Source organism: Papillibacter cinnamivorans DSM 12816 (genome assembly GCF_900176335.1).
Classification (GTDB): Bacteria; Bacillota; Clostridia; order Oscillospirales; family Oscillospiraceae; genus Papillibacter; species Papillibacter cinnamivorans.
This window is the reverse complement of the sequence record NZ_FWXW01000005.1, coordinates 1-230,686: the sequence shown is the minus strand read 5'-3', so window position 1 is coordinate 230,686 and position 230,686 is coordinate 1. Positions and strand designations below refer to the sequence as shown.

The following is a 230,686-nucleotide window of genomic DNA, read 5'->3' as shown; positions in this document are numbered from 1 at the left end:
GCGGATTCGCCCAGGATGGTCATGAGCTCCTTGGCCTCTTTGCCGGTTGCATAGGCCGCGAAAAGCTGGTTCATGGTTCCGGAGTGATCCTCCCGGGTTTTTCCCACACCGATGCCCTTGTCCTTCAGACGGGACAGAGAGGGGAGAACGTCCACGGGGGGAATGATTCCCTTCCGGTAGAGCTCACGGGAGAGGATGATCTGGCCCTCGGTAATGTAGCCCGTAAGGTCCGGAATGGGGTGCGTCTTGTCGTCTTCGGGCATCGTCAGGATGGGGATCATGGTGATGGAGCCTTCAAAGCCCCTGCGGCGGCCGGCCCGCTCATACATGGTGGCAAGGTCGGTGTACAGGTATCCGGGGTAGCCGCGGCGTCCGGGGACCTCTTTACGGGCGGCGGAAACCTCACGCAGGGCCTCTGCGTAGTTGGTGATGTCGGTGATGATGACCAGAACGTGCATGCCCCGGTCGAAAGCCAGGTATTCCGCGGCGGTCAAAGCCATACGCGGGGTGGCGATACGCTCGACGGCGGGGTCGTCGGCCAGGTTGGTAAACAGAACCGTACGGTCGATGGCGCCGGTGCGGCGGAATTCCTGAACGAAGAATTCGGATTCCTCGAAGGTGATGCCCACCGCGGCGAATACCACGGCGAAGTTGCTGTCGGAACCCAGCACTTTCGCCTGACGGGCGATTTGTGCTGCCAGATTTGCGTGGGGAAGGCCCGATCCGGAGAAGATGGGCAGCTTCTGGCCGCGGACCAGGGTGTTCAGGCCGTCGATGGTGGAGATACCCGTCTGAATGAACTCGGAGGGGTAGTCCCGGGCAGCGGGGTTCATGGGAAGGCCGTTGATATCCCGGTGGGCTTCCGCCAGAATCTCGGGGCCGCCGTCGATGGGATGTCCCATTCCGTCGAACACCCGGCCCAGCATGTCGCCGGACACCGCCAGCTCAAGGCTGTGGCCCAGGAAACGGATTTTGCTCTGGGCGAGGTTGATGCCTGCGGAGCTTTCAAAGAGCTGAACCACGGCGTTGTCCCCGTCCACTTCCAGCACCTTGCACCGGCGGACGGAACCGTCCGGCAGCTCGATTTCCGCCAGTTCGTCGTATGTGACGCCGTCGACCTTGCGGACAACCATCAGCGGGCCGGATACTTCGTTTATGGTACGGTATTCCTTGATCATTCTCCACTGCCTCCTTTCACGGCGATCGCTTCGATCTCCGCTTCCATGCTGCGCTCAATTCCGGCATACACCTCGGGATATTCCTCCGGAGGAACGCTCTTGGCGCGGCCGATCTTTTCCCGGCTGGGAATGCTGAACATGGCCTCCAGATCCCCGCCCTTTTCCAAAGCGGCGCGGCAAAGCCTGTCGTATTTGAGAATGAGCGCCAGAAGCTTGAACTGCCTGTCATAGGAGGAGTACCAGTCGATGTCCAGGAAGGCGTTCTGCTGCAGGAAGTCTTCGCGGATCATCTTGGCCGTTTCCAACGTCAGCTGGTCGGCGGCGGAAAGGGAATCCTGGCCCACCAGTTTGACGATTTCCTGGAGCTGAGCTTCCTCCTGCAGGAGGCTCATGGCCTTGGCCCGGTTCTGCATGAACTCACGGCCGATATTCTCGTCAAACCATTCCTTCATGGAGTTGAGATAGAGGGAATAGGAGTTAAGCCAGTTGATGGCGGGGAAGTGGCGCCGGTAAGCCAGCGCGGAGTCGAGGCCCCAGAAAACCTTTACGATGCGCATGGTGCCCTGGGAAACCGGCTCGGAAATATCGCCGCCGGGAGGGGAGACCGCGCCGATGGCGGTGAGGGATCCGGTGCGGCCGTCATCGCTGCCGTTGCAGACAACGCAGCCGGCGCGCTCATAGAACTGCGCAAGGCGGGTGCCGAGGTATGCGGGGTAGCCTTCTTCGCCGGGCATTTCCTCCAGACGTCCGGACATTTCACGCAGGGCTTCGGCCCAGCGGGAAGTGGAGTCTGCGATGACGGCCACGGCGTAACCCATGTCGCGGAAGTACTCGGCGATGGTGATTCCGGTGTAGATGGAAGCCTCACGGGCCGCCACGGGCATGTCGGAGGTGTTGGCGATCAAAACAGTACGCTTTCTGCTGTTTTTGCCCGTGCGCGGGTCCTTTGGTTCGGGGATCTCCATGATGACGTCGGTCCTCTGGTTGGTGCTTTCGCCGCTGTGGGTGTATTTCGGGATTTCCGGGTTTGTGTGTTTGGCGGAGTGATTGTGGCGGTCTGTCTTGCCGGTTCCGGAGGGGTCTGGGATGTTTGCGGTTCCGCCGTTGGCGTTGGGGAAGGTGGTGTCGTTTTTGTGCTGTCTGGTTCAGGACGGCGGGGTCGTTGGGTATTTGTTGTTATCGGGACGGGTGCGGCTGACCGGCGGTTTCTTTTTTATTGTGATAGCTTTGGACTCTTGCTTCTGGGTGGTGCGGGTGGTAATTTGGTGTGTACCGTTACATTCGCCGGGGTTGCTCTCGGATGTGTTGGGTGGCCGGGCCGCGGGCGCCTTGGTTTTGTGCAGGCGAGGGGGGTTTTGCTTCCGGGTCCCGGTGCTGTTTCGGTCTCTGAGGTTGGCGCCTGCCTGCCTTGTGGGCTGTCGGGTGGACTTCTTTTCGCGGTGCGGGGGGGTGTCTTCGGTGCTTTTTGTGTTTGTGGGGCTTGTGTTTGCTCTTGTTTGTTCGGGTGGGTGGTTTGTGCGGTGGTGTATGTTGTTGGTGGTGCTTTGGTCCAGGTGGGTGGTATGGGGTGTGTTTGTTGTGTGGATTGTTTCTTTTGGCGCTTGGCGGGCGTTCTCCTGTTGGGGCTGTATTGATGGTCGGTCTGGGTTTCTCTTCGGTCTTTGGCCGTTCCGGCGGTGCTTGCCGTGGGGGCGATCGTCTGGTCTGTTGGGTTCGGGTTGGCGTTCGTGGCTACCGAGTGGGCGTGCTCCTTTTGCAGTTCTGGCGTTGTTCGTTTGTTTTTTTCGCTTTTTTTGTGGGTGTGTTTTGGATGGTATCGGCTGGTGCGGCCCGTTCCCTTGGGCTCTGCGGGGTCTCCCTGGCGCTCTGCCTGGGTGTTTGCTTGCCGGGGCTGAGTCTTGTCGTGGTGTTTGGCTCGTTCTTTTCGTGTTTGCTCTCTGCGTGGGGTTTTTTGGTCCGCTTTTTTGTTGCGTTTCTGTTGGCGTTCCTGCCTTTTGCGAGGCGGTGCGGTTTGTGCGTGGCGTGCGTCGTGGTCTCGGCCCTTCCGCTGTGTGTTGCGGGCTTTTGATTGCTCGGCCCTGTGTGCGGGTGTCCTAGCTTTGGTGTTTTATACCTGCGTTTCGTGTGCCGTTTGTGGAATGGGGTTGGGCGTTTTGCCTTTATGGTGTTTTGGGATGTTGATTCGCCCTTGGGTGGTTTTGGCGTTTTTGGCGGGAGGATGTTCCCCGATTGGTTGGTTTCTGTTGGTGGCTTTTTTTTCCTTTTTCGGTTCCTCCTTTTGTTTTTTGTTTTGTGGTTTCTGTATCTCTGTGAGGGTTGGTGCCGTCTGTGCCGCTGTTCCGGCAGTGGGCGCGTCTCGCTGGTGTGGGGTGGCGTATTGTTTTTGCAGTGTGCCGCGGGTGGTGTGGGTGGTTGTGATCCTGGAAGTTTTTTTGTGGCCGCTTGGAATGGGGGGCCGGTTTGAACCTTCGCGGCTTTTTTGCCTTTTCTGGGTGGTTTCGGCTTGGCGGTTTTTTGCTGGGTCGATGTTTTTTGGCTTCTGTTGGTTCAGGCCGTTGTTTCCCGTCGGCTCTTGCCGTGTCGGGCCTTTCTTTTGTTCTGCTCTGTCTTGGGTCGGCTCGGTCATCTGGGGATCTTTTTTCGTGGCCAGGTTTTCCTTTGGTTGCTTGCTGGCTGATGGTGTGGCGGACTTCTTGTTGCTGTTCTTGGACTGCCGTCGGGTCTCTTTTGGTTTTTTGGCGGGGATTGTACTGGCCTTCGTTTCCGGGCTCTCGTTTTTTCGGTCTTTTGTGTTTGCCTTGGGCCGTGCCTTTGGTTTTTGTTATTCGTTTTTTGTTTTGTTTGTGTCTACCCTTTTTGGTTTGGTCGCGCTTTTCTGGGGGTCTTTATGGTTCTTTTTTCTTTCTTTTGCGAGGTTTTTTTCTTTTCTGTTTGTGGATGTGGTTGACGGTTGGCTGTGGCGGTTCTCCATGTTCGGCTTTGTGGCGTCCTCGTTCTTCGTTTCTTTTGGTGTGCTTTCCGTTCTTTGTGGTGTGTGCCGTTTTCGTTCCCGGGACCGGGTTGGGGTGGATTTCGATGGGTATTGTGTATCCTTTGTCTTTGCGCTGGTGTATGCTCCTTTTTGTTTCTCCGTGTCGCTGGGGGTTCCATGTGGCTGCGGGGTTCATGGGTGTTTTGGGGAGGGGTGCGGTTGCTTTTGGGCCCCAGCTTTTGGGCGCGCTGTGGTGGCCTGGTTTCTCGCTGGCGTCGTCTTAGCGTCTTTTCGGTTTTGTTGCTTTGCTGATGGCCTTCGCTGTGGGTCTGCCCGGTCTTCCTGTCCGGGTGGTGGTCCGGATTGGTCCGAGGGGTGGTCTTGGGGTCTTTGGCCCGCGGTTGGTTGGCGGCGGTGTGTAGGTTCTTCCCGTGGTGGGTTTTGTCTTCCTGTGCTGCTCGGTGCTGCTCCTTGCGGGCATGGCGGCTGGGGCGGGGGTGTTTTTGGTTCTGAGCGCCTTAGTCGGCTTCTGGTTGGTCGAGAGGTTTGTGCCGGGCTTGGTGGCGTGCCAGGTGGATGCTCTCCTGGTTGGGCGCGATGCTCCGTTTTTTCGATTCTGGGTGTGCTAGGTGTGTTTGCCGTTGTTTTTGCTCTTCGGCGTTTTTCCTGCGGGGGTGCGGGGGGTTTCCGCGTTCCTTTTCTGTAGTGGATTGCCTCCGGTGCGTTCTTTGGGGGGGCTGCGGTCGGGGCTGTGGTCTGCTCTCGTCATGTTCGCGCTGGGGTTCTTGTGTGTTGGGGTTTGTGTTGTTTTCAATACGGTTCGTGCGGTTGTGTTCGTCCTTTCGGTGTTTGTTCCGGTGAAAAGAGGGGGTTTCGTGGTTGCCATCCTGGTTTGGCCGCTGTTGATGGCGGTCGTGTTGGGATGGGGCGGCGTTCCGTCGTTGTGTCTGTGTACCTTTCTGCCTATCTAGTTCGGGTTGGCTGTTGCGCCTCCGGTATGGGGGCTGCAGGCAGGGGATGGCGTCGCATTCCCCCATGGTCGGGATGCTGGTGCCCTTGGGCTGCTGGTCGGGATGCTTTTCTTTCTTCTGTTCTTCGGTTTCGGCATCGCGGCGTTGAGGGATTGCGGTCCTGGTTTCGTGGTTAGCCCTCGGGCTGCGGGTTTTGGGGTCGATGCGATGTGTGGGTGCTGGCTGTTTCTTCTCCTTTCCGGAGGAGAGCCCATGTTTCGTCAGGGCTCCGTTCCGGGTTATTGGCTTGTTTGGGCTGTTCGTATCGGGGATGATCTGCAGTTTCAGGATTTTGGAGTGGTTGTCGGGCTTTTTTGTGTGAACGTCTGCGTTTTTTTTGCCGGGAGTGTTGTCTCCTACGCCGTGCGGGGCGTATTTCGTATCTCTCGTCTTGGCTGCGGCGGTTCCGGCGATTGGGGTGGCTAATTGGTTCATCCTTTTGATTTCTACTTTTCGTCCTTCTTGATATGGACGTCTTTTGTTTTGTTTGCGGTCTGTTGGCTTTTGACTCCTCTGGTTGTATTGTATTTTCTGTGTATCTCCAGTTTTTGCCGCGGGGCTTTGTGGCCCTGAGTTTGGGTGCTGTTGTTGGCCGTGTTGACCGGGTGCTGGACGAGGCCTTTGGGTGTGATGTGTTTGATGGGTCCGGGTAGGGCGTGCTGGCGGTTGCGGACGGTGGGGGTGCGCGCTGTTGCGTGCCTGTGTGCCCTGCGAGGGTTGTAAGCTCGGTTTTTTTCCAGTTCGGCGGTTATGTCATGGAGACTGGCGCTATGTCTGAGGGTGTTGCGGTGTGTTTCTTCGTTGTTTGTGTGGTGGGTCCGGCTGGGTGGGCGTTCTCCCTGGAGTACGACTCCGGGGTGGTGGGGGGTATTGCCTCCTGTGTTGCCGGTGGGGAGGAGCCGCTGGCTGCTCTCCTCGCGGTTAGCGTGCAGTGGGCGTCGGTTGCGGTTGCGGGGTTTTATGTTGCGGCCGCTGGTGGCCTTGATGTGGCTCGGGTGGTTGGTATTGGCGTTCTGGAGATCGCCGGTGGGATTGCTCGGTGGGTTGGTGACTGAGCAGCGGTGCAGCCTATGGATGTGGCAGATCTTCTGGGTTATCAGGGTCACGGGGTCTGCGCAGCGGGATGGGGTTGGAGTCCGGCATATTGGCGTGGTGACGCGTCCGCTCGTGGCAGGTCCTCTCCTTTCTCCGGGCGTTGCTTTCGGCTTTTCTTTTTTCTGGGTTCTGGGCGCCCTGGGGGTTGGCTCGGTTGCGTTGGTGTTTTCTGGGTCTTTCGTGGCGGGGTCACTTGTGAAGGCTGGGATTGTTGGTGGGTTGGGGTTTTTCGGGTTTTCTGCCGGTCGTGTGTACCTTTTTTTAACCCTGTTCGGCGGTGTTGGTGGCGTGGTGTTTTTTTGTTTCGTGTGTGGGGTGTGCTCCGGTTTCTGTTCTTGCCTTTTGTAGTCGGCGGGACCTGGGTTCGGGTTGCTGTCCCGTTTTGGTGGCTGCGGCCCTGTGGGCCATCTGTCTGGTGGCCCGGTCGTGTGGTTTGTGCGGCTGGTTTCTGGTGGGGTTTGTTTGGGGCTTTGCTGAGTTCGCGGGTGGATTCGGTTGTTGGGCGGGTGCTGTGGTTGCGGGCTTTGCGCTCTGGTATCGGGATGCTCTTCCCGGTCGGCGGTAATGGTGGTGGTGTCGGTTTGCCTTGCTTTGATGTTTTCCTTCGGTTTTCCGGTTTGGTTTTTATTTTGCTTTATTGTGGGACCGTCGGTGGTCGATGCTTTTTCTGTAGTGTCGGTGTTGGTTTTGTGGCTGATGGTGAATCTGTCCTGCTGTTCGCGGTCGGCGGTGGCGATTTTGGGGTGTGCTGTGGGGGCCGCGGCTGTGTGGTTTGCTTTGCTGTGTCTGGAGTCGGGTTGCGCCGGGCTTACGGCGAGGTTCAACTGTTCGTTTTGGGTGGATTTCCTGTTTTTCTGGGGATCTATGGATCTGGTGGGCGCGGGGGTCGTTCTGTTTGGCTGCGTCCGGTTCTGGTGCGAGTTGTGCTGCGGGCTGTTCTGTGGGTGCTGGTTGGTTGTCGTGGCTTTTTGCCTTGCGGCGTTGAGCGTGGCGTTGTTGGAGCTCTCCGGTTCCTGCGTTTCTTTGCGGGGGGCCCTGATGCTGGCGTTCACGGCGGGGTGGTTGGCTGGGGTTGTGTTTGCCTTTTGGATGGTTGTGGGCGGGTCTTTCATTTCGGTGGGCGCCGTGGTGTTCGGGTGGCCTAGGGGGGGGCGTTTGGTGTGCGCGCGTTTTGGGTCTGTTTGGGTGGTTTTCACGTGTCGGGGGTTTTGCGGTTGCTGCTGGATTTGGTCGCTGTGGGTTGGCGGGGTTGGCCGCCTGGTGCGGTTTATCTTTGCGTTGGACCTTGGATTTTGGTTCCGGTTTGCGCAATGCGTTCTGTTGGGTGGTCCCGCCTTCCGTTTGGGTGTGTTTTGCGGGTTTTCTGGGGTCGCTTTGTTTCTGGATTTATTTCTTCTGCGGTTGGTTCTGCGTTTTGTTCCGGTTCCGTCTTATCTTGCTTTTCTTTCGGATCTGTCTTGTTTCTTGTGGTTTCTGGCAGTTGGTTCTCGTGGCGTTTTGGGTCTTCGGGTCATTTTTTGGCGGGAGCCTTTGGGTCGGTTTTGTGCTGTTTTTTTTTTTCCTCTTGCTCTTTCTCCTTTTTGGTTGGTTTTCGGGGGGTTGCTTCCCCGCCCTTGTTGGTCCTATTTTATAGGTTGCTGGGCCTTTGTTGCTTGCTTTGGTACTTGCTTTCCCTTTGTCCTCTGTGTTGGTGGGGGGGAGGGGGTTTTTCACAAACCGGACGGATTTGTTGGGATTTCGTGTTGGTTGGCTTCTGTGCTTTTTTACTGGTTAATGGGCTTTGGGTTTCTGGGATGGATGGGGACGTATGGGGGCAGGGCTCGTTCTTGGTGTCTTGCGTCGGACTGTTGCAATTGCCTGGCGGAGTTTCGTTTTTTGTGCGGTTGCATAACATTGGGTTCTTTTTTTGCAGGGTGTGTGCGTGCGGGAGGATGGTTGTTCTGCTGCATGGGTTGGGTTGTGCTTTTCTGTCGGCGGGGGAGGCGGGCGGGGGCGTGCAGGGCGTTTTGGGGGCGGAGGTGGAGGGTTTTTTGGGCCTATTTCGGGCGGGGGGCGGTGTTCGTACCGTGTGTGTTTTTCCTATTCCTCTCCTGCTGGAGCCGCTTCGAGCAGGGGTATGGTTGTCCCGGGGGGGTGGTTGGTGCTCCCCGACTGTTTTTCTTGTTTTATCTGCATTGTGGTTGTGTTTTCGTCTTTGGTGTTCATATACCTCTTGTCTGTGCGGCGACGTCGGTGTGTATGGTGCTTGCGGGTGTTGTAATTGAGGGTGTCGTCGGCTGGACCGTGGTCTGCCGTTACGGGAGGTGGCGGGGGGTACGGGGCTTGCGGTTCGTTCGTTTCGCTTTTGCGGTCGTCTGGGGCTGTTGTGTCGGTGTCATGTCCGGGCTTGGGGATATCGGTTGTGCTGGTTTTCGGCTTTTTGGGAGCTGCCGGGTCTTCTCTTTTTCTGTGGTTTGGGGTTCTTTTTTGCGGCTCTCCGGGAGTTTTTATGCGGTCTTTCCTTTGCGCTTGGTTGTGCGGTTTGAGGCCGGCGTTGGTTGCTTCTTCGTACCCGGGGGTGCCTGGGGCTTTTGTTCGGGCTGTTGTGAGGTCGGCTGTGGGGATGAGGTTGTGTGGGCTTTGGGGGATTCGGGGTGCGTGGTGTTGCCCGGGTTGAGGCCCAGTCTGCCGGGGGGGTGCCGGGGCGTTGGGGCCGGTGGTGTTTATCTGGGCGGAGCGCGGCTGGGGCGGTTTGGTTCGGTAGGAAGGGGTGGCGTTTGTTTGTTTGTTGTCGCGGCTATATGTTTTTGGTCTTTGCGGGTGTCGTTGGGCCGGAGCGGTTTGGCTCGCGGGGTCGTGTGCTGGTACGTCGCTGGGCGGGTTTTCTGTGCGGCTGTTTTTGCGATTGTCCTTGTGGGATCGTGCTGGGTGTGGGGAAACTGTATTCCGGGTGGGCTCGGTTTGGGATGGCGGTGGCTGTGTGCTGCTGGGGTTTTGGCGCGTTCTTGGGGTCTTGTATTGAGTTCTGTTGGGGGAAATGGTCATATATTTGTGCGGGTTTCTCTCCGGTTCTGTTTTTTGATCTAGTTGTCTTGGCATTTTGTTCGGCCGCTTTTTCAACTTGTGCTTCTTCGGTGCCCTTCGCCTGTGAGGGTTGTCGCTTGACGGGTGCATGGTTCCTTTTCATGGTTCTGTGGGGGGGGGTTTCCTGTTCTTCACGGTGACTGTGTATCCGGCGGGGCTCCGGGCGCGTGTGGGCGCGTTTGGAGCTAGTGAAATAGTCGGCTTGTTGTGGGTATATGTGCGTTCGGGACTCTTTGCCTGGCCATTGTGGCGGGGACTGTTTCCGGTGGTTCTCCTTGCTTTGTAGCTTCCCTATCGGCTTGGTGGCTTGTGTGCTTTCTCGCTTATCTCTTTCTTTTTTTGTGCGGTGTTTGCGGGATGCGGCTTTGGCGTTGCCGCGTGTTCGGCGGGGCTCGGCCTTGCCTTCTTGGCGCTGGGCGTGGCGGGGTTTGGTGCTCTTTTTACTCGCTTTTCGGGTCTCGTGGTTTGCGGCGGCTTTGGTGCCTTCTGCTTTGGCCTTGCGTGTTCGGGCGGTTGTTTCTGCTTTGTTCTGTCCGCCGTGCCGGCCGGGGCCGGGTGTGTGGTGCCCGGCTCTTGGCGTTGTTTTGTCTCCGGGGGCTTTGGGGGCTTTTGTCCTGTGGTCGGCTCCCGGGCCGGGTGCGGGGGACTTTGTTGGCTGTTCTTTTTTTTGGTGGGGCGGTGGCGGAGCGGGGTCTCCCTCGGTCGCGCTGTGGGGAGGGCCGGGCTCGGGCTGTCGCCTGGCTGCGCTGTGGTTTTTCGGGGCTTTCGGGTGTCTGCGTCTCGCCTTGTTTGTGCTGCAGACGTTTGTTTTTTAATCGCCGCGTGTTTTCGGGCTTTTTCGGGGGCTGCGGGTGGTGGGGTCGCCGTGGTCATCTGTCAGCGTTGTGTGGATATCTTCTTGTTTTATTCTTTTGGGCCTGTGCTTTTCGTACACCGTGTTGTAGCGGTCGCCGGCTTCCGGTCTATGTTGGCGGCTCTGGGGATTGCCCCGGCTCCGGTGATGCGTTGTGTGGGGTTTGGAGCGGCGGGTGTTGATTTGTGGGTCGCCTTTTCGGTAGAGGTTGCGGTGGTCCAGTTCTTGGCGGGGGGCGTTTCCGTGGTTGTTGTTGCGGTCGCTGTGCCTGTTGTGGGGGGTTGCGGGTGTGTGGGTTTGTCTGCGGTGGTCGGAGTCGTGCGGGACGCTCGTTTGCTGCCCGTCTTTGGGGTTGCTGTAGCGCCGGGGCTGGTTCTGGTTTCGGAGCGGGTTGTGGGTTCGGAGCCGTGTGCTTTTTTGTGGGTCTGACACTTCGTTGGCGGTGTTGTGCGTTCCGTGGTTTTTTTATTTGTCGTGGTGTTTTTTGTTGTGTTCTTGGCTTTTGTGGTTGTGAATTGCACGGTTTTGGGCGTTCTGCTTGGGGTTTGCTGCGTTTTTTTGGGGCGTATCTGGGTTGGGTGCGGGGTCGTTCTGTTCGATTCCGGTCCGGTGCGTGGTCGTGGCGGGTTCGTGGGCCTGGTCCTCGGGGCGGTGGTTGCGGTTTTGAGGCCTGTCTTCCTTGGGGGGCGGGTTTTTGTGCGGGTGCCTGTTGTGGTTGTTTTCGTTTGGGTTTCTTTTGTCCAGTCTCGGTTCTGTGGCGTTGCGTGGTTGCCGGGGCTTGGCGTTCTGTTCGTGGGTTGGGCGGTGGGCGTGGATGTGGTCGTTTGCTTGCTTTTTGTTGGTGTCTTTTTTTGAAAAATCCCCGTGAGAATGTTTGGCGAATGGTGTGCTGTGCTTTCTTCGGTCTGTGCGGGGGGGGATTCGGCTGGGAAGTCCGTTGGTGTGCTAGTTGGGGTTGGCGCTTCCGGTTCGTTTGGTGTCGCACTGGGTGAGATGTTCGTTTGTTGCGGCGGTGAGCCGGATGTCGGCGGGCCTTGCGTGCCTGTCGCCGGTGCGGATGAGGGTTTTTTTCTGCTGGGTGCGGGGCAGTTTGCTCTGGATGGGCGGGGGCATGTTGTGGTTTTTATCGGTGGTGCGCGTGCTCCTGTCGGCGGGTTCGATCTGTGCGGTTTTGGCGGTGTTGATGGCGCGGGTCGTCGGGTTCTTTTCCTGTCCTACCTTCTCGCTTTTGAGCGGCTTGTTGGTAAGGTTGGCGCAGCTGACGTGCGGGTTTGGGTCGGCTGCGCTTGCGGTTTTTTTGTGTTGGTCTGGCTCGTTGAGTTCGTTGCGGGTGGGGGGTTCGTCGGAGATCCGTGTGTTTGAGTGGGTGTTGTTGGTTTTGGAGGTGTTGCGGTTTTTATGGTCCTTTAGGGTGCTTTCCTGGTTGTTGCCGTTGTGGTTGGCGTTGGGTGGCTCCTGCTTTGGCTTGGTGTAGTGCGGGTTGGACATGTTTTGGATGCCGGCTGGGTTGTGTTGGGAAAATGCGTCCGTTTCCAGGATGGTTTTGACCAGATAGGGGCTTTCTTCGTTTTTCTGGTCTTTCGTGCTGTCGGTCTCTTTGTGGTTTTGGTGCCGGTCGGCGGGGGTGCTGACGTCGTGGATGATTTTTGCCGTTTCTGTGTTGTTTGTCGTGCTTTTTGAGGCGGTGTCCTTGGTGCATTTGTTTTTTGTGAGGAAATTCGGGTTTGTCTTTTTGCTTTCGTGTTTGTTGGTCGGCTGCTTTTTTTCGTGTTTGTTGTTTACGTAGATGAGGTTTCTGTGCCGTTCTCCGTCGTTGTTGCTGGTGGGGATTCGGTTGTGTATGGAGTTCATGAATTGGATGGGATCCGTGTTCGTTTGGGTCCAGTCGGCGTTGGGGTTCTTCAGGCTGTTGTTGTTTTATTTATATAGTAGGGTAAGCATTTTGTCGCCGCGCAGGTTTCCCATGTGTCGCGTTTTTGCGGTGTGCATTGGGCGGATCGGGCTGCTCAGGTAGATCCTCTGCTTGTCCAGGGTGGGATGGGCTTCTTCGTCGGGCTTTTGCAGCCTGATGTTTTTTTGGGCGTTGCTTGCGTGTTAGATCTTGTGAAAATCGTTTCTGTTGAGGTCGGTGGGACTTGCCGTCTGCGTATCCTGGTGGTTTGTCCGTTGTGCCCTTGCCTCCTGGGGTTTGGTTATTTTGGAGGCGGGGATGGGCTTTGTGGGAGCGTGCTTGATTGGGTTCTGCCTGGGCTTCATTGGCTTGCTTGAGGGGCTTGGCCGGGTTTTGTGGGTTGTGGTGGCCGTTGAAGCCGTCTGGGTTTCGGTCCGGTGGGTGCTGGGGGTGTTGGTGTGTTCCATGGCTTTCTGGTGTTCCCAGGTGTGCGCTTCTTTCGACTGCTTTTGGTGGTCGTCTGCTGTGCAAAGGTGCGTTTCCTGCGCCGTTTTTGTTCGGGTATGCGTTTGGGCGCGGTTGGGGGTGATTTGGCGGGTTTCCGGGTCGATTTGGGCGGTGGTGTGCGGTGCCTTGGTGCTGGCCAGGTCCTGTTCGGCCATGTTCGCCTCTGTGCTCTTCCGGGGTGTGCTGTGTTGCTATTCCCTTCTTTTCGTGGGTTGCTGCTGTCCCTCTTATGTGCTGCGGCTGGTCGCGCTGTGGTGTTTTTGGGGGCGGGTGGTTTTGTTTTCGGTTTCCGTTTCCTCCTGTAGGGTCTTTGGGTCCTGCTGTTTTGTGTGTTGTCCGGCGGCCGGCTGCTTTTTCGTTTCTTCGGTTTCGTTTTTGTTCGTGGTTGTGGGGCTGGCGAGGGTGGTGGGCGGCGTGTGGTCCGTGGTGGGTGTGGGGAGGGCGATTATGTCCGGGTGCGGCCTGTGTGTTTCTCTCACCTGCGCTCTGCTTTCGCTCGTCGTGGTCGTGGACGGTGGTTTTGCGAGGCTGAACGCCGCGTCCGTCCTCGGTCTGGGCCGCGGTGGGGGCACGTGGTGTGATTTGTTGGGTTTTTTCGTTTTTTCGGAGATGCTTTTGCGCTGTTCGTGCTTGGTTTCGTTTGTCGTCTCGTTTATGGCGTGGCGGGCTTCTTTGTTTTCGGGTCTCCTTTTGTTGGGGGTTTTGCTGAAGTCGTTTATTTTCTGGTGGCCCTGGGCCTTGCGTCTGTTGTTGGGGGTGGCCTTTCCCGGCTGTCGGTAGGTTTTTCCCGTCTTTTTGGCTTCCGGTGTGGTGTTTTTTCGCTTTTTGTGTTGCGTTGGGTTTTCCAGCTCTGCTCCCGGTGTCGTCTGGGTGCCTTTGGTGGGTTCTTTTCTGGTGAGGGATTTTTTGTGCGGCTTCTCGAATGGGTGTTGCTGGCCCGGTTCGCTTTTGAGCAGGTCGTTTTTTTCGGGTTTGCGCTTGGCGGCGTTTGCCTGGCGGCGGCGTGTGCTGTTCTGGCCGTTGTGGATGCGGGCTGGCTTCTTCCGGGTTCTTTTTCTCTGGTGGGTTTCGGATCTGGCGGTGCGGGGGGTGGGTCGTTTTTTTTGGCTGGTTTTTTCTTTGGCGTTTTATTTGGGGCTTTGTGAGTGGGGTGTGTCGGTTGCGTTGGGGGTGTGTTTGTGTCGCCGGATCTTTCCGGTTGGTCTTCCTTCTTGGCCTTTTTGGTTGTTGGTGCGTTTTTTTTGTCCTGTTTCGGCGTGTTTGTCGCCTGCGTCCTTCGGCGTTCGCGTGCTTTCGTTTTCAGGGCGGTATGCTGTCTGTTCAGATCTGATGGTGCTGGAGTTGGTGCTATTTTCGCCTCGTTGGGGTGGGTTGTTGGGGTGTTCGGGGCTGTGGTGTTGGTTTCCTCGTCCTCCGTGGGGGTGTGGGTTTCTGGCTTTTTCACAGTCGGTGCTTTCGGTTCCTGCGCGGTTGTTGCTTTCTCCGTAGCGTTTTCTGTGGTTTCCTTTGTTTGGTTCGGATTTTGGTTTTTCGGCTGCTTGTCTGCGGTGGTGGTGTTTCGCGCGTTTTTGTCTTTCGGGCTGGTGTTCTTGGGTGTGTTTTTTTTCTTTGGTGTGGGGGTCAGCCGTGTTGTGTGCGGGATTGTGGTCTGGGTGATTTTTTTTTGGGAGTTTGCGGTGGGCGTTGTTGCTGTGGTGGTTGGTTGCTCGCTTATTGTGGCGTAGCGGTTCTTCGGCATCGCGTTTTTGCTGTGGGAAAGCTGTTTGGCTTGCTGTGGGTCGACGGGGAGGCCGGCTCCGTTTTGCGCCGCGTTGTGGGTTGGTTCTTTTGCTGTGTTCGTGGTTCTTTCTTGTTCTCGTGGTGCTTTGGCTTTTGGTCTTTGTCGTGTTCCTGTTTAGGTTGTCTGTTGTTTGTGCCGGTGGTTCTCCGGGCTGTTCCGGGTTTGGGGTTTTGGGGGGGGGTGTGCTGTTGGGGCGGGGAGTTGGGGTGTGTCTTCTCGGGTGTGGTGTGCCCCGTCTGGGTTGGCTGGTCGCTGGGGTTCTTTTTGGCGGTCGCGTGTGTGGTCTTCTGGTGGTGTTTGCGCTTGTTTTTGGTGGTTTGGATTTTTGTCTTGTTGTGTTGGGGGTGCTTGTGGGTCGTCTCGCTGTGGGTTTTTTCAGACTGGTGGGGTGTTTTGTTGGGTTGATTGGGGGCTTGTTCCTCTTTCTTTTGTTTGGTGTTCTTTGCGGTCCCCTGTTCTGCTTTCTTGACGGCTCTGTGGCTCTTGGTTTTGGGTCGGTTGGTGGGGGAGGTGATTGTGGTTTGCTGGTGTTTGCCGGTGCCCGTGTTCTTGGCCGGTGCGTTTGGGATTGGGTTGGTTTCCATGTCTCTGGTTCCTTCGGTTTGGGTGCTGCCTTTTTGGGTTTTTGTGATGCTGTCCATGTGTGCGGTGGCCTGTGGTTTTTTGGCTGGGTTTATTTGTGGCTCTCGCTTCGTGATGTTCGCTTTTTTCGTGGTCTTGTTGTCCGTTGCGGTGGATGAGGTCTGTGTGTTTTTGGTGGGGCTGGTTGTTTTGGGCTCGGTGGGGGGGGTGCACGTGCTGGTCCTGGTCTTGGTTCCGGTTGCCGTGTGCGTTCCTTCTCGCATTGGCGGGGCCTTCGTGTCGGTGGGCGGCATGCCGGCCTTTGTGGTGTCGGTTGCGGTTTCGGGCTCGTTTGGGTTGTTGCCGTTGCGGGGCTGGGAGTTTGTTGCTTTGTTTCCGGGCTCCTGCGCTGCGGGGTCTCGGGTTTCGTTTCCTCTGAGCTGCTCCTTGTTCGGGTTTGTGGGCTTGGGGTTTTAGTTGGCGTTGGCGTGTTTTCCGGTGCGCCTGGTGGCTTTCTGCGTTTTTGTTTTGGGTTGGTTTATTTTCTCCTTGGTGAGTGTGGTGTTCCTGTGCTTGGGGTTGGTGGCCTGGGGCGTGGTGTCGGGGCGGTTGATGTTGGTGGAATTGCTGTCTTGCGGCTTGATCTTTGCCTTTTGGGGCGTTTCGTTGGGTCGGTGCTTGTTTGCGGTTTCGTTCGCCGGGTGGGCGCCCGTGGTGTTTTTAAACTCGTCTGTGAGGTATTTGATGACGCAGTCGTCGAAGTCGTCGCCGCCCAGCCGGTTGTTCCCGGCGGTGGCCAGCACCTCGATGACGCCGTCGCCGATTTCCAGGATGGAAACGTCGAACGTTCCGCCGCCCAGGTCGTATACCATGATCTTTTGGTCGTTTTCCTTGTCCAGCCCATAGGCCAGAGCGGCCGCCGTGGGCTCGTTGATGATGCGCTGCACTTCAAGACCGGCGATTTTGCCCGCGTCCTTGGTGGCCTGGCGCTGACTGTCTGTGAAATACGCGGGCACCGTGATGACCGCCTGGGTCACGGGGCTTCCCAGATAGGCCTCCGCGTCCGCCTTCAGCTTCTGAAGGATCATGGCGGAGATTTCCTGAGGAGTATAGCTCTTCCCGTCGATATTGATGCGGCGGTCGGTGCCCATATCCCGCTTGATGGAACTGATGGTGCGGTCCGGATTGGTGATGGCCTGGCGTTTTGCCACCTGGCCCACCATCCGCTCACCGGTTTTGGAGAACGCCACCACGGAAGGAGTTGTCCGGTTGCCTTCCGCGTTGGGGATGACAACAGCCTCGCCGCCTTCCATAACGGCTACGCAGGAATTGGTTGTTCCAAGGTCGATACCTATTACTTTTGACATAATATTTTGTTCCTCCTGTTGAAAAACGTAAGTGTAATATTTTTATAATAATCAGATGTTCTGTAATCTGCTTCGTGATTTGCTGGGTTCGGGTTTAGTTTGCCACCTTCACCATGGCCGTCCGGATCACTTTGTCACCCAGAAGAAACCCCTTCTGGAATACCTCCGCCACGACGCCGTCTCCCAGAGACGGGTCTTCCGTGTGCATCACCGCGTTGTGAAACGCGGGATCAAAGGCGGAGCCCTGCGCCGGGATTTCCCGGACGCCCATTTTTTCAAAGATTTCCGAAAGCTGCGCCATGGTCAGCTCCACGCCCTTCCGGTAGGCCTCGTCTTTCGTGGGCTGGCCGAGAGCCCGCTCCAGGTTGTCGTATACCGGCAGCAGGCGGGAAACCGCGTCCGCCCAGGCGTCCTGATAGGCAGACTCCCGTTCCTTCTGGGAACGTTTGCGGAAATTGTCGTATTCCGCTGCCAACCGGAGATACTGGTCCTTGCTGGCGCCCAGGTCCCGCTCCATCTGTTCGGCGCGCTCCTGGGACTTTAAGAGAACCTGTTTGAGTTCCGCTTCCGCGGAGACGATATCCGCTTCCGCGGGCTTTGTTTCCTGTGCATCCTTCCGGATCGGTTCGCTTGTCTGTTCCAAGTGAGTCTCTTCCTTTTTCTTTTTACTCATTGTTCCCTGGCAACCTCCATCCTATGATGTGCTCTCCGCCGCTTTCGGCAAACGGAGCTTTGCCCCAGGGAGGACGCTCTTCCGGCCGCCTCCCGCCGGCCGAAGACGGCGGGAGGACGGTTCCGGTCAAGAGAAAAATGCGTTATTCTCCCTTGAATACGGGCGGTCGTTTTGCAAAGAAGGCGCTGACGGCCTCCTTGAAGTCGTTTGTCTTGGAGCACTCCTCCATGTACTGGCCCTCTCTGGCGGTGTATTTTTCCTGCTCATCGAAGAAAAATTCGTTGATAATGGCCTTTTGCCTCGCGATGGCCAGTCCGGGCAGGGCTGCCAGGCGGGCGGCAAATTTATATGTGACTTCCTCCAGCTGGCCTTCCTCCGCCAGGCGGTTGGCAAGGCCGATGGCAAGAGCCGTTTTTCCGTCCACGGGCGCGCCGGTCATCATGATCTCCGTAGCCCGGGCAAGACCCACCAGCCGTTCCAGATAATAAAACCCGCCGGTGTCTCCGGGAAGGGCCATGGAGATGAAAGCCATGATGAAGCGGCTCTTCTCGGTGGCGATTCTGAAATCGCATGCCAGGGCGAGACTGCATCCCGCTCCTGCGGCAGCGCCGTTGACCATGGCGATCACCGGCTTGGGGCACTTGCGGATGGCGGCGCTCATCCTGCCGTACTGAGCGACCAGAGGAGCCTCCAGACCCTCGCCCGATTCGGCTTTCCCCTTGAATTCCGCGATGGATCCGCCGGCGGAAAAGTTCTTCCCTGCGCCGGTGATGATGATGACATTGACGGCGGGGTCTTTGCCGCACTGCTCCACGGCCTCCCGCAGGGGATTGACCATGGTGGAGGCGATGGCGTTGCTTTGCTCGGGCAGGTTGATGGTGATGGTGGCAATCTTATCCTTGACGCTCAGGAGGATATCGTTGTTCATTGCAAGCACCCTTTCGTATCATTTATTTGGAACCCGAGGTTCCGCCTTGACCGGGAAGTTCGCCCCCGCCGAAGAGCCGTGAAAGTCCGTCTGCAAAATAGGACAGGCGGGCGGCCACTCTGGCGTAATCCATCCGGGTAGGTCCCACCACGCCGATGAGCCCCTGCATGTTGTCGCCGATATCGTAGCAGGCGACAACGACGCTGGTGTCCTTGAGGGCGTCGGCCAGGTTTTCCGGCCCGATGAGAAACTTCATGGGGGAGCGGTCGTCGGGAGGCGGAATGCGGGCCAGCTCTTTTCCGTCGGAAAGAAAGCTCATGAGCTGCTGTGCCTTTTCAATGTTGCGGTATTCGGGATGTTCCAGCAGATGGGAGGCGCCGGTGGTATACACCTTGTAATGCTCCAGATCCTCCATGACCTCGATGGCAAAGCTCACCACCAGAGAGATAAGCCCCGACAGGGGACCCGCGGCGCTCTCCGCCGTCTGTACCGTATCATAGGAGATTTCAGCGGCGGTGAGGTTTACAAAATGGGTGTTGAGAATCGCGGCGAGACAGTGAAGCTGTTCTTCCTCCAGATTGAGGGGAAGGCGGAAAAGCCGGTTTTTAACCACATTGGTGTCGGTCATGACCACCGCGATGAAAGCGCTCTGCTCCACCAGAAGAAGGTCGAACCGGCGGATTGTGATCCTCGCCTTTCCGGAAGAAAGGGCATACGATGGGTAATTGGTCAGCTGAGCCAAAATCCTTCCGGCTTCGGACAGAACCCGGTCCAGCTCCTGCATCTTCAGATGGAGAGCGGAGTTGATCTTATCCGTTTCCTCCACCGAAAGGCGGTGCCGCTGCATCAGTTCGTTGACGTAAAGGCGGTAGCCCAGGGGGGAAGGGATGCGTCCGGCGGATTTGTGGGGCTGTTCCAGAAACCCCATGCTCTCCAGGTCTGCCATCTCGTTTCGGATGGTGGCGGGAGAAAGGTCCAGGCCGCAATGCTCCGCAATCGACTTGGACCCAACCGGTTCGGCCGTTTGGATATAGTCCTCCACCACGGCTTTCAGGATTCTTTTTTTACGGTCGCTGATGAACATGTCCTCACCCTCGTCGATTTAGCACTCGAAGCAACTGAGTGCTAATGTTAATTTACCACTCCCGCCGACGGTTGTCAAGTGGTTACCATAAATAATATGGAGGAATTGGACGGATCTTCCGCTGTGCACTTTTTCCATGAGGTTTACCGCTCCATACATGATATGCACGGGACTGTACGCCTCCGGAGGAGAATGCCGCGCTTCAGGCAAAGCCTGCGGATATAGGATTCTTTTATTGCGGAAAAATATTAAGACAAAACATGGGCGGCTTCTGAAAGCCGCCCATGTTTTGTCTTTTAGATCATTCTTCAGATAACCGGCAGCGTATTTTTCCCGGTGGGACGGGGGATCAGGCCGGCCTCGGCAAGAATGGGAAGAAGAAGCCGGAACAGGGCGATCAGGATCAGAATTTCCACCGGGAGCATGATGGAATTCTTCACGAGGCTCTTGGCTAAAAAATAATAGTAGCCTTTGTTGTAGAGCATGGCGCTCCAGAGAGAACCCAGCCCGACGTTGATAAAGGCGTTAATCAGGAGCTTTGCCAGAATGATCCGCAGAAGGGTGATCCGCCTGCGGTAAAAAAACAGGGCGAATACGAAGGCGCCCAGCATGGTGCTCAGGGTGTATCCCGGAAAGAAGGCGCCGGTGGGGTGGATGACGAAGCCAATAATGTCGCTTGCAAAGCCGTACAGCAGTGCTATCACCGGCCCGCACACGAGGCTGCAGACGGCGGTGACGATGAAAGTGAAATAGATCCGCAGATTCTCGGCCATGGGGAAGGGGATGAAAAACGAGCTCATCACCACGGACGCCGCCGCCATCAGGGAAGCGAAGATCAGGATGCGCAGGTGCCGGAGCTCGCCCGCGGCGGTCCGCCAGTAGGAAGGGGACAGGGGAGACAGATAGGGTGTTTCGGACATAATAATACCTCCTCTTTCTCGCAACTGCGCGCATAGAGGAGGCCCGCTCCAGTATGCGGCAGCGGGATGCGGCAAACGTACTGCAAGTCTTCCGACTTTTCGTCCGGGGGACAACTCCCCGTTCTCCCGGCACTTGCCGGCCCTTAAAGGCCCGGCGGAAACACACGTTTGCCTACTCTGCCAAATTTTCCGCGGACTGCGTAAGAAACGCTCCGCTCTGCTAACAGTATATCGTCCCCCGGAGAAAATGCAAGAGAAAAATAAACCCGCGGATCGTTTTCCCGAAAATCGGCCTGCGGTTGGGAAAAGCCCTGCCTTCTCAAACGTCGCGCGGACTCGGTTTTTCAGACTAGCCCTACAGACTAAGATATGAAAAGCCTCGATTACAGATAAAAAATCTTCTTAACCGTCGCATAGACTTTGTTTTCGCAGACCCAATGAGCCCCACAGTCTAAAACACGGAACGTTCCGATCGCGGGTTTAACATAGAGTGCTTGCCACCCGGCTGTCAGTGCGCTCGCAACTACCAATAGTCAACTTGTTATTGAGAGCGCCTACAGGAACACCCTCTCCGGAGCTCCAAGAGGCCGGAGCCTCTTGGCATCCTTTTGGTGACTTTTCTTATGCAGGAAAAGTTACCCCCAGCGGGGAGCGCGCCGCTCCCGTCCAAATCTCTCGTAAAAAACATAATTACAGGCAGAATATCAGATTGCCGTTGATCACATCGGCTTACATAATAATTTCACCAGAATCTCAGCCCCGCAAACCCCATAAAGCAAAGGGCCAGCAGCCCGGCCGTGACCAGGGCGATGGGGGCCCCCTCAAAGGACTTCGGATACTCGGCGAATTCCAGACGCCGGCGGATACCGGCAAATAAAATGACTGCAAGGGTGTACCCGAGACCGGAGCAGACCCCGTAAACAACGGAAGCGACAAAACCATAGCCGTTCTGCGTCCCCAGAAGCGCCGTGCCGAGAATGGCGCAGTTGGCGGTAACCAGAGGAAAGCAGATGCCCAGGGACGAGTAGAGCGTGGGAGTATACCTGCGGAAAAACAGCTCCGCAAGGTGCACCATCCCCACGATTACCAGGATATAAGCGACCGTTTCCAGATACTGCAGCTGAAAGGGGGCGAGAAGAAAGAAATTGACCAGGTAAGTCGCCATGGACGAAAGACCCATGACGAAGGTTACGGCGATTCCCATGCCCGCGCCTGTTTTAATGTCGTTGGATGCTTCCAGAAAGGAGCAAACGCCCAGGACTCTCACAAGCACGAGGTTTTCGGCGAGGATGGCGCCGACGGCCAGGGCAAAAAGCTGGAAAAAACTCACGGATGATTCCTCCTTCCCGCGTACTGCGCGGCGGCCATGAGAAAGCCCAGAGTCAGAAAGCCGCCCGCCGGCATGAGCATGATGAGCGCCGGCGGATATCCCCCGCCGAAAAGGGAAACACCCCAGATCGTCCCGTTTCCGAGGATCTCCCGGACGGCCGAGACGGCGCAGAGGATCCCTGTGAAACCCAGTCCCATGAAAAGCCCGTTCAGGACCGAGGCAAGGGGCGGGGTGCCCGAGGCGAAGGCTCCCGCCCGGGCAAAGAGAATACAGTTGACCGCGATCAGGGGCACGTAGATTCCCAGTGAGGCGGAAAGATCGGGGAAATAGGCCCGCATCAGAAGGTCCGCGATGGTGACAAGACCCGCCGTGACGGTAATATGGACGAGAGAGCGGATTTTGTCCGGGACCGGTTTCTGAAGGAGCGATGCCAGCAGGTTGGATAAAACGAGAACCGCCGTAACGGCAATTCCCATGCCCACTGCATTTTTAAGGGATGTGGACACCGCCAGGGCCGGACACAGGCCCAGCAGCTGCATCAGTACGGGATTTTGAGTGATAAGCCCGTTTTTGAGGATCCCCAGTGGTTTCATTTTTCTCCTCCTTTCGCGGATCGGGCAGCTTTATCCCAGAGAAGCCACCGCCGAAAGAGCGGCGTTCACGCCGGCGGCCACCGCCTTGGAGCTAAGTGTGGCGCCTGTGACAGCGTCGATGCGGTTGCCTCCCGCGTTTACCGTTACGGTGCCGGACTTCCCCACAAACCGGGAAAGAAAGTCCTGCTCCGTCACCGCGGAGCCGACGCCGGGAGTTTCGGAATGAGAGACAATGTCGACTCCGGTGACCTTGCCGTCCAGATCCACGCCCACCGTCATGGAAATCTCCCCGCCGAAGCCCTGGGCGGTGACGGCCGCCACATGGCCCAGAAGCTCCGTGCCGGAGTACGCCCCGTACAGAGCCTCGACCTTATTACCGGTATAGGGGACGGGAGTGAAAATATCCGCCGCCGGCAGGACCGCCAGCATGGACCGGTACGCTCTTTCCTCCCGGATCCCCTCGATACGCGCCGCGGTGAAATGATTGACGAGACCCAAGAGTATAACGGTGACGGCAATGATCGCGATAAGGATGAAGACGGGATGCACTGCGGGCTGTTTGTTTAAAGCGGTTGCCGCCGCTTCGCGTTTTCCCCTGAGCCTCATTTGGGAGCACCTGCCTTTTTCCAGCTCCGCCGTTTTGTCCCGAAGCGGCGGGGAAAGGTCCCCCGCTCAATGATCCAGACGGAAGCGTTGGAGATCAGAATGGCGTAGGCGACTCCCTCCGGGTAGGCGCCGAAATAACGGAAGAAAACGGTGAGAGCGCCGCACAGGGCCCCGTAAATCCATTGCCCGGCAGCCGTCACGGGAGAGGTGGCGGGATCGGTGGCCATGAAGATGGCCCCCAGCAGCATGCCTCCTCCCATAAGACTGTACAGCATCCACTCCAGAGGAGAATTTCCCCGGGGAAATAATAGCGTGAGAAGTGCCGCCGTGCCCAGAAAGGCCACAGGAATCCGAAGCGGGATCACCCGGCGGACCACCAGATAGGCTCCCCCCAGCAGGAGGAGCAGGGCGGAGGTTTCCCCCAGAGATCCTCCCCGCTGGCCCATGAGCATCTGATAAAGCTCGACGCCCTTGGGAAGCGTACCGGCGTGGAGGAAGGTCATGGGAGTGGCCCCGGTGACAGCGTCGGCGGAGGCTCCCAAAATGGAAGATCGGGACATGGGGACAGCCCAGGTGGTCATGACGGAGGGCCAGGAGAAAAGAAAGGCCCGGGCGGCCAGAGCCGGGTTTAAGAAGTTTTTGCCCAGTCCGCCGTAGAGCTGTTTGACTACGAGAATGGCAAAAGCGGCTCCCACGGCTGCCACCCAGTAAGGCGCGGTGACGGGAAGGCAGAGGGCCAGCAGGATCCCCGTTACGACGGCGGAAAGGTCCCTCAGCGTTAAGGATTTTTTGAGAAGGCGGCGGTAAAGCCACTCGAAAAAGAGGCAGCACAGAACGGTGAAGACCGTCAGAGTCAGAGATCGCCAGCCGAAATAATAGACCGAAAAGGCCAAGGCGGGGAGCAGCGCGATGATGACGTCCAGCATGACCGAGCGGGTGTCTTCCGGGGCCCGGATATGGGGAGAAGAGAGAAAATTCCTGTCGGGTTCCATAAATTCAGTTCCCCTCCCTGCCGGCCGTAGAGGCCTCCGCCAGCTTCTGTTTTCCCGCCCGGATGGACGGAACCAGGGGCAGCCTGCCGGGACAGATATAGGAGCAGCAGCCGCACTCGATACAGTCGGCGATGTTGAGCTTTTGAAGCTCTGCCAGGTTGTCCTTCTGTTCATACGCATACAGATACAGGGGCGCAAGGTGCATGGGGCAGACCGCGACACACTTGCCGCACCGGATGCACACCGGTTCGGAGGGCATCCGGGCTCTCGGTTCTGTCAGGGCCAGAAGGGCGTTGGTGCCCTTGACGACGGGAACGGAGAGATCGCTCTGGACAAGGCCCATCATGGGGCCGCCCATGAGGACCTTCCCGGGCGTCCCGGCAAATCCGCCCGCCGCCTCCGCCAGGGCGGAAAAGGGTGTTCCCAGGGCCACGTCCAGCACCTTTGGGGTATTCATCCCCGGGCCGGAGACCGTCACGATGCGCCGGATAAGGGGAAATCCCGAAACCACCGCCCGGTAGATGGCCGCGGCGGTGCTTATGTTGAACACCGCGCAGCCCACGCTGGAGGGAGACTGCCCGGGAGGAACCTGTCGGCCCGTAACCGTTTGTACCAGCTGACGTTCTCCGCCCTGGGGATACCGGGTATGCAGCGTGATCACGTCCGCCTCGCTGTGCCGGATGGGAAGCCTGCTCCGGAGAAGCTCGATGGCGTCGTGCTTGTCGGCCCCGATTCCGATGATGACGGAGGGAACGCCGAAAAACTCCCGCAGCAGCCTGGCTCCTCCAAGGACCTCCTCCGGCCGCTCCAGGAGGAGCCGGTGGTCGCTGGTGATATAGGGCTCGCACTCCGCGCCGTTGAGAATCACGGTGTCCGTTTTGCCGAGGCTGGAGGCGAGTTTGAGATGGGTGGGGCGGGCCGATCCCCCCAGCCCCACGATTCCGGCGTTCCGGACGAGCTGCGTAAACTCCGGGGCGGTAAGACGGTCGGGATCGGCGCAGGGGCGGATTTCTCCGGATGGCGTGTCTTTGAAATCGTTGTCGATGATTACGGAGAGGACCTGTGTTCCGTCCGGGTGGAGCCGGGGCTCCACGGCGGCGACGGCACCGGAAACGGGGGAATGGACGTGGGCGGATTCCTCCCCGGACGCCTCCCCGATCCTCTGGCCCAGAAGGACCCGATCCCCCGGCTTTACCAGCGGGGTACAGGCCTGCCCCGTGTGCATGGACATGGGAAGCGTGAGCCGCGCCGGAGCGGGAAGGACCTCGATGGGGCATGTGTCCGTTGCGGTTTTTCTGCCGCCCGGGTGCACGCCGCCGAAAAACGACCGCACGGGACTGAGCATATTCGCGGCCCTCCTTTCTTATCTGCGGCTGCGCCGCAGGGACCGGAAATGCGGTTTCCCATTTCCGAAGCCCGCGGCAAGACACGTAAAGAATACAATATTCGCGGAAAATTGTCCAGATTTGATTAACAGGGAAGAAGAGTATTTCATAATTTCTGTGTCCCGATCGCCATTTCAGTGTTATGTTAACTATTGGGGAACACGGTTTGCCTTTCTAACCTTCTTCGGTGTCGCAGGGAGCTGGTTTTAGCAGATTTCCTGAGCCGCTGGGAGCGGTTTTCGGAAGGCTGGTCGCGGGCTGAAAATAAGAGTTCATGCATTTTGAGTTGTCCGGGCGTTTTATCCCGGCTATGGCAAGGTTCTTCCGGCGGCGCGCCTGCCATGGTACCCTTCTTTGGGAATCCAAGGGGTCGGTGCCTCTTGGCGCCGCTTTTTAGTTCCTTTTTCCCGGCGAGTGGAAAAAGGAATCCCCGCCGGAGGCGCGTAATACCCGTTCTTTTAAAAGCTTTTTAAAAGATTGATTACTATAGGTTTGAACGGGAGGTGCGCGCTCCCCGCTGGGGGAACTTTTGATCCGCCATGTGGTGTTTTATGTATAATTCTTTCTTGACGCTGTTAAGGAACAAAGAAGAAAGGACTGCTTTGTCGATAATGGCGCTTCAGAGGTCGTTTTGGTTCCGGTTCGGGAGCCGGGACGAAAATGAGGAAAGAACTTGTGCGAAACCCTGAAAAATACAGGAAAACCCCTTGGCCATTTTTGTGAAAACGCAGAAATGCCGGAATTTCCGAAATCCTGTTGACAAACAGGGCGGCCGGCGGTATGATATCAGTTAACTATTCCATATGCAAAAGGCTGTGAAGGGAAAAGTACGGTTGCCCGGCAAGCACAGAGAGGGGATGGCGGTGGAAATCCCCGTGAAAGGCAATTCGGAAGGTCCTCCCGGAGCTGCGGAGCTGAAAGCCGGCAAGGCGCATAGGCTCCGCCGGGTTCCCGCCGTTACGGGGGAGCGCCATCATTTTGGTGGCTGCAGAGAGCATGCGGATTTTCCGCATGAAATTAGGTGGTACCGCGGAGTTTGGCTTCGTCCTATGGAGGGACGGGGCCGTTTTTATTTCCCGGTGCGCCGTCGAGAAGCAGGAAAAACGATTAGTATAAAGGAGGCAGCCCGCAATGAAAATGAAAAACGCGCAGGTGGTTATCGAGTGTCTGCTGGAACAGGGCGTGGATACGGTTTTCGGGTATCCCGGAGGAACGATCCTCAATATTTACGACGCCCTGTATCAGTACAGGGACAGGATCAACCACATTCTCACCGCACATGAGCAGGGAGCTTCCCACGCGGCGGACGGCTATGCCCGGGCAACGGGAAAGGTGGGCGTTTGCTTCGCCACTTCCGGTCCCGGCGCCACCAACCTTACCACGGGGATCGCCACCGCCTATATGGACTCCTCCCCCGTGGTCTTTATCACCTGCAACGTGGGAGAATCCCTCATCGGGAAGGACAGTTTCCAGGAGGTGGACATCACCGGCATCACCATGCCCATTACCAAGTCCAACTACCTGGTGAGAAATCCAGGCGAGCTGGCGGATATCATGCGGGAGGCTTTTGCCGTTGCCGCGGCCGGCCGGCCCGGTCCGGTCCTGGTGGATATTCCTAAAAACATCACCACCGTCGAGGTGGACTACACTCCCCTTCCCAAGGCCGAGCATATCAAACACGGCCGGCTCAAGAAGCTCGCCGAGCGCGCCTCTCACAACGTTCATAAAATCGATCCGGACAGCGAGGATGTCAAAAAGCTTCTGGGTATGATCGCCCAGGCGAAAAAACCCATGATCCTGGCCGGCGGCGGCATTATCCGCTCCCAGGCGGAAAAGGAGCTTCTCACCTTTGCCGAAAAGATCGACGCGCCCGTTGCCATGACCCTCATGGGTCTTGGCGCGATTCCCAGCGACCATCCCCTGAGCCTGGGCCTCATCGGCATGCACGGGACCCTGGAAGCAAACCGGGCCAGCACCGCCTGCGATCTTCTCATCGCCCTGGGCACGCGGTTTTCCGACCGGGTGGCGGGCCACACCTCCACCTTCGCGAAAAACGCGAAGATCGTTCAGGTGGACATCGACAGGGCGGAAATCGACAAGAACGTGGTTACCGATTATCACCTCATCGGCGACGCATGCCAGGTGCTTGCGGCCGTCAATGAAAAGCTTCCCCAGTACTCCCACGGGGAATGGCTCACCCAGGTGGAGTCCATGGCGGGAGAACCTATTCCCGGCCGGTCCGACGGGAAGCTGGAGCCCCGGGATATCATGCGTGAGATTCACGACAGGACGAAGGGAGAGGCCATCATCGTCACAGACGTGGGCCAGCACCAGATGTGGGCCGCCCAGTATTACAGCTATAAAAGACCCTGCCAGCTCATTACCAGCGGCGGCTTCGGCACCATGGGCTTCGGCCTGGGCGCCGCCCTGGGAACAAAGCTTGGAAAACCCGACGCCACCGTCGTGCACATCACCGGAGACGGCAGCTTCCGCATGAACGCGGGCGAGCTTGCCACCGAGAGCTTCTACGGCATCCCCGTGATCACCGTCCTCATGAACAACGGAACTTTGGGTATGGTGCGCCAGTGGCAGTCCCTTATGTACGGCAACCGGCATTCCCAGACCACCCTGGACCGGGGCCCGGATTTCGTCAAACTTGCCGGGGCCTATGGGATGGACGCTTACCGTGTCTCAACCGGAAAGGAGTTTGCCGACGCCTTCGACAAGGCGGTCTCCTCCGGGAAATCCTGCCTCATCGAGTGCCGCATCGATATCGACGAGATGGTGCGTCCCATGGTCTCCGCGGGCAGTCCCATCACCGACTTCCTGCTGGAGTAATTTTCGCTGAATAAAAATACAAAAACGGTATCTTTTTATCCGAAAGTATTGTATAGTAAGAGCTGTACCGTTCCGGGAGCCCTGAGGTTTCTCCGGGCCCGGAAGCGGTCGGCCGCAGCCAAATAACAACGAGCCGTATGGCGGCGGAAAGGAAAAACGATGGAACAGCATACATTATCGGTTTTGGTGGAGAACTCCGCCGGCGTTTTGTCCCAGGTGACCCGTCTGTTTTCCCGGAAGGGCTACAATATAGAAAGCCTCGCGGTGGGCGTCACCGACGATCCCCAGGTTTCCCGCATCACCATTATGGTGCGGGGCACGGAGGCGACCATCCGCCAGGTGGCAAATCAGCTCAGCAAGCTTCTGCCGGTTATCTCGGTGCGCAAGCTCGAGCCGGAGAAATCCCTCACCCGGGAGCTGGTGCTCATCAAAGTCCGGGCCGAGGCGAGCCCCGAGCGGGATTCCATTATTCAGATCGCGAACATTTTCAGAGCCAACATCATCGATGTGAGCAAAACCTCTCTGACCATCGAGATCACAGGCGACGAGGACAAGACCCTGGCCCTTTTGAACCTGCTGAGGGAATACGGTATTTTGGAGATGGCCAGAACGGGGATGGTGGCGCTGGAAAGAGGCCAATATACCATCAACGACGACAATAAGGAAAAGGGAGAGTACGACTATGGCAAAAATGTTCTATGAGAAGGACTGCGATCTCAGTTATCTGAGCGGGAAAAAGGTGGCCGTCATCGGCTACGGCAGCCAGGGCCACGCCCACGCGCTGAACCTGAAGGAGAGCGGCGTGGATGTCATTGTGGGCCTGTATATCGGCAGCAAGTCCTGGCCCATCGCCGAGAAAGCCGGCCTTAAAGTCATGACCGCGGCCGACGCCACGAAGGCCGCCGACGTCATCATGATCCTGATTAACGACGAGAAGCAGGCTGCCCTCTACAAAGAGAGCATCGGCCCCAACCTCTCCGCCGGCAAGGCCCTTGCCTTTGCCCACGGCTTCAACATCCACTTCAAGCAGATCATTCCCCCCGCGGATATAGACGTCTTCATGGTCGCCCCCAAGGGACCCGGCCACACCGTCCGCTCCCAGTACCAGGAGGGCAAGGGGGTTCCCGATCTGGTGGCCGTCTATCAGGACGCCACCGGCAACGCCATGAAGATCGCCCTGGCCTATGCCGCCGGTATCGGCGGCGCCCGCGCCGGCATTCTGCAGACCACCTTTCAGGAGGAGACCGAGACCGATCTCTTCGGAGAGCAGGCGGTCCTCTGCGGCGGTGTCACGGCTCTGATGAAGGCCGGCTTCGAGACTCTGGTGGAAGCGGGCTATCAGCCCGAGAGCGCTTACTTTGAGTGCGTCCACGAGATGAAGCTCATTATCGACCTGGTGAACCGGGGCGGCCTGAACTTCATGCGCTACTCCATTTCCGACACCGCCGAGTACGGCGACTACTGCACCGGCCCCAGGATCATCACCGATGAGACCAAGAAGGAAATGAAAAAGGTCCTCACCGAGATCCAGAACGGCACCTTCGCCCGCAACTGGATCCTGGAAAACCAGTGCGGCCGCCCCTTCTTCAACGCCACCAAGAAGAAGGAATCCGAGCAGATGCTGGAAACCGTGGGCAAGGACCTGCGGGAAAAGATGATCTGGAGCGAAGGAAAATAAACCCTGTACTGTATCCTGCCCGGTCTCCGGGCGGGATGAAAGGGGAAGTGCCGGAATCTGCGATTCCGGCATTCTCCATACCCGGGAGAGCGGTTTTGCCTTCGGGGCATCCGCCGGTATCACAAAAAACATCACGGAGGTAATTCCAATGAGAAGTCATCTGGTGACCCAGGGCCCCGAAAGGGCGCCCCACCGTTCTCTGTTCAAGGCCATGGGCTATACCGACGAGGAACTCAGCCGCCCCCTCATCGGCGTTGCCAACTCCTTCAACGAGATCATCCCCGGGCACATCCACCTGCGCACCATCTGCGAGGCGGTCAAGGCCGGCATCCGCATGGCGGGTGGCACTCCCATCGAGTTCGGAGTCATCGGCATCTGCGACGGGATCGCCATGGGACACCAGGGAATGAAGTATTCTCTGGCCTCCCGGGAGCTCATCGCAGACAGCTGCGAGTCCATGGCCATGGCCCACGCCTTCGACGGCATGGTCTTTATCCCCAACTGCGACAAGATCATCCCCGGCATGCTCATGGCGGCGGCGAGGCTGAACATTCCCTCCATCTTCATTTCCGGCGGCCCCATGCTCTCCCGGCGCTTAAACGGCAAGGCCCTGGACTATAACAGCGTCTATGAGGCGGTAGGAAGCCTCAAGGCGGGGAAGATCGGCCCCGAAGCCCTCAAGGAGGTGGAAGACAACGCCTGCCCCGGCTGCGGCTCCTGCTCCGGCATGTTCACCGCCAACTCCATGAACTGCCTCACCGAGGCCATCGGCATGGCCTTGCCCGGAAACGGCACGGTTCCCGCCGTCTACGCCGCCCGCATCCGCCTTGCCAAGGAGGCGGGATACAAGATCGTGGAGCTGATTGAAAAGGATATCAAGCCTTCCGACATCATCACAGAGGCTTCTCTGGCCAACGCCCTGATTGCCGACATGGCCCTGGGCTGCTCCTCCAACTCCGTTCTGCACCTCACCGCCATTGCCAAGGAGCGGGGACTCACCCTCGATCTGAAGGATATCAACCGCCACAGCTCCGTGACCCCCAACCTGTGCCACCTGGCCCCCGCCGGGGAGCATCACGTCCAGGACCTCTACGAGGCCGGCGGGGTGCAGGCGCTCCTCAGCCGCCTTCTGGAAAACGGGCGGATCGACGGCGAGGTCCTCACCGTCACGGGCAGGACCCTGAAGGAAAACCTGAAGGGCGCCATGGTGCTGGACAACGAGGTGATCCGGCCCTTTGACAAGCCCTATTCCGAAACCGGCGGCCTCGCCATCCTCTTCGGCAACCTGGCGCCCGGCGGAGGGGTGGTCAAGCGCTCGGCGGTGGCCCCCGAGATGATGACCCATACAGGTCCCGCCCGGGTCTTTGACAGCGAGGACGAGGCCATCGCCGCCATCTACGGCGGTAAGATCCTCCCCGGCGACGTGGTGGTGATCCGATACGAGGGGCCCCGCGGCGGCCCCGGCATGCGGGAGATGCTCAGCCCCACCTCCGCCATCGCGGGGGCGGGCTTGGACAAGGAGGTCGCCCTCATCACCGACGGGCGCTTTTCCGGCGCCACCCGGGGCGCTTCCATCGGGCATGTTTCCCCCGAGGGAGCCGACGGCGGACCCATCGCCCTCATCCGGGAAGGGGATCAGATCGCCATCGACATCCCCAATTATTCCATCCATCTTCTGGTGGACGATGCCGAGCTGGAGCGCCGCCGCGCCCAGTGGGTCTGCCCCGAGCCCCGGATCAAGACGGGGTACCTGGCGAGGTACGCCAAGCTGGTCACCTCCGCCGACCAGGGCGCTGTGCTGAAATAAGGGCCAAAAGCAAAATCATGCGGGAAAGGCAGCTGCCTTTCCCGCATTTTTATTGTCATACCAGGCTTCAATAAAATGTCGATACAACAAATAAAACAAGACGTATGGCTGTCCCCCCGCCGGAGGCGGGGGGACAGCCATACGTCTTGTTTTATCTAATAGTATCCGCTTGTAGAAAAAGGCGCCCCCGTTTCTCAGTTGCCGGGCAACTCCTGTATATGGTAAAATAACAAAAGTAAGGGAGGAAAGCGGCATGGTATTATATGAAATGAAGGAAAAGGCCAGGGACGATATGGCCAGGGCGAAGCCCCGGCCCATTGGGATGGCGATTATTTATCTCCTGATAATCGGCGCTCTGTCGCTGATGCTCAATTACGTCACGGGGGGCGTTTATCTGTCCGGCCGGCTGGCGGACCCCGGGCTGATCTGGCTTAAACTCATTCTGCAGTTTCTCGCCGGACTGTTTCAGATCGTATTGACGGTGGGTTTTCGTACCTACTGCCTTTCCGGGATTGAAAGAAGACCTTCCTCCTTTTCGGCGCTCTTTGCGGGATTCCGCGATTTCGGAAGGATCCTCCGGCTGTCCATTCTCATGGATTTGTATATCCTTCTCCGGTTCCTGCTTCTCATCGTACCCGGTATCATTGCAATATATCGCTGCCGCATGGCATATTTCCTCATCATCGACAACCCCCATATGACCGCCAAAGAGGCCATCCGCGCCAGCAGTCTGCTGATGAACGGACGCAAATCAGACCTCTTTCTTCTGGATCTGAGCTTTATCGGCTGGGCGTTGCTGGCGGTCCCCCTCAGCTTCGTATTCTGGCGGGTATTTATGCGCACGGGCTTGGACGGGGTCTATGGCACCATGCTCGCCGCCTACTGCTTGGGCCTCTGGCTGGTACCCTACTTCAATTTCACCAACGCGGTTTTTTACCGGAACGCCGTGAAGGAAAACGGAGACCAGGTTCCCGTGAGGAACGGTACACTGCGCTGAGAGGACGGCATATCCTTTCTCAAAGAAGCATCGGGACCGTGTGCACGAAGGCCGGACAGCGTAAAAAGTTGCGAACAATTTACAGGAAAAACACAGAAAAATGGGGATTAATAGGGAATCTTCCGGAATTCTCTGTTGCCAGTACACCGGCGCTGTGATAATATGGAAAAGATAGGGAGGATGGATATATGGGAATGAACCGGATCGAAATGAAATGGCAGGCTAAGGACTGTATGAAGAGGGCGGAGCCGAAGCCCATGCTGATGACGCTGGTTTACAGCCTCATCCCCATAGCGATTTCTTTGGTGGTGAACGCGCTGACAGGGGGGCTTTACTGGGCGGAGGATATCGCGGATCCCGGCCTGAGAGGCCTGGTGACGCTCCTGAATCTGCTGATTGCACTCTTTAACTCCGTGCTCATGGTGGGATTTCTTACCTACTGCCTTGCCGGCATCGAGAGCCGGACCTCCTCCTTCGCGGAGCTGTTCGACGGATTCAACTACGCGGGCAGGATCATCTGGCTGTCCTTTCTGGTGGGACTTTTCACATTCCTTTGGTTTCTGCTCTTCATTATTCCGGGGTTTATTGCGATCTACCGCTACCGGCTTGTGTATTTCCTCATCATCGATAACCCGGATATGACGGCCATGGAGGCCATCCGCACCAGCAAACGGCTCATGGTGGGCCATAAGATTGACCTTTTCGTCCTGGACCTGAGCTTCATCGGATGGATGCTCCTGGGGGTCCTCACTCTGGGCATCCTCTACCTCTGGCTGATCCCCTATGTCAACTTCACTAACGCGATTTTCTACCGCCAGCTTGCGCTGGAAGACAGCGGGCGGCAGGACGCGAGACGTTGACGGGGATAAAAAGCAAGGCAGCAAGGGATGAAGCACGGAAATAATAATCGGACCCGGAGGCGTCAGGTTCTCCGGGCCCGATTTTATTTTAGACTGTTCTTTTACCGCTGCCGGCCGCCCTTGTACACGGGCATGTCGCAGCGGTGGAGGATGCCCCGGGACAGGGCGAAGCAGCCCAGGGCGGCAAGAAGCTCCCAGGCGGAAAGGATTCCGAACCCGACATAGATGCCGGCGTCGCCGAGCATGGATCCCACAACGATTGCGGGGATCAGGCCGGGGAGCATGATGACGATTACCGCAATCAGATAGATGATGATAAGGAGTCCCGCGCTCAGATCTGCCTGGGTCCAGCGAAGAGAAAGATAGTTGATGCCCAATAGCAGGAAGGAGAACAGGGTGAAGAGCGCGATGGAGAGCAAAATGAGCGGGACGGAGGCGCCCAGGATGCCGCCCGCGACGGAGAAGAGCACGGCGCTCTCCACCAGGATTTTCAGTGCCAGCTCCAGATTGCTCCACACGATTTTACGAAAGGAGCTTTCTGGAATCAGGTAGATATAGTGCATATAAAGTTCCTTCAGGCCGCGCCCCGTCCCGATGAAAAAGATCTGCATCCACATCAGGATCTGAAGAAGTATCAGGAGCCCTCCGCCGTCTCCTTCGCCCCGCAGGAACAGGGACATCACGGCGGCGCCCAGTACCGTAAAGACGGAAGGCAGCCCCCACAGACCCAGCCGGTTTGCGCGGAAGGATTCCCGCAGGTGCTTATAGAAAATAGCGCTTGCTCCCGCCCCTCCGATGCCGGTTTTGGAAACATGGATCTTCCGTTTGGAGGAGGCTTCCGGGTTCAGCTGCCCTTCGGAGGCGGAGCGTTTTTTCTCAAAGGCGGTTTCCGTGGCCACCAGAACGTCCTCGTAATAATCGGGGTTGCTCAGGGCGATATACAGCATGATCAGGGCTGCGGCAAGAATAATGAGCCCGAAAAACAAAAGCCCCCTGCCCGTGTTGCCGATAATGAGAGAAACGATCCCTTCCGATGCCCAGCCCGCCACAGGAGCCCACGTGGAAACGGGTGAGCGCAGCACGGCTTCCAGCGCCGGGAGAAGGGACCGGACTGCCGCAAAGGTAACTCCGGTGTAGGCGATCACCGGAAGAAAAGCGGCGACGGCGATCAGCTTCACCGCGTTTTTCCGTTTCGGCCGCCCGTTGGTGAGAACGTAGATCAGAAGCGACAGGACCTGCATCAGGCTGAAGGCAAGGAAAAAACCCAGCAGCAGAAGAAGCACCCCGCCGTATCCCACGCCGAAGCCGTTGCTGAGGGAATTGCTTTGAAACAGGATAAAAAAGCCCGCCCAGAACGCCATTTTCGCCATGCGGACAATTCCGTACAGCAGGATCAGCCGGGGATTGACAGGAGAAACAAACAGAAGATTGACGTCGCTCATGTCGAATATCGCGTCGCCGCTGGAAAGACCCTTCTGTACGGCAATGATGACGAGAAACAGGGCCATGAGAAAGGCGATCCCCTTGAGCCAGATAATGTTGTGAATTTCCGCGCTCTGGCGCGTATACAGGGAAAGGATAAAGAATCCCACCACCATGGCGATGACGAAAAGCCACAAAATCAGCTTCGCCGGTTTGCGCAGAAGCTCCAGGAAACTGTTTTTCAGACTTCTGGATACCAGAAAAACGAGGCTATTCATGGGGATATTCCTCCGGAGCGTGTCCCTCGGTGATGTCGAAGTAGACGTCCTCCAGGCTCTGGCCCTCATGGAGTTCCTCCCGGCGGCAGACCCGTACGATTTTGCCCTTCATCATAATGTAGGTCACATCCCAGTTGTCTTCCATGCTCTCAATGATATGGGTGCTCACCAGCAGGGCGCAGCCCTCCTCCCGAAGTTTCGACATGAGAATTTTCAGCTCCCGGATCCCGTGGGGGTCGAGGCCCACGAGGGGTTCGTCGAAGACGACGGCCCGGGGACAGGGAAGAAGGGCGCAGCAAACGCTGACCTTCTGCTGCATTCCTTTGGACAGCTCCTTGCCCAGCTTCGTCTTTTTATCGTCCAGCTCGAACCGGCGCAGCAGATCCTCCGCCCGGTCCTCCCAGGCCTCCAGCCGGTACGCCCTGGCGATGAACTCCAGGTGCTCGTACACCGTCAGCATAGGATACAGAACGGGAAATTCCGGGATATACCCCAGCAGCCGCTTGGCCTCGGTAGAATGATTCTCGTATCCTCCGATGGTGATGGAGCCCTCGAAACGCAAAAGGCCGCAGACGGACTTGATGAGGGTGGACTTGCCCGCGCCGTTGGGACCCAGCAGAACAGCAAGCTCTCCGCCGCCCACGGCGAGGCTTAAGTTGTCGTTGGCGGTCAGCTTGCCGTATTTTTTCGTCATGTTCCGAACGTCAATCATATAAGTCTCCCTGATAAAAATTCTGTGATGCACTGGATAAAAAGAAATAAATAGCCAAAAATCAGTATATCACACCATCTGAAAAAACAAAAGGACTTAAGTCCGAGGCAGGAGCTTAGGTCCTTTTTCGTTTAATTGCATCGGCAGTGAAATAGCGGCAGCCGCCGTTCAGACTCCTTCCGGGCGGTGCACATACCAGCGGGAGGCGACATCCGTCTGCCGGAAGCCCAGGGAAAGATAGAGATGATACGCCGCCGTATTGCGGGAGGAAACCCGAAGAAAAGCTAAAAAATGCCCTCTTTGCCGGAGATGCTCCAGGCCGTAAAGCACGATATCACGGCCCAGCCCCCTGCCTCGGAACCGCTCCGAAACCGCCACGGAGGCGAGCTCAGGAACCAGATCCTGATAAGAGAGCTCCAGAAGGCCCGCGGTTGCGCCCCGGAAGGTAAAGAGGATGCCCTCGAATACCCGGTTTTCCAGCATACGGCGGATATCCTCCTCCCCATAGGTGGCGGAGTTGGGAACGCTGAAAAAACATTCGTTATACATGGTAAGAAAGACCGGGGCGTTTTCCCGCGTCAGGGGCTCCGCCCGGAACCCCGGGTCCGGGGATTCAAATCCCTCCGCCGTGGTCCCCCGTTCCAGACAGTCCACGGTGCCGTCAAACCGGAAAAGATATTCCCCCGCGAAAAAAGACTCCTCCGAAAGAACCAAAGAAGGGTCGGTGACGGAGCAGAAAACCTGCTTCGCGCCCAGGCGCAGAAGATCCCCTGTGAGCTCCCGGAGAAGAGAGGGAAGAACATCTGCCCGGCAGCGGCGCACCAGAATATAGGCCTTTCCTTTAAAGGGAATTTCCTTTCGTATCACAAAGTAATGGAGTGCTTCTTCCCGCACCTCGGTGACATCTTCCAAGTCGATCACCTCGAAATTAGGATTTCTGCCATACTATGCAGGCTGAAAAGCGGCGCTCACCGGGCGCCGCCCTCCCACAAAACCGGTTTTCCCGGCAAGCGCAGAGGCCGGGCGCGCCCGGCCTCAGATAGACTGAAAGTGGGGATGGGCTGTTCTGATTATGCTTCATCTCCGTCCGTAAACCACCGGATGAGCCTCCCTGCGATGCTCACCGTCCCGGGGACGGTGGGAAGCTCGTCGGCACGGAACCAGCCCGCGTCGTCCAACTCCGTCCCGTCGGCTTTCAGCTCTCCGCCGTCGTATTCGGCGGTGAGGCCGATCATCAGCGAATCCGGGAAGGGCCAGGGCTGGCTGCCGAAGTACCGGATATTCCGGATCCGGATACCCGCCTCCTCCATGATTTCCCGTTTTGCGCACTCCTCGATGGACTCGCCCGGTTCCACGAATCCCGCCAGCACGCTGTACATCCTGCCGGCGAACCGCCTGTTGTGGGCAAGGAGAATCCGGTCTTCCTTCACGATGGCCATGATGACGGCGGGGGAAATTTTCGGATAGGCGGAATTCCCGCAGACGGGGCATTTTTTGGCAAGTTCGGTGCCGCTGGGAAGTGTCGGGCTGCCGCAGACGCCGCAGTAGCGGTTCTGGCGGAGCCAGTTGGCCAGATGCAGGGCCCTGGCGGCGACGAGGCCCAGGCTTTCGTCCAGGACGGAAAGCAGGTTACGAAGGTTTTCGAAAGCCATTCCCCGGGGAATGGGGAGCGACTCGTCGTAGTAGGTGCACCCGCAGCCCACCCCGTCGACGGTCCCCAGATAGACCGTGTTTTCAAAACCCGCGGGATTGCTGCCGAAGTCCTCCATGCCGGGAAAAACGGCGGCGCCCTCTCCGGTTTTAACGAGAATGCTGCTGGAATTTACCGCAAAGACGATGCCGCAGCCGGCGCAGCTTCCCCCGAAATTCGGCTGGGCGGTGAACCTGTCGTACATGCTTTTATATTCCGTCATAGTATAGAATCCTCCCAAAACTGAATAAACAAATTCAGTATATACCCGTTTCAGCTGCAGTTCAACCGGAACCGCGCCGCCGGACAGGTACGCAAAAAAGGCGGCGCGCACACCGCCCGGATCCGGCGGTTTAGTCCGGGGTTTCCTCCAGCTCCCGCAAAATCTCCTCCAGGCTCCTGAGGTTTCCTTTCCCGAGCGTGGCGTAATATTGAGTGTGCAGCCACGCGGCGCGAAGCGCTCTGCGGAAGTACTCCTCCCCGTAATCGGCCCGGATGCTGCCCAGCAGGAACCGGTTTGTGTCGTTGTTGAAGGCCCTTTTGTATACCGTTGCGTTCATCATGGATTCTTTTCCGCCGTATGTGTAACCGCAGCCAGGATTTTCGGCTTATTCGCCTTCCGCGATAAGAATCCTGCTGTCCACGGTGTTTTCCCTGAGAGCCTTGATGCTCCGGTATTCCTCAGAGGCAAAGCACTGATCCAGCGCCTCCCGGCTGTCGAAGCGGACGATGATGAGCCGGTTGGGCCTCCAGGATTCGGTGAGGCAGTCGAGTTTTTCCGTCCGGACCAGATATTTGCCCCCGTGCTTTTCCACAATGGGCCGGACCATACGGATATATTCGTCGTAGGGCGCCCGGTTTTCCGGATTGTCGATGTAGATGGTGACCATAAAATAGCAGCCCATGATTTCGCATCCTTTCCGTTTGCGTGAAGTCTTAAAAGCAAAGGTTTTCGGAGAACCAAACGTTCCATTTCGGATCACAGCTTCAGCAGCAGGAGGTGCTCGGCCCGGCAGCTCCCATCCCGGAGGAGAAAGGAACGCTCCCGGGTCCCGTAGATGATAAATCCGTGCTTTTGATACAGGGCGACGGCGCGCTCGTTGTCCGAGACCACTTCCAGCTCCAGCTGCCCGTATCCCGCGGCCTTTGCAGCCTCGATGACCGCTTCCAGAACGGAAGAACCCACGCCCAGGCCCCAATAGGCTTTCTTCACCGAAATGCCGAATACCGCCCTGTGCCGGTATTTTTCATTGGGGGAAACGGGGTTAAAGCCCGCGGCGGCGGCAACCCGGCCGTCTATCAGGGCAGTGATCAGCAAAGATCGGGGGTCGGCCAGCAGCCCGGACAGATACCGCTTCTCCTCGTCGGGCGTAATCCGGATCTCGTCTTCGTACCGGGCCATGAAATCCGTCTCGCCCGACGTCTGCCGGAGATGGACGATCATTTCCTCCGCGTCCTCTTCCGCGGGGCTTTTCAGAAGGCAGGGCCGCCCGTCCTTCAGTTTGACCGTTCGGTTTTCCAGTCTCATGGCTTTCGCTCCCTCATTCTTCCTCCGGGAATACCCGGCCGGGTTTGCCCTGCCCAGAATCTCCAAAATGGCGGTGGTTTCGGCATCGTTATAATCCAGCACGAACTGCCGGGAGAACGCCGGGCCAGGCCACGCTTGGAGTAAATCTATTCCTTAATTGGAATTATAGCATTTTTTTATTTGTGTGTGGAGATAAAGAATACCCGACAATCCTACGTACCAGAGGTCCGGCAATAAACAGCTGCCAGCAGAGTGCCATAGGGAAATTGATGGCCACAGTCTGCACCCATATTGCGGCTGCTTGCGGATCCAAGCCTCCTTTGAAGGCAATTGTTGCAACAAGGCTCATTATAGGGCACATGATGCACACTGTCATGATTTGAATTGCAAGGATTACTGCTATGGGCCTGTCCTTTGAGGGATCTATTAAGCCGAAGGCCAGCCTTCTTGCCAAAGGCCCTCCTATGAAGGTTTCCAATCCCATAACTACCGCCATTAGAATCAGCACTTCTCCCATAGGAAGCAGAAAAAGAGCGTTTGTCAGACCCCGATGAAGGATAGCGCTGTTGTAAACCTCCATTCCGTAGACCATGACAAACGACATCAAAACAGAAAATAGAATTTTTTGAGCTTTTGTTTTTGGCATACCGATTTCTCCTTTTTATTTATGATATCTGCGCATATAAAAAACGCGTAAATCCATCCATCTGGATTTACGCGTGAAGCAACACGATTTATTAAAGTATACTATATTTTATTTTATTTATCAAGAAGTTACGGCGGCTTGTCGATATTTTCTCCGGTCGGATCAGAGTTTCTTCCGAGAATAAGATGCATCCTCCGCCAGCCGGTGCAGGCGTTCTCCTGTAAGCCGGTACACCGTCCAGTCCGAGAGGGGTTCCGCCCCGGCGGACAGATAAAACTCGATGCTGGGCCGGTTCCAGTCCAAACAGGCCCATTCCATGCGCCCGCAGCCCCGCTCCGCGGCGATCCGGGCCAACTGCGCGAAAAGCGCCTTCCCGTACCCCCGCCCCCGATATTCGGGATACACGAACAGGTCCTCTATATAAAGACCCGAGCGCCCCAGGAAGGTGGAAAAGTTATAAAAAAACAGCGCGTAGCCGATATCTTTGCCGCCGGCCGAGAGAAAGAGCACCTCCGCACCTTTCTTTTCGAAAACCCACTCCCGGAGAATTTCCTCCGTGGCTGTCACCTGGTCCGAAAGATGCTCGTATTCCGCCAGCGCCCGGACAAAATCCAGGATTTCGGCGGCATCGTCTTTCGTTGCGAACCGGAATTTGACATCGTTTCTCATTTATTCTCCCCGCAGCTCCTACAGAATGAAACCATGATAGCATGGTTTCATTCCGAAGTCCAGCCCAATTTGCCGGAAATGCTTGCGGCATCGGCATTTCCACCGATGGGACTTCCATCGGTTCTTTCCCGGTCTAATGATTTTTCGCGGGGACGCGGTGATACAAATCCTCCATATGCGCTTCGATCTCATGGAGTTTATCGGCGTATTCCCGCAGCTCGGCCGTGGCCGTGTCGGGCTCCTCCGGCTGCGTTTTATATCGGATCTGATGCTCCATGCCCGCCCAGGTGTCCATGGTGAGCGTTCGCAGCTGGATCTCCACGGGATAATAGTCGGTGCCGAAATTGTGAATGGGTACCACCGCGATCATGTGATAACTGCGGTATCCGTTTGGTTTTGGATTTTGTATATAGTCGGTTTCCCGGGGAAAGGCCAGATCCTTCATGCCGCGCAGAGCGTGCACCACGGTATAGACGTCGCCGGGGTAGTAGCAGATGATCCGGATGCCGGCGATATCCGTCAGATAATTTTTGGCGTTTTCCAGGCTGGGTTCGTATCCTTTCCGTTCCAGCTTGCCGCAGATGCTCTCCATGGTTTTCACCCGCGTCTGGATATAATGAATGGGATTATGGGAGAATTCCGTATCGAAGTTCCGTTTCAGCACGTCCATCCTCAGGCTGATTTCCCGGATGCCCGCCTGATACGGCTGGATAAAGCGGTCGTAATCCTGCAGCGTCGCGATCATGGCATCTGCTTCGGCGTGTGGTGTCATTCCTGCCTCCCGTTTGCAAGCGTTTTGAATACCTATATGGTACCACAGGGAGGTGTCAGTATATTTAGAAATTGAAAACACTCTGGAAATAATCTGTGAATTTTAAGCTCTGTAGGTATCGACGAGGTTTCGACCGTTACTCTCGGAATCGGCATTTGATTGAGGCAAGTCCGCGTGCTCTACAATCCCCAGCAGACCACTCCGCCGGCAGAATATTTTCCGCCGAAAAGGCGGGGTACCCCGAAGCCCGCGTAGACAGCGCTGTTTCGGATGACCAGATCCGACCCATAGGAAGCTCTGGCGGCGGCTGACTCCCATACCCGGATGCCGTCCCCGAGCCGAAGAGCGTAGATCCTGCCGCTGTAATCGGCCATGAAAAACAAATCGTTGGTGACCGCGCCCGTAGTCATGCAGTTGGTTCCCGGCTCGATCCGGTTCCAGAGAACGGTCCCGGTTTCGGCGTCCAGGCAGTTTACCGAGATGGAATCTGCGGGGGTTTCGTTTTTGCTCCAGACGTAGATGCGTCCGTCCAGGAAAGTGATGTTGGAACGGATCCCGTCGTCCGGTGTGGAGTGGATATGACAGTATGCCGCCCAGACCTGGATGCCGGATAGGCTGTCCAGGGCGTACACCGTCCCGTTTTTATTGCCTGCGCCCACTGCATACCCGGAAGCTGCCGCGGAGCAAGGGAAGGGAATTGGGGTACATCCGAAATCAAAGTCGGGTCCGTCTCTTTTCAGGGGCATCCAGGCGTCCTGCGCCTGCGCCTGAAAGCTCCAGCGAAGCCTGCCGTCCCCGCTTCCGACGCAGATAACGGAATCGGAAGCTTTGGATACAGGCCTGCCATAGCTGTTCCCGGTAGCGAAGTGCAAAGCGCCCGTAAGGGTGTCGGCGGAGAACCCGCCCCACACCCCGGCGCCCTTGGCGGCGGGATCGTCTCCGGGAATAAGCTCAGTTACTTTTTTATGCCATATCAACTTACCGGAGTATTTATGAAAACAGAACACCTCGCCAACGCATTGAGGAGTAAAGGAACGAAACCGCAGCCGATAGGCAACGCTTGCGATCTCATCCACCGAACAAAGCCCCACATAGAGCAGATCGCCGACACAGAGGGGAACGGCGAGGCTGCCGGTATAAGTCTCATCTCCCAGTGGCCGCTCCCAGAATATGGTGCCGTTCTCTGCGTAGACGGCGTAGAGCTTCCCGGGCGAGCCGTTTGTCAGAGCACCGCCCTCCTTGCCGCCCACGCTGGCTAAGTACCAGACGCCGCCGTTCAGGCAGCCGGTTCCGGCAAACCCGTTCCACAAGTAAGGGAGAGGTTCGGAGAGAAACCGGTTTACCAGAGGGAGCGACCGGAAAACGGGATTGCCCCGGGGAGGCCGGTATAGCTGCTTTTCGTAAATCAGCTTGCCGTCGGAGGCATCCAGACAATAAATAAACCCCTGCCAGTCGCTGAGATAGACCCGATTTCGATCTAACAGCGGGCGCGCCGTTACGTAGCTGTGTGTGCGAAACTCCCAGAGCCGGCGAAGTTTCCCCGCGTTTGCGCTTGCGATTTCGGAGTGAAATACGGCCATAGTAATCCTCCCCGTTCTTAGTATCCTTAAACGGTATCCCCATCGCTTCTGTTTTCTTACTATGCGGCGAAGTCCGGGAATATTTCTTCTTGCAGAGCGGAGAAGCGTTCCCCGAAGGATCGTTATGATCCGCATATAAAAAACGCCGCCCAATGGCGGCGTTTTGACGGATATAAGCGCGAAGACTGAATTACCATCAGCTGCTTATTTTATAGAAATACTGCCGGGCCCGATGCGGTTTTACCGCATCGGGCCCCTTTGCGGGGGGGTACAGACATGGGGCCTATCACGTATGGCGCCTGAAATGAATACTATGAATCAGCCCCCCGCGAGGAGGTCTTATGAAAAATGATAGAGGTGAAAAAGAATGCCTTATGAAAGTGTGGGAGTCTCTCTCGCCGACGCGCTGAGAGGCCTGCTGAATCAAAGAGTCAGAATCTTTGCCAACGGGTCCGTGGAAACGGTCATGCTCATCAGCGCGGATCAGAACTTCGTTCGGGCAATCAACATTCTGGGAGAAAACACCGGTTCGCTCAAGTTCTACAACATCCTGAACATCGACTATGTCGAGGTCCTATAGGCGAAAGCTGCCTATAAATGTGCCGGTTCGGCCGGCGCATTACATAGGCCGTTATCAGCTTGACGGCCGGAGAAAAGGGCCGGACGGCAAAAAATCGGACCTGCTGTCCCGGTTTGCGGAAGCGAGGATCAGATCCTATGAATTCACAAGCGGATCACCGCCCGGCGGCACTTTTATACGTTCCGGCTCCGGTGTCGTCTTTCTTTCACTGAAAACTGCCGCTGTGTACGGACAGGCGCGATTTACCCCGGCAGGCGGTAAAGGTATCGGCTGCCGCTTTAGTATAACTTCTCCGCCGTTTCCGGCGCGCCCGGGCCTTGATAACGCTCTGTTCATGAAACCGTTAGTCTTGTGCGTCGTCGCCGTCGTCCATCTCCGTGACTTTTGTCTCCGGCATTTGCCAGGGCCTGTACAGCTCCCCGGAGCCGCGGTATCCCGCGCACATTCCGATGATAAACGCGGATAGATACGCAAACGCTGTTTTTTTCACCCGGAGGGAAACCGTCCGCAGGATCCTGCCGGAGCCTGTTGCCCCTTCGGCCTGCAGGCGGAGAAAAAACAGGATGCTGAGGGAATATACGGCGGAAAAGAGGGAAATGAAAATCGCAAGCGCTTCCGGCTGAAAGGGGAACCAGCCGAAGAAAATCCCCAGAGCGGCGATGAGCGCCTCGGAGAAAATGGCGGCCAGCAGAAAGCGCAGCAGAAACGGCAGGGAAGGGATCACGCGCCCGGTGAGAAACAGCACCTGGATTCCCGTGAGTAAAACCGACAGCGCCAGGACTTCGAAAAGCGTCCGAAGAGACGGAAGACCCCGCAGGGAACCGGTAAAAGCCGCCAGATCAAAGAGGTTCACGCACAGGGTGACGGCGGCGGCAAAAAGCAGGAACTTGATTGCCGCGTGGGGGAAAAACCGCAGATGGATTGTCCTGTTTGTCAGCATTGGATCATCTCCCGGCATGTAATACAGACAATTTGTTCCATATTGGGCAACAAATTGACTTCCGCGCCGTAATGCGGTATGGTAAATTTTAGCCGCATATAAAATTTATGAGTAACACAGAGGTACCGCATATGGACGAGAAGGGAAGACCCCTGGGTATCGCTTACCTTTATGCGATGATAACCGCTGCATTTTCGATAGCGTCATGTCTTATGATATTCTTTTATTCCGCAGTTGATAAATATGCTGTAAAGGCGTTCTTGCTGCAGTTTTGCACCTTTGCGGCCATCTGGTTTATCGTATATGTGCGAAATAGAAAGCAGAACCAGCGCTTCCGCACCATATTTCAAGACTCCACCGTCAGAAAGGCGGCGGGCGCATTAATCATAATCACCGGCCTGACAGGCCTGTCTGTTTACTTACCTCAAATTATATATGCTTTTTCTTCGCTGGTAAACAGAAACTCGGATCTAAGCACCGTTCCTACGATTGTTACCGTTATTCTTATCCTGTTCCAGATCGCTGTGGGACTATTTTTATTGCGGTGCAAAGGAAGTGCATGTGGACAATACAATGCCGGAACCGTTTTAGGCATTGCTCTTTTTTATACAGTGCTTACCGCTGCTTATTCTTTGCTGACTAAATTGGCGCAAATCATTTTTTTGCGCAATTCATATAATCAGTATTTCTTTTGGTGGATTGGGTGCATTGCGGCTATCATACTTGTTCTGTACGCACTTAACAAAAAGCGGCACCAGGGCCTTTCTTCTGTTATTCATGACGATACGGCCAGAAAATCAGCAGGGATTCTGATGATTATCAACGGTATTGTTGATATATCGGTCCTTGTAAATTCCGTTGTCAATATAATATGGCTGCTGAACAGCAATATTACCAGCACGGTGTACGCAGTTTCAAGCATCACTCTGGATATGATAAAATTTATCATACTCGCATGCCAAATCGGCTTGGGGGCATACTTACTGAAATCCAAAAGGAAAGCCGATGAACATAACGGAGTACGGTAGCCGGCACTCCCAATAAAAAGGTTCGGAAAGATCTGCATTTTCAAACCTCGTTTAAGATCATCCGATTACTTTACCTGACTTTACGGCAGCCTTGCGTCAAATGAGATTAAAAACACTGTAACCTCATGGTTACAGTGTTTTTAATTGATAAAACGATCTCTCGGAGGCTTTGTGAAAGCCTGGCGCTGTTTTGACATAGGAAAATATCGTCATGTAAAGCTGATGTTTTTGCAGCGCCAGGCTTGTTAAAGGGCGGCGTCAGGCGAAGCCTGACGGGAAAACTGCGCTGTTTTCACTTTTAAGTAAATGAGAACGGAGCTGATAACATCCGCGCAGAAAAAGAAGTGCAGAATGCTGTGAACCACGGCTGCTTTCCTGGTGATGATTCCCTCGCGCCTTGCCCGGCGGATCCCGGCCAGGCCGTACATGGAAGTTGTGAGCAGCATCATGTAGTCGTAGATCAGGAATACGGCCCAAAACGCAAGGGCGAAAGGACCGGCCGCTCCGACAAGAATGCTCAACAGAAAGACTCCTATGTAGATCGGAACGAACAGAAGTTTTATGAGCATGTTCCAAAACAGCAATACCGAGGAGCGTTCCCCGCGTCGCGCCCGGAGAAAAGCGTAAATCGAATTCGGAATGTAGACAAATACGAACAGACCGCAGTAGATATAAAACAGAACTCCGGTGGCGTCGCCGGTGAGGCCGATGGTAAAGGTGACGATCAATACGGTAATGGCATGCAGATATTGCAGGATAAGCAGCGCGATAAGCGGGACAGGAATTCTATGAGGTCTTGTCATATAAACCCTCCGTTGCAGCTGTATTTACCAGGGCGTACAGAGATACCCCTTGTCCGGATATCATCCGCAAGCGTCGCAAGTATAATAGAATTTCGGATTTTTATTGTCGTGTTCGGGCCTATCCGGCCTGATATGGAGTCGAATATTTTTGGCCGGCGTATGAAATAACATTTCACGTGGTCTGTATGTAGCTGTGACGAATCTGCAAAGACGAGGATCTTCTATTCGCTTAGATTTAGTACAGATTCCTTTTGTATTCCGGCATTTCCGAAACCATAAGTTATTAAAACAAAATTATCTTCCCAGTCAATTGTATAATCGCCGGCGGAAAAAGGCCGGTATCCATCGTCTGTTGTAATATCGGAATCCAGCTTTTCCAATAAATATGGTTTAATCTCAACATAGCAGTTGCTCCATCCGCCCAAAAGCCAGGAGCATTCTTCAATGATCAAAGTAGTTCGTTTATCGGGAGAAACAAAAGAAAAGTATTCTCTGTCGGGAGGCCAGAAAGCATTGGAGACGGAAATGGACAGTAACAATGCGGATATGCAGAGAACGGAAATCAAAACTCTTGCTTTTTTGTTATGAAATATAAAAAATAAGATCACGCCGATCGCACCGACAATTATCGTGTTGAAGACGCCATGTTCATCGTAATAAACCATTCTGTTCAGGAACAGGTATTTGCCGTTGCTCTTAAGAATGCAAACAAGTACTTTCCATCCCATTGATAAAAGCAGAACAAGAATTACAGATATTAAAATTAGTGGTCTTTGTCCGTGCAAGATCAAACAGGTTTTTTTGAGATCTTTCAAATAGGATGCCCCCATATTCAACACATGGACTTAACCTGCTTATACAAGCATGATAACATATATTTGGAGTTAAATCCATATTTAACCACGGCGATATAAATCAAAAGGCCCGGCGCTGTATAGCGCCGGGCCTTTGTAAGCTGAAATGTTAAAACTATCTCCTGGAGGTTTCATGCCATCTTGGAATTGCTTCGGTACATATCAAAAGCATCTAAAAGCGTTAAATATCTTTTACCTTGCATTGAATATCGTCTATTATCTTAAACAATGAGCAAAGACTTTTATACCGTGTTGCGACAGATTTGCGACAAGATTTGACTACATATCATTATCGCTATGCCAACAAAACCCTTCCAACATCTGCAACCGCATCAACAATAATATCTGCTCCCGCATTTTCAAGTTCGAGTCTATTTCCGTATCCGAATAAAACGCCAATTGAAGATATGCCTATCTTTTTCGCACCCCAAATATCATGCGCTCTATCGCCAATCATGATTGCTTTTGTTACATCTATAATGTTGCATCTTTCAAGGGCATACTTAATTACCTCATCCTTATTTACTCTTGTCCCATCGAGATGACTGCCTGCTATGAAAGCGAAATATTTTGCAAGATCAAAATGTTTTAATATTTGTTTTGCAAATACTTCTGGTTTTGATGTTGCTACAATCATTGTTTTGCCATTGTCTTTCAACTCTTTCAGCAAATCATCAACTCCGGCATATACTGAGTTCTCAAATAGGCCCTTATCTTTATAATATTCTCGATAGTATTCTACAGCCATTTTTGCTTTCTCTTTTGAAAACCCGTAATACTTTTCAAAAGAGTCCCTCAACGGTGGCCCGATAAATTTATACAGCTCGCTTCTATCATTAACCTCGATATTATATTTTTTGAGTGCATATATAACAGAGTTTGTTATGCCTATGCCGGGATCTGTCAATGTACCGTCAAGGTCAAACAGTACGTAATCATAGCTCATAAACATTTCTCCGTGCTTCACTTCAACAGTTCATAATAAGAATATCATATAAAAATTACCTAGTCCACTTAATAAGCAAAACATGTCCATCACTATACCAAACAAGACCCGACGCCGATATACAGCGTCGAGCCTTGTTTGTATGATTGAATATTGTTTGATATCGTCCGATATCGTTGAATATTGTACAGACTATCTCTTGGAGAACTGGGGAGCGCGCCTCGCGGCTTTGAGGCCGTATTTCTTGCGCTCTTTCATTCTCGGGTCGCGGGTGAGGAACCCGGCCTTCTTAAGGATAGGTTTGTATTCCTCGCTGACCTGGAGGAGAGCTCTGGCGATGCCGTGCCGCAGGGCGCCGGCCTGACCGGTGACGCCGCCGCCCAGGACGGTGGCTTCGATGTCCACGCGGCCCAAAGTGCCGGTGGCTGCCAGGGGCTGCCGGGTGATGAGCTTCAGGGTCTCAAGCCCAAAATACTCGTCGATGTCCCGGCCGTTGATGGTGATGGAACCCGTGCCGCCCTGGAAAAGATGCACCCGGGCCACGGAGGATTTTCTTCTTCCTGTGCCGTACAGATACGGCTTCTTGCTTTTATACATTCCCGGTTACCTCCCCGCTGTTTCCGCTGCCCACGGTTCGGGCTTCTGCGCGGCGTGCTCGTGTTCGCTTCCCTTGAAAATCTTAAGGCGGACGAGAGACGCCTTGGTTACCGTGTTCCTGGGAAGCATTCCCCGGACGGCAAGGTGCATGGCAAGCTCGGGCTTGGTCTCCATGAGAAGGCGGTACTTGACTTCCTTCAGGTGTCCCGCGTAGCCGGAATGGGTGCGGTACATCTTCTGTTCCAGCTTTTTGCCGGTGAGGACCGCTTTTTCCGCATTGATAATGACGACGTAGTCGCCGCAGTCGGAGTGAGGTGTGAATTCGGGCTTGTGCTTGCCCCGAAGGATCGTCGCAGCGGTGGTCGCGGTCTTGCCCAGGGGCTTTCCCGCCGCGTCCAGGACATACCATTTGCGCACGGTATTGCCCTTGTTTGCCATAAATGTCGTGGACATTCTGAAACCTCCAATGTGTCCTTTTCAGATCAATAAAATAAAATGGTTCTTTACAGAACGGCGGGTGCCGGGATACAATGGCTCTGCCGAAACCGCGGCTGCAGTTTAACTGCGGGAACCTGTCCGGATTCGGCCACCGACATACTATAACACAGAACAAAAATGCTGTCAACAGAAAAAGAGAGAAATTAAATTTACATCCCGGGAAACTCCGGTTTTCTCTGTTTATCTCTCGGATACTCCCTGTTGTTGCATATGGAATTCAATTTTTCGCGTTTGCCTTGTAAAGGAGGACTTGACGTGCAGTATCTCATGGGGCTGGTGCGCCGCTGTATCGAAGACTATGATATGATCTCCCCGGGAGACCGAATCGCCGTGGGCCTTTCCGGGGGAAAGGACTCCATATCCCTTCTGTGCGCCCTGACGGGTCTTCGCAAATACTATCCGGTCCCCTATGAGCTGGAGGCGATTACCCTGGACATGGGAGTGCCGGGTATGGACTTTTCCGGCGTCCGGGAGCTTTGCTCCCGACTTGAGGTGCCGTACACCCTGATACCCACCCGGATGTATCAGGTCATATTCGAGGAGCGGAAGGAGACCAATCCCTGTTCCCTCTGCGCCAAAATGCGCCGGGGGGCTTTGAATACGGCCGCTCTGGCCAGAGGCTGCAAAAAGGTCGCCCTGGCCCACAACCACAACGACGCCGTGGAGACCTTCCTTCTGTCGCTCCTTTTCGAAGGGCGGATCTCCTGTTTTCAGCCCGTGACATATTTGGACCGCACCGGCGTCACCCAGATCCGGCCCATGCTCTACGCGGGGGAGGGGACCGCCCTCTCCCTTACACGGCGCTATGGCCTCCCCGTGGTGCACAATGCCTGCCCGGCAAACGGGGACACCAAGCGCCAGGAAGTGAAGGAGCTCACCGCCCGGCTGGAAAAAGAATATCCCGGCCTCAAGGAAAAAATCTTCCGGGCCATGCAGCGCCTCCCTCTGGATCATTGGGAACCTAAAGAATCCCGCCGCCGTCCCCTTCCGGAAGAGCCGGAAGGAAGGAGGCGGGGAGACTTTTTCCGGTTTCAGGACGGACGCAGCTGATTGCGCCAGAAGGGTTCTCGGACGCTGGTGAAAGCGCGCTCCGCGGCTCCGGGCGAGCCCAGCGAAAGCCGGAATAATTTGTTTGGAATGGAGATATATGATATAATATACCCAAATCACCCAGGAAGAACAAAATACGGTGAGGAGGTATCTTATGGTCATCGATTGTCATTATCACTATTATCCGGACGAGTTTGATTTGATGAGAAAACGGGCGGAAATGAAACGGGAGGGCATCGATAAAATCGCCCTGATGGGACAGATCAATCCGTTCTTCTCGGCGGAACTGGGGGAAGAGGTCCTGGCCCAGCTCCAGGCGGCGCTGGGTCATAAGGAATACGAGCCCATGCTCAAGGGGGTGATCGCCGATTTTACCGAAAAGGGAATCCGCATGGGAGGCGTGGAATATCCGATTTTCTTCGAACCTGACAACGAGGGAGTGTTCGCCGCCTGTGACAAAGCCCCCGATCTGCTCTATGGCTGGGTTCTGGTCTGCCCGAAAGGAAAGATAAATCCGGTGGAAGAGCTGAAACGGTGGGAAAAGCACCCCGCTTTTATCGGAGTCAAAGCCCATCCCTTCTACCATCATTACGCCGTGGAGGCGCTGGAGCCGGTGGCCCGGCGGCTGCAAGAGCTGAAAAAGCCCATGATCCTCCATCTGGCATACGATCAGTTTGAAAACATCCGGAAAATAGCCCTGGCTCATCCCGATATGCCGGTGATTTTGGCCCACGCCGCCTTCCCGGATTTCTTCAACTGCTGGGAGAGTCTTGCCAAGGTCCCCAATATGTACGTCGACCTGTCCTCCGACGCCTATCTGGGAGAGGCGATGACCGTCAGCGTAGTGAAAGCCCTGGGCCCCGACAAATGCATGTTCGGTACCGACGGACCTTTCGGAATCCATCGCCCCGACGGCACCTTCGACATCGGCTTCATCAAACGCCGCCTGGAGCGCCTGTTTCCCGACAAAGAGGTGCAGCAAAAGCTCCTGGGCGGGACCTTCGCCCGGCTCATCGGAGTAAAGGCTTAGTTTTTATACATAGATCTCATGGAAAGCGCCGCGGCGGGATTGTCCCGCCGCGGCGCTGATGATATCTGCCGGAATCTCAGGCTCTATGACTTAGCGCAGGACAATTCAAAGCCAAAAGGACGGCGCGTTCATCGCGCCATCCTTTAAAGGCGGACGGAGCCCGCCTGGTTTTCCTAATTGGCCAGATTGGATTTATGTAAGCAGAATCCACCGCACCAGCAGCAGCAGCGCGAAGCCAGGGAGCCCCAGCACCCCGATCACCACGGCGTTGAACAGGTTGACCCCCAGGGCGATACCGGTGAAGGGCGCGGCAAGATTCAGAAGGATAAGGCCCGCAAAACCCAGGATGGTGTTCAATATGATCTTGGCCGCGATCCGAAGCGGCGTCCGGAAGAGGCGGACCACCCCGACGACCGCCAGCACGACAAAGAGAAACAGCAGCGCTTTCTGAAGGATCTCCATTTTCACGAAACCTCGCTTTGGGGCTCCGGCCCCGCCGGAGCCCGGTTGATATGACGGGGTGGTAAGGCGGCGGCCTCAGGTTTCTAATCTTCTTCCCGGGGCCGGCCCCAGCTTCCCAGAAGCTCCGGGGCGGCGCCGCCGCACTCCTTGATCCGGCGCAGGAGATAGGCGTACCGGGCCTGCAGGGAATTGATCTCGTAGACGCACGCTTCGATGAGCTCCGGGTCCTTTGCGGTGTTGAATTCCAGGTAAGCCTGGCGGATGAGCCTCTGAGTGTCCTTCAGCGACAGGAGCAGCTCCCGGCGCTCCGTCTCTTCTTCCGTTTCCTGGCGTTTCCGAAAAGGAAAGACCTTGGCTGTATCCGACATGGGCGATTCCCCCTCTGTTCATGTATATCAAAATTTTGGACAAATATTCCAGAGCTTATTCATTTCCGGAGCAAAAACCTCCCGTAGCCTCCTGCGGATTTCTAAAAATAAGAGGCGTCCCCAGGTGCCGACGGCACGCAGGGACGCCTCTAAAGTCGCTTGTTCTGCTGCGTTACTTCACTTGGATTTCCACGGGCGTTTCCAGATGGACCGTCCGCGAGAAGCACGGCGAGAGGAAGACGGTATCGTAAGGGTAGTCTTTCAGCGCAAACCGGACCAGAAATCCGCCCGGCGCTTCCACATGCCTTTCGGTCGCCTCGTCATAGTAGCCGCCGGTCTCCGTCGACCAGCTGTCGTATTCGTATTTGCTGCCCGCCTCGTCGTAATACGTGGTTCCGAACAGCTGGTACGAAGCGTTTTCCGTGCGCTCGACGCCGGCGAACATCAGCTGCCAGCCGTCGCCGCCGCGCACGGCCTGTATCAGCTCCACGCCCTCGGGCAGCGTCTCGGCCGTCCCGCCGGCCAGATCGATCTTTACGCGCTCCATGTCTTTGTCCAGCCAGACAGCGTCCGTGATATACAGCGTCAGATGCCGGCTGCCTGAGAAAAAAGAGCTTTCCAGGCGGTGGGACGCCATGAAAGGGGAATCGACGGAACCCGTGGCGGTAATCCCGTTGGTGATGGCCTCGAATTTCTCGCCCTTTTCGTTTTCCAGGTAAAACGTGAGGGATTGAAGCCATGCCGTATTGTCCTTGCTGTCGGCGAGATTCAGGCGGATATGGGTGGGATAGATTTCGACGGTGGTCGCCGTGAGCTGCTGCCCGTTCAGCTCGAAGATCTGATTCAGGGTTATGACCTCGCCCTTCCCCGTGTAAGTCGGGTCGAAGGTAAGGGGGAAGGCAAAGGTGGAGATCGGTTCGGGTTCTGCGTATGCTTCCGTATTGCCGGGATCATCCGGTACGGGGACGGCGGTAACATCGCTTCCGTTATCGTGCACCCTGCAGGTAAGCAGCAGGCTGCCCGGCATATCTCCGTCGGTAAAATCCACTGTGATGCGGCGAAGATCGCCGTTTTCGCTGCCGAAGCTGCCGCTTATGATACTGTAGCCTTCCATGGGCGTGCCGTCGGGACTTTCGATGTCGGGGGCTGCGTCCATATGGGAGTAAATCTGAGACTGGAGGGAATAGAAGATGTTCAGCTGCTTTTGATCGACGATCACGTACTCGACCCGCATGGTGATGCCGTTTTCACTCTGCTCGAACCCCATGGGCTGCACGTACTCGTTTTCCACAGCCGCTTTGAGGGAGGGCGAAAACGCCACGGCGGCGGCGAGCTCGCGCAGCAGGGGGATCTGACCGCAGGCCATCGCGAAGGTCGTGGATACGTTTACGATCGTTATAAACGCAATGAGAAAGGCCGCGATGCTGCTTACGGGTATCGTAAAAAAACGGCGTATCCGATTGGTTCTTTTTACCCTTGCCTTTGCCCGCGTGATGGTGTGCTCAAGGGCGGGCGGAGCGGTATCAAGCTCTTTGAGAAGGTTCCAATATTCCTCTTTTCTGTTCACAGGCTATTCCTCCTCCGAAAGTTCCAGTTTCAGCAGGCGGAGCGCGCGCCGCTGCCTGGTGGCTGCCGTTCCCTGCGGTATTTCAAGGCACTGCGCCGTTTCGGCGAGGGTGCAGCCTGAAAAATACCGGAGGATGACGACCTCCTTCAGCTCCTGCGGCAGACTAAGAATCGCCGTTTTCAGCGGCAGAGCGTCAAACGCTTCCGCCGGCGTTTCGGCAAGCGCTTCCAGGGGCTGTTCCCGTTTCCTGTGCCGCAGCTCTTTTTTGCATTCGTTGATCAAAATCCGCGTCATCCACGTTTCGAAATACTCCGGCCGGTGCAGCTGCTTCAAAGCACGCAGTCCCCGGAAGACGGTTTCGTCCACAGCCTCCAGAGCCAGGCTTTCACTGCCCAGATATAAGACTGCCGTGCGGTAAAGACGAGTTTTCAGACCTTCCGTACGAGCGGTAAACTCGTTTATATCCATTCGCGCCGCTCCTTCCCGGTTTGAACCTGCAGGTTCATCTATTAGATTCCCCGGCGGGACTTTTTGATTTGCTTTATAAAAAATAATTATACAGTATCACCGAAAAATGAGGTATCTTATTTTGGCCGGCCTTCCGTTTAGATTCCGGCATGGCTGTGATAAACCGCTTCTTTCCGCGAAAGTCAGAAATTTCAAAGCATACCCGCCGAAAAGCCGAACATACTATGCTCGGACACAAAAAAAGGTCGAAACGGCCGGCCCCCCGAGAACTTTCAGGAGGTTGGCGCGGACCGGCTGGATCACGATTTTCTTTGTCGGAAGACGGAGAGAAGGATGGTCGTGTGTTCGATGTAATCCGTTCTCAAAGTGATTTGAAAAGGCGGATTCGATAAAAAAGGATCGCGGGAGTGTGTGGAGAAACCGGAATAGCGCGATATGCAGGCCCTTGCGGGTATGTCCTTCGGTTGGAGGATGACTGCGGCGCTCTCGGTATGGATTCCATCCTCCCGCGATTTCTTTTTGTCCGGAGCCCGGGAGCTTCGGTCCGGCCGGCATCACCCGAATCGGTCCTCTCCACCTTGACAGGAGAGAGGAAAATTGTGTATGATAAATACATACGGTGGCCGTAAAAGGCCTGGTGCACAATATTTAGATCAAATGGAAGCAAAAGCGGCTCGGAATCCGGCGGAATAGGAAGATGCCGGCCGTTTTATCGGATATACGCAGGAAATGCGCCCCCGGGAGAGGACAGGCCCGCGGGATGGGAAGGATGAAGATAGGCCGTATGAAAAAAGCCGGAAAAAGTTACGGAAACGAGAGCATCTCCTCTCTGAAGGGAGCCGACCGGGTGCGCAAACGCCCCGGGGTGATCTTCGGCTCCGATGGGTTGGAGGGCTGCGAGCACGCGGTCTTTGAGATCGTGTCCAACTCCATCGACGAGGCTCGGGAGGGGTACGGCAGCGTCATCAACGTCACCAGGTATTCGGACGGCTCCTTCGAGGTGGAGGATTTCGGCCGTGGCTGCCCGGTGGATTACAATCCCGCGGAGGAGAGGTACAACTGGGAGCTGGTTTTCTGCGAGCTATACGCCGGCGGAAAATACGACAATGAGGCGGGGGAGAGCTACGAATACTCTCTGGGCCTCAACGGCCTGGGTTCCTGCGCCACCCAGTATGCCTCGGAGTACATGGACGTAACCGTCTGGCGGGACGGATTCCAGTACAGGCTGCACTTTGAAAAGGGAGAAAACGTGGGAGGGCTTCAGAAGGAGCCCACAACCAGGAAGAAGACCGGCTCCCTCATCCGCTGGAAGCCGGACCGGGAGGTATTCACCGATATAGACGTGCCCCCGGAGTATTTTACGGATATGCTCCGCCGCCAGGCGGTGGTGAACGCCGGGGTGAGCTTCGTCTTCCGCAGCCAGGTGAATGGGAAGTTCGAGACCACGGAATTTAGATATGAAAACGGCATCGTGGATTACGTGAAGGAGCTGGCGGGGGAGACCGCGTTCACTCAGCCCTATTTCTGCCAGACCGAGCGCCGGGGCCGGGACCGGGAGGACAAGCCCGAATACAAGGTGAAGCTCTCGGCGGCCTTCTGCTTTTCCAATTCCATAAACTGCATCGAGTATTATCACAACTCCTCTTGGCTGGAGCACGGGGGAGCCCCGGAAAAAGCCGCCAGGAGCGGCTTTGTTTCCGCGGTGGACGCCCTTCTGCGCCAGGGCGGAAAATATCAGAAAAACGAGAGCAAAATCACCTTCGGCGACATTCAGGACTGCCTTATTCTGATCACCAACTGTTTTTCCACCCAGACCTCCTATGAAAATCAGACCAAGAAGGCCATCACGAACAAGTTCATTCAGGAGGCCATGACGGATTTTTTCCGCTCCCAGTTGGAGGTCTATTTCATAGAGAACCCCGCCGAGGCGGACAAGGTGGCCGAACAGGTGCTCATCAACAAAAGAAGCCGCGAAACGGCGGAGAAGGCCCGGCTGAATGTCAAGAAGAAGCTCTCCGGGGGCCTGGACATTGCCAACCGGGTGGAAAAATTCGTGGACTGCCGCACCCGGGACGTAAACCGCCGGGAGCTCTACGTGGTGGAGGGAGATTCCGCCCTGGGGGCCTGCAAATTAAGCCGGGACGCGGAATTTCAGGGCATCATGCCCGTCCGTGGCAAAATCCTCAACTGCCTGAAGGCCGACTATGGCAAGATCTTCAAAAGCGAGATCATCACCGACCTCATCAAGGTCCTGGGCTGCGGCGTGGAGGTCCCGGGGAAGCACGGGAAGGAGCTTTCCTCCTTCGATTTGGGGAGCTTGCGCTGGAACAAGATCATCATCTGCACCGACGCCGACGTGGACGGCTTCCAGATCCGCACCCTGATTCTCACCATGCTGTTCCGTCTGGCCCCGGCTCTCATCCGGGAGGGGTACGTATACATCGCCGAGTCGCCCCTCTTTGAGATAACGGCGAAGGACAGGACCTATTTTGCCTACACCGACCGGGAGAAGACGGATATTCTCCAGAAGCTGGGGAACGCGAAGTACACCGTCTCCCGTTCCAAGGGGCTGGGGGAAAATGAGCCGGAAATGATGTGGATGACCACCATGAATCCCGAAAGCCGCAGGCTCATCAAGGTGATGCCCGCCGGGACGGAGGCAACCGCCCGGTATTTCGACCTTCTTTTGGGGGACAATCTCGCGGGGCGCAAGGAGCATATCGCCGAAAACGGCTATAAATACCTGGAGCTGGCGGACATCTCCTGATGTACTCAGATTCAATTTGCGAGGATGGATGATATGGCGAAAAAGAAAAGCGATTCCCGGGCGGAGCCGAAGCGCTCCATGCCCGGCGTGGAAGGGCTTTCCGCCCGGGTGATGGAACAGCCCATCACCGAGACTCTGGAAGTCAATTACATGCCCTACGCCATGAGCGTCATCGTTTCCCGGGCCATCCCCGAGATTGACGGGCTCAAGCCCTCCCATCGGAAGCTCCTGTACACCATGTACAAGATGAACCTTCTGGGGGGAAACCGCACAAAATCGGCAAACGTGGTGGGCCAGACCATGAAATTAAACCCCCACGGGGACGCCGCCATCTATGAGACTATGGTACGCCTGTCCCGCGGATATGGGGCTCTGCTTCATCCCCTGGTGGATTCCAAGGGCAACTTCGGCAAGGTCTATTCCCGGGACATGGCCTATGCCGCTTCCCGGTACACCGAGGTCCGGCTGGACTCCATCTGCGGGGAATTTTTCCGCGATATCGACAAGGATACCGTGGACTTTGCCGACAACTACGACAACTCCATGAAGGAGCCGACCCTTCTGCCCACCGCTTTTCCCAATGTTCTGGTGAGCGCCAACCAGGGGATTGCCGTGGGCATGGCCAGCTCCATGTGCGGCTTCAGCCTGGGGGAGGTCTGCCAAACCGAGATCGAGTACCTCAGAAATCCGGAACACGATCTGTTCGCCACCCTCAAAGCGCCGGATTTTCCTACGGGCGGGGAGCTTTTATACGATCACGCAGCCCTGGCGGAGCTGTACCGCACCGGCCGGGGCTCCATCCGCCTCCGTTCCCGCTGGCGGTACCTGAAGACGGAAAATATGATCGAGATCTACGAGATTCCCTATTCCACCACGGTGGAGGCCGTGATGGACAAGGTCGCCGAGCTCATTAAACAGGGAAAGATCCGGGAGATCGCGGATATGCGGGATGAGACCGATTTAAGCGGGCTCAAGCTCACCGTCGACTTGAAGCGCGGAACCGACCCGGAAAAGCTCATGCAGAAGCTGATGCAGAAGACCCCCCTTATGGACAACGTCTCCTGCAATTTCAACATTCTCATCGCCGGGACGCCCCGGGTCATGGGAGTGAAGGAAATTCTCGAGGAATGGACCGCCTGGAGGATTGATTGTGTCCGCAGAAGAGTATACTATGAACTGGGAAAGAAGAAGGAAAAACTCCATCTGTTAAAGGGCCTGAAAAAGATCCTCCTGGACATCGACAGGGCGATCCAGATCATCCGCCAGACCGAGGAAGAGGCCGAGGTGGTGCCGAACCTGATGATCGGCTTCGGTATCGACGAGGTCCAGGCGGAGTATGTGGCCGAGATCAAACTGCGCAATATCAACCGGGAGTACATCCTCAAACGGGTGGAGGAGACCGCCGCCCTGGAGGGCGAAATCGCCGAGCTGGAGGATATCCTTGAAAAACCCCAGCGGGTGAAAAAGATCATTGTGGACGAGCTCCAGAACGTAATGAAAAAATACGCCGTACCCCGCAGAACGGAGATCGTATACGATCACGAGCCCGCGGCGGCCGCGGAGGAGGAGACGCCCGACTATCCCGTTCACCTTTTCCTGTCCCGGGAAGGGTACTTCAAAAAAATCACCCCCCTGTCCCTCCGGATGAGCGGGGAACAGAAATACAAGCAGGACGACGGCCCCCGCCTCTCCTACGAGTGCACCAACCGGGAGGAGATCCTGGTCTTCACCGACCGGCAGCAGGTTTACAAGGCGCGGCTGAACGAGTTTGAAGATTCCAAGGCCTCCGTTTTGGGAGATTACCTGCCCTCCAAGCTGGGAATGGACGAGGGGGAGAGCGTGGCCTTCCTCTGCCCGTCCGGGGACTATTCGGGAAGCCTTCTTTTCTTCTTCAAAAACGGGAAGGCGGCAAGGATCGCCCTTGCGGAATACAGGACCGTCTCCAACCGCCGAAGGCTCACCGGGGCCTATTCCGACAAGAGCCCCTTGGTATGCATTCTGAAGCTTGCGGAGGACACGGAGCTGGCGGTGTATTCCACCGAACCGAGAGCTCTCATTTTCAGCACCGCCGCCCTGGCTCCCAAGACCACCCGTACCACCCTGGGGGTGGGCGTTATGACCCTGAAACCCAAGTATTCGCTGGACAAGGTGCTTCCGGCGGAGTCTTCCGGTATCGTGAACATTGCCCGCTACCGGGTCCGCAGCCTTCCCGCCGCGGGCGCTCTGCTGAAGGAGCAGGACAGCGGGGACAAACAGTTGGATCTCTTTGAATGAGTCCGGCGGTCCTTTGCGCCGCCGGTATAGATGATGGGAGCCCGGGTTTTCCGGAGCGCCCGGCGGAGGAAGGAACCGAGGGATACGTCATGAAACGCCTCAATAACCCGCGAAAACTGGCGGTAACGGCGGTTTGGCTCATTGCCGCGTCGGCGCTCTACGCCGTGGCCTTCGACTGGTTTTTTGTGCCCAACGGCATCGCCTATGGCGGCGTGACCGGTATTTCCATGATTGTCAACGCTCTGCTGGGTGTTCCGCCCGTGGGCGTATTAATCATTATTCTCAATATCCCCCTGTTTATCGTGAGCTGGCGAATCATCGGCGGAAGGTTTCTCATAAGCTCTCTGTTCACCATGGCCCTCAGCTCCGTCCTCATTGACCTCATCGCTTCCGCATATACCTTCCAGCCCATGGAACCGCTTCTTGCGTCCATATACGGCGGCGTTTTTCTGGGCCTGTCTTTGGGAGTAATCTTTGCAAACGGGGCAACCACCGGAGGCAGCGACATCGTCGCCCGGCTGCTGCGGCTGAAATTTGCCTATCTTCCCATGGGGCGGCTGATGCTTATCCTGGACATCGTGGTCATTACGGCGGCTGCCCTGGTCTTTCAGAAGGTGAACAGCGCCCTTTACGGAATCATCGCCCTGTACATCAGCTCCATGGTGCTGGACACGGTGCTCTACGGCATGGACTACGCCAAGGTGGCCTATATCATCAGCGATAAGTCCGAGGCGCTCTCCGCCGCAATCCGGGATGACCTGGACCGGGGGGCCACGATTCTCTACGGCAAGGGAACCTATACCGGCGCCAGCAAAAATGTGATTCTCTGCGCCTTCAAGCGCAGACAGATCGTGGACCTGAAAAATCTCATCAAATCCATCGACCCGGACGCCTTCATGATCGTGTGCGAGGCCCACGAGGTGCTCGGCTCGGGGTTCGGCAGTTATGACAAGATGTAGCGTGCGGCTTGACACCGCCCGCGCGGGGAAAGGAGTAAAACATGGATCTGGAAAAATTACAGAAGAACCTGACGAAAAACGGATTCTCCTATCGGGAATTCAGCAGTGCGGCGGAGGCTATGGATTATCTGGACAAGGCCATAGACGGGACCGACGTGGGCATCGGCGGCTCCGTCACCATCCGGGACATGGGCCTTTACGACAGGCTGGTGACCCACAACAAGGTGTATTGGCACTGGAAACAGCCCAATTTTGCAGTTCCTCCCGAGGCGCAGGTTTCGGAGGTCTTTCTCACCTCGGCCAACGCCATAGCCGAGACCGGGGAGATCGTGAACATCGACGGGGCGGGCAACCGGATTGCCTCCATGCTCTATGGACATAAGCGGATTTTCTTCATCGTGGGGATGAATAAGATCACCCCGGATTACGACAGCGCCGTCTGGCGGGCAAAAAACGTTGCCGCTCCTCTCAACGCCCGGCGGCTGAATACGGGAACGCCCTGCACCGTCAAGGCAGACAAATGCTACGACTGCCAGAGCTCCGGCAGGATCTGCAACGGGATGTCGGTTTTATGGAAGAGGATGAGCAAAACCCAGCTTATGGAGGTCGTGCTTATCCGGGAAAACCTGGGCTTCTGATTCCGAAAGGGACTCACAGTTTTCCAAAAATAAGGTACATACGAAACGGCGCGGAGGGCGGGCGCTTTCCGCGGGAAAGGGGGAAACAGGTGAAAAAGCGGGTCTTTTGCCTGGTTTTGCTCCTTGCCGTTCCCCTTTCCGGATGCTCGCTGCTGGACCGGAACACCTTGTCCGTGGAGCCTCATGCCGAGCAGTATGTGGAGGAGTCCTCCGTTCTCCGGGCCGGCAATTATCAGGAGCTGGTCAACGCCATATTATATCTGGTTTCGGAGGCCTCCGAAGAGGGGAAGATCCGGCTGTACGACTACCAGGGGGATGTGGACGCGGATGTTGCGGCCGCCTGCCTGGAGGTCACCCGGGACGATCCCCTGGGGGCCTATGCCGTGGATTATATGACCAGCGAGTATGACCGGATCATGTCCTATTACGAGGTCTCCGTGAAAATCAGCTACCGGCGGGACGCCCAGCAGATCCGCGCGGTAAAGAATGCCACGGGCAGCAGCGCCATCCGGGAGGAGATCCAGACTGTCCTTCTTAAATTCGGCCCTGAGCTGGCCCTGCGCATTACCTATTTTACCGAGGACGAGTCTTACATTCAGGCCCTGGTGAAAAGCGCGTATTACGATTCCCCCCAGGCGGCCTTCGGCATGCCGGAAGTCACCGTGAGTCTGTATCCCGACAGCGGAACCCAGCGGGTGGTGGAGATCCGGCTGACCTATCCCCTGGATGCGGACGTGCTGGAAAAGATGAAGGAACAGACAGCGGCGGAGGCCTGGGAAATGGTATCGCGGCTTTCCCCCATGACGGATGAGAAGAAGGTCGGCGACCTCTATGACATCCTGATTGCCGCGACGGAATACGATACCGGGACGGAAAAGGCTTCCGCCCAGCCCGGTTTCGTCAAGAACAACGCCTATAACGCTTACGGCGCACTGGTGGAGGGGAAGGCCCTTTCCGAGGGTTATGCCCTGGCTTTCCGGCTTTTGTGCTCCGCCGCGGGGATCGATTGTCAGGTGGTGCAGGGGACGGTCAAGGGAGCAGAGCACTTCTGGAACATCGTGGAGCTGGACGGGCGGTATTATCATGTGGACACAGCCATGGGGGACCTGCAGGGGAGCGAATGGTTCCTGATGCGGTCCGACGATGAGATGGAAAACAGCTACAAGTGGGACAGGGAGCAGTACCCCGCCTGCGTATCCTCTCCGGTGGAATAAACAGAATAAGCAGAGGTGTCCGGCTCCTTCAGGGACCGGACGCCTTGCTATTTCAGGGAAAATTAAAGAAGAGAGTAGACAGGATTCGGGATGTATGATATTATAATTGTACAATACATCTAAAAATATCCACAAAATACATAAATAATTGGTGAAAATGTAATAATCAGCCGAATTTTGGTATTGTCCACAAAACCGGGAAAATAACCCAATGGGATTACATACGAATAGGCAAACCTGCCGAAAGGCAGGGACGCAAAGCTTAGGAGTCTGATTCATACTGCGGTCAATCCGCAGGTGAAAGACAGTCCGGCCGCATGAAAGCGTGAGCATTCTCTCACGATTTTATGCGGTTTTTTGTTTCAAAAAGGATAAGAAATTGGAAACCAAGGACATTGGACGTTATCATTAGGAGGGGAGACATATGAAAAAGAAACTGAAATCGTATCTGGCGCTGCTCCTGACGGCACTTATGCTGTCCGCGTATCTGGGAGGGGTGGCCACCGCAGTAGTTGCTCCGTATACTTCCGCAGGCACCGGTGTCGGCGATCCTTCAACAGGAACGCATTCTTTGGAATTTGCGAATATCGTATTATTCAAGCAGGCGACGAGAGCTTTCGTTTGGGTGTCCGGCGCGATTACGGACTCGGACGCAACCATAAAAGCAAGGATCCGCGCGTCCGACGACAGCGTTAAAAACTATCTTGATGGTGAGATATTCATTATCAGAGCGGACTCATTCAGCGGTGCAACGTATATGCCGGGCGATTCCCAGTACGAGTTTACGGTGACGATCAACCAGACGCCCACGACGGAATTTCCAAAAGGCAGCTATACGATCGGCGGTAAAGACGTGAGTCATGTCGGGCTGTATATGCCGATGGTACCCACAGGTTCACTGACGGTGACCAAAACGGTGAACGCCAGCGAGGGGACGACGGTTCCCGCCGGCGGCTATCGGATCACGGTGACCTTCACCGGGACCGTCACGGGCATTACCAACGACCAAAGCTTTTCTGAAACGAGCCCCGGCTCCGGTGTATATGAATTTTACCTGGCCGGCGGCACGTCGGTGAAATTCTCCAGCATTCCGCTGGGTACCATGTATACGGTGGACGAATCGGTGACAGGCACCGGCTGGAGCAAGGTGAGCATTGCTGACAACAGCACCGTCAATGCGGGAACCGTCACGGCGCTGAACCTGAGTCCGACGGTGACGGTGACCAACGCTTATACGGTGGTTCCGCCCCCCACCCCCGGTACGCTGACGGTGACGAAAACGGTGAACGCCAGCGAGGGGACAACGGTTCCCGCCGGCGGCTATCAGATCACGGTGACCTTCCCCGGGACTGTCACGGGCATTACCAACGATAAGGGCTTTACCGAAACAACCACCGGCTCGGGCGTATATGAGTTCTATCTGGCGGGCGGCGCATCGGTGATCTTCTCCAATATCCCGCAGGGTACCGCATACAAAGTGGAGGAGTCCGTAACAGACGCCGGCTGGAGCATGACGGGTATTTCAAGCAACAGCAGCGGCAGCATAACGGCAGAGAACCTGAACCCGGTGGTGACGATAACCAACTTATACGATCCGCAGCAGCCGTCCAAAGGTACGCTGACGGTGACCAAGGCGGTGAACACAAGCGAAACGACGGTTCCCGCCGGCGGTTATCTGATCACGGTGACCTTCCCCGAAACGGTGGAGGGCATCACCAACAATAAGGGCCTGACCGTTAAAACCGTCGATTCTGTGGCCATGCCGGGCGTATATGAATTTTATCTGGCGAAGGATGAGTCGGTGACCTTCTCCAACATCCCGCAGGGCACCACATATACGGTAGAGGAATCCGTGACGGGCACCGGATGGAGTAAGGTCAGCATCATTGACAACAGTACTTCGCACACGGGAAGCATCGCGGCGGACAACCTGAATCCGACGGTGACGGTGACGAACGCCTATACGGTGGTTCCGCCTCCTCCTGTCTATGGATTGACGGTAAACAAGGTGGTAAACACCAATGCGGCAACGGTTCCCGCCGGCGGCTATCTGATCAAGGTGACCTTCACAGGAACGGGCCTGAAGGATATTACCAATGACAAGAGCTTTACCGAAACCGCAGAGGGATCTGGCGTATATGAATTCTACCTGGCGGGCGGCGCGTCCGTGATCTTCTCCAATATCCCGGCGGACACTGCATATGTGGTTTCGGAATCCGTGACGGGCGCAGGGTGGGGCACACCCGCTTTTTCCAGCAACTATCAGGGAGCGGTGACAGCAATCACGCAGCACCCCGTTGTTGTGGTGACCAATACCTATACGGTAATCCCGCCCACCCCCGGCACGCTGACCGTCAGCAAGACGGTGGCGGGGACCACGTCCCTGTGGAACGGCAGCCCGTTCGTGTTCAGAGTGACCTTTGATAAGGGCATGAATACGGACTACTCCTACGAATCCAACTCCAATGTCCTGAATCTCGGATATACCGACGACGCGGACGAATCGGGAGTGACCTTCACCTTTAGCCTGAGCAACGGTGAATGGATCGAGTTTTACAATATCCAGGCCGGCACCGCTTATACCGTGACGGAGACCAACGCTCAGGGAGCCGCCGGCACCTCCACCAGCGGCGATCCCACGTCCGGAACCTTCACGGCACTGCAGGGCGACGGCATCTACTACGTGGCGGACAAAACGGTTGCCTTTACCAACACCTATACGTCGAACCCGCCGCCTCCTCCCGGATATTATGATCTGACGGTTGCCAAGGCAATCGAAGGAACGGGTGCTTCTACGGCGGATACCTTCTCCTTCAGCGTAACCCTTGCCAATTACTACGGCGTGTCCTATGCCGTGAACGAGGGTACGCCGGTCGCCGTGACCTCCGGGACGACTTCCCTTACGCTGAGAGGCGGCGACGCGGTGGTCTTCCAGAACATTCTGGAAGGAACGGGCTTCTCCGCAACGGAGACGGATTCCAAGGATTATACCCTCAGCATTGCGGCGAGCGCGGGCGTGACTGTCGCGGGAGCGAACGCTTCGGGCTATATGAACGGAGACAAAGAGGTGACCTTCACCAACACGAAGGAGATTACGACACCGCCGCCCTCTTCTCCGCCTCCCGCTCCGTCTCCCAGCACCGGAGTCCTGGGCGCAACGGACGATAAAAGCGGCGTCGCCGGCGATACGGATACTCTGCCGAAGACCGACGGGATTTCCACAGCTTCAGCCCTGGCGATTCTCGGCATGATGATGACCGGAACCGGCGCCGTCCTGGGCTTCAAAAAGAAAAAGGAAAACGACGAATAACTGAAAACCGGATAAACTGTAAACTGCCCCTCCGAGTCTCCCGGAGGGGCAGTTTTATTATATGTATTCTCCATGATATCGAAACGGCAGAAATCCAGAATGGATACCGCGATTATAAAAGGCTTGCGAGATAAGCGAAGAGAGGTACCGTGATCACTGAAAACAGCGTGCTCACCGCGATGATCCCGGCGCTGCGGCCGCTGTTGAGCCGGAGCCGGGAGACCAGCAGGATGGTGAAGGCCGCCGAGGGGCAGGCCGCCGGCACGATGTGTGCGAAAATCACGTCCCCGGCGGCGGGGAAGAGGCCGGAAGCCCGCGTGAGAAACAGGATCAGCAGCATGGCGCCCGGTGCGATGAGAAGCCGCACCGCGGCGGCAAGAAGAACCGCAAAATCGGTAAACAGACTCTTCAGATCCACCTCTGCCAGAAAGATTCCGGTGATGATCATAGCCAGGGGCGTGTTGACATCGCCCATCATGGAAATCGTTTCGGTGACGACGCCCGGCAGGGGAATCTGGAGAAAGTAAATGGGAAGGCCGATGAGGACGGCCAGCATGCCCGGATTGAGGAAGACCTTCCGCACGTTCAGTTTTTCCCCCGTGAGATTGTGCCAGCCGTGGGTCCAGGAAAAGATGCCGGAAACGGCCACATAGGCAATGCCGTAAAAAACGCCGATGTCCCCCAAAGTGGCCTGGAGGATGGGGAAGGTCATGAAGCCGCAGTTGGAGTATATCGCTCCCATCCGCTCCACCCGGTAGTCCGGATCCTCCCGCTTTCGGATCAGCACCGTCGCCAGAATAATATTGAGAATGTGAAACACCAGGGCCAGCAGAAAGGCAAAGCCCAGGGCCTGAAGGTCCTCCCGGCGGAAGGGACGGATACAGGCGTCAATGAGCATGGCCGGCATGATGACGGTGATCAGCAGGTTGCTGAAGATCCGGGAGGCCTCCGCGGTGACGAGGTTCGTCTTCCGCACCGTGATGCCCACCCCGATGAGAAGAAAGATGATCAGCACCTGCTGGGCGACGGTAAGGATGGTTTGCATGGTATCAGTCCTTTGCAGTTTGTGCCGGAAGGCTCCTCCCCGATTTCCGCCAATGGCGAAACCGGCCGGACGGACCCGGCCGGTTGAATTTCAGTCGGTGATGGTCCCCAAATGATCAGTTAAATGCCCCGGAAGCCGGATCGAAGAGCCGTGCAATCTTCTCCCGGAGCGGCAGGTGCACCGGAAGAGACAAATCGGCGTCCTCCCGCAGGAGTGCCCCGGCCTCCCGCTGGGCTTCCCGGAGGGTTTCCATGTCGGTGGCGAAGTCCGCGATTTTCATCTCCGGCAGACCGTGCTGCCGGGAACCGAAAAAGTCTCCGGGTCCCCGCAGACGCAGGTCCTCCTCCGCGATGACAAAACCGTCCGAGGTCTTCTGCATGACGTTCAGCCGTTCCCGGGTCTCCGCGCTTTTGGAGGAGGAAAAGAGAATGCAGTAGGATTTGTGCTCGCCCCGGCCCACGCGGCCCCGCAGCTGATGCAGCTGGGACAGGCCGAAGCGCTCCGCGTTTTCCACGATCATCAGGGCCGCGTTGGGAACGTCCACTCCCACCTCGATCACCGTGGTGGATACAAGAATGTCGCTCTCTCCCGCGGCGAAGGCAGCCATGATCCTGTCTTTTTCTTTGTCCTTCATCCGCCCGTGGATATACGAGACCCGTAGCTCCGGGAAAATCTCCCGCTGGAGCCCTTCGGCGTATTCCGTCACCGCCCGGCGGTCGTCCGGCGGCGCGTCACCCTCCTCCACCAGGGGACAGACGATAAAGACCTGCCGGCCTTCGGAAACCAGGCGGCGGATGAATTTGTGGATCCTTGGACGCATCTCCTCGCCCACCGCGAAGGTGTCCACCCGCTGCCGTCCGGGAGGCAGCTCGTCGATCACAGACACGTCCAGCTCTCCGTACAGGATGAGGGCAAGGGTCCGGGGGATGGGAGTGGCGGACATGACCAGGACGTGAGGCCGGTTCCCCTTGGCGGCGATGGCCGCCCGCTGGGTTACGCCGAACCGGTGCTGCTCGTCGGTGATGACAAGCCCCAGCTTTGCATATTCCACCCCCTCGGAGATGAGGGCGTGAGTGCCCACGATGAGATCCGTTTCGCCGGAGGCCAGCTTATAGAGAACCTCCCGCCGCTCTTTGGCGGTGAGGGCGCCCGTGAGAAGCCCGGTGCGCAGCCCGCACTGCGCCATCAGAGGCGTGAGCGTCCTGCAGTGCTGCTCCGCCAGGATCTCCGTGGGCACCATAAGGGCGGACTGATAGCCGCTCTGAGCGGCAAACCAGGCGCAGGCCGCGGCGCACACGGTCTTTCCGGAGCCCACGTCCCCCTGAATCAGCCGGTTCATGGGAACCCCCGAGAGCATGTCCGAAACCGCGTCGTCCACCGCCCGCTTTTGGGCCCCGGTGGGGGAAAAGGGCAGCCGGCGGAAAAAATCCCCCGGGTCCGCGGGGTGAAGCCGGAGCCCGTCCTCCCTGCCCCGGCGCCCCCGCAGGAGTCCCAGGCCCAGGGAGAGAATAAAGAATTCCTCAAAGATGAGGCGGTGCCGGGCCGTTTTCAGAGCCTCGAAGGAGGGAGGGAAGTGGATGGTCTCATAGGCAAAGCGCGCGTGGGCGAGGCCGTGACGTTCCCGCAGAGCGTCGGGCAGGGGATCGGGCAGGATATCCCCGCAGGCTTCCAGCCCCCGGTCCACCGCCCGTGCGATGATGAGCGAGGAAAGCCCCGCCGTAAGCCGGTAAACCGGGACGATCCGCCCGGTGGAAAACCGGGGAGCTCCCTCCCGCTCGAAGACGGGATTCGCCATGCTCCGGTGGGAATTGCGGACCTCCGCCCGGCCGAAAAAGTAATAAGTTTCCCCCGGAAGGAGGGAATCCTTCACATAGTTCTGATTGAAGAAAGTGAGGTCCATGGCCCCCGAGGCGTCCGCGACGCGGGTCTTGGTAAGGTCCAGTCCCTTCCGGATCCGAGCTCTGCGAACGGGGGAGACGACCGTTGCCAAAACGCAGGCGGCTTCCCCGTCCGCAAGCTCCGCGACGGGGCGCACCGCAGTGCGGTCCTCGTAGTCCCGGGGAAAATAGGAGATGAGATCTTCCAGGGTGGAAACTCCGAGCTTTCCTAAAAGCTTGGCCCTGGCCTCGCCGATCCCCTTGATATAGCGGATGTCCTGCGTGAGCGGCGTCATGGGGCACCTCCCTGGCGAAAGGGTTTTAATACTGTAACAGGCCCTGGAAAAATCAGAGATTCGGGTTTACATACGTAATATACCGGTAGAAAAGCCCTCCGGATTCCATAAGGGGGGACTCCTCCTCCCGCCGCCAGCCCATTTGGTCCAGATCGGGAAAAAAGCGGTCCGCCGTTTCACCGGTCTCCGTCCGGGTGACGTAGATCCGGCGGCAGAAGGGGAGAAACTCCCGGTAGACCGACTCTCCGCCGATGACGAAGACCTCGTCCGGGTTTAGGCCGGAGACCGCCTTCAGGACCTCGTCCTTGTTCCGGCAGACGACAGCGTCCCCGGCGCGAAAGTCCGGGTCCCGGGATAAAACGATGTTCCGGCGGCCGGGAAGGGGCGCGCCGCCGGGAAAACCCGCCAAAGTGGCCCTGCCCAGGATCACCGTTTTGCCCAGGGTTATATGCCGGAAATGCTTTAAATCCTCCGGGATCCGCACCAGAAGGTCGTTTCCCCGGCCGATGCCCCAGGAGCAGCTGACGTTGACAATGGCGTTCATAGCCTTCCTCCTATATGGCGACCGGCACCTTTTCCTTCAGCGGGTGCCACCGATAATCATGGAGCGTGAAGCTCTCGGGGGTAAACGCATAGAAATCCGTGACGGCGGGGTCGATTTCCAGAACCGGCGCCGGTAGGGGCTCCCGGGTAATGAGCTCCTCCACGATGGGAACGTGCCGGTCGTAGATGTGAGCGTCTGCGATCACGTGGACCAGCTCTCCGGCCTCGAGGCCGCTCACCTGCGCCATCATGTGCATAAGTACGGAGTACTGGCATACGTTCCAGTTGTTGGCCGTGAGCATATCCTGGGACCGCTGGTTCAATATCGCGTTGAGGGTACCGCCGCTGACGTTGAAGGTCATGCTGTAGGCGCAGGGGTACAGGTGCATGTCCATAAGATCGTGGTGGTTGTACAGGTTGGTCATGATGCGGCGGCTGGCGGGGTTGTTCTTCAGATCATAGAGTACCCGGTCCACCTGGTCGAACAGGCCCTCCGCATACCGGTGCTCGACCCCCAGCTGATATCCGTAAGCCTTGCCGATGGAGCCTTCCCCGTCCGCCCAGGCATCCCAGATGTGGCTTTTCAGGTCTTTCACGTTATTGGATTTCTTCTGCCAGATCCACAGAAGCTCGTCCACCGCGTTGACAAACTGGGTCTTCCGCAGGGTGAGGATGGGAAATTCCTCCCGCAGATCATACCGGTTGATGATGCCGAAACGCTTCGCCGTGTGGGCGGGGGTTCCGTCCTCCCATCGGGGACGCACCGGCAGATCGGTATCCCAGACGCCTTTCGTCAGAATCTCCCTGCAGTTGTCGATAAAGATCCGGTCCGCCTTGCTCATGAGGTTCCCTCCGTCTGCTTCGTTTGGATTATCGTAACATAAAGCGGAAGGGGATACAAGAAAAAACCGGTAAAGCACATCCCGCAGTTGGAGCATCTTCTGATACCTTAAACTACCGTCTATTATAACGTCGAGCAGAGCGGGTTTTTAAAGACTCATTACGACCCGCAACCCAGGATACGGAGAGCCTCGATCGCGGGCTGAAAAAGAGGCCTCTTGCCACAGAGCTGTCCGTGCGTTCGAAACTGCCAATGGTCAATCTGCCATTAAGAGCGCCCACAGGAGTATCCCCTGATGGAGTTCCAAGAGGCCGGAGCCTTTTGGTCTGTTTTTGGTAACTTTTTGCAGAAACAAAAAGTTACCCCCAGCGGAGCGCGCAGCTCCCGTCCAAACCTCGTAAAACAATTCCGGAATAAACGTCACCTTCGGCGGGGAGCGCGCTTCTTTCGTCAAAAACCAAGTAAAAAAAAGAGAAGCGGCTGTATGGCCGCTTCTCTCTTTCGTTGTTGCCGGGATTCAGACCTAAAAAGTCCGTTTACGCTCCGTATGTGACATAGCCCAGGGGATTGACGGCGGTGCTTTCGGAATTGGAGATGCAGTCGCCGCTGGAAGCGCGGATGCGCACCTCAAAGTGAAGATGCACTCCGGAAGAGGTTCCCGTGCTGCCCATGGCACCGATGTACTGCGAGGTGGCCACCGTATCTCCGTAAGAAAGGCTGGACGCACTCTTCAGATGGGCGTACCGGGTCTGGATATACTTCCCGTTGCAGTAGGAATTGACGTATACCACATAGCCGTATCCGTTTAGGTATCCGGAATAAACCACCGTGCCGCTGTAAGCGGCGATTACGCTGTCGCCGGCCATACCCTGGGATGCGGGGGCGATGTCGATGCCCAGATGGCTTCCGCTTACAAAGCTCTGGTTAATGCTTCCGCTCACCGGAACCGGCCAGGTCATCAGTGTCTTGAGATACGTGGAGCTGACATAGCCCACCTGGCTTCCGTTGTAGAGAATCTTGCTCCAGTTTCCGGATGCGGACAAAACGAGAACGGTTTTCCCGTAGGAAAGGGTTCCCTTTACGGAATAACTTGTCCCCGCGCCTGTGCGCACGTTGAGGGAGCCGGCCGTAACGGCTGAAGCGGAGCTTTCGGTGACTGTGATGTAACCCGCGGACACATATCCGTAGGAACCGGACGCGTATTCGACTTTCCACCAGCTGCCGCTCTTGGAGATCAGAGTCACATATGTACCCTTGGAAAGGGATGTGAGCCGGGTTCCGCTGGAACTGGCCGATGCTCTGACGTTCAAAGAGCCGCTGCTGACGGTCACGATTCCCGCCGCCGAAGTGGAGTAGGCCGCCTGGGCCTCGGGCAGAACGCCCGGAAAGAGGAGAATGAAAGCTGCGGCGAGAATGGTGCCCGACAGAATTTTGATCATCCGTCTCATATCGAGACACCTCCTATATCCTGTAATTAAAGCCTCACATTAACAGCTGAGACTGATTACAGGGTAACAAGCGCGGCGAGGGAAAGTCAAATGCAAGTTCTTCCATAGGAGACTAAAATGGCGTATAATGTGCGCGGTATATGGAATTGAGAAAGCGCCGGCTCCGCATTTTGCGGAACCGGCACTTTAAAAATAACGCTTCAGTTTTGTGATTGCCGGCGAAAGTATGGTATCAATCCCGCATTGCCCTGACGGCTTCGAACTCTTCCTCGATTTCCCGGGAGGGCTTTTCGGTAAGCAGGGAGACGACGACGATCATGATGCAGGAGAAAATGAAGGCGGGAAGAAGTTCGTAGATGCCGAAGACGCCGCCCATGGGCCGAATGACGAGCTTCCACAAAAATACCATGCCGCCGCCGCCCAGCATCCCGGCGATGGCGCCCGCGCGGTTTGTGCGCTTCCAGAACAGGGAGAAGAGCATAATGGGCCCGAAGGTGGCGCCGAAACCGGCCCAGGCAAAGCTCACGACCTTGAAGATGATGCTGTTTTCATCCAGCGCAATGACGATTCCGATAACGGCCACGAGTAGAAGAGTGATCCGGCTGACCGTCATGATCTCTTTGTCGCCTGCGTTCTTTTTGATAACGCCCTGATAGATGTTCCGGGCGAAAGCAGAAGCGGCGATGAGAAGGTACGAGTCGGAGGAGCTCATGGTGGCGGCCAGGATCCCCGCCATCATGACGCCCGCCACCAGGGGATGCATGAGGGAGGAGGAGATGACGATAAAGATGTCCTCCGAAGCCGCGGAGGTAAGAAGTGCCGACGGGAACAGGGCGCGCCCCACAATCCCGATGCACACGGCGGCGGCCAGGGAGATGAGGACCCAGATCATGGCGATCCGGCGGGACTTGGTAAGCTCTCTGGTGGAGCGTATGCCCATAAAGCGGAGCAGAACCTGGGGCATGCCGAAATAACCCAGACCCCACGCCATGGTGGATACGATGGTAAGCGGACCGTAGGCCCCGGCGGCGCCGAACAGCGGCGCACCGGAGGCGGACAGCTGCTGAACCCCGGAAGCGTCCACGGAAGGACTCGCGATCCCGAAGAATTCAAGAAAACCCGGCATGCTCCTGGCGTTTTCCACCACCGCTCCGAGCCCTCCGGCCGCCGCGGTGCCGGATGCCAGCACGGCGATCAGGGCGAAGATCATGACGATGCCCTGTACAAAATCCGTTGTGCTTTCGGCCAGAAACCCGCCCAGGAAGGTGTAGGTCAGAACGAACGCGGCGCCGATGAGCATCATCATCTGATAGTTGAGACCGAAGAGCTGATTGAAGAGCTTTCCGCAGGTGACAAAGCAGCTTCCGGTATAGACGGCGAAGAAGATAAGGATGAAGAGGGCGGCGATGGTCATGATGACCTTACGGTTTTCCTTGAACCGGTTGCTGAAAAACTCCGGAATGGTGATGGCGTTGCCCGCCGCGATGGAGTATCTGCGAAGCCGCTTGGAGACCAGGAGCCAATTGAGGTATGTACCGATGGCAAGCCCGATTGCCGTCCAAGCGGCGTCCGCCAGGCCGCACCAGTAGGCCACCCCGGGAAGACCCATCAGCAGCCATCCGCTCATGTCCGACGCTTCGGCGCTCATGGCGGCGACCCAAGGGCCCAGCCTTCTCCCGCCGATAAAGAAATGCTCGGAATCTTCGTTGGCAAATTTCGCGAAAAACACTCCGATCACGATCATCACGATCATGTAGAGCACCATGGACAGGAGTGTCAGCATTGAATTGCCCATCACAAACTCCCTCTCAAATTTTTTCGATATCCGGCGAACGGAAAAGACATAAAAAATGGAAGAACACACGGGAATTCTTACGGTATGAATGGAAGATCCGATCTGTCAGACATCGCTTACAGTACAATAAAATATCACAAGGCATAAGCCATTGCAATGATGGGATGAGAAAAACGCATTAAAAAGATGACGAAATTGCATATGGAGAAGAATCCTCCTCATATGGAAAACGGACGGGAATTTGACGAATCCGAGTTGCCTTTGGAAAAACGATGTGGTATGATTCAGTATCGGTGATTTATCTCATTGGATTGGAAGCAGAACGGTATGAAAAGGATTGTCCGGATTTTCGCATGCGCCGCGGCTTTTCTTCTTCTGGCCGGCTGCGCTTCGGGGGAGAAGAAAAAGGCCGAGGCGGAGCTGTATGCCATGGATACCGTCATGGATCTGACCATTTACGCAACGAACGCGGAGGAGGCGCTTTCCGCCGCGCAGGAGGAGATCTACCGCCTGGATGGACTGCTATCCTATACCCGCAGCGACAGCCAGGTATCGGCGATCAACCGCGGCGCGGGCGGCGCGGTGGAGGTTCCCGTGGAAGTAATGGACCTTGTGTCCACCGCTGTGGCCATTTCCCAGCGGACGGACGGGGCTTTCGACATCACCGTGGCGCCCCTGGTGCAGGCCTGGGGTTTTTATACGGGGGAATATACCGTCCCCGACAAAGAGGCCCTGGACGAGATTCTTCCCCTGGTGGGCAGCGGCCTGATACGGCTGGATCCGGGCGCAAAGACGGTGGAGCTTGAAAAAACCGGAATGTCCATCGACCTGGGGGGAATCGCAAAGGGATACGCCTCCGATGTGCTGGTGGAAATGATGAAGGACAGAGGTGTTTCCTCCGCACTGCTCGCCCTGGCCGGAAATATCTCCGCCGTGGGAACCAAACCGGGGGGCGACCCCTGGCGCGTGGCGGTGAGGGATCCCCGGGACGGTTCCGCTTACGTCGGCATCCTGTCGGTCTCCGATCTCACCGTGGCCACCTCCGGCGGCTATGAGCGCTATTTTGAGTCCGGCGGCAAGCGGTATCACCATATCATTGATCCAAAAACCGGCGTTCCTGCGGACAGCGATCTGACGTCGGTCACCGTGATATCCCAAAGCGGAACCACTGCGGACGCCCTTTCCACCGGGCTTTTTGTAATGGGGATGGATAAGGCTCTCGCCCTGTGGCGGGCATCGAAGGATTTTGAGGCTGTTTTTGTCACACAGGACGACAGGGTGGTTGTGACGGAAGGAATTGCGGACCGGTTCGAATTTACCGGGCAGTCCGGCGGATACGCTTATGAAATCGCCAGCCGGTAGCGCGCTCCGGCCCACCCGGTGGGATGTGGTCCTGGCGGCAGCGATCCTATTGGCGGCTGCCGTGACGGGATATCTTCTCTACGGAAACACCGGAAAATCCGAGAGCCTTACCGCGGTGGTGACCCGGAACGGGGAGGAGATTGCCCGGATCCCTCTGGACGAGCTGGAGGAACCCATGGAGCTTTCCGTGGAAGGGGAGTACACCAATATCATTCGGGCCGAGCGCGGCCGTGTCTGTATCATAGACAGTACCTGCCCGGGGCGGGACTGCGTGCATCAGGGCTGGATTTCGCGGCCCGGACAGCATTTGATCTGCCTGCCGAACCATGTGACGGTCACCATCGAGGGAAGTTCTTCTTCCGGAGTGGATGCTGTCTCGGGCTGACGCCTTGCGGGGGCTGCCGGCCCCGGCTCGGGGCGGCCCGTCACCGTGAGGAGGAGGACAGTGCCCATGTCCGGCGTGACAAGAAAAATTGCCCTTGGCGCCTGTCTCACCGCTCTGGCTCTGGCTCTTTCCTGGGCGGAGAGCCTGATTCCCCTGACTCTTTTTATCCCGATCCCCGGGTTCCGGCTGGGGCTTGCCAATATCGTAACCCTTTTTGCTCTGTATTTTCTGGGCAGGCGCTCCGCCTGGTCCGTTCTGACGGCACGGTGCCTGCTGGGTGCGCTTCTCGCCGGGAATCTGACGGCCCTGATTTTTTCTTTTTCGGGGGGAGCGGTCGCCATGGCCGTTATGACGCTTCTGTACCGGAACCGGAGGCTCTCCGTATACGGCGTGAGCATCGCCGGAGCGGCAGGGCACAATGTGGGGCAGATTGCCGCCGCCCTCCTGGTGCTGGGCGGATGGGCGCCCCTCGCGTACCTCCCCCCGCTCCTGGCCCTTTCGGTCCTGACCGGTGCGCTTACAGGGTCGGTTTCCGCCGCGCTGTTTCGTTTTGCCCCCGCCGAGCGCCTGTTTTCTCCCGTTTGACACAACGGGCCATTCATTGCGCCGGGTAGACTTTGCTGATAAAGGATGTGTCTGTATGCCGAAAGGCATCGTATGGATGATTGTGGCTGCCGCCTTGGTGGCCGCGGCTCTCTGGTACCGCTATATCATCAATCGGTATAACGAGTATTTCGGTTCCCGCTTTGAAACGGACGAGGATTACTATCTCTATTTAAGCGGCCTGAGGCCGGGCTGGAAGCGGGAGCCCATCTCCTTTCCCTCCGACAAGGCTCAGATCCTCAGGGGATTTCTTTTCTCCTACGAGCTTCCCGCGTACCGGGGGCTTCTGGTCGTGGTCCACGGAATGGATACCAGTATGGATCATTACATGCCGGAAATCGAGTATTTCTGCCGCCGGGGTTTTCTGGTCATGAGCTATGACAGCACGGGCACCGGGCGCAGCGACGGCAAGGATCTCGTGGGGCTGCCCCAGTCTCCCATCGACCTGAAGTATGCCCTTCTCTACAAGGAAAGCCGCCCGGACTTAAACCAGTATCCGCTGTTTCTCTACGGCCATTCCTGGGGCGGATTTGCCGTCAACGCCGTTTCCAATTACGGCAGCTTTCCCATCCGCGGCATCGTTTCCGTTTCCGGGTTCAACAGCCCCCTGGACGTGACCCGGGAGCGGGCGCAGCGCGTTGTGGGAAATCTGGCGAATATCACGATGCCGGTGGTGGAAATCCATCTCTTCCTCAGCTTCGGGGTCAAGATGTTCAACACCGGCTGCCGCGGCCTCGCCCGCACCCGGGCGAAGATGCTCATGCTTCACAGCAAGGACGACAATGCCGTGAAATACTACCATTTCGAGAAATACATGCAGAGGTTCGGCCATGATCCGCGGTTCACCTTCATTCCCATGGATGGCCGGGGCCACAATCTGGTGACGCCCCCGGAAGTGAACGCCCGCCTGAAAGCGCTTTACAAACAGAAAAAGGCTCTGGAGGAGCAGTACGCCCCGGCACCGGTGCCGGAAGAGCTGCTGAAGCCGATAACGGATGAAAACCGCGTCCTCCGCGCCGCCGTAGACGAGACCCTTATGGAGCGGTTCGTTGCCTTCTACGAAGATATCCTTGGAAACCTTCCCGCCTGAAACTGATTCAGGACTCTGAAAAAGGGCCGGACAGTATGTCCGACCCTTGAGTTGTATAGATTTATACTCAGTTCCTCTTTTTGGCTGGTTCGTGCGGTTCCTTTCGGTCGTGGTATGAAAAGATTGGTTGCGAAAAATTTGGACAGGAGCTGCGCGCTCCCCGCTGGGGGTGACTTTTCCCGCATAGGAAAAGTCACCAAAAGGATGCCAAGAGGCTCCGGCCTCTTGGATCTCCATGGGGGGTGCTCCTTTGAGCGCTCTTAATGGGCGATTGACTATCGGTAGTTTCGAACGCACGGACAGCTCTGCGGCAAGGGACTGCTTTTCAGCCCGCAATCGGGGCTTTCCGGGTTTTGGATTGTGGGGCTCAATGGGTCTGCAAAAACATTCCTTGTGCGGCGTTTTAGAGGATTAGCTTTTTTCCGGCTTTTCCGGTTCAGGGACATTTCGGGATTCCATTGCCCTTAGATACTTCTCAAAGCATTATGTTAACTATTCTGCAACAGAGTTTGATTTGCAGTTCTTCTCCAACGTCGCAGGAAGCTGGTTTTAGCAGACTTCCTGAGCCGCTAAGACCGGTTTTTAGAGGGCCGGTCGCGGGCTGAAAAGTGGAGTTCCTGTTTTTTGAGCTGTCTGTGCGGTTCTTCCTGTTAATGGCCGGGTCCTTCCGGAGGCGCGCCTGCCGCAGAGCCCTCTTATGGGAATCCAAGGGGCCGGGCCTCTTGACGCCGCTTTTTAGTTCCTTTTTCCCGGCGAGTGGAAAAAGGAACCCCCGCCGGAGGCGCGTAATACCCGTAATTTAAATAAGCTTTTTAACAGAAAAGATTAATAAAGATTGATTACGAAAGATATGATCGGAAAAAAGTGCTCCCATGCTGGGGATAGACCTGCCGCCGGTTGAATCCTTTTTATTCCTTCTCCGGAAAGAGCTTTTTCTTCATGAAATTGTCGCTCATGTAGACTGCGCCCAGAGGATTGTGCGCCAGCACCCTGTCCTTAACGGCAAGGACCGAAACCGGCGCTTCGGAATATTTGAAAAACAGGGTGTCGTGCCCCACGCAGAGACCCACGAGGATATTCAGATCCGTCTTTTCCCGGTTGAGCATCTGGGCCTGACCAATGGGATTGCAGATAAAAGGCGCCTCTTTGCACTCGATGCCCAGGATCTCGTCCTTCCGGAGCGAACCCACCTTGCAGATCACCGAGACGGTTTCAAAGCCGTTGTATCGGAATATTTTGTCGATGATCTCCGCCTCTTTGTCCATGGATACGCAAAAGGCGATTCCCAGCTTTTTATACCCGCATGCGCGGGCAAACTTCATGGTTTCCTCGATTCTCGTATTGGAGTAATCGGTGGAAAGAATCCCGGAGACCTTTGCGATCGTGAAGTTCTCCTCCTTCTGGTATTCGGCGGCGGCTTCGGAAAAATCCACGTTTTTCGTGGGACACTGGGGCGGCGGCGCAACTTTGGGATTGTTGCAGGAATGAGCTTTACAAACTGCACAAAATACCATATCGATTCATTCCCTTTTTATTATTATTCTCATGAGAGCCGGGAAAACCAGGATTTGAAACTGCTTTGAATTTTTGATAGTGTAGCATGCGATATTTAAAAAAGCAAGCACGGTATAAAGGAATTGCAAAATATTGTATTCCCAAACGGAGGCAAAACTCCGCCAAGCCGAAATATATTTGCAAAATCGGATAAAAAACCGAAAAAATTAAGCTGATAATCGAAATTACGAGCGGTTCTTCTTTTTTTTGAATTATCGTATTGACTTTCCTTCATTTTTCGATAAAATGATTGCTATGAATGAAACGATCGTTAGTTCCGAGGACAGTTACAGGGATTAAAAGAATAAAGATAGCAAAGGCGCTGTGTTTCCTTACATGGGAAACAGCGCCTTTTGCTATTTTCCAGGGGGCTTTTAAACTGTAACGGAAGTCATTTCAATCAAAAGGGAGAGCTGAAAATGAAAAAGAAATTTCTGGCGCTTGCACTGGTCGGAGCACTTTTCTGCAGCTTGGCTGCAGGATGCAGCAGCGGATCTTCATCCACCGCGACGCCGGCACCTACCGCCACCGAAGCGGCGAGTGCGGACAACTCGGCAGTCATTACGGAGCTTCAGGCAAAGATCGACGCATTGAGAGGCGTTCCCGAATTCGATATGGACTCTTTCAAAGGCACGGCCTTTGATGCCAAGACGGAAATGGCCGGCCAGAAGTGGCTTACAATCCCCGGCACCAGCGCCAACCCGTTCAATGAAACCATTTGCGAAGCCATCTGTGAGGTTGCATCCAAAGTTGGGTTCCAGTGCGACCTTCTGGAAAACCAGGGCGCCGCGGAAGAACATATAGCGGGCCTGAACAGCGCAAAACAGAAAGGCTATTCCCTCGTGGACCTCCAGGCGGGTCCCACCCCGGAAACCTTGGGCGCACAGATACAGGAGTGCATGGATCAGGGCATTAAAGTTGTCACCTCCCACCTCACCGGGTATGAGCAGTCGGTCTCTCCCATCTCCGGCAACATGGGTGCGGACTACTACAACATCGCGGCCCTTCTGGCAGACTGGGTCATCGTGAATGCCGGTATGGACGCAAAGGTCCTCGTTGTCGTATCCGAAGAGATCACCTCGACGACTTCCATGATGAACGGTATCAAGGATGAGTTTGCCAAATACGCTCCCGATGTGAGCTTCGACTTTGTAAACGTCGCCATCGTAGACTGGGGTACGAAATGCCAGAGCGAAACCGAAAACTATCTGTCCGCGCATCCCGACACCGACTACGTTATAGCCATCTATGACTCCATGAACCAGTATATCGTACCTGCGGTCAAGTCCACCGGTTCCAAGGCGAAGATCATCGCGTACAACGGAACGCCCTTTGCAATGGACTATGTGGCCAGCGGCGACATCGAAATGATCATCGGCGAAGATCTCCTCACCATCGCCTATGCCACCGTCGACTATGAGATGAGGACCGCTCTCGATATGGAACAGGTGGAAGAACCCACGCTGATCCGCGTTTGGACCAAGGACAATATTTCCGAAGCGCTCAACGCACAGGGCAAGTGCGAATACGGCATCGGTTACGGCACCTCCGCCCAGGAAGCATATGAAACTCTCTGGGGACTCAAATAAACAGGTTAGACCCCAATATACCGATAAACCCATGAGCGACGCTCCGGTAAGCCCACCGGCGAATCGGATGAAACAGCGGTACCTAGCCGTCGGGGCCGCCGGACGCCTTCAGGCGTCCGGCAACCCCGGCAGCGGTATACTTTTTTGATTTTCATAAGTTCCGGAGAAGGAAGTGAAGCGCGAATATGTACAACTATAAAGACATGGATGACGAGTATAAAAGAAAAAACGCCACCGTGTTTTTGAAAAACGTATCGATGACGTTCGGGCATAACAAAGCTCTCGACAGTGTTGACCTTGCGATCATGCCCGGCGAAATACACGGACTTCTCGGACAGAACGGCTGCGGAAAGTCCACTTTGATCAAGATCCTGTCGGGGTTCAATCATCCCGACAGCGGAAGCAAGCTTTACATAAACGGCAATAAAATCAAGCTTCCCCTGGATCCCGATATGATTTCCAAATACGGCCTGAGCTTCGTCCACCAGGATCTCGGGCTTGTCTCCTCCCTTTCCGTTCTCGAGAATCTCCGAATGGAGCATCTGTTTCAAAGCGGTGCCAAAATCAATTGGAAGAAAGAACGCGCCGAAGCAAAGGCCATATTGGAAAAATATGGAATAGACGTGAACATAGACGACAATATCGAAACCCTCAATCAGGTGGACAAAGCCATGATATCCATTGTCCGGGCAGTGGAAAGCATATTGAGCAGAAACGACGGGAAGGGCCTTCTGGTTCTGGACGAACCGACGGTGTTTCTGGCACTGGACGAGGTGAACATGCTCTTCCGGCTGGTCCGGGAGATTGCCGCCGGCGGTATCGGCGTGCTGTTTGTATCCCACGACCTGGACGAGGTGATGACCATCACGGACATCGTAACGGTCCTGCGCGACGGGGTGAACTGCGGGGAGGCCGTGACATCGGAAACGTCCAAAGACGGTGTGATTGAAATGATCCTCGGGCAGAAACTGACTGCTTTTGAAAGGGATTCGTCCAATTACAGGTACGCCGTCCACCCGGACGCCATTTACTTTAAAAACATCAAGGGCGAAGTGTTGCGGGGAGTCGATTTTTCCGTCAATCCGGGTGAGATTGTAGGGGTGACGGGCCTGGAGGGTTCCGGCTTCGGCGAGATCCCCTATGTCATCTGCGGTGAAAACGAGCTGCAGGACGGGAAAATGGTGATAAGCCACAAAACCGTAGACTTGGGGAAATACGATATGAAACAGGCGATTGAGGACAACATCGCCCTCATTCCCGCCGACAGACCCAATCAGGGTGGAATACAGACCCTTCGGGTGGAGGAAAACGTTATGATGCAGGTCCACAAATTCTATCATCCCCTGATGCTGCAGTCCGGGAAAATGAGGGAAAAAGCCGAGGAGCTCAATGTCCAGTACTCGGTGACACCCAACGATGTGCGGCTGAATTTCAGCCAGCTTTCCGGAGGAAATCAGCAGAAGGTGATCCTTGCGAAATGGCTTCAGGAGCCGCCGGTTCTTTTGATCCTCCATGAGCCGACCCAGGGCGTCGATGTGGGCGCCAGGCAGCAGATCTACAAACATATCGACCAGATTGTAAAGAGAGGCGCGGCGGTTCTCTGCGCAAGTTCCGATTACGAGCAGCTGGTACAGATCTGCGACAGAGTCATCATCTTTTCCAGAGGGCGGATTGTCGATACGCTGAGCGGCCCTGAAATCACCAAAGAACGAATTGTCCAGCTGTGCTACAACAGTGCGGCCGTGCAGCAGTAAAAATGAAAGAGGAAATAGACGTGAATAAAAATAAAAGTCCAAGATTGAAAACGTCGGTCGGCGGCGCTGGCTCTTTCATTCAGAAGTATTCGGTCATCATTGCGTGGGTGGTGGTGATTGCAGCTTTTACCATCGGCAGCGGAGATCTGTTTTTTAATTTTAACACCCTGTCTTTGATAACGGGGACGCGCTCTGTGGTCGTCATACTGGCTCTGGCCATCATGATTCCCCTCACCGCCGGGGACTACGACATGTCGTCAGGCTTCACTATGACCCTTGCCAATATGATAACGGTCTTTTTGGCGGTGGAGATGGGATGGAATGTCTGGCAGAGTGCGATCATTGCTATTCTGGTCGGTTTGCTGGTGGGTGCCGTCAACGGAATATTCGTGGTGAAAATCGGCATCGATCCTTTCATTGTGACCATGGGTGTCGGAACGTTTCTGGCAGGCGTCACCCTTTGGATCTCCAATAAAACCCTATCTGGCACCGAGCTTGCTCCGCTCCAGCATGTGAGCATCGGGAAGCTTTTCAACATCCAATATATCTTCTTCTACTGCTTTATCCTGATGCTGATCCTGTGGTACATCTTTGAACATACGTCTGCGGGAAAAAAGATACTCTTCATCGGGCACGGGAAAGAGGTAGCGCGCCTGTCCGGTATCAAGGTGGGCAAGGTGAGGTGGATCTGCCTTATGGCTTCCTCCACTCTATCGGCCTTTGCCGGAGTCATGTATTCGGGCGTGACGGGCAGCGCCAGGTCCGGTTCCTGCAACGACTTTATGATGCCCGCCTTTGCGGCCGCGTTTCTCGGCTCCACTTTCATAAAGCCCGGTCGCTTCAACCCGGTGGGTACCTTCATCGCGGTCTATTTCCTGGAAACGGGCATCCGCGGGCTTTCTCTCCTCGGCTTTTCCACCTATGTCCAGAATCTGTTTTACGGTGCCGCGCTGGTTCTCGCCGTCGCGCTGTCGGCAATTATGAAAAAGCGCTCCCTCAAAGCGGATAAAGCAAAAAAAATTGCGGCCCTTGCTGCTGACGATGCGTGCTCCCAGGGGGAGAACGTCCCGGATAAAGCATAAGGCCGACGAATATTCTGCGGACAGGAGGAATCCAGTTGGAAACAAATCTGAACCGATTAAAATCCACCATTGAGGCCATGTCGAATTTCAGATCGGAGGACGGGCCAGGGATTTCCCGATTTTCATACAGCAGGGACGACCTGAAGGCGCGGAAGTATCTCACCGACATCTGCAAGGAGCTTGGGCTTACCGTCCGGATCGACGCGGTGGGGAACATATTTTCCAGGTACGAGGGCCAGAATCCTTCTCTCGTTCCCGTTTTGTCGGGCTCCCACATCGATTCCGTGAAAAGCGGCGGGATGTTCGACGGGATTGTGGGCAGCGTGGGCGCGTTGGAATGCGCCCGGGTGATGAAGGAAAACAATTACGTCCCCATGCGGCCCCTGGAGATCGTTTTTTTCGCGGAAGAGGAAGGCTCGAACTTCCAGGTCCCCGTCATGGGAAGCAAAGTCCTGGTGGGGAAGCTGGGTCTTGACGATCTGAAATCCCTGAAAAATCAGGAGGGGGAGAGCGCCTACAGCTTGATTAAGCGCGCTGCCTTCAATCCGGACGATATCCCCAACTGCGTTTTAAAAAAAGGCGATTATAAGGCGAGCCTGGAGCTTCATATCGAGCAGAGCGTGCGCCTGGACCTGGAGGGGCACACCATCGGAATCGTGGAAGGCATCGCGGGCTGCCAGTGGTATAAAGTGACCTTCCGGGGCAAGCAGAACCACGCCGGGGCGACCCCCATGCATCTGCGCCAGGATCCTATGTGCGCGGCTTCCGAATGTATTTCCAAAGTGAAATATATGGCAAAGGAAACGTCCAGGACCGCCGTCGCCACCGTCGGCTATATCAAGGCGCTTCCCAATATTCCCAACGCCATCCCCGCTGAGGTTTCCTTTACGGTGGATATCCGGGATATAAAAAACGGCGCCATGGACGAAATTGCCGAAAAGCTTCTCGCAGAGGCAAATAAGGCGGCGGAGGAAAACGGCTGCGGCGTGACGTGTGAACTGGGGGCTTCCTCCAGGGCGATTGAAATCATGCCCTACATGATGCGGGTGATGGAACAGGAGGCAAAGCAGCTGGGTCTGGACTACATTTTCATGCCCAGCGGCGCCGTGCACGACTCCAATTACATGGCCGAAGTCACCGACGTGGGGATGATCTTTGTTCCCAGCATCGACGGAAGAAGCCACGTTCCCGAGGAGAAGACGGACTTCAGTCACGTGAAGCTGGGCGCGGACCTGCTCCTCAATACGATTCTCAGGCTTACAGCCGAATAAATAATTCTTTGACAGGAAAGGGACGGAAAATCATGAAAAGCACGTTGATTAAAAACGGAACCGTAGTGACGGCCAGCGACGAGTATGTGGGCGATATCCTCATTGAGGACGGAAAAATTTCCATGATCGGGCGGAACCTGGACGTGAAGGCGGATACCGTTGTGGACGCTTCCGGAAAGTACGTCATGCCCGGCGGCGTCGACCAGCACACCCACTTTCTGTTCCGCATGGACGATTCCCGCTGCGTAGGCTGGGAAAGCTCCTCCGCGGCGGTCTGCGGCGGAACCACTACCATCGTCGACTTCGTCAACCAGGAGATCGGCAAAAGTCTCAAGCAGTCCGTGGACAACTATGTCCGGGACGAGATCGGAGACCAGGCCTGCTGTGACTACGCCTTCCATACGGTGGTCTATGATCCCACGCCGGAGCTGTTCGAAGAGATCAGGCATCTGGGAGACCCCGATTACGGAATCCCCACCATGAAGCTGTTCATGGCGTACAAAGGCCAGCCCTATCACATGGAGGACGGCGCGGTTCTCAAGGCCCTGCAGGAGGCCAAGAAGGTCGGCGTCACCATCATGGTCCACGCGGAGAGCGCCGAGATGATCGCCACCCTTCAGCAGCAGACCATGGACGCCGGGATTACGGGACCTTACGGGCACGCCGTTTCAAGACCTCCCATCGTGGAGGAGGAGGCGGTGAAGCGGGCCGCTTATCTCGCCGAACTTGCCGACGCCCCCATCTATATCGTCCATGTGACGGCCAAGGGCGCCATGGAGGCCATCCGCGATTCCTACGCCAAGGGAGTGAGGATCTTCGGCGAAACCTGCACCCATTATCTCACCGTCACCACCGACGTGCTCAAGTCCACTTCCCCGGAAAACGGCGAATTTGAAGGAGCCAAGTACGTCTGCTCCCCCGCGCTGCGTTCCCAGGAACATCTGGACGCTTTGTGGGAGGCTGTGAAAAAGGGATGGCTCAACGCCGTTTCCTCCGATCACTGCGCCTTTAACTTCGAAACCCATAAGAAAAGGGGCCTGGGCGATTTCCGGAAGATCCCCAACGGCTGCGCCGGCGTGGAAAACAGGATGCAGATGGTCTGGACCTACGGCGTGGAGACCGGCAAGATTTCCAAGCAGCAGTTTGTGGAACTCTGCTGCACCAATCCCGCCAAGATAAACGGCATCTATCCCCAGAAGGGAACCCTCGCTCCCGGCTCCGACGCAGATATCCTCATTTACGACCCCGCGGGGGATTACACCATCACCAAGGCCACAAGCCACCATAAGACCGATTACGAGCCTTTTGAGGGCAGGGCTGTGAAGGGCCGCCCGGCACAGGTCTATTTAAGGGGCAAGCTGGTGGTGGAAAACAGCCGGTACCTGGGAACGGAGGGCGAAGGCGAATTTGTCCCCGGCAAGCCCTACGGCCTGGCTTATCAGAAATAAGAGGTGAGGCCTGTGAGAATTAAGATCATTAACCCCAACACGACACAGGCCATGACGGACGGTATATACCGGGCGGCGCTGTCGGCAGCGTCGCCCGATACCGAAATCGTGGCGGTGAGCCCCCGGTGCGGACCCGTCAGCATCGAAAGCTGGCACGACGAGGTCTTTGCCGCGGCGGGTGTCGTGGAAGAGGTGCACCGGGGCGAGGAGCTGGAAGGCGGCTTTGATGCGTACATCACCGCCTGCTACGGGGACCCCGGACTCAATCCAGCCCGGGAGGTGACCGACAAGCCCGTGGTGGGCATTGCGGAGGCCTCCATGCACCTTGCCACCTTCGTGGGGTATAAATTCTCCGTGGTGACCATCCTTCCCCGCTGGAAGATGGTCATGGAGGAGGTCATCGGGCGGTATGGCCTTAAGGAGCGCTGCGCCTCCGTCCGCTGTACGCCCATGGAGGTTCTGGAGTTCGAGCGGGATCCGGAAAAGGGTGCCCGGGAACTGTATGACATGAGCCTGCGCGCCATCCGGGAAGACGAGGCCGAGGCAATCTGTCTGGGCTGCGCCGGCATGGTGGACTTTGCCGCCGACCTGCAGGAAAAGCTCGGCGTTCCCGTCTTTGACGGCGTGACGGCCGCGGTGGTTGTCGCCGAGGCGCTGGTGCGTCTGAACAAGAAAACGAGCAAGAATCTGTATTACAACTATCCCAACATCAAGGAATACACGAACTGCCCGGAAATCATCTCCCCGAAATGATGGTCTCCGACGATGAAGAAAGCGCAGCTTTGGGACACAATCATTTATATGTGAGGATGCCCTATGGACTCGATTGACTATAAAATCCTGAATATTCTGCAGAAAAACTCAAGGCAAAAGGCGTCCGCCATTTCGCCTGAAGTCAACCTGTCCGTTTCCGCCGTGATTGAGCGGATCCGCAAGATGGAGCGGGAGGGGATCCTCCAGAAATATACGATTAAGGTGGACCATAAAAGATTGGGGTACGATCTCACCGCATTTGTGGGAGTGACCCTGGAGCTGCCGATTTATTACGATAACTTTATTCAGGTTACAAGGGAGATGTCATCGGTTCTGTTCTGCAACTATGTCACGGGTGAATTTGATTTTATCCTGAAGGTGATGGCCACCGCCACGGAAGAGCTGGAGAAGATCCATCACGAGATTATGAAAATCAAGGGCGTTCTGTCCATCAAAACGTTCTTCGTTCTCAGCAATTGCAAGGACGACGTTCAAATCCCCGAGGATTCGTTTTTGAATTTCGACCATTGATGTGCGGGCGGAATTCCAATTACAAGGAGTGAATACCTGTGAAATTTGCCCAGATTCAGGAAGTTCCTTTAAGCGATTATATTCCGTCCGCGAAATTTCGGACCGTGATGGAAGCAGATAAAGATACTCCTCACGGGTTTCCCGAAATCCCGGTGGTCATCGAGCTGGGAAAGGAAGCGAAATACAAAAACGCAGATTTTGTCCCTGGGATTTATAAAGACAGCAAGTACATATACGGTTTTGTCAGTAAAAGCGGCAGGCTCTCAGGCATGTCCAACGAAAAGGACAAGGACGGAAACGAGCTGGTAATCCTGCTCAACCAGTGGGACATGGAGAGATTTTTGATGATCTTCCACGAGGCCGACGGTACGGAGGAGCAGCAGTATTTTGTGACAAGAGAAGAGATCGCGGCCCTGCTGAAAGGCTGCCGCCATCCCAACGTCCCGGTCTGACGCCGGAGCCTTGAAAGAAACAGGCACAAAACGGTTTCCGGGCATTTACTCCGGGAGCCGCTGCCGGGGAATCGGGTTATGAGGTGAAAACGTATGAAAGTGGTAATCATTGAACCCTTGGGAATTTCAGATGAAAAGCTGATGCTGTCGGCAAAAGAAAGCCTGGGGGATAAAGCGGAGCTTGTCTATTACAATATCCGGTCCACCGATGAGGACGAGCTGATCCGAAGAGGAAAGGACGCCGACATCATTGTCGTTTCCAATCTTCCTCTGTCTGAGAGAGTCCTGTCCCGCTGCGAAGTGCTGAAGTTCATCAGCGTCGCCTTTACAGGGGTGGATCACATCCCCATGGACTACTGCAGAACACGCGGCATCACGGTGAGCAACTGCGCCGGCTATTCCACCAGAGCCGTTTCGGAGCTTGTCTTCGGGATGCTCATTTCTATGTACCGGAACATTATTCCATGCAACGAGGCCGTGCGCCGGGAGGGGACGAAGAACGGACTGGTGGGAAACGAGCTCTTCGGGAAAAAATTCGGCATTATCGGCACGGGAGCCATAGGCCTCAGAACGGCGGCCATCGCCCGCGCCTTCGGCTGCGACATCCTCGCCTGGTCTCGTACCCGGAAGGAAGTGGAGGGGATCCAGTATGTGGAGCTGGACGAACTGCTTTCCCGGTGCGACATCGTCTCCCTCCACGTGCCCCTGACGGCGGAGACAAGGGGACTCATTGACGAAAAAAAGCTCTCCCTTATGAAGAAAAACGCCGTGCTGGTCAATACGGCCCGGGGCCCCGTGGTGGACAGCATCGCCCTTGCGAAGGCCCTGAAGGCAGAAGATATCGCCGGAGCCTGCATCGATGTTTTTGAGACCGAGCCTCCCATCCCGGCGGACCATCCTCTGCTTACGAGCCCCCATGTGATAGCGACGCCCCATGTCGCCTTTGCCACCGAAGAAGCTCTGGAAGCGCGGGAAAAAATGGTGTTTGCCAATGTTGCCGCCTTTTTGGACGGCAGGCCGATTAATGTTATGTAAACCGGAGGGCGAAGGGGTATGAAAAAAGCGGATCCCGGACGGATCGAAAAGCATCTGAAAGAATTAAACGCCTTTAACTCGACGCCGGAATGCGGCACTACAAGAGTGGTGTTCACCGACGTGGAGCTGAAAGGCAGGGAATATGTAAAGGGCATAATGAGGGGAACCGGCCTTGCGGTAAAAGAGGACAGCATCGGCAATGTTTTCGCGACCCTGCCCGGAAGCGACCCCTCCCTCGCGCCGGTGTGGACCGGCTCTCACATCGATACGGTGCTCTGCGGCGGAATGTTCGACGGAATGGCGGGCGTTTTCGGCGGGATAGAAGCCCTGCGCCTCATCCGGGAAAGCGGAATCAAGCATAAACGGGATATTTCGGCGGTTGTCTATACCTCCGAGGAACCCACCCGGTTTCAGGTGAGCTGCCTGGGGAGCAGGGCAATGGCGGGGGACCTGACGCTGGAGGATACGAAGGGCATATCCGATAAGGACGGCAATACTCTTTACGACGTTTTGTGCCGCCTGGGATACGATATGGGGCGGTTCGGGGAGATTAAACGCGGACCGGGCTCTGTTTACGCCGCGGTGGAGCTTCACGTGGAGCAGAACCGCCGCCTGGAGGACGACGGCAGAAAAATAGGGATCGTGAAGGCCATCTGCGCTCCCACGAATTTCGACGTGATCGTCACCGGGGTGCAGAGCCACGCGGGGGGCACCTCCATGGAAGCCCGCCGCGACGCGTATATGGCCGCCTGCGAACTGGCACTGATCCTTGAAAAACTGGCCCGGGAAAACACGGAGAGCGAATATACCACGGCCACGGTGGGCCGGGTGAAGGTGTCCCCCGGTTCGGTGAACGCCATCCCCGGCCGGTGCGAGTTTTCCGTGGATATCCGGGACGTGGATTTTGAAAGCAAGCGGAAGCTGACGGAGCGTTTTCTGTCCGAATGCGCGGCGGTGGAGCTAAGACGCGGCGTTTCGGTTTCCCATGTGATGCACAACCAGGACATCCCTCTCCGATGCAGCGAAGAGATCTCCGGTATCATTGAAAAGTATGTGAAAACGGCGGGGCTGCCCTATGAAAAGATGATCAGCGGGCCGTATCACGACTCCATGTTTGTGGGGCGCTTTGCACCGGTGGGAATGATCTTCGTGCCCAGCCGGAACGGGATCAGCCACAGCCCGGAGGAATGGACGGATTTTGCCGAAATCGCGGCGGGGACCGACGTGCTGGCGGAGACCCTGGCGGAGCTTGCAAACCGTTGAAGAATATTCCGGACGGTTCCAAATTAATAAGAGAGGTCGGGAAACCATGACGAAGGTAGGAATCATCATTTGCGGCAGATACTCTAGCTGCGGAGGAGGAAAGTGCCTCCGGGCGGTTAGAGAGCATAAAGGAGGCTTTTCCGTCTATCCCCCCGGGGAGGAAATCCAGGTGGTGGGGTATTCCCAGTGCGGGGGCTGCCCCGGCGGCAACGTGGAATATGTCCCCGAGGAAATGATCAAGAACGGCGCTCAGGCGATTCACCTTGCCACCGGGCTGGTGGTGGGGTATCCTCCGTGCCCCAGGATCCGGTCTTTCAAGGAGTTTATTGAAAAGCACTACAAGATCCCCGTCGTCGTGGGGACCCATCCCATCCCCATGAAGTATTATGCCGATCATAAAAACATGTCGTTCTGGGGAAAAAGCATGGAGCAGATTGCTCCGGCCCTGTTCAGCGAATCCCCCGAAACCATGACCGAGTATAACTAATACTATGATCCAATATAAGGATTAGACAAGACGTATGGCTGTCCCCTTGCCGGAGGCAAGGGGACAGCCATACGTCCTGCTTGTTGTATCAACATTTTATTGAAGTCCAGTATGAAATAATCGAAGCGGCAGGCATAAGCCTGCCGCTTCATAGCCTGTAGAAAAAGTCATAAAACGCCTTGTCCGCCCGAGGCGAAAATAAAATTTGTGCGTACCAGGACATGCGCCTGGGAAGCACACCGATGCCTGCGGCAGCCGGGCCGCAGCCGCCTTCGCTGTGCGAAGGCGAGGGGGATATCGAATCAGGGCTTTAGCCCTGATTCGTATCTAAGGGGGACAGCATCCCCCTTAGAATATTATTTTTCCATATCCTCTTTTCCGAACCCGTTGGGCAGAAGCTCCTCCGTCCGGAAAACGCGGTACTGGCCGTCCTTCCGGGCGCAGAGGTAGATGAGCTCCGGAGCAAATTCGTGAAGCACCTGCCGGCAGGTGCCGCAGGGGACGCAGTAATCCCGGCTGCGGGCTGCGATAGCGATCTTGGAAAACTCCCGGTTCCCGGCGCTCACCGCCGCGGCGACCGCCGAGCGCTCGGCGCAGATGGTGGCGCCGTAGGCCGCGTTTTCAATGTTGCATCCTGTGAAAACCGCCCCGTCTGTGCACAGTAGGGCTGCGCCCACGGCAAAGCGGGAATAGGGGGAATAGGAGCGCTCCAGCATGGAAAAAGCAAGCTCCACCAGTTTCTCATCCGTCATGATGTTCTCCTCCTTCCCGGATTCCGAAGACAAAGAGTTTGTATCCCAGGTAATTGACGATCATCACCAGCACGGTCACCGGGACCTTGGCGAGATACTGGTTCATCCCCAGCCGGTTCACCAGGAAGGAAAGGCAGAGGATGCTGATGGCCAGGGTGATGCCGTTCACGATGAGAAACCGTGGGACCTGCGCCTTCAGGGAGGTGGTGGCACCATTTCGGAAGGTGAAGCACCGGTTCATGATAAAGCTGTTGATTAGACCCGCGGAGTACCCGGCCGCCTGGCTCAGAGCCAGACCCAGGGGACTGAAGGCAATCAGCAGGCTGTAGACTGCGAAGTCCACCGCCGTGTTCATGACGCCGATGAGGCCGAAAACGACGACCCGTCTGTACCGGGAAACCAGCTCTTTAATGCTTGTCATCGTTAAATCCCGCCGTTTCGCCCACGATATAGAGGGGGCGGCCCTTGGCCTCGTCGTAGATCCGCCCGATGTATTCCCCGATGATGCCCAGCATGATGAGGGTCACGCCGTTGAAGAACAGGCTCACCGCCATGGAGGAAGCCCAGCCGGAAATGGCCGAGTGCCCGAAGAGCCTCTGGCAGATGACCACGATCATGTAAATAAAGCTGAAGAGGGAGAGAAAGCCGCCCACGTAAATAGATATTTTCAGGGGCTTATGGGAAAAGGAAGTGATCCCGTCGGAAGCGAATTTCACCATTTTCCGGAGGGGATATTTGGTTTCCCCGGCGAAGCGCTCCTCACGCACGTATTCCACCGCGGTCTGCTTGAAGCCCACCCAGCTCACCAGGCCCCGCACATAGCGGTTTCTCTCGGGAAGGCTCTTGAGAGCGTTGCACACCTTCCGGTCGATAAGGCGGAAATCCCCCACGTCGGCGGGGATCTTCACGTCGGTGAGAAGGTTCAGCGTCCTGTAAAAGAGCCTGGCCGTCACCTTTTTGAAGGCGGTCTCGCCCTTCCGCTTCAGACGCTTTCCGTAGACCACGTCGAAGCCTTCCTTCCACTTGGCGATCATCTGCAAAATCACCTCAGGGGGGTCCTGCAGATCGGCGTCGATCACGATGACCGCCTCCCCGGTGGCGTATTCCATTCCCGCCGTGATGGCCGTCTGGTGGCCAAAGTTCCGGGAGAAGCTCACCATTTTGCTGTGCTTGTCCCGGCTGCAGATCTCCCTTAAAAGCTCCGGGGTTTTATCCGCGGAACCGTCGTTTACAAAAATCAGCTCATAGTCCCCGCCGCTCTGCTCCATCACCGCCGAAAGCCGCTTGTGGCTCTCTTCGATGACCTCCTCCTCGTTATAGGCCGGGATGACTACGGAAAATAAAGCGCTCATCCGTGTAAGCCTCCTTCATACTGCCAGTATGATGATATCCGCTGCCGCCTGCCGATGCAATAGGGAAGAAAAAATTTAACAATTTCTCCGCAGAACCGGGATCGTGGCCGGTTCCCCCGGGCATGGCGGCTGCGCCGCAAAGCACGCCGCAATGACTGCCTAGCAGGTATTGTACCATAATTTGGCCGGTTTCACACGCATTTGTTCCCCGGAGGAGCAAAAAACCCTGAATTTCAGGAAAAGAAAAGCGCGGGAAAAATCCCGCGCTTTTTCCGAAACGAATCAATCAAGGCTGAAGTCATAGGGCCGGTCGGGCCGGACCTGCAGGTTGATAACCTCCTCGGCGTCGTAGAAGCGCAGATAGCGTTTCCTTCCGTGGCGCAGGGTGGTTCCGTCGGGGTGCATCCTGTCGCAGCACACGGCGGCGCTGTCGGTGTGGATGTTTACATAGGGCTCGGTCCCCACCGAGCAGAAGATGGTGAAGCCGCAGCTCTGGAGATATTTGAAGGCCGCGCCGTTCTTTTCGTCCACCCGGGCGCCGTAGGGGTAGAGCAGCACCTGGGTCTCTCCCACCAAAGACTGGACCTGGTCGATCCATTTGCCCATGTCGGTCTTGATGCGCTCCAGGCTGGAGTTGGTCATGTTGATATGGCCCCAGGTGTGGCTTGCGAAGGTCCATCCCGTCTCCTTAAGCCTGGCGATGATGGGCTTCACCGCTTCGATTTCGCTATCACGGTTGGGGGAGTCCGCCTGGGTCCGGTAGCCCAGGATACCCTCGTAGCCTGTCAGGCCGATGCAGCCCTTGGCTCCGTCAAAGGAAAAGTCCGGGTGCTCCTCCACGAAAAGGTCCAGGTATGCCACGATGTCGTTGTCCCGGGAGATGACCTCATTGCTGTCGGCATCGTAGGAAAGGCTCGCGATATTGCCGTCCTCGTCCAGAACCAGCTTCCAGACAACGCCGTTTTCCCGCATGTAGTCGTAGTAGTTCACGTCGTCGAAGGAGATGATGAGAGGCTTTTTCCCTTCCGGCAGCATCAGCGTGTTGCGCTGCATCACCGTCTGTCCGGCGGAGTTGGTGACCTCTGAATAGATGGAGTTGATGTCCACCAGGATATAGCCGTTGTCGTACAGGCTCTGGAGGATCTTCTTGTATTCGTCCACCGTGACGAACCAGTCGTCAAACCCGTCGGACATTTTGTCTCCGTCAAAGGCCAGCTCCGGGTATGTAACCAGGGGGTGGAAGAAGAGGTGCTCCACAGCCCCTGTGTACTCCACAAGATTAGGCGTGGGCGTGGGTTCCGGCGTGGGCTCGGGCGTGGGTTCCGGCGTGACCGCAGCCGTGGGCTCGGGCGTAGCAGTGACGGTTCCCCCGGCAAGACCGGTGCAGCCGGAGAAGAGAGACAGCAGCAGGGGCAGAAGGAGAAGGCCGGCGATTGCTTTCTTGGATGGTTTGCGCATGTGGTACCTCCCGGATCGATTTTTCCGAACGGCCGAAAAAGGGTTTGGATCGCGATACCTTGGATGAGGCAAAAAAGGCCGTCTTTCGACAAATAGTATACTATATCGTTTTCCCGAATAAATCACAAATAGATTACAAATGGTTGCGCTAGAACGTAATGTAAACGAAAAATTTTGCTCCCCGTTACAGGGAAACATCCCGGCGGAAAAAGCGGAGTGATTTCCCCGGGGATGTCCGATTAAATTAAGACGTACGGACAAGAAAAAAGTTCCGCGGCGAATTCTTCGCCGCGGAACCTGATTTGCACAGCAGACGCTGCCCTTCGCCGGTGCCGCGCTTTCGCATGGATTGCGCGGCGGCCCGATAAAGCTGCCGTTTCCGGGCTTTGCCGGACAACGGTTCAACCGGGGTTAAAATCCCAGATTCATGCCTCCGGTAAATTTTTTCATAGAGCTGTTCATGGCCTCTTCCGCCTGGCCCAGGGCCTGGTTGACGGCGGAGACGATCATGTCCTGGAGAAGTTCAATCTCTTCAGGGTCCACCGCCTCGGGGTTCAGCTCGATGGACAGAAGCTCGCGGCTGCCGTTTACGCGGGCAGTGACGGCCCCGCCTCCCACGCTGGCGGAAAACTCCTTGTCCTTTAGTGTAGCCTGCTCGCGCATGAGATCCTGCTGCATTTTCTGCGCCTGCTTGAGCATGTTCATATTCATCCCGCCGCCCATGGGCATACCGCCCTTGAATCCTTTAGCCATCCGGTTTTCCTCCTATTTTATCGTTATGTTGCTGAACTGCCGCCCCCGCTGAATCAGATCGTCCAGCTTATCCCTCTCCGGGGGTTTTGCTTCCCGCAAAAGGATCTGAACCGATGTGACGTCCGCCGAAACGGAGCGTTTCGCCGCACGCAGAAGAACATCCTTTATTTCCTGTTTATTCAGAAGGCTCCTGGTAAATTCCCCGTCTGTTTCAAGAAGCAGCGTGTTTTTTTGAAGGCGCAGGGAAACCATGTCCGGATTATCCAGAATGGAAAGCTCCGCGGGTCCCAAAGATTCCTTTGCGGATGCAAGGAATTTCGGCCGAAAATCGTCTGAATTGCTGCCCGCGGCGAAATCCGTATCCGCCTTGACGGGGGCTGCCTCCGCTTTTTTTGAAAGGGGGATTTCCCCGGGAATATCTGCGGAGGACCCGGAAGAAGCGCCGGCGGGCCGGGGGGGGGAGGAAGGCCTGGGCTTTACCGGTTCCCGGTGAGCCCTTGCGCCCTCGGGAGCGTTTTCCAGAAGCTCTTCCAGCCGGGAAATCCTGGCCAGGACGTCCGCCGGATCTCCGGAGAGGCTTTCGTCGCAAAGCCGCATGAGGCAAAGCTCCCCGGCGGCGCGGCGGCTTGGGCTCCGGGAAAGAGCGGCGGAAGCCTCCTGCAGAACGCCGATCATATAGATGAGCCGCCCGGCGGAAAGCCCTTTGTCCAGCTCTCGGAGAGAAGCGTTGTCATATCCGCCGCCCAGAAGGGGAATCCCTCCCTGCGGCGCGGTTTTCAGAATCAGAAGATCCCGGGCCAGTGCCAGAAGCTCCCCCAGCACCGCCGACACGTCCTTGCCCGCGGCGTAGAGCTCCGAAAAGACAGCCAGGGCTTCCCCCGCGTCCCGATCGGCGGCGGCCCGGAAAAGCGCCGCAGTGCGCAGGTTTCCGGCAAGCCCCAAAGAGGCGAGGACCTCCTGGGAGTCGATGACCGTACCCGCCCCGGAGCACTGGTCCAAAAGGGACAGGGCGTCCCGAAGGGAGCCGTCCGCCAGCCGGGAGAGGAGCGCGGCCCCGTCTTCCGTAAGCCCGATCCCCTCGGAGGACGAAACCTTCATAAGCCTGTCCCCGATTTCGGAGGGCAGGATCCGCCGGAAAGAGAATCTCTGGCAGCGGGAGAGGATGGTGGCCGGGACCTTGTGCAGTTCCGTAGTGGCGAGAATAAACATCAGATGAGCCGGAGGCTCCTCCATGATTTTTAAAAGAGCGTTGAAAGCCGCGGTGGAGAGCATGTGGACCTCGTCGATGATGTACACCCGCTTGCGTACGGCTGCGGGGGTGTATACCGCCTCGTCCCGCAGGGCCCGCACCTGGTCCACTCCGCTGTTGGAGGCCGCGTCCAGCTCCAGGACGTCCAGGATGCTGCCGTTTTCGATCCCCAGGCAGGACGGGCACCGGTTGCAGGGATTCCCGTTCTGAGGATTCTCGCAGTTCACCGCCCGGGCCAGGATTTTGGCGCAGGTGGTTTTACCGGTGCCCCGGCTCCCGGTGAACAGATACGCGTGGGAAAGCCGCCCGGTTTCCACCTGGCGTTTGAGGGTCTCCGTGATATGAGGCTGTCCCGCCACCTCGTCAAAGGTGCGCGGGCGCCATTTCCGGTACAGAGCCTGGTACAATTCGGTTCCCTCCGTCTGAAAAACAAAGGGCGTATCCGTATACGCCCCGCGGTCTGCTTTTAGGTGATTTCGTCTGCCCCCATGGAAAAATCGGCGCGGGGCAAGGCCGCACACCGGCCTTTGAATCGTGAAATATGCCCGTTACCCGGACAGCCGGCTCGAAGACGGCACCCTCGCGGCACACGAAAGGATCCGCTTAATGCTGCTCGGTTCCCCGCCTGACATGGTTCGCGGGATTCCGTTGCGCAAGACCGGCTTCTCATCGCCGCTTATCCGGGGCGGACGGCACAACTCAGATCCGGGGGCCGGGATTCATCCCTGCTGTAGCGGGTTGCAGGCTACAGGGCACCGCTGACTCCCCGATTAGTGCGGCCTTGCTCCGCGCCGAAGGGCGGGCTGAAAGGCTTTTTTATTTTACTACACTTCCGGGAATTTAGCAACATCGGGGAAAAATTTCTTGATCACCCGGGGTGTTGGGGCTTTACAAGCGGCGATTTTATGCTATAATAAAAAAGCTTGTTCGGTGCGTTTAATGGATATTTAACCGCCGCCGCGCGGGGGTGTAGCTCAGTTGGGAGAGCGCTTGCTTCGCATGTAAGAGGCCAGGGGTTCGAATCCCCTCATCTCCACCAGGAGCCGTCCTAGAAATAGGGCGGCTCTTTCCATTGCAATGACTATGTTTCTGTTGCGGTACAATGATTTTAAAAAGTATGGCACTTTTTCGACAGTAACAGCGGGTCCGGGATTTATCCCGGACCCGCTGTTAACGGTAGAGTTCAGCATTTGCTGACTTCGATACAGTTGGTCATTACGCAGGCGGACACCTTTGCGGAAAGGGAAACATTCCCCGCGATGCAGCAGTTGGGCGTGTCGGGCTTTGGGGGAACCACGTGGAAATCCGTCCCCGCAACGTCGGTTACGCCTATCACGCGGCAGTTCTTGATTTCTCCGGAAATAAATACATTTTCGATGGTAAAGACGGCGCTGGTGGTGCAGGTATAGGGAATCACGATGGGCAGACAGCCGCCGCCCCCGGAACGGAGCGTGACGGGAATCTGCAGCTGGGCGAAGATCTTGGCGCTTGCCGTCTTGATGCCGGCGACAGGACCGATCACCGGGCAGACGACGCCCTCCTGGACTTCGCAGCATGTGGAAAGAATGGTGGCTTTGATGTCATTGGACACGGAGATCACTTCAAAGCCGGGGACGCTGACGCAGCAGGTCACGGGGACGGTTGCGCCCTTTTCCGCCGTGTCTCCGATGACGGCGTTGCAGAGTTTTACGCAGCTCTGATAGCGGATCTGGCCCACCAGAAAACCTAAGGTATTTCCGCTGAGGCTTTTTATAACAATGCGGTCAAAACCGATATCGTTGGTAAACGCGGCGAACAGCCGGGCGCCCTGCGACGAGGGGCCAAGGGGAGGTCCCGGCACGATGATGGTCCGGGTGATGCTTCCTACAAGAAGATCTCCGGTATAGAAATCCACCTCATAGGTCCAGGTTCCGAACGCGTTCGGCATGAGCTCGATCCCAAAGGTCCGGGCCGGCCGCGACAGAGTCCAGGTCGTAGTGGTGGCGGAATAGCCGGAATACAGGGTTGCCGGTTTGTTGGGATCTTCCGTGTAAGGAGGCACCCCCCAGTTGTTGATCCCATCCGGCGGCACCTTTTCCATGTTGGTGCTGAAGGTTACCGTTTGGAACCCGTCGGTGACGGAGCCGATATAGCTGTAGTCAGCAACCGCATCCAGACTGATTTTTGAAGTTACGGCCAGATACGGGTAATCCGGATTGGAAATTGCGTCGAACGCGGCGCCGAACACGGCTGCAACGGGGCTGTCTTCGGCGGGTGCCGCCGCAAGGGCGGCGGATATATTGAAGTCGATATCGTCGGGAACGGAATTGGAGTAAGTCAGTTGATTCGGATTCATTTCACATCTCTTTCTTTCATGAAAATAGCAGGAGGCTGCGCAGATATCTGCGCAGTATAGTATATGCGACGGCTGCGGAGCGGTACTATGCGGGCGCTCCGGCGTACCGTTCGAACGGTCTCCAGACGGCGAGAAACGCCGAGCTTCTGAGAGGCGGCCTTCAGAAAAACGTATGATTTTCTTTATGGAAAAATAAGTATTTTGATATGGAATTTGAAAAACAACGGGCCCGCCGCTCTGCTACGATATTCGTGCAGGGCGGCGGGCCTGTTGGATAGGTTCCGGCGCGGCATACGGACAATGAAGGAAGGAAAAAAAGTATGGAAAAACGGAATGTTGCCGTTTTGTTCGGCGGCTGCTCTCCCGAATACGGCGTGTCCCTCCAGTCTGCTTACTCGGTGATTCAATACATGGACAGGGAAAAATATGTACCCGTCCTGGTGGGCATTTCCCCCGAAGGCGGTTGGTTCCGGTTCGGCGGAGATCCGGAGAAGATCCTGAAGGACGTCTGGTGCAGCGAAGACGACTGCCTGCCGGCAGCGGTGTCTCCGGACCGCGCCGCCGGCAGGCTGCTGGTGTTCCGCGGCGGCTCGGTTGAAGACGTTCCCATCGACGCGGCGTTTCCCGTCCTCCACGGGAAAAACGGGGAGGACGGCACGGTGCAGGGCCTTTTCGAGCTTGCAGGCATCCCTCTGGTCGGCTGCGGGACCCTTGCCTCGGCCCTGTGCATGGACAAGGACAGGGCGCACCGCCTTGTCCGCGCGGCCGGGGTTTCGGTCCCCGCCTCCTTCGTGCTGGACAGGAATACGCCCGCCAGCGAAGCTTCGGCCCGGGCTGGAAGCCTGGGGTATCCGCTGTATGTAAAGCCTGTCAGGGCCGGCTCTTCCTACGGTATAACCCGGGTCCAGGCTCCCGCCGGCCTCCCCGCCGCCGTCGCCCTTGCGCTGGAGTACGACAAAGAGGCGATCCTGGAGGAAAACATCCCCGGCTTCGAGGTGGGCTGCGCCGTGATGGGAAACACGGAGCTCACCGTGGGCGAAGTGGACGAAATAGAGCTCTCCGGCGGGTTTTTCAATTTTAACGAGAAGTATAACCTCATAACCTCGGCCATCCATGTGCCGGCGCGGATTCCCGCCGCCGTAGCCGCCAAAGTGAAGGAAACGGCCCGGACTATATACCGGGCGCTGGGCTGCCGGGGCTTTGCCCGGGTGGACATGTTCCTGACGCCCGCGGGGAAAATCGTCTTCAACGAGGTCAACACCATCCCCGGCTTCACCGCCCACAGCCGTTTTCCCAATATGATGAAGGCCGCGGGAGTGCCCTTTGAAAAGGTTGTTTCCGATGCCATTGAACTGGCGGTGGGCAAATGAAAACGGCGGTTTTCCCGAGAGAAACCGTTTACTCCGGGACCCTTGTTCTTGTGAACGGTTCGTTTCCGTTCCGGCGTCAGGGCATGGGGCCTTCCTTGGTATCTTTGGGAGGAGAAAACGGCGCAGTGCTCCTGTCACGCGGCCCGGCGGTTCTGCTCACGCAGCTGATGGACGGGCTGGACGGCTGGAAGCGGATCGCCGCCGTAAGCGGATGGCGCTCGGAGCGGGAACAGAGGGACATTTATGTCAGATCGCTGAGGGAAAACGGGCAGGAGTTTACGGATCACTATGTGGCAAAGCCCGGCCACAGCGAGCATCAGACGGGGCTGGCCGTCGACCTGGGGCTGAAACAGCCGGAGATGGATCCCATCCGCCCGGCCTTTCCGTATTCCGGCGTCTGCTGGTCTTTCCGGCGGCAGGCCGCGCTCTACGGCTTCGTGGAGCGTTATCCGGCGGGGAAGGAGGCCGTTACCGGCATCGCCCACGAGCCGTGGCATTTTCGCTACGTGGGGGCGCCTCATGCCTCCGTCATGGCGGAACGGGGCTTTACGCTGGAAGAGTATATTGATTTTGTCAGGCAGTATCCGTACGGACAAAAAAGCTTTCTGTATGAAAAGGACGGCCTGAGCGCGGACATTTCCTATATCAGGGCGGAGGATGGCCCGGATACGCGCGTCGAACTGGACGGGGAAGACCCGCTTTCGGTGTCCGGCGACAATGCCGCCGGCTTCGTCGTCACCCGCCGGAGGAAAAAATATGACGCCTGACAAACGGTACGGCGGGCTGGATCGCTTTAAGCTTCTGGCATCGTTTCTGGTCGTGGCGATCCACACCTCGCCCCTTGCTTCCTTCAGCCCCGAGGCGGATTTTCTGCTCACGAGGGTGGCCGCCAGGGTTGCGGTGCCTTTTTTCCTCATGGTCTCCGGGTTTTTCATTTTGCCCGCGTATTTATTTGAGCGGAGCGCGGACAGCCGCGCCCCGCTGCGTTTTTTGGGCAGGGCCGCCCTGCTTTACCTGGCTGCCGCCGGTATCTATCTGCCCGTGGGAGTTTACGCGGGGCAGTATGCGGGGATCGGCCCCCTGTCCATCCTGTGCAGGATCGTGTTCGATGGGACCTTTTACCACCTGTGGTACCTGCCGGCCCTGATTGTCGGCATCCTGCTGGTGTACGGCCTGAGCCGCCGCCTGCCCTTCGGCGGGGTGCTGGCGGTTTCCCTGGTCCTTTACGCCGCCGGCCTCTTCGGCGACAGCTATTATGGAGTGATCGAGAACCTGCCCGGGATTTCTTCCGTGTACGCCGCGGGCTTCCGGGTGTTTTCCTATACGCGCAACGGGATTTTTTATGCGCCGGTTTTCCTTGCCATGGGCGCTGGGTTCGGCCGCTCTCCGCGGTTTTTCCCTAAAAAGGCGGCCGCCGTCTGTTTTTCCGCCTGCATGGCGCTCATGGCGGCCGAAGGACTGATTCTGCACCGTTTCGGGCTTCAGAGGCACGACAGCATGTACGCCATGCTGCCCCTGTGCATGCTTTTTCTGTTTCCCCTTGTGCTCTCGTGGAGGGCGGAGCCGTCTTTCTTCCTGCGGAAGGTATCCCAATGGGTCTATATCCTCCATCCCCTCTGCATCGTCGCCGTGCGGGGCGTATCGAAGCTCGCCAGCCTAACGGACGTGCTGGTGGGAAACAGCCTGGTCCATTATGCCGCGGTCTGCTCGTTGTCTTTTCTCCTTTCCGCATGCGTGGCGAAGCTTCCGGTCTGCGCGGGCAAAAAAGACTCTCAAACCGGGCGGGCCTGGATCGAGCTGGACCGGGATGCTCTGCGCCATAACGTCGCGGTGCTCCGCTCTTTGCTGCCCCCCGGCTGCCGGCTCATGCCGGCTGTGAAAGCCGATGCCTACGGGCACGGAGCGGTTTTGATCTCCCGGGAGCTGAGCGAAATGGGCGTCGACGCCTTTTGCGTCGCCTCCGTCCGGGAGGGGGTTGAGCTTCGGAAAAAAGGAATCAAAGGGGAGATCCTGATCCTTGGCTACACCTGCCCCGAACAGTTTTGCCTCCTGCGCCGGTACCGATTGACCCAGTCCGTGCTGGACTTCGCCTATGCGCAAATCCTTGACGGCTGCGGCAAAAAAACGAGGGTGCATGTCGCCGTCGACACGGGAATGCACCGCCTGGGGGAGCGCTGTGAGAGGCTCGACGAAATCATCCGGATATTTCAATGCAAAAACCTGAAAATCGAAGGGATCTTCACCCACCTTTGTGCGGACGACACGCGGTCCCCGGAAGACGAAGCCTTTACCTTGGCCCAGGGGCAGGCCTTCCGGGATATCGTTTCGCAGCTGAAGGAGCGGGGCTTTGCCTGTCCGGGGCCGCATCTGCTGGCAAGCAGCGGGCTTTTGAACTATCCGGAGCTGTCGGGAGAGTATGCCCGGGTGGGGATCGCCCTGTACGGCATGATGAGCACCCGCGCCGGAACGGAAAGCTCGTCCGTGTCCCTGAGACCCGTGCTTTCCGTAAAGGCCAGAATAGCCCTGGTCAAGGATCTGTACGAAGGGGAGTCCGCGGGATACGGGCTTCGGTTTGTTGCCCGCCGGGATACTCAGATTGCCGTTTTGGCTGTCGGTTACGCCGACGGGCTCCCCCGCGCGCTGTCCTGCGGCGTCGGAAGGGTCCTGATAAACGGCTGCGAGGCTCCCATCGTGGGTCCTGTCTGTATGGACCAGACGCTGGTGGATGTGACGGGGATTCCGGACGTACGCCCCGGCGGCGTCGCCGTTATCATCGGCAGGTCCCGAAGCTCCGTGATCACCGCCTGCGACCTGGCCGAGCAGGCGGGAACCATTTCCAACGAAATCCTCAGCCGGCTGGGAAAGAGGCTGGAAAGGAAAATGATCGCCGGCACGGCGCGGTAAAGACGGATCGGATGGCCCGGTCACACCGTGTTTTCGGTATTATTCCGCAGAGAATTGCTATTTATAGCGTATGGGTGGTATCATATTGCTTAGAAAACCGGCAGAGACGGACGGCGGAAACAAAGCGACGCGAAACTCAAAGGAAGCTGGGGGTAAGGACGTCATGATATGCAACGAATGCGGCCATAAGAATACCGGTTACGACTGCCTGGAGTGCTCCTGGCTCTCCGCCTGGGAAGACGGTCCGGAGGAGAGCCCCGAGTGGCTGAGCAGGCAGGAGCTGGAGGAAGAGCTCGCATGCTCCAGAAGCATCGCCCGCCGGCTCAACAGGATCGTCGAATATTCCAGCAACCCGCTCTTTGCCACCGACGGGGAAGGCAGCATCATCAAAGTGAATGCCGCCTACGAGAAGATCAGCGGCTTTGACAGGGGAGAGCTGCTGGGCCGGAACGTGAAGGACCTGGTGGGGGTCCTCATGTCCCAATCCTCCACCCTGGCTGCCATCCAGACGAAGGAAAAAGCCGTTCTGGAGCAGAAATTGCTGCGGAAGGGAAGAATCGGCGTTCCCACCAGTGTCCCTGTTTTCGCGGGAAACGATCTGAAAATGGTGGTCAGTAGCAACTGGGATATCGACGAGATCGAGAGCCTGAAATCGAGCCTGGAACGGGAAAAAAGAAAGTCGAAAAAATATCTGAGCGAACTGGAGCGGCTCAGGGAGGAGCTTCTGTCTCCCACCGATATCATAGCCAAGGACAAATCCACGATGGATGTCCTGCACCGGGCCCGGAAGGTGGGGGGAGTGGACTCCAGCGTCCTCATAACGGGGGAGACGGGCACCGGCAAGGAGGAATTCGCAAAGTACATCCACAGCGTCAGCGGCCGCAGGCAAAAGCCCTTCGTGAGGGTAAACTGCGGGGCCATCGCCCAGAGCATCATTGAAAGCGAGTTCTTCGGCTACGAAAAGGGAGCCTTTACCGGCGCCAATCCCGGCGGGAAGAAGGGATTCTTCGAAACGGCGGACAACGGGACGATCTTTTTGGATGAGATCGGGGAGCTTCCCTACGACATGCAGGCCAAGCTGCTGCGCGTACTTCAGGAGCAGGAGATTCTGCGCGTGGGCGGCAGCAGGCCGGTGAAGGTCAACGTCAGGGTGATCTCCGCCACCAACCGGGATTTGCGGCAGATGATCCAGGAGAAGCGGTTCCGGGAAGATCTGTTTTACCGTCTGAGCGTGGTCACGCTGGAGATCCCGCCCCTGCGGGACCGTCCCAACGATATCCTGCCTCTTGCCATGTATTTCATGGATCAGCTCAACCGGCGCTACAAAATGAAAAAAACCCTCAGCCGCGACGCGTACAAGCTTTTAAAGGAATACCTGTGGCCGGGAAACGTCCGGGAACTGAAAAACGTCCTGGAGGAAGCCGTCATCATGAGCGAATCCGACAGGATTGCGGGGCGGGATCTCGAAATCCCCGGCCGGCCGGACCTGGAGCGGAGCAGCCTGGACGAGGGCGTGACTCTGGAGCAGGTCATGGACGAGACGGAGTACCGATATATGAGGCAGGCTCTGGATGAATGCAAAAGCATGCGGAAGGCCGCGCTCCGCCTTGGGGTTCCGCCCACGACCTACGCAAGACGCCTGAAGACGCTGGAGCGGAAAATGGGGATCAGGCAATAACGCGCCATATTTGGGACAAAAAAGCGGAAAGAGCTCAATGAATGCGCCGTTTATGGAGCGAAAAAGTCCGATATGCAGGATTTGCGCCGGAAATGGTGCAAACCGGTATGCTTTAGCCCGGAAAATGTCCGCGAATGTTTCACCGCAAACAGAAGATCGAATTAATTTCCGCAATCGGAGGGGTTTTTCCTCCGGTTGCGGACTGTTTTTGCGCTTTTTGAGGCTTTTGCCGATCTGGCACGGCGATTGCACCCTGACTAAAAAGGAGTTCCATGCGCTCACGGATGACAATATTCAATACAGTAAACGAAAAGGAGTACTTAACATGAGCTATAACTGGGAAGAGATCGTAAACCGGCTCAATAAATCGCTTCGCCTGATGCAGACGCCCGTCGGCATCAAATGGGTCAAAACGGAAGAAGACCTCAAGGCGATCCCAAAGGTGAGGATCCACGAAAAGCGGTTTTCCCCCTGCACTGTCGTGAGCCAGGCGGTGCAGTTCGGCTGGACGGTGGCCTGCAGGTGCGGGAATGTGCATGCCAATTACTGCAGGGGCATACACGGAATGTTCCAGCGGGATGAAAAGTGGTACAACGGCGAAATGTTCAACAACGTTTGGTTCGAAAACATCGAGGCCGCCAAGGCTCACAACCTGGCCCTGGAATGCGTTCCCGCGGAGTATGTGGCCCTGGTGGCTTCCCCCCTCGCGGCGGGGCGGATCGCGGAGCCCGACGTATGCGTATTGTATACCAGCTCCTCTCAGGCCTTCATGCTCTTCGCCGGTTATCAGTACGTGAAATACGAGAAGCTGGACTTCACCTTCGTAGGCGAATCCACCTGTTCCGACTCCTGGACCCACACCTTCCTCACGGGAAAACCCGGCCTTGCGCTGCCCTGCTTTGCGGACAAGAAATTTGCCGGCGTGGGCGAGTGGGAGCTGCGGGTGACCTTTACCCCCGAAGGGCTTGTCCGGGCCGTCGAGGGCGTGGAAGCCATGGCGAAGAACGGCCTGCGGTACCCCATCGCGTCCTACAGCCTTACGACGGACATGCTGGAGGGCCTGCCGCCGCACTACCTGGAATTTTAAAACGGACCAAAGGAGTTAGAAAAAATGGATTTTGTTCTCAACGACACCCAAAACGAAATCAGGGACCTGGTCCGCAAGTTCGCGGAAGCGGAGATCAAACCCATCGCCAGGCAGCTGGATGCCGAGGCCCGCTACCCCTATGAGACCATGAAAAAGATCGGCGAGATGGGCCTTATGGGTATGCCATTCCCCGCCCAGTACGGCGGGGGCGAGATGGACCACATTTCCTACGCCATCGCCATTGAAGAGCTGTCCAGGGTCTGCGCCTCCCACGGCGTCATTGTCCAGACCCACTGCGCTCTCTGCTGCTGGCCCATTCTGGAGTACGGCACGGAGGAGCAGAAAAGAAAATATCTGCCCGACCTGCTGTCCGGGAAAAAGCTCGGTGCCTTCGGCCTCACGGAGCCAAACGCAGGCACCGACGCCGCGGGGCAGCAGACCGTGGCCGTGGACATGGGGGATCACTGGAAAATCAACGGCTCGAAGATATTTATCTCCGGCGGCGGTATCGCCGAGGTATACGTTGTCTTTGCCATGAGCGACAAGTCCCAGGGTACCAAGGGCATCACTGCTTTTATCATCGAAAAGGGCACTCCCGGCTTCAGCTTCGGCAAAAAGGAAGACAAGATGGGCATCCGCGCATCCTGCGCCACGGAGCTTGTCTTTGAGGACTGCGCAATCCCCAAGGAAAATCTCCTGGGCCAGGTGGGTAAAGGCTTCAAAATCGCCATGACCGCCCTGGACTTCGGCCGGATCGGCATCGCGTCCCAGGCCTTGGGGATCGCCCAGGGAGCCTTCGAAGAGGCGGTGAACTACATGAAGACCAGAAAGCAGTTCAATAAGCCCCTGAGCGCTTTCCAGGCCATGGCTTTTGAAATGGCCGAGATGAAGACCCGTATCGACTGCGCGCGCCTTCTTATTTACCGGGCCGCCGACTGCCGGGACAAGGGTCTGCCAAGCACCGTGGCCGCGGCCCAGGCCAAGCTTTATGCCTCGGAAACCGCCATGTACGTCACCACGAAAGCGGTCCAGTTCCACGGAGGCTATGGCTACACCAAGGAATATCCCGTTGAGCGCATGATGCGTGACGCCAAGATTACCGAAATTTACGAGGGTACCTCCGAGGTCATGAAAATGGTGATCTCCGGCGAAATCTTCCGATAAAAAGCGCGGTTTTAAGGATAAGAATCCGGCGGCCATGTGGTAAGTGGCCGCCGGATTCTTTCGGATGTCTGCGAAATTTGTTTTAAGGTTTCCCTTGACGAATGCCGCCTGCGTGTGCGTATATTAATATTGGAAGATTCCGGCGGAATCGAATGCCGGCGGCGGTTATGACATGCGGTAAAACGGCGGGGGAGAAGATATGCGCAATATAGTTGACTACGCGGAAAGCGAGATGAACAGGCTGGAAGCAAAGCCGTTTAACCCCGTGGACAGCCTCATCCTGTCCCAGCTTTCCTATCTGCATTTCAAGACTATGGTCCCGGGGCCCTGGGACAGGGCGGAGCCCGTGAAAATCCGGGATCTGCTCCAGGCGGAGCAGTTTGACACCATGTTTTACGGCCTGTACGATCCCGAAAACAGCAAAAAGCTGCTCTTCGCCATGGCCGCGAGCCCCCGGTACCGGGACCTCCGGGTCTGCTGTCACACCGACACGGTGGATGCCGGGCTTGAAAAACAGTTTTCCGCCCTGAGCGTATATCTCGACAGGGAGACGGTGTATATCGCTTTCCGCGGGACGGACTCCACCTTTACCGGCTGGAAAGAGGACTTCAACATGGCCTTTTTAAGCCCCGTGCCTTCCCAGGAGGACGCGGTGCGGTATCTGGAGACCGTCGCGTCCCGCCGGCCCGGGAAACTTATCGTGGGAGGACATTCCAAGGGCGGAAATCTTGCGGTTTATTCCGCTATGAAGTGCTCCCGCTCCGTCCAGGACCGGATCGTGAAAGTCTATTCCCACGACGGCCCGGGGTTTCGGGACGACGTTTTCCAGACAGAGGAGTTCCGGCGCGTCAGCGGCAGCATCCATAAAACCATTCCCCAGTCCTCCCTTGTGGGGATGCTTCTGGAAAACCAGGAAAATTACTACGTGGTGGAAAGCAAAAGCTTCGGGCTGCTGCAGCACGACCCCTTTTCCTGGGTCGTCGCGGGAGACGATTTTCATATCCTGCGCCAGCTTTCCGTCGGCACCCAGTACCGCAACCGCACGCTGAACGACTGGATCGCGGCCCTCTCCAACGAGCAGCGGGAAGTGTTTGCAGACACGCTGTATGCGGTTTTGAGCTCCGGCGACGCGTCTTCCTTTGCCGAGCTGGGAGCCGAGTGGCAAAAGAGCATTCCGGCGATGCTGACGGCGGTGAAAAACATCGACCCGGAAACCAGAGCGGTTTTGCTGGACATCCTGAAAGAGCTGGCGGTGATAGCGGTAAAAAACATTCCGCATCCCCGTCCGCTGACACCGGGCATTCCGGACGGCATAAAATGATTAAAACAGGATTGACAAAATAGAAACGGAAGCATATACTGATAACACATCAAATAATTTTGATATGAGGTGATGAATTGGCATCGGTATACGAAGAACAGGCGATTGTGTTCAAGGCCTTCTGCGACGAAAAGCGGCTGCGGATCCTGGAACTGCTCCGGGGCGGAGAAAAGTGCGCCTGCGTTTTGACAGACCGGCTGGACGTGGGCCAGTCGGGACTTTCCTACCATATGAAGATTCTGGTGGAGTCGGGCATCGTGGAAAGCCGTCAGGAGGGCAAGTGGACCCATTATAAAATCAGCGAAAAAGGCGCGGCGCACGCGGAGAGTATTCTGAAAAAACTCACGACGCCCAATACGTTTGTGGAAGAAACCGTCTGCTGCGCAAGATAAAAGCCATCCGGACGATGGCTTTTTCAAAGACCGATATATCAAAATAATTTGATGTGATTGTCCTGTATAAAGTGAGGTATGATAGACTATGCAAATCGGAAGCGCGATCTGGGACTTTTTCCAGGGGCAAGTCCTTGGTATGAAATGGCTGAACAGCCTGATCGGCAGCGGCCTTTCCGCCTTGGGGCTGGATTTGGAAGGCCGCCTGGGCGGCAGCCTCCAGTTTTTTATTTACGACACGGTGAAGATCCTGATTCTTCTGTCCGTCCTGATTTTTATCATCAGCTACGTGCAGAGCTATTTCCCGCCGGAGCGCACCAAAAGGATCCTCGGGCACTTTCACGGGGTGACGGCCAACATCCTCTCGGCGCTGCTGGGAACGGTCACACCTTTTTGTTCCTGCTCATCCATTCCACTGTTCATCGGTTTTTCCAGCGCGGGGCTTCCGGTGGGAGTGACGTTTTCTTTTCTGATTTCCTCTCCCCTGGTGGACCTGGGGTCGCTGATTCTGCTCATGAGTATTTTCGGGGCGAAGGTGGCTTTTGCGTATGTGGTGGTGGGCCTGGTTCTGGCCGTCATCGGAGGCTCCCTCATCGAAAAATTCGGCATGGAAAAATATGTGGAGAGCTTTGTTAAGAACGCCGGAAGCGTTGACATCGAGGCGCCGGAGCTTACAAAGCGGGATCGGATGGCCTATGCCGGGGAACAGGTCAAAGCCATCTTTAAAAGGGTCATCTGGTTCGTCCTCATCGGCGTCGGCATCGGCGCTTTGATTCACAACTGGATTCCCGCCGAATGGGTCCAGACCGTCCTGGGCGGGCGCAATCCCTTCTCGGTGATTTTGGCGACGCTTGTGGGCATTCCCATGTACGCCGATATCTTCGGGACGATTCCCATCGCCGAGGCGCTGTTTTTAAAGGGCGTGGGCCTGGGAACGATTTTGTCCTTCATGATGGCGGTCACCGCGCTGTCGGCTCCTTCCATCGTCATGCTGCGCCAGGCGGTAAAGCCGAAACTTCTTGTGGTGTTCGTCGGGATCGTCGCCCTGGGGATTATACTCATCGGCTATGTGTTCAACGCATTACAGTATCTGCTGGTGTAAAGGAGAGAAGAAAGATGGCGAAAAGCTGGTATCCCGTGATCGACTATATGACCTGTATCGAGTGCGGGACCTGCGTGTCGAAGTGTCCCCACGAGGTGTATGACGATTTGAAAGCACCCTCGCCCGTGGTAAAATTTCCTGAAGAGTGCGTGGATCATTGCCACGGCTGTGGGAACCGCTGCCCCGTGGGAGCCATTACATATGTGGGGGACGATACGGGCTGGCTGCCTCCCGGCGGCGGGGCGCGGGAGCCGGACCCCTGCTGTTCCGGCACGGGAGCTGCGGAATGTGAAAAGACCGTGACGGTGGAGTATCTGTATTTGGATTTGCATACCTGTGAGCGCTGTATCGGAACGGATCAGGTCCTTGACGAGGTGATGACGGTTCTTGCTCCGGCCCTCCGCCTTGCGGGCTTTGGGGTGGATTACCGGAAAATCGGGATGGAGACCGCCGGACTTGCCGCAGAATATCGGTTTCTTTCCTCGCCGACGATCCGTGTAAACGGGAGGGACATCTGTCCCGACGTCCGGGAGAATCCCTGCCGCTGCTGCGGCGAAATCAGCGGAACCGATGTAAACTGTCGGATATTTGAATATAACGGGGAAACCTATGAAACACCCCCCAAGGAAATGCTCGCCCGGGCAATCCTGTATGCGGTTTTTGAAAAACCCGAAAACGGATGTTCGTGCGATACAGACTACGCGCTTCCGGAGAACCTGAGGGCGTTTTACGAAGGGAAAGACGGCAGACCGTCCCGCGCCTGCGAAGACGGCTGCTGCTGAAATCAAATTTTATTAAAGGAGAATGCGATATGGCACTGTTTAATCATGGAAAGAAAAAGGAAAAAGCTCCGAGTTGCTGCTGCGGGGGAAACTGCGACGCCGGGAGCATGGCGAAAGCCGAAGCCGGGAAAACCGGGGGCGCCGCCGTTAAGGTCCTGGGAAGCGGCTGCGCAAAATGCAACCAGCTGGAGGCGGCGACAAAGGCGGCGCTCGAGCAGCTCGGGATGGACACGACCATCGACCATGTCACCGATTTTGCAACCATCGCCTCTTACGGCGTCATGTCCACCCCCGCCCTGGTGGTGGACGGTAAAGTGGTGTCCTACGGCAAGGTCCTGAAAACGGAGGAGGTCGTCAAGCTTCTGCAGAAGGTGAGATAATCATAGGGGGCGGCGGTATGGAAAAAGAAAAGAGCGCTGGTATCGGTTTCTTCGAAAAATACCTGACGCTTTGGGTTGTTCTGTGCATGGGCGCCGGGGTGCTGATCGGGAAATATCTTCCGGCATTTCCCGCTGCTCTGGAAAAGGTTCAGTATGCCGGGCAAAATATACCGATTGCGGTTCTGATCTGGATCATGATCTATCCGATGATGATGAAGATTGACTTTCAATCCATTAAAAACGTACGGAGAAATCCTCTGGGCTTGCTGATTTCAACCGGAAGCAGCTGGCTGATCAAGCCGTTTCTGATGCTCGGCTTAGCGTCGCTGTTTTTTTACGTTGTGTTTCAGTCTTTTATCCCCGCCGAATTGGCAAGGAGCTATGTAACCGGCGCCGTTTTGCTGGGCGTGGCTCCCTGTACCGCGATGGTGTTTGTCTGGAGCAATCTCTCCCATGGGGACCCCGCGCATACGCTGGTTCAGGTTTCCATCAACGATCTGCTGATAATAGTCCTTTTCGTGCCGCTTACGTCTTTCCTGCTTGGCGTGAATCAGGTGCAGATCCCGTGGGATACCCTGTTCTTTTCCATAATTCTGTTCGTTGTGATTCCCCTGGCGGCCGGCGCTCTGACAAGGGTGATTATGATCAGGCGAAAAGGGCTGGAGTATTTTAACAGCAAATTTGTCCCCAAGTTCGACGGAACAACGACTTCGGGACTGCTTTTAACCCTGATTATCATTTTCACGTTTCAGGGCAGGACCATTCTGGAAAATCCGTTTTATGTTGTACTGATTGCCGTCCCCCTGGTCCTGCAGAATGTGATTTCCGCAAGCTTTGCCTATACGATTTGCAGGTGGGTGAAATTGCCCCATTCCATTGCTGCGCCCGCTTCGCTGATAGCTGCTTCCGATTTTTTCGAATTGTCTGTGGCCGTGGCGATCTCTTTGTTTGGACCGGATTCCCCGGTAGTGCTGGCATGTACCGTCGGGGTCCTTACGGAGGTGCCGGTCATGCTGATACTCGTGAGGTTTATCAATAAAACGAAAGGCTGGTTTCCGTCCCCGGACGCCGCTTTGAAAAGTGAGGGTGAATAATGGGTAAAGTCAGGCCGAAGGTTGCCTTCATCTGCGTTCATAATTCCTGCCGCAGCCAGATTGCCGAGGCCCTGGGAAAGCATCTGGCCTCCGGTGTGTTCGAAAGCTTTTCCGCGGGGACGGAAACGAAGGACCGCATCAATCCCGACGCAGTGAGACTCATGGAGGAGCTTTATGGGATCGACATGGAGCGGACCCAGCGTCCGAAGCTGCTGTCGGAAATCCCTCCCGTGGACGTGGTGATTACCATGGGCTGTAACGTCCAGTGTCCGTATCTGCCCTGCAGACGCCGGGAGGACTGGGGCCTGGAGGACCCCACCGGGAAACCGGACGGGGAGTTTATCAAGATCATCCGGACGATCGAAGGGAAAGTCAAAGCGCTGCGGGACGGATACGCCTCATGATTCCGGTTTTAAATAGCCGCCTCTACGATTCGTAGGGTGAAATATCGGGCGGTCTCGTTTATAATGGGAAAAAACCGAAGGAATGAGGCCGATGAACAGTATTCAGTGCGGAAGGTTTATTTCGGAGCTGCGCAGGGAGAGAAAATGGACGCAGACGGAACTGGCGCGGACCCTGGGCGTGACCGACAAGGCGGTTTCCCGCTGGGAGACCGGAAAAGGGTATCCGGACGTATCCATATTGAAGCCTCTGGGCGACACGCTGGGAGTCACCGTCAACGAACTGCTCAGCGGTGAGAGAATTTCGCCCGAAAACCGGCAGAACAGGGCGGAGGAAACGATCCTACGCACTATGAAATCCAGCCGACGCGTTCTGCGCCTGACCAGTCTGCTTATTTTCATCATCGGCGTATTCTGTCTTGTGATTTCATTGAAGTTATTTTACAATATGGCCGTGTTCGCCGACGAATACAACACCTCGCCCGCGGTGGTCTGCGGAGGCTGGCCGTGGCTTCTGGCGGACTGGCTTCGCCTTGCCCTCCTGGCGGTTGCATCTGGTGCATCGGGAATAAAATTCTTCGCCGATTTGAGGAAATGAGCTCGGCGCAATAAAATCCGTGCTTGTCATAAAATCCTCGGGTGTTTTTTAGGGATTTTAGATCCTGAAAAAACGCCCGTTGCTGCTTTTTCGCATGGAACTTCATTTAAAAAATCCCGCCTCTGCGAAAAAACGGAGCTGCCGGCGGCGGTTTGTAACGTATTTTTCGAAGAATCATAAGATGGGTATTATGGGAATATGGAGTGGTGGTATGCTGTCGAGAGAAGAGTACATACAGCTTTCCCTAACGTACAACCTGTTCTGGATACGGATCATGAAGGAGCACGCGGTTTTTATCGAGGGCGCGATGTCCCCTCCCGGAAAACAGCTGGCCGCCAGAGCCAATCGGTTCAAGCAGCAGTTCGACCGGCTCCTCCTGGTCGCCATACGCCTGGCCGCCGATTCCGTTCCGAAGGAGGCCCTGCAGTCGGGCCAGTACTATACGCGCTATACCGAGGAAGCCGAGCGGGTTACCCAGAGGGACACGGGAATTGCCATAAACAGCGATCTGACGAGGCTGATGTACAATATCGCCCCCCTCAATCCGCATCTTGCCGTGACGGCGAAAAAGGAGCAGGAGATATCCGCCCTCAATCAAAACATCCTCAGCCTGACGAACGCCCTGGCGAAGCTGAAGGCGGAGGTGCTCGGCAGCCAGACGGCCTGCAGCCTGTTCACCTTTCTGTTTGACGCCGACCTGGAGCACGTGCTGTTGGAGGCCCGGAGATACATCGAGATCCTGAGAAATCTGCAGAACCGGGACGACGGCGTAAGGCAGGATTATAAGAAATTCTGGATTGAGAATATGGCGGGACACGCCAAGGTGATGCGCGGCCTGTTTGACCCCGCGGAATCCAACTATATCGAAGCGGCCAACCAGTTTGCTAGGACCTTTGACTCGCTCCTGCAGAACGATCTCTATCTGACAAACCCCGCCGTTTTGACCGACACCAAAGCCATCGGAGAGTTCAAGGCGGATGCCACTCGGGGGATCCTGGAGTGCAGGGTAAAATCCGTCATGCTGCCCCTGTACACGGATCATCTTCTCCGGGAAGCCAGCCATTTTATCTATTTGATGCAGGGATAAAGAAAACGGAGTTAACATAATACAAACGCCGCAGGACCCGCCTTTTTACCCGGCGGGTCCTGTTCTGTTTTTTCCGGTTTATCGTACAGACCTGATAAAGAAATTTCCGGCATGCTTTTCATTTGTTTATCCTTGTTCCGCCAGAGCGTAAAAGAAGGCCATGGCAGCGGGCAGGACCCGGTCGTTGAAGGTATAGTCCGCGGTGTGAAGCTGAGGCCAATCGATTCCCGCTCCGATGCCCGCCATGGCGGCGGGAACGGCGGTGACGTAATGCCCGAAGTCCTCCGACCAGCGGAAGGACTCCGGCAGCTCTTCGCACAAAAGCCCCGCAGCCCGGCAGGCGTTCTCCAGGCGGGAGCCGGCGTCTGGGTCGTTCACCATGGCGGGGAAGACATCGCAGAAGGAAAAGGAAACTCCTGTGCCGTCCCGGGCGGCCTCCGCCTGCGCCGCGTTCTCAAGAGATGAAACCAGGGCCTCCATATCCTTTTCCAGACCGGTGCGCAGCGTGAGCCAGACCTCGGCCTGCCCCGCGGCGGAGCCGAAGGCCCGCTCGCCCATCCGGGCACCCGCCAAAGTCGCCATGACGAGACCATCCCCGCCCGCCTGGGCGGTAAGCTCCGGCAGGGCGGAGATGAGCCGGGCGGCGGCAAAGCCGGGGTTCCTTCCGTATTCCGGATAGGCGGCGTGGGAAACCCGGCCGGAAAAAGAGAGAGTCATCCCCCGGGAGGCGCAGGCGAAGACGCCCCGGCGGGTAAGGACGGTCCCTTCGGGATAGCCGGGGATGTTGTGAAAGGAGTAAGCCCGGTTGACCCCGTATGCCTTCAGAGCCCGGCTGCAGACAATTCCGCCCGCTCCCGTTTCCTCGGCGTGCTGAAAGACAAGAAGGATATTTCGACCCAGCCGTTTACGCTCCAGCAGAAGGCCGAGGCCCGCCAGAGCGGCGCTGTGCCCGTCGTGCCCGCAAAAGTGCCGGGCCCCCTCCCCGAAGGGCAGGGCGTCCATGTCTGCCCGGAGGGCGACGGTTTCCGAAGCCCCCGGCTCCCGGTGAAGGGCGGTAAACCATTTGCCCTCGTCCGTGACGCCCAAGGAGGTGTTTTCCCGGAGAAATTTCATCAGACGGGCCTTTGTCTTTTTTTCCTCCCCGGAGCGCTCCGCCAGGGAATGCAGCTCCTCCCGCAGGGCGCGGACGGTATCGGTGACGTGGTGTTCCATGTTGATTCCTCCGGAAATATGGTTTACCGGCATATGCTTTGCGGCTTATATGGCATCGCCGCCGGTTACCCCGGCTGGGGAGAGACGGACGCGCCGTCAAAGAAAGTATACAGCCGCTTTGCGGCTCAGCCTGCCGAAAAAGCCTCGCAGAGTTTCGCCGCCGGAGCGGCGAAATAAAATCGGATGATTTTCGGGCGCGGCGTGTACGTGCCCGAAAATACTTCTCAGGCTGCAAGCTTCGAACCGCCCGCCTAAGGCGGACGGCGAGGCGCGCGGCAGACTGCAGGCCCTTTTGTCGAAAAACGCGGAGCGCCTTTTTCGACAAGCTCAGCCGCTTTGCGGTTATTATACCGCCCGCCGCGCGGCGGCGCAAGCCGCCGGGAAGAATCCCGGCGGCGGCGGCAAGTAAAAAATGAAAAAGAAGTTGACAAAACGCCGAAAACCCCGTATAATGCGGTTTAAATTTATATGGAAACCTTAGATGGAGAGAAGTAGCGTTTTTAAGCTGCGTTTTCAGAGAGCGGCAGGGGGTGGGATTGCCGCGGCGCAAAATACGTGAATGGACTCAGGAGGGCGGCAGGAAATCGCTAACGCGATGAATGGCCGACGGGGACTGCACCCGTTATCCCGGCAGCGCACATGACGGTGTGCGGAAAAGTGGGCGATTTTCGCCAATTTAGGTGGTACCGCAGAAGCAGCAGCTTTTGTCCTAATACAGGACGAGGGCTGCTTATTTCATGTCCGCTGAGCAATTGTAAAATAGGCGCCCGGCGGCCTTACGCCGTGGACGTGCTCTCCGGCGTGGAAAAATCCCGGGGCATCAGGGACCCGGAAAAAATCTCGGCGCTCATGGCCTCCGCCATGGCGCTGTAAGGGGGTAAAGGGTATGTCCAAAGGGCGCTACGGCGTTCACGGAGGCCAGTATATTCCGGAGACGCTCATGAGCGAGCTTATTCGGCTGGAAGAGGCCTATGAATTTTATAAAAACGACGCGGGGTTTAAAAGGCAGCTGGACACCCTGCTGAAAGAATATGCCGGAAGGCCGTCGCTTCTGTATTTCGCGGAAAAGATGACCCGGGACCTGGGCGGCGCGAAGATCTATCTGAAACGGGAGGATTTGAACCACACCGGCTCCCATAAGATCAACAACGTCCTGGGCCAGGTGCTTCTGGCAAAGAAGATGGGAAAGACCCGGGTCATCGCGGAGACCGGCGCGGGACAGCATGGTGTGGCGGCGGCCACGGCGGCGGCCCTGCTGGATATGGAGTGCGAGGTCTTCATGGGGGAGGAGGACACCCGGCGTCAGGCGCTGAACGTCTACCGCATGGAGCTTTTGGGGGCAAAAGTGCACCCCGTCATGAGCGGCACCCGCACCCTGAAGGATGCGGTGAACGAGACCATGCGGGAGTGGACCCGGCGGGTGCACGACACGCATTATGTCCTGGGCTCCGTGATGGGGCCCCATCCCTTTCCCATGATGGTGAGGGATTTCCAGAGCGTCATCGGCCGGGAGGCCAGGGCGCAGATGCTGGAGAGGGAAGGGCGGCTTCCCTCGGCGGCGGTGGCCTGCGTGGGGGGCGGCAGCAACGCCATGGGCCTGTTTTATGCTTTCATCCCCGACGAAACCGTCCGTCTCATCGGCTGCGAAGCGGCGGGGCTGGGGCTGGACACGGGGAAGCACGCCGCCACCATCGCCATGGGCTCCCCGGGGGTCTTCCACGGGATGAAGTCCTACTTCTGCCAGGACGAGTACGGGCAGATCGCCCCGGTCTACTCCATCTCCGCGGGGCTGGACTATCCCGGCATCGGCCCGGAGCACGCCTACCTTCACGACACCGGAAGGGCGGAATACGTCCCCGTGACCGACAGCGAGGCGGTGGAGGCCTTTGAATACCTGGCCCGCACCGAGGGGATCATCTGCGCCATAGAAAGCGCCCACGCCGTGGCCCATGTCCGAAAAATAGCCCCGTCCATGGGTCCCGATGAGATCCTCCTGGTCTGCCTTTCCGGCAGGGGGGACAAGGACGTGGCCGCCATCGCCAGATACAGAGGAGTGGATATCCATGAGCAGGATTCTTAAGGCTTTTGAAAATGGTCCCGCCTTTATCGGCTTCGTCACGGGAGGGGACCCCACCCTGGAAAGCAGTGCCGGATTCATAGAGGCCATGGCGGACGGCGGCGCGGACCTGATCGAGATCGGCGTCCCATTTTCCGACCCCGTCGCCGAGGGCCCCGTTATCCAGGAAGCCAATCTCCGGGCCCTGAAAAACGGCTGCACCGTCGACGGGATCTTCGGCCTCGTGGAAGCCGTCCGGCAAAAGCATCAGGTGCCCCTCGTGCTGCTGACCTACCTTAACCCCGTCTTCCATTACGGTTACGAGCGCTTTTTTGCCCGCTGCCGGGAAACGGGGGCGGACGGAGTCATCATCCCCGACCTTCCTTATGAGGAGAGGGGGGAGCTGTCCGGTATCGCGGCGAAAAACGGCGTGGACGTTATTACCATGATCGCCCCCACCTCCGCGTCCCGGATCCGGATGCTGGCGGGGGAGGCGAAGGGCTTTGTCTACGTGGTCTCCTCCATGGGGGTCACCGGGGTGCGAAGCGAAATTGAGACCGACCTGGAGAGCATCCTTGCCGTCGTCCGGGATAGTACCGGCACGCCGGCCGCCGTCGGCTTCGGCATCAGCACCCCGGAGCAGGCTCTGCGCATTTCCCGCCTGGCGGACGGCGTCATCGTGGGCAGCGCCATCGTGAAGATTGCCGCCCAGTACGGTGCAGGGGCCGCGCCCCATATCCGGGAGTATGTAAGGACCATGAAAGACGCGATCCGGCAGGGCCGGTGAGCTGACGCAACAGGGATTCCAGAAAAGGAAATCCGCGCAAAAAAGGGACCGCCGAATAGGCGGTCCCTTTTTTGCATGTTACAGGGTGGGGATGCTCTCATTAACTGTCAGGGAGTTGGGCGGAGGTCCTTATCCAGTGCTTCGGTAAAGGCCTGGACCATCTCGTCAAAATCGCTGGCGGTGGATCCCGTGAAGTTATTGCTGATAATGAGATTGCTGTCATCCGACACCTTGCTAAGGAATTCGGTGATATCCGCGCCCAGAAATTGGGCGGCCTTGGCCATGAGGACCTTTGCCTGGGCGTAGGTCAGCCTGGAATAGGGCTCCGCGCCGATACCGTCGGAACCGGCTCCCTCGGTGCCGCTGATCATTCCGATGGAATACAGCGCCGCGTAGGCGAACCGGGCGTTGGAATCGCCCGTGAGGCAGCTCCAGCCGGAGAAAGCAAGCGCTCCGACGTCGTTTGCCTCGTCGTTGGTATCAAAGGCGGAGTAATTGCTGATCTTGCCGTTGACGCTTTCGGAGAAGCCGCTCTGTATGCCGGTGGGCGCGCCATCAGTGCCGCTGGTTTGATACAGATACCGGTAGATGCACTGGATGAGGGCGTTTTCGTCGGCGAAGGTGTTTACCGCACCGGTACCGGTGATGTACGAGTGCTGGGTATCCGGATCGTACAGGTTCAGATATCCGTACACATTGATGTCGCTGGCGGTTTCCAGGGTCCCGCCGGCGAGGATCTTGATGCCGCCGTTTTTCCCCACGGTCACGGTGCCGTTGTTGACCAGGGCACCCGGGTGTTCCGCGTCACCCGTGCCGATCTCCAGCTCCCCGTTTTCCACAGCCAGGGTCGAGGCGGCTGGAACGGTCAGGGTGTACGCGCCGGTGTGAAGCGTTCCGCCCCAGTGATCCGTCATGCCGATCTTCAGGCCATGGGTGAGGGTGAGGTCGGATTTCAGTGTGATCTCTCCCTCGATAAGAGCGGGCATTTCTGCAGCTGAAAGCTCCTCAAAGCTCCGTACCAGCTGCCAGTATGCGCAGAGGATCGCGCCGCCGCTGTTGGCAAGAGTCCCGGAGGATTCCTGGAAAACGTTGCCGGACCCCATGATACGGCCGCCCGGGAACAGGGTGATATTGTTGTAGTTGTAGATGGTTCCGCTGTTGTTCACGGTGCCGTCCACCTGGATATAGCCGTCGTTGTTGATGGTGAAATCCGTACCGACCGCCATCGATCCGTAGACCCAGAGGTCTCCGCTGTTGTTGAGCCAGTGGCTGCCCGCGAGGGTGAGGGACATCCCGATGGGCACCTCGATGCCGTCGTCCCACTCGATGTAGACGTCGGCGCTGACGGTGAGGCTGCTGCCCAGCTCGATGTCGCAGTGGTCCCCCATGATGTCGATCCGCTCGTATACGGAGGACCGGGTATCGGCGGCGTCAAACAGGGCAGCCCAGTCATGGACTACGGCGATATCCTGATAGCCGGAGTAGCCGGTGATGCTGCCCTGGTTTTTATAGCCCTCCGAGCCGGTTTCCTTGTATTCGTCCATGCGGTAGACGATTCCGTGGTCGGCGTTCACCGTACCGCTGGTTACAAAGCTGCCGGTGGGCCATACCTGCAGGATGCCGTCTTTCTCAGACGTTCCCAGAATAATGGTCCCGGCGTTCACGAGGCTGCCGTTCACGTGCAGGGTGCCGCCGTACATGGTGAGCGTCGCGTCGTTGGGGACGGTGAGTTCGTAGGCGTCGTAGGTCTCCTTCTGCGTTACTTCGTTCCACGTGGTCACCGTTTCCACCCAGACATCCCAGCCGGAGAGGGTGGTAGTGGTGCCTGTGGGAAGCTCGATATCCGCCATGATGTCCATCCGTCCGTAAATTTCCAGGCCGGTGGTGGCCTTGGTGTCGCCCTGAGCCACGATCCTGGCTGTCTGGGCAGCCTGCGCCGCGGCAAGTCCGTCGGCGGAGTAGACCTGTGCGGTGTATTCGATCCAGTTGGAGTCGTTCGTCAGGTTCGTTATGAAAGATTCTTTTATTTCGGTGGTGGCGTCTCCGCCGGTCTTCCCGTAGGTGTCGCAGATCTTCATGTAGCCCGCGTTGTGGAAGGATGTGGAGCTGTCGATGGAGCCGCCGGTGATGATCAAAGAGCCGGTATTGTTGGTAAAGCCCACCTTGCCAGCATCCAGCGCGGAGCCGTCGTTGACCAGCGCGGTGCCGTTTAGCTCCATATTATCGTTGGAAACGAAGACGCCGTGATTCTGAATCGTTCCGCCCTCGGCGTAAAAACTGCTGCCGTAAGTGTCCTCTTTCCGCATGTTGGTGAAGGTGCCGTTGTTAACAATGGTGCCTGACAGATCCACTTCACGCATGTTGTTTAAGAAGCTGCCCGAGGGGATTGCAAGAGTGCCGTTTATCACCAGGACGCCCTCGGAACCCCGTTCGGGATCGGAGACGTTCCGGTATTCCACGGTGATGTTTTTGCCGGCGGCGGCGGTGAGGGTTGCACCGGGATCGATGACGACATGCTTAAGAATGGAGAGATTGTCTGTAAGTTCAATGTAGCCCGTGATGTGGATCTCCTGAACGTAATTGAGCGGGAGATATTTCAGGAGATCCGCTTTTGTTGCCGCGTCCACGGAGCCGACGCTCAGGGCGGCGACATAGCTGTCCATCAGCTGATCGAGAGAGCTGCCCGTGGTTTCGGTGCCGTTGGTGGAGCATACGCCGTTTGTTCCGGAAATGCTGGGCGTCCAGCTCGTTCCGGCCGCTGTTGCGAAGTCTCCCAGCAGGTCGGCGATTGCGTCGCGGTCGGCGAAGGTGTAGGGGTCAAAATTCGATGTGGAGAGAACACTGTTTTTGAAGAGCCAGGTCAGGGCGTATTTGCCCTCGGTATCGCCATCGTCCACGCCCGCCAGGGCGTCTGCATAAGTGACGTAATCGGTAGCCTCGTCCACGTCATCATGGAGAATGCCGCCCAGACGGCTCCACAGCTGCCGGGCCACGTCCGTCAGGTTTGCGTAGTGGTTGACGGTGCCGCCCATTGCCTCCTCGTCTGCGTCCAGCCAGCCGTAGACCTCGATGGTGCCGCTTGTGTTGGTGATCGTGCCGCCGGCGTTACGAATCCCGGTTTCGCGCTCCAGCACGACGGTGCCGTTGTTGGTAAGGCGTCCCCCTACCTGGATATAGGGATTTCCGATGATTTGATCGGTCCCGGTTTTCAGGGTGAGAGTTTTCCCGCTGCCCACGGTGAGAGAAGCGCCCTCGTCGATGAACACGGGGAAGGGAACCGGGGTATCCGCGGTAATCGTCAGGCTTCCCGTGATCTCCGCGTAGTAGCAGGTGGGATCGGCAAGGGCCTCGTTCCAGCCGTCGCTGTCGGCAACGAGGTGCCCGAAATAGTGCTTGCCGCCGTCCTCCTCGGAGCCGCTGCCGCTGCCATTTGACACGCCGCAGCTTTCCTTGATGAAAGTGCCCCGGTTGATGGCGGTGCCGTTTATGGTGAGAGTGCCGGCGAGGTACACCTGGCCCCCTGCTTCGATGGTAAGGCTGTGGCCCGAGGGGATGACAAAGGTGATGGTCTTCTGGAGGGAGAGCTCCTGCCCGCTCCGTACAATGAGATCCGTCGTTGTCGTGAAAGTCGTGTCGTCAAGCCCGATACTGACAATCCGGTAATACGCGTCGTCGGTTCCGGATACGCTCCGGGCGAGGGCCGTCTGCAGCGCCAGGATGCCGAAGGCCACCAAGATATGCTGCGTGTCCCCGCCCTTGTCGGTGACGTTGGGGATCTGGGGAGCCTCGTAGAGCGCTTCGAAGCTGGCGTCGTTTTCGTTGAAGCCGCCGAAGTCCAGGTAGTTGATCCAGCCCGAGTTTTCAAAGGTGCCGGTGTTGGTGACGGCGGCCAGGGGATAAATTTCGATATGACCGTTATTGTAGAAGGCGCCGTTGTTGATAAGCCTGCCGCCGGTCCCCGTTTCAAAGTCGTCGGGCATGATGTGCAGCCGGCCCTCTACGCCGTCCTGAGGCGCGTTGATCGTATATATCGTGCCGTTGTTCGTCAGGGTTCCGATGAGCTCAACGGTGGCCGAGCCGATGGCGAGGATGGCACCGGAATTTACCGTTACCGGCTTCGTCAGGGTGACGTCGGAATCCACCGTGAACTCTCCGTTTACCACGATGGCGGTGACCGAGCTGTTATTGGCCGCCGCCAGGAACCCCGCCTCGGTGGCTACGGTGGCCGTGTTCCCGGAACCGCCGCCGCCGGTAGTGCCGCCGCCGGTTGTCCCGCCCGGTGTTACTGCGGTGCCGTTGTTCGTGACCCCGGTGGTGCCGGCAGCCGCGGTGATGGAGGTGTTCTGGGTATTGACGGCCGTGTTGTTGCCGCTGACGACGGCCTCGGTCACGGTGCCGCCGCCCTGGATGACCACCTGGGAGGCCGTGCTTTCCACACGGGCCACCGTGGCGCCCGCGGTCACCGTCAGGGTTGCGCCCGTCGCCGTCTGGGCGATATCGGTCACCGTCACGGTGCTGGTCCCGCCCACAGTGACGGAGGCGCTTCCCGCCGTCACGGAAAGGGTGGTGACCGAAGCGTTCTGAAGCGTCACGGGCGTGTCGGTCTGGACCGTCACGGCGTTGTACACGCCCTCCAGGATGATGTCGTCGCTGCCGTCGTCCACGTAGACCATTTGAACCCGGCAGCCCTCTTCCGCCTGGATGCGCACGCCGCCGTCTCCGGTTTTGCTGACGATGATGCTGCCCACGCTGCTGCTGTTGATGATATGGATGGAGTTTTCGCCGCCGCCCCGGACCACCACGCGGCCCGTTACGGTCACGCCGTCCAGAGTTACGTCGCCGCTGCCCACGCCCTCGCCCAGGATGAGATCACCGGAAATGGTGACGCCCCGGAGGGTGACGCCGGCGGCATTCACCACCGCGTTGCCGCTGATGTCGGCGGTGTAGGTGCCCGCCTTGGAGAGGTAGACGGAAACCAGGTTGTACATCACCTGAGCAAATTCCGCACGGGTGATGGTGGAGGCGGGATTCAGCTTCCCCGCGCTACCCTGTATGTACCCGGCGCTTACCATGGCCGCCACAGAGGGAAGGGCCCAGGAGGAAACCTGGGTCCGGTCTGAAAACGCCGAAATGGCGCTTTCGCTGCCTTCCGGGAGTTTGAAGGCTCTGGCCAGGACCGTGAAAGCTTCCTGACGCGTGACCGGGTCCTCGGGCCGCATCGCGCCGCCGGAACCCTGGAAGGTGCCCATGCGCACAGCTCTTGCAATATCCGAATAGTACCAGGTGGAGGACGCGACGTCGGTATAGCCGCTGATGTCGGCCGTATCCTCGGCGCCGAAGGCCCGGTTGAGTACGGCGGCCAGTTCCGCCCGTGTCAGGGATTTCTCCGGCATGAGCCTGCCGGAGTCCCCCTGCAGCAGGCCGTTGTCCGCCGCAGCGTTCAGGGCGTCATAGGCCCAGTTGTCCGCCGCCGGCATGTCCGAAAAGGCGGGAGCGGCCAGGACTGCCTGAGCGGGGAACAGGGAAAGGACCATGCAGAGAGAAAGCAGGATGCCAAGCAGTTTTCTTCTCATTAACTCTTCACTCCGTCCTATTGTGATAATTGTCGGTTTTCGTCATTCTATGAGAATTGTAGCAAAGCAAAAAAGGCAAAAGGGATGCACAGAGCATCCCTTTTGCCTTTTTTAGCATAATTTAGGAAACCGAATTATTCATACTCCACGGAGAAGCTCCCTTCCGCGGCGGCGGATTCCACCAAATCCTCCATGGAGGAGCTGACGGTCAGGGTTTCCAGCTTCGGCAGCTGCAGCAGCACGGAAAAATCCGCGGCGGGGGTCCCGCACAGCCTCAGATAGGTGATATCCGGGTGATGGACAAGCTCTGACAGGTCCGAAACATCGGTGTTGCAGACCTCCAGCCGTTCAAGTCCCGTCACGTCCCGCAGGAAGGAAAGATCGGTAAAGGCGGACGTATTGGATATCTTCAGTTCGCGGATGCGCTTGCCCCCCAGATACAGATAGCTGTCCGTATCGTTGGAGATGTCCAGAAACTCAAAGTTCCCCAGCGCTTGAAGATCGTCGCCGCTGTAACTGTCGGCGTTGCACAGGTCCAGATACTGGAGCGCTTTGCACTCGCTCAGGGGCGACAGATCGGCCACGGGGTTGGAATTGAGCCCTACGAAGGCGAGGTTGTCCAATCCGGCAAGAGGGGAAATATCCGAGACATTGTTGAACCGCAGCTCCGCCTGGAACAGTCCCGGAAGGGATGAAAGCGGCGAAATGTCGTCGATCTGTTCCGACGCCACGCAGAGAATGCGCAGATTCGGCAGCAGCTTAAGGTCCCGCAGGGAGGTGATGGATCCGCGGGAGTTAAAGTTCGCCGCGCACTGCTCCTCGTGAATCTTGCTGTATGTTTCCATATCGGAGCAGGGCGTGTCCTTGGTGATGTACAGCTCTGTCACGGTGGCCAGCTCCGCTTTTGTGATGAGGTCGTCCGGGCCTTTGCCCAGCATCAGGCGCACCGCTTTTTCGATAATTGGCTCTGAGAATCCGGCCTCCGAAACCGGGACGGAGGGCCGGTTATTCAGCCATATGCCGCAGGGGATGAGCAGGGCGAGAGCAAGAATTCCGGCGATTCCCATGCGGATCCGCTTTCGTTTCCGCGCCGCAGGACGAAGGGCGGCAAGGGCCTGCTCCGCGGTCGAGGCGTCCCGGAACCGATTTTCCGGGGCAAAGGCGGTGCATTTCGCGATTACACGTTCCAGAGGCGTTTCCGGCGCACGGATGGGTTCCGCTTTTCCGGTGAGCATCCAGGAAAGAAGGATGCCCAGAGAATAGATGTCCGAACGGCAGTCGGTCTGGAGAAAACCGTACTGCTCGGGCGGAGCGAAGTCCCGGGTTCCGCAGTACAAGGTGTCCGACGGGGCACCCTCGGCAAAAAGTCGGGAGATTCCCAGGTCGATGAGCGCCAGAGAACCGTCGCCCCGCCGGACGATGTTCTGGGGTTTGATATCGCGGTGGATCACCGGGGGTGTCTGACGGTGAAGGTATCGGAGGATACCGCAAAGCTCCAACCCCGTATGCAGGACATCATCCCGGGAAAAGGTCCTCTCCCGCCCCAGCGACCAGAGCGTGTCCCCCGGGACGTATTCCCGCAGAATACAACGCATAGTGTCGCTTCGGTATTCCCCCGCGAAGGCGGGCAGCCCCGGATGGGACAGCCGCCGAAATTCCTCCGGCTCCGTGGTTTCAAAGAGCGTATGCCCTTTTTCATAACACTTTGCCGTAAAAAACCGCCCGGTTGCGTTTTCCCGGACCAGCAGAGTTTCTGCAGACTCCTTGCAGCTCAAGCACTCCATGGCCTCGTACCGCCGGGAAAATTCCGGAGGATAGCGGTCGTCGTATCCCGCCAGAAATTCCAGGGCGGCATTATTCTCCATGCTGCCAGTCACCTCCCAGGAGCGTAAGGTCCAGAGAGGCCAGAAGGTTTTGCGCCTCCAGAACGTTCATCTTTTTCGCAAGACAAAAGAGAATGGCTGCGTCCCGCTTGATTTTTGGATAGAGGGGCGGTTTTTCCGCGGCCCGGAGCAGCTGCTGGGCCTCCTCCACTGTCATACCGAACCCGAAGGCAAGCTGGATGACCTTGTCCCTGGAAGGCTTCCGGGTGCCGTTGAACAGCTGGTGCCCATAGGTCCGGTCGATCTGTGCGGCCTTGATGATCCGCTCCGGCACCAGATTTCTTTCGGCGCACAGCTCCGAAAGATAGGCGGAAAAGGTCGTGTTCAGCATGGCGCCCTCGTTTTTCTCAACGAATGTTTCAAAATCCTGCGCGCGTTTCAGCTTCTGCAGCAGAGTGCTGGTATGTGCGTTTTCCTGTGCCATTGCATTTCCTCCCGTGATATGAAAACATTCAATATCAATCATAACAGGAAAAAATAGAAAATCAAGGGACTTGCCTGCGCTCTTCGCACCCCTCCGGAAAAGCCCTGGACCGGGCGGAACCGGAAACAGGAGAGCGCGGCGGGATACCCGCTGAAATCCCTTCGAAACCGCCGGAAAAAAGGAAAACTAAGGATATGCAAAATCTTCCGGGGAAGATATAATTGCAGCAGGCGGCCGTGACGCATCGCACCGCTCTATGGGATTCAGGCGGTATCTTAAACTGCGCACGGACAAATCAATAGATAAATAAAAGGAGAAACATCGTGAAAACAGCGTTGAAAAAGAAATCGTATTTGGTGCCTGGAAGTATACTTCTGGTGTTGGTGCTTATTTTAGCGGGCCTTTCCGGCTGCGGGTCTTCCGGTTCTTCTGCCGGAAGCAACGGGACTGCCGCGGCTCCGACTCCCGAACTCTCTCCGTCCGTTACGGAGGAACCGGCGCCCACCTCCGCCGTCACGGACGCTGAAGGGGAAAGTTTGGATTACTATGTGAGCTTGCTGGGCCTTGGCAAGGGAGAGCTGGCGGATGTACTGGGAGAGAACCCCGTCGCCGTGGACGAGGGAGGAGCGGGGTTTGAAAAAGCCGGGGTCCGGGCCTGGTTTGACGGGACGACGGGCAAGGCAAACCAGATTTTCACAGACAGAAAGGACATCGATCTGGACGGAGTGAAACTGGGCGATTCCATTGACCGATTCGAGGAGAAATTCGGGGATCCCGTCAGCGACAGGAACGGAGACATGCACTTTAAATACGGGGATGTTTTCCTCTCCGTCATTTACGACGAGAAGACGAAGGAAACCGTGGCGCTGTATATTCTGCAGGAGGATTTCTGATAAAAAGAACTATTATCAGTATTGACAAATCGGGGCCGATCCCCTATACTGACGGAAACCGGCCGGCACGGATCTGCGGCCGGAAACGATCCGGCCCGGGGACCTGTGTCCCCGGATGAGGTGGAAGACCTTCCGCTTTTTTGAAAGGAGAGCGAATATTGAGAAAAAAACAGCTTCTGAAATGGATTCTCCCCGTATGTATCCTTCTGATCGTGGCGGGGATATGGCTTGTGAAGAATATGCCTTCCCCGGCGGAACCCGAGACGACAAACGTGGGTTCGCAGACGGCCGAGGTAACCGGGACGGAGAATCCCGACTTTGCCCTGCAGGCGGACGAGATCGACCTGGAAAAGCTGACTTCTTACGGGCTGCCCATTATCATCGATTTCGGCGCGGACTGGTGCTCCCCCTGCCGGAGCTTTGAGCCCATCCTGGAGAAAGCCCACGACGACTACCTGGACAAAGCCATTATCAAATATGTGGATGTGGACGACCATTCGGACATCGCCTCCCAGTTCCCGGTGTCGGTCATCCCCACCCAGGTCTTTTTCCTCCCGGACGGGAGTCCCTATGTCCCCGGCGAGGGGATTGACGCGGAGTTCACCGCCTATTCCGACTCCGAGACCGGCGAGCACCGCTTCACCGTACACGAGGGAGGCCTCAGCGCGGATCAGCTCGCCGCCATCCTGGCGGACATGGGAGTGACCGAATGAACGGTCTTCTGGACGTTTTATCCGATCTGATCGGGAAAAGCGGATGGCTGGCCCCGCTCCTTGCCCTGGCCGCCGGGATCGTGGCGTCCTTTCTCCCGTGCTCTCTCTCCACGGTTCCCCTGATCGTGGGGTATGTGGGCGGGACGGGGCAGCGGGACCCGAAGAAGGCCTTCCTGCTTTCCGTCGTCTTCGCCGCGGGCTCGGCCGTGACCTTCACTGCCCTGGGCGCTGCGGCTTCCATGGCCGGGCGCCTCGTGGGGGCTTCCTCCTCCTGGTGGTATATCGTCCTGGGCGCCCTGATGGTGCTCATGGCGCTGCAGATGTGGGAGGTCTTCGAGTTCATCCCCGCAAGTTACTTAGTCTCTAAATCAGGGCGGCGGGGGTTTGCCGGTGCCTTTCTGGCGGGGGTCCTCAGCGGGATCTTTTCCTCTCCCTGCTCCACTCCGGTGCTCATCGTGGTGCTGGCGGCGGTGGCGGGGCGGGGAAACGTCCTCTGGGGTATTGTGCTCCTGTTGTTCTACTCCGTGGGACACGGGATGCTGGCCGTTCTGGCGGGTACCTCTGTGGGCTTCGTGAAGAAGCTTTCCGGAAGCGGCGGCTACGGGAAACTGAGCGCGGTTTTAAAGTATGTCATGGGGGCCCTGATCCTCCTGCTGGGGCTGTATATGCTCTATCTGGGGTTTTGACGGAGCAGGCGTTTCCCGCTCGTATAAGAGGACCTTCGGACTCTGCCGGAAGCCAATAAAACAGAAGTGCCCTGCGGAATCTTTTCCGCGGGGCGCTTTTTTTGCAAGGATGATATTTTCCGCTCCCGCCGGGGATTCAGGTTTAAAGATATTTGTAAATGAAGGTATCAAGATCACGGAAGTCCGGAAGACGTTCCTTCAGCGTGTCGTAATCCCAGTCCCACCACCGGGACGCCTCGATCCGCTCGATCAGCCCTTCGGGAAAACGCATTCCGATCTTTCCGGCGGGGACGCCGGCCACGATGGAATAGGGCGCCACGTCCCGCGTCACAACGGCTCCCGTTCCGATGACCGCGCCGTTTCCCACGATGACGCCGGGAAGGATGCTGGCGTTGTGGCCGATCCAGACGTCGTTTCCGATGGTCACGGGCCGGGACCTGCGCCAGTCGAAGAACGCTTTGTCGTCCTCTCCCATGCCGTAGTCGGAGCTGCGGTAGGTGAAGTGATGCTGCGCCACCCGGGTGTAGGTGGGGTGGTTGCCCGGATTGATGCGCACGAAGCTGGCGATGGAACAGAATTTGCCGATCGCGGCATAGTCGATCTGATTGTACCCCGCGCAGTAGGAGTAATCCCCCAAAACCACCTCGTGGAGGACGCTGTGGGCCTGGATGTGGGTGTACGCTCCCAGGACCGCGTTCCGGAGCAGCACGTTGGCCTCCACCAGGGGCTCAGGCCCAAGATTTACCTTTGGCATATCGCTGTTACCCCGCTTTCTTCCGATAAAAAATCCCCGATTCCGAAGGGCTGCGGCTCGTACCGCCCGTGATAGTCGCTCCCGCCGGTGAGGAAGAGTCCGTATTCCTCCGCGTATTTTCGAATCAGCGCCCGGTCCCCGGGGCTGTTGGTGTGGTGGTTCAGCTCCAGGCCGTCCAGCCCCCGCCGGGCGAGAGCGGGGATGAGGTAAAAATTTTGCTGCTGGCCGCAGTGGGCCAGAACCGCCTGCCCGCCCGCGGCCTTGACGGCCTCCAGGGCCTCGAAGACGTCCGCGTACTCGATATCGAAGTCGCAGATGCCGTGATTCTTGAAGGTGGACTGGTAAAAGCCGTTGAACATCCGGGGTACCTGCCCCGTGGATACGAGGTAATCCATGATGTGCTGCTTGTACAGGTATTTTCCGTCCGCCCGTGCAAGCTTCCCCATGTCGATGCGGTACCCGTGGCGGATGAGGATCTCCGCCTGGCGCTCCGAATTCCGGTTCCGGGCCTCCAGGACGGGCCGCGTCACCTCCGCCACCGGCTCCGGCCGCTGAAGGTTGTAGCCCAGCAGGTGGGCCTTCATCCCATCCTTGTCCGCGGCGGAGATTTCCACGCCGCCGATCACCTTCACCCGCGTGCCGGGAGGGATTTGGCCAAGCTGGGAAACGGTGTCGTGATCCGTGATGGAGATAAAGTGAAGGCCCTTCTTTTCCGCCGCTTTCAGGATGTCTTCTATGGTTTCGCTCCCGTCCGACACCGTGGAATGGATGTGAAGATCCGCTTTTGTCATAAAAACCTCCGTTTTTCCCTGGAATGCGGATAAAAACCACATGGCGATTAAGCCGGTTTTATACGAACGCGCCCTCCGACATGTTGAACACCCGGTCGCAGACACCCTCCATGAAGGTGAGGTCGTGGAAAATGCCGATCATGCTGGTGTCCTTGGATTTTAAGCTCCGGAGCATTTCCCGGACCAAAGATTTCGAGCCGTCGTCCAGGGAGGCCGTCGGCTCGTCCAGCAGAAGAAGCCTGGGACGCTTAACCATGGCCCGGGCCAGATTGAGGCGCAGACGCTCTCCTCCGGAAAAGGTGCTGGGATAGAGGTCCCAGAGCTCCTCCGGGAGCCGGAAATAGCAGAGCATTTCCCGGGCGTCCCTCGCCGCTTCCGCCTCGCTCCCGCCCATTTCCAGCAAAGCGCCCATGACGTGCTCCCGGGCGGTGGTGCGGGGCATGACGTTTAAAAACTGGGAGACGTACCCGATCTCGTATTTCCGGAGGTAGAGGATTTCCCGCTCCGGGGCCGAGGCAAGGTCGATCCGGCCGAAGGCTTCGCTTTCGTAGAGGATTCTGCCCCGGCTCGTCAGGTACGTGCGGTTGATGCATTTGAGGATCGTGGACTTCCCGGCGCCGGAGCGCCCGGCGATGCCGATGAACTGCCCCCGGTCCAGAGAAAAGCGGATGTCCTGGCAGGAGCGGATTTCCCGCTGCGCCTCGTGGAGGAAAAAGTCCTTGGAAAGCCCTTCGATTTTCAATATTTCCATCCTTACCTCCTGTACTCCACCCGGAGGACAGGCTTCCCGTCCACCAGCGCGTGGGTGATGACGGGGTAGCCGTCCAGCACGTCGACGATGAGAAGGTCCGCCCGCTTGCCGGGCTCCACCGAGCCGTACTCCCCGTCGATCTTCATGGCCTCCGCCGGGGCGAGGGTCGCCCGCCGGACCATTTCCCACAGGGGGACGCCGTATTTCCGGTTCATGAGGAAAATTGCGTGGAGGATGGCGGGGGGATAGTAATCCGAGCAGAGGATGTCCCCGCAGCCGTCCAAAATCGCCTCGGCCGCCGACATGTTCCCCGAATGGGAGCTCCCCATCAGGATGTTGGGCGCGCCAACGACGGTAAAAAACCCCTCCCGCCGGGCGGCGCGCGCCGTCTCCAGCAGGATGGGAAACTCGCTGATGTCCACGCCGACGGCCCGGTTGACGGCCAGCTTTTCCTCCGTGTCGTCGTCGTGGGAGGCGACGGCGATCCCGTTTGCGTGGGCCAGCTCCGTGAGCTCCCGGAGGTGGCGGAAGGAGAGGGTCTCCTTGGTCTCGTGATACCGGAGGATCTCCTCCATTTCCATGGAGACGGCGCCCTTGGCCCGGTAGCCGGAGATGGAACGCTCGTAGACCTCCAGGCTGCGGTACTGTCCCTGGCCGGGGGTGTGGTCCATGAAGGAAATTTCGTGGACCCTTTTTCCTTCGATCATGTCCCGGGCGATGTCGAAGGCCTCCAGGTTGTCGATTTCGATCCGCAGGTGAAACCGGTGATGGATGAGATGGTTCCGGCTGTGGATGCTCTCCACCAGATCGGAGAATTTCCGTACGCTGGCCTTGGTGCGCAGGGGGGACATGCCGAAAAAGTCGTCCTTCATGAGGGACAGGGAGTGATAGATGGTGGTGATCCCGATGTTTAAAAGCTCCCGCTCGCACTCCTTCAGGGCCAGCTCGAAATCCATCTGGGAGGTGGGGCGGGGCTGGATGAACTGTTCGATTTTATCCGAGTGGACGTCGATGAAGCCGGGGGTGATATATCGCCCCCCGGCGTCTATGATCTGCTCCGCGCCCTCCGGGCCGCATGCGAGGTCCAGGATGCGTCCGTCTTGGATGAGCACCGTTTTATTTTCCAGGATGCCGCCGGGGGCGACGATCCTTCCGTTTACAATGGCCTTCATGGTTCCCTCCGTCATATCAGCGAATGTACCAGCTGCTGGGTATAGGCGTGCTGCGGGTCCTCCAGGATCTGGTCCGTGAGTCCACTCTCCACGATTTTTCCGTCCAGCATCACCACCGTCCGGTCGGCCAGCATGCGGATGACCGCCAGGTCGTGGGATACCAGCAGGATGGATACGCCGTATTTCGCGCGGATTTTCCGGATGAGGTCCAGTACCTTGGCCTGCACCGACAGGTCCAGACCCGTGGTGACCTCGTCCAGCAGCAGGAGGGACGGGTGGTTGGCCAGGGCCCGGGAGATCTGGACCCGCTGCTGCATGCCCCCGGAAAAGACCCGGGGCGGTTCCTTCATGCGGGAGGAGGGGATTTCCACCGCCTCCAGAAGCTCCGTCGCGCGGCCGGTCATTGCTCCGGCGTCCCGCTCGCCCGCCGCGATGAGTTTTTCCGCGATGTTGGCAGAGGAGGTGAAGTCCATCCGCAGCCCCAGGATCGGATTCTGGTAGACCATGCCCATGAGATGGTTCCGCACCCTTCGCTTTTCCGCGGCGCTTACGTCCCAGATGCTCGTCCGCCCGCTTTTGTAGTCCTTAAAAAACGCGCTGCCGCCGGTGGGCTCGATGTCCAGATAGAGGCACCGCATCAAAGTGGATTTGCCGGAGCCGCTCTCGCCTACGATGCCCAGCACCTCCCCGTGATAGACCTCCAGGGAGATGTCGTTTGCCGCCCAGACGGTTCCGCAGACGGGGCAGCGGTTTTTCTCCAGAGAGCTCCGGCAGGCCTCGCAGCCCTCTCCGTAGCGCACCGACAGGTGTTTGACCTCCAGGACGGGCTTTTCCTTCAGATGCATCCCCGCACCTCCTGACAGTGGGAAGTATCGGAGCACTGGTAGTATTTTTCTCCGGTGGCGCTGTCGAAAAGCTCGTCCAGGTAGGTGCCCCCGCTTCCGCACAGGCGGCAGCGCCGGCCGGGAAAGCTCTCCTTTTCAAAGGGCACGTCGTCGAAGGCCAGAGGGATCACCCGGGTGTGGGGCGGGATGGCGTAGATCTTCTTTTCCCGTCCCGCCCCGAAGAGGAAAAGGCAGTCGGCGCCGTCCAGCTTGGGGTTGTCGAACTTGGGAATGGGGCTGGGGTTCATGATGTACCGCCCCTCCACCAGGCAGGGGTATTCCGAGGCAACCGTTATCCTGCCGTAACGGATAAGGCTCTCGTAGAGCAAAAGCCACATGGGGGAGTAGTCCCCCTCGGCGTGCATTTTTTTCGTGATCTCCTCCCGGGGCTCCACGATGCGAAGAGGCTCCGGCATGGGGACCTGCAAAACCAGGATCTGGCCTTCCTTCATGGGTGTTTCCGGGATCCGGTGCCGCGTCTGGATAATGGTGGCCTCTTCGGTTTTCACCGTGGTTTTAACATCGGTGGTGAGTCCCACAAACTTCTTGATGTTTACAGCGTTCACACTCTCGTCGCTTCCCTGGTCGATCACCTTGAGAACGTCCCCCGGCCCGATGAGGGAGAGGGTGAGCTGGATGCCGCCGGTCCCCCAGCCCCGGCCGATGGGCAGCTCCCGGGAGCCGAAGGGCACCTGGTAGCCGGGGATGGCCACGGCCTTGAGGCTGGCCCGCCGGATCTCCCGTTTCGAGCCCTCATCCAGGAAGGCGTAGTTGTAATTGTTGTCCATTGCTCTGGGCCCGGATCGTCAGGCCTTTCCTCCTCTTGTCTTTCTAACGGCGTCCAGCTTCGATTGGAAGGTGACGTAATGGGGGAGCTTGAGATGGGACAGAAATCCGTTCATCTCCAGGCTGTCCCCGTGGGTCAGCACGAATTCCTCGCTCTGGGCGGGGTAGGGGCCGTTTGCCTCCAGCTCCCGGTCCAGGATGGCCATGGCGATGGCCTTGTTCTCGTTCCTGCCGAACACCGCCCCGTAGCCCACGGCCAGCTTCAGCCTGTCCTTGTCGTCGGCCTCCGTAAAGGTCTCGGCCTCCGTGATAAGGATTTCTCCCACATAGATGCTCTGGCTCTCGTCTAAGGGATAGGGCACGCAGAGTTCGGCCAGTCCCGTCCGGAGCTCTCCCACCGTAGGATGCGCAAGGCCGTAGCCCCGGAGGGCGGAATAGGCCATGCCCGAGAGAAAGCCCGTGTCCGCTCGGGCGAGGGTCTGGAGCCGGGCGCTCCGGGGGGCGGGGAACTCCAGAAGGGCCTCCGTCACGTCGAAGGGGTTCGCGTCGTCTTCCGGGCAGGAGTCGATGAGCCCCTCTCCCTTGAGTTCGGAGGAGACGCGGGTGCAGGGCTCGACGGTAAGGGGAACCTGTGCCTCCAGCTCCTGCCGGACGGATTCCCGCAGCGCCGGCGCGTCCTCCCGCGCCAGTGAGAAATTCAGAAGCCGGTGGGTGTAGTCATAGGTGGCCCCCAGGATCTGTCCGCCTTTGATGTCCTTGAAGGCGGCGGAGATCCTGCGGACCATCCGCATCTCCTCCGTGTTCACCACCGTGGAATAGTATTTTCTCGTTAGGGTGGAGCGGTAGGCCCGCAGCAGGAACACCGCCTCCTCCACGCAGCCCTCGCTCTGCTTGAGGGCCAGGGCCGCGTACCGCCGGGAGTAAAACCCGGCCTCCCCCATGACCCGGTCCACCAGGAGGGAGAGCTTGTTTTCCAGGGCCTCCAGGTCCAGATCCTTATCGCTTCCGCTCCGGTAGTACCGCAGCAGCCGGATGCTGGCCTCGATGGCCTCTTCGCCGCCGGAAACGGCCACGTACGCCATCTACCGCGCCTCCCTTCGCACCAGGCGGGGCAGGGCGAGTAGCCCGCCGTCCTCAGAAACGAAGACGAAATCGATGCCGCAGGGGGCTTCGTAGCACTGCTTGTCCCGGAACTCCAGGGCGGTTTTTACCGTTTCCGTCACGGAAAATTCCGAGGCCTCCCCGATCCCGGGTCCGGCAAGCCGTAAAAAAAGCCCGGCCCGTCCCGCACACTCCACGATCAGCGTGGCCGACCGGTGGGGGTCCCGCAGGGTGCCGCACTTTGCGCGCCGTACCGCGTCTTCCAGAAGCGACGGATCTGTTACGAAAAGGTAGTCCGCCTCTTCGGGTTCGGCCTCCCTGGAGAGGGTAAGGCAGGCGATGTCTCCGGCAAGAGCCTCGTCCTCCAGTACGGAAAAGCCTACCTCGTTGTCCAGAAGGGTAAAGGCCAGGGTCAGCATGGCAGGATGGGCCCCGTAGAGCTTTTCGGCGTATTCACGGATATTTACCGATTTGGCGGGGTTGGACACGGCTGTGAGCAGAAGACGGTAGACCTTCTGGGCGTCGTAGACCTCGTCGAAGCGGTGCTTTTTCGTAAGCGCTGTCATTTCGCCGGCACCTCCGGATCCATGGAGCGGAAGCTGACCATGGTTTTCAGATGCAGCGCGTTTTCCTTTTCCTCCGCTTCCCGCTGCGCCTGTTCCAGGGCGAGAAGGGCCTCCTCGCTGTGGAAGACGCCCCGGTTGCAGGCGGCGTCCAGGATCGCCATGTCCAGCGTCTTATCAAAATCGTCTCCCATGGAGACGGCGGCGCCCTTCGTGCCGTCCAGCTCGACCACGGCCTCGCTCACCATGGCCTCGCCGATGTAAAAGAGGCTTTCCTTCACCGGCTCCCGGAGCCGGATCATGGCGAGGGTCTTGTTGGGTTCCCGGAGGACGGTGACGGCGTGGGTTTCCTTGAATTCCGAAGCCAGGCCGGCGACAAAGTCCCGGTCCGCCCGGTTGAGGATTCGAAAGATTCGTTTTTTGTCCATGGTATCCCTCTACTTTACTTTTGCCTTGATTTGCGTGGCGATGGCTTCCAGGAGAATGACCGCTATAAAAACCACATAGGTGATGAAGCCCATCTCCCGCATGTCGAAATAAAAGCTGCCGGCCATGAAGAGGTTGTAGCCGATGCCTCCCGCTCCCGCGGCGGCCCCCATGGCGATGGCGTTGGTGAAATTGATCTCGAAGCGCATGAAGGTCCAGGCCAGCATGTAGCGGAGGGAGGACGGGACGATGGCCTGGAACACGATGGGCCAGAAGCCGGCCCCGCAGGCCTTCAGCGCCTCGATAGTCCCGTAGTCCATTTCCTCGATGGACTCGGAATACACCTTGATGAGGTACCCCGCGCTGTGGAAGGTGAGGCCCGCCACGGCGGCAACGCTGCCCAGCCCGGCTGACACGGCGAAGATCAAAACCCACAGGATGGTGGGTACCGCCCGGATAAAGGCGACGATGCTCCGCACCACGGCGGCGATCCCGGGATTGGCGATATTTTTTGCGCACAGCAAAGAGGCGAAAAAGGCGATAATGGCGCCGAATATGGTGGCCAGGATGCCCAGGCAGAAGGTGATGAGAAGCTCGTGGAGAATTCCCTGGAAGGTGTCGTATTTCAGCCTCGGAGAGAGAAACACCGTTCCGATGTTCTTAAGCGTTGCGCCCACGGCCTCGGAGAGGACGATATCCTTGTAGTCGAAGGTCAGAAAGCCCGCCACGGTGAGCCCCGCCAGAACGGCGAGGGTGAGCTTGACGGCAAGGCCGCTGCGGCTGACGGCGCCCGTCCGGATCTTTCCGTTGGAGGTTGTGCGCATATAACGCCGGAGCTCAAAGCCGGAGACGGCTTTTTCGGCGGAGAGCACTTCGTTCATCAGAGGATCACCTTCCTGATTTTTCCCGTAATGGTTTCGAGGACAATGACCAGCACGACGATGGACAGCACCACCAGGCTGGCCGAGGCGTAGTCCAGCCGCTTGTAGTACAGGTCGAAGAGATAGCCGATTCCCGTGCCCGTCAGGATGCCGATGAGGGTGGAGCTTCGGATGTTGGTTTCTATCATGAATAAGACCCAGGTGAGGATTTCCGAGACGGAGGAGGGCACGATCCCCTGGAAAACCGTCTGCATATAGGTGGCTCCCGTGGCGTGCAGCGCCTCCACGCAGTCGGCGCTGACCTCGTCCACCGTCTCGATGAAGGCCCGGGTGAGCATTCCGAAGGTGGTGAAAAACAGGGCGAAGAACCCGGTTAAAATATTTTGTCCGAAGGAAAACATGAGAAGGATGGCCCACACGACGTCGGGAACGTTCCGGAAGAAGGCCGCCGTGATCCGTACGGCCTTTGCGGCCGGCTCGCTGGGCCGGGTCGTTTTGGAACCCATCAGGCTGAAGAAAAAGGCGAAAACGGCGGCGGTGACCGTCACCGCCACGGACAGAAGCGCGGTTTCCGTGAGCTTTTTCAGGATGTTGGGGAGCCTTGTGAGGGCTTTTTCGTCGGGCACCAGGTTCGATACGATCCAGAGAAAGGCCCGGGGGAGGGCCGCGAGCCCCGCGGAGGGGTCGTACCGGGTTACGGCGGAGGCGAAGAAAAACAGCGCCAGCACGCATAGGATGGTGACGGTGTATACCCGCTTTCTCCTGGAAAAGACGGACAGGCTTTTGGAAGCTTTCGTTCCCTCCGTCATTGCCGCTCCCTCACGTCCGTGATCAGCCCGCCCTCGGCGGACTGGTAAATGCTGTGAATCATGCGCTCGGAAAGCTCCCCGGCAGGTCCGTCGTATACCACCGTGCCCCCCGTGATCCCGATGATCCGCTCCGAATAGCGCACGGCAACCTCCACCTGATGGAGGTTTACAAGACAGGTGATCTTCATGGTTTTGTTGATCTCCCGGAGATAATCCATGATGACCTTTGAGGAGCCGGGATCCAGAGAGGCGATGGGCTCGTCGCAGAGGATGAGCCGGGGCTCCTGCATGAGGGCCCGGGCGATGCCCACCCGCTGCTTCTGCCCGCCGGACAGCTCGTCGCAGCGCTTGTACGCCTGCTCCGTGAGCCCCAGCTTGCTGAGGATCACGAAGGCCTGTTCCTTTTCCCCCTCGGTATAGTAGCCCACGGAGCCGCTCAGGGCGGATTTGTATCCCAGCCTGCCGTGAAGCACGTTTTCTATGACGCTTAGGCGGTTGACCAGGTTGTAGTGCTGGAAGATCATGCCCGTTTTGGTCCGTACCCGGCGAAGCTCCTTCCCCTTGACGCGGGTGATGTCCTGCCCGTCGAAAAGAATGGTGCCCTGCGAAGCATCAACCAGGCGGTTGATGCTTCGCAGGAGCGTGGATTTGCCGGCGCCGGAAGGGCCGATGACGGATACGAATTCGCCCTCCTCGACGGAGAGGGAAATGTCCTGCAGTGCCGTCGTCACGTTGTCGTATGTCTTGCTCAGGTTTTTTACTTCAAGCAGCGCCAAAAAAGCTCACCCCGGTCTACTGGATTATTCCATCTCGCGGATGGGGTTGTACCAGGAATCGTCCACCAGGACGAAGCACTCCTTGTCGGTCTTTTTGAACATGCCCTTGTTGGCGGAGTCGGAGGTGATGAAGATGAGGGGATCGTTCGCCGTATCCTCGGAGGTGAATACCTTCTGGATCGCCTGGACGTCCTCGGGACTCAGGAATTCGGAGTTATAGGCGAAGGGGCCGTTGAGCACGGGAGTGGACTTGATGACCACGCACTGCTTGCCCGTCAAAGTGTCGAAGGGGGCGGAAGCGTCCTTGGAAACCTCGTAGACGGCGCCGGCTTTGTTGGCTTCGCCCGAGGCCAGATTCATATAGGGGGCCATTTCGGTGTCGCAGAAGGCCGCGACGTCGGCCTTGCCGGACAGGAGATTGACGGCCGAGCCCTGGTGCGAGCCGCCGAAGAGGACCTCGGAGAAGAACTTGTCCTTGCCGCCTTCCACCAGGTCGTCCACGGTGATGTTCTTCCACTTGTCGGTCTGGCTGAACAGGGTGAGGATGGCGTTCGTGGGGATCTTGAAGCCGGAGGTGGAGCTGTTGGATACGAAGGACATCCGCTTGCCCTCCACGTTGGTGATGGAGTATTTGCCACTGTCCATGTAGCTGCCCTCGTCGCCCTTATTCACGGCGAACCAGCTGTAGTAGATGGCGTCGTCCAGGGTGCCGGAGGCGCCGGAGTTGACGAAGAGGGGCTCCACGGCGTCGTTCTTGTTTTTCGCTTCGATATATCCCTGGGCGCCCATGAAGCAGATCTGGGCGGTGCCGGAAGCAATGGCCTCGATGGCGATGGAGTAGTCGGTGGTGAGCTTGTGCTCCACCTTCTTGCCTGTGGCCTCTTCAATCAGCTTTGCGATTTCATCCCGGGCCGGACCGTAATCTGCGGCGGATTCGTTGGGATACCACACGATGGTGATGGTGTCGGAGTACTTGGCCGCTTCGGTGGGAGCGGGGGTGGCGGAGGCGGTTCCGGACGGAGTGACGGAGGCGCTGCATCCCGCCATGGACAGCGCCATGCCGGCCAGAAGCAGGGCTCCTACTGCGGATTTGATTCTGTTTCCGATTCTCATATCTTTCTCCCCTTTTTCTCGAGTAGCTTGAGGCAATTGTACAGGCGCTGTATAAAATCCAACCGCGCGGTACTGTAAAATTCCTGTGTGATACGATTTCCAAATAAAAAGGATGAAATAAAACCGTATGGGCGCCCCCGCCGGAGACGGGGGCGCCCATACGGTTTCACCCGTTATATCAGCAGTTTCATTGGATAATAATGTGACAAAAAGTATGGACAACTGGAAAAATTTTCAGACTGTTAACAGTTTGGAAATGGCCTGTTCATTGGCTTGTAACAATCCCGGCATACCATTCCGGTATCCGGCTGTGAAACGTACCGGGAAGGAAAGATAGATTGTTGGAAAGAGAGGCGCTGCGTGCGATGAAGCGAAGGGTTCTTTCATTTCTCACTGCGATTGCGGTTCTTGCGGGGCTTGCGGGCTGTTCTTCCGGTTCCTCCGGCGGGCAGGCCACCGCTGCGGCCTCCGGTGAAGGGGATTACGAAACTGAAATCTTCGGCAAGGATGTCATCACCGTCAACATAACTGCCTCCCAGGAGGACTGGGATTCTCTCATGGAAAATGCCGTATCCAAGCCCTATATCAGCGCGGACGTGGAAATCAACGGCGTCACGTTCAAGGACGTGGGGATTAAGACCAAGGGAAATACCACCCTGACTCAGGTGGCGGCCTCGGGAAGCGACCGGTTCAGTCTGAAGCTAAACTTCGACAAATACGCTGAGGGGCAGAACTGCTATGGTCTGGACACCCTGGATCTCAACAACATCTATGGCGACTCCACCTATCTCAAGGAGTACATGTCCTATGCCCTTTTGAACTACATGGAGGTTCCCTCGTCGCTGTGCACCTTCGCGGATATCTCCGTGAACGGGGAGCACTACGGCCTCTTCCTGGCGGTGGAAGACGTGGACGAGAGCTTCCTTGAGAGAAACTACGGGGAAAATTACACCGGCAAAGCTTACAAGCCAGAGAGCCTGGATATGGATGATAATGCTCAGGGCGCAGCCCAGGCTGCGGACGGTGAGGACGTAACTGCGGCGGTAACGCCCGCTGCGGCGGAGCAGCCGGCGGCGCCTTCCGGTAACGCCGTGCCTCAGCCCTCCGGCGACGGAGCCGTCATGCCCTCCGATATGCCCCGGACTTCGGACAACGCAAACGGCGGCGGGCCCGGCATGTCCGGCGGAGCACCGGGCGGAAACGGGCAGAATTTCGGCGGGGGAGGCACCTCCAGCATGGACGGAGGGGCGCTGGGAGTAAACCTTGTCTATACCGACGACGAGCTGTCCAGCTACTCTAATATCTTTGACAATGCCATCACAGACGTTACCGAAGAGGACGAAAATCAACTCATCGCTTCCCTCAAGGGCATCGGCGAGGGGGAAGACCTGGAGAAATACATCAATGTGGACGAGGTGCTCCGTTACGCGGCCACCAATGTCTTTCTAGTGAACCTGGACAGCTACCTGTCCAACATGGGCCACAATTACTGCCTCTATGAGGATAACGGACAGCTCTCCATGATCCCCTGGGACTACAACCTCTCCTTCGGCACTTACAATTCCTCCGGCGCCTCCGATGCCGTGAACTATGCCGTCGACACCGTCTTTTCCGGCGTCACGGCCGACGAGCGGCCCATCATCGGAAAGCTTTTGGAAAACGACGAATATCTGGCGAAGTACCACGAGTATTTGTCCCAGCTTGCCGAATACGTCACCTCCGGGAAGTTTGCGGAAAAGGTGGACGCCGTCAGCGAAGTCATCGACAGCTACGTAAAAGACGACGACACCTCCTTTGAGGGCTATGACGCTTATACGGCGGGCGTGGAAGAGCTGAAAACCTTCGCGTCCCTCCGGGCCCAGAGCGTTGCCGGGCAGTTGGACGGCAGCATTCCCTCCACCCTGGAGGCCCAGTCGGGGAGCGAGGCCCTGGTGGATGCTTCGGGCCTTGATATGTCGGCCTTGGGAACCATCGGCAATACCGGCGGCGGGCAGGCCGGAAACGGCGGCTTCGGGGGAGGCGGAGGAATAGCGCCTTCCGGCGGAAACCAGACACCTCCCTCCGGCGGGGCTCCCGGTGGGAATCAGGGCTCCGAATCCCTATCGCAGCAGGGCGCGGCTTCCTCTTGAATATCAAAAAAAGACCGCACCGGCGTGTGCCGGCGCGGTCTTTTTTTGCAGAAAAAATCCCATCGCCCGCTCGCCGCTCTGGCGGCTGTGTCAGGCGTTTCGTATGGCGGCGTCCTACGCTTTTTCGGATTCCGTATCCTTTGTGGAGTCGTGGCGGCAGCGTTTGGAGCCCTTTGCCCTGTACATGGCCTGATCCGCGTATCGGATCAGTTCGGCCATACAGTTTCCGTCTTTGGGATATAAGGCAAAGCCGATGCTGGCGCGGATCTGGATGATGGCGCCGTTACAGGGGAAACCGCCTTCGAAAGCGCGCAGGATCTTTTCCCGGATCAGTACAGAGCTATCGAAGTTGCCGATAGAGGGAAAGAGGATGATATATTCATCTCCTCCGTACCTGGAAACGATATCCGTTTCCCGCAGGGTTGTCTTGAGCCGGCAGGCTACCTCCCGGAGCATGGCGTCCCCTGCGTCGTGACCGTATGTATCGTTGACTTGCTTGAAATTGTCAAGGTCCAGGTAGGCCAGAGCCAGAACGGAGTCGTGTTTTCTGGCATTTTCAAGACAATCCGAGAGCATTTTTTCCAGATACGCCCGGTTCGGCAGGCTGGTGAGGGCATCGTGAGACGCCGCTTCCCGCATTTTTTCCGTTTCCAGCTTCCGCTCGTTGATATTGTAAATCTGCATGATCCATCCCAGAGGCTTTTTTCCGGAATCGGTCAGCTGCTTGAAAGAGACCTCGAAGTAGCGTGTGTTACTTTTCCCCAAAGCAGCCTCTTCCACGTGCTCGGCCTGCCCCTGACAGATGCGCAGAAGCTGGGGATACTCCTTAAGGAGTTCTTCCGCCGGCATGTCCCAGTTCCGCCGGGGAGACAGCTCCAGCATGTCTCTGGCGGCGGGATTGATCTCCAGAACGTTTCCGCCACGGTCGAACAGGATCATACCCGTACTCATTTCCTGAATAATTGTGGAATGGGCGATGGGTACGATGTCAAACAAATGGTAACGAAAGATTCCCTGGAAGATAATGATGCAGGAAGCGCCGAGCACCATGGGGGTCGGATCGATCCGGAGGGGAGTGAGCCCGGTGATGTATACGGCGATCGACAGGGCGGGGAGGAGAAGCCCGATAAACAGGGATAAGATCTGCGCCCTGTAAATTTTTGGCTTTTTATTGAGCGCCTGCGCCAGGAGAAGCAGGGTAAACACGGTCAGTGACAGATTGTAGATCGAGAATGCCCAGAAGGCGGGCCCGTAGGTTTTTCCCACCAGGGGAAACGCTCCGCTCAAATCCAGGTAGACATTCCGCCGGACAAGACCGTGTATCCCGTTGGTCCAGCTGAGAACGGTTACAATTGCGGGTTCGAGCAGAAGCAAATAACGCAGGGCGCGCAGCTTCAGCCAGTGATCCCTTCCGGTATACAGCACGGCGAGATAAAAATAAGCCGCGATGGACAGGCTGATGAGGGTATATTGGAGATTGGCCCAGGCAAGCTTGGCACTCAGGGAAACGGATGCAAATTCCATGGCCTGGGCGATGACCCAAAGGATCACGATGCTGAGAGCCGCTATAAAAGTATGTCCGCCCCGGACGGAGCGCTTGTTCCAGGCAAAATGGAAAAGTGATAGCATCAGTACAACCAATGTCAGTGAGAGCCACAGGTAGGGCACAAATTGGAAGTGCATCAATATCCCTTCCTTCCAACGCTCCTGCAGTATACCGTTTTTGAGGCCGCGGTTCCGCGAATACGGCGTTTGCGCCGCTGTGACCATCCGCTGCCGGAACGTGGTATATGTGTGCAGTTTTTTTCATGTTAGCGCATTTTTAGCGATTTGGGAAGCGATTTGTTAAAAAATCACAATAAGGGAAGAATTCGATAGCAGTTCAAGTTGAATTGACGCAGACAAAATAGTATAATGTTTGAAATAATCAATAAATACTACAATATGGGTTATTCTGTCGAACGTATCGGGAAAAAGCCGAGGGAGAGGATAAAAATGAATATGGCGGAGCTATTAGCATGTCCCGAAATAAAGGATAAGGACAAAGCTCATTTGCGAAGGGAACTGCTGAAGGACAACCTTCGGAGAGGAAGAATACTGGCGATGCTGATAATAGTGCTGGAATGCATTTTTATCGGGATCGATCTGGTCTCCGCTCTGCTGAAGGTGGACGACAGGTTCAGCTTTTACGGTTATTTTGCCATGTATTCCGTAATGATTGGGCTGAACATCACATTTCTGGTCCTGTCCCGGAAAAAAGATAAATCCGGGGAGATTTCCCCGGACCGGATGAAAAAGGCGGAGAAGGGACTGGTTGCATACATAACGCTGATTCTCACTTGGGGAAGCCTGGTGTCGCTGATGGACCAAAGTCTTTATGGGAATCTGACGGTCTTTATAACGAACATGGTCCTGTGCTCCATTGTGTTTGTCATGAGCACGCAGCAGATGTGGGTTCCCTACTGCGTTTCAGTCCTGATCCTCTGTGTGGGGCTTCCCTTTTTTCAGTCCTCCGGCGATATTCTCATCGGGCATTACGTGAATATAGCGGTGTTTACCGTTATTTCGTGGTTTGCTTCAAGGATGATTTATAAAAGCTACTGCAGCAGCTTTAAAAGCAAACTTCTTCTCAATGAGTCCAATTCCATGCTGGAAAGGGAAATCGATGAGAACCGGGAAATCAACGCCAAGCTCTCCATGGCGAACCTTCAGCTGAAGAAACTGGCGCTTTTGGACGAACTCACCGGCCTTCCCAACCGGAGGAACTTCCGCAACTATATTGACGTGGCTTTCAACAACCAGCAGGAAGAGGAGATGACTCTGTCGATTATCATGATCGATATTGACTATTTCAAGCACTTCAATGATACATACGGGCATGAGGAGGGAGACAGGATTCTATCCGCCGTGGCGGCTCAGCTGGGCTCCGTCCTGAGAGAGCCCATGGAGATCGTCTGCCGCTGGGGCGGAGAAGAGTTTCTTTACGCCGCATTGAACAAGCCCGAGGAGGATATCCGGAAAACCGCCGAATCCATCCGCAGTAAGGTCGCGGAAATCGGTGGGCCTACCGACCAGGCGGAGACCTGCGATCACGTTTCGGTCAGCTTGGGGATCGCGGCGATAAAGCTGAGCGGAAGGGAGGATGTGCGCAGGGCTATCGAAATGGCGGACCGGGCGCTGTATCTAGCCAAGAACGAAGGGCGAAACTGCATCCGCACCATATAAACGGGGAAATCCGGATACCCATTTCCCGGATTGCTGCGGGAAAATAAATAATAATGAATGTTCCGATCTGGGAGCCGGCAGTATTGCCCGCTTCCGCTTTTTTTGCTCTTTTCTGTCGGGAAACCCACTCCGCCGGAATCATCGTCGTTTATCACTGGCTCTGATAAAATTCGCGTTACACGACCCCGATGGGATAATAAATATGCTCCGAGTCGTCATTATTGTAATGACCCTCCAGAAAAAGATTTTTGCAGGCCGAGACGATTTCTGGATTGTACAGCTTATCGGAGTTTTTTTCGATTTCATTAAGAGCTGCATCCAGGCCCAGAGCTGCCCGGTAGGGACGGTGGGACATCATGGCTTCCACCGTATCGGCTACCATTAGAATCTGGGCTTCCATTGTGATTTCAGAACCTTTCAGCCCTCTGGGATAACCGCTTCCGTCACAGCGCTCGTGATGCTGGAGGACGGTTTCCGCGATGATAGCCGGCAGATCCACCTTGGACAGCATTTCATACCCTTTCTGGGAATGCTCCTGAATGATCTGCCTTTCCAGGGGGCTCAGAACACCCGGTTTGGTGAGAATTTCGCTGGGAACGACGATTTTGCCGATATCGTGTATGTACCCTATGATGCGGATCAGCTCCACCGTAGAGCTTGCCATGCCCATTTTACCCGCGATGGCTGCGGAAAGATTGCCCACTCTGCGCTGATGCCCTGCGGTGTAGGGATCCCGTATTTCGGTCATGGTGGATAATAATATGATGATACTCTGCATGGCGTTTTGAAGCGCGGTCGTTCTTTGCCCGACAAGCCGTTCCAGGCCTGCTTGATAGATATGGTTCAGCTCCTCCAGCGCAGCCTTCTGATCCAGAAGGGATTTGACCTGCAGAGCGTGGTTTGCGGCTTTCATCAGCATTTTCCGATTGATGGGTTTGGGCAGATAATCGTGAGCGCCCTGCTGAACGGCTTTGATGGCCGTTTCCACCGTAGGCTCTCCTGTCATGATGATAACCTGTATGGAAGGCGCCCGCTTTTTGATTTCAATCAGCAGATCGATACCGTTTGAATTGGGCATAATGATGTCGGAAAAGACCACGTCGTAAGGGGCTTTTTCCAGCATCTGAAGTGCGGTCGCGGCGTCCTCCGCCGAGTCTGCCTGGATGTTTTCGGCTTTTAAGAATTCGCATAGCGTGATACGGATGCTTTTTTCATCGTCAACGATTAAAATCCTGCTCATGATAACGGTTCCTTTCTGAAAGCACAGCCTGAGGATATGACGGCTGGAGAAAAACAGCTTCATAACCGTCGGGCAATCAGTATTTGATATAACAGGATGGATATTGCCGGGTCTCTGCTGTCACTCCAGTGTCCAGCCATTGTCCGCGGGAAGATCCAGAATCATCTTCGTGTATCGACCCTCCCGGGAATCGATGCGGAGGACGCCCTGATGGTCCCGTATGATGCCAAAGCTGATGGAAAGGCCGAGACCCGTGCCGATATCCTTTGGTTTGGTGGAAAAAAACGGCTCGAATATTTTGCCCTGAATCTCTTTTGGGATACCCACCCCGTGATCCTCCACCACGGTGCGGATCCAGGGCTTTCCGTCTTTCTCCATACGGCGGCAGGTGAGGTTCATGATCTTGTTTTTGTGACAGCCGGGGTATTTTTCATTCAGCGCGTCCCTGGAGTTGGTCAGCAGGTTCATAAGCACCTGCTGGATCTGCTGGCTCCGGCACTTGATATCGGGAAGACCCTCTTCCATCTGAACGTCGAACAGGATCATGGAGACGACTTCCACCCAGACGGAGGAGCCGTCCAGACGTAAAAAGATAAGCTCTACAGGCTGCATGACTTTCGAATCCTTGCTGAGAAGCCCAATTCTCTTCTGGATGATGGGAAGATAATCCGGATGGTAACGTTCGAAGACCTGCGCTCCGATGAGCTGCTCGGCACTTTGGGCTCCGAACAGTGAGACGGCGGCCGGGTTGAGAAAAGCAAAGCGGTTACCGGCCCTGATATAAATCGCCTCCGGCGCGCCCTCCACCAGCTGCCTGAAACGGCTTTCGCTTTCCAGCAGCCTCTTTTCCGCAGCAACCCGGCTGGACACGTCGTGCATGATAACGCAGAGCAATTTTTTACCCGCCAGATCGATAGATCCGGGAAAAACCTCCACGTCTGCAGGCTCTCCTGCGGCTCTTCTGTGCTTGCTGACAAAACTGATCTGGCTTTCCGGCAGGGCATCGCCGTATTTCTCAAAAAGATGTTTTACAGGAATGGGATCGATATCCGAAATCTTCATGCTTTTCAGCTTATCTTCGGACCATCCGTAAAACCGGCAGGCTGCGGGATTGGCTTCCAGTATGCTTCCGTTTTCCGGATCGATAAGAAGTATGATGGAAGAATTGTGGTAAAAAAGGCTTTTATAGCGGGCCTGCGCTTCCTCAAGCTGGAGCAGGTATTCCTCCCGTTCCTTCTGGCGCAGAAGCAGCATGGTTAGAAAGACGGTGACCAGAGGGAAAATGAGAACCACGGGAAAAATAAAATCCTTCAGCACCTGAAAACGGAGCACCCGGGGCAAAAGCAGGATGCAGGCAAGCATGCTCAAATGCACCGTGATCCCCAGAAGGTATACATTCAGAAACATTGGAATGCTTATTCTATGTGAAATATAGCGCCTCCATAGAATCCCTATGGTGAAAGACGACAGGATAATCAAAATCCCCATGGCAGTTCCCGTGCCGCCGATGAAGATGCGGTACGCGATGGCGATTCCCGAGGCGATGGCGGCTGGAACGGCTCCGAAAGTAAAAGCCGCGGTGCTCAGGATAATGGTCCGTGTGTCAAAAAGAACACCTTCCGCAATATTCACGGGGAACGACATGACGATGGTGACGATAAACCCGATCAAAAAACCGTTGATGAGCTTTCCGCGCTGGGTTTCGCGGAAACGGGTAAGATAGGATATTTGATAAATTACGGCCAGAGACATCATAATGGCCGCGTTATTGGCCAACCCCAGGAGAATAGGACCGCTCAATTACCATCCCTCCAAACAAACGGTTTCTAAAAACGGAACCCGAATTCTGGGCGGATGCTTCGCATGCAGACTCAAGCTGCAGATTGAAAATTGAAATGCGTCCATCAAGTTTTTTGTACAAAATATAGGTATTTGATTGAACTCATCGGCTATATATAGAATATAAGATATCGATAAAAAAAACAATAGGATTGTTGTTATAAAATGCAAAATTATACAGTTTCCTGGCGAAAAACAAAAAAAGATGGTGGAAAATGTATAATATTGTAATAACAGATAAAAACGCAGACTGCCGGCGGGAAATGCTGCAGATAAATAGAGAAAAGGATTGCAGCCAGGCAGTTACAAAATTTCTTTCAGCTGAAAATAAGGTTGAGCTGAAAAGAAGGCTTTTTTGCCGGAATAAACCCGGAAATCCCTATTTTAGCGGGATTCCGGGTTTATTTCAGCTGATATCGGATCCAATTGCTTGTTTTCAAAAATGTAATACCCTATTCACGGAGAATTCACAATCTTTGGGTAAAGTGATTGTAAATTCCAAGTAAAGGATGACGTGCATGCGGCATTGCCGATTGAAAAAAAGCATATTTCCCGTAGCCCTGGCCCTGGCGCTTTTAGTATCCCTTCTGGCCTCCTGCGCCTCGACGGAGAGCTCCGCTGCGGAGCAGACGACCGAAACACCCCAGACGACCGCTTCACAGACCGTAGTCTCCGAATATGCGGCGGAGTATGACCAGGAGGACCTGGACGCCTCGTGGGATACCGCCTCTGCGGTTTCCGTCGTCCTTTCCGGCTCTTCTGCCTCCGTGAAAGGGGAGGGAGCGTCCGTTTCGGGCAGCACGGTCACCATAAAAAGCGCGGGTACCTATGTGGTTTCCGGCACCTTGAGCGACGGGCAGATCCTGGTTGACGCCGGGGACGACGACCTGGTCCGCATCGTGCTGGACGGAGCGTCCGTAACCTGTTCGGACAGCGCGCCCCTGTACGCGGTGAACGCGGGAAAAGTGATCCTCATTCTGGCCGACGGTACGGAAAATACCCTGGCCGACGGCGGGGAATATACCCTGGCCGCTGGGGAAGACGAGCCGGACGGCGCCGTCTTCAGCAAAACGGACCTCACCATAAACGGCGAAGGCTCCCTCACGGTAAACGCCTCTTATCTGGACGGTATCGTTTCCAAGGACGGTCTAAAGCTGGTGAGCGGCACCATACGCGTCACGTCGGCGGACGACGGTATCCGGGGCAAGGACTACGTGGCGGTGAAAAACGCCTCGGTGACAGTGGACGCCCAGGGCGACGGGATCAAATCCACCGAAGACTCCGATTCCGCCAAGGGATTTGTTTCTATCGAAAACGGCACCTTTGACATCACGGCGGGAAACGACGGCATCCAGGCTGAGACCGGCCTTGTGATTCAGGCCGGCACCTTTGATATAGTAACCGGGGGCGGCAGCGAAAACAGCCTGTCCGACGGGGATACCGAAAGCTATAAGGGACTCAAGGCGGCGGTGGAGCTCATCGTCCTGGGAGGAACCTTTGCCATCGACTCCAAAGACGACGCGGTGCACTCCAACGGGAGCATTTCCATTGAGGGAGGAAGCGTTGCCCTCGCCTCCGGTGACGACGGGATTCACGCGGACTCCTCCATCTCCATCTCGGACGGCGAGATCGAAATTTCAAAGAGCTATGAGGGCGTAGAAAGCGCCGTCATCAAAATATCCGGCGGTACTATCCGCGCGGTGAGCAGCGACGACGGGATCAACGTCGCCGGGGGCAGCGACAGCTCCTCCCAGGGCGGACGCCCCGGACAAAACAGCTTTGCAGCCTCCTCAGACTATACCCTTGAAATAACCGGAGGCACCATAATGGTGAACTCAGGCGGGGACGGGCTGGACTCCAACGGCTCCATCACCATGAGCGGCGGGACCGTCATCGTGCAGGGACCCACCGACAGCGGAAACGGCGCCCTGGACTATAACGGTACTTTCCAGATGACGGGCGGATTCTTAGTGGCCGCGGGCAGCGTGGGTATGGTGCAGACGCCGGATTCCTCTTCGCAGCAGTATTGCATTTCCGCCACATTCCAATCGCCCCTGGCGGCGGGCACCCTGGTGCATATACAGGATGAATCGGGCGCAGATCTGCTCACCTTCGCTGCGGACAAAACGATCCAGAATGTGGTCTTCAGTTCTCCTGCGCTGGAAAGCGGAAAAACTTACAGCATCTATTACGGCGGCAGCGACACGGGAGAAGCTCAGGACGGCGTATATTCCGGCGGGACCTACACTCCGGGTACGCTCCTCGATACCGTCACCCTCTCGGACATCGTGACCTCCGCAGGCTCCGCCTCCGGCGGCATGACGGGAGGCCCCGGCGGAATGACGGGTGGTGGGGGAAACCGCGGCAGCGCTCCCGGAGGGGGCGGCAATCCCGGCGGTGGCAAAGGATAAAACAGACATAAAATGAGGAAGGGAGGCACGAGCAATGGCTATCACCGCGTTTAAAAGAAACGAACTGAAATTCATTCTGGATTCCCGGCAATACTCCGCCCTGCTTCCCAGGCTGGAAGAGTATATGGAACGGGACGTGAACTGCCGGAGCGGAAACGATTACGGTATTTACAATATCTATTACGACACCCCGGATGACCGCCTGATCCGCACGTCCCTCTCCAAGCCCAAATATAAGGAAAAGCTGCGCATGCGCAGTTACTGCTCCCCGGCGTCCCCGGAAGACACGGTCTTTCTGGAACTGAAAAAAAAGACGGCCGGAGTGGTGCACAAGAGACGGGCGGTGCTCTCCCTCAGGGAGGCGGAGGACTTTCTTCGTTGGCGCCTGCGGCCGGAATCCGAAAGCTATATGAACCGGCAGGTACTGAACGAACTGGAGTACTTTCTGAACCGGAACGAGGTGTCCCCGGCGGCGTATATCAGTTACCGGCGCGTCGCCCTGTTCGGACTGGACGATCCCAGCTTCCGCGTCACCTTTGACAGGGACATTCTGGCCCGGCGCACGGAGCTCGGCCTGGACAGGGAAAGCTTCGGGCTCCCGATTCTGGCTCCCGGCCTATATCTCATGGAGATAAAGGTGTCGGGAAGCGTTCCCCTCTGGCTTGCGGACGCGCTCGCCGAGCTGGGGATTTACAAGGCCAGCTTTTCAAAATACGGGATGGAGTATAAGCTACACAGCATTGCGGCAAGTGGGGGCGACGACAGGCGGTTCCGGACGGCGGCGCTGCGCGCCGTGTCAATGCCGCCGGCCAGGCGGGAAAGGGAAGCGGAGAAAAATGCCTGTTCCGCCCACGGCGCGGCCTGATGAAGCGGGTCGCGGGCAGCCTCCTGCGCCAATCATATGTTCCGGCTCCCGGATGAGCCGGAACCAAAGGAGAGAAATCCATGCTGGAAACACTGTTTGCCTCCTCCATCGGGGAATCGCTGACTGTGCCGACGATGCTGGGAGCCCTGTGCACCGCCCTTGGGCTGGGCCTGTGGATCAGCCTTGTCTATATGTTCACCCACAAAAAGGAAGGGTACGCCTCCGGCTTTGTGGTGACCATGATCATGCTGCCCGCGGTGATTTCGGTGATCATCATGCTCATCGGAAACAACGTGGCCAGGGCCTTCAGCCTGGCCGGCGCCTTCAGCCTGATCCGGTTCCGCAGCGCGCCGGGAGACCCTAAGGATATCGCCTACATCTTTTTCACCCTGGCCGTCGGACTGGGCTGCGGCATGGGATATCTCGCCTATGCCTTCGTATTTACCCTGGTGCTGACTCTGGTGATGATTCTTCTTTCACGCACGGGGTTTGCCGTCCCCAAATCCACCTCCATGCAGCTGAAGGTAACGGTCCCGGAGGACCTCAATTTTCAGGGCCTTTTTGACGACGTTCTGGATGAGTATGCCTCCGCTTGGTCTCTCCGCCGGATTAAAACCAGCGAGTTCGGCACTCTTTTCGAGGTGGCTTATCAGCTGGACCTGAAGCCGAACGCCGACCAGAAGGCAATGATCGACAAGCTCCGCTGCCGCAACGGAAATCTCAGCATCTCTTTGACCCGCAAGGAATTCGAGGCAAAGAACTTTATATGATACCGGAGCCCTCCCGCCTGGTTTTCAAACCCCAAAGCATCCGGAAGGTGCCCCGGGGATAATACCGCATATAATAAAAGCGCCCGGCATCCTGCCGGGCGCTTTTTATTTTCCCTATTCGTTGTTTGCGGATGCGCTCAGCTCCTTGAAATAGCGGTCGCGGCCCAGGATGGCGGCGCCGTAAGCTCCGGTGAGCTGGGGCTGGGGCGCGATTTTGAGCTTCACCTTCAGTTCCTCTTCCAGAGCCCGGATGATCCCGCGGTTGAGAGCGACGCCTCCGGTGAGGGCGACGTCCTCCTCGATTCCCAGGCGCAGGGCCAGACCCGCCACCCTTTTTGCCACCGACTGGTGGATGCCCGCCACAATGTCCGGAATCATGGCGCCCTCGGAAAGGCGGGATATCACCTCGGACTCGGCGAAAACCGTGCAGGTGTTGCTGATGCTCACAGGGGCCTTGGCCAAAGCGTCCAGCTCGCCCAGCTGGGACACGTCGGCGTCCAGCACCCGGGACATGACCTCCAGAAACCGCCCGGTGCCGGCGGCGCATTTGTCATTCATCACAAACTGCCCGATAGCCCCGTTCTCGTCGATACGGATTGCCTTGCTGTCCTGTCCGCCGATGTCGATGACGGTGCGCACCGTGGGAAGCAGCTTCCGAATGCCCTTGGCGTGGCAGGTGATCTCGCTCATCTGGAAATCTGCCTCGGTGTACTTCATTCTCCCGTATCCGGTGGCGACGGTCATGGCCCTGTCGGCGGGGTCCAGAGCGCTCTCGGCATACAGGGTTTCCACCGCGCTCTGCACGCCCTTCGTCCCGGTGCCCAGCTGCACGGCGGCCGAGGCCAGAATCTCCCCCTCCTCGTTTACGGCCACGGCTTTGCTGGCCGCGGAACCGATGTCGACTCCCAGAAAATGGACCAATTTATTCCCTCTTTTCTGCTGGAACGGCCGGCGGGATATGCCGAATTGCATAAAATATGCCGTAAAAGCAGTCTCCATCGGGCGTTTCACCCGGAAGAAAATCCTTCCGCTCCGCTGCATTTACCCTGATTTTAACGGCACGGGTGAAAAAATGCAAGCAGATTCTCTCCCGTCCGGCCTCCGCCGTCTCTTTAAGGCTCCCGAACTGTATCGCCGTTTTCCCAAATCACCGGAATTTCCGGAAAGCACATAAATTCTCATTGTGGCATGTCCATTGCACATATATAATAGAACCAAGAATATGTCTTCCCGGACATCCATTAACAGAACAGGAGTGTGAAACATGCCGGACAGCAATCTGAATTCAAGGAAACTGAGCGCCAAGCTCACCGCGGAATACTACGAGCGGCTGTACACCGCCAAGGCCAGGGGGAAACTCGTGGCCTGGGCCACCTCCATCGTTCCCCAGGAGCTTCTGGAAACCATGAACGTGGAAGTGGCTTACCCGGAAAACCACGCCGCTGCCATCGCCTCCCGGAAGGGCGCGCTTCCCTTTCTGGAACGCGCGGAAAATTCCGGATATTCCAACGACATCTGTTCCTACGCCCGGGTTAACCTGGGGTACAGCCAGACCCTGGAAAGCGAGATCCTGAATCTGCCGAAGCCCGACTTTGTCATATGCATCAACAACATCTGCAACGTGGTGGTCAAATGGTACGAATGCCTCGCCAGGTACTTTAACGTCCCCTATATTCTCATCGACGTGCCTTTTAACCACGAATATGAGGTAAACCAGAGCAGGGTGGATTACATAAAGGCCCAGTTCCAGGACGCCATCGTCAAGCTGGAGGAGATCTGCGGCAAACCCTTCGACTATGACCGGTTTGAAAAAGTGATGGAGATCTCTCAGCGGGCCGCCCGGGCCTGGCGGCGCGCCATGGATTACGCGCATCGGGTCCCTTCCCCCATGATCGGCTTCAACATGTTCAACTACATGGCCCTCATTGTGTGCCTGCGGGGCAGGGAGGAGGCCGTGCTGCTCTTTGAAACCGTGGCCGCGGAGATGGAGGCGCTTATGGCCGAGGGAAAAAGCCAGTTTCCCGGCGAGGAAAAATACCGCATCCTGTGGGACGGCATCGCCGTCTGGCCGCACCTTGCCCATACGGTTTCGACCCTCCACGGCATGAATGTGAACATGACCGGCTCCACCTATCCGGACGCCTGGACCATCCTGTATGACGTGGGCGACCTGGACGGCATGGCAAAGGCCTACGCCAGCATCATGAACAATATCTGCGTTCAGCGCCAGGTGGATCTGCGCACCCAAATCCTGACGGCCTCCCAATGCGACGGCGCTGTCTATCACCTCAACCGCAGCTGCAAGGTGATGGACTTCATGCAGTTCGACGTGCGCAAGAGGGTGCACGACGCCACAGGGAAGCCGTACGCCGTCTTCGATGGGGACCAGTCCGACCCCAGAAACTACGCCGAAGCTCAGTATGAGACCCGGATGCAGGCTCTGGTGGAGAGCATGGACGAACAAAAAAAGTAAGGGAGGGAGCAAAATGTCCGTACAGACTGAAATCTATTCCAAAATGGAATCTGCCATAAAGAATATCAAAAGCACGCTGGAGGAAAATCATAAAAAGGGCGTCCGGAACATCGGAGTGCTCCCGGTCTACGCTCCGGAGGAACTGGTGCACGCGCTGGGCATGTTCCCGGTGGGCCTTTGGGGCGGCAAAGCGTCCATATCCAAGGCTTCTCGGTATCTGCCCCCTTTTGCCTGCTCCATCATGCAGACCGTGATGGAATACGGAATGGGCGGGGTCTATGACGCGCTGGACGGCGCTTTGATGTCCACCCCCTGCGACACTCTCAAGTGCGTCACCCAGAACTGGCTGTCCGCCTGCCCCCATATCCCCGCCGTGACGGTGGTCTACCCTCAGAACAACAAGGTGCCCTCCGCTGCCGTCTATCTGGAGCAGGAGCTCCTCCAGGCCAAAGAGGCCCTGGAAAAGATCGCCGGGCGGAAGCTTTCGGAGCAGGCGCTGGCGGCCAGCATCGAGGTCTATAATGAAAACCGCAAAGCGATGCAGCGCTTTTTTGACGTCGTATCTGAAAAGCCCGGCTGCATCTCGGCAAAACACCGGCATCTGGTTGCAAAATCCCGGTTTTTCCTTCCAAAGGAAGAGCACACCCGCCTGGTGAGCGCCCTGTGCGCCGAACTTGAAAATTCCCCCGAAATGAAGTGGAAGGGCAGCCGGGTCGTTCTGGCGGGCATCATGGCCGAGCCGGACGGGCTTCTGGAGCTTTTCGACGAGTTTGGCATGGCGGTGGTGGGAGACGAGCTGGCCCAGGAGTACCGGCAGTACCGGACCCTGGTACCGGCGGGGAAGACCGGCCTTTCCCGCCTGGCGCTGCAATGGCAGGATACCGGCTGCTGCAGCCTCGTCTACGACCCGGAAAAGCGCCGCTCGGAGTACATGGCCGACATGGCAAAGCGTCTGAAGGCGGACGGCGCGGTCATCTGCATGATGAAATTCTGCGACCCGGAGGAGTTCGATTATCCCTGGCTCAAGGCAGCCCTGGACAAGGCGGGAATCCCCAGCCTGAACCTGGAGGTGGATCTGAACACGCCCTCGCTGGAACAGGCAAGGACCCGCCTGCAGGCTTTTTCCGAGCAGCTCGCCGCCATATAGCTTTGTATTTGAGCTTCCCTGCGTCAACGAAAATTGGATACTCTGTCAGACAGCCCGGAGCATCGAGAGGATGCTCCGGGCTTTTGCCTTTGGAAAAGCGAGGGAAGGATTTATCATTGGGTTCATCGCCTATCAGTATTATGGGAATATTTTCGAAAAAGGTTGAATTTAGCCGGAAGGCCGTGTTAAAATATTTATCGGTTTAAAGCGTAATGGTTTAAACCGCTATGGTTTAAACTGTAGTGATTTAAAGCGAATTCGAGATTTCCCGCCACCGAAGAGACTCGGAGACCCCCGGAGGGGAAGAACCGGTTACGGCGTGCCGGACTTTGGAACGGAATAAATGAGAATGGAAGTGGTCAAAATGTCCCGGGTCAAATTTTATTACGGAGGCGGCGTGCCCCTGGAGATGCACAAGGTACGCATCGTGCAGAAGCTCAGCCTGGTACCTGTGGAGCGGCGGCTGGAGGCTCTGAAGGAGGCGGGGAACAACACCTTCCTTCTGAAGAATAAGGACATCTATCTGGACATGCTCACCGACAGCGGCGTCAACGCCATGAGCGACAACCAGCTGGCCGCCATGATGCAGGCCGACGACAGCTACGCCGGCTCCGCCACCTTTACCCGCCTGGAGAACAAAATCCGGGAGATTTTCGGCACGGAGTATTTTCTGCCGGCCCATCAGGGAAGAGCCTGTGAAAACATTCTCTCCCAGGTGTTTGTGAGACACGGGACCGTGGTGCCCATGAACTACCACTTTACCACCAGCAAGTCCCACGTGGTATTAAACGGCGGCACCGTGGAGGAGCTCATCCGGGACGAAGGCCTGGAGATCCGCAGCAGCCTGCCCTTCAAGGGGAATATGGACACCGACAAGCTCAAATCGCTCATCCGGGAGCGGGGCGCGGACAAAGTGGCCTTCGTGCGTATGGAGGCCGGGACCAATCTCATCGGCGGGCAGCCCTTCGCTCTTCAGAACCTACGGGAAGTGAGCCAGATCTGCCGGAAAAACGGGATCCTTCTGGTGCTGGACGCCAGCCTCCTGGCCGACAATCTCTATTTCATCAAGACGCGGGAAGCATCCTGTAAGGACATGACCGTTGCCCAGATTACGAGGACCATGGCGGACCTTTCCGATATCATCTATTTTTCCGCGAGGAAGCTCGGCTGCGCCAGAGGCGGCGGGATCTGCACGGCAAGCCGGGAGCTCTATGAAAGGATCCGGGAGCTCATCCCCGTCTACGAGGGCTTTCTCACTTACGGCGGCATGTCCGTCCGGGAGATGGAAGCCATCGCCGTGGGTCTGGACGAGACCATGGACGAGGACATGATCAGTCAGGGCCCCCTCTTCATCGAGTATATGGTGGACCGTCTGGACAAGGTGGGCGTGCCCGTTATCACGCCGGCCGGCGGCCTGGGCTGCCACCTCAACGCCATGGAGTTTTTGGACCACATTCCCCAGAGCCAGTATCCCGCCGGCGCCCTGGCAGCGGCGATGTTTTTGGTCAGCGGCGTGCGGGGCATGGAGCGGGGCACCCTTTCCGAGCAGAGGGAACCCGACGGCAGCGAGGTATTCTCCAACATGGAGCTTCTCCGCCTGGCGCTTCCCCGCAGGGTCTTCACGCTTTCCCAGGTGGAGTACGCCATCGACCGCATCCGCTGGCTCTATGAGAACCGGAAACTGGTGGGCGGCCTGAACTTTGTGGAGGAGCCCAAAATGCTGCGCTTCTTCTTCGGGAAGCTGGAGCCGGTATCCGACTGGCAGCAGGTCCTGGCCAAGAAGTTCCGCGCGGACTTTGGCGACAGCCTGTAAACTGTAGATAGGAATAAGAGGCTGCCTGAATGCCGGTCGGCATTCAGGCAGCTTTTTCTGCAGTGGTTTGCTGTACAGACATAGTAATAATTTATCAATACTGTCCGTGCGTTCGCAACAGCCGAAAGCCGGTCGCTTATGAAGAGTATCCACAGAAAAAACCTTTTAAAATAAAAGCAGGAGCCGGGCGATGCCGCCCGGCTCCTGCTTTGTCGGTTGGTTTATTTGGAGAGCAGGTTGTAGAGGATCTGCGCCATTTCCGCCCGGGTGGAAAGTCCCGTGGGATTGAGCATTCCGCCGCTGCCGGAAACAACGCCCGCTGCCACGAAGGTGGAGATGGCATCCTGTGCGTAATCCGCGATCAGACCCGCGTCCGGATAAGCCGTAAGGTTTGCTTTGCCCGTTCCCTGGGGAAGCTCGCCCAGGACATCCAGAGCGCGGTACAGCAGGGTGAACATATCCTGCCTGGAGATGAGATCCTCCGGCGCGAACCGGTTGTTGCCCACGCCGTTGGTGATTCCAAGACGCTTGGCCGCCGCCAGGTAATTCGTGTAGTAGGTATCGCCAGCGTCGGAGAAGTTGTCCGCGGGATTGGTGTCCGGCTCGATGCCGTAGGCCCGCATCAGCATGACCAGGAACTCGCCCCGGGTGATCTGCTTGGCGGGTCCGTACAGTCCGTTGCCGATGCCCAGAGTGATCTCCCGGGCCGCGATGAACCGGACTGCGCTGTAGTACCAGTCGGTCTCGGTGACGTCGGAGAAGGAGACCGGGTGATTGCCGAAGGAGTAGTAGGAGAAATGACCGGTGCTGAAGGTTACGGTTCCCGTACTCGCGTGATAGGCGCCCCGGATGATCTGGAGCTGGCCGTCACTGTCGATGCAGTAGACGACGACGGTTTCCGCCGTCTCTCCCGCGGCAAGGGTGTACGGAATGGTGACGGTCGCCTTGCCTCCGTTGAAGCTGTTTACCTGAACGCTGCCGGCGGTGAGGGAGAAGGAGTACACCGGATGATCCCCGATGGCCTGCCGGTTTTCAGCGGAGAGCTTTGAAGTGCTGATCTGCTTGATTTCCAGGATCACGTCGCCCGAGGCGGCGAGTCCGTTGATATACGCGACCGCTGTCGTATTGAAGGTGACGGACGCCAGATCGGTGTTTGCGGTGATCCCGGTGCTGTTGCTCTGTGCGTGCCCCGCCAGCTCGGCGAAGGAATCGCCGTCGATGCTCACCAGAATGTCGTTTTCGGCGCTCGTGACCTCACCCAGCGCCGTGAGGGCTTCGTCGGTGGTGAATACGTCGATTTCGCCCAGCTCGGTGGCTTCGCCCAGGACGCCGCTGCCGCCCTCGTTGATGATGACCGTCGTGCCCGGGTTGTTGGGCGCGTCGCCGACATACTTGAAGGTTACACTTAGCGTGATTGCAATGGCGGGGACCGTGTACAAGCTGCCGCTGACGACGGGTGCGCCGTTCATCGTGAGGGAGGAGAGTTCATAGTTGGTACTCTTGGGAACGCCGCGGATCAGGATGGAGCTTCCCACGGCCACATAGCTGCCGCTTGCGATGTCGGCTCCCGCTTTGTCGTAGACTCGGATGGTGCCGTCACTGGGATTGGTCCAGGTCACCGGTACCTCCGCCACGGCGAAGGTGGCCTCGATGGAATTGGTCTTTGCCGCGTCTACCGTGTAGGTGTTCCCGGAGATGGATGTGCCGCCCGCCAGGAGGGTGCTCAGCGCGTAGTGGGTATTCGGCGTGGCGGTGATCACCAGCACCGTGCCCACCGGGACGATCTGACCGTTTGCAATGGCGTTTCCGGCGGAATCGGTGATTTTAAGGGTGCCGTTTGCCGGCGTGTTGTAGGTGACCGGTTTGGATACCGCGTCGAACACTGCGGTGACGGCGACGCTGCCGCCGAGGCTGGATACCGTATAGGCGCCGCTGGTGTCGACGGTGCTGTTTACCGCCATGCAGTTGAAGGAGGAGCCCGTATCGGCCGCTGCGGTGATGGCCACGTCGTAGCCCGCCGGCAGGTAGCCGCTGGAGGTGATGCTCACGCCGTTAGCCGTGGCGGTGACGGTGCCGGTGCCGGTGCCCAGCTTGGTGATGCCGATGTAGTATTCGCTCACCTCGAAGGCAACGGTGACGGCCGTGTCGCTGCTTACGGTTTTGGTATAGGTGTATGTGCCTGCGGAATAGACGAGTTCACCTCCCGCGTCGACGGTGTTGTCGGTGAAATCTGTCAGGCTGTTGTGGGCGTCCGGCGTCACGGTGAAGACGACTTCCGCGTCCTCAGGCACCTTGGCTCCGGAGACCAGCGCGATTCCGTTGTATGCAGCCGTGACCTTGCCGTTCCCGGTGGAGGAGAAGGTGACCGTATATTCGTCCACCGGCGTTGTCCGCAGAACGAATACATTGCTCATTGCGCTGAAATCCAGGGCCTTGTCGATGCCGGTCAGTTCCACCACATAGGAGCTGCTGTCGATGTAGATCCGGTAGCCCGCGGCGGAGCCTGCAGCGTTCAGGACGGTATTCACCGCACCGCGCAGCGCGCTCGCGTCCACATAGAAACCTGTACCGGGAGTGAAGGTGAGCTTTGCCGAGCCGCCGGAGAGGATATCCACCTTCTTGGCGTCCGCGCCGTCCTTGCTGAACCCATCGATGACATAGGCCGCGCTGGCGGTGCCCCTGATGGCGTACGTGTCATCCGCTGTATCTGGTGTGTCCGCGCCCGCCGTCTGGATGCGGAAATAATCGTCCGCGGGGGCCGTCACGGTGTAGAAGGTGCATGCGGTGAAGCTTACGTCAATATCGGCCTTTGCCAGCAGGGAAGGAATGGTGTAGGTGTAGGAGTAACCGCTGCCGGCGACGTAGGAGACGGTGTATTTCGTGGGAATGCCGTTCACGGTGAAGGACTCAATCGTATTGCCGGTGTCCGGCGTGATGGTGACGTCCACCGTGGAGCCGGACTTGATGCTCTCGCTGCCGTCGTCGGCGATCGTGCCGCTGTATTCGATGCCCTCCAGATTGTATTCCGCCGTCATGGAACCGCCGTCGCCGCTGGAAAGGGTTACGTCGTAATTTACCTTGCGGAATACGGCCGCCACTTTGGTGTCCTTCGTGACGTTGGTGAGGGTGATGGAATTGCCGCTGGTGGTGTAGCTCACATCGTTCGGGCTGCCCGCGTCGCCGATCCGCCACTCGTACAGATAGCTGCCGGCGTCGGGTGTGGCCAGGAGCGTCAGGTTGCCGTGGCGTTTGACAGTGAGCCCCATGCTCAGGATCTTACTCTGGCCCTGGATGTAGGGAATATAGTTGGTCCCGCTGGTAACGGTCCCGCCGCCGTTCTGATAGCTGTCCACAGAGACGGTGACGTTATAGGAGGGAATGGGCTCAAACTCCGCTTTGACCTTGAGGGTGCCGGTGAGATTGGCCGTGTAGTAGTTGGCTACCTCCGCGCTGCTGTTCACCGCCACGTACTTGCCGTCGGACCAGACATACCAGCACTTGACCTGGTAGCCGGCCGCGGGATTGGCGAAGATGTTCACCGCACTCATGGCGTTCACAGTCGCGGTGTAGGTCAGGCTCTTGTCCGTTCCGGTGACCGGCGCGGCGCTCAACAGCGTCCCGTCGTCAAAGAGGGACAGGGTGCCGTGGGGGGAGACTGGGGTGCTGGTGTCCGCGGTGTTGATTCCCGCCACATAGGTGACCGTTACGGGCACGCCCTCAAACACCACGCTGACTTCGTGGTCCTCCGTGATGTCGGAGAGGGTCAGGCTCGTGCCGGTATAGACGGTTCCCGCGGGATTTTCGTAGACCTCGCCGTCCACCGTCCAGCTCTTCACCTGATAGTAGGTGTCGGGCACCGCCGAGAAGGTGACGGAGGTGTTCTTGAGGACCGCGTAGCCGCTTGCGAAGTTCACTCCGTCCTGAGCGGCCGTGAGGCTGCCGTTTGCCCCGGCACTGAAGGTAATGGCGAAGTTGTACATGTTGATGTAGTCCGCCGTGATGACGTACTTACCCATGCTTGCGGTTGTAAACGTGAGGGTACTGCCGTCGTCGGAGACGGTGTAGGCATCGTCATCCATGACGCTGACGCCGTTTACGTACCAGTGATTCACCTCATACTCGGCGTCGGGCGTAGCGATTGCCGTCACCGTGGATCCGGCGGGGAGCCAGGCTCCGGCGGCCGGGATCGCGTTCTGTGCCTCGCCGTACACGACGGAGGTGATGGCGCCGTTGACTGCTCCCGTGTTGGAGTAGCCCACATGGGCGTCGGTGGACAGGTGGATGGTGACGACTTCATCCGTTTCCGACCCGTCGTCGTTTTTATAAGTGGCTTTCAGCTGTAGGATACCTTCAGTGCCGGTTTCATTGGTGGCGATCGATAGAGCGCCGGTGCTGCTGTTCACAGCTGTCAGTTTGAGCTTCGCTCCCCACAGGGACCAGGTGACCGTATTCACGGTGGTGTCGTTGTCCAGAGAGACCGCCGCGACGAAGTTCCAGGTGCTCAGGTTGTTGTGGTACAGCGTATAGCTGCCGTCGCCGGAGGGCGTTTCTGTGGCGCAGGAGATCGCGATCTCTGTGGCCTTGGGCGCTACGGTGACCGTGGCTGTGGCGGTACCCAGCTCTGCGGTTGCCGCCGCGTCTTCATAGGCCTTTACCGTAAGGGTGTGGGTCCCGAACGCCGCGCCGGAGGCCACGGTCAGCGCATAGCTGGAGCTCGTAGCGCCGGTGATTTCCACGCCGTCCAGATACCACTTGTAGGTTTTCGGCGTGGTGCCTTCAAAGGTTGTGGTGAAGGTTTTCGTCCCGCCCCGGGAGAGGGTGATGGTATCCGGATTGATGAAAATACCGTTTGTCGAGGCCTGGGTGTTCTTCACGGTGAAGGGAATCTCCAGCGTGTAGTAGGTCGCGTCAGCCGGGTACTCGTCAAAGAAGCTCACGACGAGGGTGTAGCTCCCCACCGCCAGGCTGCCAATGGCGCCGGATTCTAAAAGCGTCAGCGTACCCTTGGCGGCGTCCGCCGTCCAGGTGTAGTCGGCTCCTTCCGTGAGCGGGTCGGTTTCCCCGGCCAGCTTTACCGAGTCGAACAGATGGTTTTTACCCATGACGGTGGGGCAGTAGACCGTTGTGGCAAGGACGTCGTTGGCCGAAACGCCCTTGTCGTATACCAGCGGAACAGTATATCCCGCGGCGGAGGTGATGCTGTAGTATTTGACGTAGTCGGTGGTCAGGCCGGCAAGGGATGTGGTACCCACCAGGCTGCCCTTCTGTATGGTCGCCGTGGCCGAGGAAGCCCCCGCGTCCGCCTGCCAGCCGTAGCCGTACACCCCGTCGGCGTCGCTCAGCACATCATCGTAATAGCTCACGGTGTAGCCGTGCGTTGCAACGATGCCGCCCTCCGCGCCGTAGGCGGACAGGGCTTTGACGTTGGTGAGCTTCAGGTTCAGGGGATCGTTGGACACGATCGCGATGCCGCAGGAGTGGTCAGCCGTGCTTGCGTTGATGGCGGAAAGGGTGCCGGTCCCGTCGGACACGATGTTGAGCGTGCTGCTGGTGTATGCCAGCGAAAGGGCGCCTCTGCCGTCTACGGTTCCGGCCAGGTAATTGTTGCCGGAGAGATTGAAGGTTGTGCAGGCGTCGCTGGTAAGCAGCGACTGGGCCGTTAAACCGACGAGAGACAGGGAAGTAGCGGAATCGGTAGAAATGTCGAGGCCGGCGTCCACACCACTGAGGGTGTAGGACAGGTCCGCTGTGGGGGATGTGATATCTGCCACGCTGACGATTACTTTTGTAGCTGTGGTGATGTTGCTGATTTCAGAATCCACCCAGCCGTCGTATCCAGTCGTGAAATAAAGGTAATAAGCTTTGGATATGTCCGAATCATAGTAATAATAGTAATAGGAATGTCCGGCTACAACGGGGAAAACGTCCGTACCGGTAATAGGGGCTGCGACGACGCCGTAGTGAATCGGATCGTCATTCACGAGAGTAGCCGCGCATTCCTGTTCGTCCAGCCCTAGGTCAAATTCCTTAAGGTCCAGATCTCCGTTTGAGTACATGGCGTAGAAGACAGTACCGTCTTTGTAATCAGAATGGTGGATATCGCTTGCAGCCTTCGGTTTCAGCTTTCCGTTGTCGTTGTAGTAGAAATAGGTTCCGTCCCCGCCGGTTCCGGAGGAAAGGGCGACGGTGCCGGAGTAGGTCGCAGCATCCGGATCTGTCACTGTGACGGTGATCCCGGGGTCGCTCACCGTTGCCGGGGCGATGCGCAGGTATTTGGATTCCAGCGGACTGGTATCGTCCGTATGCAGGCCGAAGAAATCCCACAGGAAGTCTTCCCAGTGGTATCCGTCCAGCACGATGGAGTCGTTCACGCCAAAGGTTTTGGTGACGAAATTGGTGTCGCTGGGCCCGTAGCAGGCCAGAAAGCCCGAGGGAGAGGTGGATCCGTCAGGTGAATAATCCACCTTCCAGTAAGCGTTCTGGGGGTAGTAGATCGCCCCGTTCAGGGAATAGACCTCCGTGGAGCCGCCGAAGTTGTAGATGTAGTGGTGCGGTACATACAGGCCGATATTGGAGCATACCAGCAGGCTCCCGGTCCAGACGGTCATCGTGTCGTCGGTGACGAAGATGCCGGTGGAATAGTAGTTTGACTGGAGGCTGACTCCGTCGTGGCCGTACAGGTAGACCTTCAGGGAGGGCGCGGAGGTCAGGGAATCCTGCACGCCCATGGTGAACTTGCCGCTACAGATGCCCACGGTGTTGGTAATGCCGCCGCTGGCCTGATCGGCGGCCATGGGAACGTTCACGGTCATATCCACCGTGCCGGTGACGAAGAATTCGCCCTTGCAGTAGATTCCTTTGGTGGCGGTGGCGCCCTTCGCCCGGTTCAGGTTCAGCGTCAGGCTGCCGGCCCCGCGCACCGTGAGGTTGTTAACCGTGTACAGCAGGATGGCGGAGGTGGTGCTGCTGTTGTTCTGCGTCAGTGTATTGGTACCGGTGGCCGTGACGGAGATGCCCGTGGTGCGCAGGGAGGAGACGAGATATCCGTCTGCCGCCGAGGTGAGTTCCAGACCGTCGAAGGTCACGGAGCCGGCGCTGGAATCCAGCACGACGGTGAGCTTCGGCGCGTAGGTCTGGCTGTTGGATCCGCTGAGAACGCTGCTGCTGCTGCTGCTGCTGCTGCCGGAAATAGTGAGCACCTGGGAGGCCGCGTTATAGGTCCAGCCCGTGCCGGAGAAGGCGCTGATATCGGTGTCGTTTACCGTCAGGCCGATCTTGTGGAAGGTAAGGGTGATCACCTGGTTGGCGGTGATGTTGGTAATGGTGTAGGTCCCCGCTGTGGAATCATAGGAGTAAGTGGAGCCACCCTGCTCGTTCCCCGCGGCGGTGAACTCATAGCCGTTGCCGTATACCTTGTCGATGAGGGCCAGGGCGCTGGCGCTGCCCTCCAGTTTGAAGGTGAAGCTGCTGCCCGAGGCCACGCTGGAAAGGCAACCGTTCACAGGGGTGAGGGTGATTCCGTTGATGGTATTGCCGATGGTGGGCCAGGAGACCGTATTGTAGGTGGAGGCGGCGAAGATCGGCTCAATGGTGTAGTCGTAGCCGATGTCCTCCTGCGTATAGGTCAGCGAGGTCGCCCGGTATTTGGAGGTGAGGAGCGTGCCCTCCGGATTGTAGGATACCTCCCAGTAGGTTACGGTTCTGCCCGCGGCAGGCGTGACGGTGACCGGGAAATCGTCCCCGTCGTGGAGGGTGATCACCGTATCGCTGCCCACCGTGGCTTCGGTGGCGCCCACGGGCAGGGAATAGCTGTAGGTGCCGTCCGTATCCGCGATGCTGCGCAGGGTGATTGTATGGATGGGCTTTTCCGTCAGGTACAGGGTAAGGGTCACGTCGCTCCCCAGCTTGGAGATCCCGTAGCCGTCGCCGGAGGCGAGATTATGAACGGTGGTCCCGTCGATCAGGACCTTGCCTGTCTCGGTGGCTTTGAAATAGTAGGTATTGCCGGATGAAGAATATTTGTAGACCGATCCGCTGATCACCGCTCCGCCGTCGGCGACCTCTGTCGCCAGCGTCTGCCAGGAGGTCTCGGCGGCGGTGAATTCGGAGGATTTTATGGCCGTGACCGGGGAGTTGAGGCTGGATTCCCATCCCTCCAGGGTGTAATAGGACGCGCAGCTTCCGGTTACCGCAACTGTGCTGCCGCCTGCCACGTCTTCCGCCGTGAAGGTATCGCCGGCGGTGTAGAGATAGGTCTGGGTTTTATCTCCGGCGGTGCAGTCGATGGCCGCGTCGGCGCTCTGAGCGGTGGATCCCGCCACGTTGAATTTAACCGTCACGTCGTAGCCCTGTTGAACGGTCCTGCATGTGACCTTGGTGTTCTGTGTGATGGCATGGATGGTGTAGGTTCCGGCGCCGTAATCCGCCGCCCCTTGGCTGCCCTGAGAGACATAGGCGTAGGCGTCGTCCAGGAGGAAGCCGGTGGCCGGCTGTACCGTCACCTCGGTGTCGCCCTTGATGGAGGCCGTCGTCCCGGTGACCCAGGTCTTTGTCCCTGCGGCTTCATCCGTGGCGCTGGCGTAATACCAGGCTGTGAGGCCGCTTTTGCCGCTTTCGTCGTTGAGGGTCAGGGTGTAGGAATCCCGCTCGAACACAGCGTAGAGGGTGCAGCTGCGCACGGGCATGATGAAGTAGAAGGTGCTGGTTCTCTTGCCGGTATCCACGGTGTCGTAGGCCGTGCCGCTTCCCAGCTCGGTGTACCGCCACTCCTTAAAGTGGTATCCTTCGTTGGCTGTGGCCGTGAAAGTGAATTTGGAGTTGGACAGTACGATGCTTCCGCTGGAAAGGGAATTGTCGCTGCAGGTGAGGGTGCCGCCTCCCGTGTCTCCCGCGGTCCCGAAGATGAGGCTGCTCTGCTTCACCGCGAACTGGACCTCAATGCGGGTGCCCTCCGCGTACATGACGTAGGGGAAGGAGGTGGCGGTGCTGTTCTGAGCGACGCCGTTGACGTACCAGTCGTAGACCTCGTATCCGGAGTCTGGTACGGCGTAGAGTACTACCCGGGTACCCGCCTGATAGTTGAGATTGATGCTTGCGGTATATGTGTCGGAACCGCTGTCATAGGTAATTGTGTCGCGGGTATACTTGTAGTCGGGGCTCACCACGTAGACGGTGCCCACGTCGCCCCCGGAGAAGGGCCTGGCGCCCACCTGCAGGGCATGCGTGGCCCCCAGGATGGAGACCGAGCCGCTTAAAAAGCTCAGCTTATAGTTGGAAAGGAGCGTCGAGGTGACGGCGCGGCTGGCGGTATAGTACCCGCAGGTGTTGGAAACGTTGGAGACGTTAAAGGTGCTTTTCGCGGTGTTGGTGTAGGTGAGGGCCACCACGGTGCCTGCCAGGGTGGAATTGAGCGTGCCGCCCGTCAAGTCGCAGGGCGCGAAGCTCCCGGACGTGATGGTGAGGCTCCCCAGGGTGGGATCGCTCAGGGCGACTCCCTCGCTGCCCACCTTGACAGGCAGCTGCAGGGTTACCTCCCGCTGTTTGACGGTGAAGGAAGCCCAGGACGAACCTGTGATGTTTCCGGAAGTGTCGCTCGCGGTCATCTGGACCACATAGCCCCCGGCGGGGGTGTTTTTTGCGATATTGTAAACATAGGCGCCGTTGAGGGAGGATTCGGTTATGTATCCTGTGACGGGGATCTCGCTGTAATAGACGTATTTTCCGTCCATGGTCACGGTGCCGGTGCGGGTGGCGGTGAAGAAGTATACGTCGCCGTCCTCCGTCTTGTAGGTATAGCTCGTGCCCATGACAGCGGCGCCGCCTTTTACGATGGACGCGGCGTTAGAAATGGAAGTCAGGGACGCCGTGTCCGCCTGATACAGGTAGATGTCGGCTGCGTTCCGGGGCGTGCTGGTGGTGACGCCGCCGGTCTTGCTCAGCTGCAGGAAGGTGAGGCTGCCGCCGTCGCCGTAGGTGATCGAGGACGGCGCGTCAATCGTGTAGCCGGAACCCAGTTTGGACAGATAAACGCTCTCGGCTGAACTGGGCTTGAAGACGTAGGAACCGGAATAGTAGGCGTAAACGCTGTAGACGCCGTCGGGCAGGTCCTCGTCGACGATCTCGTTGGCAACTCCGTTGGAGTCCACGTCCGCCACAAACTGATAGGTGAGGCCCGTTGTGCCCGAGGTAAGGGTGAACAGCACCGTCCCGTTGGGAATGGTGGCAGAATCTGCGTGGTCGTTGACCACCTTGGCGTAGACTTCCACACCGGTGGGTGAGGCGTCATGGGCCCAGACCTCCGAAATATGGGTGCTGCGCTTGGAATGGGTCACGGTGATGCTGTCCGTGTAGGCCGTTATGTAGGTGGCGGACTCACGGGTGAGGACGTTGACGCGGCATCGGTAGGTGCCCGCCGAAGAGACCCCGGCGCTGGCAAAGGTCAGCGTCATGCTCTTCTCGTTGTCCATGTCGGTCCAGGCGCCGTTCACCAGCTTTTGCCACTGGAACAGGACCGTTGTGTAATAGTTGGAGGACAGCTGGCCCTTGGGCCCGGTGACCCCAACAGTGAGGTAGGAGTTCTTGTCCGGATAGACCAGCAAAGTGGCGTCGTTGGCTCCGTCGGACTCGGAAACCGTGAGCAGCGGGTTTCCGTCCGCGGCCTTGGTCCGCGCCGTCAGGTATGCCGAGGGCGCGGACAGGGGCGGGATGGGGCTGGACCGCTCCACCTGGATGCAGTATTTATACTCCGTGTATGGGGTCAGATTACCGTCGTTGTAGTAAAATTCCTTGTAGTAGTTTCCGTCGGCGTCCTGCTTGAGGGTATAGTGGGTAGAATCGCCCGCGCCGATGGTGGCGATGAGCTGCAAACCGCTGCCCTCGGGATAGTCGCCGTATTTATAGATGTAGAAGTCTTTGGCGCTGCCGCTGTAGGTCCAGGTCAGGCAGTTGGTGTCGCTGGTGCTCCGGGCGTAATCCTGCTTGAAGTCCGCCGGAAGCTTGGGAGGCTCGGACACGTCGCCCACCACATAGCTTACCACCGGCACGCTGGTGCCGTCGCTGAACGTATAATTATAGGAGAAGAGCTTCCAGTTATAGTAATACCCAAAATCCTGGAACTCCGTCGGCATATTGGTGACGGTACCGGATATGGTCGTCCCGCTCAGGTCGATGACTGCAAATCCGCCCGCCGGATTCAGCGAGAAATAGGCCCCGGCTTTCACGTGGGCGCCCGATTGGACGAGGCTGGACCAGCCCTGCCCTCCGGCGCCTATCTTGAACTCCACGTTGGCGCCGAAGTTAAAGGTGTTGGTTACCTCGTTGGAAATGGTGATCTCCTGGGAGATGGAGCCGTTTCCGAAGCTAACCCCGGCGGGGTCCTGGTTCCAGGCGGCGATGACGCTGTAGCCGCTGGTGGAGGAGGGATAGCTGGAAGGATCTCCCGGGGTGGAGGTGATGGCCTTGCCTTCGATCTGGGGCAAAGAATCATAGTCCCCCTGGATGGACTCATAGTAGTCCAGGCTCAGGATCTGGAAACAGGGGCTGAAGCTGTTGGTGAGGATGTCCGTGGTCTTGGTGTACCCGCCGTTCCCGTCCGGAACGGAAATGTAATACACATAACATTCCGTAGGGATGCAGTAGAAGGCCACCGAGTCCTCGTCCTGGCTGGTTTCGAAGGTCAGGGTGTACTCGTAGGTCTTGGTTGTCTCGTTTTCCCATTCCATCGTAAACCCTGCGGATGCCTCGATCCCCACGGCGGCGCCGGCGATGGTATAGTCTCCCTCGAAATACCCGCCGATCTCAAAGTCCACCGACACGAGGCTGCTGGAGCCCGAGCCGCTGGTGGAGGCCCAGGAGGTGGTGTTCTGCCAGGCGTAGTCGTAGTCGGAGATGATGTCCACGTCCTCGAAGTACGGGGCGGCCGCGATCACCGCCAGCACCTTCGGATCGGAGTAGGTCAGGTAGTGGATGCCGCTGTATTCGATCAAAGTGGTGTCCTTGTCGGTGTCCGGCATGGTGAGGGCCACTACGGTGGGGGAGAGAGCCCACAGCGAACCGCTGGTGGTGGGATGGCTCTGGGCAGTGACGCCGAGAGAGCCGCCCTTGTACAGGACGCTGTAGCCCTTATAGGAGCCGCGCATGCCGCTGTAGCTTTCATTAAAGACCTCCGCGGCGGTGTAGCCCATATTAAAGGTGTTGCTGGTGCCGACGTAGTTAGTCAGGAGGATCTGGTTTCCCGCGCCGTTGATGTCCCCGGACACGGCACCGTATTCGCAGTAACTGGAATTTCCAATGAGGTTGAACAGGTTGCTGCTTAAATAGGTGGAATCCCTGGTGGTTGCCCAGGGAAGGTAGGAGTTATCCGTGCCGCTCCCGTCGATACATTTACTGTCGTCGAGTTCGTAAGCGATGCTCAGGCTCTTGTTCAGATATTTGCAGAGGGTACTGTCCACATAAATATAGGGATATCCGCTCCGGTCCGGGGTCACCACCGCGGCGTTGCACCGCATGACCGGGCTGCTGAGATTTTTTGTGTCGAATCCGTTTTTGCTCACCGTGTTGGTCGTGGTGCTCCCGGTGGGGTTGCCGTCGCTGTCGTAGGTGGGGAATTCCATATTTTCCGCGTCCACAACCTTGATTAACTGTGAAACAGTGAGGGCAAGGCCGTCGCCTTCGGCATAGGTGTATAGGCCCACGGCCCGCTGGAAGTTGGCGTTTCTGTCCTCATACGGCTCGCCCGCCATGACCAGATCCTTCGTTCCGTCCGCGTCCGCGTCGCCGTAGGCGAGGGATACCCGGATAAGGCTCCCGAACGTGCTGGCGCCCAGGTCCAGCGCGCTGTTGGACTGGAGCATGCCGCTGGTGCCGCCCCAGAGGATCCGTGCCTGGCTGGCGTCGGCTTCCAGGCACTTGCCGGTGTAAGTATAGGAGATGGCGTAGGCGGGATTGGCGAAAAATGCATTGGTGGAGGCTACGTTATAGACCGCCCGGCCGTAGGAGATGCCCAGGTCGTCCACGCCGTCCCGGTTGAAGTCACCGGAAACCAAAGACACCATATTGGGCACGGCATTGGAGGCGGAACTCACGGCGTAGCTCCAGACCCTCGTCCAGTTGCTCATGTCCAGCCAGGCGTTGGCCGCGGCGTTCGAGGTTTCCCCGTATTTGTAGATATCCACCCGGGCGCTGCCGCTCTGGGCCACGTAGACGGCGATCTCGCTGGTGCCGTCCCCGTCGAAGTCTCCCGTGGCGATTTGCAGCAGGTTCTGCCAGGCGGCGTCCATCGCTGACTGGTTTTTCCTCTGGGTTTCATTGGCTGCTGAGTATGTATAATAAGGGTTTACGTCTCCGATATCCTTTGCGCCGCTGTATGTGTTTAAGGCGCTGTCATAGATGTAAAGACAGAGATTCGATGTCGTGGAACTTAAATAGTGAAGGCTGTCGAAGCCAACATAGGCCACCTCGCCGGCGAGACCGTCACCGTTAAAGTCGCCGGGAGCGCCGGAAAACAGCTTGACGGTGGGCATGGAAACTCCCCCGGTGCTGATGGAACTGAGAGCCGTCGGCTGTACGGTGTTGTCGTTGTTGCCGTACAGCATGGTACCTCCGCTGGTGGCGGCCAGGACCTCGAACACCTGGTTCCCGGTGGTCTTGTCCCGTCCGTAGGGGTTGCTGGTGGTGTCCGCGTCGTAGCCGTCCGGCGTTTCGCTGGTGTCGAAACCCAGGGCGGCAAACACGTCTTCCTTGTTGTTGTCCAGCGTGGTGCTCTCGTTGGTTGCCGCCTTCGCCGAGATACCGAACCCAAAGTTCACACCCGTGAATAAGCCCAGTATCATCGTGAATGCCAGAACCATACTCAGTGCCTTTTTCATATCTTCACTCCCGCTTTCATGAATTTACACAATATTAAAAAGCCTGCCCTCCGGGGTTTGAATCATATTTGGCGTTAAAAGGGGTTCGTGCATGAAGCTGTTTGATGGCGCTGTATTGAATTGTATGAACAGGGTTCTATCGCTTGAATTCGGAGATCCTGTCGGATAGGTTTTCATCCGCGGCCGGAAACCCGATTTGAATCCATTCCATGACGGACACGATCATGTGCCGTGCGATGGCCCGCAGATCAAACAGCAGGACCGAGTCGATGGCCTCCCGCCGCTGCGTCTCCGAGACCCGGTAGGCCGCAAGACTGAGATCCAGAAACCTATGGATCTTCTTTTCCAGCGTGAAGGTTTCGTCGCAGGGGATCGAGATATACCCCCGCATCATGTTGCCTGTCCCGATTTCGCACTCGAAAAAATCCTGCTCGCTGTATTCCGGCATCCTCTCGCCGAAGAGGATCGACAGCTCTTTCGCCGTCTGGTGGTAAATAAAGGCCGATGTGGAGGGGAGCATGTATGCGGTGAGATAGATATCGCGCATATTTTCGTCCTGCTCCGTCATTGCAAGCTGCAGGGCGGCTTCTATCGCATACATCTGCACCGGGAAAAAACTGTCTCCCAGCAGCGCCTGTGCCCCCTGAAACTGGCTGCTGAACATGTATGCGACCAATTCGTATAAAATGGCCTCCTTATCTTTGCATACATTAAATAAAGAACCGGAGGAGATGTTTGCTCTCCTGCAGATATCCCGGATTGTGGTGTGACGGTATCCTTTCTCCAAAAATAGCGTCGCAGCTGCGTGAATGGCTTTGCGTTTGGCTTCTCCGCTGTCATACCTTCTTGCCAAGTTCTCACTCCTTTAAATTAGAACATGATTTAAATCTTGCATTAAAGCCTGCTATAATTTTATCCCTTAATAATGGCAAAGTAAAGGTGTAATGGAATAAAAACGCTGTGGTTTTTTAATCGGATAGAAAGACAGTGCGAACATTATGCATACCGGGAAAACCCGGTAAAAAGAGCGGGAATCTTGATGAATGTCAGCTGAAGAATTCGAAAACGCGACAGCGGCGGAACTGTGATTGCGTTGTTTGGCGATTCGGGTGCGAGGTTTTCCGCTTTTTTAAGAATTTCTGCCTCATGGTTTGCGTGTGTGTGCATATCTGTTCGGTGGTTGCGCGGCGGTTATAACTGCGCTTTCTCATGGCAGAGTTCCCGCGGATCAGGGGAGATGGCATGGTGAAATTTCTTTTTTTACGGAAGAAAGATTGCCCGGGAAAAGCGGCGGCGAGCGTTTTAGAAATCCGCAAAAAACAGGCCCCCGAAATTATCCGCGGCCCCTTCGTCGGCAGGGAAAGAAAGAAAACACAGATCATTTCTGAACACCTAGTGCCGCAATGGGTTCAGAAATGTTATGCAGCGGATGGAAACAGGGGAGAACACGAGCTGCGGAAGGGAAAAAAACACCGTGAAAATTTACGGAAAAATATATTGACAACGGCGTATGGAAAGCATACACTGTTCCATCATAAATCATTATACTTCCGGTATGATGGAAGCAAAAAGGATGGTGTTTTCGGTGGAGGAAATCCCCAAACCCGACCCTGCTCCCCCTTTGCGAGTAGGACTTACTTTTAACCTCAAGCACGCTTCGCTGTCCGATTCCGAGGATGAGCAGGCGGAATACGACCGAATTGAAACCGTTGACGCGATCCGGGCCGCGCTGGAAACGGCGGGCTGCCGGGTGGAACTCATGGAAGCGGCGGATACGCTGCCCCGGGCTCTGTCGGGCCGTCCCGTGGACATCGTGTTCAACATCGCGGAAGGAAGCGGAGGAAGGGGCAGGGAAGCCCAGATTCCGTCGCTTCTCAGCTTTTTGCGAATCCCCAGTACCGGATCGGACGAGACTACCCTCTGCGTTGCCCTGGACAAAGCCCTTTCCAAGCGGTTGCTGGCCACCTATCAGGTGAAGACGCCGCGGTACCGGGTGGTTCATCCCGATTCCCGCTGGAAGGGAGGACTTTCCTTTCCCGTGATCGTCAAGCCCGTGGCAGAGGGATCCAGCAAGGGGATCTTCAACAAGGCCGTAGCGGAAAACGAAACGCAGCTCAAAGAGCTCCTGGAGGAAAATTTCGCAAGATACCGCCAGGATATGCTGGTGGAGGAGTACATCGGCGGCCGGGAATTCACGGTGGGCATTCTGGGAAACGGCGCGGAGACCCGGGTGTTCCGGCCGATGGAGATTGTCTACCTGGACCAGGAGAGCGCGTACCATATTTACAGCTTTCAGGTTAAAAAGAATTATAAAACCCTGATACGGTATGATTGCCCCGCGGCGATACCGGAAAAAACGGAGCGCGAGCTCATGGATACCGCCCGGAAGATCTACGACGCTCTGGAGTGCCGTGATTTTGCCAGGGTGGACTTCCGCCTTTCCCCGGAAGGAACCGTATACTTCATTGAGATCAATCCTCTGCCCGGACTGGAGCCGGGCTACAGCGATTTTCCCATGCTGGCCGAGCGCAACGGGATGGACTATGTTGCTTTGGTGCGCGGCGTTCTGAACGCCGCACTGAAGAGGCATGGTCTTGAATTTTGTCTGGAGCAGGGGTGAGACGGATGATGGAGGCAACACGTCTTCTGGACGAGGCCCGGCAGCTGGGCGCCGACTGGTTCGACTGGAAATGGCAGATGAAAAACCGGATTACTACCGTGGAGGGGCTGGAACGGTACATCCGGCTTACCCCGGAGGAAAAGGAGAATATTACCCGCTGCCTTTCCCTCTTTCGCATGGCGGTTACCCCTTATTACGCGTCCCTCATGGATCCGGTGGATCCCATGTGCCCCGTGAGGCTTCAGGCGGTCCCCCGGATCGAGGAGACGGTGATTCTGCCCTGCGAGCTGGCAGATCCCCTGGGAGAAGACCGCGACAGCCCTGTGAAAAACATCGTGCATCGATATCCCGACCGGGTACTCCTTCTCGTGACCCACCAGTGCTCCATGTACTGCAGGCACTGCACCCGCAGGCGGACGGTGGGGGAGGAGGACCATACCATTACCGCTTCCGAGCTGGACGACGCCGTCCGGTACATCGAATCCAACCCCCGCATCCGGGACGTGCTGGTTTCCGGCGGCGACCCCCTGACCCTTTCCGACGAAACCTTGGAGAGGATCCTCTCGAGGCTCCGCGCAATCGACCATGTGGAGATCATCCGCATCGGCACAAGGGTCCCGGCGGTGATGCCCATGCGGATTACCCCGGAGCTGCTCTCCATGCTGAAAAAATACCAGCCCGTCTGGATCAACACCCATTTCAATCATCCCAAGGAGCTCACCCCCCTGGCCCTCAAGGCGTGCGGAGAGATCGTGGACGCCGGCATCCCTCTGGGAAACCAGAGCGTGCTGCTGCGGCACATCAACGACAACGCCGAAACCATGAAGCAGCTTCTGCTGAAGCTGGTAAAGGGGAGAGTGCGGCCCTATTACCTCTATCAGTGCGACCTGAGCCGGGGAATCGGCCATTTCAGGACCCGTGTGGAGACCGGCATCTCCATTATGAAGGCCCTTACCGGCAACATTTCCGGGTATGCCCTTCCCAAATTCGTCATCGATGCTCCGGGAGGCGGGGGCAAGATCCCCGTGAGCTACAATTACGTTCAGTCCATAGACGACAGCCAGGTGGTCATGCGCAATTACCGGGGAGATATCTATGTCTATCCGCAGCCCCCGGACCTCCGGGACGGCCCGGAACCGCCGGGAAAAACAGAATAGTCAAGCTGAAACACGGGCCCTGCGGCCCGTGTTTTGTTTGTTGGACGGGAATGTTCATTTTTGCGTTGTCGGAAAGGAGAGAAGAGGATATAATAATAAAGGAAAACAAGCGGCGGAAGGGGAGACGGAATGAACCTGCAGCATCTGAAGTATGTGGCGGAGGTGGAGCGGACGGGCTCTATTTCAAAGGCCGCCCGGAACCTGTTCACCAGTCAACCCAATCTCAGCAAGGCCATTCGGGAGCTGGAGAGCGAAATCGGCCTGACTCTCTTTTCGCGAACCAGCCAGGGAGTGGCCCCCACCCAGAGGGGAGCGGAGTTTCTTGCCTATGCCAAGACCATCCTTTCTCAGATAGACGAGCTGGAATCCATTTACCGCCCGCAGGATCCCGACAGGGTGAGGATCAACATCTCTGTTCCCCGTGCCTCCTATATCTCGGCGGCCTTCACCGCTTTTTTAAACGAACTGCGGAACAAGCAGGAGATTTCCATCGGCTTTCGGGAGGTGGATTCCCTGAAAGCCATCGGCGACGTGGCCTCCGGGGCTTCCGACCTGGCCGTGATCCGCTATCAGCAGATTTATGAGGAGTATTTTCTCGGCTTTTTAAAGGAAAAGGGGCTTGCCCACGAGGAGCTCTTTGCCTTTCACCCCGTGATCCTCTGCGCCGGGGACCATCCTCTGGCGGGCATGAATCCCATTCCCGTCCACCTGCTCTACGAATATCCCGAAATCGTCCATGGGGACATACGAATCCCGTCGGTCCCCATGCACCGCATCAGCTACAGCGCCGAGCAGAAGGTCCCGGATAAGCGGATCTACGTTTCCGAGCGGGGCAGCCAGCTGGACATGCTCCGTCTGGTCCCGGGGACCTACATGTGGGTTTCCTACGTGCCGCGAATCATCCTGAAGCCTCACAATCTGGTCCTTCGGGACACCGTGCCGCAAAGCCTTCTGAGCAAGGACCTTCTGGTGTACTCCAAATCCCATCACCTGAGCCGGTATGAGGCACTTTTCGTGGATCTGGTGAAAAGGGAATATGAAATCAGCTCCCGGGAATACAAAGAAGACTCGGCGAAAAATGGGGAGGGGCCGGCCCTCTGACGGATTTGAAAAAAGAAAAGCGCGGTCAGGATTGACCGCGCTTCAGGCTGTCGTAAAAGCCTCGCAGAGTTTCGCCGCCGGAGCGGCGAAATAAAATCGGATCATTTTCGGGCGCGGCGTGTACGTGCCCGAAAATACTTCTCAGGCTGCAAGCGCCGAACCGTCCACCTTCGGCGGACAGCGAGGCGCGCGGCAGTCTGCAGGCCTTTTTGTTGAAAAAGGCGGAACGCCTTTTCGACAAACTAAAGCGCGGTCAGGATTGACCGCGCTTTTTATAAATAAGTACGCTCCAGCGAACCTTCAAATCTCTTCCCCGATCCGACGGCCCTGTGCGAAATTTCCGTTTAGTCTAACCTGCATCCGCTTTCCGGAATCCAGTGCTCTCGGGACCGAAATCCCGCGCTTCCGTTTTCCTTCTTCGTTCGCCCTTCGACTAACCTGCAACTTGTTTCCGCTTGCGCGGCTCGTCAGTCGCTCTTTCGCTTCCGCATTGCTGCGGCGGCCCTTCGATTCGCTTCCGATCTTCTTAGTATTCCCTGGAGCGTATTTTCATTATAGGGCGGGCCGTCCAAAAAGGCAACTCTCATTTTGAGGCAAAATATCCCGAATACCCCGGTATTCTCTTTCATTATACCGTTATCTCAATTTATCTATATATTGCTCACTATTTTATCGGTATTGTCCTCTTCGTTCCCTCTGACTGAATTCCATAATTTGTTTTTATGGAAACCGGGTGGCGCAGCGCCGCCCGGTCTTCGCCGGCAGGAAAGCCCCGCGGGGCTTTTCCTCCGGGTTTTAAGAGACCCGGGGCAGGACGTTTTCCCGGAAAAACTGCCGGGCGGAATCGGCGGAAACACTGTGTAGCTCCCCGTCCAGCTGCACGCAGACCGCCTGCTGGCATTGCCCCAGACAGAAGGCAAGGACCAGCTCCACTTTGTCCGTCAGGTTCATCTCCTCGATCATGCTCTGAAAGGTGGTCACCACGTTGTAAGAGCCCTTGAGATGGCAGGCGCTGCCGATGCAGACTGTAATTTTAGTCATTTCGATTCCTCCCCGTTATGTTCGGTATGCAGCAGTTTCCGGGCCTTCCCTTTGAGAAGGCCGCCGTAAAGGGACAGTACAAGGGAATTTTCCTCCGAGCGTTTGATACTGCTCATCCGATCGGCAGCGTAAAGCTCCTTGCTCCGCTGACGTCTGGAATCCCCGGCGGCAAAGGGCTGGCCGGCGCCGCCCGCGCAGCCGCCCGGGCAGGCCATCACTTCCACAAAATCGTAATGCTCTCCCTCCTGGATTCTCGTGAGCAGATCCTCGGCATTTTTCAGCCCGCTCACCGCGGCGATGCGCAGCGTCCGGCCCATGCAGGAAACCTCGGTTTCCTTCAGCCCGGCGGCGCCCCGGACGCCTCGGAAGGCCAGTTCCCGGAGGGCGGCGGGGGATTTATCGGAGGACAGACGGCGGAGGACCGCCTCGGTGACCCCACCCGCGGTTCCGAAAATTGTCCCGGCTCCCGTGGCCGCGCCGAAGGGCATGTCCAGCCCTTCCGGCTCGATTTCCGAAAAGAGGATGCCGCATTCCCGGATCATTCGGATGAGCTCCTGGGTGGTGATGACGTAATCCACCTGCTGTATCCCGCCGATTTTCAGGCGCTCCAGTGCCGCCTCCTCTTTTTTCGCCGTGCAGGGCATCACCGCCACGTGTACGATGTTCTTCCGGGAGGACTTGTACTGCTCCCGGATCACCGCGGCGAACATCTCCATGGGGGAGCGGCAGGAGGAAAGATGGGAAACCAGTTCGGGATGCTTCTGCTTCAGATAGCTCACCCAGGCGGGGCAGCAGGAGGTGAAGAGAGGAAGATCACGGTTTTCCTCCAGCCGGGCGATAAGCTCGGCGGATTCTTCCAGGACGGTGAGGTCCGCACCCGTGCAGGTGTCGAAAACCTCGTCGAAGCCCAAACGGTGCATGGAGGCCACCAGCTTGCCCAGGATATTGTCGGTGGGCGCGCATCGAAGCTCCTCCGCCACCGCCACCCGGACGGCGGGTGCGATCTGGGCGATGACCTTGGTGTCGGGATCGCCGATGGCCTCCCAGACACGTTCACGGTCGTTTTTTACCACGATCGCCCCGGTGGGGCAGACGGCGGCGCACTGGCCGCAGCCCACGCAGCCGGATTTGGCCAGGGGCTTTCCGTCCCTCGTCCCCAGGGTCATGCGGGAGCCCCGGTTGCGGAAGGTCAGGATGCCCAGGTTCTGCACCTCCGAGCACATGCGCACGCAGTCTCCGCATAGGATGCACTTTCCCGTGTCCAGGGTGATGCAGCGGGAGGAAGCGTCCGGCCGTGCCTCGGTGTCTCCGGGAAAGCGCAGCCGGGTGATGCCGAAGCGGTTTGCCAGCTCCTGGAGCCGGCATCTGCCGTTTTTCTCACAGATGGTGCAGTCCCGGCAGTGTTTTGCCAGAAGAAGCTCCAGGATCATTTTCCGGTGCCGCCGGAGCCTGGGGGTATTGGTGAGGATCTCCATCCCCTCCTTCGGCTGGGTGGAGCAGGCCGCCACCATGGCGCCCTCTTTTGTTTCCACCATGCACATCCGGCACGCCCCGTAGACGGACAGCTCCGAATAGTAGCAGAAGGTGGGAAGGTCGATCCCGGCTTTGCGGATGAGCTCAAGGAGGTTCTTTTCTCCCTCCATCGCTATGGGGATCCCGTCGATGGTCACATATCCCGTGTTCATACGTCCGCCTCCTTCACCGCTTTGAACGCGCAGGTGGCAAGGCACGCCCCGCAGCCGACGCATTTCCCCGGATCGATGACGAAGGGCTCCTTGATCTTTCCGGAAATGGCCCCCGTGGGGCAGCCCCTGGCGCAGCGGGAACAGCCCCGGCACAGTTCGGGATCGATCCGGTAAACCCGGGGAGCCTCCTCTATGCCCCCGCCTCCCGGCAGGTATTCCTCTGGGCAGCCCTCGAAGACCCCCGCGATGCGGGAGGCGGCCGTTTTCCCCAGAGAGCACAGGGCGGTGGAGTAAATGGTGTCCGCAAGCTCCAGAAGAAGAGTTCCGTCCTCCCCGCGCCTTTCCCCGGCGGCCAGCCTCTCCAGCAGTTCCAGGATATGCCGGGTTCCCTCACGGCAGGGGACGCATTTGCCGCAGCACCCCTCCCGGTTGAAGCGCTCGAACTGCTCGTATACCGCGAGAATGCGCCCCGTGTTTTCGGTGAGACGGGGGCCGTCGGGCCCCTGGGCGGCCCCGGCGTTTCTCAGGGCCTGGGAATCCAGGGGCAGCGTCAGGCAGAGCCTGTAAAAGGGATTTTCGCCGGAGAGCCCCCGGGACGCGTTCCCCGTATTCCGGCTTGTGGCAGCAATCATGGCTTTTCCTCCGCTCCTTGTTTTCCTGCCGCCGCGCGGCTCCGGTTTAAAAATAGCTGACTTTGACCCGTTTTCCCATTTTTCTGAGGCATTCGGCCAGTTCGTCCACCAGTTGGATCTTGATCCGGAAGGCTACCGGCAGATCCGGGTTCTGGTGGGCGGGATTCACCGCCCGGCCCACGAAAAACTGGATGTCGGTGGCCTCGGCAAAGAGCAGGCGGCTGATGCGGGAGGCCCCGTCCCGCCTGCGGCTCCAGTCGGGATAACCCGCCGTCCCCTCCAGGTACTCTTTGGCGTATCGCAGCACGCGGCTGACGGTGATGACGCCCTCCGTCACCAGGTCCACCCCGTCGATCTCCGCCGTGGGCGGGATCTCCGGGTCCAGGTACTCCGGACGGGTGCGGATGTTCTTTCCGAGAAACTGGGACGCCAGAATCGAGGTGGTCCCTCCGCAGACGATGTGTTTTCCCTCCTGTGAGAAAAACCGCGACATCATGTCGGGTACCTCCTCGGGGTCGGCGGGAGGGCCGATCATGAGGTTGGTCTGCTTTCTCGGCCACAGCTTCAGGGCCGCCACGGTGGTGTCATCCCCCGGCTCGCCCCGGTACAGCCGGGAGCATTCGTCCACCAGGAGGGAGGAGAGCATTTTGGAGGAGCAGTCCTCCTCGTAGTTTGCCTCGATGAACTCCATGATGTTTTCCCGCTGCCAGCCGAAGTTGAGGCTCTTGCCCACCCCCGCGTAGATCGCCCCGTCGCTCATGGTGACGAACATGTCGCCCTCCCGGAGGCGGAATTCCGCTTCCGTCACCGTCTTCCCGGAGATCGTCCGGCTGGAGACCTCATACTCCAGGCTCTTTCCGTCCCGGAGAAGGATGGTCTTTGGGTTGTCGTATTCGATCACCCGGGCACAGCCGTCGGCATCCAAATGGAGGATGGTGAAGGTGGAGTAGGCGATGCCCCTCTCCCGGCAGATGGGAAGGGTGGCGGCCATCGCGGCCACGCAGTCCTCCACGCTCATGCCCCCGGCCATCATGGTGCCGATGATTTTGGAGGTGAGGGTCGCCAGGATATTCGCCTTGACCCCGCTCCCCAGCCCGTCGGCCAGCACCAGGGTCGTTCCCCCGTCCTCCTGGCGGTGGAGCTCCACCCGGTCCCCGCAAAGGAGCTGCCCGAATTTGTTTGCGCTGGTCCATCCCGCATCCACATACATCCGGTTCATTTTGACAGCGTTCCTTTCAGTCGGGTCAGGGCCACCTGGGTCTCCGCCGTGGTCTCCCCCAGCAGAGAGGCGATCTCCTGAACCACGCGCATCTGTTTTTCGATCACCTTGTCGGTGATCTCCACCGCCTCGCGCCCACGCTCTTCCTTCTCCGTGCGGTTTTTCTCCTGGTCGGTGACATCCCGCAGGAAGGAAATGAGGATGTGATAGTCCCTGTCGAAGATGATGGTTTCCTCCACGTACCGGTCGTACCGGTCCAGATACCGCTTCCGGTCATAAATGTTCTTCCGCGCCCGGGTCACCGCAAGATAATCCACCGGGTCCAGCAGCCGCACCACCGGTGCGCCCCGGATTTCCATGGGGCTCTTCAGGCCGAAAAGCTGGCAGGCCGTCGCGTTCACCAGCTGGATGTTCAGTTCCTCGTCCATCACCAAAATGGCGTTGGGCGTGTTGCTCACGATCTTTTCGGAGAAGGACTCCGCCTTTTCCTTCAGGTACGGAAGGCACATATTGAGGTCCGCCTTTCCCAGACAGACGGCGATCGCCTTTTCCCGGCAGGTATCGTAGCCGCAGCTTCCGCAGTTGAGTTCCTGCTCGGGGCTGGCTTTTCCCATCCGGGCCAGTACCCGCCGGATTTCGGTCTCCCCCGGAAGCACGGGATGGTCGTCCCCCAGGAAGGAATAGGACGTCGAAAGCTCTTCCCGGGACATGGAGCGTACGGGAAGCTCCGTCTCCCGGGCGTATTTCCCTACCCGGAGAGTCCCCGCGATCCTGCCGGCCCTGCGTTCGGGGTTCATAACGGGACCTCCGATGCAGCCGCCCTGGCAGGCCGACATCTCCACAAAGCACTGCCGCAGACCGCCGCGGATGATCTCCCGGAGGGCCTCCATGCAGTTTTCCACCCCGTCCACCGAGATGTAGTCGTATCCGGTCTTCTCCGTGTGCATGGAGCGGATGATCCCGCCGGGAGCGGGGAAAAAGTTCCCGCGGCCTCCTCCGGCGCCGGGCGCTCCGCTCTCCTCCGGCTCTTCCAGGACAATCGACTCCTCTTCCAGCCACTTTGCCAGCTCCTCAAAGGTCAAAACGCAGTCCACACGCCCGTCGCTTTCGTCGGCTTCGGCCTTCTTGGAGATGCAGGGGCCGATAAAAACCGTCTTCGCGCCGGGGATGCGCTCCTTGACGAGGACGCTGTGGGCCTGCATGGGGGACAGGACGGGAGCCAGGTATTGGAGCGCCTCCGGGTAGTAGCGGCGGATGAGCTTGTTCACGCTGGGGCAGCAGGAGGAAATGAGCACCGGATGCTCTTTTTTACGGAGCATGTCTTCATACTGCCGCTTCACCGCGGTGGCTCCCATAGCCGTGTCCTCCGCGGAGGCAAAGCCCAGCTTTCTGAGCGCTTTGTCCATGGCGCCGATGCTCTTTACCCCGAAGTTGGCAATGAAGGAAGGCGCCACGCAGGCGATTACCGGAGCGCCGGAGGCGATAAGGGCCCTGGCTCTTTCCGTGTCGGAGCGGATCTGTTTTGCGTTCTGGGGGCAGATCAGGTAGCAGTGCCCGCACAGGATGCAGTCCTCGGAAAGGATTTTCGCCTGATTGTCGGCAAAGGCGATGGATTTCACCGGGCAGTTCCGGATGCACTTGTAGCAGTTTTTGCAGTTGGATTCCATGGTGCGAAGGCATTCTGTCATGGTATCTCCTCCCGTCCGCGTTCTTGATTGGATCTTTGGTTATAATTTATGTACTCGGGTATTCTGTTTGTTAATATTTTAACATATTATTTGCCCGAGAGATCATATCGGATATGGATAGACCTATTCATATTTGGAATATCCAAGGGATTCATATCTTCAGAAGTGTGATTTGTGCTCGCGGCACCCGTTGCTTATTTGTTTCCTGCGATGGAATGGACCTTAAAAATTCGTCAATATGCACAAATGATGGAAGCCGAAAATAAAGGTATGGACGGGAGCTCGCTCCCGTCCATACCCGATAGAAAACGGTATGTGCAGTTCATCCTCTGGTTTTTCGCTGATGAGCTGAGAATCTGCCGGCAATTTACAGGGATTCTTACGATACCCTAGCCTTTGCATCGGTTTTGATCCGGATTTCAAAGACAGCGCCCTTCGGCCCGTTGGAAGCCGAAAGCTCTGCGCCCGAAAGTTCGGCTGCTTTTTTGGCGATGGAAAGCCCCAGCCCGAAGTTGCCGCCCTTGCCCTTGTAGAACCGGTCGAACACGTGGGGAAGGTCCGCTTCCGAAAAGCCGGGCCCATCGTCCCGGATATGAATGACGGCCGTGCCGTCTTCCAGGGAAAGCGTTATTTCCACCTCCGATTCGGCGTAGCGAAGGCAGTTGGACGCGGGATTCCCGATCATCTGCCACAAGAGCCGCTCGTCCGCCGTGACGGGGACGCTCCCGACGCCGGTTTCGAAGATAAGACGCTTTTTCTCCTTGATGGCTAGGCCCTCCAGCCGGTAGGCGTACTCGGAAAGAAGCTCGGCGAGATCCAGAGCTTCCGGTTTGCAGTCGAAGGAGTTTTCCATCCGGGACAGGGTGAGCAGCTCTCCCACCAGGGCGTTTAGGCGGATGCTCTCGGCGCGGATGATATGGGCCGCTTCCTTGGGGTCGTCGCCCAAGTCGGCCTCGATGGCCTCGGCATAGCCCTGGATGGACATGAGGGGGGTGCGCAGCTCGTGGGAGGCGTTCTGCAGGAAGAGTCTCTGGGCCTGGTCCGAAGCCCGCAGGCGGGCGGACATTTCGTCCATGCTTTTACAGAGGCTTGCGATTTCCCGAAGGCTCTGCTCCTGGGGGACGGGAACGAAATTGCCCTTTCCGATCTCCTCCGCCTGGGCACAGACCCTCTGAAGGGGACGGCTGATGCCTTTGGCTGCGGCGCCGGCGAAGAAAAAGCCGATCCCCAAAGCCACCAGCATGACGGCCGCCAGCATCCAGTTGAGGGCATAAACCATCTCCCGGCTGTCCGTCAGATCGGCCGCGAATACGATGTAGAGCTTGATTCCGGCAAGCTCCTCGAAGGGGATTCCGGAGAAATAGGTGGTGTTTCCGGCTCGGATGACCTCCCCGGCCTTGGCGTCGAAATCCGCGCCCCGGATGTCTTCAAGAAGGGTTTCGGTGAGAAGGGTGCCGGAGGTCTGCCTGGGAAAGAGCACCTGGAAGGATTCGTCGAAAATAAAAAACTTGATGCTTCCGGAAAGCCGGGAGGCGGTCAGGGCAGCGCTCAGGCCCTGGAGGGCGGAATCCGTATTGTCGTCGGAAAAGGCGCTGATCATAAGCTGCCGCTCTACCAGCACCTGCATGGTGGAAAAGGCGGCCTTCAGTTCCTTCCGGGCGCTCCTGTCCAGATAGACGTACATGGCGGCGTTGAACAGCACCAGAACGACGAGCATCACAAGGAGCGTCTCGGCTACGAAAAGGGAGAGATATTTCCTCCGGATAGTTTTCATTGTCTCCTCCGTTTCCGAAACCCATGGCGGCTTCGGCGGCAATTTCAGGACGGCTCTCCTGTCTCCAGCTTGAAGCCGTAGCCCCAGACAGAGGAGATGCGCACTCCGCTGTCCTTCAGCTTTTTCCGGAGGCGCTTGACCACGTCGTCCGTGGCCCTGGTGTCCACCTCGGTTTCAAAGCGCCAGACGGATTTTAAAAGCTCCTCACGGGACACCGCCCGTCCGCAATGCTCCATGAGATAGGAAATCAGGGAAAACTCCGTGGGTGTCAGTTCCAGCTTTTCATCTTCCAGATAGGCCTGGCGCTCCGGCAAAGAGATCCGAAGGGCCCCGCAGCGCAGTTCCCCGGCCTCCTCGTCTCCGCGGCTGAGGTTTGCCCGGCGGAAGATGGCCTTGACCCTGGCCACCAGCTCCATGGGAGAAAAAGGCTTGACCAGATAGTCGTCGCCCCCCAAAGAGATGCCGCTGATCCGGTCCAGCTCGCTGTCCCGGGCGGAGACGATGATGATGGGCACGGGGCTTTTTTCCCGGAGCCTGGCGCACAGGGTCAGCCCGTCCGTCCCGGGCATCATGATATCCAGGATCACCATGTCCGACGGCCGGCTTACAAACACCTCCAGCAGCAGGTCGCCGGTTTCGAAGACCTCCGCGCCAAAGCCCTCGCTGCGCAGGAACCGGGCGATGAGCTCCCGGATGTTCTTGTCGTCGTCCGCGATATAAATGAGCTTTTCCATAGGCTTCTCCCCCCCCCCGTGGCGGTCAGCTTTTCCTTCGTACGGACCGTTTCGCGCCGGATTCCCGGAGTCTCCCGTATTTTGTGGATTCTGGGGAAATCGTATCACAATTGTCGGTCAAAAGAAACATCTGCCGCAGTTTTGCCACAGTTTGCAGGTTGTTTTCACGGATATTTTTCACTACAATGAAATTGCAAGGCTTGCAGATGAACTGCGGAGGGATGCGGATTGAAAATACGGCTTATCATCTTATGCGCTTTGATGCTCGCTTTTATGGCGGGCTGCGCGAATGCGAAATCGGCGGCTTCCGTGCCCTCCGTCACTTCCGCGCCGACGGCGGCCCCCGCCGGTTCGACAGGTACCGCTGCAGTGGAGCCGGACAAAACGGGGGACCCCTCCGCGGCGCCCTCGGCGGATATTTCCGGCGGGGCGGCGGCCACCGAAACGCCGGGCGGCGATACCGGCTCTTCCGCCGGGGCGGAAGACAAAGAGGAGACCCAGGTGCTCGACGGGATTCTGGATCAGCTGGACCAGCTGGATCAGCTGTATTCCGAGCTGGACGAGGTCTCGGACGATGAGTTGAATGTGGATTGACCGAAGGAGGCAAAACATGAAAAAGAAGATAGCGGCGGTGGTCTGTATCCTTGCCCTGGTCCTGGCCATCCCTGCCGCGGCTGTAGGTGGGAACGGACAGACCACCACAGGCGGACAGAACACCGAAAGCGGACAGAATACCGAAAACGGGCAGAGTTCAGAATATGGGGCGGCGGTACGCTCCGGCGCGTCGGAAGGGCAGGTTCGTGTGAGAGGTCAGGCTCTTCAGGCAAGACAAAACAATCTTCAGATCCGGCTGATGAACACGGAAAACTACAGCCTCCGCCTGGAGTGCCGGCAGTGCATCCAGGAGATCAAGGATGGGGAACGGGATCTGACCCAGGAGCAGCTTTTACAGCTGACGGAACTTCAGACGCAGCTGCAGGAACAGTACGACCTGCTGTCGGCCACCCAGGGCGAAGTTCACGAGCTCATGCTCAATTTCCGGGCAGACCGCCTGAACCAGGATTACGACGCCATGTCCTCGGATCTGGAGGCCATTATGGCGGTGCAGGAAAACCGGATTGCCATTAAAGAGGAGATAAGCAGCCTGCTTCAGCAGATCCTGGATGTCGTGGAATAAGAAAATTAAAATGCTGAAATGAAACGGGAACGGCAAACAGCCGTTCCCGTTTTATTTCAGCTGTACCGGAATGAAAGAAATTTGAGATGACGCGGCATCCGGCATGTGGTAATATGATACACGGCGTCTGCACAGATGGTTCCGGTTTTCCGGCAGACGGCAAATACATCTGTCAGAGGTTTTTGCATGCAGCGGGATGGGAAAAAGGCGGAGGAACCTGGTTGGGGCGGCAATGTTGTCAATATCGCAAGCCTCCGGAGACAAAACGCGCCGTATATCATCGCATGGATTCTGTATTATACATGGGTCGTGGCCTTCGCGACATGGTGGACGGCGTCGCCCGCCGCCGACACCGCTTTTACCGTGCAGCTGAGGGGGTTGATGCATCTCGTTAACCTGATTTCTTCCGCCGTCTTTGTATTCTTTATCCGGAAGGAACAGTTCGTCATAACCACCCGCGTCGGAGCGGCTGCGATAGCGGCCGGTATGGCCGTCTTTTTTCTGGCTCCGGACGGAGATATCCGGCTGGCTGCCGCGGTGATCAGTTCCGTCGCGGTTGGCTGTGTCAATATAGGACTTCTGATGCCCTTCGTTTTTACGCTGAATAATACCGAAAAGCTCTGCGCCGTGGTGGTCAGCAACGCCCTTATTCAGCTGGTTTCACTGCTTCTGGAACTAAATGCGGGTTCCGGACGGCGGTTTGTATTGGAATGCGTCGTTTCCTTCGGCATTCTTGGGGCATCTTTGTTTACGATTCTTTTTTTGCGCAAACCGGATGCCGCCGGCGAGAAAAAGGAGATACAACCCCCTGTACCGCAATTTCATCGTAGGATCTATCTCACCGTTTTATTTAACTGTGCCATTGCGATATTATGCAAAGGAGCGGGAAAGGGGATCCTGGATGTCGCGGCCGCAGGCTCCCCGATGCCCCTTTTAATTTGGTACTATGCCGGAGGCCTCGTAGGCGGTGCTGTTTTTATTCTGGTTTACGCATTTGTTGGAAAAGCTTTTGTCTGGCTTGGAAACATTACTTTTTCCACCGTGGCCATGGGCATTTTATGCAATGCTTTTGCGCCTCAGGTTCCCGGGTTTGCCGTTTCCTTCGCTGTTCTCCTGGGGATTGGAAGCACGGTGGGCATGATCAATATGTATTACATCATAGGAGTAGTCGGTAAAAAATACGACAGCATGCGGTATCTTCGCATGTCGATTCTTTTTATCGGAGCATGCGGCGGCATATCCGGCGTGGCGGTGGGTTCCTGGATAGGAACTTCCGGTTCTTTCGGGATTTTCATGACCGCCTCCGTCGTTTCTGCGGCGGTAATGATCTTTTTCATGCTGACCTCGCCGGTCATTGCGGGCGCGGAGTATGAAAACGACTGGGGAAAGGATTCTCATCATACGGACATCGGGCAGGAAGATCCCTTCCGAAAATACGGTCTGAGCAAACGGGAAACGGAGGTCTGCGGCCTCTTGCTGCAGGGATACACCATGCGTCAGGTATCCGGGATCCTCTCCATCGCGTATTCCACGGTAAACACCTACTGCACCTCGGCATATCGGAAGCTGGGAATCAACAGCAGAACGGAATTGCTGCTCCTGTTCAGGGAGTATGCCGCGAAATAGTGTTCTTTGCTTGTCGAAAAAGTCCCATCGTCCTTTTCGCCAGCGGCGAAAAGCTTTTTTGGATTTTGCGCCCGGCTCCGTGACCGAAATCCCCAAAAGATGAAATCCAAATGCCTTGCGGAAATTCACTTTCCGCAAGGCATACTTTTCGCGCCTTCGCGAAGGCGCGGGCCTTCCCCCGTAGCCGTCGGAAAACAGGGTTTTTCGACGGCCTCAGAACTCCTCATTCGTTCTAATGAGGCGTTCTTTTTTCATTTCATGCGAACTAATGAATAGACAAAACCACCGCATGGCGTCATCCTGATTTCGGACGGAGAAGACGCGGCTCCGCCGCAAAGGGAGGAGCGGGAATAAAATGGCGCTTCTTGACAGGCTGAAACGGATTTGGTCGTCTGAGTATAACGAAGGACGTTACCTGCCCCAAAAGCAGAATACTGAAAAAAAGGAAGGACAGACTCTCCAGGAGAAACAGACGAATGCCGCGTCCCTGACCCCCCGGGAGCACGACCTATTTTTGCTGCTGCTGGAGGGATATACCCTGAAGGAATGCGCAAAACAGCTGTCCGTCAAATACTCAACGGCGAATACGCACATGACGGGTATTTATAAGAAGCTGGGCGTCAATTCAAGAGCGGAGCTGATTATCCATTACAGGGACATAAAGGATACTGTCCCATGAGAGCCCGTCTGCCTTAAATCGGCATTTGAGCCGGTTATCCCCGGCGGTGAAGGCAAATGCGGCGTTCCGTCCGGTGAAGTGGCTTTCAGCTCCGGAGAATATATAGAAAGAAAAAAGTCAGGGAGGTTAAAGAAAATGAAAAAATGGGCGGTTCCGAAAATATTGTCTTTTTTGCTGGTTCTGGGCATATTGCCCACAGGCGCCCTCGCGGCTCTGCCTGCAGGCGTTCCGGCGTCGCTGGAAGCGCCGGTGATCCGGCAGATTGAGCTCAGGTATGACGACGAGGGCGTTCCGTATTTTGAGGCCCAGGTGGTGATTCCGCAGAGCGTCCTGGATCTGGACAGCGAAAGCCCGGGCGGGGGCTCTGTCTTCTGGGAGTATTCGGAGAAAATCGACAACGGCGCCTGGGGGGATTACGGAGGCGGAGGATATCTGGATGTAATAACGGAAACCGAGGAAGCAGTTGTGACGGAAAGTGAAAACACCTTCCGGGTTTTCTTCAATCCCATCGACGAGGGTACACTGGAATCGATAGACATTAAAAATCACATGTATACTTACAAACTGCGGGTCTACTATGATTACTATGAGGGGTGGCCGGACGTCGAGGCCATATATTCTCCCGCCTCAAACGAGATGAGCATCGGATCGGGCAGCTTTTATTCCGACGCCAGCGCCTGGGCGGTGCCGGAACTGCAGAAGGCCTCCCAATACGGCCTGATTCCCGACATTCTCAAAGGCGCGGATATGACGGAGCCCATCACCCGGGAAGAATTCTGCGAGCTTGCCGTTCTGCTGTATGAAAAGGCATCCAGAACCGAGGCGCCTCCGGCCTCGCCGAATCCCTTTTCGGACACGGAGAATAAACGGATTCTGAAGGCCTACAGCCTGGGGATTACCACGGGTACGTCCGCAACGACCTTTTCCCCAAAGCTGCTCATCAATCGGGAACAGTGCGCCGCCATGCTGTTTCGCGCCATCAAAGCCATCGCACCGGACGGGGAGTACGGCGTCACGGGCGTAAAGGATTTCCCCGATCAGAAATACATTTCCTCCTGGGCTTCGGATGCGGCAAAATATATGTATAAGCTGGGCATCATCAAGGGGGATACCGCCGGGAATTTTATGCCAAAGGCTACAACGACGGTCCAGCAAGCCGCCGGATACGGTATGGCAACGAGGGAGGCGGCCGTCCTGATGACGGTAAGGACCTACGAGGCCATGACCTGACAGAATCTCCTTTCCCACCAAATGGAACGGGGCATTGGAAACAATGCCCCGTTCCGCTGCTTTGTTGGAGCGGATTAAAAACAGGAGCTCATCTCGGCGTGCTTGCAACCGGGCGGAATACCCACATGGAAAATTCGATAATAGCGAAAATTACGTTGACAGCGTAATATTAACCTGCTATAGTAAAACCGTGAAGAAACCGGTAAGGGAGCTGCACATTGAAATGCGCAGCCGCCTGCCGGAAAACGGGAGTGGTTTTATTGGACGAAATCGGTGAAATCATCCGCAGAGCCCGCAAGGAAAGAAAGATGACCCTGAAGCAGCTGGCGGAAGAGACCGGCCTTTCGGTGAGCTTTCTCAGCGAGGTGGAGAGGGGAGTGGCAAACGTCTCCGTCGCCGCCCTGGCCCGTGTGGCCCGAGCCCTGAAGCTGGAGACCATCGGACTGGCCGAAAGCGGACGGGAAGCGGATACGGGAAAAGAAAAGCGGAAGGAAGAAGTTACCCTGGTGAAAAAGGACCGGCGGATCCGTATCCTGCAGCCGGGATACGACGCGGTTCCGGAGCTTCTCACGTCCGATTTTGGACAGCGGATAGACGCCATGTATGTTAAGCTGAAACCTGGTTTTGAATCCGGACCGGATCCTTTTGCCGCGGTAAAGGGCGAAAAGCTCCTCTATATGCTGGAGGGGGAGGCCGCCATGACGGTTTGCGGCAGAACATACGAGCTATCAAAGGGGGACTCGATCTACTATCCGGCAAGCTCTCCCATACGCTTTCAGAATACTCGGGATACCGACGCGGAAGTACTGGTGGTCCTGGTTTCCCGGTAAAAGACAAGGCGGTTCAGCGTTCCGGATAAATCCTGAAGGTTTCGGCAGGAAAGAGCGGGCCGTACAATCCGAAAAATGAGGAAAAATCGCGCCGCTGAAAACGGCGGCGATTTCCGCCCGTTTTTGTCCGGGGACTTTCGTCCGCGGATGGGCGGAGCTTTGTCTTTTTTCGGCGGTTTACCGCAAAAATATATGAAAAGGGGAATCGATATGAATTCAAAGATCCAGTTCCACGCAGGCGAATATCCGCTTCATGAAAACCCCAACTTCAATTACCAGCTCAACCGCACCTACAACGTCAGCAAGGGTGATCTCCAGGAGATGAAGGATCTGGCAGGCCGGATCCGGGGAATCTCCGATTGGGAGACCGAAATGCTGAACCTGGCGGAAAAAGCCCTTTCGGAAGGCCGGACGGAACCCGCCATCGCTTACTTCCGAATGGCGGAATTCTTCATGTTCGACGGGAACCCCCAAAAGCTGCCCACCTACGGGAAGTCCCGGGAGCTTTTTTACAGGTTCCATGCTCAGTGGTTCGGTTCCGGTGTTCTGAGCCTGGATTCCGTCCCATACGAAACAGGATTTCTCCCGGTGATCCACGCAAAACCGGAGGGGGAGAGCAAGGGATCGATCCTTCTTCACGGAGGGTACGACTCCTATATGGAAGAGTTTTTTTATTCCGCCCTGTATATGAGGCAAGCAGGGTACGACGTTTATCTCTTCGAGGGCCCGGGTCAGGGCGCGGTCCTGCGGCTGCAGAAGATCCCCTTTACATACAAATGGGAATTGCCCGTGAAGGCACTGCTGGACTACTATAAACTGGACAGGGTTACCATCATCGGCATTTCTCTGGGATCGATTCTGGCCCCCCGGGCCGCGGCCTTTGAGGGAAGGATCGACAGGGTGGTGGCCTGGAGCGTGGGTACCAGCCTGCTGGATCTTTTCTTCGCCGTAACGCCTCCCAATGTCCGCGGCGTCCTGGAAACCTATCTCAAGGAAGAAAGAGCGGAGGAACTCAACGCCCTGGTGGGAAAGCTCATGGAGGCAAACTCCCTTCTGGACTGGTCGCTGCATCACGGCATGTATAACATGGGGGTTAAGACGCCCTACGAATTTCTTCTTGCCGCCCGGAACTTCCAGTACCGGGACGTGGCAGGCCGGGTCACCCAGGACGTGCTGGTCCTGGGGGCCGAAAAGGACCATCTGATCCCCATCCAATGCTACAAAGAAGTAATCGACGATCTGAAAAGCGTACGGTCCCTGACCTACCGCCTTTTCACGGAGAAGGAACACGCTGCCAGCCACTGCAGCACGGGAAACCCCAAGCTGGTGCTGGATACCATCCTTTCCTGGATATCCCTTATGGAAGGCCGGGTGATTTGACGGCTTTAATAAAAGGGAACGGATTAATCCGTTCCCTTTTATTTTATAATATTTGGGAAAATGTCGGGCAGCTATTCCTCTCTGTCCAGCTCCGCGATGTAGGGGAGATTCCGCCAGCGCTCCCCGATGTCCAGCCCGTAGCCCACCAGGCGCCGGGAGGTGACCTCGAAGCCGGTGTAGGCCATGGGAACGTTGATGAGCTGCTCCTCGGGATTGACCAGAAGGGAGCAGACCTTGATGCTCGAAGGCATCCTGGCCGACAGGGTCTGCACCAGATACCCCGTGGTGAGCCCCGTGCGGATAATGTCCTCGATGATGAGCACGTGTTTTCCCGTGATGTCCAGGTCCAGGTCCTTGGTGATGCGCACCACCCCCGTCTGGCTGGTCACCTGGGGATAGACGCCGATGGACATGAAATCCAGGCGGACGGGCAGGTCGATGGCCCGGGAAAGGTCCGCCAGAAAATAAAAGGAGCCCTTGAGGACGCTCACCAAAATGAGCTCCTGCTCTGCGTAATCCCGGGTGATCTGGCCGCCCAGCTGCGAAATCCGCTCCTGCAGGGTTTCCGGGGAATAGACAATCCGTTTGATTTTCGGAAGATTCATGCTTACCTCCAGGGGAAAATTCAGAAACACGGCCGCGCCTGTGCGCGGTTACGATGGTATCACGCGTCCGCTTCCGGAGGGCGGAAGCGCTCCAGCAGAGTGGCGTAGTCCTTTTTATAGACGATCTTGATATTGATGCCCGGATACAGCTCCCGGAGCTTTTTGGCCTTTTTGTTCTTCCGGGTGACGTATTTCTGGTTCATGGTGGTGAGCTCGATATAGGTGTCGAACCGGGTGAGGTAAAAATCCGGGCTGAAGGCCAGGGTTACGTTTCCTTCCGCGTCCCACTCGATGGGGAATGTCTTGGGCTCGTATTTCCATTCGATCCGGTACATGTCGAGAATCCGCGCGAATTCCTGCTCCGCAGAGTTTTTAAAGACGGGCGGCTCCGCCGGGTTGAGATGGACCTCCGGCCGGATGACGTCCGGCGTTGCATCGGGCTCCGCCCTGGAGGAGTCCTCCCGGCTCCTGAGAAGAGCCAGAACGGCCTCCACACAGTCCCCCACCGAGAGATCTCCCGTGTTCACAGTCAGACTGTAGAGAGTCTCGCTGGTAAGGTCGGCGCCGAAGAGAGCCGAAACAAAACGCTTGTGTTTTCTGTCGGAGGTGGAGAGAATCCCCTTCGCCTCCGCTTCGGACACCCGGTACTGCTGCCGGATCCGCCCGATCCGGACGCTTTCGGGAGCGATGACCCGGATGTGCAGGGCGTCCGGCCGTCCGGCGAAAATCACCTGGGAGCCGAAACCCATAAGGACGGCGGGACGACCGGCGGTATATTCAAACAGGGACTGCTTTAAGTGCTCGAGAAACGTTTTGCCGTCTTTTCCCGGATGCAGATAAAATTTGGCGCTTTCTGAGAGCATCTGGAGCTCGTGGGTGCCGGCGAAGCCGGATAAAAACTCGGAGACGATCCGCTCCCGGGTGATGAGCTCCCAGCCCAGGCGGACGGCCAGGGCGTGCGCAAACTCGTCGCCGAGGCTGCCGGGCTGCCTCGAGATGGTGATCACTGGCAAGACAATACCTCCAATAGAGGCGGAAAGACTTCGTTCCCCCGCTTTGTCGTAAGCGGCGATATCAGGCTCCGGCTCCTCAGGAAAAACTCGGGCCTCTTCTGAGAGACGATTCTTTTCCGCTCCCGCCGAAAAACGCTTCGGCGGCGCGTGTTCCGATCCCGCTACCGATTGTATCACAATACCCCTGGGCGGGCAACACGAATTCGGGCGAACCGCGCTTTTTCCTCTTTTCTTTCAGGAAAGAGCGCTTTGGATTTCGCTCGAAAGATTTTTTAAAATAGGGGTTGACAAAGAGGGAAACCCATTGTATTATTGTGTTACGCAAATAATACAATAATACAATGGCGGTGATACAATGAACTGGAGTTTCAGGCCCGACCAACCCATCTACCTGCAGCTGCAGGAGCAGATCCGGCTTCTCATCGTCTCGGGGGTATACCTCCCGGGCTCGAAGCTTCCAACCGTACGGGAACTAGCGGTGGAGGCATCCGTAAACCCCAATACCCTGCAGAAGGCTCTTGCCGAGCTGGAACGAGACGGCCTGGTATTTACGCTGCGCACCAGCGGGCGGTATGTGACGGAGGATGTAGACATGATTGCAAATGCAAAGAAGGATCTTGCCATGGAGCAGATCCGGCAGTTTTTCCAAAAAATGAAGAGCATGGGTTATGACAAAAAAGCCGCCCTTAACCTGGTGGAGTCGGCCGCAAAGGAGGAGGAACAATGAACCCGATCCTTAGCTGCGAGCAGCTGACCAAGACCTTCGGAAGCAAAACAGCCCTTGCCGGCGTGGACCTCAATATTGAGCGGGGCCGCATCGTGGGCCTTCTGGGCCCCAACGGCAGCGGCAAGACCACCCTGATGAAGCTGGCAAACGGTCTGATCACCCCAACGTCGGGACGGCTTCTGATCGATGGGGAGGCTCCGGGGACCCACAGCAAAGCCGTCGTTTCCTATCTCCCCGAGGTTACCTATCTGGCCGATTGGATGAGGACCTCGGACGTCCTGGAGTTCTTCCGGGACTTCTATAAGGACTTCGACATGGAAAGGGCCCTGAGTATGCTCAAGAACCTGGGCATCGGGCTCCGGGAACCTCTTCGGAGCATGTCCAAAGGAACTCGGGAGAAGGTGCAGCTCATCCTGGTCATGGCCCGGCGCGCCTCCCTTTACCTTCTGGACGAACCCATCGGAGGGGTGGACCCCGCGGCCAGAGACTACATTCTGAGCACCATTATCGGAAACTACGAGCCGCAGTCCGCCGTCGTCATCTCCACCCACCTCATCTCCGACGTGGAGAAGGTACTGGACGACGTGGTGTTTATCAACAACGGAAAGATCGTCCTGTCCTCCACGGTGGACGAGATTCGTGAGGTGAAGGGCATGTCGGTGGATGCTCTGTTCAGGGAGGTATTCAGATGTTAGGGAAACTCATCAAATACGATTTTATGGCGACGGCCAGGACATTTCTTCCCCTTTACGGCGCCCTGATCGCTCTGTCGGCGGTCAACCGGGTTCTTTTCGCTCTGGGGCTGGCGGTCCCCTCCATCGTGGGCACCACGGTGTCCAGCATCCTGATTGCCGCCATCTGCGTGGTGACGCTGGTCCTGACCATCCAGCGCTTCAGCCGGAACCTGCTGGGCAGGGAAGGGTATCTCATGTTTACCCTCCCCGTGTCCGTGGACTGGCTGATTGTCAGCAAAGCGATCGTGTCCGCCGTCTGGTTTATCGCGGGCGGTGCGGTCATGGCCCTGTCCATCCTGGTGATGGCCGCCCGCGAGTTTGACTTTCAGCAGTTTCTCGCGGGACTGTCCGAGGTGTTCCAGGTTCTGGCGGACCTCGGTCCCCACGGCGGACTCTTCATAACGGAAGGCGTAATCTTCGGCATCCTTGCGATTCTGTCCGGCGTATTGCTGATCTATGCCTGCATCTCTCTGAGCATGCTGGCGGGGCGTCACAGGGGCCTTCTCTCCTTCGGATGGTTTGTGGGCTTCACCATCGTGGGCCAGATTCTCATGGCCTGGCTGATTTCCGGGGCGCGGTCCGCGAATTTCATAGCCTGGCTTGACGCTATGAAGGGTGCTACCGCAGCTCACGTCTTCATGCTGATTTTCATAGCTGCCAACCTCTTGATCTGCGCAGTCTTCTACTTCATCACCCGGTTTATGCTCAGCAGAAAGCTCAATCTGGAGTAAAAAGATATAAAAATCACCCGGACGCGGATTCCCGTGTCCGGGTGATTTTTCGTTTTTTATATGGCCTCGAACATATCCTTGGAAGCTCCGCACTCGGGGCATTCGAAATCGGCGGGCAGATCCTCCCACTTGGTGCCCGGAGCGATGCCTCCGTCGGGATATCCTTTCGCCTCGTCGTAGACATAGCCGCAAATGGTGCAACGGTACTTTTTCATATGGCGTTATCTTTCCTTTCAAATAATATATTGATTTGTAATTAACCTGGACGGCGAATCAGAAATGGTAGATGGAAACGCCGCGCAGGCGGTAGGTCCTGCATGGCCTGCCCCAGACGTCGGCGGCCTCCCACTGGGCCTTTCCGTCCAGGATCTGCTCCGAAAGCTCGATGAGGTCCACCAGGATTTCGGGAGAGAGGACCTTGGTGTGGTGGGAGGCGAGAACGGTGTCGAAGTCCCCCGCGCGCGCCGAAAGCCGGCGCAGACTATCCAGAAAAGCTTCCAGAGACGCGTTCTTCTCAAACAGCCAGATAGGGCCTTCCTGCACGGTGTCGCCCCCGAAGAGGATCCGGTTTTCCCGGTCCAGAAGGGCGATGTTTCCCGGCGTATGTCCCGGCAGATACAATACCTCAAGAGTCCTGCCGCCCAGGTCGATGATATCGCCGTCCCAGACGCTCTTTAACAGAAAGGGCCGCGGAAGGGGAGAGGTGATTTTCTCATTGATCCGGAGAAGCCAGAAGTCCGCGCTGTGGCAGAGGACCTCCGGAAACTGGGCGCAGCCGGCGATATGATCCACATGCCCGTGGGTAATGATGACGGTAATGGGAAGAAAAGTGAGGCTCTCCGCGGCGGAGCGGATATCCTCGCCGCTGTAGCCCGTGTCGATGAGCAGAGCCCGCTCCGTGCCCTCCACCAGATAGGAGCATACGTCCGGCTCGGCGATGCACCATACGCCGGGCTTTACCTCGGTGATCTCAAAGGCGCCCTGTTTCATGGTCCCTCCTCCTCATGGATCAAGTATACCATCAGTCTAGCATCCCGAAGGTTTCTCTGTCAACGCGGAAGTTGGACAGCCCGAACGCCCCGCCGGAGGAGGCCGGACGGGGCGCCGAAGCGAAAGGGAGATTACCGTGCGACACGGAACCTGTCTTCTATGGGAAGGAAGCTCTTGGGACCGGCTTCCCCTCCGGGAATTCCGAAAGGCATCTGGGAAAGAAGCTTCCAGTTGGCCGGAATGTTCCAGAGCTGGGCGACGGTTTTATCGATCAGCGGATTGTAGTGCTGCAGGCTGGCGCCTAGGCCATTGTCCTCCAGCGAGGTCCAGACGATGTACTGGAGCATACCCGAACTCTGGAGGGACCAGACGGGGAAATTATCCTTATACAAGGGGAACTGCTCCTGAAGGGTCCTCACCGTGTCCTGATCCTCGAAGAACAAAACGGTCCCATATCCGGCCCGGAAGGAATCCAGCTTTTGTTCCGTATCCCCGAACCGATCCGCCGGAACGATGCCCCGGAGGATTTCTTTTATATGGTTCCAGAGCTTGTCATGCTCCTGCCCCGTGAGAAGAAGGACTCTGCCGCTTTGGGAATTAAAGGGGCTGGGCGCGTGCTTTAATGCGTAGGCAATCAGCTCTTCCAGCTGGACGTCCGAGAGGCTGCTTTCTTTTTTCAGGCTGTATATGGATCTGCGGTGTTCTACCGCTTCATTAAAAGTTCTGCTCATAATAGTTCCTTTCTGCCACTGCGCCTTCCACAACCTGCACGGGACCGGAAGACAAGGACGGAGGAAGGGGAGCCCGTGCGATTATTTACTTACTGCAGTATCATCAGAGAACCAAAGAAGGCGGAGCGTATACCCTGGTGCCCATCTCGGTGTCAAGGGAATACAGGCTCTTGGGGTCGTTGCCGAAGAGTTCGAAGCGCTTGATGTTGTCCTCCGAGTTCTTTTCCTCCTCGCCCTGTTCCTTGACGAACCAGTCCAAAAACTGCATTGTGCGGAAATCCTTCAGGGCGTATGCTTCACTGTAGATAGAATTGATCGAGGCGGTGACTTTCCGTTCGTGCTCCAGGGAAGCCGTCAGCGGCTCCATGAAATCCTTGAAGTTGTTGCCGGGCGCTTTCACGTCCTCCAGTTTCACAGCTTCTCCGTTATTGAGGAGGTATTGGATGAAAAGCATTGCGTGATCACGCTCCTCCTGGGTCTGCACGTGGAACCAGTTGGCAAATCCGCCTAGGCTCTTGTCGGTATAATAACTGAAGATGTCCAGATAGAGGTATGCGGAAAACCATTCCATATTGATTTGTTGGTTAATCAAATCGGTGAGTTTTTTATTTAGCATCGAAGATTCTCCTTTCAGATTTTCGCTAGCAGTAACGATTACTGTTATTAATATAAACCTCGGGTTTTGCAATGTCAATAGCATTATAAAATATATTTTGCGAAAGGGAAAGAGGAAGCGGTGCGGCGGATTTTCTGAATATGCCCAAACGGAGGCGGCGGCCGGGTCCGAAAGTAAGAAATGAAACTAAAAGAATCGTAATTTTACAAAATATTGATGTTGGGCTTGTATGTGGCAACACCCGTGATAAAATAAAACCGGTAGGGGAAGTACCGGAGTGTCGGTCCGGGGCTTCCTCTGTCGGCGGTTTGTCCGCGCGGGAAAAAGAGGCGGAATCTCGTTAGCCGCCGGCAGGAGGGGTATTGGAGTCTGAAAGAGGAAAGGGGACGGAAAGGGTGGATCGATATTTGATTCCGCATTGGAGCAGGAGTGCTCTCATCAGTGTGGACGTGCAGAACGATTTCTCACTGCCCGGCGTGCCGCTGGAGATTCCCGGCACGAGAAAGATCATGTCCGGGGTGGCGGCGCTGCTGGATGTGTTCCGCAGGCGCGGAAGGCCCATTGTCCATGTGGTGCGGCTGTATCTGGAGGACGGATCCAACGTGGATCTTTGCCGAAGATCCATGGTGGAGGCCGGGAAAAAGGCGCTGGTTCCCGAAAGCCGGGGCGCCGAAATCGTAGAACAGCTTTCACGGGCTCCGGGCGGCTTCCGGCTGGACGCGGAAAAACTTTTAAAGGGAGAATTTCAGGAACTGGGGAGCAGAGAGTTTGCAATGTTCAAGCCCCGGTGGGGCGCGTTTTACAAAACCGGGCTGGAAGAGTTTCTGAAAACCCGGGGGATCGACACGCTGGTTTTCTGCGGATGCAATTTTCCCAACTGCCCCAGGACCAGCATATATGAGGCCAGCGAGCGGGACTTCCGCCTGGTGGTGGCCTCCGATGCCATTTCGGGAATCTATGATCTGGGAATTTACGAGCTTCAGAACATCGGCGCATCTCTCCTCACGGTCCGGGAAATCGAGCGGCTGGTCTTTGAGACGGAGTAAATCGGAGCGCCTTTAACATATTGGAATGTGAATAAACAACAAAAGTCCGCCGGCTTTGCCGGCGGATTTCCTGTTTAACGCCTGGTGAAATAAAACGGGGCGCTCTTTTTTCTTTCCGGTGAGACAAGGCGGCATAATTGCCCCCCCGGACGGCATAAGCTGTAGTAGTGCGGACAGGGGATGCCCATCGGCAGCCGCCGATTCATGCGGAAAGAAGGGACTTCCATGCAAAAAATGTTCAGAAGGCACTGCATCGCGTTTGTTTTGGCGGTTTTAGCCGGCACCGGCCTGCATTTCCTGTATACGCTCTTTCCCAATCCTGTTTCGGCTGTTTTTTCCCCGGTGCAGGAGAGCGTCTGGGAACATCTGAAGATGCTATACTGGCCGTATCTTGTGGCGGCGATCCTTTTGACCCGGAACCGCCAGCTGAAAAACGCCGGGTACTGGGGAGCGCATTTCGCGGCTATGCTGGTGATGGTACTGATTGTCGTAGGCGGATTTTATATCCTGTCGGGAGCTCTGGGCGTGGAGGGCACCGCTGTGGATGTGGCTCTTTTCGTGATTGCCCTGGCGGTGGCCTTCTACCTCTCCTACCGGATGTACAGCTCGGAAGCGGCCAGGGACTGCGCGGGTGTTTTGTGCTTCTTCGTTATTCTGCTGGGAGCTGCAATCGTACTCTTCACCTTTTTACCCCCGGCCCTGCCGCTCTTTGAGAGCCGGGCGGAAGCACTGGGCTGGATGACCATTCCATACTGAACCCGGCGTCTGTCGGGTGTGACGCGCGGCCGGAAGAAAGAAAACCGGAGGGATCCGGCCGGCGCTGCGGCGGGAAAGAGGGTCCGCGGCCCCTCTTTCCCGTTTTCTGCTCTGAAGGGAGATTTCCGCGCAAAGAGTGAATAAAATATATCGGTAAAATTAAAAAAATAAAATCATAAGAACGGAAAATTTGTGTATAAAGGCGAAAAAGCAGATATAGTTGTAATATGGGGTACATTAGTTTATAATGTTAAGTAAAAGCATACCGGATACGCAATCGGAAGGTAAGAAAGATGCCCGTCGGAATCGCGGACAGGCGTTTCTTTCCGCGGCCCGGAGGAATGGAGGACTACTATGGACAGGGTGGATATGGAACTGATCGGGCTTTTGCAGAAGAACGCCCGCATGCCGCTCAATCAGCTGGCCGGGCATGTCTATTTATCGTCTCCCGCGGTTTCCGCCAGAATCCAGCGGCTGGAGCGGGAGGGAATCATCAAGGGGTATGAGGCGAAGCTGGATTTGATCCGGCTGAACTTTCCCATCATCGCCTTCATCAATCTGGAGATGACCCCGAAACAAAAGCCCGTCTTTTATCCTTTCATCAGCTCCTGCCCCAACGTGATGGAATGCAGCTGCGTTACCGGCAATTATTCCATGCTGATCAAGGTGGCCCACCGGAGCACCCAGGAGCTGGACACCTTTATCGGGCAGCTTCAGCGCTTCGGGAACACCATGACCCAGATTGTCTTTTCCACCGCGGTGGAGCACCGGGGCATAAACCTCGTCGCCCTGACGGAGCCGGACCACAAGGAGGGCGAGCTCTGGCAGCCCGGAGGGGACGAATAGCGGATATTTTGTCCGCAACTGGCGTATTAAAAAAAGAAAAACAGCCCTTTGGAAAAAGAAAATTAAGACGAAATGCGCCTTTGACGCATTTCGTTTGCTTTTCGGGGCGATCCGTATACAAAACACCCCGGGGATGCTATGATACCGGTAAGTTAAGCCGGAAGGGAAACCCGGCGGGAAGGCGGGAGCTTATGTACGAATACAGCAGGGAGCGAATCGACCGCAAGGATAGAATTACGCCCTCGGTCCTGGAGGAGAAGCGCGCCATTAAAATCGTCCCGGTGGACTGTGTGGCTCCGGAGCGGGACAAACGGATCGACAGGCCGGACCGGGTATCCGCACCCGAACAGAGAAACTTCCGGGCATAGGAGGACCCCATACCGGGAAACCGCGGAGAGAAGGGAGAAACGGCCCTCCGGCGGCAGCGCCGCCTGAAAACGAAATACCGCCGCAACAGACCCGCGGAGATAAGACGGGTCCGGCGGCGCCACCGAAGTGCTGAGAGTAATTTCAGCGCTCTTTTTGTTTATGGGAAAAAAGAAGAAAAATAAAATTATGAAATGCTCCGTATGCTGCAAAGCGTGTAGTTTAATGAATCCTCTCAAACGCTGAAATAAATATGTTTTCGTAGACTCATTGAGCCCCACGATCCCAAACCCGGAGAGCTCCGATCGCGGGCATAAAAACAGACCGCTTGCCACAGAACTGTCCGTGCGTTTGAAACTACCGATAGTCAATCGCCCGCGAAGAGCGTCCGCCAGAGCACCCTCCCGGGAGATCCAAGAGGCCGGAGCCTCTTGGTCTGTTTTTGGTGACTTTTTGCAGAAACAAAAAGTTACCCCCAGCGGGGAGCAGGCAGCTCCCGTCCGAACCTCTCGTAAATAAACTTTCAAAAAAGCTTATGCTATCAGGTAATGTGGTGTATTCTGTAAATAGTACCCATCATACTTGATCTTTACATACCAACGTAATGAATAGTATGCGCCTTTCGGCATAGGTGATCTATTGGAAAAATGACTCCCCATACAATGATTAATATAGAGATGAGGAGGAATAAGACTGCTATGTTGATATTTAAGAGAAGGTGTATAACGATAAAGGCTTCATCCACCGATATTATTAATGCTATAAAAAAACTACCACAAAAGAGCACATTTTTTAATTCGTATGCTGCAAGCTCGTTTTCATTTGGTATGTATGTAAAAAGATATGAACACTTGTATGGTGTAATACGATTTATTGGTACGATTGAGGAACAGGGTGACGAATGTATTGTTAGATACTCAATAAGGCCGGGAGTGGCTGGACTTTGTGGAATTTTAGTTTTTTTATTAGCTTTTTTATATGCATTTACACTGTTTCTGTTTTTAAATGCTTCATTGATGCCTTCAGTGATATCTGGTGTGACTACATTGTTTATATGCTTAAGCATAATCGGACAGGAACAAGCCTGCAATGATCGGGTAACTAGAAAATTGCATGAACTGGAGAATAAAAAGATATAAAGTTACCCGATAAAAATAAAAGTAGCGGACGTTGTCCGCTACTTTTTCCATTACAGACATTAAATTGAACAGAGGATGTTATTTAAGCAGACCCCTTGAGCCCCACAGGCTAAAATCTAGAGGGCTCCGATCGCGGGCTGAAAAACAAATCTTTTGCCATCTCGTTATCAGTGCGTTCGAAACTGCCAATGGACAATTTGCCATTAAGAGCACTCACCGGGGCGCCCTCTCCGGAAATCCCAAGGGGCCGCGGCTCCTTGGTTTGCTTTTCGTGCCTTTTCTCAAAACGGAAAAGGCACCCCAGCGGAGCGCCGAGCTCCGTCCAATCCTTTCGTAATAAACCCTATAAATACGATTAAAAGCGAACCAACGCTAGGAATGCCGAATTAACCGCCGATGATTTTTCTGATCTTTGCCTTGACTCCGGGACCCAGAAGCCGGGCCGCGGCCTTCCGCGAAAGGGCGGGGACCAGGAAACGTTTGCTGACCTCCTCGAAAGGCAGCAGCCGCCAGGCGCTGAAAAACGCTCCTCGCTGCGCGGAAGCGGCTATCGGGGAGGAAAGTCGGGGATTGCCCGCGACGGCCTCCTCCATGCTCCGGGGCACGCATTCGAACCCGGGAGAAAGCCGTTCAAAGAGAGAAGAAGCTTTTTCGCTGTTCACCAGCACCAGAGACGCGCCCTGTTCCTCGCCGCCGGGCAGGGCGCCGGGAGCGAGGCCCCAGAAGTCGCCCAAAGTGAAGTCTCCCCTGCGGGAAGCGGCGGAATAGCGGCATCGGTGGCAGGAGGGGCGCAGGAAAAGAGCCATGCCGAAGCCCCTGCCGAAGCCGGTGTCCATAAGGGGCTTTACATACTCCCGCCCGTCGGAAAGCCGGGCCGTAAAGCTGGAATGCGCCCAGCCCTTCCGTTTGTCCCGGAACCGGATTTCGGTAATTTTGGCTCTCTGCCGGTTCTCCAGGAAATGCACCCAGTCGAAAAAGACGGCGGGGGAGGGAACTCCGTGGCAGACGAGATCGCAGGTGAGAAGATTTTCCGAGTCGTTCCCGAGAAAATGATACAGCCCGTCCACCTGGCAGGGGGTGCCGGAAAATAGGACCGGGCGGCCGGAAGAGAGCTCCTTTTTTACCTCCCGGAACACGGTCCCGGTGTCGCTCTGGACGTATTTGGCGCCCCGGAAGGCGCCCAGTTCCTCCTCGTTCCGGGCCCCACGGTGCCGCAGCACCATGGAATCGTCAAATGCGGCGCCGAACACGGTCCCGCCCCGGGAAAGGATATCTATTGCCAATACGGAGAAGAACCCGCCGGAGGTGCTTTTCGAAAGAACGTCGGCGTCCTTGTTCCGCGCCGCGTAGACCTTGCCCTGGGGCCTGGGTTCCGTTTGAGCCAGGACAGGACAGGCGGCCTGGCATTTAAGGCAGCGGATGCATTTGGAATCGTCCAGAACGGGGCGCAGAAATCCCTCCCGGTCCGGTTCCATGGAGATGGCCCCGGCGGGACAGACGTTAAAGCAGGCCCCGCACCCGGTACAGTCGGCCGCTTTGCAGAGGCAGACGGACGCTCCGCCGGGTTCCGCGGATTCCGAAGCGGCGCGGGGAAGCTCCTCGCCCCGAAGTCCCGCGCGGAGAAAAGAGAGGGAGTGTTCCCGTTCGGATTTGAGCCGTTCTTCCGCGGCGGCGTAATCAACGGGATCCGAAAGTCCCGCTTCTCCGGGAAGCCCGGCGATCCGCCGGGAAAGCCCCAGGGTGTGAAGCAGGCTGTAGGTCCGGGAATGAGAGGGTTCTATCTGTTCTTTCGGCGAGACGGCGGTGAAAAACGGCTTTTGAAACTGAAGGGAAAAAACCGTCCCGTGGAAGGAGTTGGTGAGCACGAAGGAGGCGCCGCGAAACCAGCCGAGAAATTCCCGGGGCCCCGCGTCGTAAATCACCCGGGAGCCGGGGATATGACGCCGCATGCCGGCAAGGTGTACCAGGGGAAGCCCCGTTTCCGCGGCCAGGCGCCGCGCGTAGGGCTCCAGGACGGAAAAGTCCGATATGAAATAGCAGAGGATATAAGGCGAACGGATGTCCGGCTCTTTTGCCAGGGCGGACCAGTCCTCCCCGGTGAGCAGCAGCGTGGGGTCCAGCACCGTTTCCGCCCGCCGGCCGGAAATTTCTTCTATGATCTCGCTGCCGCGGGCTTCCCGGGAGGAAAGAGCCGCGAAACGGGAAAGATACCCCCGCAGTTCCTCCTGCATTTCATCGGGAATGGAAGACACTCCGAAGCTGGGGGCGTAGGCGGCCCGGGGGCTTTCTCCGGGAAAGGCCAGAAAAAAGGAGGGGTCGAAGTGCCCCGACTGAAAGATGAAAGGATTCCAGATCTGGTCGCTCCCCGCAAGGAGCACGTCGCATCGGGGCGGGTCGTCGCAGAGTTCCTGAATGGTTTCGTAGCGGCGGGGCCCCAGGCGCATGTGTTCCGAAACGAAGGCCTCGAACCGGTCGTGCCGCGCCTTCATGGGAGGATAGTGCAGTGCCGTGTGGGCGTTGTAAACGCCGGAGCGAAGTCCCGACATGGGCTGAAAGAGACGGTTGGTCCCTGTGGTGTGGGGAAGGCGGTAATCGATGATTTCGCAGGTATGCCCCAATCTGTCCACCGCGGCCATAAGGGCGTACGCCTGCAGCTGCGCCCCGTAGTGGTGCGCAAAGTGAAAGGTGATAAGACCCGCCTTCGGCATTTCAAAGCCCCCAAACAGTTCAAATAGTACGCTTCACGTGCAATTGTAGCACGCCCTCCCGCCCTTGGCAAGGCCGCCCGGCCTAACAGCCGGCAAGAAGTTTACATAATACTAATATTTCTTCTCAAACGTCGGACAAGGTATGTTTTCGCAGACTCATTAAGTCCCACAGTCTTAAACCCGGAGAGCTCCGATTGCGGGCTCAGAACAGACCTCCTGTCATGGAGCTGTTTGTGCGTTCGAAACTGCCGAAAGTCAATTACTTATTGAAAGCGTCCACGGGACTACCCTCTAATGGAGATCCAAGAGGCCGGAGGCTCTTGGCATCCTTTTGGTGACTTTTCCTATGGGGAAAAGTCACCCCAGCGGAGCGTCGAGCTCCCGTCCAAACTCTCGTAAAATAATTACCGAAAAGACTGATCAGATTGCAAATGATCCGGCCTCCAAAACCCCAGGCAGCTTTTCCCTGTTTCATTTGACGCAGGGAATGGGGAATGATATAATGTCTGCATGCAATTGAGGATAATAATGACAGTTTTCCCGCTCGCCGGAGCAGCGGGCGGTTTTTCTCCCTCTTTGGGAAAGATACTATAAAAAGCGGCGCTGCCCGCGGGCGGAGACGATATGTGGATTTCCGACAAATGGACAGAATATGAGCTCGTCGACTGCTCCCGGGGAGAAAAGCTGGAGCGCTGGGGGGGGTATTATCTGGTGCGCCCGGACCCCCAGGCTATCTGGGACACGCCCAGAAATAACAGGTGCTGGGCGCAGCCCGACGCGAAGTATACCCGCTCCTCTTCGGGGGGCGGAAGCTGGGATAAGGGCGGCCTCCCGGAACACTGGCGTATCCGGTACGGGGAGCTGTCCTTTCTGGTCCGGCCCATGAATTTCAAACACACCGGGCTTTTCCCCGAACAGGCCGTCAACTGGGACTTCATCATGGATACCATCCGGCGCGCCGCCCGTCCGGTGAACGTTTTAAATCTCTTCGCCTATACCGGCGGGGCCACTGTGGCAGCCGCCGCGGCGGGGGCAAAGGTCTGCCATGTGGACGCGGCCAAAGGCATGGTGTCCTGGGCTAAGGAGAATTTGAAAGCCTCGGGACTGGAAGACAGGCCAGTCCGCTTCATCGTGGACGACTGCATCAAGTTCGCGGAGCGGGAGCTCCGACGGGGCAACCGGTACGACGCCGTCATTATGGACCCGCCCTCTTACGGCCGGGGTCCCTCCGGCGAGGTCTGGAAGCTGGAGGAGGGGCTCTACCCCTTTGTAGAGCTCTGCGCCCGCCTTCTTTCCGAAAAACCTCTCTTTTTCCTGATCAACTCCTATACCACAGGGCTGTCCCCGTCGGCCCTGGGATACATCCTGGGCTCCGCCGTCGCCAAGGAGCGGGGCGGGGTTTGCCGGTGCGACGAGCTGGGCCTGCCGGTCACCGAAAGCGGGCTGGCCCTGCCCTGCGGGGCCACCGGCCGGTGGACGGCGGAAGGAGAGACGTAAATGGACGAGATGATCCGCCTTCAGGGCGTGAAATACGCTTACCCGACGGCCGAGGGCGTGGCCCTTCCGGCGCTGGACGGCATCACCCTGGATATTCACAGGGGCAGTTTTGTGGCCGTCCTGGGCCACAACGGTTCCGGGAAATCCACCCTGGCCAAGCATTTGAACGGCATTCTGATCCCCACCGAGGGAAAAGTACTGGTGTCCGGGATGGACACCGCCGACGAGGACAGGCTCCTGGACATTCGGCGCACCGTGGGCATGGTATTCCAGAACCCGGACAACCAGATTGTCGCAAACGTGGTGGAGGAAGATGTGGCCTTTGCACTGGAAAACCTGGGGGTACCCTCGGAAGAGATCCGCCGGCGGGTGGACGAGGCTTTGAAGCTGGTTGGAATGTACGAATTCCGGACCCACGCGCCCCATCTTCTTTCGGGGGGGCAGAAGCAGCGGGTGGCCATCGCCGGCGTCATCGCCATGCGCCCGGACTGCATCGTCCTGGACGAGCCCACCGCCATGCTGGACCCCAGGGGCCGGGACGAGGTCCTGGAGACCGTCGGGCGGCTCAACCGGGAGTACGGCGTCACCGTGGTTCTTATCACCCACCACATGGAAGAGGCCGCCGAGGCCGGGCGGGTGGTGGTTATGTCTGACGGCCGGGTTCTGATGGACGGCTCTCCCAGGCAGGTCTTCCAGAGGGTGGAAGAGCTGCGGAAGGCGGGCCTTTCCGTTCCCGAGACCGTGGAGCTTCTGTGGGAGCTGAAGGAGTGCGGCATGAACCTGCCCCTGGACGCCCTCACCGTGGAGGAGTGCGCCCAGGCGATTTACGCGCTGCTGCACTGAAGAGAAAATAGAAGGCGCCCTGCGCGCCGTGAAGGAATGAAAACGATTGGCGCCCATCATTCAGACGGAAAACATATCCCATGTTTACAGCGCGGGGACGCCCTTTGAGCTTGCCGCCATCCGGAATGTCCGCTTCCAGGTGGAACAGGGCGAGTTTTTGGGGCTTATGGGGCATACCGGCTCGGGTAAGTCCACTTTGATCCAGCACCTCAACGGGCTTTTAAAGCCCACGGCCGGGCGGGTGCTCTTTCAGGGAGAGGACATCTGGTCTTCGCCAAAGAAGACCCGGGCCGTCCGCTTTCAGGTGGGCCTGGTTTTTCAGTACCCGGAGTACCAGCTCTTTGAGGAGACGGTGTATAAAGACATCGCCTTCGGCCCGAAAAACATGGGGCTTTCGGATGGAGAGATCGATGAACGAGTCCGCTGGGCCGCAGGCATTGTGGGCCTGGAGGGATCCCAGCTGGAGCGCTCTCCCTTCGAGCTCTCCGGCGGGCAGAAGCGAAGGGCCGCCATCGCGGGCGTCATCGCCATGCGCCCGGAGGTGCTGATCCTGGACGAACCCACTGCGGGGCTGGATCCCAGGGGCAGGCAGGACATTATCGGGCAGATCCGTGAATATCATAGGGAAAGAGGCGCGGCGGTAGTACTGGTTTCCCACAGCATGGAGGAAATCGCCCGCACCGCCGACCGGATTGTGGTCATGAGCGGGGGAACCGTGGCCATGGACGGCACTCCCCGGGAGATCTTCCGCCGGGCGGAGGAGCTCCATGGAATGGGGCTCGCCGTTCCCGAGGTCACCGCCGTCATGCTGCGGCTCCACAGCCTGGGACTGGACGTGGACCCCGCCGCATACACCATGGAAGAGGCCAGGGCCTCCATCCTCTCTTTGAAAGGAGGGTGCGCCCGTGCTTAAGGACATCACCTTCGGCCAGTATTTTCCCGGCGACAGCCTCCTTCACCGCCTGGATCCCCGGACCAAGCTCATCCTTACCCTGATTTTCATTGTCACGCTGTTCACCGCCAGGCATGTCCTCTCCTATGGGATTCTTCTGGCGTATCTCGTTTTTGCGGTGATCCTTTCCGGCATCCGGCCGGGGGTCATATTCCGGGGACTCAAGCCCATCGTGGTGGTGGTTATCATAACGGGGATACTGAACCTGTTTTACACCCCCGGCATCCCTCTCTGGAGCTTCTGGATCTTCAGCATCACCGCCGAGGGCATCCGCGCGGCCGTCTTCATGGTGCTGCGCATCCTCATGCTGATTACGGGGACTCTGCTGCTTACCTACACCACATCGCCCATCCTGCTCACCGACGCCATGGAACGGCTCATGAAGCCCCTGAAGGTCCTGCGCGTTCCCGTTCACGAGCTGGCCATGATGATGAGCATCGCCCTTCGCTTTATCCCCACCCTTCTGGACGAGACGGACAAGATCATGAGCGCGCAGAAGGCCCGGGGGGCGGACTTCGAGTCCGGCGGGCTGATGCAGAGGGCCAGGGCGCTTCTGCCCCTTTTAGTACCGCTGTTTGTAAGCGCCTTCCGGAGAGCCGATGAGCTGGCGGTGGCCATGGAGTGCCGCTGCTATCACGGCGGGGAGGGCAGGACCCGGCTGCGCGTTCTGCGCTTCGCCCTGCGGGACTATCTGGCCATGATTTTCGGCATTGCCCTGGGGGCGGGAGTCACCGTGCTGGGCGTCTTCGGGATGTGACGGGAGGTGCCTATGCGAAATATTGCCCTGAGACTCATGTATGTCGGTACCAATTACCACGGCTGGCAGGTGCAGAAGACGCTGGTCACCGTGGGGGAGACCCTGGAAAAGGCCCTGTCCCTGGTGACGGAACATCCGGTGAAGGCGGTGGGCTGCGGAAGGACCGACGCGGGGGTCCACGCCGAGGAATACGTGGCCAACTTCAGGACCGCTTCCACCATCCCCGCCGACAGGATTCCCCTGGCGGTGAATGCCCGCCTGCCTGACGACATCGTGGTGCGCTATGCCGCCGACGTGGGGGAGGAGTTCAACGCCATCGCCTCCTGCAGGAAAAAGGAATATACCTATCGGATCTACAATTCCAAAATCCGAAATCCATTTTATGTAAACCGAGCGTACTTTTATCCCAGGCATCTGGACGAGACGGTTATGTCCAGGGCGGCTTCCATGTTCGAAGGGACTCATGATTTCCGCGCGGTCCGGGCGACAGGTTCCCATGTGAAGACCACGGTGCGCACCGTCCATTACTGCGTCGTGGAGCGGCGGGGCCCTTTGGTGGAGCTCCGGGTCTGTGCGGACGGATTTTTGTACAACATGGTGCGGGCCATCACGGGAACGGTGATTTACGCTTCCGAAGGAAAGCTCGCCCCGGATGAGATTCCCGGCATTCTGGAGCGGGGCGTGCGCACCGCGGCGGGGCCTACCGTACCCCCCGGCGGCCTGTATATGACGCGCCTCTGGTATGACGAGCCGGCCCTCTCCGCGGAGCGGGAGACGGCGGCGGGACTGTTTGAAAACGCGCCTTTATCAGAGTCCGGGGAGTAACGGCGGAAACGGCGGCCGGGAGCGCGCCCTTTCGGTGCTCACTGCGCCGGAGGCAGATCCCGCCCGGGAGGAGAAACAAACGGCAGTGAAGAAGCACGAAAGAGAAATAGACGACGGTCTGGAGGAAAACGGTTCCCAGCCGGAAAGACCGGAAAAAAAGCGACGGAGTTTCGCCCGCCGGGTCCTGTCCGTGGCGGTGACCGCGGCGGTGGTTCTTGGGGCTCTTGCCCTGGTGGTCTTTCACGACAGGCTGAATATCGACTCCCTGCGCCGGGCAATTTCCTACATATCCCTCCGGACCGACGATTCCGGCAGGGCGGAGGAGTTTTCCTACGAGGGAGACGCGGGAAACCGCTTCGTCACCTTCAAGGACGGCCTGCTGGTGGCCTCCGGCACCCGGCTGCAGCTCTTCAGCGCCGGGGGCAAGGAGCTCTATTCCGGCATCGTCGCCCTGGATAATCCCAGGACCGTCGCGTCTAAAACCCTGGCCGCCGCCTACGACGTGGGGGGCGGGAGCCTGTATGCTCTGGACGGGGATAAAGTGGTGCTGGAACTGCATCTGGACTCGGGCCTTTCCATCTTTTCCGCCTCCGTGAACGACGGAGGGTATCTGGCCGTGACATGCCAGGAAAACGGCTACAAGGGCAAAGTAACAGTATACAACGACAAAATGGGAAAAGCCGTGGATCTGCTGTTTTCCACCCGGTTCGTGGTGGACGCCTGCGTGCTGCCGGACTGCAAAACGGCTGCCGCGGTGACCATCGGCCAGGAGGAGGACCGCTTTGAGAGCACCGTCGGGTTTTACAGCATTGCCAGCGGAAAGCAGACCGCTTCCCTGGACATCCCCGACTCTTTGGTGCTCTCTTTGGGAAACCTGGACGGCTCTCTCTGCGCGGTCACAGAAACCTCTATCGTGATAGCCGATGAAAACGGGGAAAAGACGGGGGAGTACGGCTATTCCGACCGGTATCTCCGGGAGTTCGACCTGGGCGGGGACGGGTTTGCCTCAGTGGTGCTCAGCCGCTACAAGGCGGGAACCCAGGCCAAACTCGTCACCGTGGACGGAAAAGGCAATGAAATCGCGTCTTTGGACACAACGGAGGAGATCCTGGACATTTCCGCTGCGGGCCGGTATGTGGCGGTCCTGTACGCGTCGAGGCTTGTGATTTATACGAAGGATATGAAGGAGTACGCCCGGCTGGAAGGTACCGCCGGCGCCCGCAGCGTTCTGATGCGGGACGACGGTACCGCCATGCTGGTGGGATATGAAAGCGCGCGTCTGTACATACCATGACGCTGCGCTGAAAAACGGAACCCTACGGGAGGTGTGGATTTTGGCGGTTTACGCATATATTATCATTGATGTTGTAATCCTTGTGATATTGATCCTTTTTGCCGTAAGAGGCGGACGCAGGGGGCTCGTTCTGGGCCTGGCCGGGCTCTTTTCCATACTCATCGCCTTTGCCGGGGCGGGCTATATCGCCTCGCACTATTCCCAGGCCGTGGCCGACAGGATGAGCCCCTATATCTCCGAAGCCGTGGAAGAAAAGCTGAAGGACAGCGGCGTGTCTGGGGATACGCAGACTTCGGGCGGCGGGGAAACCGGGAATGATACCCAGTCCGAAACGCAGACGGACAAGGTGACCGAGGCGCTGAAAAAGCTGGGGCTCTATGACGGGATCGCCAAAACCGTTTCCGCCGGGATCTCCGAAAGCGTAAGTTCCATCGGGACGGCCATTTCCACGGCGGTGACCGAGAGCCTTGCCGGGACCCTTGCCTACATACTGCTCTTTGTGCTGTCTTTTATTGTCATTCTCCTTCTTCTGAAACTCATCGCCCATCTTCTCAATCTGTTTTTCAAGCTCCCGGGCCTGAATTTTCTCAATATGCTGGGCGGCGGGATATTGGGCCTGATACAGGGCATACTGATTTTGTTTTTGGCGGCCTGGGTTCTCCGGCTGTTCGGGAATATCATTCCCGAGGATGTGGCCCAGAAGACCGTTTTGCTGAAATTTTTCCTGGAGACCAACCTGCTTACGCTGCTTTCCGGAGTCTGAGCCGCGCCCCGGCCGGCCCGAGAGGCGGCCGAATCCGGGGCGTCCCGGGAGGAAAGGGTTTAGGACACTTATGAACGTGCCCAATCTGCTCTCCCTGATAAGACTCATGCTGGTGCCCGTTTTCGCCGTGGCGTTTTTCGCCTCGGGGGGAAATCCATGGCCCCCCGTTTTGATCTACGCCGCGGCGTCTCTCACCGACGTGCTGGACGGCTACATTGCGAGAAAATTCAATCAGACCACGAGCCTGGGAAGAGTGCTGGACCCCCTGGCCGACAAACTGATGAACGGCACGGTGCTCGTATGCATTGCCGCGGCGGGCCTTGTGCCCTTGTGGGCCGCGGCGTTTTTTGTTTTCACGGAGGGAGTTCTCGGCCTGGGAGCGATGTTCCTTTTGAGAAAAACCAGCGACGTCATGCCGGCGAATATACTTGGTAAAATTGCGACGGTTGTATTCTTTTCAGTTTGTGTTATACTGATGATATTTACCCGATTATCCGAAACCGCGGCGATGTTTCTCATCACCCTTGCCTTGGGCCTCGCCGCCGCGGCGTTTGTGAGATATCTGTGGGAATTTATAAGAATTCTAAGAAAGAATGAAATCGCCCAGTGACCGGCCGCCGGTCGCCGGCGACGAGGAGTGAACACAATGCAGCCAACCATTTGTAGCAGATGCAAGAAGCACGTGGCGGTGGTATTCATCACCAAGCTTGAAAACGGCAAGACGGTAAACGAGGGCCTTTGCCTCAAGTGCGCCAAAGAACTCGGCATCAAGCCGGTAGACGATATGATGAAAAAAATGGGCATATCGGACGAAGATCTGGACAGCATCACCGATGAAATGATGCAGGCCTTCGGCGGGGCCGAGGGTTCCGATTCCCTTCCCGCGGAAATCGAGGGGGATGAGGAGGAGGAGGGCAAGACGGCCACCTTCCCCTTTTTGAACAAGCTCTTCGGCTCCGCCCAGGAGGACGACGGGCAGCGCCAGCAGCGGGAAAAGGAGCGGGACGGAAAGGACCGCGCCCCCAAGAGAAAGTTTTTGGAAAACTATTGTATTTCCCTGTCCCAGAGGGCCAGGGACGGAAAACTCGACGCCGTCATCGGCCGTGAGCCGGAGATCGAGCGGGTGGTGCAGATTTTAAACCGCCGCCAGAAGAACAATCCCTGCTTAATCGGCGAGCCCGGCGTGGGCAAGACCGCCATCGCCGAGGGCCTGGCCCAGCGTGTGGTGAAGGGGGAAGTTCCCTACAAGCTTCAGGACAAGGAGGTCTATCTTCTGGACCTCACCGCCCTGGTGGCAGGAACCCAGTTCCGCGGTCAGTTTGAAAGCCGTATGAAGGGCCTCATCGAGGAGATCAAAAAGCTGGGGAACATCATCCTGGTCATCGACGAGGTACACAACATCGTGGGCGCGGGGGATGCCGAGGGTTCCATGAACGCGGCCAATATACTCAAGCCCGCTCTTTCCCGGGGAGAGATCCAGGTGATCGGGGCCACCACCTTCGCCGAGTACAGAAAGCACATCGAAAAGGACTCCGCGCTGGAGCGCAGGTTCCAGCCCGTTGTGGTGGCGGAGCCCTCGGTGGAAGACACCGTGAAGATCTTAAACGGAATCGCCCACTACTATGAGGAGTATCACGGGGTGATCATCGAACCGGAAATCGCCAGGCAGGCGGTGCTCCTGTCGGAGCGGTATATCACCGACCGGTTCCTCCCCGACAAGGCCATCGATCTCATCGACGAGGCCTGCTCCGACGTCAATCTGAAAAACCAGTCCATAAAGCGCCGCTCGGAAATCAAAAAGCAGCTGGAAGACTATCAGAAGGAGCGGGAGCTTCTTTTGGGAGAGGGCGGGGAGAAACCCTACGAGCGCCTGGCCTTCCTCCGCAGCAAGGAAATCCAGTTAAACGCCGAGATGGAGACCATTAATAAGGAACCGATCCCCCGACTGACGGTGGAAAACCTGGCCAGGGTGATCGAACTGTGGACCAAGATTCCCGCAAGCCGTATTCAGGAGGAGGAGTTCAAGCGGCTCTCCGAGCTGGAGGACCGCCTGAAGACCCATATCATCGGGCAGGACGAGGCGGTCGCCGCCGTGGCCGCCGCGATCCGCCGGGGCCGGGTGGGCATTTCACCCAAGCATAAGCCGGTGTCCTTCATATTCGTGGGCTCCACCGGCGTGGGAAAAACCGAGCTGGTAAAGCAGCTGGCGAAGGACCTTTTCGACACACCGGAATCTTTGATTCGTCTGGACATGTCCGAATTCATGGAAAAGCACTCGGTGTCCCGGATCATCGGCTCGCCCCCCGGATACGTGGGGTACGACGAGTCCGGTCAGCTCACCGAGAAGATCCGGAGAAAACCCTATTCCGTAATTCTTTTCGATGAGATCGAAAAGGCCCATCCGGACGTTCTCAACATACTGCTCCAGATCTTGGACGACGGGCATATCACTGACGCCCACGGCCGGAATATCAATTTTGAAAACACGGTCATCGTCATGACCTCCAACGCGGGAAGCGACAAGAAGGACGGGTCCGTGGGCTTTAACCGTTCTCTGAACGAACAGGGAAAGGACAAGGCCATGAGAGCCCTTAACAGCTTCCTGCGCCCCGAGTTTATCAACCGCGTGGACGAGATCGTCTACTTCAACCGTCTTACCGAGGAGGACTTCAAGCGCATTGCCGGTCTTATGCTGGAGGAGCTGCGCCAGTCCCTGAAGGAAAAGAACATCAACCTCACCTGGGACGACACGCTGCTCGACTACCTGGTGAAAAAGTCCTTCTCCATCTCCTACGGGGCCCGGAACCTCCGCCGCCTGATTCAGAAGGAGCTGGAGGACACCGCGGCCGTGCGCATTATCGGCAGCTACCAAAACCCGGTGACCCAGCTGCGCGCCCGCTCCGACGGGGAAAAGATCATTTTGGATTCCATGTAAGCATATAAAAAGCGAAGGAGCCGGAAATTCCGGCTCCTTTTGCTTATGGAGGCATGGTAAGAGGTGAATGTTATTTCGTGTGAACTCAATAAATCGTAAGGAAAAAGATAGAGCAAACGACAAGCGCGCCGATACACACGAACATGGTGTAGGGAAGCAGCTTCTTGAAGTCGATATGGCACATGGCGAGATACGGCAGCGCCCAGAAAGGCTGAATGATGTTGGTGGTCTGGTCGCCGTAGGTATAGGCAACCAGCAGCTTCGGCACGTCCACGTTCAGCCTGGCCGCCACATCCATCAGATAGGGGCATTCGATGACGAACTTGGACCCGCCGGAGGGAACCGCCATGTTCAGGATGGCGGAGTATATGTACGCCACCCACGGGAAGGTGTGTGTGGTGGAAATCGCCATAAACGCATTGGCGATCACGTCGGACAGGCCGGTGTAGGCGATAATGCCGAAAATGCCCGCGTAAAGGGGGAACTGGATGATGACGCCCCACACGGCGCTGACGGAGGCGACGGCCGCCTGAGAAAAGCGCTCGGGAGTGCCGCAAAGGAGAAAGCCCAGCATGAGCATGGTGAAGTTGAAGTTGTTGATGGTCAGGCCGTTGAACCCCTGGGCGGCATACAGCTTGATGCACCAGATGGCGCCGAAGATACCGATGATATAGGAAAGCAGACGGCTGTGGTTGATCCACTGAGCAAAGGTGGAGCGGTCGGGCTTCGTTTCATACATCGTTTCGGTATGTTTTACGTCGGCAAACAGCTCTTCGGAGCCGCCTTCCATTTTAAGCTTGTTTTTGGGCATAACCAGGTAACCCACTACAAAGACCACCGCAAAAAGAACAACGCACTGAAGCAGGTTCCACCAGGTCAGAACGCTCGAGGACAGAGGGTAGGAGTTGGCCACATAGGCTTTGGAGGCATCGCTGATGCACAGGCTCAGCAGATACCCCGGGGTAGCGCCGTAAAGGGGCGCCGCCTGGGAAATGCCCACGGCGGGGATGGCGGTGCAGTAAGCGCAGGCGATGAGAGCGGGGGCGTGGATGGGATACCCCTTTTCCTTGGCCGCGGTCAGGGTGTTGCGCAGCAGCGCGATGCAGACCATCATGCCGATACCCCAGTGGATGAAGGAAAGAATCCAGGCGATGACAAGGATCATCGCATAGGCCTGGAACCAGTTGTTGGGAATCAGCGCCAGCTTGCGGATCAGCTTCTGGACCGGGGGAGAGATGGCGATGATGTTGCCGGTGATCATGATAAGGCTCATCTGCATGGCAAAGGTCAGCAGATTCCAGAAGCCCTTGACCCAGGCGTTCATCACGCTGAGCTGGCCTTCGGCGGTGTCGAGGAAAAGCGGCGATTTGGTAAAGATCAGAGCGAGAACGGCGACAATAATGGAGAGGATAAAAGCAAAGACCAGCGCGTTTGGCGTATAGCGATCAAAAAACCGGACAAATTTGTCGCTAAATGATTTCGTGTTTTGGCTTTCGGTTACTTCATTTTTGTTCATACATTTTGCTCCCTCATCAATGTATTACAGCATTGTATCCATATCGCTGCTGACAGGCGCCTCCCATTCACCCCGCAACGCAAAGCTGTCGTTGCCCGAACGCTGTAAATCTCCCGTTACAGGATAGACCAGATAAATAAACCAGCGCCTCCGGCGGCGGCAAGTATGCCCAAAACCCTTACCAATATGATAGCCGGACGGGAAGGCTCGCGCTCTGTTTCCAGGACAGCAGAGTCAAACGCCGCCCGTTGGCTCTTTTTTTTACGGGATTGGATGCGCTTATGCTCCCGGTGCAAAACAGTGGGATCGTTTTCATGCCATTTAGCCATCTGATAAGGCCTGAGAAGACAGATCAATCCGATGACGATCAATAAAAGGCCTATCTGCGTGGCGGTTCCGATTTGCCAGTTTCCCATTTCACTATTCCTTTCCCTGCTGCTTCCCGTTTGCCTTGTCCGGCACATGGGAAAAAAGCTCAATAATCCGGCAAATGCCGCCATAATGCTCCGATAAATTGTCAAAATAACTTAACTTTAAGCAAGCAAAATCCTTGCCAACTTTACCATTAAGTGAAAACGACTGAAACCCCTAGAAAAATCTGAATTTAGACTTTTTGCTGGGGAAATAAGCGATGCGGAAATGCATTAAATTGGCCGATGAAGCAATGCAAAACCGCGGAACTAATGCATAATAGCATCGGTTCCGCGGTTTTTAACCAACTACTTACAGGTGATATTTCTGCTTTTTTCGGGCTACGGTGGACTGATCGATCTTCAGCAGTTTGGCTGCCTTGTATGTGGATCCGCAGCGGCGCAGAGCATCGGCCAACACCTTTTTTTCACAGGATTCGATATATTCGTTCAGAGAAAACTCCGCTGAATCATCCTCGTAGAGACTGTCCCACTTGCCGTATGAGCAAATGTCCGTATGGATAGCGCTCGACATGGTGCCGTTAAGTATATTTTCCGGAATCTGCCGGACTTCGATTGTGTCAATCGAAGTGGTAAGCAGCAGGCGTTCGATGACGTTTTTCAGTTCCCGCACGTTGCCGGGCCAGCAATACTGTTCCAGCTGGTCGAAGGCGTTTCTGGACAATACCTTTGTCCGGCCGTATTTCTGGCAGAACTGATCCAGAAATAGATTCGTCAGCGGAACGATGTCCTCCCGCCTGTCCCGCAGAGGCGGGAGAATCAGCGGAATCACCGACAGCCGGTAGTAGAGATCGGCCCGAAACGTACTGGACGATACGCACTCAAACAAATCGATATTGGTGGCCGCCAGCAGGCGAAAATCGACAAAGCGCTCCTGCAAGGCACCCAGCCGTCTGATTTTATGACATTCCAGGACCCGCAGCAGCTTGCTTTGAAGAGCCAACGGCATGGAATTGATTTCATCCAGAAAAAGCGTCCCGCCGTTTGCCTGCTCGATTAAGCCTTCCTTACCGGTGGCGAGGGAGCCGGTAAAGGCGCCGCTTTCATATCCGAAAAGCTCCGCTTCCAGCAGGCTCTCCGGCAGTGCGGAACAGTTGATGGCCACCAGGGGTTTCCGGCTTCGCGGCCCGTTTTTATGGATATAGTTTACCAGTACTTCCTTGCCGGTACCGGTCTCTCCTGTAATGAGAACGGCGGTATCTACCGCTGCCATCTGGCGAGCCAAAGCCATAACCTGCAGCATGGCGGGGCTCTCCGCGATCAGAACGGCGGAGTTTTCCAGCTGCGCTCCGAACTCCGGCACAGGGATACAGCACAGATCCTCGTTGAGAAAAGCCTCCTGATACCGCTTTTTCAGCAGGTCCATGCGGATCATTTCCACCAGCACATACTCAATTTCACCCATACTGTCGAATAAAGGAGTGGCGGTGGCCAGTTGACGATAATGGTACCCGCTGTTTGTCACCACGTTGTTGAGTATGCAAAGCCGCCGCTTTTGCTTAAAGACTTCAGTGGAAACGCTGCGTAAGACAAAGCCTTCCGGTTCCAGACGAAAAGCGTTGAATTTCAGCACCTCGTCCCTATCGGCATGTATCATTCTGAGAAACGCGCTGTTGCAGTAGATATAGTCGCCGTCACGATTCAGGATATAGATGCCCTCATTGATGTTATCCAGCATGTGAGACCAAAAGTTCTGGCACTCCACTTGACTTCCTCCTGACAGCAGAATTATCAATCCAATTATAGCTCCCCGGGAAACGGAATGCAACCTTGCTTCCGGTTCATCTATGATACATGGCCGCTGCTCCGTAGACCCCGCTGTTGCCTGCCATATCGAGTTATGTTACAATAATATAAAAAATAGCCCGGACGCAGACAGGCTCCGTACCGGGACGGAAACGATACTGTCAGGAGGTGCATTATGAAAATTGTTATAATCGGAGGCAATGCGGCAGGCGCCGCGGCGGCGCCCAGACTCCGGAGGCTGCAGCCGGAAGCGGAAATTGTGGTGTTGGAACGGGGAGAGTATGTTACCACCGCAAGCTGCGGCCTGCCGTATTATATCGGGGGCATCGTTCCCCTGGAAAAACTCTATGTCCACACCCCGGAGAGCTTCCGAAAGGTCTACGGCGTGGACCTGCGCATCCGGACCGAGGTAAAAAGGATCCTGCCGAAGGAAAAGAAGGTGCTGGCAAAAGACCTGGTTTCGGGCAGGGAATACGAGGAAAGCTATGACAAACTGCTTCTTACCACCGGGGCCGAGCCGGTGAAGCCTCCCATTCCGGGGGCGGAGCTCCCAGGTGTTTTTACTCTCCGGGGTATCTCCGACGCGGTGAAGATCAGGAGTTTTATTGAGAGTAAGGCCCCCCGCCGCTGCGTTATAGTGGGCGGGGGAAGCATCGGCGTGGAAATGGCCCATAATCTTCACGGGCTTGGCATGAAAGTTACCATTGTGGAGTTTGCCGATCACGCCGTGGGCCCCCTGGATCTGGAAATGGCGGCTTTCGTACAGCGTCATATCCGGGAAAAAGGCGTGGAACTGCTGCTGAAAACCGCCCTGAAGGGGATCGAGCCTGCCGGAAACGGGAGCCTGGTCGCCCTTACCGACCGCAATAAGATTGAAACCGATATGATCTTGCTGTCCGTTGGCGTCCGGCCGGAGTCCGCTCTTGCAATGGAGACCGGGATCGCCCTGGGCGTACGGGGGACGATAGCCATCAACGAATTTATGCAGACCTCCGAGCCGGATATCTATGCCGCGGGAGACGCGGTGGAGACCACGGATCTGGTGAGCGGGGGAAGGATTTTTGTTCCCCTCTCGGGCCCCGCCAACCGGCAGGGGAAGCTGGCCGCAGAAAACATCTGCTGCGCCGAGCGGCCTTACCGGGGCACGGCGGGAGCCGCCGTGCTCCTGGCCTTCGACCTGACGGCGGCCTGGGTGGGAATGAACGAGCGGACGGCCGCCGCCCGGATGATCCCCCACGAGGCAAGCTATACCTCCGCCCGGTCCCACGCGGGATACTATCCGGGCGCCGAAGGCATGACCGTCAAACTGGTGTTTGAAACCGGCTCCGGAAGGCTCCTGGGCGCCCAGGCAGTGGGGCGGGACAATACGGACAAGGTGATGGACGTGCTGGCGACTGCCCTCCAGGCGAAGATGACGGTGGAGGATTTAGGCGAGCTGGAGCTTTGCTACGCGCCTCCCTTCGCTTCCATGCCGACCCCGGTCGCCATGGCGGGAAACGTGGCGCTGAACGTACTCACGGGAGAGATGCCGGTGTTCCATTGGCACGAGGCGGAAGCTCTGGGCCGGGACCCGGACACACTGCTGGTGGACGTGGGGAGTCCCAAAGAATACGCGGCGGGGCATATTCCCGGCGCGGTGAACATCCCGGTTTCCGCTCTGGAGGAGAACCTGCCCCGCATCGAAAAGGCGAAACGCGTCAGGGTATATTCCCATTCGGCGGCAGGAGGGCACGAGGCCTGCATCTATCTCACCGGCAGAGGTCTCGACTGCAGAAGCCTCGCCGGCGGGTACGCTCTGTATGAGGTGGCGGCCTCGGAAACTGCGCATTGACTTCAATTGCCATATATAATTTGACAAGCCGGCGGAGAAAAATTCTCCGCCGGCTTGTATTTGGAAGAAAATGGGTTATAGTAATAGTGAGAGGCCTTATGGAAACAAACCTGAAAATACGGGGAGCTGTGAGATGAAAAAAGCAATATGGGTTTTGATCGCCGCGCTGCTCTTTACGGCGGTGCCTTCCTGCTCGGAGAGCGCTGGGACGACGGTCACCGCGGGAACGGCGCAGCCGGAGACGAGCCGGCCGGTTTCACCGTCTGCTCCCGCCGCGGCAGTGACGGAAATCCAGGATACCGCGGCGCAGGTGGGGCAGAATATCAAGATTGACGCCGACGGGCTGAATGTACGGCGGGACGCGGATGCCGGAAGCGAAGCCCTTGGGATGGCGCCCCGGGGAGGCGTTTACAGCGTCCTGGATGAAAAAACCGACGAAGAAGGCAGGCTGTGGTATCGGATTCAGACGGACGGCGGTCCCCGGGGCTGGGTTGCCGCGTGGTTATGCCGTCAGACGGAGGAAAAGACGAATCTGGAGCTTGTAGACAGCCTGCTGGATCTGTACGGGGATGAAATCCAGACCGAGATGGAAGGAAGCTTTCTGGAAGTCTGTGTTTCCGTCGGCGGATTTGAGCTTGACGGGCAGTCTGAACTGCCGGACAAGCTGTTTTACGATGTTGAGGACAATAGGGATAAAAAGGAGTTGTTGTCTGCCGGGACCGAATGGAGCTGCGTCAGCGAGAACGGCAAGCGCCTGTTCCACGTGCGCTGCAGCATCTGGTTCGGCATGCTGGAGTACTTCTGGGCACAGTTTCCGGAATATGTGAGCACTTATGGGAGCCAAAGGCTGAACGATCTCGCCAGAATCGATATATCGGCGCAGGCGCAGGACGGAGAACTGAAAGTCACAAATGTCTCCTGCCAAATGAAATACGACAACCCGGAACTCCTGAAAATCGAACCGGTATCCCTGGTGGAAGAGGGCTTGAAAAACGGGCCTTCCATCGGAATGACACTGCAGGAGGCATACCAGTGCCTGGGAGGAAGCTTCGAGGATTTGGAAGAAAGAAAAAGCGGCACAGTGGAGCTTGGCGGAGTAAGCTTGGCTAATGTGGAACTGTATGCGCTGCCAGGCGACGAAGTGGTATGGATTTCCGTTGAGTCCGGCGAGTATGCCACGACTCGGGGCATGAAAATCGGAGACACCGCCGAGACGGTGGAAAGACTTTACGGCAAACCGGACACAGGTTTTTCAGGGGACGGCCGCGTCATCTACCAGGTGGTGCGTACCTCACAGGACGGAGAGCCGGAATTTTGCGACAACGACACCATGGAGGTCTGCTACAAGAACGGCCGTGTGAGCGCCTTCAGCTTCATCAGAATCTATCTGGACTGAGTATCCATATTTAAAAAGCGCCGTCCTTTTCGCCACCGGCGAAAAGCTTTTGGGGATTTCGTGTTGCGTTCCGTGATTGAAATCCCCAAAAGATGAAATCTCAATGCCTTGCGGGAATTCACTTTCCGTAAGGCATACATTGAGCGCCTTCGCAAAGGCGCGGTTCTTCTCCCGTTACCGTCGGAAAACAAAGTTTTTCGACGGATTTTAAAGCCGAGGCCCCCTGCAGCGGGCCTCGGCTTTTGATTTTAAACAGAAGATCTGTACCGTGTCACTGCCGGCAGGGATGCTCCCCGGGCTCCGGCTCGTGTAAGAAAATATTCCGCCTGACTGCAAGAGAGTAAAGATAGGGATAAGCGCCCCGCAGGTGGCGCATATTGGAGATCCAGGCCTGGACAATGAGGCCGTAGGCGCGCTTCATGTCCGAAGACAGGTGGGACAGATTCTCCTCCGAAAGGTGTTCCAGGTCATCGTGCTGCCGCAGTTCGCTCAGCAGATGGTGGATGGCCAGCGCCGTATCGGTGAATTCGGTATGTTCCAGCGTGTTGGGATTTTCAAATACGGTGAGAAGGAACCGCTTTTTCTGCAGAAGAGTCCGCTGAAGGGCGGCGAGGTTTTCCTTCCCGGCGTCCAGCCGGATGTCCGCCTTTAAAAACGATTCTTCGGCCCGGCAGAACGCGTCGTCGTCCCAGTCCGTGTCCAGGGCGAAGATGCGGTGCAGGGTTTCCGGTTCTGTGACAAACCGGTTGAGACAGAGGATCAGGTCGTTGCCGGCCTCGGTGAAATATTCGCTCATGAGGATGTGAAGCTTGCTCCTCCGCTCCGTTTTTTCCCGGCTGCTGATGAACCGGTCGATGAGAAAGCTCACCAGGATGACCTCGATGGGAAGGAAAATAAAGTCTTGGAAAAACAGGAACAAGGAGTGCTCCACGTCGTGAAACAGAAGCGTCTGGATAATAAAGAAAATCACGGAGGAGCAAAGCAGTAAAATGATAAAGGGTACGAGGGAACGGGACGATTTCTTTTTCATGGCAAGGTCTCCAGTCTTGATAAAAGGATTCATTACTGTTATTATATAGGACTCGATCACGAAATACAACCATATCCTTGGGAAATAAGAAAGCCCCCAAATAGACAGGGTCGGGTTTTTGTCGGTTTTCATCCACCCCATTCCGTAGTATAATACTGTCACTTGGAAAATCCGAAGTGCGGGAATTTCCCGCTGCAGGATTTCCTGTGGAGAGGGACTGAGCATGAACGCAGTGATTGAAACCTTCGGCAAGACGGTGGGGAATTTTGTCATCCGTTCCCCGGGAAGAGCTCTCACCCTGCTGAAAGCGGGCTATGAGGCAAGCGGCCTTCAGATGCGCTATCTTCCCGACAAGCGCCTGCTGCCTCATCAGAAATACATAGCCGTTATGAATAACCGGGCCATCCGGCTTCCCCTGAAAAACCCGGAGCGCTCCGCAGTCGTGAACGTTTTTTTGCCCTGCCAGTTGCTCCACGCCATGAATGTAACTCCCCAGTTTACCGAGGGCCTGGCGTGTTATTTAAACGGCGCGGGCAGCGAACAGGTGTTTATCGCCTGCGCGGAAAGCGCGGGTGTGCCCCAGACCTACTGTTCTTATCATAAGGTGCTCCTGGGAGCCGCATTTTCCGGCGTCATGCCGCCTCCCCGCTTCGTAGCCAGCACTTCTTTGGCCTGCGATGCCAATATGGGTACCTTCCGGGCCATCGCGGAGCATTATAAGGTCCCCTATTTTCTCATAGACGTCCCCTCCGTGTATTCGGAGGAGGCCGTGAACTATGTGGCGGGGCAGCTGCGCGATTTTGCTTCCATGCTGGAGGACAGCATGGGGGAAAAGCTGAAGGAGGACAGGCTGCGCGCTTCGATCCGGAGCACCAACCGTTCCATTCAGATGTACCGGGAATATTTTAAGCTTCTGACCGACAAGTACATGCCGGGGGATCTCACCTCCGAAATGTATAAGGTTTTTCCCACCCACATTCTTCTGGGAACTCCCGAAGCCGAGCGGTATTTCCGCCTCCTGCTGGAGGATGTGAAGGCCGCGGCGCCCTCCCGGGGAGAGAAGAGAATCCTCTGGGCCCATACGATCCCCTTTTGGCAGGATTCCCTTCGGGAACTTCTGAATTTTAACGAGAGGCGGCAGCTTCTGGCCTGCGATCTGAATTTTGATTCCATGGAGGAGATGGACGAAACAAAGCCCTATGAGTCCATGGCCCGCAGGCTCCTCATGAACATAGTGAACGGCGCGGAGGAAAACCGTGCCGGTAAGCTGCTGGAAATGGCCGAGACCCTCCGGGCCGACGGCGTGGTGTACTTCAACCACTGGGGCTGCAAGCACACTTTGGGAGGCGCCCGGCTGATCCGGGAGAAACTGGAGGAGAAGGGGATTCCGGTCCTCATTCTGGACGGGGACGGGTGCGACAGGAAAAATGTCAACGACGGCCAGATGAGCACCCGTCTGCAGGCATTTCTGGAGATACTGGAGGCGGGAGCATGATTCATTACGTATGCAAATACGCGCCGGCGGAGCTTTTCGCGGGCTTTGGCCAGGAAGCGGCCCTCTATAACCCCATGCCGGACTCTTTGGACCTGGCCGACGAGCTGACCCACAGGAATGTGTGCAGCTTTTCCCGGGCCCTCATCGAGGGACGCGCAGAGGAGGGCGGGGACCTTCTGGCCCTCACCGACTGCTGCGATTCCATCCGTCGGGCCTGGGACGTACTGCGCAATCTGGGACAGGAGACGGAGATGCTTTCTTTGCCCCGCAGGCAGGACGAATGCGGCCGTTCCATGTATAAGGTCGAGCTGATGCGCCTTCTGGGAAAATGGGAGGAAAAGACGGGGAAAGCCTTTGACTGCGCCGCCTTTCGGAACGCTTTCCGGAGAACCGAGCAGCCCGGCGGCCCTTATATCGCCGTTATGGGCGCCCGGATGGGGGAGCAATTGCTGGAGGAAATCCAAAAGGAGTCTCCTATCCCGGTGCACAACAACACCTGCACAGGCCTTCGAAAGCTGGGACTTCCCCCGGAGGGAACGGCGGAGGATCTCATGGGCTGGTATGCCGGGGAGCTTTTAAATCAGCCTGCCTGCATGCGCATGGCCGACATCACCTCCCGCAGGGCCCTCACCGAGGACCCCAACCTTCGGGGCGTTATCTACAACACGGTAAAATTCTGCGACTTTTACGGGTTTGAGTACGCCGCTTTGCGGGACGCGCTGCCGGTGCCCCTGCTGAAGATCGAGACCGACTACACTCCCCAGAGCGCCCAGCAGCTGAAAACCCGGCTTCAGGCATTTTTCGAGGGGATGGAGGCGCCCGCGCCGGCGCGCCCGGTTCAGGTGCACCGCGGGGGAAAGACCTATTTTGCCGGTATCGACAGCGGTTCCACTTCTACAAACGCCGTCATACTGGACGGAAATCAGGATATCGTTTCCTTCTGTACGGTGTCCACCGGCGTGGAAATAGCCGAGAGCGCGAAGCGAGCTCTCCAGGGGGCGCTTAAGAAGGCGGGACTGGACCGGGATCGGCTTTCCAGCACGGTTACCACCGGCTACGGACGGGCGGGGATCGCCTTCCGTGAGAGGGATGTCACAGAGATCACCTGCCATGCCAGAGGAGCTTACTTTTTAAACCCCGCCGTGCGCACCGTCATCGACATCGGCGGGCAGGACAGCAAGGTCATTCGCCTGGACGAGAAAGGCGCCGTGCGGGATTTTGTGATGAACGACAAATGCGCCGCGGGAACGGGAAAGTTTCTGGAGATGATGGCCCAATCTTTGGGACTGTCCATCGAGGAAATCGGCGTTCGGGGCCTCACCGCCAGGGAGGACGTCACCATATCCAGCATGTGCTCGGTCTTTGCCCAGTCCGAGGTGGTGTCTCTGATCGCCGCCGGAAAGCGGCTGGACGATATCGTCCGGGGACTTAACCGTTCGGTGGCCGCCAAGATGACGGCCCTGGCCGGGCGCAGCACCCTGGAAAAAGAGTGGATGATGACCGGCGGCGTCGCCAGAAACCCCGGTGTGGTCATGGCCCTGGAGGAGCGCCTGGGGGGAAAGGTCCTGCTCCCGGAAGAACCGGACCTTTGCGGCGCTCTGGGAGCTGCCCTCATCGCCCAAGAGGAGTGGCGGGAATAAGCGGATTAATAATTAGGTTAACATAATCATTGCAAATCTTCTCTAACGTCGTATAATGCAGGTTTTTGCAAACCCATTGAGCCCCACAATCTTAAACCTGGAGAGCCCCGATCGCGGGCATAAAAACAGACCTCCTGCCACCGGGCTGTCCGCGCGTTCGCAAATACCGATAGTCAATTACTTAATTAGAGCGCCTAAAGGAGCAACCTCAAATGGAGATCCAAGAGGCCGCGGCCTCTTGGACTGTTTTTGGTGACTTTTTGCAGAAACAAAAAGTTACCCCCAGCGGGGAGCGCGTGCTCCCGTCCAAACCTCTCGTAATAATTCCTCCCCCAATAGTTATAAAAGTCACTCCGCGAAGCACACTGTCCGCCTTAACTTTCGAATTATTCTGGAAAAAGGAGCTGTCTCGAAACGCCGGCGGCGTTTTGAGACAGCTCCTTTGAATTAATTGGAAAGATTAAAGGACTTCCCGGATCTGCCGTTTGGATTTGGAATCCAGAATCGTGCCGGTGAGCGCTTCGAGGAGAAACGCGTCGATCTCCTCCGAAGGAGAGTATTTCCGGATTTCCAGCAGCGCGTTAACGGTATCCAGCAGTATGGATTTGCGCATGGATTCCCGGATTTTTCTCCAGGGGTAAGGTGAGAAGCGCCGCTGCTATACGGTTACCCAGCTCAGGTTGTGACCGGACAAATTTTCAAGGGATTGGATGCACTGGCGGATCGTGATGGGGCGCTCGTCGCTTAAAAGGGAAAAGCAATCGTCCAGGGCTTCTTTAGCCTGTCCTCCCGTATCCCACCGGGCGTTTTCAGCCAGGAGCATGATCCCGATGCTTCGTTGATAAGAATTATCATTTTTCAGCTTTGCCCGGAAATCTTCCCAATATGGATACACGTCAGGAGAGGCGGAGGAGCGATGCTGGAGAAGAAGAAAGGAACGATATCTGATTTTATCCTCTTTTTCGTTCAGCCAACCGATGAGCTTTGCGATATCTTCGCTGGCAAGAACTGACGCAAATTCCGGCAGGCTGCCCGCGTCAATGGGCAGGATGCTATCGGCCGTTATCATAAGCTCCTCCTTGCCAATAAATGAATATGCTTTTACTTAAGGCTGCTCCGATACATCTGATAAATTTCTTCCTCCGTAAGGATAACGCGGCAGTTTTTGATGTTTCCGGCTTTGACGGCGATGGAGGCGTATTGCCGGAGCTCTTTGTCGGGGATGCTCTCCCGCTGCCCCAGAAGGGGTACCAGGAATTTATCGGCGCGGCCGGAGCAATCCCAGCCCAGCGAGGACAAAACGGAAGCGGCCAGCTCCGGATCCTTCTGCTCCACGAACCGGAAGAAAGCCGGAAGAAGCAGGCCGTTGGCTCTGCCGTGATCGATATGCCGGAAGTAGGTGAGGGAATATCCCATGGCGTGCACCGCCGTGGTGCCCGTCTGGGCGATGACCATACCCCCAAGCGTGGAGGCGTAGAGAAGAGATTCCCGGTCCTCGGCGGTGAGACTGTCCGCCAGAAGCCTGTCCCCGCAGGCGAGAATCCGCAGCATGCCTTCCCGCGCCATAAGATCCGTCAGAGGATTGGCACGGACGGAGAGCATGCCCTCAAACAGATGAGAGAATGCGTCCACCGCGGTATTGATAGTGGTGACACGGGAGAGAGACCGGGTGTAGCGGGCGTCCAGGAAGGAAACCGTGGGGAAGAGAAGCGGCGCTGCGATACTCAGCTTGGTTTTGGCCTTGTCGCTGGTGAGGATGGAATACTGGGTGACTTCAGAACCCGTCCCTGCCGTGGTTGGGATGAAGGCCATGGGCAGCACCTGTTTTCCATAGTTTCCGGAAAAGAGATTTTCTTCTGAAATATCCTGGCAGGCTAAAAGCGCAATGGCCTTGCCGGCGTCCATGGGGGAGCCTCCGCCGATGGCCGCCACAAAATCTGCCCCATAGGACTTCGCCAGAGCCGCGCCCTCATAGGCGCAGGCTATGGTGGGATTGCTCATGACCCGGTCGTAAAGGCGCCACTCCACCCCGACGGAGGAGAACGCCGCCTCAAGATCGGCAAGGGAGCCGTTTTCCTTGGCCGAGCGGGCGCCAGTGACGATAAGGGCCCGTTTGCCCAGGGCGGAAAAGACCGGAGCGTTTTTACGCACGCAGTCCGGGCCGGATACGACCCGGGTGGGCATGAGAAACTGCAGATTCATTGAAATGTCCTCCCGAAAGGTTTTATTTGGAGCCGTTTGCTGACCGGAAAATCTCCGGACAGGGAACAGGAATGGCGTACTGCCTGTAGTCGGAGAGCAAGCGGGGTGTGGCGGATGCTTGTCCTGTGTGGTACAATGCATGAGGAAGGATCCGGCCGGAGGAGGTATGGAAATGAAGCGATACCTGTGGATGATTGCCGCGTATTTTACAGCGTCTTGCCTGGCTGTGACAGGCTGCGGCGCCGCCCCGATGGTTTCTTCCTCGCCTTCTCCTGCGATTACGGCGGGGGCTTCACCGACCCAGGCCCCGTCTCCGTCTCCGACATCAGCGCCGACACCGGAGCCGACGGAGCCCTGGGACGAAGCTTTTGTCCGGGTTACGGACTATATTCCAAATATAACGGTGGAGCTGAGGTATGCCACAGATAATAATTTTACCGGCAAAGTGATCTATGATTTCACCGACGCCTGGTTACGGTACGGAACGGTAAAAAAGCTGATGGAAGCCGAAAACGAGCTGGAAAAGCATGGGTTCCGGCTGAAACTCTGGGACGCCTTCCGGCCTGTGTCGGCCCAGTTCACCCTCTGGGAGACGGTGCCCGACTCCAGATATGTCGCAAATCCCAACAAGGGGTATTCCAATCACAGCCGGGGAGATACGGTGGACGTGACGCTGACGGACGAAGAAGGAAACGAGGCGGAAATGCCCACCGGGTTTGACGATTTCACCGCCAAGGCGGACCGGGATTACTCGGATGTGACCGAGACGGCCGCGGAAAACGCGAAGCTCCTGGAAGAAACCATGACGGACTGCGGCTTCAAGCCCAGCACCACCGAGTGGTGGCACTATTCGGATACCGACGATTACGCTGTGGCGGAGGATTTCGACCCCGGCACGGGAGCCTGATTTTCCAGAAGCTGTGTGAGGTCGAAAGGCGTGGTCTGATAAACGTAATAGTTGAGCCAGTTGCTGTAGAACAGCTGCCCGTGGGAGCGCCAGTTCACCACTGGAGTTTTTGTGGGATCGTCCCCGGGGAAATAGTTTTTCGGCACCTGTATGGGAATTCCCCTGCCCACGTCCCGGAAATACTCCGCGGCCAGGGTCCCGGAGTCGTATTCGGGATGCCCCATGATGAAGATCTGCCTGTCGTCGGCTCTGGCCGCAGCAAAGACGCCCGCCTCCTCCGACACCGCCAGCACCCGCAGAGACGGAACACTCGCGATATCCTCCGCGGTAACCTCGGTATACCGGGAGTGCGGCGCGTAAAATACGTCGTCGAAGCCCCGAAAGAGGGGCACATTTTTTTCGAGAGTTTTGTGGGGATAGACCCCGAAGAGTTTTTTAGACAGGGGCTTCTTTTGAAGACCATAGTGGTAGTAGAGCCCCGCCTGGGCGCCCCAGCAGATGTGCAGGGTGGAATACACATGAGTGCGGGACCAGGCCATGATTTCACAAAGCTCCTGCCAGTAGTCCACTTCCTCGAAGTTCATGTTTTCCACGGGGGCCCCTGTGATGATAAGCCCGTCGTACCGCTTCCCCTTCACCTGGTCGAAGGTGGTATAGAAGGAACTCAGATGATCGTTGTCCGTATTTTTCGATTCGTGGCTCACGGTCTGCAAAAGCCCGATCTCGATCTGCAGCGGAGTATTGGAAAGCTCCCGGAGGAGTTGGTTCTCCGTGGTGATTTTAGTGGGCATGAGGTTGAGAATAAGGAGGCTCAGGGGCCGTATGTCCTGGGAGACGGCCCGGGTCTCCGTCATAACGAATATATTCTCGCTTTCCAGAACGGAACGGGCGGGGAGTGATTCAGGTATTTTAATAGGCATTTTTCTTCCCTCTTTTCTCGGCTGCCTTGGAGGAGAAGGCCCCCTGTCCTTCGGCTGCGCTGGATCTCATTTTCGGCAAAAACCGTACCTCCCGAAACATTTCAGGGAAAGTCCCGGCGAGTGGATGCATTTCTTTTATATATAATGATAATAATTAGAAGGCGCGGATACATACTATCTATGCCGAAAAACGGATAATATGAAATGGTAGCATACTTTTTTACCGTGCGCAACCGGATTCGCGAAAACCGCCGTCAGAACCGGGAAAACGGCGGCCCGGCATATAGACGGTCTGGAAGACGGATGATATTTTTCGACGAAGTGAAGAAAATAGGCTTGACAGGGAGGAAGAGAAATGGTATATTAACGGAGCGCCTGAAGGGGGAGACCCGGAAGGGCGGTTTTTTGACCCCAGTCAGAAGGGGAAAGCGAGCCGAAAAAAGGTGGAGAAAGGCGCCGAAAAGGAGTTGACAAAGGCTCCTGGTGGTGCTAAACTGTAAAAGTTGCCGCGGGTGGCCGGGAGCTGGGCCTGGGATCGGAAACGGTCGAAAGGGAAAGCAAAGGGTTGACAAGCGGCGGCCGGTATGGTATGATGTAACTCCGCCTGAAGAGGCAGTGCACCTTGTAAATTAAACAACGTGACAAAAAAAGCACCAGAAAAGTACTTTGAGTTGTCGAAACTGTTGATTGTAGACAGAGTAGATGACAAAAGAAAACAAGAGCTTGATTAAGCTCGATAAAATGATTTTAGTGCCCAAGGATCCAGCAGGGACCCGCCGAAAGGCGGGACGCCGCCGAGAGGCGGCGCAGGCCGACGGAATTCACTTTCGGCGGCCGCAAAAAATGTCTGCGGGGTCCCCGCGGAACCGAAAGGTTAAGCGGGGCATTAAGATACCATATTATTGAGAGTTTGATCCTGGCTCAGGACGAACGCTGGCGGCGTGCCTAACACATGCAAGTCGAACGAAAATACCAAAGCAGCAATGCGGGGGTATTTTAGTGGCGGACGGGTGAGTAACGCGTGAGCAATCTGCCTTTTGGAGGGGGATACCGACTGGAAACGGTCGTTAATACCGCATAACGTATATGGACGACATCGTCCGTATACCAAAGGAGCAATCCGCCGAAAGATGAGCTCGCGTCTGATTAGCTAGTTGGCGGGGTAAAGGCCCACCAAGGCGACGATCAGTAGCCGGACTGAGAGGTTGAACGGCCACATTGGGACTGAGATACGGCCCAGACTCCTACGGGAGGCAGCAGTGGGGAATATTGGGCAATGGGCGAAAGCCTGACCCAGCAACGCCGCGTGAAGGAAGAAGGCCTTCGGGTTGTAAACTTCTTTGACCAGGGAAGAAGAAGTGACGGTACCTGGAAAACAAGCCACGGCTAACTACGTGCCAGCAGCCGCGGTAATACGTAGGTGGCAAGCGTTGTCCGGATTTACTGGGTGTAAAGGGCGTGTAGGCGGGATTGCAAGTCAGATGTGAAATGCCGGGGCTTAACCCCGGAGCTGCATTTGAAACTGTAGTTCTTGAGTGATGGAGAGGCAGGCGGAATTCCTAGTGTAGCGGTGAAATGCGTAGATATTAGGAGGAACACCAGTGGCGAAGGCGGCCTGCTGGACATTAACTGACGCTGAGGCGCGAAAGCGTGGGGAGCAAACAGGATTAGATACCCTGGTAGTCCACGCTGTAAACGATGGATACTAGGTGTGGGAGGTCTGACCCCTTCCGTGCCGGAGTTAACACAATAAGTATCCCACCTGGGGAGTACGATCGCAAGGTTGAAACTCAAAGGAATTGACGGGGGCCCGCACAAGCAGTGGAGTATGTGGTTTAATTCGAAGCAACGCGAAGAACCTTACCAGGATTTGACATCCTACTAACGAGGTAGAGATACGTCAGGTGCCCTTCGGGGAAAGTAGAGACAGGTGGTGCATGGTTGTCGTCAGCTCGTGTCGTGAGATGTTGGGTTAAGTCCCGCAACGAGCGCAACCCTTATTGCTAGTTGCTACGCAAGAGCACTCTAGCGAGACTGCCGTTGACAAAACGGAGGAAGGCGGGGACGACGTCAAATCATCATGCCCCTTATGTCCTGGGCTACACACGTACTACAATGGCGGTTAACAGAGGGAAGCAAGACAGTGATGTGGAGCAAATCCCTAAAAACCGTCTCAGTTCGGATCGCAGGCTGCAACCCGCCTGCGTGAAGTCGGAATTGCTAGTAATCGCGGATCAGCATGCCGCGGTGAATACGTTCCCGGGCCTTGTACACACCGCCCGTCACACCATGAGAGTCGGGAATACCCGAAGTCCGTAGTCTAACCGCAAGGGGGACGCGGCCGAAGGTAGGTTCGATAATTGGGGTGAAGTCGTAACAAGGTAGCCGTATCGGAAGGTGCGGCTGGATCACCTCCTTTCTAAGGAGACTATACCGGTACACAGATATCGGTACAGGTCCTAGGTCAGTCTTTTTTGGAGCGAAAACGTCACGTTGTTTAATTTAGAGGGTGCACAACCCTGCGGAGCGAGCTTTTCCGCCCCGCGGAGAAGCGAGACGCAACGGAGTCCGCGACGACGCGGGGGTGTAGCTCAGCTGGGAGAGCACCTGCTTTGCAAGCAGGGGGTCAGCGGTTCGATTCCGCTCATCTCCACCATACGGTCCGCAGATTGCGTTTTCCCCGGCGCAAAGCCCAGCGCAGCGGGTTTGAGCCGGAGAGGAGGAGCGACGGAGCGAGCGAGCTTTACCGTCGGCGGTGAAGCGAGAGGAAGCGAAGTCCGCGACGACGAGGGCTCATAGCTCAGGTGGTTAGAGCGCGCGCCTGATAAGCGCGAGGTCGATGGTTCGAGTCCATTTGAGCCCACCATTTTTTCAAAATACGGTGGGCGGAGTAATCGGAAGCGCTTACACCGAAGGTATAAGGACGCGGTACGT

The 230,686-nt window shown here is 57.1% G+C and carries 191 protein-coding genes, 3 tRNA genes, 1 rRNA gene, 1 other RNA gene, 2 pseudogenes, 2 riboswitches and 1 other annotated feature (1 of these 201 cut by a window edge); of the genes and pseudogenes, 99 read left to right on the top strand and 99 right to left on the bottom strand.

Annotation, left to right across the window (positions count from 1 at the left end):
• The 8 genes and pseudogenes from B9A13_RS09505 to B9A13_RS09450 form a co-directional block, all read right to left on the bottom strand.
• Positions 1–1,178: the 5' portion of a V-type ATP synthase subunit B gene (locus tag B9A13_RS09505; RefSeq protein WP_084234910.1), read on the bottom strand. It extends 199 nt beyond the left edge of the window; the window shows 1,178 of its 1,377 coding nt (coding positions 1–1,178); it begins with the start codon at positions 1,176–1,178; the stop codon falls past the left edge of the window.
• Positions 1,175–2,305, bottom strand: a pseudogene (locus B9A13_RS09500) (V-type ATP synthase subunit A); the annotation flags it as partial. The pseudogene B9A13_RS09500 and the gene B9A13_RS09505, both read right to left, overlap by 4 nt.
• A gap of 980 nt (positions 2,306–3,285) precedes the next feature.
• The gene (locus tag B9A13_RS09495; RefSeq protein WP_084234909.1) at positions 3,286–3,804 is read right to left on the bottom strand and encodes a hypothetical protein; all 519 of its coding nucleotides are present in this window, start codon (positions 3,802–3,804) and stop codon (positions 3,286–3,288) included.
• 863 nt (positions 3,805–4,667) lie between these two features.
• The gene (locus tag B9A13_RS09490) at positions 4,668–5,594 is read right to left on the bottom strand and encodes a hypothetical protein (RefSeq protein WP_084234908.1); all 927 of its coding nucleotides are present in this window, start codon (positions 5,592–5,594) and stop codon (positions 4,668–4,670) included.
• An 11-nt stretch (positions 5,595–5,605) separates the two neighbouring features.
• Positions 5,606–7,366 (bottom strand): hypothetical protein, encoded by a 1,761-nt coding sequence (locus B9A13_RS13940; RefSeq protein ID WP_143806937.1) that lies wholly within the window; start codon positions 7,364–7,366, stop codon positions 5,606–5,608.
• 3,749 nt (positions 7,367–11,115) lie between these two features.
• Positions 11,116–12,021 (bottom strand): sigma 54-interacting transcriptional regulator, encoded by a 906-nt coding sequence (locus B9A13_RS09460; RefSeq protein WP_084234902.1) that lies wholly within the window; start codon positions 12,019–12,021, stop codon positions 11,116–11,118.
• A 243-nt stretch (positions 12,022–12,264) separates the two neighbouring features.
• The gene (locus B9A13_RS09455; protein ID WP_084234901.1) at positions 12,265–12,723 is read right to left on the bottom strand and encodes a hypothetical protein; all 459 of its coding nucleotides are present in this window, start codon (positions 12,721–12,723) and stop codon (positions 12,265–12,267) included.
• Between the two features lie 72 nt (positions 12,724–12,795).
• Entirely contained in the window at positions 12,796–13,047 is a 252-nt protein-coding gene (locus tag B9A13_RS09450) for a hypothetical protein (RefSeq protein ID WP_084234900.1), read from the bottom strand.
• Between the two features lie 147 nt (positions 13,048–13,194).
• Here B9A13_RS09450 and B9A13_RS09445 point away from each other — a divergent pair, with 147 nt between their 5' ends.
• Together B9A13_RS09445 and B9A13_RS09440 are read left to right on the top strand one after the other, a co-directional pair.
• Entirely contained in the window at positions 13,195–13,713 is a 519-nt protein-coding gene (locus B9A13_RS09445) for a hypothetical protein (protein ID WP_084234899.1), read from the top strand.
• 33 nt (positions 13,714–13,746) lie between these two features.
• Positions 13,747–14,292, top strand: coding sequence for a hypothetical protein (locus tag B9A13_RS09440; RefSeq protein WP_084234898.1), 546 nt, complete (start codon positions 13,747–13,749; stop codon positions 14,290–14,292).
• On the opposite strand, the pseudogene B9A13_RS14465 reads toward B9A13_RS09440, so the two are convergent.
• The 10 genes and pseudogenes from B9A13_RS14465 to rsxC all read right to left on the bottom strand — a co-directional run bounded on the left by B9A13_RS14465 (position 14,279) and on the right by rsxC (position 24,747).
• Positions 14,279–16,276: pseudogene (locus tag B9A13_RS14465) on the bottom strand (Hsp70 family protein). The gene B9A13_RS09440 and the pseudogene B9A13_RS14465 overlap by 14 nt on opposite strands.
• 94 nt (positions 16,277–16,370) lie before the next feature.
• Positions 16,371–16,949 (bottom strand): nucleotide exchange factor GrpE, encoded by a 579-nt coding sequence (gene grpE, locus B9A13_RS09425; protein WP_084234895.1) that lies wholly within the window; start codon positions 16,947–16,949, stop codon positions 16,371–16,373.
• 142 nt (positions 16,950–17,091) lie between these two features.
• Complete coding sequence (locus B9A13_RS09420; RefSeq protein WP_084234894.1) at positions 17,092–17,877, bottom strand: enoyl-CoA hydratase/isomerase family protein; 786 nt, start codon at positions 17,875–17,877, stop codon at positions 17,092–17,094.
• 22 nt (positions 17,878–17,899) lie between these two features.
• Positions 17,900–18,961, bottom strand: a complete 1,062-nt coding sequence (gene hrcA, locus B9A13_RS09415) for a heat-inducible transcriptional repressor HrcA (protein ID WP_084234893.1) — start codon at positions 18,959–18,961, stop codon at positions 17,900–17,902.
• A gap of 308 nt (positions 18,962–19,269) precedes the next feature.
• Complete coding sequence (locus tag B9A13_RS09410; protein ID WP_084234892.1) at positions 19,270–19,881, bottom strand: folate family ECF transporter S component; 612 nt, start codon at positions 19,879–19,881, stop codon at positions 19,270–19,272.
• Between the two features lie 57 nt (positions 19,882–19,938).
• Positions 19,939–20,063: riboswitch (THF riboswitch) on the bottom strand.
• A 560-nt stretch (positions 20,064–20,623) separates the two neighbouring features.
• Positions 20,624–21,211 (bottom strand): electron transport complex protein RnfA, encoded by a 588-nt coding sequence (locus tag B9A13_RS09405; RefSeq protein ID WP_084234891.1) that lies wholly within the window; start codon positions 21,209–21,211, stop codon positions 20,624–20,626.
• Entirely contained in the window at positions 21,208–21,804 is a 597-nt protein-coding gene (gene rsxE, locus B9A13_RS09400) for an electron transport complex subunit RsxE (RefSeq protein WP_084234890.1), read from the bottom strand. The genes B9A13_RS09405 and rsxE overlap by 4 nt, the downstream gene beginning before the upstream one ends.
• Before the next feature lie 30 nt (positions 21,805–21,834).
• Positions 21,835–22,410, bottom strand: coding sequence for an RnfABCDGE type electron transport complex subunit G (locus B9A13_RS09395; RefSeq protein ID WP_084234889.1), 576 nt, complete (start codon positions 22,408–22,410; stop codon positions 21,835–21,837).
• Positions 22,407–23,402 (bottom strand): RnfABCDGE type electron transport complex subunit D, encoded by a 996-nt coding sequence (locus B9A13_RS09390; RefSeq protein ID WP_084234888.1) that lies wholly within the window; start codon positions 23,400–23,402, stop codon positions 22,407–22,409. The genes B9A13_RS09395 and B9A13_RS09390 overlap by 4 nt, the downstream gene beginning before the upstream one ends.
• Positions 23,403–23,406: 4 nt before the next feature.
• A complete protein-coding gene (gene rsxC, locus B9A13_RS09385) occupies positions 23,407–24,747 on the bottom strand; it encodes an electron transport complex subunit RsxC (RefSeq protein ID WP_084234887.1) in 1,341 nt (446 codons plus the stop codon).
• Between the two features lie 846 nt (positions 24,748–25,593).
• Positions 25,594–25,840: a binding site (T-box leader), on the top strand.
• Between the two features lie 78 nt (positions 25,841–25,918).
• Here rsxC and ilvB point away from each other — a divergent pair.
• From ilvB to B9A13_RS09350, 6 genes are all read left to right on the top strand, one after another.
• The gene (gene ilvB / locus B9A13_RS09375) at positions 25,919–27,625 is read left to right on the top strand and encodes a biosynthetic-type acetolactate synthase large subunit (protein ID WP_084234885.1); all 1,707 of its coding nucleotides are present in this window, start codon (positions 25,919–25,921) and stop codon (positions 27,623–27,625) included.
• A 159-nt stretch (positions 27,626–27,784) separates the two neighbouring features.
• Positions 27,785–28,327, top strand: a complete 543-nt coding sequence (gene ilvN, locus B9A13_RS09370; protein ID WP_084234884.1) for an acetolactate synthase small subunit — start codon at positions 27,785–27,787, stop codon at positions 28,325–28,327.
• Positions 28,308–29,303 (top strand): ketol-acid reductoisomerase, encoded by a 996-nt coding sequence (gene ilvC / locus B9A13_RS09365; RefSeq protein ID WP_084234883.1) that lies wholly within the window; start codon positions 28,308–28,310, stop codon positions 29,301–29,303. Before ilvN ends, ilvC begins: the two co-directional genes overlap by 20 nt.
• Before the next feature lie 148 nt (positions 29,304–29,451).
• On the top strand, positions 29,452–31,110 hold the full coding sequence (ilvD, locus tag B9A13_RS09360; RefSeq protein WP_084234882.1) for a dihydroxy-acid dehydratase: 1,659 nt from the start codon (positions 29,452–29,454) through the stop codon (positions 31,108–31,110).
• 253 nt (positions 31,111–31,363) lie between these two features.
• On the top strand, positions 31,364–32,107 hold the full coding sequence (locus B9A13_RS09355; RefSeq protein WP_084234881.1) for a DUF975 family protein: 744 nt from the start codon (positions 31,364–31,366) through the stop codon (positions 32,105–32,107).
• A 188-nt stretch (positions 32,108–32,295) separates the two neighbouring features.
• Positions 32,296–32,967: a DUF975 family protein gene (locus B9A13_RS09350; protein WP_084234880.1), complete on the top strand. Its 672-nt coding sequence runs from the start codon at positions 32,296–32,298 to the stop codon at positions 32,965–32,967.
• Positions 32,968–33,068: 101 nt separating this feature from the next.
• On the opposite strand, the gene B9A13_RS09345 is transcribed toward B9A13_RS09350, so the two are convergent.
• The 11 genes from B9A13_RS09345 to B9A13_RS09295 form a co-directional block, all read right to left on the bottom strand.
• Positions 33,069–34,667, bottom strand: coding sequence for a putative ABC exporter domain-containing protein (locus B9A13_RS09345; protein ID WP_084234879.1), 1,599 nt, complete (start codon positions 34,665–34,667; stop codon positions 33,069–33,071).
• Positions 34,660–35,379, bottom strand: a complete 720-nt coding sequence (locus tag B9A13_RS09340; protein WP_084234878.1) for an ABC transporter ATP-binding protein — start codon at positions 35,377–35,379, stop codon at positions 34,660–34,662. The genes B9A13_RS09345 and B9A13_RS09340 overlap by 8 nt, the downstream gene beginning before the upstream one ends.
• A 168-nt stretch (positions 35,380–35,547) precedes the next feature.
• Positions 35,548–36,291 carry a GNAT family N-acetyltransferase gene (locus B9A13_RS09335; protein WP_084234877.1) on the bottom strand — a complete coding sequence of 248 codons (744 nt, stop codon included), beginning with the start codon at positions 36,289–36,291 and terminating at the stop codon, positions 35,548–35,550.
• 158 nt (positions 36,292–36,449) lie between these two features.
• Entirely contained in the window at positions 36,450–37,292 is an 843-nt protein-coding gene (nudC, locus tag B9A13_RS09330; RefSeq protein WP_143806934.1) for an NAD(+) diphosphatase, read from the bottom strand.
• Positions 37,293–37,422: 130 nt separating this feature from the next.
• Positions 37,423–37,632, bottom strand: a complete 210-nt coding sequence (locus B9A13_RS09325) for a hypothetical protein (RefSeq protein ID WP_084234875.1) — start codon at positions 37,630–37,632, stop codon at positions 37,423–37,425.
• Positions 37,633–37,677: 45 nt separating this feature from the next.
• A complete protein-coding gene (locus B9A13_RS09320; protein WP_084234874.1) occupies positions 37,678–37,974 on the bottom strand; it encodes a DUF1330 domain-containing protein in 297 nt (98 codons plus the stop codon).
• Between the two features lie 74 nt (positions 37,975–38,048).
• Positions 38,049–38,597, bottom strand: a complete 549-nt coding sequence (locus B9A13_RS09315; protein ID WP_084234972.1) for a GNAT family N-acetyltransferase — start codon at positions 38,595–38,597, stop codon at positions 38,049–38,051.
• Positions 38,598–38,760: 163 nt separating this feature from the next.
• Positions 38,761–39,243 carry a DUF2798 domain-containing protein gene (locus B9A13_RS09310; protein WP_084234873.1) on the bottom strand — a complete coding sequence of 161 codons (483 nt, stop codon included), beginning with the start codon at positions 39,241–39,243 and terminating at the stop codon, positions 38,761–38,763.
• Positions 39,244–39,405: 162 nt separating this feature from the next.
• Positions 39,406–39,912 carry a GNAT family N-acetyltransferase gene (locus B9A13_RS09305; protein WP_084234872.1) on the bottom strand — a complete coding sequence of 169 codons (507 nt, stop codon included), beginning with the start codon at positions 39,910–39,912 and terminating at the stop codon, positions 39,406–39,408.
• A gap of 133 nt (positions 39,913–40,045) precedes the next feature.
• Entirely contained in the window at positions 40,046–40,684 is a 639-nt protein-coding gene (locus B9A13_RS09300; RefSeq protein ID WP_242942829.1) for a GTP pyrophosphokinase, read from the bottom strand.
• A gap of 179 nt (positions 40,685–40,863) precedes the next feature.
• Positions 40,864–42,264: an outer membrane protein assembly factor BamB family protein gene (locus B9A13_RS09295; protein WP_159448092.1), complete on the bottom strand. Its 1,401-nt coding sequence runs from the start codon at positions 42,262–42,264 to the stop codon at positions 40,864–40,866.
• A 367-nt stretch (positions 42,265–42,631) separates the two neighbouring features.
• Here B9A13_RS09295 and B9A13_RS09290 point away from each other — a divergent pair, with 367 nt between their 5' ends.
• On the top strand, positions 42,632–42,844 hold the full coding sequence (locus B9A13_RS09290; RefSeq protein WP_084234869.1) for a hypothetical protein: 213 nt from the start codon (positions 42,632–42,634) through the stop codon (positions 42,842–42,844).
• A gap of 343 nt (positions 42,845–43,187) precedes the next feature.
• Here the strand turns inward: B9A13_RS09290 and B9A13_RS09285 are convergent, their stop codons facing one another.
• The gene (locus B9A13_RS09285; protein ID WP_084234868.1) at positions 43,188–43,784 is read right to left on the bottom strand and encodes a hypothetical protein; all 597 of its coding nucleotides are present in this window, start codon (positions 43,782–43,784) and stop codon (positions 43,188–43,190) included.
• A 131-nt stretch (positions 43,785–43,915) separates the two neighbouring features.
• Between B9A13_RS09285 and B9A13_RS09280 the strand changes: the two genes are divergently transcribed.
• The gene (locus B9A13_RS09280; protein WP_084234867.1) at positions 43,916–44,812 is read left to right on the top strand and encodes a hypothetical protein; all 897 of its coding nucleotides are present in this window, start codon (positions 43,916–43,918) and stop codon (positions 44,810–44,812) included.
• A gap of 245 nt (positions 44,813–45,057) precedes the next feature.
• On the opposite strand, the gene B9A13_RS09275 is transcribed toward B9A13_RS09280, so the two are convergent.
• The 5 genes from B9A13_RS09275 to rplM all read right to left on the bottom strand — a co-directional run bounded on the left by B9A13_RS09275 (position 45,058) and on the right by rplM (position 48,465).
• Positions 45,058–45,615, bottom strand: a complete 558-nt coding sequence (locus B9A13_RS09275) for a DUF6652 family protein (RefSeq protein WP_084234866.1) — start codon at positions 45,613–45,615, stop codon at positions 45,058–45,060.
• 221 nt (positions 45,616–45,836) lie between these two features.
• Positions 45,837–46,430, bottom strand: a complete 594-nt coding sequence (locus tag B9A13_RS09270; RefSeq protein ID WP_084234865.1) for a hypothetical protein — start codon at positions 46,428–46,430, stop codon at positions 45,837–45,839.
• A 334-nt stretch (positions 46,431–46,764) separates the two neighbouring features.
• On the bottom strand, positions 46,765–47,421 hold the full coding sequence (locus B9A13_RS09265; RefSeq protein ID WP_084234864.1) for an HAD family hydrolase: 657 nt from the start codon (positions 47,419–47,421) through the stop codon (positions 46,765–46,767).
• 186 nt (positions 47,422–47,607) lie between these two features.
• A complete protein-coding gene (gene rpsI, locus B9A13_RS09260; RefSeq protein ID WP_084234863.1) occupies positions 47,608–48,012 on the bottom strand; it encodes a 30S ribosomal protein S9 in 405 nt (134 codons plus the stop codon).
• A gap of 6 nt (positions 48,013–48,018) precedes the next feature.
• The gene (gene rplM / locus B9A13_RS09255; RefSeq protein WP_084234862.1) at positions 48,019–48,465 is read right to left on the bottom strand and encodes a 50S ribosomal protein L13; all 447 of its coding nucleotides are present in this window, start codon (positions 48,463–48,465) and stop codon (positions 48,019–48,021) included.
• 300 nt (positions 48,466–48,765) lie between these two features.
• Between rplM and B9A13_RS09250 the strand changes: the two genes are divergently transcribed.
• Together B9A13_RS09250 and B9A13_RS09245 are read left to right on the top strand one after the other, a co-directional pair.
• Positions 48,766–49,560, top strand: coding sequence for a tRNA 2-thiocytidine biosynthesis TtcA family protein (locus B9A13_RS09250; protein WP_242942828.1), 795 nt, complete (start codon positions 48,766–48,768; stop codon positions 49,558–49,560).
• Between the two features lie 154 nt (positions 49,561–49,714).
• Entirely contained in the window at positions 49,715–50,590 is an 876-nt protein-coding gene (locus tag B9A13_RS09245) for an amidohydrolase family protein (RefSeq protein ID WP_084234861.1), read from the top strand.
• A gap of 192 nt (positions 50,591–50,782) precedes the next feature.
• Here the strand turns inward: B9A13_RS09245 and B9A13_RS09240 are convergent, their stop codons facing one another.
• From B9A13_RS09240 to B9A13_RS09225, 4 genes are all read right to left on the bottom strand, one after another.
• The gene (locus B9A13_RS09240) at positions 50,783–51,052 is read right to left on the bottom strand and encodes a pro-sigmaK processing inhibitor BofA family protein (protein ID WP_084234860.1); all 270 of its coding nucleotides are present in this window, start codon (positions 51,050–51,052) and stop codon (positions 50,783–50,785) included.
• 83 nt (positions 51,053–51,135) lie between these two features.
• On the bottom strand, positions 51,136–51,420 hold the full coding sequence (locus tag B9A13_RS09235; RefSeq protein ID WP_084234859.1) for a DUF2508 family protein: 285 nt from the start codon (positions 51,418–51,420) through the stop codon (positions 51,136–51,138).
• A 172-nt stretch (positions 51,421–51,592) separates the two neighbouring features.
• A complete protein-coding gene (locus tag B9A13_RS09230) occupies positions 51,593–52,987 on the bottom strand; it encodes a DUF4179 domain-containing protein (protein ID WP_084234858.1) in 1,395 nt (464 codons plus the stop codon).
• Between the two features lie 3 nt (positions 52,988–52,990).
• Positions 52,991–53,455 (bottom strand): sigma-70 family RNA polymerase sigma factor, encoded by a 465-nt coding sequence (locus B9A13_RS09225; protein WP_084234857.1) that lies wholly within the window; start codon positions 53,453–53,455, stop codon positions 52,991–52,993.
• 784 nt (positions 53,456–54,239) lie between these two features.
• On the opposite strand from B9A13_RS09225, the gene B9A13_RS09220 reads away from it, so the two are divergent.
• The 6 genes from B9A13_RS09220 (at position 54,240) to B9A13_RS09195 (ending at position 64,617) form a co-directional block, all read left to right on the top strand.
• Positions 54,240–56,222 (top strand): DNA gyrase/topoisomerase IV subunit B, encoded by a 1,983-nt coding sequence (locus B9A13_RS09220; RefSeq protein ID WP_084234970.1) that lies wholly within the window; start codon positions 54,240–54,242, stop codon positions 56,220–56,222.
• A gap of 33 nt (positions 56,223–56,255) precedes the next feature.
• Entirely contained in the window at positions 56,256–58,496 is a 2,241-nt protein-coding gene (locus tag B9A13_RS09215) for a DNA gyrase/topoisomerase IV subunit A (protein WP_084234856.1), read from the top strand.
• Positions 58,493–59,455, top strand: a complete 963-nt coding sequence (locus tag B9A13_RS09210; RefSeq protein WP_242942827.1) for a YitT family protein — start codon at positions 58,493–58,495, stop codon at positions 59,453–59,455. The genes B9A13_RS09215 and B9A13_RS09210 overlap by 4 nt, the downstream gene beginning before the upstream one ends.
• 41 nt (positions 59,456–59,496) lie before the next feature.
• Positions 59,497–60,093, top strand: a complete 597-nt coding sequence (locus B9A13_RS09205; RefSeq protein ID WP_084234855.1) for a lactate utilization protein — start codon at positions 59,497–59,499, stop codon at positions 60,091–60,093.
• Between the two features lie 89 nt (positions 60,094–60,182).
• Positions 60,183–61,307 (top strand): transglutaminase domain-containing protein, encoded by a 1,125-nt coding sequence (locus B9A13_RS09200; protein WP_084234854.1) that lies wholly within the window; start codon positions 60,183–60,185, stop codon positions 61,305–61,307.
• 220 nt (positions 61,308–61,527) lie between these two features.
• Positions 61,528–61,628, top strand: a riboswitch (cyclic di-GMP riboswitch).
• Positions 61,629–61,731: 103 nt separating this feature from the next.
• Positions 61,732–64,617, top strand: a complete 2,886-nt coding sequence (locus B9A13_RS09195) for an LPXTG cell wall anchor domain-containing protein (protein ID WP_084234853.1) — start codon at positions 61,732–61,734, stop codon at positions 64,615–64,617.
• Positions 64,618–64,729: 112 nt separating this feature from the next.
• Here B9A13_RS09195 and B9A13_RS09190 read toward each other — a convergent pair whose 3' ends face one another.
• The 6 genes from B9A13_RS09190 to putP form a co-directional block, all read right to left on the bottom strand.
• On the bottom strand, positions 64,730–65,662 hold the full coding sequence (locus tag B9A13_RS09190; protein ID WP_084234852.1) for an AEC family transporter: 933 nt from the start codon (positions 65,660–65,662) through the stop codon (positions 64,730–64,732).
• A gap of 115 nt (positions 65,663–65,777) precedes the next feature.
• On the bottom strand, positions 65,778–67,835 hold the full coding sequence (gene recG, locus B9A13_RS09185; protein WP_084234851.1) for an ATP-dependent DNA helicase RecG: 2,058 nt from the start codon (positions 67,833–67,835) through the stop codon (positions 65,778–65,780).
• A 52-nt stretch (positions 67,836–67,887) separates the two neighbouring features.
• Entirely contained in the window at positions 67,888–68,379 is a 492-nt protein-coding gene (locus B9A13_RS09180; protein ID WP_084234850.1) for a dihydrofolate reductase, read from the bottom strand.
• A 10-nt stretch (positions 68,380–68,389) separates the two neighbouring features.
• Complete coding sequence (gene thyA / locus B9A13_RS09175) at positions 68,390–69,220, bottom strand: thymidylate synthase (RefSeq protein ID WP_084234849.1); 831 nt, start codon at positions 69,218–69,220, stop codon at positions 68,390–68,392.
• A gap of 535 nt (positions 69,221–69,755) precedes the next feature.
• Positions 69,756–70,667 (bottom strand): SH3 domain-containing protein, encoded by a 912-nt coding sequence (locus B9A13_RS09170; RefSeq protein ID WP_084234848.1) that lies wholly within the window; start codon positions 70,665–70,667, stop codon positions 69,756–69,758.
• Between the two features lie 232 nt (positions 70,668–70,899).
• Entirely contained in the window at positions 70,900–72,462 is a 1,563-nt protein-coding gene (putP, locus tag B9A13_RS09165; RefSeq protein ID WP_084234847.1) for a sodium/proline symporter PutP, read from the bottom strand.
• A gap of 327 nt (positions 72,463–72,789) precedes the next feature.
• On the opposite strand from putP, the gene B9A13_RS09160 reads away from it, so the two are divergent.
• The 4 genes from B9A13_RS09160 (at position 72,790) to B9A13_RS09145 (ending at position 75,902) form a co-directional block, all read left to right on the top strand.
• Positions 72,790–73,824, top strand: coding sequence for an FAD:protein FMN transferase (locus tag B9A13_RS09160; protein WP_084234846.1), 1,035 nt, complete (start codon positions 72,790–72,792; stop codon positions 73,822–73,824).
• Positions 73,805–74,209 carry a NusG domain II-containing protein gene (locus B9A13_RS09155; RefSeq protein WP_084234845.1) on the top strand — a complete coding sequence of 135 codons (405 nt, stop codon included), beginning with the start codon at positions 73,805–73,807 and terminating at the stop codon, positions 74,207–74,209. Before B9A13_RS09160 ends, B9A13_RS09155 begins: the two co-directional genes overlap by 20 nt.
• A 66-nt stretch (positions 74,210–74,275) precedes the next feature.
• Positions 74,276–74,794 carry a Gx transporter family protein gene (locus B9A13_RS09150; RefSeq protein ID WP_084234844.1) on the top strand — a complete coding sequence of 173 codons (519 nt, stop codon included), beginning with the start codon at positions 74,276–74,278 and terminating at the stop codon, positions 74,792–74,794.
• 55 nt (positions 74,795–74,849) lie between these two features.
• Entirely contained in the window at positions 74,850–75,902 is a 1,053-nt protein-coding gene (locus B9A13_RS09145) for an alpha/beta hydrolase (protein ID WP_084234843.1), read from the top strand.
• 908 nt (positions 75,903–76,810) lie between these two features.
• Here B9A13_RS09145 and B9A13_RS09140 read toward each other — a convergent pair.
• A complete protein-coding gene (locus tag B9A13_RS09140; protein ID WP_084234842.1) occupies positions 76,811–77,416 on the bottom strand; it encodes a DUF1847 domain-containing protein in 606 nt (201 codons plus the stop codon).
• A 459-nt stretch (positions 77,417–77,875) separates the two neighbouring features.
• Between B9A13_RS09140 and B9A13_RS09135 the strand changes: the two genes are divergently transcribed.
• The 11 genes from B9A13_RS09135 (at position 77,876) to B9A13_RS09085 (ending at position 89,121) form a co-directional block, all read left to right on the top strand.
• On the top strand, positions 77,876–79,045 hold the full coding sequence (locus B9A13_RS09135; RefSeq protein ID WP_084234841.1) for a sugar ABC transporter substrate-binding protein: 1,170 nt from the start codon (positions 77,876–77,878) through the stop codon (positions 79,043–79,045).
• A gap of 185 nt (positions 79,046–79,230) precedes the next feature.
• Positions 79,231–80,799, top strand: a complete 1,569-nt coding sequence (locus B9A13_RS09130; protein ID WP_084234840.1) for a sugar ABC transporter ATP-binding protein — start codon at positions 79,231–79,233, stop codon at positions 80,797–80,799.
• A gap of 20 nt (positions 80,800–80,819) precedes the next feature.
• Positions 80,820–81,881, top strand: a complete 1,062-nt coding sequence (locus tag B9A13_RS09125; protein WP_159448091.1) for an ABC transporter permease — start codon at positions 80,820–80,822, stop codon at positions 81,879–81,881.
• Positions 81,882–81,916: 35 nt separating this feature from the next.
• Positions 81,917–83,152 (top strand): M20 family metallo-hydrolase, encoded by a 1,236-nt coding sequence (locus B9A13_RS09120; protein WP_084234838.1) that lies wholly within the window; start codon positions 81,917–81,919, stop codon positions 83,150–83,152.
• Between the two features lie 32 nt (positions 83,153–83,184).
• Positions 83,185–84,600, top strand: a complete 1,416-nt coding sequence (gene hydA, locus B9A13_RS09115; RefSeq protein ID WP_084234837.1) for a dihydropyrimidinase — start codon at positions 83,185–83,187, stop codon at positions 84,598–84,600.
• Between the two features lie 12 nt (positions 84,601–84,612).
• Positions 84,613–85,353, top strand: coding sequence for an aspartate/glutamate racemase family protein (locus tag B9A13_RS09110; RefSeq protein WP_084234836.1), 741 nt, complete (start codon positions 84,613–84,615; stop codon positions 85,351–85,353).
• Between the two features lie 63 nt (positions 85,354–85,416).
• Entirely contained in the window at positions 85,417–85,884 is a 468-nt protein-coding gene (locus B9A13_RS09105; protein ID WP_084234835.1) for an Lrp/AsnC family transcriptional regulator, read from the top strand.
• 38 nt (positions 85,885–85,922) lie between these two features.
• Complete coding sequence (locus B9A13_RS09100; RefSeq protein ID WP_084234834.1) at positions 85,923–86,336, top strand: hypothetical protein; 414 nt, start codon at positions 85,923–85,925, stop codon at positions 86,334–86,336.
• Between the two features lie 93 nt (positions 86,337–86,429).
• A complete protein-coding gene (locus tag B9A13_RS09095) occupies positions 86,430–87,371 on the top strand; it encodes an NAD(P)-dependent oxidoreductase (RefSeq protein ID WP_084234833.1) in 942 nt (313 codons plus the stop codon).
• A gap of 18 nt (positions 87,372–87,389) precedes the next feature.
• Positions 87,390–88,634: a M20 family metallo-hydrolase gene (locus tag B9A13_RS09090; RefSeq protein WP_084234832.1), complete on the top strand. Its 1,245-nt coding sequence runs from the start codon at positions 87,390–87,392 to the stop codon at positions 88,632–88,634.
• A 46-nt stretch (positions 88,635–88,680) separates the two neighbouring features.
• A complete protein-coding gene (locus B9A13_RS09085; protein ID WP_084234968.1) occupies positions 88,681–89,121 on the top strand; it encodes a CGGC domain-containing protein in 441 nt (146 codons plus the stop codon).
• Between the two features lie 356 nt (positions 89,122–89,477).
• On the opposite strand, the gene cdd is transcribed toward B9A13_RS09085, so the two are convergent.
• The 7 genes from cdd to ffs all read right to left on the bottom strand — a co-directional run bounded on the left by cdd (position 89,478) and on the right by ffs (position 95,464).
• Positions 89,478–89,873, bottom strand: coding sequence for a cytidine deaminase (cdd, locus tag B9A13_RS09080; RefSeq protein WP_084234831.1), 396 nt, complete (start codon positions 89,871–89,873; stop codon positions 89,478–89,480).
• Complete coding sequence (locus tag B9A13_RS09075) at positions 89,863–90,294, bottom strand: GtrA family protein (protein ID WP_084234830.1); 432 nt, start codon at positions 90,292–90,294, stop codon at positions 89,863–89,865. The genes cdd and B9A13_RS09075 overlap by 11 nt, the downstream gene beginning before the upstream one ends.
• Positions 90,281–91,225, bottom strand: a complete 945-nt coding sequence (locus B9A13_RS09070; RefSeq protein WP_084234829.1) for a glycosyltransferase family 2 protein — start codon at positions 91,223–91,225, stop codon at positions 90,281–90,283. Before B9A13_RS09070 ends, B9A13_RS09075 begins: the two co-directional genes overlap by 14 nt.
• Before the next feature lie 282 nt (positions 91,226–91,507).
• Positions 91,508–92,683 carry a polysaccharide deacetylase family protein gene (locus B9A13_RS09065; protein ID WP_084234828.1) on the bottom strand — a complete coding sequence of 392 codons (1,176 nt, stop codon included), beginning with the start codon at positions 92,681–92,683 and terminating at the stop codon, positions 91,508–91,510.
• A 411-nt stretch (positions 92,684–93,094) separates the two neighbouring features.
• Positions 93,095–93,436, bottom strand: coding sequence for a YbaB/EbfC family nucleoid-associated protein (locus B9A13_RS09060; RefSeq protein ID WP_084234827.1), 342 nt, complete (start codon positions 93,434–93,436; stop codon positions 93,095–93,097).
• Positions 93,437–93,448: 12 nt separating this feature from the next.
• Positions 93,449–95,092: a DNA polymerase III subunit gamma/tau gene (gene dnaX / locus B9A13_RS09055; protein WP_084234826.1), complete on the bottom strand. Its 1,644-nt coding sequence runs from the start codon at positions 95,090–95,092 to the stop codon at positions 93,449–93,451.
• 106 nt (positions 95,093–95,198) lie between these two features.
• An RNA gene (gene ffs, locus B9A13_RS09050) (signal recognition particle sRNA large type) lies at positions 95,199–95,464 on the bottom strand.
• 184 nt (positions 95,465–95,648) lie between these two features.
• Here ffs and B9A13_RS09045 point away from each other — a divergent pair.
• Positions 95,649–95,724: transfer RNA gene (locus B9A13_RS09045), tRNA-Ala, on the top strand.
• A gap of 144 nt (positions 95,725–95,868) precedes the next feature.
• On the opposite strand, the gene B9A13_RS09040 is transcribed toward B9A13_RS09045, so the two are convergent.
• Positions 95,869–97,020, bottom strand: a complete 1,152-nt coding sequence (locus tag B9A13_RS09040; protein ID WP_084234825.1) for a hypothetical protein — start codon at positions 97,018–97,020, stop codon at positions 95,869–95,871.
• A gap of 320 nt (positions 97,021–97,340) precedes the next feature.
• Here B9A13_RS09040 and vanG point away from each other — a divergent pair, with 320 nt between their 5' ends.
• From vanG to B9A13_RS08965, 15 genes are all read left to right on the top strand, one after another.
• Entirely contained in the window at positions 97,341–98,390 is a 1,050-nt protein-coding gene (vanG, locus tag B9A13_RS09035; RefSeq protein WP_084234824.1) for a D-alanine--D-serine ligase VanG, read from the top strand.
• Positions 98,387–99,157, top strand: coding sequence for a D-alanyl-D-alanine carboxypeptidase family protein (locus B9A13_RS09030; RefSeq protein ID WP_084234823.1), 771 nt, complete (start codon positions 98,387–98,389; stop codon positions 99,155–99,157). The genes vanG and B9A13_RS09030 overlap by 4 nt, the downstream gene beginning before the upstream one ends.
• Entirely contained in the window at positions 99,147–101,294 is a 2,148-nt protein-coding gene (gene vanT, locus B9A13_RS09025; RefSeq protein ID WP_084234822.1) for a serine racemase VanT catalytic subunit, read from the top strand. Before B9A13_RS09030 ends, vanT begins: the two co-directional genes overlap by 11 nt.
• 163 nt (positions 101,295–101,457) lie before the next feature.
• The gene (locus B9A13_RS09020) at positions 101,458–102,972 is read left to right on the top strand and encodes a sigma-54 interaction domain-containing protein (protein WP_159448090.1); all 1,515 of its coding nucleotides are present in this window, start codon (positions 101,458–101,460) and stop codon (positions 102,970–102,972) included.
• A 325-nt stretch (positions 102,973–103,297) separates the two neighbouring features.
• Positions 103,298–104,059, top strand: a complete 762-nt coding sequence (locus tag B9A13_RS09015) for a DUF169 domain-containing protein (RefSeq protein WP_084234820.1) — start codon at positions 103,298–103,300, stop codon at positions 104,057–104,059.
• 24 nt (positions 104,060–104,083) lie between these two features.
• Positions 104,084–105,223 (top strand): acyl-CoA dehydrogenase, encoded by a 1,140-nt coding sequence (locus B9A13_RS09010; RefSeq protein ID WP_084234819.1) that lies wholly within the window; start codon positions 104,084–104,086, stop codon positions 105,221–105,223.
• 199 nt (positions 105,224–105,422) lie between these two features.
• Positions 105,423–106,544 carry a DUF2974 domain-containing protein gene (locus tag B9A13_RS09005; RefSeq protein ID WP_084234818.1) on the top strand — a complete coding sequence of 374 codons (1,122 nt, stop codon included), beginning with the start codon at positions 105,423–105,425 and terminating at the stop codon, positions 106,542–106,544.
• Positions 106,545–106,621: 77 nt separating this feature from the next.
• The gene (locus B9A13_RS09000) at positions 106,622–106,936 is read left to right on the top strand and encodes an ArsR/SmtB family transcription factor (protein ID WP_084234817.1); all 315 of its coding nucleotides are present in this window, start codon (positions 106,622–106,624) and stop codon (positions 106,934–106,936) included.
• A gap of 88 nt (positions 106,937–107,024) precedes the next feature.
• A complete protein-coding gene (locus tag B9A13_RS08995) occupies positions 107,025–108,038 on the top strand; it encodes a permease (protein WP_084234816.1) in 1,014 nt (337 codons plus the stop codon).
• Between the two features lie 14 nt (positions 108,039–108,052).
• Positions 108,053–108,820, top strand: a complete 768-nt coding sequence (locus B9A13_RS08990; RefSeq protein ID WP_084234815.1) for a DUF2703 domain-containing protein — start codon at positions 108,053–108,055, stop codon at positions 108,818–108,820.
• A gap of 29 nt (positions 108,821–108,849) precedes the next feature.
• Positions 108,850–109,200 carry a thioredoxin family protein gene (locus B9A13_RS08985; RefSeq protein ID WP_084234814.1) on the top strand — a complete coding sequence of 117 codons (351 nt, stop codon included), beginning with the start codon at positions 108,850–108,852 and terminating at the stop codon, positions 109,198–109,200.
• Between the two features lie 17 nt (positions 109,201–109,217).
• The gene (arsB, locus tag B9A13_RS08980) at positions 109,218–110,294 is read left to right on the top strand and encodes an ACR3 family arsenite efflux transporter (RefSeq protein WP_084234813.1); all 1,077 of its coding nucleotides are present in this window, start codon (positions 109,218–109,220) and stop codon (positions 110,292–110,294) included.
• Positions 110,294–110,698 (top strand): arsenate reductase ArsC, encoded by a 405-nt coding sequence (locus tag B9A13_RS08975; protein WP_084234812.1) that lies wholly within the window; start codon positions 110,294–110,296, stop codon positions 110,696–110,698. The genes arsB and B9A13_RS08975 overlap by 1 nt, the downstream gene beginning before the upstream one ends.
• 91 nt (positions 110,699–110,789) lie before the next feature.
• Positions 110,790–111,293, top strand: a complete 504-nt coding sequence (locus tag B9A13_RS08970; protein WP_159448089.1) for a helix-turn-helix domain-containing protein — start codon at positions 110,790–110,792, stop codon at positions 111,291–111,293.
• A gap of 211 nt (positions 111,294–111,504) precedes the next feature.
• Positions 111,505–112,380 (top strand): DUF2935 domain-containing protein, encoded by an 876-nt coding sequence (locus B9A13_RS08965; protein WP_159448088.1) that lies wholly within the window; start codon positions 111,505–111,507, stop codon positions 112,378–112,380.
• 126 nt (positions 112,381–112,506) lie between these two features.
• Here the strand turns inward: B9A13_RS08965 and B9A13_RS08960 are convergent, their stop codons facing one another.
• The gene (locus B9A13_RS08960; RefSeq protein ID WP_159448087.1) at positions 112,507–113,592 is read right to left on the bottom strand and encodes a M20/M25/M40 family metallo-hydrolase; all 1,086 of its coding nucleotides are present in this window, start codon (positions 113,590–113,592) and stop codon (positions 112,507–112,509) included.
• A gap of 886 nt (positions 113,593–114,478) precedes the next feature.
• On the opposite strand from B9A13_RS08960, the gene trpB reads away from it, so the two are divergent.
• Together trpB and trpA are read left to right on the top strand one after the other, a co-directional pair.
• Positions 114,479–115,672: a tryptophan synthase subunit beta gene (gene trpB / locus B9A13_RS08955; RefSeq protein WP_084234808.1), complete on the top strand. Its 1,194-nt coding sequence runs from the start codon at positions 114,479–114,481 to the stop codon at positions 115,670–115,672.
• Positions 115,656–116,435: a tryptophan synthase subunit alpha gene (trpA, locus tag B9A13_RS08950; RefSeq protein WP_084234807.1), complete on the top strand. Its 780-nt coding sequence runs from the start codon at positions 115,656–115,658 to the stop codon at positions 116,433–116,435. The genes trpB and trpA overlap by 17 nt, the downstream gene beginning before the upstream one ends.
• 107 nt (positions 116,436–116,542) lie before the next feature.
• On the opposite strand, the gene B9A13_RS08945 is transcribed toward trpA, so the two are convergent.
• From B9A13_RS08945 to B9A13_RS08935, 3 genes are all read right to left on the bottom strand, one after another.
• On the bottom strand, positions 116,543–122,008 hold the full coding sequence (locus tag B9A13_RS08945) for an S-layer homology domain-containing protein (protein WP_084234806.1): 5,466 nt from the start codon (positions 122,006–122,008) through the stop codon (positions 116,543–116,545).
• 134 nt (positions 122,009–122,142) lie between these two features.
• Entirely contained in the window at positions 122,143–123,873 is a 1,731-nt protein-coding gene (locus B9A13_RS08940) for a protein kinase domain-containing protein (protein WP_084234805.1), read from the bottom strand.
• On the bottom strand, positions 123,863–124,315 hold the full coding sequence (locus B9A13_RS08935; RefSeq protein WP_084234804.1) for a helix-turn-helix domain-containing protein: 453 nt from the start codon (positions 124,313–124,315) through the stop codon (positions 123,863–123,865). Before B9A13_RS08935 ends, B9A13_RS08940 begins: the two co-directional genes overlap by 11 nt.
• 323 nt (positions 124,316–124,638) lie before the next feature.
• Between B9A13_RS08935 and B9A13_RS08925 the strand changes: the two genes are divergently transcribed.
• The 3 genes from B9A13_RS08925 (at position 124,639) to B9A13_RS08915 (ending at position 126,607) form a co-directional block, all read left to right on the top strand.
• Positions 124,639–125,208 (top strand): hypothetical protein, encoded by a 570-nt coding sequence (locus B9A13_RS08925; RefSeq protein WP_084234802.1) that lies wholly within the window; start codon positions 124,639–124,641, stop codon positions 125,206–125,208.
• 158 nt (positions 125,209–125,366) lie between these two features.
• Positions 125,367–125,921, top strand: a complete 555-nt coding sequence (locus B9A13_RS08920; protein ID WP_084234801.1) for a thioredoxin family protein — start codon at positions 125,367–125,369, stop codon at positions 125,919–125,921.
• Positions 125,918–126,607, top strand: coding sequence for a cytochrome c biogenesis protein CcdA (locus B9A13_RS08915; protein ID WP_084234800.1), 690 nt, complete (start codon positions 125,918–125,920; stop codon positions 126,605–126,607). The genes B9A13_RS08920 and B9A13_RS08915 overlap by 4 nt, the downstream gene beginning before the upstream one ends.
• Positions 126,608–126,749: 142 nt before the next feature.
• Here the strand turns inward: B9A13_RS08915 and B9A13_RS08910 are convergent, their stop codons facing one another.
• Genes B9A13_RS08910 through B9A13_RS08850 form a run of 13 tightly spaced genes read right to left on the bottom strand, consistent with a single transcriptional unit; the run spans position 126,750 to position 137,414 of the window.
• Entirely contained in the window at positions 126,750–127,361 is a 612-nt protein-coding gene (locus tag B9A13_RS08910) for a DapH/DapD/GlmU-related protein (RefSeq protein ID WP_084234799.1), read from the bottom strand.
• Entirely contained in the window at positions 127,349–128,152 is an 804-nt protein-coding gene (locus B9A13_RS08905; RefSeq protein WP_159448086.1) for a PHP domain-containing protein, read from the bottom strand. Before B9A13_RS08905 ends, B9A13_RS08910 begins: the two co-directional genes overlap by 13 nt.
• A 58-nt stretch (positions 128,153–128,210) precedes the next feature.
• The gene (locus B9A13_RS08900; RefSeq protein WP_084234797.1) at positions 128,211–128,903 is read right to left on the bottom strand and encodes a phosphonate C-P lyase system protein PhnL; all 693 of its coding nucleotides are present in this window, start codon (positions 128,901–128,903) and stop codon (positions 128,211–128,213) included.
• 2 nt (positions 128,904–128,905) lie between these two features.
• Entirely contained in the window at positions 128,906–130,075 is a 1,170-nt protein-coding gene (locus B9A13_RS08895; protein WP_084234796.1) for an alpha-D-ribose 1-methylphosphonate 5-triphosphate diphosphatase, read from the bottom strand.
• An 11-nt stretch (positions 130,076–130,086) separates the two neighbouring features.
• Positions 130,087–130,920 carry an ATP-binding cassette domain-containing protein gene (locus B9A13_RS08890; RefSeq protein ID WP_084234795.1) on the bottom strand — a complete coding sequence of 278 codons (834 nt, stop codon included), beginning with the start codon at positions 130,918–130,920 and terminating at the stop codon, positions 130,087–130,089.
• The gene (locus tag B9A13_RS08885) at positions 130,911–131,747 is read right to left on the bottom strand and encodes an alpha-D-ribose 1-methylphosphonate 5-phosphate C-P-lyase PhnJ (RefSeq protein ID WP_084234794.1); all 837 of its coding nucleotides are present in this window, start codon (positions 131,745–131,747) and stop codon (positions 130,911–130,913) included. Before B9A13_RS08885 ends, B9A13_RS08890 begins: the two co-directional genes overlap by 10 nt.
• Positions 131,748–131,765: 18 nt before the next feature.
• Entirely contained in the window at positions 131,766–132,827 is a 1,062-nt protein-coding gene (locus B9A13_RS08880) for a carbon-phosphorus lyase complex subunit PhnI (protein ID WP_084234793.1), read from the bottom strand.
• Positions 132,828–133,412 carry a phosphonate C-P lyase system protein PhnH gene (gene phnH / locus B9A13_RS08875; RefSeq protein ID WP_084234792.1) on the bottom strand — a complete coding sequence of 195 codons (585 nt, stop codon included), beginning with the start codon at positions 133,410–133,412 and terminating at the stop codon, positions 132,828–132,830. It abuts the gene before it with no gap.
• Complete coding sequence (locus B9A13_RS08870) at positions 133,409–133,837, bottom strand: phosphonate C-P lyase system protein PhnG (protein WP_084234791.1); 429 nt, start codon at positions 133,835–133,837, stop codon at positions 133,409–133,411. Before B9A13_RS08870 ends, phnH begins: the two co-directional genes overlap by 4 nt.
• Positions 133,838–133,846: 9 nt before the next feature.
• Positions 133,847–134,716: a PhnE/PtxC family ABC transporter permease gene (locus tag B9A13_RS08865; protein WP_084234790.1), complete on the bottom strand. Its 870-nt coding sequence runs from the start codon at positions 134,714–134,716 to the stop codon at positions 133,847–133,849.
• The gene (locus tag B9A13_RS08860) at positions 134,716–135,525 is read right to left on the bottom strand and encodes a PhnE/PtxC family ABC transporter permease (protein WP_084234789.1); all 810 of its coding nucleotides are present in this window, start codon (positions 135,523–135,525) and stop codon (positions 134,716–134,718) included. Before B9A13_RS08860 ends, B9A13_RS08865 begins: the two co-directional genes overlap by 1 nt.
• The gene (gene phnC / locus B9A13_RS08855; RefSeq protein ID WP_084234788.1) at positions 135,522–136,301 is read right to left on the bottom strand and encodes a phosphonate ABC transporter ATP-binding protein; all 780 of its coding nucleotides are present in this window, start codon (positions 136,299–136,301) and stop codon (positions 135,522–135,524) included. Before phnC ends, B9A13_RS08860 begins: the two co-directional genes overlap by 4 nt.
• 24 nt (positions 136,302–136,325) lie before the next feature.
• A complete protein-coding gene (locus B9A13_RS08850) occupies positions 136,326–137,414 on the bottom strand; it encodes a PhnD/SsuA/transferrin family substrate-binding protein (RefSeq protein WP_084234787.1) in 1,089 nt (362 codons plus the stop codon).
• Between the two features lie 338 nt (positions 137,415–137,752).
• On the opposite strand from B9A13_RS08850, the gene B9A13_RS08845 reads away from it, so the two are divergent.
• Positions 137,753–139,543, top strand: coding sequence for a CotH kinase family protein (locus B9A13_RS08845; RefSeq protein ID WP_143806929.1), 1,791 nt, complete (start codon positions 137,753–137,755; stop codon positions 139,541–139,543).
• A gap of 114 nt (positions 139,544–139,657) precedes the next feature.
• On the opposite strand, the gene B9A13_RS08840 is transcribed toward B9A13_RS08845, so the two are convergent.
• The gene (locus tag B9A13_RS08840; protein ID WP_159448085.1) at positions 139,658–141,226 is read right to left on the bottom strand and encodes a histidine kinase N-terminal 7TM domain-containing protein; all 1,569 of its coding nucleotides are present in this window, start codon (positions 141,224–141,226) and stop codon (positions 139,658–139,660) included.
• Between the two features lie 420 nt (positions 141,227–141,646).
• Here B9A13_RS08840 and B9A13_RS08835 point away from each other — a divergent pair, with 420 nt between their 5' ends.
• Positions 141,647–142,768, top strand: a complete 1,122-nt coding sequence (locus B9A13_RS08835) for a GGDEF domain-containing protein (RefSeq protein WP_159448084.1) — start codon at positions 141,647–141,649, stop codon at positions 142,766–142,768.
• 175 nt (positions 142,769–142,943) lie between these two features.
• Here B9A13_RS08835 and B9A13_RS08830 read toward each other — a convergent pair whose 3' ends face one another.
• A complete protein-coding gene (locus B9A13_RS08830; RefSeq protein ID WP_159448083.1) occupies positions 142,944–144,008 on the bottom strand; it encodes an HD domain-containing phosphohydrolase in 1,065 nt (354 codons plus the stop codon).
• Positions 144,009–144,128: 120 nt separating this feature from the next.
• Positions 144,129–145,808, bottom strand: coding sequence for a PAS domain S-box protein (locus tag B9A13_RS08825; protein ID WP_084234782.1), 1,680 nt, complete (start codon positions 145,806–145,808; stop codon positions 144,129–144,131).
• Positions 145,809–146,380: 572 nt separating this feature from the next.
• Between B9A13_RS08825 and B9A13_RS08820 the strand changes: the two genes are divergently transcribed.
• The 3 genes from B9A13_RS08820 to B9A13_RS08810 all read left to right on the top strand — a co-directional run bounded on the left by B9A13_RS08820 (position 146,381) and on the right by B9A13_RS08810 (position 149,893).
• Entirely contained in the window at positions 146,381–148,258 is a 1,878-nt protein-coding gene (locus B9A13_RS08820) for a carbohydrate-binding domain-containing protein (RefSeq protein ID WP_143806928.1), read from the top strand.
• A gap of 34 nt (positions 148,259–148,292) precedes the next feature.
• Positions 148,293–149,123 carry a polyphosphate polymerase domain-containing protein gene (locus tag B9A13_RS08815; RefSeq protein ID WP_084234780.1) on the top strand — a complete coding sequence of 277 codons (831 nt, stop codon included), beginning with the start codon at positions 148,293–148,295 and terminating at the stop codon, positions 149,121–149,123.
• An 80-nt stretch (positions 149,124–149,203) separates the two neighbouring features.
• On the top strand, positions 149,204–149,893 hold the full coding sequence (locus tag B9A13_RS08810; RefSeq protein WP_084234779.1) for a DUF4956 domain-containing protein: 690 nt from the start codon (positions 149,204–149,206) through the stop codon (positions 149,891–149,893).
• A 114-nt stretch (positions 149,894–150,007) separates the two neighbouring features.
• Here B9A13_RS08810 and B9A13_RS08805 read toward each other — a convergent pair whose 3' ends face one another.
• Positions 150,008–150,814, bottom strand: a complete 807-nt coding sequence (locus B9A13_RS08805) for an acyl-CoA dehydratase activase (RefSeq protein ID WP_242942826.1) — start codon at positions 150,812–150,814, stop codon at positions 150,008–150,010.
• A gap of 343 nt (positions 150,815–151,157) precedes the next feature.
• Here B9A13_RS08805 and B9A13_RS08800 point away from each other — a divergent pair, with 343 nt between their 5' ends.
• The 3 genes from B9A13_RS08800 (at position 151,158) to B9A13_RS08790 (ending at position 155,326) form a co-directional block, all read left to right on the top strand.
• Positions 151,158–152,366: a 2-hydroxyacyl-CoA dehydratase subunit D gene (locus B9A13_RS08800; protein ID WP_084234778.1), complete on the top strand. Its 1,209-nt coding sequence runs from the start codon at positions 151,158–151,160 to the stop codon at positions 152,364–152,366.
• Between the two features lie 13 nt (positions 152,367–152,379).
• Positions 152,380–153,513, top strand: coding sequence for a 2-hydroxyacyl-CoA dehydratase subunit D (locus B9A13_RS08795; protein ID WP_159448082.1), 1,134 nt, complete (start codon positions 152,380–152,382; stop codon positions 153,511–153,513).
• Positions 153,514–153,862: 349 nt separating this feature from the next.
• Positions 153,863–155,326: a tryptophanase gene (locus B9A13_RS08790; RefSeq protein WP_341456025.1), complete on the top strand. Its 1,464-nt coding sequence runs from the start codon at positions 153,863–153,865 to the stop codon at positions 155,324–155,326.
• 221 nt (positions 155,327–155,547) lie between these two features.
• On the opposite strand, the gene B9A13_RS08785 is transcribed toward B9A13_RS08790, so the two are convergent.
• Both B9A13_RS08785 and B9A13_RS08780 read right to left on the bottom strand, forming a co-directional pair.
• Entirely contained in the window at positions 155,548–169,191 is a 13,644-nt protein-coding gene (locus tag B9A13_RS08785) for an S-layer homology domain-containing protein (RefSeq protein ID WP_084234776.1), read from the bottom strand.
• 136 nt (positions 169,192–169,327) lie between these two features.
• Positions 169,328–170,044 carry a TetR/AcrR family transcriptional regulator gene (locus B9A13_RS08780; RefSeq protein WP_084234775.1) on the bottom strand — a complete coding sequence of 239 codons (717 nt, stop codon included), beginning with the start codon at positions 170,042–170,044 and terminating at the stop codon, positions 169,328–169,330.
• A 389-nt stretch (positions 170,045–170,433) separates the two neighbouring features.
• On the opposite strand from B9A13_RS08780, the gene B9A13_RS14280 reads away from it, so the two are divergent.
• The 4 genes from B9A13_RS14280 to B9A13_RS08765 all read left to right on the top strand — a co-directional run bounded on the left by B9A13_RS14280 (position 170,434) and on the right by B9A13_RS08765 (position 174,069).
• Positions 170,434–170,835, top strand: coding sequence for a hypothetical protein (locus B9A13_RS14280; protein ID WP_200809703.1), 402 nt, complete (start codon positions 170,434–170,436; stop codon positions 170,833–170,835).
• A complete protein-coding gene (locus B9A13_RS08775; RefSeq protein WP_143806927.1) occupies positions 170,765–171,811 on the top strand; it encodes a D-alanine--D-alanine ligase family protein in 1,047 nt (348 codons plus the stop codon). The genes B9A13_RS14280 and B9A13_RS08775 overlap by 71 nt, the downstream gene beginning before the upstream one ends.
• Positions 171,812–171,816: 5 nt before the next feature.
• Positions 171,817–172,968 carry a lysine 2,3-aminomutase gene (kamA, locus tag B9A13_RS08770; RefSeq protein ID WP_084234774.1) on the top strand — a complete coding sequence of 384 codons (1,152 nt, stop codon included), beginning with the start codon at positions 171,817–171,819 and terminating at the stop codon, positions 172,966–172,968.
• 129 nt (positions 172,969–173,097) lie between these two features.
• Entirely contained in the window at positions 173,098–174,069 is a 972-nt protein-coding gene (locus tag B9A13_RS08765; protein WP_084234773.1) for a LysR family transcriptional regulator, read from the top strand.
• A gap of 795 nt (positions 174,070–174,864) precedes the next feature.
• On the opposite strand, the gene B9A13_RS08760 is transcribed toward B9A13_RS08765, so the two are convergent.
• The 7 genes from B9A13_RS08760 to B9A13_RS08725 all read right to left on the bottom strand — a co-directional run bounded on the left by B9A13_RS08760 (position 174,865) and on the right by B9A13_RS08725 (position 182,842).
• Entirely contained in the window at positions 174,865–175,110 is a 246-nt protein-coding gene (locus tag B9A13_RS08760) for a (2Fe-2S) ferredoxin domain-containing protein (RefSeq protein ID WP_084234772.1), read from the bottom strand.
• The gene (locus tag B9A13_RS08755) at positions 175,107–176,795 is read right to left on the bottom strand and encodes a [FeFe] hydrogenase, group A (RefSeq protein WP_084234771.1); all 1,689 of its coding nucleotides are present in this window, start codon (positions 176,793–176,795) and stop codon (positions 175,107–175,109) included. The genes B9A13_RS08760 and B9A13_RS08755 overlap by 4 nt, the downstream gene beginning before the upstream one ends.
• Positions 176,792–177,427 (bottom strand): NADH-ubiquinone oxidoreductase-F iron-sulfur binding region domain-containing protein, encoded by a 636-nt coding sequence (locus B9A13_RS08750; RefSeq protein ID WP_084234770.1) that lies wholly within the window; start codon positions 177,425–177,427, stop codon positions 176,792–176,794. The genes B9A13_RS08755 and B9A13_RS08750 overlap by 4 nt, the downstream gene beginning before the upstream one ends.
• A 46-nt stretch (positions 177,428–177,473) precedes the next feature.
• On the bottom strand, positions 177,474–178,646 hold the full coding sequence (locus B9A13_RS08745; RefSeq protein ID WP_084234769.1) for a SpoIIE family protein phosphatase: 1,173 nt from the start codon (positions 178,644–178,646) through the stop codon (positions 177,474–177,476).
• Complete coding sequence (locus tag B9A13_RS08740) at positions 178,643–180,334, bottom strand: [Fe-Fe] hydrogenase large subunit C-terminal domain-containing protein (protein ID WP_084234768.1); 1,692 nt, start codon at positions 180,332–180,334, stop codon at positions 178,643–178,645. The genes B9A13_RS08745 and B9A13_RS08740 overlap by 4 nt, the downstream gene beginning before the upstream one ends.
• A 379-nt stretch (positions 180,335–180,713) precedes the next feature.
• On the bottom strand, positions 180,714–182,108 hold the full coding sequence (locus B9A13_RS08730) for a sensor histidine kinase (RefSeq protein ID WP_084234766.1): 1,395 nt from the start codon (positions 182,106–182,108) through the stop codon (positions 180,714–180,716).
• 44 nt (positions 182,109–182,152) lie between these two features.
• Complete coding sequence (locus tag B9A13_RS08725; protein ID WP_084234765.1) at positions 182,153–182,842, bottom strand: response regulator transcription factor; 690 nt, start codon at positions 182,840–182,842, stop codon at positions 182,153–182,155.
• A gap of 228 nt (positions 182,843–183,070) precedes the next feature.
• On the opposite strand from B9A13_RS08725, the gene B9A13_RS13920 reads away from it, so the two are divergent.
• The 7 genes from B9A13_RS13920 to B9A13_RS08690 all read left to right on the top strand — a co-directional run bounded on the left by B9A13_RS13920 (position 183,071) and on the right by B9A13_RS08690 (position 189,764).
• A complete protein-coding gene (locus B9A13_RS13920; RefSeq protein WP_143806926.1) occupies positions 183,071–183,436 on the top strand; it encodes a hypothetical protein in 366 nt (121 codons plus the stop codon).
• A gap of 16 nt (positions 183,437–183,452) precedes the next feature.
• Positions 183,453–184,019 (top strand): hypothetical protein, encoded by a 567-nt coding sequence (locus B9A13_RS08715; RefSeq protein WP_084234763.1) that lies wholly within the window; start codon positions 183,453–183,455, stop codon positions 184,017–184,019.
• A 186-nt stretch (positions 184,020–184,205) separates the two neighbouring features.
• Positions 184,206–185,645 (top strand): helix-turn-helix transcriptional regulator, encoded by a 1,440-nt coding sequence (locus B9A13_RS08710; RefSeq protein WP_200809702.1) that lies wholly within the window; start codon positions 184,206–184,208, stop codon positions 185,643–185,645.
• A 355-nt stretch (positions 185,646–186,000) separates the two neighbouring features.
• On the top strand, positions 186,001–186,324 hold the full coding sequence (locus tag B9A13_RS08705) for a helix-turn-helix transcriptional regulator (RefSeq protein WP_084234762.1): 324 nt from the start codon (positions 186,001–186,003) through the stop codon (positions 186,322–186,324).
• Positions 186,325–186,459: 135 nt separating this feature from the next.
• The gene (locus tag B9A13_RS08700; RefSeq protein ID WP_084234761.1) at positions 186,460–187,554 is read left to right on the top strand and encodes an S-layer homology domain-containing protein; all 1,095 of its coding nucleotides are present in this window, start codon (positions 186,460–186,462) and stop codon (positions 187,552–187,554) included.
• A gap of 218 nt (positions 187,555–187,772) precedes the next feature.
• The gene (locus B9A13_RS08695) at positions 187,773–188,384 is read left to right on the top strand and encodes a helix-turn-helix domain-containing protein (RefSeq protein WP_084234760.1); all 612 of its coding nucleotides are present in this window, start codon (positions 187,773–187,775) and stop codon (positions 188,382–188,384) included.
• Positions 188,385–188,594: 210 nt separating this feature from the next.
• Positions 188,595–189,764, top strand: coding sequence for an alpha/beta hydrolase (locus B9A13_RS08690; protein WP_084234963.1), 1,170 nt, complete (start codon positions 188,595–188,597; stop codon positions 189,762–189,764).
• Between the two features lie 71 nt (positions 189,765–189,835).
• Here B9A13_RS08690 and hpt read toward each other — a convergent pair whose 3' ends face one another.
• Both hpt and B9A13_RS08680 read right to left on the bottom strand, forming a co-directional pair.
• Positions 189,836–190,369: a hypoxanthine phosphoribosyltransferase gene (hpt, locus tag B9A13_RS08685; protein ID WP_084234962.1), complete on the bottom strand. Its 534-nt coding sequence runs from the start codon at positions 190,367–190,369 to the stop codon at positions 189,836–189,838.
• Positions 190,370–190,428: 59 nt separating this feature from the next.
• The gene (locus tag B9A13_RS08680; RefSeq protein WP_242942831.1) at positions 190,429–191,376 is read right to left on the bottom strand and encodes a cytidylate kinase family protein; all 948 of its coding nucleotides are present in this window, start codon (positions 191,374–191,376) and stop codon (positions 190,429–190,431) included.
• A gap of 361 nt (positions 191,377–191,737) precedes the next feature.
• Between B9A13_RS08680 and B9A13_RS08675 the strand changes: the two genes are divergently transcribed.
• The 3 genes from B9A13_RS08675 to B9A13_RS08665 are packed head-to-tail and all read left to right on the top strand — an operon-like array spanning position 191,738 to position 193,574.
• Positions 191,738–192,109 carry a GntR family transcriptional regulator gene (locus tag B9A13_RS08675; protein ID WP_084234758.1) on the top strand — a complete coding sequence of 124 codons (372 nt, stop codon included), beginning with the start codon at positions 191,738–191,740 and terminating at the stop codon, positions 192,107–192,109.
• Complete coding sequence (locus B9A13_RS08670) at positions 192,106–192,804, top strand: ABC transporter ATP-binding protein (RefSeq protein ID WP_084234757.1); 699 nt, start codon at positions 192,106–192,108, stop codon at positions 192,802–192,804. Before B9A13_RS08675 ends, B9A13_RS08670 begins: the two co-directional genes overlap by 4 nt.
• Positions 192,798–193,574, top strand: coding sequence for a hypothetical protein (locus B9A13_RS08665; RefSeq protein ID WP_084234756.1), 777 nt, complete (start codon positions 192,798–192,800; stop codon positions 193,572–193,574). Before B9A13_RS08670 ends, B9A13_RS08665 begins: the two co-directional genes overlap by 7 nt.
• A 56-nt stretch (positions 193,575–193,630) precedes the next feature.
• Here the strand turns inward: B9A13_RS08665 and B9A13_RS08660 are convergent, their stop codons facing one another.
• The 4 genes from B9A13_RS08660 to B9A13_RS08645 all read right to left on the bottom strand — a co-directional run bounded on the left by B9A13_RS08660 (position 193,631) and on the right by B9A13_RS08645 (position 195,911).
• Entirely contained in the window at positions 193,631–193,789 is a 159-nt protein-coding gene (locus B9A13_RS08660) for a rubredoxin (protein ID WP_084234755.1), read from the bottom strand.
• A 58-nt stretch (positions 193,790–193,847) separates the two neighbouring features.
• Entirely contained in the window at positions 193,848–194,564 is a 717-nt protein-coding gene (locus B9A13_RS08655; protein ID WP_084234754.1) for an MBL fold metallo-hydrolase, read from the bottom strand.
• Between the two features lie 131 nt (positions 194,565–194,695).
• Positions 194,696–195,295 (bottom strand): nitroreductase family protein, encoded by a 600-nt coding sequence (locus tag B9A13_RS08650; RefSeq protein ID WP_084234753.1) that lies wholly within the window; start codon positions 195,293–195,295, stop codon positions 194,696–194,698.
• Positions 195,296–195,398: 103 nt separating this feature from the next.
• Positions 195,399–195,911 carry a ferritin gene (locus B9A13_RS08645; protein WP_084234752.1) on the bottom strand — a complete coding sequence of 171 codons (513 nt, stop codon included), beginning with the start codon at positions 195,909–195,911 and terminating at the stop codon, positions 195,399–195,401.
• 395 nt (positions 195,912–196,306) lie between these two features.
• Here B9A13_RS08645 and B9A13_RS08640 point away from each other — a divergent pair, with 395 nt between their 5' ends.
• The 5 genes from B9A13_RS08640 to B9A13_RS13915 all read left to right on the top strand — a co-directional run bounded on the left by B9A13_RS08640 (position 196,307) and on the right by B9A13_RS13915 (position 200,064).
• The gene (locus tag B9A13_RS08640) at positions 196,307–196,957 is read left to right on the top strand and encodes a cysteine hydrolase family protein (protein WP_084234961.1); all 651 of its coding nucleotides are present in this window, start codon (positions 196,307–196,309) and stop codon (positions 196,955–196,957) included.
• Between the two features lie 225 nt (positions 196,958–197,182).
• Positions 197,183–197,713 (top strand): DUF6512 family protein, encoded by a 531-nt coding sequence (locus B9A13_RS08635; protein WP_084234751.1) that lies wholly within the window; start codon positions 197,183–197,185, stop codon positions 197,711–197,713.
• Between the two features lie 354 nt (positions 197,714–198,067).
• A complete protein-coding gene (locus B9A13_RS08630) occupies positions 198,068–198,559 on the top strand; it encodes an Lrp/AsnC family transcriptional regulator (RefSeq protein WP_084234750.1) in 492 nt (163 codons plus the stop codon).
• Between the two features lie 191 nt (positions 198,560–198,750).
• Entirely contained in the window at positions 198,751–198,927 is a 177-nt protein-coding gene (locus B9A13_RS14115) for a hypothetical protein (protein ID WP_159448080.1), read from the top strand.
• 696 nt (positions 198,928–199,623) lie between these two features.
• On the top strand, positions 199,624–200,064 hold the full coding sequence (locus B9A13_RS13915; RefSeq protein WP_143806925.1) for a hypothetical protein: 441 nt from the start codon (positions 199,624–199,626) through the stop codon (positions 200,062–200,064).
• Positions 200,065–200,450: 386 nt separating this feature from the next.
• Here B9A13_RS13915 and B9A13_RS08625 read toward each other — a convergent pair whose 3' ends face one another.
• A complete protein-coding gene (locus tag B9A13_RS08625) occupies positions 200,451–202,772 on the bottom strand; it encodes a polysaccharide pyruvyl transferase family protein (RefSeq protein ID WP_084234749.1) in 2,322 nt (773 codons plus the stop codon).
• 624 nt (positions 202,773–203,396) lie between these two features.
• Between B9A13_RS08625 and B9A13_RS08620 the strand changes: the two genes are divergently transcribed.
• The 9 genes from B9A13_RS08620 to B9A13_RS08580 all read left to right on the top strand — a co-directional run bounded on the left by B9A13_RS08620 (position 203,397) and on the right by B9A13_RS08580 (position 212,638).
• Positions 203,397–204,269, top strand: a complete 873-nt coding sequence (locus B9A13_RS08620; protein WP_084234748.1) for a class I SAM-dependent methyltransferase — start codon at positions 203,397–203,399, stop codon at positions 204,267–204,269.
• A complete protein-coding gene (locus B9A13_RS08615; RefSeq protein ID WP_084234747.1) occupies positions 204,270–205,112 on the top strand; it encodes an energy-coupling factor transporter ATPase in 843 nt (280 codons plus the stop codon).
• Between the two features lie 46 nt (positions 205,113–205,158).
• Entirely contained in the window at positions 205,159–206,025 is an 867-nt protein-coding gene (locus B9A13_RS08610; protein WP_084234746.1) for an energy-coupling factor transporter ATPase, read from the top strand.
• Positions 206,018–206,821 (top strand): energy-coupling factor transporter transmembrane component T family protein, encoded by an 804-nt coding sequence (locus B9A13_RS08605; RefSeq protein ID WP_084234745.1) that lies wholly within the window; start codon positions 206,018–206,020, stop codon positions 206,819–206,821. The genes B9A13_RS08610 and B9A13_RS08605 overlap by 8 nt, the downstream gene beginning before the upstream one ends.
• A 12-nt stretch (positions 206,822–206,833) precedes the next feature.
• Entirely contained in the window at positions 206,834–207,646 is an 813-nt protein-coding gene (gene truA / locus B9A13_RS08600; protein ID WP_084234744.1) for a tRNA pseudouridine(38-40) synthase TruA, read from the top strand.
• Positions 207,612–208,940, top strand: a complete 1,329-nt coding sequence (locus B9A13_RS08595) for a DUF5711 family protein (protein ID WP_084234743.1) — start codon at positions 207,612–207,614, stop codon at positions 208,938–208,940. Before truA ends, B9A13_RS08595 begins: the two co-directional genes overlap by 35 nt.
• A 40-nt stretch (positions 208,941–208,980) precedes the next feature.
• Entirely contained in the window at positions 208,981–209,703 is a 723-nt protein-coding gene (locus B9A13_RS08590; RefSeq protein WP_159448079.1) for a CvpA family protein, read from the top strand.
• Between the two features lie 70 nt (positions 209,704–209,773).
• Positions 209,774–210,313, top strand: a complete 540-nt coding sequence (locus B9A13_RS08585) for a CDP-alcohol phosphatidyltransferase family protein (RefSeq protein ID WP_084234741.1) — start codon at positions 209,774–209,776, stop codon at positions 210,311–210,313.
• Between the two features lie 36 nt (positions 210,314–210,349).
• Positions 210,350–212,638: an ATP-dependent Clp protease ATP-binding subunit gene (locus B9A13_RS08580; protein ID WP_084234740.1), complete on the top strand. Its 2,289-nt coding sequence runs from the start codon at positions 210,350–210,352 to the stop codon at positions 212,636–212,638.
• An 85-nt stretch (positions 212,639–212,723) separates the two neighbouring features.
• On the opposite strand, the gene B9A13_RS08575 is transcribed toward B9A13_RS08580, so the two are convergent.
• The 3 genes from B9A13_RS08575 to B9A13_RS08565 all read right to left on the bottom strand — a co-directional run bounded on the left by B9A13_RS08575 (position 212,724) and on the right by B9A13_RS08565 (position 216,290).
• Positions 212,724–214,154 (bottom strand): TIGR00366 family protein, encoded by a 1,431-nt coding sequence (locus B9A13_RS08575; protein ID WP_084234739.1) that lies wholly within the window; start codon positions 214,152–214,154, stop codon positions 212,724–212,726.
• Between the two features lie 116 nt (positions 214,155–214,270).
• The gene (locus B9A13_RS08570) at positions 214,271–214,570 is read right to left on the bottom strand and encodes a DUF6199 family natural product biosynthesis protein (protein ID WP_084234738.1); all 300 of its coding nucleotides are present in this window, start codon (positions 214,568–214,570) and stop codon (positions 214,271–214,273) included.
• Positions 214,571–214,877: 307 nt separating this feature from the next.
• Positions 214,878–216,290, bottom strand: coding sequence for a sigma-54 interaction domain-containing protein (locus tag B9A13_RS08565; RefSeq protein WP_143806923.1), 1,413 nt, complete (start codon positions 216,288–216,290; stop codon positions 214,878–214,880).
• 216 nt (positions 216,291–216,506) lie between these two features.
• On the opposite strand from B9A13_RS08565, the gene B9A13_RS08560 reads away from it, so the two are divergent.
• Positions 216,507–218,162, top strand: a complete 1,656-nt coding sequence (locus B9A13_RS08560) for an FAD-dependent oxidoreductase (protein WP_084234736.1) — start codon at positions 216,507–216,509, stop codon at positions 218,160–218,162.
• A gap of 133 nt (positions 218,163–218,295) precedes the next feature.
• On the top strand, positions 218,296–219,558 hold the full coding sequence (locus B9A13_RS08555) for an SH3 domain-containing protein (RefSeq protein WP_159448078.1): 1,263 nt from the start codon (positions 218,296–218,298) through the stop codon (positions 219,556–219,558).
• 271 nt (positions 219,559–219,829) lie between these two features.
• Here B9A13_RS08555 and B9A13_RS08550 read toward each other — a convergent pair whose 3' ends face one another.
• The gene (locus tag B9A13_RS08550; protein WP_084234734.1) at positions 219,830–220,588 is read right to left on the bottom strand and encodes a hypothetical protein; all 759 of its coding nucleotides are present in this window, start codon (positions 220,586–220,588) and stop codon (positions 219,830–219,832) included.
• 223 nt (positions 220,589–220,811) lie between these two features.
• Here B9A13_RS08550 and B9A13_RS08545 point away from each other — a divergent pair, with 223 nt between their 5' ends.
• The 3 genes from B9A13_RS08545 to B9A13_RS08535 all read left to right on the top strand — a co-directional run bounded on the left by B9A13_RS08545 (position 220,812) and on the right by B9A13_RS08535 (position 224,169).
• Entirely contained in the window at positions 220,812–222,083 is a 1,272-nt protein-coding gene (locus tag B9A13_RS08545) for a 2-hydroxyacyl-CoA dehydratase subunit D (protein WP_084234733.1), read from the top strand.
• Positions 222,080–223,723 carry an acyl-CoA dehydratase activase gene (locus B9A13_RS08540; protein ID WP_084234732.1) on the top strand — a complete coding sequence of 548 codons (1,644 nt, stop codon included), beginning with the start codon at positions 222,080–222,082 and terminating at the stop codon, positions 223,721–223,723. Before B9A13_RS08545 ends, B9A13_RS08540 begins: the two co-directional genes overlap by 4 nt.
• A 212-nt stretch (positions 223,724–223,935) precedes the next feature.
• Complete coding sequence (locus tag B9A13_RS08535; RefSeq protein WP_084234731.1) at positions 223,936–224,169, top strand: hypothetical protein; 234 nt, start codon at positions 223,936–223,938, stop codon at positions 224,167–224,169.
• 14 nt (positions 224,170–224,183) lie between these two features.
• Here B9A13_RS08535 and B9A13_RS14110 read toward each other — a convergent pair whose 3' ends face one another.
• From B9A13_RS14110 to B9A13_RS08525, 3 genes are read right to left on the bottom strand one after another with little or no spacing between them, the layout of a single operon-like run.
• A complete protein-coding gene (locus tag B9A13_RS14110; protein WP_159448077.1) occupies positions 224,184–224,336 on the bottom strand; it encodes a hypothetical protein in 153 nt (50 codons plus the stop codon).
• Between the two features lie 45 nt (positions 224,337–224,381).
• Positions 224,382–224,792: a hypothetical protein gene (locus B9A13_RS08530; protein ID WP_084234730.1), complete on the bottom strand. Its 411-nt coding sequence runs from the start codon at positions 224,790–224,792 to the stop codon at positions 224,382–224,384.
• A gap of 32 nt (positions 224,793–224,824) precedes the next feature.
• Entirely contained in the window at positions 224,825–225,925 is a 1,101-nt protein-coding gene (locus tag B9A13_RS08525; protein ID WP_084234729.1) for an iron-containing alcohol dehydrogenase family protein, read from the bottom strand.
• Positions 225,926–226,097: 172 nt separating this feature from the next.
• Here B9A13_RS08525 and B9A13_RS08520 point away from each other — a divergent pair, with 172 nt between their 5' ends.
• Positions 226,098–226,832, top strand: coding sequence for a M15 family metallopeptidase (locus B9A13_RS08520; RefSeq protein ID WP_084234728.1), 735 nt, complete (start codon positions 226,098–226,100; stop codon positions 226,830–226,832).
• On the opposite strand, the gene metA is transcribed toward B9A13_RS08520, so the two are convergent.
• Positions 226,790–227,752, bottom strand: a complete 963-nt coding sequence (gene metA / locus B9A13_RS08515; RefSeq protein ID WP_084234727.1) for a homoserine O-acetyltransferase MetA — start codon at positions 227,750–227,752, stop codon at positions 226,790–226,792. The two genes, B9A13_RS08520 and metA, sit on opposite strands and share 43 nt — an antisense overlap.
• 898 nt (positions 227,753–228,650) lie before the next feature.
• On the opposite strand from metA, the gene B9A13_RS08510 reads away from it, so the two are divergent.
• From B9A13_RS08510 to B9A13_RS08500, 3 genes are all read left to right on the top strand, one after another.
• A 16S ribosomal RNA gene (locus B9A13_RS08510) occupies positions 228,651–230,171 on the top strand.
• 161 nt (positions 230,172–230,332) lie between these two features.
• Positions 230,333–230,408 (top strand) — tRNA-Ala (locus B9A13_RS08505).
• 133 nt (positions 230,409–230,541) lie between these two features.
• A tRNA-Ile gene (locus B9A13_RS08500) sits at positions 230,542–230,618 on the top strand.
• The last annotated feature ends 68 nt before the right edge of the window (positions 230,619–230,686 follow it).

Coding starts and splice junctions, on each gene's coding strand:
- B9A13_RS08560 (WP_084234736.1), top strand. CDS start 216,507: ATGAAAATTGTTATAATCGGAGGCAATGCGGCAGGCGCCGCGGCGGCG.
- B9A13_RS08850 (WP_084234787.1), bottom strand. CDS start 137,414: ATGAGAATCGGAAACAGAATCAAATCCGCAGTAGGAGCCCTGCTTCTG.
- B9A13_RS09155 (WP_084234845.1), top strand. CDS start 73,805: ATGAAATCGCCAGCCGGTAGCGCGCTCCGGCCCACCCGGTGGGATGTG.
- B9A13_RS08985 (WP_084234814.1), top strand. CDS start 108,850: ATGGCACTGTTTAATCATGGAAAGAAAAAGGAAAAAGCTCCGAGTTGC.
- B9A13_RS09315 (WP_084234972.1), bottom strand. CDS start 38,597: ATGAGACTGGAAAACCGAACGGTCAAACTGAAGGACGGGCGGCCCTGC.
- rsxC (WP_084234887.1), bottom strand. CDS start 24,747: ATGCTCAGTCCCGTGCGGTCGTTTTTCGGCGGCGTGCACCCGGGCGGC.
- B9A13_RS09295 (WP_159448092.1), bottom strand. CDS start 42,264: ATGGCCGTATTTCACTCCGAAATCGCAAGCGCAAACGCGGGGAAACTT.
- B9A13_RS08650 (WP_084234753.1), bottom strand. CDS start 195,295: ATGAGCAGAACTTTTAATGAAGCGGTAGAACACCGCAGATCCATATAC.
- B9A13_RS09225 (WP_084234857.1), bottom strand. CDS start 53,455: ATGGATATAAACGAGTTTACCGCTCGTACGGAAGGTCTGAAAACTCGT.
- B9A13_RS08810 (WP_084234779.1), top strand. CDS start 149,204: ATGCTGGAAACACTGTTTGCCTCCTCCATCGGGGAATCGCTGACTGTG.
- B9A13_RS08895 (WP_084234796.1), bottom strand. CDS start 130,075: ATGAAGGCCATTGTAAACGGAAGGATCGTCGCCCCCGGCGGCATCCTG.
- B9A13_RS08890 (WP_084234795.1), bottom strand. CDS start 130,920: ATGCATCTGAAGGAAAAGCCCGTCCTGGAGGTCAAACACCTGTCGGTG.
- B9A13_RS08740 (WP_084234768.1), bottom strand. CDS start 180,334: ATGACAGAATGCCTTCGCACCATGGAATCCAACTGCAAAAACTGCTAC.
- B9A13_RS13915 (WP_143806925.1), top strand. CDS start 199,624: ATGTTGATATTTAAGAGAAGGTGTATAACGATAAAGGCTTCATCCACC.
- B9A13_RS09410 (WP_084234892.1), bottom strand. CDS start 19,881: ATGTCCGAAACACCCTATCTGTCTCCCCTGTCCCCTTCCTACTGGCGG.
- grpE (WP_084234895.1), bottom strand. CDS start 16,949: ATGAGTAAAAAGAAAAAGGAAGAGACTCACTTGGAACAGACAAGCGAA.
- B9A13_RS08965 (WP_159448088.1), top strand. CDS start 111,505: ATGCTGTCGAGAGAAGAGTACATACAGCTTTCCCTAACGTACAACCTG.
- B9A13_RS08620 (WP_084234748.1), top strand. CDS start 203,397: ATGTGGATTTCCGACAAATGGACAGAATATGAGCTCGTCGACTGCTCC.
- B9A13_RS08555 (WP_159448078.1), top strand. CDS start 218,296: ATGAAAAAAGCAATATGGGTTTTGATCGCCGCGCTGCTCTTTACGGCG.
- B9A13_RS09145 (WP_084234843.1), top strand. CDS start 74,850: ATGCCGAAAGGCATCGTATGGATGATTGTGGCTGCCGCCTTGGTGGCC.
- B9A13_RS08630 (WP_084234750.1), top strand. CDS start 198,068: ATGGACAGGGTGGATATGGAACTGATCGGGCTTTTGCAGAAGAACGCC.
- B9A13_RS08790 (WP_341456025.1), top strand. CDS start 153,863: ATGGAAGTGGTCAAAATGTCCCGGGTCAAATTTTATTACGGAGGCGGC.
- arsB (WP_084234813.1), top strand. CDS start 109,218: ATGGAAAAAGAAAAGAGCGCTGGTATCGGTTTCTTCGAAAAATACCTG.
- B9A13_RS09395 (WP_084234889.1), bottom strand. CDS start 22,410: ATGAGGCTCAGGGGAAAACGCGAAGCGGCGGCAACCGCTTTAAACAAA.
- B9A13_RS09070 (WP_084234829.1), bottom strand. CDS start 91,225: ATGAGCGCTTTATTTTCCGTAGTCATCCCGGCCTATAACGAGGAGGAG.
- B9A13_RS08570 (WP_084234738.1), bottom strand. CDS start 214,570: ATGGGAAACTGGCAAATCGGAACCGCCACGCAGATAGGCCTTTTATTG.
- B9A13_RS09310 (WP_084234873.1), bottom strand. CDS start 39,243: ATGCCAAAAACAAAAGCTCAAAAAATTCTATTTTCTGTTTTGATGTCG.
- B9A13_RS09105 (WP_084234835.1), top strand. CDS start 85,417: ATGGACTCGATTGACTATAAAATCCTGAATATTCTGCAGAAAAACTCA.
- B9A13_RS09490 (WP_084234908.1), bottom strand. CDS start 5,594: ATGAACCAATTAGCCACCCCAATCGCCGGAACCGCCGCAGCCAAGACG.
- B9A13_RS09460 (WP_084234902.1), bottom strand. CDS start 12,021: ATGAACTCCATACACAACCGAATCCCCACCAGCAACAACGACGGAGAA.
- B9A13_RS08990 (WP_084234815.1), top strand. CDS start 108,053: ATGGCGAAAAGCTGGTATCCCGTGATCGACTATATGACCTGTATCGAG.
- B9A13_RS09010 (WP_084234819.1), top strand. CDS start 104,084: ATGGATTTTGTTCTCAACGACACCCAAAACGAAATCAGGGACCTGGTC.
- B9A13_RS09325 (WP_084234875.1), bottom strand. CDS start 37,632: ATGATGAACGCAACGGTATACAAAAGGGCCTTCAACAACGACACAAAC.
- B9A13_RS09275 (WP_084234866.1), bottom strand. CDS start 45,615: ATGACAAGACCTCATAGAATTCCTGTCCCGCTTATCGCGCTGCTTATC.
- B9A13_RS08615 (WP_084234747.1), top strand. CDS start 204,270: ATGGACGAGATGATCCGCCTTCAGGGCGTGAAATACGCTTACCCGACG.
- B9A13_RS08945 (WP_084234806.1), bottom strand. CDS start 122,008: ATGAGAAGAAAACTGCTTGGCATCCTGCTTTCTCTCTGCATGGTCCTT.
- B9A13_RS08880 (WP_084234793.1), bottom strand. CDS start 132,827: ATGGCGTACGTGGCCGTTTCCGGCGGCGAAGAGGCCATCGAGGCCAGC.
- B9A13_RS09290 (WP_084234869.1), top strand. CDS start 42,632: ATGCCTTATGAAAGTGTGGGAGTCTCTCTCGCCGACGCGCTGAGAGGC.
- hrcA (WP_084234893.1), bottom strand. CDS start 18,961: ATGTTCATCAGCGACCGTAAAAAAAGAATCCTGAAAGCCGTGGTGGAG.
- B9A13_RS08585 (WP_084234741.1), top strand. CDS start 209,774: ATGAACGTGCCCAATCTGCTCTCCCTGATAAGACTCATGCTGGTGCCC.
- B9A13_RS08675 (WP_084234758.1), top strand. CDS start 191,738: ATGAACTGGAGTTTCAGGCCCGACCAACCCATCTACCTGCAGCTGCAG.
- B9A13_RS08660 (WP_084234755.1), bottom strand. CDS start 193,789: ATGAAAAAGTACCGTTGCACCATTTGCGGCTATGTCTACGACGAGGCG.
- hydA (WP_084234837.1), top strand. CDS start 83,185: ATGAAAAGCACGTTGATTAAAAACGGAACCGTAGTGACGGCCAGCGAC.
- B9A13_RS08545 (WP_084234733.1), top strand. CDS start 220,812: ATGAACGCAGTGATTGAAACCTTCGGCAAGACGGTGGGGAATTTTGTC.
- B9A13_RS08645 (WP_084234752.1), bottom strand. CDS start 195,911: ATGCTAAATAAAAAACTCACCGATTTGATTAACCAACAAATCAATATG.
- B9A13_RS08840 (WP_159448085.1), bottom strand. CDS start 141,226: ATGCACTTCCAATTTGTGCCCTACCTGTGGCTCTCACTGACATTGGTT.
- B9A13_RS08775 (WP_143806927.1), top strand. CDS start 170,765: ATGGTGTTTTCGGTGGAGGAAATCCCCAAACCCGACCCTGCTCCCCCT.
- kamA (WP_084234774.1), top strand. CDS start 171,817: ATGATGGAGGCAACACGTCTTCTGGACGAGGCCCGGCAGCTGGGCGCC.
- B9A13_RS08765 (WP_084234773.1), top strand. CDS start 173,098: ATGAACCTGCAGCATCTGAAGTATGTGGCGGAGGTGGAGCGGACGGGC.
- B9A13_RS08715 (WP_084234763.1), top strand. CDS start 183,453: ATGAAAAAGAAGATAGCGGCGGTGGTCTGTATCCTTGCCCTGGTCCTG.
- B9A13_RS09020 (WP_159448090.1), top strand. CDS start 101,458: ATGATATGCAACGAATGCGGCCATAAGAATACCGGTTACGACTGCCTG.
- truA (WP_084234744.1), top strand. CDS start 206,834: ATGCGAAATATTGCCCTGAGACTCATGTATGTCGGTACCAATTACCAC.
- B9A13_RS08535 (WP_084234731.1), top strand. CDS start 223,936: ATGGAGATCCAAGAGGCCGCGGCCTCTTGGACTGTTTTTGGTGACTTT.
- B9A13_RS08905 (WP_159448086.1), bottom strand. CDS start 128,152: ATGACAAAAGCGGATCTTCACATCCATTCCACGGTGTCGGACGGGAGC.
- B9A13_RS09190 (WP_084234852.1), bottom strand. CDS start 65,662: ATGCAAACCATCCTTACCGTCGCCCAGCAGGTGCTGATCATCTTTCTT.
- B9A13_RS08690 (WP_084234963.1), top strand. CDS start 188,595: ATGAATTCAAAGATCCAGTTCCACGCAGGCGAATATCCGCTTCATGAA.
- vanT (WP_084234822.1), top strand. CDS start 99,147: ATGACGCCTGACAAACGGTACGGCGGGCTGGATCGCTTTAAGCTTCTG.
- B9A13_RS09220 (WP_084234970.1), top strand. CDS start 54,240: ATGAAAAAAGCCGGAAAAAGTTACGGAAACGAGAGCATCTCCTCTCTG.
- hpt (WP_084234962.1), bottom strand. CDS start 190,369: ATGAATCTTCCGAAAATCAAACGGATTGTCTATTCCCCGGAAACCCTG.
- recG (WP_084234851.1), bottom strand. CDS start 67,835: ATGACGCCGCTCACGCAGGACATCCGCTATATCAAGGGGATCGGCGAG.
- B9A13_RS08860 (WP_084234789.1), bottom strand. CDS start 135,525: ATGACGGAGGGAACGAAAGCTTCCAAAAGCCTGTCCGTCTTTTCCAGG.
- B9A13_RS09195 (WP_084234853.1), top strand. CDS start 61,732: ATGAAAAAGAAACTGAAATCGTATCTGGCGCTGCTCCTGACGGCACTT.
- B9A13_RS08960 (WP_159448087.1), bottom strand. CDS start 113,592: ATGGAACACCACGTCACCGATACCGTCCGCGCCCTGCGGGAGGAGCTG.
- B9A13_RS09355 (WP_084234881.1), top strand. CDS start 31,364: ATGGTATTATATGAAATGAAGGAAAAGGCCAGGGACGATATGGCCAGG.
- B9A13_RS08940 (WP_084234805.1), bottom strand. CDS start 123,873: ATGGAGAATAATGCCGCCCTGGAATTTCTGGCGGGATACGACGACCGC.
- B9A13_RS08750 (WP_084234770.1), bottom strand. CDS start 177,427: ATGATTGCTGCCACAAGCCGGAATACGGGGAACGCGTCCCGGGGGCTC.
- B9A13_RS08670 (WP_084234757.1), top strand. CDS start 192,106: ATGAACCCGATCCTTAGCTGCGAGCAGCTGACCAAGACCTTCGGAAGC.
- B9A13_RS09015 (WP_084234820.1), top strand. CDS start 103,298: ATGAGCTATAACTGGGAAGAGATCGTAAACCGGCTCAATAAATCGCTT.
- B9A13_RS09090 (WP_084234832.1), top strand. CDS start 87,390: ATGAAAAAAGCGGATCCCGGACGGATCGAAAAGCATCTGAAAGAATTA.
- B9A13_RS09160 (WP_084234846.1), top strand. CDS start 72,790: ATGAAAAGGATTGTCCGGATTTTCGCATGCGCCGCGGCTTTTCTTCTT.
- B9A13_RS08575 (WP_084234739.1), bottom strand. CDS start 214,154: ATGAACAAAAATGAAGTAACCGAAAGCCAAAACACGAAATCATTTAGC.
- B9A13_RS08665 (WP_084234756.1), top strand. CDS start 192,798: ATGTTAGGGAAACTCATCAAATACGATTTTATGGCGACGGCCAGGACA.
- B9A13_RS09235 (WP_084234859.1), bottom strand. CDS start 51,420: ATGTCGGATACAGCCAAGGTCTTTCCTTTTCGGAAACGCCAGGAAACG.
- B9A13_RS08700 (WP_084234761.1), top strand. CDS start 186,460: ATGAAAAAATGGGCGGTTCCGAAAATATTGTCTTTTTTGCTGGTTCTG.
- ilvC (WP_084234883.1), top strand. CDS start 28,308: ATGGCAAAAATGTTCTATGAGAAGGACTGCGATCTCAGTTATCTGAGC.
- B9A13_RS09285 (WP_084234868.1), bottom strand. CDS start 43,784: ATGCTGACAAACAGGACAATCCATCTGCGGTTTTTCCCCCACGCGGCA.
- B9A13_RS09420 (WP_084234894.1), bottom strand. CDS start 17,877: ATGAACAACGATATCCTCCTGAGCGTCAAGGATAAGATTGCCACCATC.
- B9A13_RS09095 (WP_084234833.1), top strand. CDS start 86,430: ATGAAAGTGGTAATCATTGAACCCTTGGGAATTTCAGATGAAAAGCTG.
- B9A13_RS08830 (WP_159448083.1), bottom strand. CDS start 144,008: ATGAGCAGGATTTTAATCGTTGACGATGAAAAAAGCATCCGTATCACG.
- B9A13_RS09065 (WP_084234828.1), bottom strand. CDS start 92,683: ATGCGCAAACCATCCAAGAAAGCAATCGCCGGCCTTCTCCTTCTGCCC.
- B9A13_RS09060 (WP_084234827.1), bottom strand. CDS start 93,436: ATGGCTAAAGGATTCAAGGGCGGTATGCCCATGGGCGGCGGGATGAAT.
- trpB (WP_084234808.1), top strand. CDS start 114,479: ATGTCCAAAGGGCGCTACGGCGTTCACGGAGGCCAGTATATTCCGGAG.
- B9A13_RS09180 (WP_084234850.1), bottom strand. CDS start 68,379: ATGAACGCCATTGTCAACGTCAGCTGCTCCTGGGGCATCGGCCGGGGA.
- phnH (WP_084234792.1), bottom strand. CDS start 133,412: ATGACAGCGCTTACGAAAAAGCACCGCTTCGACGAGGTCTACGACGCC.
- B9A13_RS08725 (WP_084234765.1), bottom strand. CDS start 182,842: ATGGAAAAGCTCATTTATATCGCGGACGACGACAAGAACATCCGGGAG.
- B9A13_RS09150 (WP_084234844.1), top strand. CDS start 74,276: ATGTCCGGCGTGACAAGAAAAATTGCCCTTGGCGCCTGTCTCACCGCT.
- vanG (WP_084234824.1), top strand. CDS start 97,341: ATGGAAAAACGGAATGTTGCCGTTTTGTTCGGCGGCTGCTCTCCCGAA.
- ilvD (WP_084234882.1), top strand. CDS start 29,452: ATGAGAAGTCATCTGGTGACCCAGGGCCCCGAAAGGGCGCCCCACCGT.
- B9A13_RS09240 (WP_084234860.1), bottom strand. CDS start 51,052: ATGGAGATCCTTCAGAAAGCGCTGCTGTTTCTCTTTGTCGTGCTGGCG.
- B9A13_RS08885 (WP_084234794.1), bottom strand. CDS start 131,747: ATGGACAACAATTACAACTACGCCTTCCTGGATGAGGGCTCGAAACGG.
- B9A13_RS09135 (WP_084234841.1), top strand. CDS start 77,876: ATGAAAAAGAAATTTCTGGCGCTTGCACTGGTCGGAGCACTTTTCTGC.
- B9A13_RS08815 (WP_084234780.1), top strand. CDS start 148,293: ATGGCTATCACCGCGTTTAAAAGAAACGAACTGAAATTCATTCTGGAT.
- B9A13_RS14110 (WP_159448077.1), bottom strand. CDS start 224,336: ATGCGCAAATCCATACTGCTGGATACCGTTAACGCGCTGCTGGAAATC.
- rsxE (WP_084234890.1), bottom strand. CDS start 21,804: ATGAAACCACTGGGGATCCTCAAAAACGGGCTTATCACTCAAAATCCC.
- B9A13_RS08970 (WP_159448089.1), top strand. CDS start 110,790: ATGAACAGTATTCAGTGCGGAAGGTTTATTTCGGAGCTGCGCAGGGAG.
- B9A13_RS08710 (WP_200809702.1), top strand. CDS start 184,206: ATGCAGCGGGATGGGAAAAAGGCGGAGGAACCTGGTTGGGGCGGCAAT.
- B9A13_RS08580 (WP_084234740.1), top strand. CDS start 210,350: ATGCAGCCAACCATTTGTAGCAGATGCAAGAAGCACGTGGCGGTGGTA.
- B9A13_RS09320 (WP_084234874.1), bottom strand. CDS start 37,974: ATGGGCTGCTATTTTATGGTCACCATCTACATCGACAATCCGGAAAAC.
- B9A13_RS09030 (WP_084234823.1), top strand. CDS start 98,387: ATGAAAACGGCGGTTTTCCCGAGAGAAACCGTTTACTCCGGGACCCTT.
- B9A13_RS09350 (WP_084234880.1), top strand. CDS start 32,296: ATGGGAATGAACCGGATCGAAATGAAATGGCAGGCTAAGGACTGTATG.
- B9A13_RS08910 (WP_084234799.1), bottom strand. CDS start 127,361: ATGCCAAAGGTAAATCTTGGGCCTGAGCCCCTGGTGGAGGCCAACGTG.
- B9A13_RS09345 (WP_084234879.1), bottom strand. CDS start 34,667: ATGAATAGCCTCGTTTTTCTGGTATCCAGAAGTCTGAAAAACAGTTTC.
- B9A13_RS08730 (WP_084234766.1), bottom strand. CDS start 182,108: ATGAAAACTATCCGGAGGAAATATCTCTCCCTTTTCGTAGCCGAGACG.
- B9A13_RS08625 (WP_084234749.1), bottom strand. CDS start 202,772: ATGCCGAAGGCGGGTCTTATCACCTTTCACTTTGCGCACCACTACGGG.
- B9A13_RS08995 (WP_084234816.1), top strand. CDS start 107,025: ATGCAAATCGGAAGCGCGATCTGGGACTTTTTCCAGGGGCAAGTCCTT.
- rpsI (WP_084234863.1), bottom strand. CDS start 48,012: ATGTATAAAAGCAAGAAGCCGTATCTGTACGGCACAGGAAGAAGAAAA.
- B9A13_RS08785 (WP_084234776.1), bottom strand. CDS start 169,191: ATGAAAAAGGCACTGAGTATGGTTCTGGCATTCACGATGATACTGGGC.
- rplM (WP_084234862.1), bottom strand. CDS start 48,465: ATGTCCACGACATTTATGGCAAACAAGGGCAATACCGTGCGCAAATGG.
- B9A13_RS09495 (WP_084234909.1), bottom strand. CDS start 3,804: ATGACCGAGCCGACCCAAGACAGAGCAGAACAAAAGAAAGGCCCGACA.
- B9A13_RS09215 (WP_084234856.1), top strand. CDS start 56,256: ATGGCGAAAAAGAAAAGCGATTCCCGGGCGGAGCCGAAGCGCTCCATG.
- cdd (WP_084234831.1), bottom strand. CDS start 89,873: ATGACGGATGAGAAACTGGTGGAGCTTGCTTTTTCCATGCTGGAGCGC.
- ilvN (WP_084234884.1), top strand. CDS start 27,785: ATGGAACAGCATACATTATCGGTTTTGGTGGAGAACTCCGCCGGCGTT.
- B9A13_RS08530 (WP_084234730.1), bottom strand. CDS start 224,792: ATGATAACGGCCGATAGCATCCTGCCCATTGACGCGGGCAGCCTGCCG.
- B9A13_RS08550 (WP_084234734.1), bottom strand. CDS start 220,588: ATGAAAAAGAAATCGTCCCGTTCCCTCGTACCCTTTATCATTTTACTG.
- trpA (WP_084234807.1), top strand. CDS start 115,656: ATGAGCAGGATTCTTAAGGCTTTTGAAAATGGTCCCGCCTTTATCGGC.
- B9A13_RS09340 (WP_084234878.1), bottom strand. CDS start 35,379: ATGATTGACGTTCGGAACATGACGAAAAAATACGGCAAGCTGACCGCC.
- B9A13_RS09390 (WP_084234888.1), bottom strand. CDS start 23,402: ATGGAACCCGACAGGAATTTTCTCTCTTCTCCCCATATCCGGGCCCCG.
- B9A13_RS08745 (WP_084234769.1), bottom strand. CDS start 178,646: ATGAACCGGATGTATGTGGATGCGGGATGGACCAGCGCAAACAAATTC.
- B9A13_RS08635 (WP_084234751.1), top strand. CDS start 197,183: ATGCAAAAAATGTTCAGAAGGCACTGCATCGCGTTTGTTTTGGCGGTT.
- B9A13_RS08975 (WP_084234812.1), top strand. CDS start 110,294: ATGGGTAAAGTCAGGCCGAAGGTTGCCTTCATCTGCGTTCATAATTCC.
- B9A13_RS08915 (WP_084234800.1), top strand. CDS start 125,918: ATGAACGGTCTTCTGGACGTTTTATCCGATCTGATCGGGAAAAGCGGA.
- B9A13_RS08755 (WP_084234771.1), bottom strand. CDS start 176,795: ATGAACACGGGATATGTGACCATCGACGGGATCCCCATAGCGATGGAG.
- B9A13_RS09005 (WP_084234818.1), top strand. CDS start 105,423: ATGCGCAATATAGTTGACTACGCGGAAAGCGAGATGAACAGGCTGGAA.
- B9A13_RS09455 (WP_084234901.1), bottom strand. CDS start 12,723: ATGGCCGAACAGGACCTGGCCAGCACCAAGGCACCGCACACCACCGCC.
- B9A13_RS08525 (WP_084234729.1), bottom strand. CDS start 225,925: ATGAATCTGCAGTTTCTCATGCCCACCCGGGTCGTATCCGGCCCGGAC.
- B9A13_RS09040 (WP_084234825.1), bottom strand. CDS start 97,020: ATGAATCCGAATCAACTGACTTACTCCAATTCCGTTCCCGACGATATC.
- B9A13_RS08655 (WP_084234754.1), bottom strand. CDS start 194,564: ATGAAACAGGGCGCCTTTGAGATCACCGAGGTAAAGCCCGGCGTATGG.
- B9A13_RS08800 (WP_084234778.1), top strand. CDS start 151,158: ATGCCGGACAGCAATCTGAATTCAAGGAAACTGAGCGCCAAGCTCACC.
- nudC (WP_143806934.1), bottom strand. CDS start 37,292: ATGACGGAATATAAAAGCATGTACGACAGGTTCACCGCCCAGCCGAAT.
- B9A13_RS08540 (WP_084234732.1), top strand. CDS start 222,080: ATGATTCATTACGTATGCAAATACGCGCCGGCGGAGCTTTTCGCGGGC.
- B9A13_RS08935 (WP_084234804.1), bottom strand. CDS start 124,315: ATGGCACAGGAAAACGCACATACCAGCACTCTGCTGCAGAAGCTGAAA.
- B9A13_RS09205 (WP_084234855.1), top strand. CDS start 59,497: ATGGATCTGGAAAAATTACAGAAGAACCTGACGAAAAACGGATTCTCC.
- B9A13_RS09140 (WP_084234842.1), bottom strand. CDS start 77,416: ATGGTATTTTGTGCAGTTTGTAAAGCTCATTCCTGCAACAATCCCAAA.
- B9A13_RS09130 (WP_084234840.1), top strand. CDS start 79,231: ATGTACAACTATAAAGACATGGATGACGAGTATAAAAGAAAAAACGCC.
- B9A13_RS08865 (WP_084234790.1), bottom strand. CDS start 134,716: ATGAACGAAGTGCTCTCCGCCGAAAAAGCCGTCTCCGGCTTTGAGCTC.
- putP (WP_084234847.1), bottom strand. CDS start 72,462: ATGGGCAATTCAATGCTGACACTCCTGTCCATGGTGCTCTACATGATC.
- ilvB (WP_084234885.1), top strand. CDS start 25,919: ATGAAAATGAAAAACGCGCAGGTGGTTATCGAGTGTCTGCTGGAACAG.
- B9A13_RS09265 (WP_084234864.1), bottom strand. CDS start 47,421: ATGTTTATGAGCTATGATTACGTACTGTTTGACCTTGACGGTACATTG.
- B9A13_RS09170 (WP_084234848.1), bottom strand. CDS start 70,667: ATGAGACGGATGATCAAAATTCTGTCGGGCACCATTCTCGCCGCAGCT.
- B9A13_RS08795 (WP_159448082.1), top strand. CDS start 152,380: ATGTCCGTACAGACTGAAATCTATTCCAAAATGGAATCTGCCATAAAG.
- B9A13_RS14115 (WP_159448080.1), top strand. CDS start 198,751: ATGTACGAATACAGCAGGGAGCGAATCGACCGCAAGGATAGAATTACG.
- B9A13_RS14280 (WP_200809703.1), top strand. CDS start 170,434: ATGGTGAAATTTCTTTTTTTACGGAAGAAAGATTGCCCGGGAAAAGCG.
- B9A13_RS08835 (WP_159448084.1), top strand. CDS start 141,647: ATGCTGATAATAGTGCTGGAATGCATTTTTATCGGGATCGATCTGGTC.
- B9A13_RS09085 (WP_084234968.1), top strand. CDS start 88,681: ATGACGAAGGTAGGAATCATCATTTGCGGCAGATACTCTAGCTGCGGA.
- B9A13_RS13940 (WP_143806937.1), bottom strand. CDS start 7,366: ATGAAAGACCCGCCCACAACCATCCAAAAGGCAAACACAACCCCAGCC.
- B9A13_RS09210 (WP_242942827.1), top strand. CDS start 58,493: ATGAGTCCGGCGGTCCTTTGCGCCGCCGGTATAGATGATGGGAGCCCG.
- B9A13_RS09245 (WP_084234861.1), top strand. CDS start 49,715: ATGGTCATCGATTGTCATTATCACTATTATCCGGACGAGTTTGATTTG.
- thyA (WP_084234849.1), bottom strand. CDS start 69,220: ATGAGCAAGGCGGACCGGATCTTTATCGACAACTGCAGGGAGATTCTG.
- metA (WP_084234727.1), bottom strand. CDS start 227,752: ATGCCTATTAAAATACCTGAATCACTCCCCGCCCGTTCCGTTCTGGAA.
- B9A13_RS08870 (WP_084234791.1), bottom strand. CDS start 133,837: ATGGACAAAAAACGAATCTTTCGAATCCTCAACCGGGCGGACCGGGAC.
- B9A13_RS09075 (WP_084234830.1), bottom strand. CDS start 90,294: ATGACAAGCATTAAAGAGCTGGTTTCCCGGTACAGACGGGTCGTCGTT.
- B9A13_RS08760 (WP_084234772.1), bottom strand. CDS start 175,110: ATGACTAAAATTACAGTCTGCATCGGCAGCGCCTGCCATCTCAAGGGC.
- B9A13_RS08900 (WP_084234797.1), bottom strand. CDS start 128,903: ATGGAAATATTGAAAATCGAAGGGCTTTCCAAGGACTTTTTCCTCCAC.
- B9A13_RS08520 (WP_084234728.1), top strand. CDS start 226,098: ATGAAGCGATACCTGTGGATGATTGCCGCGTATTTTACAGCGTCTTGC.
- B9A13_RS08705 (WP_084234762.1), top strand. CDS start 186,001: ATGGCGCTTCTTGACAGGCTGAAACGGATTTGGTCGTCTGAGTATAAC.
- B9A13_RS09300 (WP_242942829.1), bottom strand. CDS start 40,684: ATGACACCACACGCCGAAGCAGATGCCATGATCGCGACGCTGCAGGAT.
- B9A13_RS09280 (WP_084234867.1), top strand. CDS start 43,916: ATGGACGAGAAGGGAAGACCCCTGGGTATCGCTTACCTTTATGCGATG.
- B9A13_RS09305 (WP_084234872.1), bottom strand. CDS start 39,912: ATGAGAAACGATGTCAAATTCCGGTTCGCAACGAAAGACGATGCCGCC.